This is a genomic window from Stenotrophomonas sp. 59 (assembly GCF_030291095.1).
Classification (GTDB): domain Bacteria; phylum Pseudomonadota; class Gammaproteobacteria; order Xanthomonadales; family Xanthomonadaceae; genus Stenotrophomonas; species Stenotrophomonas maltophilia_Q.
In genome coordinates, this window is the sequence record NZ_CP127408.1 from 3,488,794 (window position 1) to 3,717,984 (window position 229,191).

201 protein-coding genes, 2 tRNA genes and 1 other RNA gene (2 of these 204 cut by a window edge) are annotated in these 229,191 nt (G+C 66.6%); 82 read left to right on the top strand and 122 right to left on the bottom strand.

Annotation, left to right across the window (positions count from 1 at the left end; genetic code table 11):
- The 8 genes from QP552_RS16145 to aspS form a co-directional block, all read right to left on the bottom strand.
- On the bottom strand, positions 1-14 hold the start of the coding sequence (locus tag QP552_RS16145) for a potassium transporter Kup (protein ID WP_180848865.1). It extends 1,837 nt beyond the left edge of the window; the window shows 14 of its 1,851 coding nt (coding positions 1-14); it begins with the start codon at positions 12-14; its stop codon lies off the left edge, out of view.
- A 118-nt stretch (positions 15-132) separates the two neighbouring features.
- Positions 133-726: a Holliday junction branch migration protein RuvA gene (gene ruvA, locus QP552_RS16150; RefSeq protein ID WP_005410756.1), complete on the bottom strand. Its 594-nt coding sequence runs from the start codon at positions 724-726 to the stop codon at positions 133-135.
- A gap of 13 nt (positions 727-739) precedes the next feature.
- Positions 740-1,261: a crossover junction endodeoxyribonuclease RuvC gene (gene ruvC / locus QP552_RS16155; protein ID WP_006386268.1), complete on the bottom strand. Its 522-nt coding sequence runs from the start codon at positions 1,259-1,261 to the stop codon at positions 740-742.
- Positions 1,262-1,366: 105 nt separating this feature from the next.
- Positions 1,367-2,098 carry a YebC/PmpR family DNA-binding transcriptional regulator gene (locus tag QP552_RS16160; RefSeq protein WP_099552808.1) on the bottom strand — a complete coding sequence of 244 codons (732 nt, stop codon included), beginning with the start codon at positions 2,096-2,098 and terminating at the stop codon, positions 1,367-1,369.
- A gap of 265 nt (positions 2,099-2,363) precedes the next feature.
- Positions 2,364-2,996: an alpha/beta fold hydrolase gene (locus tag QP552_RS16165; RefSeq protein ID WP_043035110.1), complete on the bottom strand. Its 633-nt coding sequence runs from the start codon at positions 2,994-2,996 to the stop codon at positions 2,364-2,366.
- 75 nt (positions 2,997-3,071) lie between these two features.
- Positions 3,072-3,593, bottom strand: coding sequence for a GNAT family N-acetyltransferase (locus tag QP552_RS16170; RefSeq protein ID WP_005410760.1), 522 nt, complete (start codon positions 3,591-3,593; stop codon positions 3,072-3,074).
- A gap of 31 nt (positions 3,594-3,624) precedes the next feature.
- On the bottom strand, positions 3,625-3,942 hold the full coding sequence (locus QP552_RS16175) for a DNA primase (RefSeq protein WP_099552810.1): 318 nt from the start codon (positions 3,940-3,942) through the stop codon (positions 3,625-3,627).
- Between the two features lie 16 nt (positions 3,943-3,958).
- Positions 3,959-5,710, bottom strand: a complete 1,752-nt coding sequence (aspS, locus tag QP552_RS16180; protein WP_197619932.1) for an aspartate--tRNA ligase — start codon at positions 5,708-5,710, stop codon at positions 3,959-3,961.
- Positions 5,711-5,867: 157 nt separating this feature from the next.
- Between aspS and QP552_RS16185 the strand changes: the two genes are divergently transcribed.
- Positions 5,868-6,611, top strand: coding sequence for a DUF3011 domain-containing protein (locus tag QP552_RS16185; protein WP_106549596.1), 744 nt, complete (start codon positions 5,868-5,870; stop codon positions 6,609-6,611).
- A 91-nt stretch (positions 6,612-6,702) separates the two neighbouring features.
- On the opposite strand, the gene QP552_RS16190 is transcribed toward QP552_RS16185, so the two are convergent.
- The 3 genes from QP552_RS16190 to blaL2 all read right to left on the bottom strand — a co-directional run bounded on the left by QP552_RS16190 (position 6,703) and on the right by blaL2 (position 9,612).
- Positions 6,703-7,347: a hypothetical protein gene (locus QP552_RS16190; protein ID WP_286074052.1), complete on the bottom strand. Its 645-nt coding sequence runs from the start codon at positions 7,345-7,347 to the stop codon at positions 6,703-6,705.
- A 53-nt stretch (positions 7,348-7,400) separates the two neighbouring features.
- Positions 7,401-8,615, bottom strand: a complete 1,215-nt coding sequence (locus QP552_RS16195) for a cation:proton antiporter (protein ID WP_106549595.1) — start codon at positions 8,613-8,615, stop codon at positions 7,401-7,403.
- Between the two features lie 85 nt (positions 8,616-8,700).
- Positions 8,701-9,612, bottom strand: coding sequence for a L2 family extended-spectrum class A beta-lactamase (blaL2, locus tag QP552_RS16200; protein ID WP_286074053.1), 912 nt, complete (start codon positions 9,610-9,612; stop codon positions 8,701-8,703).
- 175 nt (positions 9,613-9,787) lie between these two features.
- On the opposite strand from blaL2, the gene ampR reads away from it, so the two are divergent.
- A complete protein-coding gene (ampR, locus tag QP552_RS16205; protein WP_286074054.1) occupies positions 9,788-10,651 on the top strand; it encodes a LysR family transcriptional regulator AmpR in 864 nt (287 codons plus the stop codon).
- Positions 10,652-10,742: 91 nt separating this feature from the next.
- Here ampR and QP552_RS16210 read toward each other — a convergent pair whose 3' ends face one another.
- Positions 10,743-12,608 carry an ABC-F family ATP-binding cassette domain-containing protein gene (locus QP552_RS16210; protein ID WP_043400521.1) on the bottom strand — a complete coding sequence of 622 codons (1,866 nt, stop codon included), beginning with the start codon at positions 12,606-12,608 and terminating at the stop codon, positions 10,743-10,745.
- Positions 12,609-12,943: 335 nt separating this feature from the next.
- Between QP552_RS16210 and QP552_RS16215 the strand changes: the two genes are divergently transcribed.
- Together QP552_RS16215 and ybaL are read left to right on the top strand one after the other, a co-directional pair.
- Positions 12,944-15,331 carry a TonB-dependent receptor gene (locus QP552_RS16215; RefSeq protein ID WP_286074055.1) on the top strand — a complete coding sequence of 796 codons (2,388 nt, stop codon included), beginning with the start codon at positions 12,944-12,946 and terminating at the stop codon, positions 15,329-15,331.
- Positions 15,332-15,568: 237 nt separating this feature from the next.
- Positions 15,569-17,266 carry a YbaL family putative K(+) efflux transporter gene (gene ybaL, locus QP552_RS16220; protein WP_049428477.1) on the top strand — a complete coding sequence of 566 codons (1,698 nt, stop codon included), beginning with the start codon at positions 15,569-15,571 and terminating at the stop codon, positions 17,264-17,266.
- 514 nt (positions 17,267-17,780) lie between these two features.
- Here ybaL and QP552_RS16225 read toward each other — a convergent pair.
- On the bottom strand, positions 17,781-19,067 hold the full coding sequence (locus QP552_RS16225; RefSeq protein ID WP_286074056.1) for an aminotransferase class V-fold PLP-dependent enzyme: 1,287 nt from the start codon (positions 19,065-19,067) through the stop codon (positions 17,781-17,783).
- Positions 19,068-19,249: 182 nt separating this feature from the next.
- Between QP552_RS16225 and QP552_RS16230 the strand changes: the two genes are divergently transcribed.
- The 3 genes from QP552_RS16230 (at position 19,250) to QP552_RS16240 (ending at position 22,220) form a co-directional block, all read left to right on the top strand.
- Positions 19,250-19,987, top strand: coding sequence for a response regulator transcription factor (locus QP552_RS16230; protein WP_286074057.1), 738 nt, complete (start codon positions 19,250-19,252; stop codon positions 19,985-19,987).
- The gene (locus tag QP552_RS16235; protein WP_286074058.1) at positions 19,984-21,279 is read left to right on the top strand and encodes an ATP-binding protein; all 1,296 of its coding nucleotides are present in this window, start codon (positions 19,984-19,986) and stop codon (positions 21,277-21,279) included. Before QP552_RS16230 ends, QP552_RS16235 begins: the two co-directional genes overlap by 4 nt.
- A 140-nt stretch (positions 21,280-21,419) precedes the next feature.
- The gene (locus QP552_RS16240) at positions 21,420-22,220 is read left to right on the top strand and encodes a MipA/OmpV family protein (protein ID WP_286074059.1); all 801 of its coding nucleotides are present in this window, start codon (positions 21,420-21,422) and stop codon (positions 22,218-22,220) included.
- A 71-nt stretch (positions 22,221-22,291) separates the two neighbouring features.
- Here the strand turns inward: QP552_RS16240 and clpB are convergent, their stop codons facing one another.
- Both clpB and QP552_RS16250 read right to left on the bottom strand, forming a co-directional pair.
- Positions 22,292-24,877 carry an ATP-dependent chaperone ClpB gene (gene clpB / locus QP552_RS16245; RefSeq protein ID WP_106549587.1) on the bottom strand — a complete coding sequence of 862 codons (2,586 nt, stop codon included), beginning with the start codon at positions 24,875-24,877 and terminating at the stop codon, positions 22,292-22,294.
- A gap of 179 nt (positions 24,878-25,056) precedes the next feature.
- The gene (locus tag QP552_RS16250; RefSeq protein WP_286074060.1) at positions 25,057-25,878 is read right to left on the bottom strand and encodes a DUF3014 domain-containing protein; all 822 of its coding nucleotides are present in this window, start codon (positions 25,876-25,878) and stop codon (positions 25,057-25,059) included.
- Between the two features lie 159 nt (positions 25,879-26,037).
- Between QP552_RS16250 and QP552_RS16255 the strand changes: the two genes are divergently transcribed.
- Positions 26,038-26,748 carry a glutathione S-transferase gene (locus tag QP552_RS16255; protein WP_286074061.1) on the top strand — a complete coding sequence of 237 codons (711 nt, stop codon included), beginning with the start codon at positions 26,038-26,040 and terminating at the stop codon, positions 26,746-26,748.
- 105 nt (positions 26,749-26,853) lie between these two features.
- Here QP552_RS16255 and QP552_RS16260 read toward each other — a convergent pair whose 3' ends face one another.
- The 4 genes from QP552_RS16260 to QP552_RS16275 all read right to left on the bottom strand — a co-directional run bounded on the left by QP552_RS16260 (position 26,854) and on the right by QP552_RS16275 (position 32,373).
- Positions 26,854-28,464, bottom strand: a complete 1,611-nt coding sequence (locus tag QP552_RS16260) for a hypothetical protein (RefSeq protein ID WP_111204369.1) — start codon at positions 28,462-28,464, stop codon at positions 26,854-26,856.
- Between the two features lie 704 nt (positions 28,465-29,168).
- Entirely contained in the window at positions 29,169-30,887 is a 1,719-nt protein-coding gene (locus tag QP552_RS16265) for a thiamine pyrophosphate-dependent enzyme (protein WP_286074062.1), read from the bottom strand.
- A 109-nt stretch (positions 30,888-30,996) separates the two neighbouring features.
- Complete coding sequence (locus QP552_RS16270; protein ID WP_286074063.1) at positions 30,997-31,854, bottom strand: SH3 domain-containing protein; 858 nt, start codon at positions 31,852-31,854, stop codon at positions 30,997-30,999.
- A gap of 36 nt (positions 31,855-31,890) precedes the next feature.
- Complete coding sequence (locus QP552_RS16275) at positions 31,891-32,373, bottom strand: DUF3574 domain-containing protein (protein ID WP_286074064.1); 483 nt, start codon at positions 32,371-32,373, stop codon at positions 31,891-31,893.
- Between the two features lie 214 nt (positions 32,374-32,587).
- On the opposite strand from QP552_RS16275, the gene QP552_RS16280 reads away from it, so the two are divergent.
- The 5 genes from QP552_RS16280 to QP552_RS16300 all read left to right on the top strand — a co-directional run bounded on the left by QP552_RS16280 (position 32,588) and on the right by QP552_RS16300 (position 40,772).
- The gene (locus QP552_RS16280) at positions 32,588-35,023 is read left to right on the top strand and encodes a TonB-dependent receptor (protein WP_286074065.1); all 2,436 of its coding nucleotides are present in this window, start codon (positions 32,588-32,590) and stop codon (positions 35,021-35,023) included.
- A 148-nt stretch (positions 35,024-35,171) separates the two neighbouring features.
- Positions 35,172-35,930 (top strand): trehalose-phosphatase, encoded by a 759-nt coding sequence (otsB, locus tag QP552_RS16285; RefSeq protein WP_106549579.1) that lies wholly within the window; start codon positions 35,172-35,174, stop codon positions 35,928-35,930.
- 40 nt (positions 35,931-35,970) lie between these two features.
- A complete protein-coding gene (locus QP552_RS16290) occupies positions 35,971-37,752 on the top strand; it encodes a glycoside hydrolase family 15 protein (RefSeq protein WP_286074066.1) in 1,782 nt (593 codons plus the stop codon).
- The gene (gene otsA, locus QP552_RS16295) at positions 37,749-39,113 is read left to right on the top strand and encodes an alpha,alpha-trehalose-phosphate synthase (UDP-forming) (RefSeq protein ID WP_111112869.1); all 1,365 of its coding nucleotides are present in this window, start codon (positions 37,749-37,751) and stop codon (positions 39,111-39,113) included. Before QP552_RS16290 ends, otsA begins: the two co-directional genes overlap by 4 nt.
- 357 nt (positions 39,114-39,470) lie before the next feature.
- On the top strand, positions 39,471-40,772 hold the full coding sequence (locus QP552_RS16300) for an OmpA family protein (RefSeq protein WP_286074067.1): 1,302 nt from the start codon (positions 39,471-39,473) through the stop codon (positions 40,770-40,772).
- A gap of 121 nt (positions 40,773-40,893) precedes the next feature.
- On the opposite strand, the gene QP552_RS16305 is transcribed toward QP552_RS16300, so the two are convergent.
- Genes QP552_RS16305 through rluD form a run of 4 tightly spaced genes read right to left on the bottom strand, consistent with a single transcriptional unit; the run spans position 40,894 to position 43,592 of the window.
- The gene (locus QP552_RS16305) at positions 40,894-41,331 is read right to left on the bottom strand and encodes a thiol-disulfide oxidoreductase DCC family protein (protein ID WP_111112871.1); all 438 of its coding nucleotides are present in this window, start codon (positions 41,329-41,331) and stop codon (positions 40,894-40,896) included.
- On the bottom strand, positions 41,306-41,812 hold the full coding sequence (locus tag QP552_RS16310; protein WP_106549575.1) for a DUF4166 domain-containing protein: 507 nt from the start codon (positions 41,810-41,812) through the stop codon (positions 41,306-41,308). The genes QP552_RS16305 and QP552_RS16310 overlap by 26 nt, the downstream gene beginning before the upstream one ends.
- A gap of 20 nt (positions 41,813-41,832) precedes the next feature.
- Positions 41,833-42,603: a peptidoglycan editing factor PgeF gene (pgeF, locus tag QP552_RS16315; RefSeq protein ID WP_286074068.1), complete on the bottom strand. Its 771-nt coding sequence runs from the start codon at positions 42,601-42,603 to the stop codon at positions 41,833-41,835.
- The gene (rluD, locus tag QP552_RS16320) at positions 42,603-43,592 is read right to left on the bottom strand and encodes a 23S rRNA pseudouridine(1911/1915/1917) synthase RluD (protein WP_019660164.1); all 990 of its coding nucleotides are present in this window, start codon (positions 43,590-43,592) and stop codon (positions 42,603-42,605) included. Before rluD ends, pgeF begins: the two co-directional genes overlap by 1 nt.
- Positions 43,593-43,705: 113 nt before the next feature.
- Here rluD and QP552_RS16325 point away from each other — a divergent pair, with 113 nt between their 5' ends.
- Positions 43,706-44,593 (top strand): outer membrane protein assembly factor BamD, encoded by an 888-nt coding sequence (locus QP552_RS16325; RefSeq protein WP_024956778.1) that lies wholly within the window; start codon positions 43,706-43,708, stop codon positions 44,591-44,593.
- Between the two features lie 201 nt (positions 44,594-44,794).
- Positions 44,795-45,997 (top strand): lipase family protein, encoded by a 1,203-nt coding sequence (locus QP552_RS16330; protein WP_286074069.1) that lies wholly within the window; start codon positions 44,795-44,797, stop codon positions 45,995-45,997.
- A 121-nt stretch (positions 45,998-46,118) separates the two neighbouring features.
- Here the strand turns inward: QP552_RS16330 and QP552_RS16335 are convergent, their stop codons facing one another.
- The 3 genes from QP552_RS16335 to sucC all read right to left on the bottom strand — a co-directional run bounded on the left by QP552_RS16335 (position 46,119) and on the right by sucC (position 50,010).
- Complete coding sequence (locus QP552_RS16335) at positions 46,119-47,753, bottom strand: NAD+ synthase (RefSeq protein WP_286074070.1); 1,635 nt, start codon at positions 47,751-47,753, stop codon at positions 46,119-46,121.
- Between the two features lie 190 nt (positions 47,754-47,943).
- Complete coding sequence (sucD, locus tag QP552_RS16340) at positions 47,944-48,819, bottom strand: succinate--CoA ligase subunit alpha (RefSeq protein ID WP_005410793.1); 876 nt, start codon at positions 48,817-48,819, stop codon at positions 47,944-47,946.
- A 21-nt stretch (positions 48,820-48,840) separates the two neighbouring features.
- Positions 48,841-50,010: an ADP-forming succinate--CoA ligase subunit beta gene (sucC, locus tag QP552_RS16345; RefSeq protein ID WP_004154430.1), complete on the bottom strand. Its 1,170-nt coding sequence runs from the start codon at positions 50,008-50,010 to the stop codon at positions 48,841-48,843.
- Positions 50,011-50,367: 357 nt separating this feature from the next.
- Between sucC and QP552_RS16350 the strand changes: the two genes are divergently transcribed.
- Both QP552_RS16350 and QP552_RS16355 read left to right on the top strand, forming a co-directional pair.
- Entirely contained in the window at positions 50,368-51,981 is a 1,614-nt protein-coding gene (locus QP552_RS16350; protein WP_049427898.1) for an ATP-binding protein, read from the top strand.
- Between the two features lie 60 nt (positions 51,982-52,041).
- Positions 52,042-53,415 (top strand): sigma-54 dependent transcriptional regulator, encoded by a 1,374-nt coding sequence (locus QP552_RS16355; protein WP_286074071.1) that lies wholly within the window; start codon positions 52,042-52,044, stop codon positions 53,413-53,415.
- A gap of 144 nt (positions 53,416-53,559) precedes the next feature.
- Here QP552_RS16355 and pilB read toward each other — a convergent pair whose 3' ends face one another.
- The 3 genes from pilB to QP552_RS16370 form a co-directional block, all read right to left on the bottom strand.
- Complete coding sequence (gene pilB, locus QP552_RS16360) at positions 53,560-55,293, bottom strand: type IV-A pilus assembly ATPase PilB (protein WP_286074072.1); 1,734 nt, start codon at positions 55,291-55,293, stop codon at positions 53,560-53,562.
- A gap of 222 nt (positions 55,294-55,515) precedes the next feature.
- Positions 55,516-55,923 carry a pilin gene (locus QP552_RS16365; RefSeq protein ID WP_286074073.1) on the bottom strand — a complete coding sequence of 136 codons (408 nt, stop codon included), beginning with the start codon at positions 55,921-55,923 and terminating at the stop codon, positions 55,516-55,518.
- 154 nt (positions 55,924-56,077) lie between these two features.
- Positions 56,078-56,518 carry a pilin gene (locus QP552_RS16370; protein WP_106549568.1) on the bottom strand — a complete coding sequence of 147 codons (441 nt, stop codon included), beginning with the start codon at positions 56,516-56,518 and terminating at the stop codon, positions 56,078-56,080.
- 353 nt (positions 56,519-56,871) lie between these two features.
- Between QP552_RS16370 and QP552_RS16375 the strand changes: the two genes are divergently transcribed.
- From QP552_RS16375 to coaE, 3 genes are read left to right on the top strand one after another with little or no spacing between them, the layout of a single operon-like run.
- Positions 56,872-58,131 carry a type II secretion system F family protein gene (locus tag QP552_RS16375; protein ID WP_106549567.1) on the top strand — a complete coding sequence of 420 codons (1,260 nt, stop codon included), beginning with the start codon at positions 56,872-56,874 and terminating at the stop codon, positions 58,129-58,131.
- A 7-nt stretch (positions 58,132-58,138) separates the two neighbouring features.
- On the top strand, positions 58,139-59,002 hold the full coding sequence (locus QP552_RS16380; protein ID WP_049429911.1) for an A24 family peptidase: 864 nt from the start codon (positions 58,139-58,141) through the stop codon (positions 59,000-59,002).
- 11 nt (positions 59,003-59,013) lie between these two features.
- The gene (gene coaE, locus QP552_RS16385) at positions 59,014-59,625 is read left to right on the top strand and encodes a dephospho-CoA kinase (protein ID WP_286074074.1); all 612 of its coding nucleotides are present in this window, start codon (positions 59,014-59,016) and stop codon (positions 59,623-59,625) included.
- A 170-nt stretch (positions 59,626-59,795) separates the two neighbouring features.
- Here the strand turns inward: coaE and QP552_RS16390 are convergent, their stop codons facing one another.
- From QP552_RS16390 to rimK, 5 genes are all read right to left on the bottom strand, one after another.
- Positions 59,796-61,163 carry a HAMP domain-containing sensor histidine kinase gene (locus tag QP552_RS16390; protein ID WP_099553741.1) on the bottom strand — a complete coding sequence of 456 codons (1,368 nt, stop codon included), beginning with the start codon at positions 61,161-61,163 and terminating at the stop codon, positions 59,796-59,798.
- Complete coding sequence (locus QP552_RS16395; RefSeq protein WP_005410804.1) at positions 61,126-61,803, bottom strand: response regulator transcription factor; 678 nt, start codon at positions 61,801-61,803, stop codon at positions 61,126-61,128. The genes QP552_RS16390 and QP552_RS16395 overlap by 38 nt, the downstream gene beginning before the upstream one ends.
- Positions 61,804-61,811: 8 nt before the next feature.
- Entirely contained in the window at positions 61,812-62,282 is a 471-nt protein-coding gene (locus QP552_RS16400; RefSeq protein WP_005410805.1) for a hypothetical protein, read from the bottom strand.
- An 89-nt stretch (positions 62,283-62,371) separates the two neighbouring features.
- Complete coding sequence (locus tag QP552_RS16405; protein WP_286074075.1) at positions 62,372-62,848, bottom strand: hypothetical protein; 477 nt, start codon at positions 62,846-62,848, stop codon at positions 62,372-62,374.
- A 246-nt stretch (positions 62,849-63,094) separates the two neighbouring features.
- Positions 63,095-63,973, bottom strand: a complete 879-nt coding sequence (rimK, locus tag QP552_RS16410; RefSeq protein WP_005410807.1) for a 30S ribosomal protein S6--L-glutamate ligase — start codon at positions 63,971-63,973, stop codon at positions 63,095-63,097.
- A 165-nt stretch (positions 63,974-64,138) separates the two neighbouring features.
- On the opposite strand from rimK, the gene QP552_RS16415 reads away from it, so the two are divergent.
- Both QP552_RS16415 and QP552_RS16420 read left to right on the top strand, forming a co-directional pair.
- Positions 64,139-64,504 carry a hypothetical protein gene (locus QP552_RS16415; protein WP_258179499.1) on the top strand — a complete coding sequence of 122 codons (366 nt, stop codon included), beginning with the start codon at positions 64,139-64,141 and terminating at the stop codon, positions 64,502-64,504.
- Positions 64,505-64,576: 72 nt separating this feature from the next.
- Positions 64,577-65,014: a thioesterase family protein gene (locus QP552_RS16420; protein WP_111110861.1), complete on the top strand. Its 438-nt coding sequence runs from the start codon at positions 64,577-64,579 to the stop codon at positions 65,012-65,014.
- Here the strand turns inward: QP552_RS16420 and QP552_RS16425 are convergent, their stop codons facing one another.
- The 7 genes from QP552_RS16425 to QP552_RS16455 form a co-directional block, all read right to left on the bottom strand.
- Complete coding sequence (locus QP552_RS16425) at positions 65,015-66,199, bottom strand: hypothetical protein (RefSeq protein WP_345782985.1); 1,185 nt, start codon at positions 66,197-66,199, stop codon at positions 65,015-65,017.
- Positions 66,200-66,243: 44 nt separating this feature from the next.
- Positions 66,244-66,648 (bottom strand): DUF805 domain-containing protein, encoded by a 405-nt coding sequence (locus tag QP552_RS16430; protein WP_106549560.1) that lies wholly within the window; start codon positions 66,646-66,648, stop codon positions 66,244-66,246.
- A 210-nt stretch (positions 66,649-66,858) separates the two neighbouring features.
- A complete protein-coding gene (locus QP552_RS16435; RefSeq protein WP_286074077.1) occupies positions 66,859-68,103 on the bottom strand; it encodes an HlyD family efflux transporter periplasmic adaptor subunit in 1,245 nt (414 codons plus the stop codon).
- Positions 68,100-70,220, bottom strand: coding sequence for a peptidase domain-containing ABC transporter (locus QP552_RS16440; RefSeq protein WP_286075943.1), 2,121 nt, complete (start codon positions 70,218-70,220; stop codon positions 68,100-68,102). Before QP552_RS16440 ends, QP552_RS16435 begins: the two co-directional genes overlap by 4 nt.
- A gap of 182 nt (positions 70,221-70,402) precedes the next feature.
- Positions 70,403-70,993: a CPBP family intramembrane glutamic endopeptidase gene (locus tag QP552_RS16445; RefSeq protein ID WP_258393924.1), complete on the bottom strand. Its 591-nt coding sequence runs from the start codon at positions 70,991-70,993 to the stop codon at positions 70,403-70,405.
- A gap of 1,024 nt (positions 70,994-72,017) precedes the next feature.
- Positions 72,018-72,091 (bottom strand) — tRNA-Gly (locus QP552_RS16450).
- 114 nt (positions 72,092-72,205) lie between these two features.
- Positions 72,206-74,041: an autotransporter domain-containing protein gene (locus QP552_RS16455; protein ID WP_106549559.1), complete on the bottom strand. Its 1,836-nt coding sequence runs from the start codon at positions 74,039-74,041 to the stop codon at positions 72,206-72,208.
- 207 nt (positions 74,042-74,248) lie between these two features.
- Between QP552_RS16455 and thiS the strand changes: the two genes are divergently transcribed.
- From thiS to QP552_RS16475, 4 genes are all read left to right on the top strand, one after another.
- Complete coding sequence (gene thiS / locus QP552_RS16460; protein WP_106549558.1) at positions 74,249-74,449, top strand: sulfur carrier protein ThiS; 201 nt, start codon at positions 74,249-74,251, stop codon at positions 74,447-74,449.
- Between the two features lie 129 nt (positions 74,450-74,578).
- Entirely contained in the window at positions 74,579-75,373 is a 795-nt protein-coding gene (locus QP552_RS16465) for a thiazole synthase (protein WP_005410813.1), read from the top strand.
- A complete protein-coding gene (gene trmB, locus QP552_RS16470) occupies positions 75,373-76,107 on the top strand; it encodes a tRNA (guanosine(46)-N7)-methyltransferase TrmB (RefSeq protein WP_049429900.1) in 735 nt (244 codons plus the stop codon). Before QP552_RS16465 ends, trmB begins: the two co-directional genes overlap by 1 nt.
- 27 nt (positions 76,108-76,134) lie before the next feature.
- Positions 76,135-77,982 (top strand): SLC13 family permease, encoded by a 1,848-nt coding sequence (locus QP552_RS16475; RefSeq protein WP_106549557.1) that lies wholly within the window; start codon positions 76,135-76,137, stop codon positions 77,980-77,982.
- Between the two features lie 343 nt (positions 77,983-78,325).
- Here the strand turns inward: QP552_RS16475 and QP552_RS16480 are convergent, their stop codons facing one another.
- Positions 78,326-78,661, bottom strand: coding sequence for a Rieske (2Fe-2S) protein (locus QP552_RS16480; RefSeq protein ID WP_099553760.1), 336 nt, complete (start codon positions 78,659-78,661; stop codon positions 78,326-78,328).
- A 178-nt stretch (positions 78,662-78,839) separates the two neighbouring features.
- On the opposite strand from QP552_RS16480, the gene QP552_RS16485 reads away from it, so the two are divergent.
- From QP552_RS16485 to QP552_RS16500, 4 genes are all read left to right on the top strand, one after another.
- Entirely contained in the window at positions 78,840-79,121 is a 282-nt protein-coding gene (locus QP552_RS16485; protein ID WP_049466016.1) for a hypothetical protein, read from the top strand.
- 75 nt (positions 79,122-79,196) lie between these two features.
- On the top strand, positions 79,197-79,913 hold the full coding sequence (locus QP552_RS16490; protein WP_286074078.1) for a fumarylacetoacetate hydrolase family protein: 717 nt from the start codon (positions 79,197-79,199) through the stop codon (positions 79,911-79,913).
- Positions 79,914-79,967: 54 nt separating this feature from the next.
- Complete coding sequence (gene mscL, locus QP552_RS16495; RefSeq protein WP_014038282.1) at positions 79,968-80,372, top strand: large-conductance mechanosensitive channel protein MscL; 405 nt, start codon at positions 79,968-79,970, stop codon at positions 80,370-80,372.
- 223 nt (positions 80,373-80,595) lie between these two features.
- Entirely contained in the window at positions 80,596-82,017 is a 1,422-nt protein-coding gene (locus tag QP552_RS16500; RefSeq protein WP_286074079.1) for a M28 family peptidase, read from the top strand.
- A gap of 161 nt (positions 82,018-82,178) precedes the next feature.
- On the opposite strand, the gene QP552_RS16505 is transcribed toward QP552_RS16500, so the two are convergent.
- The 8 genes from QP552_RS16505 to QP552_RS16540 all read right to left on the bottom strand — a co-directional run bounded on the left by QP552_RS16505 (position 82,179) and on the right by QP552_RS16540 (position 94,045).
- Positions 82,179-83,012 (bottom strand): TrmH family RNA methyltransferase, encoded by an 834-nt coding sequence (locus tag QP552_RS16505; RefSeq protein WP_286074080.1) that lies wholly within the window; start codon positions 83,010-83,012, stop codon positions 82,179-82,181.
- Positions 83,005-84,522 carry an alanine/glycine:cation symporter family protein gene (locus QP552_RS16510; protein ID WP_106551214.1) on the bottom strand — a complete coding sequence of 506 codons (1,518 nt, stop codon included), beginning with the start codon at positions 84,520-84,522 and terminating at the stop codon, positions 83,005-83,007. The genes QP552_RS16505 and QP552_RS16510 overlap by 8 nt, the downstream gene beginning before the upstream one ends.
- A 250-nt stretch (positions 84,523-84,772) precedes the next feature.
- On the bottom strand, positions 84,773-85,369 hold the full coding sequence (locus tag QP552_RS16515) for a GNAT family protein (protein WP_286074081.1): 597 nt from the start codon (positions 85,367-85,369) through the stop codon (positions 84,773-84,775).
- Positions 85,362-88,487, bottom strand: a complete 3,126-nt coding sequence (locus tag QP552_RS16520; protein ID WP_106551212.1) for an efflux RND transporter permease subunit — start codon at positions 88,485-88,487, stop codon at positions 85,362-85,364. The genes QP552_RS16515 and QP552_RS16520 overlap by 8 nt, the downstream gene beginning before the upstream one ends.
- A complete protein-coding gene (locus tag QP552_RS16525) occupies positions 88,484-89,590 on the bottom strand; it encodes an efflux RND transporter periplasmic adaptor subunit (RefSeq protein ID WP_286074082.1) in 1,107 nt (368 codons plus the stop codon). Before QP552_RS16525 ends, QP552_RS16520 begins: the two co-directional genes overlap by 4 nt.
- A gap of 313 nt (positions 89,591-89,903) precedes the next feature.
- Positions 89,904-91,967, bottom strand: a complete 2,064-nt coding sequence (locus tag QP552_RS16530) for a TonB-dependent copper receptor (RefSeq protein ID WP_286074083.1) — start codon at positions 91,965-91,967, stop codon at positions 89,904-89,906.
- Between the two features lie 71 nt (positions 91,968-92,038).
- A complete protein-coding gene (locus QP552_RS16535) occupies positions 92,039-92,470 on the bottom strand; it encodes a DUF2946 family protein (protein WP_286074084.1) in 432 nt (143 codons plus the stop codon).
- A 591-nt stretch (positions 92,471-93,061) separates the two neighbouring features.
- Positions 93,062-94,045 carry a LysR family transcriptional regulator gene (locus QP552_RS16540; RefSeq protein WP_049427427.1) on the bottom strand — a complete coding sequence of 328 codons (984 nt, stop codon included), beginning with the start codon at positions 94,043-94,045 and terminating at the stop codon, positions 93,062-93,064.
- A 207-nt stretch (positions 94,046-94,252) separates the two neighbouring features.
- Between QP552_RS16540 and cysK the strand changes: the two genes are divergently transcribed.
- Positions 94,253-95,212: a cysteine synthase A gene (gene cysK, locus QP552_RS16545; RefSeq protein ID WP_106551328.1), complete on the top strand. Its 960-nt coding sequence runs from the start codon at positions 94,253-94,255 to the stop codon at positions 95,210-95,212.
- Between the two features lie 194 nt (positions 95,213-95,406).
- Positions 95,407-96,006: an O-acetyl-ADP-ribose deacetylase gene (locus QP552_RS16550; protein WP_286074085.1), complete on the top strand. Its 600-nt coding sequence runs from the start codon at positions 95,407-95,409 to the stop codon at positions 96,004-96,006.
- A gap of 92 nt (positions 96,007-96,098) precedes the next feature.
- Here QP552_RS16550 and QP552_RS16555 read toward each other — a convergent pair whose 3' ends face one another.
- The 8 genes from QP552_RS16555 to gap all read right to left on the bottom strand — a co-directional run bounded on the left by QP552_RS16555 (position 96,099) and on the right by gap (position 107,972).
- The gene (locus tag QP552_RS16555; RefSeq protein ID WP_286074086.1) at positions 96,099-97,244 is read right to left on the bottom strand and encodes an ABC transporter substrate-binding protein; all 1,146 of its coding nucleotides are present in this window, start codon (positions 97,242-97,244) and stop codon (positions 96,099-96,101) included.
- Positions 97,245-97,373: 129 nt separating this feature from the next.
- On the bottom strand, positions 97,374-98,378 hold the full coding sequence (locus tag QP552_RS16560) for a class I fructose-bisphosphate aldolase (protein WP_049427418.1): 1,005 nt from the start codon (positions 98,376-98,378) through the stop codon (positions 97,374-97,376).
- Between the two features lie 195 nt (positions 98,379-98,573).
- Positions 98,574-100,040: a pyruvate kinase gene (gene pyk, locus QP552_RS16565; RefSeq protein ID WP_049427416.1), complete on the bottom strand. Its 1,467-nt coding sequence runs from the start codon at positions 100,038-100,040 to the stop codon at positions 98,574-98,576.
- 213 nt (positions 100,041-100,253) lie between these two features.
- On the bottom strand, positions 100,254-100,907 hold the full coding sequence (locus QP552_RS16570; RefSeq protein ID WP_106551324.1) for an HAD hydrolase-like protein: 654 nt from the start codon (positions 100,905-100,907) through the stop codon (positions 100,254-100,256).
- On the bottom strand, positions 100,904-102,079 hold the full coding sequence (locus QP552_RS16575) for a phosphoglycerate kinase (RefSeq protein WP_106551323.1): 1,176 nt from the start codon (positions 102,077-102,079) through the stop codon (positions 100,904-100,906). Before QP552_RS16575 ends, QP552_RS16570 begins: the two co-directional genes overlap by 4 nt.
- Before the next feature lie 717 nt (positions 102,080-102,796).
- On the bottom strand, positions 102,797-104,173 hold the full coding sequence (locus QP552_RS16580; protein ID WP_286074087.1) for a DUF3999 domain-containing protein: 1,377 nt from the start codon (positions 104,171-104,173) through the stop codon (positions 102,797-102,799).
- On the bottom strand, positions 104,170-106,842 hold the full coding sequence (locus QP552_RS16585) for a DUF2339 domain-containing protein (RefSeq protein WP_286074088.1): 2,673 nt from the start codon (positions 106,840-106,842) through the stop codon (positions 104,170-104,172). Before QP552_RS16585 ends, QP552_RS16580 begins: the two co-directional genes overlap by 4 nt.
- Positions 106,843-106,967: 125 nt before the next feature.
- The gene (gap, locus tag QP552_RS16590) at positions 106,968-107,972 is read right to left on the bottom strand and encodes a type I glyceraldehyde-3-phosphate dehydrogenase (protein WP_005414333.1); all 1,005 of its coding nucleotides are present in this window, start codon (positions 107,970-107,972) and stop codon (positions 106,968-106,970) included.
- A gap of 192 nt (positions 107,973-108,164) precedes the next feature.
- Between gap and QP552_RS16595 the strand changes: the two genes are divergently transcribed.
- Positions 108,165-108,794, top strand: a complete 630-nt coding sequence (locus QP552_RS16595) for an OmpW family outer membrane protein (RefSeq protein ID WP_099555183.1) — start codon at positions 108,165-108,167, stop codon at positions 108,792-108,794.
- A gap of 231 nt (positions 108,795-109,025) precedes the next feature.
- Here QP552_RS16595 and QP552_RS16600 read toward each other — a convergent pair whose 3' ends face one another.
- Positions 109,026-110,153 carry a GGDEF domain-containing protein gene (locus QP552_RS16600; RefSeq protein WP_111113905.1) on the bottom strand — a complete coding sequence of 376 codons (1,128 nt, stop codon included), beginning with the start codon at positions 110,151-110,153 and terminating at the stop codon, positions 109,026-109,028.
- Positions 110,154-110,267: 114 nt separating this feature from the next.
- Here QP552_RS16600 and QP552_RS16605 point away from each other — a divergent pair, with 114 nt between their 5' ends.
- Positions 110,268-111,086: a S1/P1 nuclease gene (locus tag QP552_RS16605; protein ID WP_111113904.1), complete on the top strand. Its 819-nt coding sequence runs from the start codon at positions 110,268-110,270 to the stop codon at positions 111,084-111,086.
- Positions 111,087-111,096: 10 nt separating this feature from the next.
- A complete protein-coding gene (locus QP552_RS16610; protein ID WP_286074089.1) occupies positions 111,097-111,897 on the top strand; it encodes an MBL fold metallo-hydrolase in 801 nt (266 codons plus the stop codon).
- 22 nt (positions 111,898-111,919) lie between these two features.
- Here the strand turns inward: QP552_RS16610 and QP552_RS16615 are convergent, their stop codons facing one another.
- The 5 genes from QP552_RS16615 to QP552_RS16635 form a co-directional block, all read right to left on the bottom strand.
- Positions 111,920-112,372, bottom strand: coding sequence for a hypothetical protein (locus QP552_RS16615; protein WP_286074090.1), 453 nt, complete (start codon positions 112,370-112,372; stop codon positions 111,920-111,922).
- Positions 112,369-113,247, bottom strand: a complete 879-nt coding sequence (locus tag QP552_RS16620) for a hypothetical protein (protein WP_286074091.1) — start codon at positions 113,245-113,247, stop codon at positions 112,369-112,371. Before QP552_RS16620 ends, QP552_RS16615 begins: the two co-directional genes overlap by 4 nt.
- An 80-nt stretch (positions 113,248-113,327) precedes the next feature.
- Positions 113,328-113,891, bottom strand: a complete 564-nt coding sequence (locus QP552_RS16625) for a hypothetical protein (RefSeq protein ID WP_286074092.1) — start codon at positions 113,889-113,891, stop codon at positions 113,328-113,330.
- Positions 113,888-115,129, bottom strand: a complete 1,242-nt coding sequence (locus QP552_RS16630; protein ID WP_286074093.1) for a M56 family metallopeptidase — start codon at positions 115,127-115,129, stop codon at positions 113,888-113,890. Before QP552_RS16630 ends, QP552_RS16625 begins: the two co-directional genes overlap by 4 nt.
- Positions 115,122-115,487, bottom strand: a complete 366-nt coding sequence (locus QP552_RS16635) for a BlaI/MecI/CopY family transcriptional regulator (RefSeq protein WP_010484077.1) — start codon at positions 115,485-115,487, stop codon at positions 115,122-115,124. The genes QP552_RS16630 and QP552_RS16635 overlap by 8 nt, the downstream gene beginning before the upstream one ends.
- Before the next feature lie 118 nt (positions 115,488-115,605).
- On the opposite strand from QP552_RS16635, the gene QP552_RS16640 reads away from it, so the two are divergent.
- The 3 genes from QP552_RS16640 to QP552_RS16650 all read left to right on the top strand — a co-directional run bounded on the left by QP552_RS16640 (position 115,606) and on the right by QP552_RS16650 (position 118,800).
- Positions 115,606-116,163, top strand: a complete 558-nt coding sequence (locus QP552_RS16640; protein ID WP_049432676.1) for a flavin reductase family protein — start codon at positions 115,606-115,608, stop codon at positions 116,161-116,163.
- Between the two features lie 36 nt (positions 116,164-116,199).
- Positions 116,200-118,152: an acetyl-CoA hydrolase/transferase C-terminal domain-containing protein gene (locus QP552_RS16645; RefSeq protein WP_286074094.1), complete on the top strand. Its 1,953-nt coding sequence runs from the start codon at positions 116,200-116,202 to the stop codon at positions 118,150-118,152.
- 99 nt (positions 118,153-118,251) lie between these two features.
- Complete coding sequence (locus QP552_RS16650) at positions 118,252-118,800, top strand: NADAR family protein (RefSeq protein ID WP_286074095.1); 549 nt, start codon at positions 118,252-118,254, stop codon at positions 118,798-118,800.
- Positions 118,801-118,915: 115 nt separating this feature from the next.
- On the opposite strand, the gene tkt is transcribed toward QP552_RS16650, so the two are convergent.
- The 13 genes from tkt to QP552_RS16715 all read right to left on the bottom strand — a co-directional run bounded on the left by tkt (position 118,916) and on the right by QP552_RS16715 (position 134,722).
- Positions 118,916-120,913, bottom strand: coding sequence for a transketolase (tkt, locus tag QP552_RS16655; protein WP_286074096.1), 1,998 nt, complete (start codon positions 120,911-120,913; stop codon positions 118,916-118,918).
- Positions 120,914-121,074: 161 nt separating this feature from the next.
- The gene (locus QP552_RS16660; protein ID WP_049432668.1) at positions 121,075-122,394 is read right to left on the bottom strand and encodes a dicarboxylate/amino acid:cation symporter; all 1,320 of its coding nucleotides are present in this window, start codon (positions 122,392-122,394) and stop codon (positions 121,075-121,077) included.
- A 57-nt stretch (positions 122,395-122,451) separates the two neighbouring features.
- Positions 122,452-124,167, bottom strand: coding sequence for a BatD family protein (locus QP552_RS16665; RefSeq protein WP_111113678.1), 1,716 nt, complete (start codon positions 124,165-124,167; stop codon positions 122,452-122,454).
- Positions 124,164-126,002: a VWA domain-containing protein gene (locus QP552_RS16670; protein ID WP_111113677.1), complete on the bottom strand. Its 1,839-nt coding sequence runs from the start codon at positions 126,000-126,002 to the stop codon at positions 124,164-124,166. Before QP552_RS16670 ends, QP552_RS16665 begins: the two co-directional genes overlap by 4 nt.
- Entirely contained in the window at positions 125,999-127,003 is a 1,005-nt protein-coding gene (locus QP552_RS16675) for a VWA domain-containing protein (protein WP_106550227.1), read from the bottom strand. The genes QP552_RS16670 and QP552_RS16675 overlap by 4 nt, the downstream gene beginning before the upstream one ends.
- The gene (locus tag QP552_RS16680) at positions 127,000-127,449 is read right to left on the bottom strand and encodes a DUF4381 family protein (protein WP_049432655.1); all 450 of its coding nucleotides are present in this window, start codon (positions 127,447-127,449) and stop codon (positions 127,000-127,002) included. The genes QP552_RS16675 and QP552_RS16680 overlap by 4 nt, the downstream gene beginning before the upstream one ends.
- Positions 127,446-128,375: a DUF58 domain-containing protein gene (locus tag QP552_RS16685; protein WP_111113676.1), complete on the bottom strand. Its 930-nt coding sequence runs from the start codon at positions 128,373-128,375 to the stop codon at positions 127,446-127,448. The genes QP552_RS16680 and QP552_RS16685 overlap by 4 nt, the downstream gene beginning before the upstream one ends.
- 8 nt (positions 128,376-128,383) lie before the next feature.
- Positions 128,384-129,409 (bottom strand): MoxR family ATPase, encoded by a 1,026-nt coding sequence (locus tag QP552_RS16690; RefSeq protein WP_005410854.1) that lies wholly within the window; start codon positions 129,407-129,409, stop codon positions 128,384-128,386.
- Between the two features lie 198 nt (positions 129,410-129,607).
- Entirely contained in the window at positions 129,608-131,575 is a 1,968-nt protein-coding gene (locus tag QP552_RS16695; protein ID WP_111113674.1) for a type IV pilus secretin PilQ family protein, read from the bottom strand.
- Between the two features lie 21 nt (positions 131,576-131,596).
- Positions 131,597-132,100 (bottom strand): pilus assembly protein PilP, encoded by a 504-nt coding sequence (locus QP552_RS16700; RefSeq protein ID WP_044571441.1) that lies wholly within the window; start codon positions 132,098-132,100, stop codon positions 131,597-131,599.
- Between the two features lie 26 nt (positions 132,101-132,126).
- Complete coding sequence (pilO, locus tag QP552_RS16705) at positions 132,127-132,783, bottom strand: type 4a pilus biogenesis protein PilO (RefSeq protein ID WP_005410857.1); 657 nt, start codon at positions 132,781-132,783, stop codon at positions 132,127-132,129.
- Positions 132,780-133,664, bottom strand: coding sequence for a PilN domain-containing protein (locus QP552_RS16710; RefSeq protein ID WP_286074097.1), 885 nt, complete (start codon positions 133,662-133,664; stop codon positions 132,780-132,782). The genes pilO and QP552_RS16710 overlap by 4 nt, the downstream gene beginning before the upstream one ends.
- A complete protein-coding gene (locus QP552_RS16715; protein WP_099552984.1) occupies positions 133,664-134,722 on the bottom strand; it encodes a pilus assembly protein PilM in 1,059 nt (352 codons plus the stop codon). Before QP552_RS16715 ends, QP552_RS16710 begins: the two co-directional genes overlap by 1 nt.
- 219 nt (positions 134,723-134,941) lie before the next feature.
- Between QP552_RS16715 and QP552_RS16720 the strand changes: the two genes are divergently transcribed.
- Together QP552_RS16720 and QP552_RS16725 are read left to right on the top strand one after the other, a co-directional pair.
- Positions 134,942-137,365, top strand: a complete 2,424-nt coding sequence (locus QP552_RS16720) for a penicillin-binding protein 1A (RefSeq protein WP_345782966.1) — start codon at positions 134,942-134,944, stop codon at positions 137,363-137,365.
- Positions 137,366-137,634: 269 nt separating this feature from the next.
- On the top strand, positions 137,635-138,279 hold the full coding sequence (locus QP552_RS16725; protein ID WP_012511978.1) for a hypothetical protein: 645 nt from the start codon (positions 137,635-137,637) through the stop codon (positions 138,277-138,279).
- A gap of 123 nt (positions 138,280-138,402) precedes the next feature.
- Here QP552_RS16725 and QP552_RS16730 read toward each other — a convergent pair whose 3' ends face one another.
- From QP552_RS16730 to gmk, 15 genes are all read right to left on the bottom strand, one after another.
- Positions 138,403-139,152 carry a hypothetical protein gene (locus QP552_RS16730; RefSeq protein WP_286074098.1) on the bottom strand — a complete coding sequence of 250 codons (750 nt, stop codon included), beginning with the start codon at positions 139,150-139,152 and terminating at the stop codon, positions 138,403-138,405.
- 69 nt (positions 139,153-139,221) lie between these two features.
- Positions 139,222-144,147 (bottom strand): ESPR-type extended signal peptide-containing protein, encoded by a 4,926-nt coding sequence (locus QP552_RS16735; RefSeq protein ID WP_286074099.1) that lies wholly within the window; start codon positions 144,145-144,147, stop codon positions 139,222-139,224.
- 67 nt (positions 144,148-144,214) lie between these two features.
- On the bottom strand, positions 144,215-144,913 hold the full coding sequence (locus tag QP552_RS16740) for a pilus assembly protein (RefSeq protein ID WP_286074100.1): 699 nt from the start codon (positions 144,911-144,913) through the stop codon (positions 144,215-144,217).
- Between the two features lie 17 nt (positions 144,914-144,930).
- Positions 144,931-146,064, bottom strand: a complete 1,134-nt coding sequence (locus QP552_RS16745; protein ID WP_286074101.1) for a CfaE/CblD family pilus tip adhesin — start codon at positions 146,062-146,064, stop codon at positions 144,931-144,933.
- A complete protein-coding gene (locus QP552_RS16750; protein ID WP_286074102.1) occupies positions 146,061-148,781 on the bottom strand; it encodes a TcfC E-set like domain-containing protein in 2,721 nt (906 codons plus the stop codon). Before QP552_RS16750 ends, QP552_RS16745 begins: the two co-directional genes overlap by 4 nt.
- A gap of 52 nt (positions 148,782-148,833) precedes the next feature.
- Positions 148,834-149,337: a CS1 type fimbrial major subunit gene (locus tag QP552_RS16755; RefSeq protein WP_111113666.1), complete on the bottom strand. Its 504-nt coding sequence runs from the start codon at positions 149,335-149,337 to the stop codon at positions 148,834-148,836.
- 431 nt (positions 149,338-149,768) lie between these two features.
- Entirely contained in the window at positions 149,769-150,833 is a 1,065-nt protein-coding gene (locus QP552_RS16760) for a hypothetical protein (RefSeq protein WP_286074103.1), read from the bottom strand.
- 289 nt (positions 150,834-151,122) lie between these two features.
- Positions 151,123-152,400: a citrate synthase gene (locus QP552_RS16765; protein ID WP_049404024.1), complete on the bottom strand. Its 1,278-nt coding sequence runs from the start codon at positions 152,398-152,400 to the stop codon at positions 151,123-151,125.
- Positions 152,401-152,696: 296 nt separating this feature from the next.
- On the bottom strand, positions 152,697-152,939 hold the full coding sequence (locus QP552_RS16770) for a type B 50S ribosomal protein L31 (protein ID WP_010484049.1): 243 nt from the start codon (positions 152,937-152,939) through the stop codon (positions 152,697-152,699).
- Between the two features lie 88 nt (positions 152,940-153,027).
- Positions 153,028-153,966 (bottom strand): nucleoside hydrolase, encoded by a 939-nt coding sequence (locus QP552_RS16775; RefSeq protein ID WP_049432713.1) that lies wholly within the window; start codon positions 153,964-153,966, stop codon positions 153,028-153,030.
- Between the two features lie 474 nt (positions 153,967-154,440).
- Complete coding sequence (gene recG / locus QP552_RS16780; RefSeq protein ID WP_286074104.1) at positions 154,441-156,552, bottom strand: ATP-dependent DNA helicase RecG; 2,112 nt, start codon at positions 156,550-156,552, stop codon at positions 154,441-154,443.
- A 7-nt stretch (positions 156,553-156,559) separates the two neighbouring features.
- Positions 156,560-156,946, bottom strand: coding sequence for a RidA family protein (locus tag QP552_RS16785; RefSeq protein ID WP_005410875.1), 387 nt, complete (start codon positions 156,944-156,946; stop codon positions 156,560-156,562).
- Positions 156,947-157,113: 167 nt separating this feature from the next.
- Positions 157,114-159,276: a bifunctional (p)ppGpp synthetase/guanosine-3',5'-bis(diphosphate) 3'-pyrophosphohydrolase gene (locus QP552_RS16790; RefSeq protein WP_106551287.1), complete on the bottom strand. Its 2,163-nt coding sequence runs from the start codon at positions 159,274-159,276 to the stop codon at positions 157,114-157,116.
- A 105-nt stretch (positions 159,277-159,381) separates the two neighbouring features.
- Complete coding sequence (rpoZ, locus tag QP552_RS16795) at positions 159,382-159,681, bottom strand: DNA-directed RNA polymerase subunit omega (protein ID WP_005410877.1); 300 nt, start codon at positions 159,679-159,681, stop codon at positions 159,382-159,384.
- Between the two features lie 110 nt (positions 159,682-159,791).
- On the bottom strand, positions 159,792-160,457 hold the full coding sequence (gmk, locus tag QP552_RS16800) for a guanylate kinase (protein WP_111111360.1): 666 nt from the start codon (positions 160,455-160,457) through the stop codon (positions 159,792-159,794).
- Positions 160,458-160,749: 292 nt separating this feature from the next.
- On the opposite strand from gmk, the gene fdnG reads away from it, so the two are divergent.
- From fdnG to selD, 8 genes are all read left to right on the top strand, one after another.
- Complete coding sequence (gene fdnG, locus QP552_RS16805; protein WP_286074105.1) at positions 160,750-163,818, top strand: formate dehydrogenase-N subunit alpha; 3,069 nt, start codon at positions 160,750-160,752, stop codon at positions 163,816-163,818.
- A gap of 10 nt (positions 163,819-163,828) precedes the next feature.
- On the top strand, positions 163,829-164,746 hold the full coding sequence (fdxH, locus tag QP552_RS16810) for a formate dehydrogenase subunit beta (RefSeq protein WP_049432603.1): 918 nt from the start codon (positions 163,829-163,831) through the stop codon (positions 164,744-164,746).
- Positions 164,743-165,390 (top strand): formate dehydrogenase subunit gamma, encoded by a 648-nt coding sequence (locus tag QP552_RS16815; protein ID WP_286074106.1) that lies wholly within the window; start codon positions 164,743-164,745, stop codon positions 165,388-165,390. Before fdxH ends, QP552_RS16815 begins: the two co-directional genes overlap by 4 nt.
- A 364-nt stretch (positions 165,391-165,754) precedes the next feature.
- Entirely contained in the window at positions 165,755-166,738 is a 984-nt protein-coding gene (fdhE, locus tag QP552_RS16820) for a formate dehydrogenase accessory protein FdhE (RefSeq protein ID WP_286074107.1), read from the top strand.
- Between the two features lie 3 nt (positions 166,739-166,741).
- Positions 166,742-168,166 carry an L-seryl-tRNA(Sec) selenium transferase gene (gene selA / locus QP552_RS16825; protein ID WP_286074108.1) on the top strand — a complete coding sequence of 475 codons (1,425 nt, stop codon included), beginning with the start codon at positions 166,742-166,744 and terminating at the stop codon, positions 168,164-168,166.
- The gene (selB, locus tag QP552_RS16830; protein ID WP_286074109.1) at positions 168,163-170,094 is read left to right on the top strand and encodes a selenocysteine-specific translation elongation factor; all 1,932 of its coding nucleotides are present in this window, start codon (positions 168,163-168,165) and stop codon (positions 170,092-170,094) included. The genes selA and selB overlap by 4 nt, the downstream gene beginning before the upstream one ends.
- A 24-nt stretch (positions 170,095-170,118) precedes the next feature.
- Positions 170,119-170,214: transfer RNA gene (locus tag QP552_RS16835), tRNA-Sec, on the top strand.
- A gap of 26 nt (positions 170,215-170,240) precedes the next feature.
- Complete coding sequence (gene selD / locus QP552_RS16840) at positions 170,241-171,320, top strand: selenide, water dikinase SelD (protein ID WP_286074110.1); 1,080 nt, start codon at positions 170,241-170,243, stop codon at positions 171,318-171,320.
- A gap of 243 nt (positions 171,321-171,563) precedes the next feature.
- Here the strand turns inward: selD and QP552_RS16845 are convergent, their stop codons facing one another.
- On the bottom strand, positions 171,564-172,280 hold the full coding sequence (locus tag QP552_RS16845) for a hypothetical protein (RefSeq protein WP_286074111.1): 717 nt from the start codon (positions 172,278-172,280) through the stop codon (positions 171,564-171,566).
- 303 nt (positions 172,281-172,583) lie between these two features.
- On the opposite strand from QP552_RS16845, the gene QP552_RS16850 reads away from it, so the two are divergent.
- Complete coding sequence (locus QP552_RS16850; RefSeq protein ID WP_286074112.1) at positions 172,584-173,864, top strand: DUF1173 family protein; 1,281 nt, start codon at positions 172,584-172,586, stop codon at positions 173,862-173,864.
- Between the two features lie 216 nt (positions 173,865-174,080).
- Here the strand turns inward: QP552_RS16850 and QP552_RS16855 are convergent, their stop codons facing one another.
- A complete protein-coding gene (locus tag QP552_RS16855) occupies positions 174,081-175,061 on the bottom strand; it encodes a hypothetical protein (RefSeq protein ID WP_286074113.1) in 981 nt (326 codons plus the stop codon).
- Between the two features lie 982 nt (positions 175,062-176,043).
- Here QP552_RS16855 and QP552_RS16860 point away from each other — a divergent pair.
- Positions 176,044-176,709 carry a hypothetical protein gene (locus QP552_RS16860; RefSeq protein WP_272774427.1) on the top strand — a complete coding sequence of 222 codons (666 nt, stop codon included), beginning with the start codon at positions 176,044-176,046 and terminating at the stop codon, positions 176,707-176,709.
- Positions 176,693-176,917 carry a hypothetical protein gene (locus QP552_RS16865; protein ID WP_286074114.1) on the top strand — a complete coding sequence of 75 codons (225 nt, stop codon included), beginning with the start codon at positions 176,693-176,695 and terminating at the stop codon, positions 176,915-176,917. The genes QP552_RS16860 and QP552_RS16865 overlap by 17 nt, the downstream gene beginning before the upstream one ends.
- Positions 176,918-177,134: 217 nt before the next feature.
- Here QP552_RS16865 and QP552_RS16870 read toward each other — a convergent pair whose 3' ends face one another.
- Both QP552_RS16870 and QP552_RS16875 read right to left on the bottom strand, forming a co-directional pair.
- Positions 177,135-177,761: a LysR substrate-binding domain-containing protein gene (locus QP552_RS16870; protein ID WP_286074115.1), complete on the bottom strand. Its 627-nt coding sequence runs from the start codon at positions 177,759-177,761 to the stop codon at positions 177,135-177,137.
- Between the two features lie 24 nt (positions 177,762-177,785).
- Entirely contained in the window at positions 177,786-178,058 is a 273-nt protein-coding gene (locus QP552_RS16875; RefSeq protein WP_286074116.1) for a LysR family transcriptional regulator, read from the bottom strand.
- Between the two features lie 107 nt (positions 178,059-178,165).
- On the opposite strand from QP552_RS16875, the gene QP552_RS16880 reads away from it, so the two are divergent.
- On the top strand, positions 178,166-178,789 hold the full coding sequence (locus tag QP552_RS16880; protein ID WP_286074117.1) for an NAD(P)H-dependent oxidoreductase: 624 nt from the start codon (positions 178,166-178,168) through the stop codon (positions 178,787-178,789).
- A 244-nt stretch (positions 178,790-179,033) separates the two neighbouring features.
- Positions 179,034-180,062 (top strand): restriction endonuclease, encoded by a 1,029-nt coding sequence (locus QP552_RS16885; protein ID WP_286074118.1) that lies wholly within the window; start codon positions 179,034-179,036, stop codon positions 180,060-180,062.
- A 548-nt stretch (positions 180,063-180,610) separates the two neighbouring features.
- Here the strand turns inward: QP552_RS16885 and QP552_RS16890 are convergent.
- Positions 180,611-181,285 carry a DUF5677 domain-containing protein gene (locus QP552_RS16890; protein WP_286074119.1) on the bottom strand — a complete coding sequence of 225 codons (675 nt, stop codon included), beginning with the start codon at positions 181,283-181,285 and terminating at the stop codon, positions 180,611-180,613.
- 195 nt (positions 181,286-181,480) lie between these two features.
- Between QP552_RS16890 and QP552_RS16895 the strand changes: the two genes are divergently transcribed.
- Positions 181,481-182,629, top strand: a complete 1,149-nt coding sequence (locus QP552_RS16895) for a restriction endonuclease (protein ID WP_286074120.1) — start codon at positions 181,481-181,483, stop codon at positions 182,627-182,629.
- Positions 182,630-183,112: 483 nt separating this feature from the next.
- Here the strand turns inward: QP552_RS16895 and QP552_RS16900 are convergent, their stop codons facing one another.
- Both QP552_RS16900 and QP552_RS16905 read right to left on the bottom strand, forming a co-directional pair.
- A complete protein-coding gene (locus QP552_RS16900) occupies positions 183,113-183,703 on the bottom strand; it encodes a hypothetical protein (protein ID WP_286074121.1) in 591 nt (196 codons plus the stop codon).
- A gap of 74 nt (positions 183,704-183,777) precedes the next feature.
- Positions 183,778-184,248: a hypothetical protein gene (locus QP552_RS16905; protein WP_286074122.1), complete on the bottom strand. Its 471-nt coding sequence runs from the start codon at positions 184,246-184,248 to the stop codon at positions 183,778-183,780.
- 161 nt (positions 184,249-184,409) lie between these two features.
- Between QP552_RS16905 and QP552_RS16910 the strand changes: the two genes are divergently transcribed.
- Entirely contained in the window at positions 184,410-185,354 is a 945-nt protein-coding gene (locus QP552_RS16910) for an IS481-like element ISStma12 family transposase (RefSeq protein ID WP_286074123.1), read from the top strand.
- Here the strand turns inward: QP552_RS16910 and QP552_RS16915 are convergent.
- Positions 185,351-185,596 (bottom strand): hypothetical protein, encoded by a 246-nt coding sequence (locus QP552_RS16915; RefSeq protein ID WP_286074124.1) that lies wholly within the window; start codon positions 185,594-185,596, stop codon positions 185,351-185,353. The two genes, QP552_RS16910 and QP552_RS16915, sit on opposite strands and share 4 nt — an antisense overlap.
- A gap of 158 nt (positions 185,597-185,754) precedes the next feature.
- Here QP552_RS16915 and QP552_RS16920 point away from each other — a divergent pair, with 158 nt between their 5' ends.
- On the top strand, positions 185,755-186,063 hold the full coding sequence (locus QP552_RS16920; RefSeq protein ID WP_286074125.1) for a hypothetical protein: 309 nt from the start codon (positions 185,755-185,757) through the stop codon (positions 186,061-186,063).
- A 205-nt stretch (positions 186,064-186,268) separates the two neighbouring features.
- Here the strand turns inward: QP552_RS16920 and QP552_RS16925 are convergent, their stop codons facing one another.
- Positions 186,269-187,129, bottom strand: a complete 861-nt coding sequence (locus QP552_RS16925; RefSeq protein WP_111113200.1) for a YicC/YloC family endoribonuclease — start codon at positions 187,127-187,129, stop codon at positions 186,269-186,271.
- A gap of 124 nt (positions 187,130-187,253) precedes the next feature.
- Between QP552_RS16925 and rph the strand changes: the two genes are divergently transcribed.
- The 7 genes from rph to pepQ all read left to right on the top strand — a co-directional run bounded on the left by rph (position 187,254) and on the right by pepQ (position 194,417).
- The gene (gene rph / locus QP552_RS16930; RefSeq protein WP_010484035.1) at positions 187,254-187,979 is read left to right on the top strand and encodes a ribonuclease PH; all 726 of its coding nucleotides are present in this window, start codon (positions 187,254-187,256) and stop codon (positions 187,977-187,979) included.
- Positions 187,976-188,365 (top strand): VOC family protein, encoded by a 390-nt coding sequence (locus QP552_RS16935; protein WP_286074126.1) that lies wholly within the window; start codon positions 187,976-187,978, stop codon positions 188,363-188,365. The genes rph and QP552_RS16935 overlap by 4 nt, the downstream gene beginning before the upstream one ends.
- The gene (rdgB, locus tag QP552_RS16940) at positions 188,362-188,958 is read left to right on the top strand and encodes an RdgB/HAM1 family non-canonical purine NTP pyrophosphatase (protein ID WP_111113199.1); all 597 of its coding nucleotides are present in this window, start codon (positions 188,362-188,364) and stop codon (positions 188,956-188,958) included. Before QP552_RS16935 ends, rdgB begins: the two co-directional genes overlap by 4 nt.
- A 58-nt stretch (positions 188,959-189,016) precedes the next feature.
- Positions 189,017-190,243 carry a radical SAM family heme chaperone HemW gene (hemW, locus tag QP552_RS16945; protein WP_286074127.1) on the top strand — a complete coding sequence of 409 codons (1,227 nt, stop codon included), beginning with the start codon at positions 189,017-189,019 and terminating at the stop codon, positions 190,241-190,243.
- Between the two features lie 119 nt (positions 190,244-190,362).
- Complete coding sequence (locus QP552_RS16950; protein ID WP_111113197.1) at positions 190,363-192,639, top strand: DUF1631 family protein; 2,277 nt, start codon at positions 190,363-190,365, stop codon at positions 192,637-192,639.
- Positions 192,636-193,010, top strand: a complete 375-nt coding sequence (locus tag QP552_RS16955) for a PilZ domain-containing protein (RefSeq protein ID WP_111113196.1) — start codon at positions 192,636-192,638, stop codon at positions 193,008-193,010. The genes QP552_RS16950 and QP552_RS16955 overlap by 4 nt, the downstream gene beginning before the upstream one ends.
- Before the next feature lie 75 nt (positions 193,011-193,085).
- A complete protein-coding gene (gene pepQ, locus QP552_RS16960) occupies positions 193,086-194,417 on the top strand; it encodes a Xaa-Pro dipeptidase (RefSeq protein WP_286074128.1) in 1,332 nt (443 codons plus the stop codon).
- 563 nt (positions 194,418-194,980) lie between these two features.
- On the opposite strand, the gene QP552_RS16965 is transcribed toward pepQ, so the two are convergent.
- Both QP552_RS16965 and QP552_RS16970 read right to left on the bottom strand, forming a co-directional pair.
- Positions 194,981-196,303, bottom strand: coding sequence for an aminopeptidase P N-terminal domain-containing protein (locus tag QP552_RS16965; RefSeq protein WP_111112910.1), 1,323 nt, complete (start codon positions 196,301-196,303; stop codon positions 194,981-194,983).
- 5 nt (positions 196,304-196,308) lie between these two features.
- Entirely contained in the window at positions 196,309-196,857 is a 549-nt protein-coding gene (locus QP552_RS16970; protein ID WP_106551407.1) for a UPF0149 family protein, read from the bottom strand.
- A gap of 154 nt (positions 196,858-197,011) precedes the next feature.
- On the opposite strand from QP552_RS16970, the gene QP552_RS16975 reads away from it, so the two are divergent.
- The 8 genes from QP552_RS16975 to QP552_RS17010 all read left to right on the top strand — a co-directional run bounded on the left by QP552_RS16975 (position 197,012) and on the right by QP552_RS17010 (position 201,273).
- On the top strand, positions 197,012-197,233 hold the full coding sequence (locus tag QP552_RS16975; protein WP_005410898.1) for a TIGR02449 family protein: 222 nt from the start codon (positions 197,012-197,014) through the stop codon (positions 197,231-197,233).
- Positions 197,230-197,526, top strand: a complete 297-nt coding sequence (locus QP552_RS16980; RefSeq protein ID WP_286074129.1) for a cell division protein ZapA — start codon at positions 197,230-197,232, stop codon at positions 197,524-197,526. Before QP552_RS16975 ends, QP552_RS16980 begins: the two co-directional genes overlap by 4 nt.
- A gap of 143 nt (positions 197,527-197,669) precedes the next feature.
- A non-coding RNA gene (gene ssrS, locus QP552_RS16985) (6S RNA) lies at positions 197,670-197,855 on the top strand.
- Positions 197,856-197,938: 83 nt separating this feature from the next.
- On the top strand, positions 197,939-198,532 hold the full coding sequence (locus QP552_RS16990) for a 5-formyltetrahydrofolate cyclo-ligase (RefSeq protein ID WP_286074130.1): 594 nt from the start codon (positions 197,939-197,941) through the stop codon (positions 198,530-198,532).
- Complete coding sequence (locus tag QP552_RS16995; protein ID WP_106551405.1) at positions 198,529-199,008, top strand: EVE domain-containing protein; 480 nt, start codon at positions 198,529-198,531, stop codon at positions 199,006-199,008. Before QP552_RS16990 ends, QP552_RS16995 begins: the two co-directional genes overlap by 4 nt.
- Before the next feature lie 23 nt (positions 199,009-199,031).
- Positions 199,032-199,679, top strand: coding sequence for a ribose-5-phosphate isomerase RpiA (gene rpiA, locus QP552_RS17000; protein ID WP_006389802.1), 648 nt, complete (start codon positions 199,032-199,034; stop codon positions 199,677-199,679).
- Between the two features lie 21 nt (positions 199,680-199,700).
- Positions 199,701-200,144 (top strand): DUF192 domain-containing protein, encoded by a 444-nt coding sequence (locus tag QP552_RS17005; protein WP_106551404.1) that lies wholly within the window; start codon positions 199,701-199,703, stop codon positions 200,142-200,144.
- Between the two features lie 283 nt (positions 200,145-200,427).
- Positions 200,428-201,273, top strand: coding sequence for a SirB1 family protein (locus QP552_RS17010; protein WP_005410904.1), 846 nt, complete (start codon positions 200,428-200,430; stop codon positions 201,271-201,273).
- A 70-nt stretch (positions 201,274-201,343) separates the two neighbouring features.
- Here QP552_RS17010 and QP552_RS17015 read toward each other — a convergent pair whose 3' ends face one another.
- Positions 201,344-201,568 carry a rubredoxin gene (locus QP552_RS17015; protein ID WP_111112882.1) on the bottom strand — a complete coding sequence of 75 codons (225 nt, stop codon included), beginning with the start codon at positions 201,566-201,568 and terminating at the stop codon, positions 201,344-201,346.
- Between the two features lie 34 nt (positions 201,569-201,602).
- On the opposite strand from QP552_RS17015, the gene thiE reads away from it, so the two are divergent.
- Positions 201,603-202,229, top strand: coding sequence for a thiamine phosphate synthase (thiE, locus tag QP552_RS17020; protein ID WP_286074131.1), 627 nt, complete (start codon positions 201,603-201,605; stop codon positions 202,227-202,229).
- A 16-nt stretch (positions 202,230-202,245) separates the two neighbouring features.
- Complete coding sequence (gene hemL / locus QP552_RS17025) at positions 202,246-203,535, top strand: glutamate-1-semialdehyde 2,1-aminomutase (protein WP_286074132.1); 1,290 nt, start codon at positions 202,246-202,248, stop codon at positions 203,533-203,535.
- A 153-nt stretch (positions 203,536-203,688) separates the two neighbouring features.
- Here the strand turns inward: hemL and azu are convergent, their stop codons facing one another.
- Complete coding sequence (gene azu, locus QP552_RS17030; protein WP_033834481.1) at positions 203,689-204,138, bottom strand: azurin; 450 nt, start codon at positions 204,136-204,138, stop codon at positions 203,689-203,691.
- 122 nt (positions 204,139-204,260) lie between these two features.
- Between azu and QP552_RS17035 the strand changes: the two genes are divergently transcribed.
- On the top strand, positions 204,261-204,863 hold the full coding sequence (locus QP552_RS17035) for an HAD-IA family hydrolase (protein ID WP_286074133.1): 603 nt from the start codon (positions 204,261-204,263) through the stop codon (positions 204,861-204,863).
- A gap of 88 nt (positions 204,864-204,951) precedes the next feature.
- Here the strand turns inward: QP552_RS17035 and QP552_RS17040 are convergent, their stop codons facing one another.
- Positions 204,952-206,178 carry an acetylornithine transaminase gene (locus QP552_RS17040; protein WP_286074134.1) on the bottom strand — a complete coding sequence of 409 codons (1,227 nt, stop codon included), beginning with the start codon at positions 206,176-206,178 and terminating at the stop codon, positions 204,952-204,954.
- Positions 206,179-206,241: 63 nt separating this feature from the next.
- On the opposite strand from QP552_RS17040, the gene QP552_RS17045 reads away from it, so the two are divergent.
- Positions 206,242-207,114, top strand: coding sequence for an ion transporter (locus tag QP552_RS17045; RefSeq protein ID WP_111112886.1), 873 nt, complete (start codon positions 206,242-206,244; stop codon positions 207,112-207,114).
- A 90-nt stretch (positions 207,115-207,204) separates the two neighbouring features.
- Here the strand turns inward: QP552_RS17045 and QP552_RS17050 are convergent, their stop codons facing one another.
- Positions 207,205-208,023, bottom strand: coding sequence for an NAD(P)-dependent oxidoreductase (locus QP552_RS17050; protein WP_286074135.1), 819 nt, complete (start codon positions 208,021-208,023; stop codon positions 207,205-207,207).
- Between the two features lie 108 nt (positions 208,024-208,131).
- On the opposite strand from QP552_RS17050, the gene QP552_RS17055 reads away from it, so the two are divergent.
- Positions 208,132-208,815, top strand: coding sequence for a hypothetical protein (locus QP552_RS17055; RefSeq protein ID WP_005414380.1), 684 nt, complete (start codon positions 208,132-208,134; stop codon positions 208,813-208,815).
- 100 nt (positions 208,816-208,915) lie between these two features.
- Here the strand turns inward: QP552_RS17055 and QP552_RS17060 are convergent, their stop codons facing one another.
- The gene (locus QP552_RS17060) at positions 208,916-209,422 is read right to left on the bottom strand and encodes a DUF2867 domain-containing protein (protein ID WP_111112888.1); all 507 of its coding nucleotides are present in this window, start codon (positions 209,420-209,422) and stop codon (positions 208,916-208,918) included.
- A complete protein-coding gene (locus QP552_RS17065) occupies positions 209,419-210,081 on the bottom strand; it encodes a serine/threonine-protein kinase (protein WP_286074136.1) in 663 nt (220 codons plus the stop codon). The genes QP552_RS17060 and QP552_RS17065 overlap by 4 nt, the downstream gene beginning before the upstream one ends.
- Positions 210,082-210,166: 85 nt before the next feature.
- Here QP552_RS17065 and QP552_RS17070 point away from each other — a divergent pair, with 85 nt between their 5' ends.
- On the top strand, positions 210,167-212,161 hold the full coding sequence (locus QP552_RS17070; RefSeq protein ID WP_106550703.1) for a bifunctional DedA family/phosphatase PAP2 family protein: 1,995 nt from the start codon (positions 210,167-210,169) through the stop codon (positions 212,159-212,161).
- Between the two features lie 192 nt (positions 212,162-212,353).
- Here QP552_RS17070 and QP552_RS17075 read toward each other — a convergent pair whose 3' ends face one another.
- The 3 genes from QP552_RS17075 to QP552_RS17085 all read right to left on the bottom strand — a co-directional run bounded on the left by QP552_RS17075 (position 212,354) and on the right by QP552_RS17085 (position 215,185).
- Positions 212,354-212,932, bottom strand: a complete 579-nt coding sequence (locus QP552_RS17075; RefSeq protein WP_106550702.1) for an LON peptidase substrate-binding domain-containing protein — start codon at positions 212,930-212,932, stop codon at positions 212,354-212,356.
- Positions 212,929-214,293 (bottom strand): UDP-N-acetylmuramate:L-alanyl-gamma-D-glutamyl-meso-diaminopimelate ligase, encoded by a 1,365-nt coding sequence (gene mpl / locus QP552_RS17080; RefSeq protein ID WP_111112891.1) that lies wholly within the window; start codon positions 214,291-214,293, stop codon positions 212,929-212,931. Before mpl ends, QP552_RS17075 begins: the two co-directional genes overlap by 4 nt.
- Before the next feature lie 328 nt (positions 214,294-214,621).
- Positions 214,622-215,185: an adenylate kinase gene (locus tag QP552_RS17085; RefSeq protein ID WP_014038375.1), complete on the bottom strand. Its 564-nt coding sequence runs from the start codon at positions 215,183-215,185 to the stop codon at positions 214,622-214,624.
- A gap of 135 nt (positions 215,186-215,320) precedes the next feature.
- Between QP552_RS17085 and QP552_RS17090 the strand changes: the two genes are divergently transcribed.
- Both QP552_RS17090 and QP552_RS17095 read left to right on the top strand, forming a co-directional pair.
- On the top strand, positions 215,321-216,577 hold the full coding sequence (locus QP552_RS17090) for a 6-phosphofructokinase (protein ID WP_286074137.1): 1,257 nt from the start codon (positions 215,321-215,323) through the stop codon (positions 216,575-216,577).
- Positions 216,578-216,695: 118 nt separating this feature from the next.
- Complete coding sequence (locus QP552_RS17095) at positions 216,696-217,085, top strand: DUF488 family protein (RefSeq protein WP_286074138.1); 390 nt, start codon at positions 216,696-216,698, stop codon at positions 217,083-217,085.
- An 89-nt stretch (positions 217,086-217,174) separates the two neighbouring features.
- On the opposite strand, the gene QP552_RS17100 is transcribed toward QP552_RS17095, so the two are convergent.
- Complete coding sequence (locus QP552_RS17100) at positions 217,175-217,678, bottom strand: hypothetical protein (protein WP_106550698.1); 504 nt, start codon at positions 217,676-217,678, stop codon at positions 217,175-217,177.
- A gap of 282 nt (positions 217,679-217,960) precedes the next feature.
- Here QP552_RS17100 and QP552_RS17105 point away from each other — a divergent pair, with 282 nt between their 5' ends.
- A complete protein-coding gene (locus QP552_RS17105; RefSeq protein ID WP_111202757.1) occupies positions 217,961-219,988 on the top strand; it encodes a sodium-translocating pyrophosphatase in 2,028 nt (675 codons plus the stop codon).
- A gap of 78 nt (positions 219,989-220,066) precedes the next feature.
- Here QP552_RS17105 and QP552_RS17110 read toward each other — a convergent pair whose 3' ends face one another.
- Genes QP552_RS17110 through QP552_RS17130 form a run of 5 tightly spaced genes read right to left on the bottom strand, consistent with a single transcriptional unit; the run spans position 220,067 to position 223,019 of the window.
- Positions 220,067-220,786 (bottom strand): energy transducer TonB, encoded by a 720-nt coding sequence (locus tag QP552_RS17110; protein ID WP_286074139.1) that lies wholly within the window; start codon positions 220,784-220,786, stop codon positions 220,067-220,069.
- Positions 220,783-221,208 (bottom strand): TonB system transport protein ExbD, encoded by a 426-nt coding sequence (gene exbD / locus QP552_RS17115; RefSeq protein WP_286074140.1) that lies wholly within the window; start codon positions 221,206-221,208, stop codon positions 220,783-220,785. Before exbD ends, QP552_RS17110 begins: the two co-directional genes overlap by 4 nt.
- Positions 221,209-221,217: 9 nt before the next feature.
- Complete coding sequence (exbB, locus tag QP552_RS17120; RefSeq protein ID WP_111112898.1) at positions 221,218-221,946, bottom strand: tonB-system energizer ExbB; 729 nt, start codon at positions 221,944-221,946, stop codon at positions 221,218-221,220.
- The gene (locus QP552_RS17125) at positions 221,933-222,400 is read right to left on the bottom strand and encodes a YbaN family protein (RefSeq protein WP_286074141.1); all 468 of its coding nucleotides are present in this window, start codon (positions 222,398-222,400) and stop codon (positions 221,933-221,935) included. Before QP552_RS17125 ends, exbB begins: the two co-directional genes overlap by 14 nt.
- Positions 222,401-222,431: 31 nt before the next feature.
- On the bottom strand, positions 222,432-223,019 hold the full coding sequence (locus QP552_RS17130) for a biliverdin-producing heme oxygenase (RefSeq protein WP_111202761.1): 588 nt from the start codon (positions 223,017-223,019) through the stop codon (positions 222,432-222,434).
- A gap of 109 nt (positions 223,020-223,128) precedes the next feature.
- On the opposite strand from QP552_RS17130, the gene QP552_RS17135 reads away from it, so the two are divergent.
- Positions 223,129-223,386 carry a DUF2789 domain-containing protein gene (locus QP552_RS17135; RefSeq protein WP_010483993.1) on the top strand — a complete coding sequence of 86 codons (258 nt, stop codon included), beginning with the start codon at positions 223,129-223,131 and terminating at the stop codon, positions 223,384-223,386.
- A 139-nt stretch (positions 223,387-223,525) separates the two neighbouring features.
- Here QP552_RS17135 and QP552_RS17140 read toward each other — a convergent pair whose 3' ends face one another.
- The 4 genes from QP552_RS17140 to QP552_RS17155 all read right to left on the bottom strand — a co-directional run bounded on the left by QP552_RS17140 (position 223,526) and on the right by QP552_RS17155 (position 228,738).
- Positions 223,526-226,444, bottom strand: coding sequence for a TonB-dependent receptor (locus QP552_RS17140; RefSeq protein ID WP_111112901.1), 2,919 nt, complete (start codon positions 226,442-226,444; stop codon positions 223,526-223,528).
- A gap of 210 nt (positions 226,445-226,654) precedes the next feature.
- Entirely contained in the window at positions 226,655-227,587 is a 933-nt protein-coding gene (locus QP552_RS17145) for a FecR domain-containing protein (RefSeq protein WP_286074142.1), read from the bottom strand.
- Between the two features lie 104 nt (positions 227,588-227,691).
- The gene (locus QP552_RS17150) at positions 227,692-228,192 is read right to left on the bottom strand and encodes an RNA polymerase sigma factor (protein WP_014038389.1); all 501 of its coding nucleotides are present in this window, start codon (positions 228,190-228,192) and stop codon (positions 227,692-227,694) included.
- Between the two features lie 72 nt (positions 228,193-228,264).
- A complete protein-coding gene (locus QP552_RS17155; RefSeq protein WP_111112903.1) occupies positions 228,265-228,738 on the bottom strand; it encodes a hypothetical protein in 474 nt (157 codons plus the stop codon).
- Positions 228,739-228,922: 184 nt separating this feature from the next.
- Here QP552_RS17155 and ppa point away from each other — a divergent pair, with 184 nt between their 5' ends.
- On the top strand, positions 228,923-229,191 hold the 5' portion of the coding sequence (gene ppa / locus QP552_RS17160) for an inorganic diphosphatase (RefSeq protein ID WP_005410935.1). It continues 268 nt past the right edge of the window; the window shows 269 of its 537 coding nt (coding positions 1-269); the start codon lies at positions 228,923-228,925; the stop codon falls past the right edge of the window.

Consider the following 229,191-nt stretch of genomic DNA (forward strand, 5'->3'; position numbering starts at 1 on the left):
ATGATCAGCGCCATGCCTCCGGCTGGAGGAGCGTGACCGTGGCCGCCGGGGGCAGCTGCGTGCGGGGTTTGACTGCTGGACATGGGACTCCTGGCGAAGCTCAGGCGGTTCGTTGAAGGAAAGGAAGGCGGATCAGCGCAGCGCCGACTGCAGCGCCTTGCGGATCACGGTGGCTACTTCGTCGCCTTCATTGAAGGCATCCCGGGCCATGCGGGCGGCTTCAGCCGGCTTGTAGCCCAGCTGCTGCAGCGCCACGGTGGCATCGGACAGCGGGTCGGCCGGGGCCGGGCCACTGCCGGTGGGCAGCGCGCCGCCGGCACCGAACTGGGCAGCGCGGTCACGCAGCTCCAGCACCATGCGCTCGGCGGTCTTCTTGCCGATGCCCGGAATGCGGGTCAGCGCGGTGATGTCACCGGCCTGGACCATGCGCGCGAACTCCTCGACGGTGACGCCGGACAGCACGGCCAGCGCGATCTTCGCGCCGATGCCACTGACCTTCTGCACGTCGCGGAACAGGCGCCGCTCGCCCTCGCGCAGGAAGCCGTACAGCGAGACGCTGTCTTCCTTCTGCGAGTAATGGGTGTACAGGGTGACCTCGCGGCCGAGCTCGGGCAGGTCATAGAAGGTGCTCATCGGCGCCTCCAGCTCGTAGCCCACTCCGTTCACGTCCACCACCAGCCACGGCGGCGCCTTGTAGGCGACGATGCCGCGCAGTCGACCGATCATTGCGTGCAGCTCCTCATTTGCGGCCCCACGCCTGGCGGGCACTGAGCCCCAGGCGGTTGGCCGTCGCCCTTACGTGGGCATGGGTGATCGCCACCGCCAACGCGTCGGCCGCGTCGGCCTGCAGCTTGGTTTTCAGGTTGAGCATGAGCCCGACCATGTGTTGAACCTGTTGCTTTTCGGCGCCACCACGACCAACCACGGCCAGCTTGATCTCGCTGGCAGCATATTCGTGCACCGGCAGGTCGCGCAGCACCACGGCCGAGATCGCCGCGCCACGGGCCTGGCCCAGCTTCAGCGCCGAATCGGGGTTGCGCGCCATGAACACGCGTTCGATGGCCACTTCCTGTGGCTCGTATTCGCGGCACAGGTCGGCCAGGCCCAGCACCAGCAGCTTCATGCGCTGCGGGAAGTCGTCGGCGCCCAGCAGCACCAGCGGCTGGTGATGCACGTGGCTGACGCGGCCGGTGGCGTCGACATCGATGATGCCGACCCCGGTCCGCTGCGAACCGGGGTCGATGCCGAGGATGCGGGTCATGCTGCGCTCCTGGCGGGGCGGAACGGAATGCGCTGGCAGGCGTATGGGCTCATGACTGTCCGCGGTGACCGTTCAACGGCCCGCGCCCAGGCCGTCGAAGACGGCTCAGGCGTAGGCGTCGGCGCCGAGTTCGGCGTTGGAGTACACGTCCTGCACGTCGTCCAGGTCTTCCAGCATGTCCAGCAGCTTCTTGACCTGCAGGGCGACGTCGCCTTCGACCTTGATGTCGTTGTCGGCGCGGAAGGTGATCTCGGCGTGGTCGGCGACATGGCCCGCAGCGGTCATTGCATCCTTGACCGCGTTGAACGCGTCAGGGCTGGTGACCACATCGATCGAGCCGTCGTCCGGATAGACCACGATGTCATCGGCGCCGGCCTCGATGGCCGCCTCGGTGATGGCTTCCTCGTCGGCGCCCGGGGCGAAGCTGAGCACGCCCAGGCGCTTGAACATGAAGGCCACCGAGCCTTCGGTGCCCATGTTGCCGCCGCACTTGCTGAACGCATGGCGGACATCGGCCACGGTGCGCACGCGGTTGTCGGTCAGGCAGTCGACGATCACGGCCACGCCACCCGGGGCGTAGCCCTCGTAGCGGATTTCCTCGTAATCGACGCCTTCCAGTTCACCGGTGGCTTTCTTGATGGCGCGTTCGATCACGTCCTTGGACATGTTCACGGCCAGGCCCTTGTCCATCGCCACGCGCAGGCGCGGGTTGTTGTTGGGGTCGCCTCCACCGCCGCGCGCGGCAACGCCGATCTCACGGATGATCTTGGTGAAAATCTTGCCGCGCTTCGCGTCGGACGCGTTCTTGCGGGCTTCGATGGAGGGGCCTCTACCCATGGGTGCTACCGTCTGGCTGCTTCAGGATCAAGGCGCGGATTCTACCTGATCGGGGGCGGCAACCGTGTCTAGGGCGAAGTGATGCCGGGAAGGCGCCATCCACGCATGGCGTGGATCTACCGCCGCCGGGCATTGCCGGGCGAAGAGCGTGCGAACCAAGGTTCGCACCCACCAGGGCAGGACGGTACGCCCCCACCCAGGCAGGCCGGTAGCGCCGGGCCATGCCCGGCGAAAAGCGTGCGAACCAAGGTTCGCACCCACCACCTCATGCGGCGGCGGCGTCGCGGCTGTGGTCGAACTGGCCGTGGCGCAGGAAATGCGCGGTCTGCCGGGCAGCGTCGGGCGAGACCACCAGGCCACTGTGGCTGGTACGCACCACGCAATGGTCGGCCAGGCCCGGCAGCCGGGTCTCGGCCAGGGCCACGGTGCCATCGGAGGCGTCGTCCATCGCGCCCAGCAGGCTGCCCAGACCGTGCGGTACCGAACCGGCGATCAGGCCGACCTCGGCCTTGCCCTGCCAGTCCGGCAGGCCATCCAGCAGCAGCTCGCTGCTGCGGCCCAGCGCCAGGCCCCAGCCATGATCGGACAACGAGCGCGCGGTGCCACTGCCGCGCAGCGGCGAGCCCAGGCAGACCACGCGCTGCACCGGCAGCTGCGGATTGCGCCGCAGCGCTTCCAGCGCCAGCAGCCCGCCCAGGCTGTGGCCGACCAGCGACAACGGGCCGGCATCTGCCAGCCGCTCCAGCAGCTGCGGCACGGCCACGTCGGGGCCACCGAACACCGAGGAATAACCAAACGCGTGCACCTGGAAGCCACGCGCGCGCAGGCGCCAGGCCAGCGGCCCGACCCAGGCGCGGGCATTCCAGATGCCATGCAGCAGCAATACGGGGGGAGTCATGCAAACAGCCTGGCAGTCAGCGGGGCAGGAACGTACGGTGATTGAACACGCGCGCGCAGCAAGCGGCGGTGAACATCAGGCCGCGCGCGGTGCGCGGCGCAGGATGAATTCGAGATCGTTCGTGTCGCCCACCGGGAACAGGTATTCGCCGGCCTTCTCGAAACCGTAGCGGGCGTAGAAGCGCTGTGCGCCGAAGTTTTCCGACCACACGCCCAACCACAGGGTGCGCGGGCCTTCGTGTTCCAGCCAGGCCAGTGCGGTTTCCAGCAGGCGGCTGCCCCAGCCACAGCTCTGCTGGGTCTTGATCAGGTACAGGCGCTTGAGTTCGCCGTCACCGGGCTTCACGTCCGGGTGCGGCAGGCCACAGGGGCCGGCGGCGGCATGGCCGACCGCCTCCCCGTCCAGTTCCAGCAGCCACACCGCGTAATCCGGGTGGGCCAGGATCACGCGCTGGCGCTCGACCGTATAGGCCTCCTCAAGGAAGGCCTGGAGATCCTGCGGCGGATACAGATGGCCGAAGGTTTCGGTGAACGTGCGGGCGGCCAGCGCCGACAGGGTCGGCGCGTCGTCCACAGTGGCGCGGCGGATCGAATACATGCAGGAAGTTGACGTCAGCGCGGAGGGGCGGTCAAGCCTTTTCCGACGATTCCGCTTCTTCGTCTTCCTCGTCCTCTTCCTCGTATTCCTCTTCGTCCTCTTCTTCCTCGCCTTCCTCGTCCTCGTCGTACTCTTCCTCTTCGTCGTCTTCGTAATCCTCGACGCCGAAGTCTTCACCGTCCCAGCGGCCTTCGCCGTCGGCGACGAAGGTCAGGGCCATCGCCGCCGGGTTGGTACCGACGCGGACCAGCCAACCACCGAACACGCGTGCACGCTCGGTGACCAGATTGGCCTCGGCGCCTTCATTGCCCAGCTTTTCCCACTCCAGCGAAAACGCGAACTCGGTCATTGCCTGGATCTCCTGATCAGTTGGTCTTGGGGCGAACCTGGATGTGCACTTCGGCCAGCTGCGCGTCGACGATCGGCGACGGCGCGTCGGTCATCAGATCCTGTGCACCGGTGGTCTTCGGGAACGGGATGACGTCGCGGATCGACTCGGTGCCGGCCATCAGCGCGGCGATGCGGTCGATGCCGAAGGCGATGCCACCGTGCGGCGGCGCGCCATAGTTCAGCGCGTCGAGCAGGAAGCCGAACTTGGCACGGGCCTCTTCGGCACCGATGCCGAGCAGCTCGAACACCGCGCTCTGCATGTCCGGACGGTGGATACGGATCGAACCGCCGCCGATTTCATTGCCGTTGAGCACCATGTCATAGCCGCGCGAGACGGCGGTACGGGCATTGGCGCGCAGGTCGGCGATATCGTCCACGGCCGGTGCGGTGAAGGGGTGATGCAGGGCGACGTAACGCTGTTCTTCCTCGTCCCACTCGAACATCGGGAAGTCGGTGACCCACAGCGGCGCCCAGCCCTCGGCGACCAGGCCGAAGTCCTTGCCGGCCTTCAGGCGCAGCGCGCCCATGAAGTCGGAGACCTTGTTGTAGCCACCGGCGCCGAAGAACACGATGTCACCGTTGCCGGCACCGACGTGGGCGACCAGCGCGGCGAAGGACGCTTCGCTGAAGAACTTCTGGATCGGCGAGCTGACTTCGCCGTTGTCGGCGATCTTGATGTAGGCCAGGCCCTTGGCGCCGTACTTGGCGGCATGCGCGGCGTATTCGTCGATCTGCTTGCGCGACAGCGACGCACCGCCCGGGATGCGCAGCGCAGCCACGCGGCCCTCGGCATCATTGGCCGGGCCGGTGAACACCGGGAACTCGCTGTCCTTGACCAGTTCAGCCACGTCCACAAGTTCCAGCGCGATGCGCAGGTCCGGCTTGTCCGAGCCGTAGCGGCGCATGGCTTCAGCCCAGGTCATGCGCGGGAAGCTGGCATCCAGCTGCACGTCCACCACTTCCTTGAAGATGGCGCGGATCATGTCCTCGACGAAATCCTGCACGTCGCGCTCGCGCACGAAGGCGAATTCCATGTCCAGCTGGGTGAACTCCAGCTGGCGGTCGGCACGCAGGGCCTCGTCGCGGAAGCAGCGCGCGATCTGGTAGTAGCGGTCGAAGCCGGCCACCATCAGGATCTGCTTGAACAGCTGCGGGCTCTGCGGCAGGGCGTAGAACTCGCCCGGGTGCATGCGCGCCGGCACCAGGAAGTCGCGCGCGCCTTCCGGGGTCGCCTTGGTCAGGATCGGGGTCTCGATGTCCTGGAAGCCCTTCTCGTCCAGGTGGCGGCGCAGGGCCTGCACCAGCTTGATGCGGGTGCGCTGCATGCGCTGCATTTCCGGGCGGCGCAGGTCCAGGTAGCGGTACTTCAGGCGGGTTTCCTCGCCCGGGTTCTCGTGGGCGTGGAACGGCAGCGGCGCGGCCTTGTTCAGCACGGTGATGGCGGTGGCGATCACTTCCACCTTGCCGGTGCGCATCTTGTCGTTCACCGCGTGGCGGGCGCGCACGACGCCTTCCACCTGCAGCACGTCCTCGTAGCCCAGCGACGCGGCCACGGCGAACACTTCGGCATTGTCGACCTCCACCGTCACCTGCACGATGCCTTCATGATCGCGGAGATCGATGAAGCAGACGCCGCCCTGATTACGGGCCACGTCGGTCCAGCCGGCGAGGGTGACAGTCTGGCCAATCAGGGTCTCGTCGACCAGGCCGCAGAAGTGGGTACGCATGGGGGAAGCTCCGCTGGAGAACGCCGGCACCGGATGGGGGCCGGAAAGCCTCGTATTCTGCGGCCGAGGCCCCGGCTGGGGCAAATCCGGCCAGTCACACCGGCTTGATCGTCCCCCTCCCTATAGTCGGGCACCTGCCACCGTATGGGATGCCGCCATGAAACCGCTGTCCCTGGCCAGCCTGGCCGTGACCCTCAGCCTTGGTGCCCTGGGCACCCTTACCTTGCCCGCCCCGTCCGCCTCTGCGCAGAACGGGGTGATCCGCTGCGAAAGCCAGAGCAACCGCGAACGGGTCTGCAACACCGGCTGGCGCGGCGCGCAGCTGGTCCGCCAGTTGTCTGGCAGCCCCTGCGAGGAAGGCCGCACCTGGGGCAGCCGCAATGGCAGCATCTGGGTCACCAACGGCTGCCGCGCCGAGTTCGTCGAGGCCCGTGGTGGCTGGGGCGGCGGCAATGGCGGTGGCTGGGGCGGCAACAACGGTCGACCCGGCGAGACCATCCGCTGCGAAAGCCAGAACAATCGCGAGCGCAGCTGCCCGGTCGGCTGGCGCAATGCCCGCCTGGTCCGCCAGTTGTCCGGCAGCCCTTGCGACGAGGGCCGTACCTGGGGCGTGCGCAACGGCGCGGTGTGGGTCAGCAATGGCTGCCGCGCCGAATTCGCCGAGGCCCGCGGCTGGGGTGGTGGTGGTGGCGGCTGGGGCGGTGGCAACAGCAACTATTCCGTCACCTGCAGCAGCAACAACAATCGTTCGCAGACCTGCGACTGGGATGATCGCCAGGGCCGGCCGGTGCTGCAGCAGCAGCTGTCCGGCAGCGCCTGCCAGGAAGGCCGCAGCTGGGGTTACTCGCGCGGCCAGGTGTGGGTGAGCAACGGCTGCCGCGCGCGCTTCGGTACGCGTTGAGGGGTAGCGCCGGGCCATGCCCGGCGAGCGCAGTGGCGGCGAGCGCAGTGGCGCGGTCAACCGCAGAAAACCCGCCGGGCACGGCCCGGCGCTACCGGACTGGCTGCGCGGCCTCATCACCCCAGGGCGGTGGCGGCAGATCGACCGGCTTGCTCAGGTCGAACTGCACGCGGAACCGGCGGCCCTCCGGGCGCGTCAGCTCGTAGACGAACGTCTGGTCCGGATCGATCTCCATCGCCCAGGTGTTGTGCGTGGAAGCCAGCATGTCGGCACGGCGGAACATCGCCACCGAATCGGCATCGGCCGGGAACTGCTGACGTTCGGCAGTTCCCGGCGGCGTGCTGTCGCCACCGTACAGGGTGATTGCGTCGGGGCTGCCGTCTTCGTGGCGATGGTCGTGTTTCAGGCGCAGCCCGTTCGGCGTGCGGGTCAGCACCCAGGTCCGCGAGTGGTCATCACCGACATGGAACGGGATGCGCAGCTCATGCGCCGGATCGGCGCAGCCGCGCACATGCATCACCAGGCGCTGCCCGGCGAACGGATCCTTGCCGGTCGGTGCCGGCGTGTCCTCCACCACCTTGCCTGCGTAGGCCTGGCCGCAATGTGCGGCGATGGCGGCCATGAACGCATCGGCCGGTGCGGTCGCCAGGTCATGGGCGACCGTATCGGAGCGCTGCGTGCACGCAGCGAGGCTGAGCAGGAGGGCGGCGGTAGTGGCAACGGCAATCGGTCTCATGCCCCAACCCTAACGGCCATGGCCGATGGGCGCAAACCGCGCGCCAGGTCCGCTCAGCGCTCGGCAGACGGTGCTGCCGGCAGTGCTTCGGTCGCCGCCACCGGTGCGGCCTCGCCCTCGCCGGCCGGCTCCTGCTCCACCGGATCAACGTCAAACGGTGTACGGAACACCAGCGACGGCAGCAGCGTGGTCAACGCGGCATACAGCAGCAACGCACCGAACAGCACCGCCGGAATCTGGAAGCGCTCGCGCATGATCGCCGCCAGTACCAGGGTGAAGATCAGCGTCGGTGCCAGCGCCAACGAGACCCGCAGGCTGCTGCGGAAGCTCTCGCCAAACATCACCCGGCGCTGCAGCCAGACCACGCCGATGCGCAGCGGCAGCACCACCAGGGTGATCACGATGCCCAGCCCCAGCGCCTCGAAGCTGAGTGCTTCACTGGGCACCTTGGTGCCAGCATTGAAGAAGTAGAACGGCACGAAGAACGACGCGAACAGGCGCAACGCGTGCAGGTTCTCGTGCGAGGCCAGCAGCGGCATGCGCTGGTGCAGCAGGCGCGCGACCAGCCCGGCGATGAACGCGCCAACCAGGTAATACACGCCCAGCAGGTAGGTGATGTAGGCCGCCACCATGCCGACCATCACCAGCAGCGAGAATTCCGAGCCGGGGGCATGCGGCGCCACCCAGCGTCCCAGCGCGATGAACAGCAGCGGCAGGCCGACCATCATCGCCAGCAGGGCCAGGCTGGACAGCGCCATGTGGCCCGGGTCACCGGCCTGCAGCACGATGAACAACGCCGCCAGCGCCAGCAGTTCGCCGGCAATGGCCTTGCTGGTCACCCAGAACCGCTCGTCTTCGCTCAGGCCCAGCCGCGACAGCGAATCCATGATGAAACCGGTGGAGGGCGTCAGCAGCGCCAGCGCCAGCAGGCCCGCGGCCTGCCACGGCAGCCCTGCGTAACGCCAGGCCAGCCAGCCAACGCCGAACAACGTCGCACTGCGGATCACCAGGTGCGCCAACAGCGGCCACATGCCACGACGCAGCGCCTGCAGGTCCACTTCCAGGCCGGCGAACAGGAACAGCGAGGAAATACCCAGCGTGGCCAGCAGGCCGATCACCGCATCGTGGGCCTGGTCGCCCAGCCAGAGCATGCCGATGATGCCGAACAGCAGGCAGGTCAGTGGTGCGGGCAGGCTGAAACGCTGCAGCGCGCGCGGGATCACCAGCAGCGCGAAGATCAGCAGCAGGTAGATCAACTCATGGCTCATCGGGGTCTTCCGTGGGGTTCGAACGCGCGCAGGATGCGCGCGCCGAACCGATCCGGCAAGCCACGTTTGAATGACCCCGGTTACCTCATCCAATCAGTCGATCGGCGATCCGGCCCACCTGGGCCAGCACCAGGGCGCGCTGCTCGTTGCTGATCGCGCCGGCCTGCAGATAGGCGGTCAGCACCCACGGTGCGCCGCCCGCGCGCGGCCACAACACGGCAATGTCGTTGCGCGCGTCCTCGCCATTGCTGCCGGTCTTGTCGCCCACCCGCCAGCGCTTGCCCAGTCCCGCCCGCAGGCAGGCATCGCCGGTTTCATTGTCGATCAACCAGTCGGCCAACTGCTGGCGCGATGCCGGCTGCAGCACTTTCCCCAGCACCACACGCTGCAGCGAACCCGCCATCGCCGCCGGCGTGGTGGTGTCGCGCGGGTCGCCTTCGGCGAAGCTGTTCATTTCCGGCTCCAGCCGGTCGCTGCGGCTGACCGTATCGCCGCTGGCACGCAGGAACGCGGTGACCGCTGGCGGCCCGCCGACCACGCCGAACAACAGGTTGGCGGCCGTGTTGTCGCTGGTGATGATGGTGGCCCGGCACAGATCGCGCACGGTCATGTCCTTGCCGGCATGGCGGCGGGTCACCGGTGCGTGCGAGAGCAGGTCGGCCTCGCGCACCGGCACGCGCCGGTCGAGCAGCGAAGGAGTGCGCTCGGCCTGGCTGAGCACGGTCGCGGCCAGCATGCTCTTGAAGGTGCTGCACATCGGGAAACGCTCGTCCTGGCGATGGCCGACGCGGCGACCGCTGGCGGTATCGAGCAGGGTCACGCCCAAGCGTCCTGCGCAGGCCTTCTCCAGCGCGGCGAAATCGCTGGCGGCGGTGATGGCGGTATCGGTCGGGGCGGCGGCGTGCGGCGCGCCCGCCGCACGTGCCAGCAACGGCAGGGCGAGCGAGGAAGCAACGGCGGCACCACTGAACTGCAGGAATCGGCGACGGGCGAGCATGCGGGGTTCTCCTGGGGACCGTTCGATTATTGGCGCCCCCCTCCGGGCACGACCAGCGCAAAAAATCATCGCCAGGCATTAGATTAACTCATGCTTGTCGCATTCAACACCGTAATTGACGGCACTTACAGATAACGGGTTACGATCAGCCATCACTCCAGCTCACGACTGCGCAATGCTGCACCCCACCCTGCCGCTGAACGCGCTGCGTGCCTTCGAAGCCGCCGCCCGCCACCAGAACTTCACACGGGCCGCACTGGAGCTGTGTGTCAGCCAGGCGGCGCTGAGCCATCAGATCCGCGGGCTGGAGGATCGGCTCGGCATCCGCCTGTTCCATCGGCTGCCACGTGGCGTTGCCCTCACCGATGAAGGTGCGGCGCTGTATCCCGTGCTCAACGAATCGTTCGAGCGCCTCTCGGCCAGCATCGCGCGTTACACCGGCGGACCTGCGCGTGAGGTGCTGACCCTGGGCGTGGTCGGCACCTTCGCCACTGGTTGGCTGCTGCCACGACTGGCTGCGTTCGAGAGCGCGCATCCGGACATCGAGCTGCGCCTGCAGACCCACAACAACCGCATCGACCTGGCCGGTGAAGGGCTGGACCTGGCGATCCGCTTTGGTGATGGCGACTGGCAGGGCCAGGCCTGCACGGCGATCCTCGATGCGCCGTTTGCGCCGCTGTGCGCACCGGCGCTGGCACGGCGCCTGAAGCAGCCGCGTGACCTGGGCACGCTGCCGCTGCTGCGCTCCTACCGCAGCGACGAGTGGCCGCGCTGGTTGCAGGCGGCCGGGGTCAGCGGCGTGGAAGCGCGCGGGCCGGTATTCGATTCCTCGTTGACGGTCGCGATGGCGGCCGCCGGTGGCGCCGGCGTGGCGCTGCTGCCGCTGCGCATGTTCGAGCAGGAGCTGGCCGAGGGCCGCCTGCTGCAGCCGTTCGGCACCACGCTTGACCTGGGGCGTTACTGGCTGACGCGATTGCGCTCGCGCGCCGAACGTGAGCCGGCCAAGCGCTTCCGCGAGTGGCTGCAGGCGCAGGGATGAAACACAGGCGACGTGGGTAGCGCCGGGCCATGCCCGGCGAGCGCAACGGATCGGAAAAGCCGCCGGGCATGGCCCGGCGCTACCGGTGGAATCAGGACTCCAGCAGTTCCATCCAGGCCGCTTCGGCCTTTTCAAGCTGGGCGGCAGCGGTTTCGCGGTCACGGCCAATCACGGCCATGCGCGTGGCATCGGCATAGTTGGCCGGGTCGGCCAACTGCCGGTCCAGTTCGGCCAGGGCGCCTTCCAGCTCGGCCACCTTGGCTTCGGCGGCAGCCAGCTTGTGCGGGTTCACCGGCTTTTTCTGCACCACCTGCGCCACCGGCGCGGTCTTGACCACCACCGGCTCTTCCACCTGCTCCATGCGCGCCTTGGTGCCCTGTGCCTGCGGGCGGGTACGCAGCCAGGCGGCGTAGGCGTCGAGGTCGCCGTCGAACGGCTCGACCACGCCATCGGCCACGCGCCAGTAGGTATCGCAGACCAGGCCGATCAGGTGGCGGTCATGCGAGACCATCACGATCGCGCCCTCGAAAGTGGCCAGTGCTTCGGCCAGCGCTTCGCGCATTTCCAGGTCAAGGTGGTTGGTCGGTTCGTCCAGCAGCAGCACGTTCGGCTGCTGCCAGGCGATCAGCGCCAGCGCCAGTCGTGCGCGCTCGCCACCGGAGAAGCCATCGACCGGCTCGAATGCGCGGTCGCCGGGGAAGTTCCACTTGCCGAGGAAATCGCGGAACGACTGGTTCGGCGCATCCGGGGCGATCTCGCGGAAGTGCTCCATCGGCGACTGGCCTTCGTGCAGCGACTCCACCGTGTGCTGGGCGAAGTAGCCGATCTTCAGGTCCGGGTGCGCCATGCGCTCGCCGACGATCGGTGCCAGTTCGCCCACCAGGGTCTTCACCAGCGTGGTCTTGCCGGCGCCGTTCGGGCCAAGCAGGCCGATGCGCTGGCCCGCTTCCAGGCCGAAGCCGACGTTGTGCAGGATCACCGCGTCCTTGCCGTAGCCGGCCTCGACGTGGTTCAGGCGGATCAGCGAGAACGGCAGCTTGGCCGGCGGCGCGAACTCGATGCGGAACTCACGCTCGGCACGCACCGCTTCGGTGCCGGCCAGCTTGGCCAGGCGCTTCATGCGGCTCTGCGCCTGCGCGGCCTTGCTGGCCTGCGCCTTGAAGCGGTCGATGAAGCTCTGCAGGTGGGCGCGCTCGGCCTGTTCCTTCTCGTGCGCGATCTGCTGCTGGCGCAGCTGTTCGGCGCGCTGGCGCTCGAAATCGGTGTAGCCACCCGGGTAGAGCTTGGCGCCGCCACCGTGCAGGTGCAGGGTGTGGGTGGCCACGTTGTCGAGGAACTCGCGGTCATGCGAGATCAGCAGCAGGGTGCCCGGGTACTTCAGCAGCCACTGTTCCAGCCAGTACACCGCGTCCAGATCCAGGTGGTTGGTCGGTTCGTCCAGCAGCAGCAGGTCGCTGGGCATCATCAGCGCGCGCGCCAGGTTCAGGCGCACGCGCCAGCCGCCGGAGAACGAGGACACCGCGCGGTGATGGGTCTCGGCCGGGAAACCGAGGCCGTGCAGCAGCTTGCCGGCGCGCGCTTCGGCATCGTAGGCATTGAGCTCGGCCATCTTCGTGTGCGCCTCAGCCACCGCTTCCCAGTCTTCACGGGCGGTCGCCTCGGCCTCGGCGGCCAGAACCGCGGCCACTTCGATGTCACCGCCCAGCACGAAGCTCAGCGCCGGGTCCGGCAGCGACGGGGTTTCCTGCGCCACGCTGGCGATACGGACCTTGCCGGGCAGGTCGACGTCACCCTTGTCGGCCTCCAGCTCGCCCTTCACCGCCGCGAACAGGCTGGACTTGCCAGCACCGTTGCGGCCGACCACGCCCACCCGGTAACCGGCGTGAAGGGTCAGGTCGACATTGGACAACAGCAGCCGCTCGCCGCGGCGCAAGGCGAAATTACGAAGGGAGATCATCGGGGGAGGGGTCCATATAACCGAATGGAATGTGCTGGTGAGCACTGTTCCTGCGACGCAATTCTAGCGTTAACGAATACTTGACGCGCCCCGGGATGCGCGGCGGCAGGCCAACTCTCTCCCTCGTCGGCCCCGCGCAGCCCCCGGGCCCCACCTCCCGCCGCTGCCCTCTGCCGCTAAATGGTTGCTGCTGCAACGTTTTTTCCTGTTGCAACCATTTGACAGGCACTGAATATCCCGTTAATTCCTGCCTTGCGCACCGCAACAACCGCCGTCCGCCTCACGTCCGTGATGTCGATTCCGGTGCCGCCCCCGCCAACCGGAGCCCCATCCCGATGACCCGCAAGACCAGCCTGATCGCCGCCGCCGTCGCTGTCGCACTCGGTGGCTCTCCGTTCGTTGCCGCCGCCCAGCAGGCCGGCACCGCCGCCAACACCTTGGACACGGTGATCGTCACCGGCACCCGCGTGGCCGACCGCACGGTCGCCGAGTCGCAGTCGCCGATCGACATCATCACCCCCGAAGCCCTGCAGTCCACCGGCACCAGCGAACTGGCCACGGCGCTGTCGCGCGCCCTGCCCTCGCTGAACTTCCCGCGCCCGGCCCTGACCGACGGCACCAGCGGCGTGCGCCCGGCACAGCTGCGCGGCCTGTCGCCGGACCAGGTGCTGGTGCTGGTCAACGGCAAGCGCCGTCATACCTCGGCAATGATCAACGTCAACGGCAGCATCGGCCGTGGCTCGTCGGCAGTGGACATCAACGCCATCCCGATCGCCGCCATCGAGCGCGTGGAAGTGCTGCGCGACGGTGCCTCGGCGCAGTACGGCTCGGACGCCATCGCCGGCGTCATCAACATCGTGCTCAAGGGAAGCGGCAGTGGCGGCAGCCTGGCGGTGGACTACGGCCAGTACTCGGCCGGCGACGGCAACAAGTACCAGCTGTCCGGCGATACCGGCGTCGAGTTCGGCAATGGCCGTGGCCGCGTGCACGTGGCCGGCCAGATCAGCCAGCAGGACGAGAGCAACCGCGCCGGCCCGTACCGTGGCACCACGCCGAACACCGGCAACTTCCCAAGCATCGGCCAGACCACCTTCATCGTCGGCGACCCGCGCGTGGATGCCACTGCGGCCTCGGCCAACGCCAGCTTCGACTTCAGCGACCACGTGACCGGCTACGCCAGCGCCCTGCTCAGCAACCGCGACATCACCTCGTTCGCGTTCTACCGCTCGCGCAACCACAACGGTCAGACCGCGCTGCTGGCGCAGACCTACCCGGACGGCTTCGTGCCGGAGATCAACCAGTACTCGAAGGACCGCTCGCTGGTGGCCGGGGTCAAGGGCAACACCGACAACGGCTGGACCTGGGACCTGAGCCTGAACCACGGCGAGAACACCCTCGACTTCCACACCCGCAACAGCATCAACTACAGCCTGGGTGCGACCAGTCCGCGCTCGTTCTACGACGGCACGCTGAAGTACCAGCAGGACATCTTCAACGCCGACCTGACCAAGTCGCTGGACTGGGGCCTGGCCTACCCGGTCACGCTCTCCTTTGGTGGTGAGTACCGCAAGGAGAAGTGGGACCAGAAGCCCGGCGAGCTGAACTCGTACACCGGCAGCGGCGCGCAGGGCTTCGGTGGCTTCACCCCGACCAATGAAGTGCACGCCGACCGCCACAACTACGCCGTCTACGCCGGCCTGGAAGCGGACCTGACCGAGAAATTCTCGGCCGGCATCACCGGCCGCTACGAGGACTACTCGGACTTCGGCGACCGCTTCTCCGGCAAGCTGTCGGCGCGCTATGCGTTCACCGACAAGGTCGCACTGCGGGCAACCGCGTCCAGCGGCTTCCGCGCGCCGTCGCTGGCGCAGCAGGGCTACCAGGCCGTCACCAGCCAGTTCACCAACGGCGTGTTCGTCGAACGCGGCACCTTCCCGACCACCAGCGCGGCCGCACAGGCGCTGGGCGCTTCGCCGCTGAAGGCCGAGACATCCACCTCCTACAGCCTGGGCCTGGTGCTGCAGCCGGTCGACCGCCTGTACATCACGGTCGATGCGTACCAGATCGACATCGACAACCGCATCGCACTGTCGTCCAGCATCACCACCAATGCCGCCAGCAGCGCGCTGCTCTCCAGCCTCGGCCTGCCGCAGGTGACCGCGTTCTCGTACTTCACCAACGGCCTGGATACGCGCACCCGCGGCGTTGACTTCGTGTCCAGCTACACCGTGCCGTTCACGGCCAGCAGCCTCGAGCTGACCGCGGCCTACAGCTACAACGACACCGAAGTGCGCCGCGTCGGTGGCACCCCGGCGGTGTTCGGCACGCTGGGCCTGAACCAGTCGCTGATCGGCCGCGACGAGATCGGCCGCATCGAGGACAGCTACCCGCGCGACAAGGCGATCCTGAGCGGTACCTGGCGTTCGGACCACTGGGAACTGGGCCTGGCCGCCACCCGCTACGGCAAGTTCACCGTGCGCAACTCGGCCACCGCGCTGCGTGACCAGACCTACGGCGATGCCTGGGTGGTGGATGCCTCGGCCAGCTACAAGCCGAGCAGCAACTGGACCCTGACCGTAGGCGCCGACAACCTGCTGGACAAGTACCCGGACCGTACCGAAGACCTGCAGAACTCCACCTTCGGCATGCTGCCGTACAGCAACTACTCGCCGTTCGGCTTCAACGGCGCGTATGTGTACGGGCGGATCAAATACACCTGGTAAGCGGTATCGGTAGCGCCGGGCCCTGCCCGGCGCCGCTCTGGTAGTGCCGGTCGCTGGCCGGCATCCCCTCGCCGCGTCTGGAGGAGAGCCCCTTCCTGTTGACGGGGCGCGCCGAAGGCGGGGGTAGAGGAGAAATGCGTGGGCAAACCCGCCGACCACGGCACGTGGCCGGCGGGTTTGCCGTATCTGGCCTCATCGGTGAAAATCGGGGCATCCCCCCGATTTCTGCGAGTGCCGATGCACCATGACACCGACCTGATCAACATCGTGGCCGTTGGCCTGGGGCTCGCCTTCATCTTCGGCGCGTTGGCCAACAAGCTGCGTTTGTCTCCGCTGGTCGGTTACCTGGTTGCTGGCATCTGCGTAGGACCGTTCACCCCCGGCTTCGTCGCCGACCAGGCGCTGGCCAACCAGCTGGCCGAGCTGGGCGTGATGCTGCTGATGTTCGGCGTCGGCCTGCACTTCTCGCTGAAGGACCTGATGGCGGTCAAGGCCATCGCCATTCCCGGTGCCATCGGCCAGATCGCGGTCGCTACCCTGCTCGGCTGGGGCGTGGCCTCGCTGATGGGCTGGCCGGCCATCCATGGCGTCATCTTCGGTTTCTCGCTGGCCACCGCCAGTACCGTGGTGCTGCTGCGGGCGATGGAGGAACGCCGCCTGCTGGAGACCATGCGCGGCAAGATCGCGGTCGGCTGGCTGATCGTCGAAGACCTGGCCTGTGTGCTGGCGCTGGTGATGATGCCGGTGATGGCCGGTGTGTTCGGCCCGGACGCGGCCAAGGAATCGCATTCGCTGGGCAGCGTGCTGGCCGACATCGGCTGGACCTTCGTGCAGCTGGGCCTGTTCGTAGCGGTGATGCTGGTGGTCGGGCGCCGGGTCATTCCGTGGATCCTGGAACGCATCGCCGGTACCGGTTCGCGCGAACTGTTCACTCTGTCGGTGCTGGCGATCGCGCTGGGCGTGGCGTTCGGTTCGGCCATGTTGTTCGGTGTCTCGTTCGCGCTGGGCGCGTTCTTCGCCGGCATGCTGCTCAACGAATCGGAGCTGAGCCACAAGGCCGCGCACGATTCGCTGCCGCTGCGCGACGCATTCGCGGTGCTGTTCTTCGTCTCGGTGGGCATGTTGTTCGACCCCAACATCCTCGTCCAGCATCCGTGGCAGGTGCTGGCCACGGTGCTGATCATCATGTTCGGCAAGTCGGCCGCCGCGTTCTTCATCGTGCGCGCATTCGGCCATCCCACCAGCACCGCGCTGACGATCTCGGCCAGCCTGGCGCAGATCGGTGAGTTCGCTTTCATCATCGCCGGCCTGGGCGTGGCGCTGCAGATCCTGCCGAAGGAAGGCCAGTCGCTGGTACTGGCCGGTGCGCTGGTGTCGATCATGCTCAACCCGCTGGTGTTCGGCCTGCTCGACCGTTGGCAGGCCAAGCAGGAACAGCAGCCGCAGCCGGCGGAGCCGGAAGAGGCCATCGGTCCCTCGCGCGACCTGCGTGACCACGCCATCGTGATCGGCTATGGCCGGGTCGGCAGTGAGCTGGCGCAGGTGCTGCGTGATCGCGGCGTGCCGGTGCTGGTGATCGATGACAACAAGGAACACGTCGAACAGGCGCATGCCAAGGGCCTGGCGGCGATCCGCGGCAGCGCCGCCGCCGACCGGGTGCTGGCCGAGGCCCACCCGGAGCGCGCCAAGATCGCGGTGCTGGCGATTCCGCAGCCGCTGGAAGCCGGTGAGGCGCTGGCAAAGCTGCGCGCGATCAACCCGGACCTGACCCTGCTGGCACGTGCGCACAGCGATGCCGAGGTGAAGCATCTGCTGGAGCACGGCGCCGACGGCACGGTGATGGCCGAGCGCGAGCTGGCCTATTCGCTGGCGGAGATGATCATGTCGACGCCGCCGTACCGGAATCTGGGGCAGCACAGCATTCCGGTGGTGTGAGGGGTGTGGGTGCGGCAGGGCTTGCAGCCCTGCACCTGCCAAGGCAACGGCAAAAGCAAAAGCAGAAGCTGACTATCCGTGGGATGGCGGAGTGGGTCCGGTTGCGGGAGACGCCGTAAACCCTTCCATGGGGGCTTGGCCGCGGCATCCATGCCGCGGACACTCCCGCAACCGGACCCACCCCGCCTTCGACAGTTTCCCGCGATCTGCAGTAGATCCACGCCATGCGTGGATGCTGTTTGATGAACTGTCGGGATGTTCGATTCCGATGGTGATCCATCCACGCATGACGTGGATCTACCAGGATTGATGCCGACCGTCGGCACATGGGGTCAGATCCGTTTTCCTGCGGGAAAACGGATCTGACCCCGAAAACGTAAAAATCCCCGGTCGACCCGCATCGACCGGGGATCTGGATCGCCACGTTGCCACGCCTTGGAGAGGCAGTTCCACCGTAGCGCATCGCGCGGCCGGTGGTGATCGCCTGTGGCGATATGCACCAAGCGCGCGGCTATCAGGCGCCGGCCAGGGCCTGCTCCAGGTCCGCGCGCAGGTCGCCGATGTGCTCGATGCCGATCGACAGCCGCACGGTGTCTTCGCTGACGCCGGCCTTGGCCAGTTCAGCTGCGTCCAACTGGCGATGGGTCGTGGACGCCGGATGGGTGGCCAGCGACTTGGCGTCACCCAGGTTCACCAGCCGGGTGAACAGCTTCAGCGCATCCAGGAAACGCGCGCCGGCTTCGCGCCCACCGGGCAGGCCAAAGGTCAGCACGCCCGAGCCGTGGCCACCGAGGTAGCGCTGCGCGGCAGCATGCTCGGGGTCGTCGGCCAAACCGGCGTAACGCACCCACGCCACCTTGGCGTGCGCCTTCAGGAACTGCGCGACGGCCAGTGCGTTGGCGTTGATGCGCTCCATGCGCAGTGCCAGCGTCTCGATGCCCTGCAGGATCAGGAACGCATTGAACGGCGACAGCGCCGCACCGGTATTGCGCAGTGGCACCACCCGCGCGCGGGCGATGTAGGCGGCAGGGCCCAGGGCCTCGGTGTAGACCACGCCGTGGTAGCTGGGGTCGGGCTGGTTGAGGCGGGCGAAGCGCTTTGGCTGCGCAGCCCAGTCGAAACGGCCCGAGTCGATGATCGCACCGCCCAGGCTGTTGCCGTGGCCGCCCAGGTACTTGGTCAGCGAATGCACCACGATGTCGGCACCGTGCTCGAACGGGCGCAGCAGGAAGGGCGTGGCCACGGTGTTGTCGACGATCAGCGGCACGCCGGCCGCATGAGCGACTACGGCGATGGAGGCGATGTCGGTGACATTGCCGCGCGGGTTGCCGATCGATTCGACGAACACCGCCTTGGTGCGCTCGTCGATCAACGCGGCGAACGCGGCCGGATCGGCGGGGTCGGCGAAGCGCGCCTGGATGCCGTACTGCGGCAGCGTGTGCGCCAGCAGGTTGAGGCTGCCGCCATACAGCGCACTGGAGGCGACGATGTTGTCGCCGGCCTCGGCAATGGTCTGGATGGCATAGGTGATCGCGGCCTGCCCCGAGGCCAGCGCCAGTGCGCCGATGCCACCTTCCAGGGCGGCCAGGCGCTGCTCCAGCACGTCGGTGGTGGGGTTCATGATGCGCGTGTAGATGTTGCCCGGCACCTTCAGGTCGAACAGGTCGGCGCCATGCTGGGTGTCATCGAAGGCGTACGCCACCGTCTGGTAGATCGGCACTGCCACCGCGCGGGTGGTCGGGTCGGGACGGTAGCCGCCGTGCACGGCCAGGGTTTCCAGTTGCCACTGCGGGTCGCTCATTGCACCAGGCTCCATCCGGGGAAACCGCCACCATAGGCCAGCCGCGGCGTGGCGCTGAGAGCCGCTGGCGATGACGTGCGTACCGCCGGTTATCAGGTTGGCCGCGATTCAGGCAGCCGTCATGGGCCGTTGCTAGGCTTCGCCGCCGGGCGCTCCTGCCCGGGCACGGAGGCCCCACGCGCATGCAGCCAACCCCTTGGACACCCACCGCCAACGGTACGCCGACACCGGTCCTGCTGGTGGAGGACGATCGCCGCCTGGCCGAACTGGTCAGCGACTACCTGCACGAGCATGGCTTTGCCGTGCAGCACGTCGCCCGTGGCGACCAGGCCGGCGCCGCCTGCCGCCAGCATGCGCCGGAACTGGTGGTACTGGACCTGATGCTGCCCGGCCTCGGTGGCATCGACGTGTGCCGGCAGATCCGCAGCTTCTCCGACGTACCGATCCTGATGCTGACCGCCTGCGAGGACGACATCGAACAGGTGCTGGGCCTGGAATCGGGCGCCGATGACTATGTGCACAAACCGATCGAGCCGCGCTTGCTGCTGGCCCGCCTGCGCGCGCTGCTGCGCCGCCGCCACGGCAGCAGCAACACCGGCACGCCCTGCCGGCTGATGCATGGTGAACTGCTGATCGACCGAATGCAGCGCGAAGTACACCTGCACGGCCAGCCGGTCGAGTTGGGCACCACCGAATTCGAGATCCTGTGGTTGCTGGCCAGCCAGCCCGGGCAGATCCTCTCCCGCGACCAGATCCTGCAGGCGGTGCGCGGCATCGGTTTCGATGGCCTGGACCGCAGCGTCGATGTCAGCATCGGCAAGCTGCGCCGCAAACTCGGCGACGATGCGCGCGAACCGCGGCGCATCAAGACCGTGTGGGGCCGTGGCTACCAGTTCAATCCATCGGCCTGGTCGGCGTGAAGCGGCTGTTCCTGCGCCTGTGGCTGCTGGTCGGCGCCAGCTTCCTGATCACCCTGCTGCTGATCAACCTGATCTTCGACCGCATCTATCTGCCCACCCAGCAACGGATCTTCGCCGAACAGGTGCGTGGCCAGCTGTACGCGCTGCGCCAGGGGCTGCAGGGCAAGGATGACGCCGCACAACAGCAGCAGTTGGCGCAGTGGCAACCGCATTACGGTATCGCGTTGGCGTTGATGCCCGCACCGCCACCGATCACGGCGGAAGAACGGCAACAGCTGCAACGCAACGGGATGATCGCCCGGCAGAAGTTCGAGATCGTCTGGGCGCCGTTGGATCCTGCACGCCCCGACGGTCGCTGGCTGCAGCTGCATCTGCCTGGTGAACCGCCCACTTCGCTGTACCTGACGCTGGTCGCGTACTCGGTGATGCTGGCGCTGTTCGGGCTGTGCCTGTATGCGTGGTCGCGCCTGCTCTGGCGCGACCTGGACGCGCTGCGCCTGCATGCCGACCGCATCGGCGCCGGCGACCTGCAGGCACGCGCGCAGGTCTCGCCGCGCTCGCAGATCCGGGTCATCGTCGAACACTCCAACCGCATGGCCGCGCGCGTGGCCGAACTGGTGCAGCGCCAGCGCGACCTGACCCATGCGATCTCGCACGAACTGCGCACCCCGATCGCGCGCGTGGCCTTCGGCCTGGACCTGATGCAGGACAGCGATGATCGCGAACGTCGCGAGCGACTTGCGCAGGGACTCCACGGCGACCTGGCCGAACTCAACCGGCTGGTCAGCGAACTGCTGGCCTATGAGCGGCTGGAACACCCCAGCGAAGGCGAGCCGCTCCAGCGCATCGAAGCCAACGACTGGCTGCAGGCCTGCCTGGCCGATGTGCGTCGTGACGCCGAACGCGCCAGCCTGGTGCTGCGCGTGCTGCCCAGCGCGCTGCCGCGCGTGGACGCCGAGCCGCGCCTGCTGCAGCTGGCGTTGAGCAATCTGGTCGGCAACGCGCTGCGCCATGCGCGTTCACAGGTCGAGGTCTCGCTGGTCGGCGTCGACGGCCGCGCCTGCCTGCGCGTGGATGACGACGGTCCCGGCATCGCCGAGGCCGACCGCGAGAAGGTGATCCGTCCGTTCACCCGCCTTGACGACAGCCGCAGCCGCGATACCGGCGGCTTCGGCCTGGGCCTGGCCATCGTCAGCCGCATCGCGACCCGCCACGGTGGTGAGCTGCACGTCAGCCGCGCCACGCTGGGTGGTGCACGCCTGGAAATGCACTGGCCGCTGGCTGCCAGCTGAACGCCCGAGGGCGCGATTACAGTTGATTACAACTCCCGCACAACTGCGGAGGGATCGGTCGCCGGCATATCGCCACGCTGGCGACCCTGCAGCGCACGCCGGATGCGCGTGCTGCCTTCCTCCCATTGCCGAGAGTTTCCATGTCCCAGCTTCGCCGTTCCCCCACCCTGCTCTGCCTGGCCCTGCTGCCGCTGTTCGCGGCGCCGATCGCCCATGCCAAGGATGACCACTGGACCTTCGAAGTCGCCGCTGGCGGCGGCGTGACGCCGCGCTACAGCGGCAGCGAAGAGTACCGTGCAGCGCCGTCGCTGTCCTTCGATGTCACCTCGCCGGGCGGCTGGTTTCTGGGCACCAGCGGCATCGGCTGGGGCACGTCCATCGGCCAACACACGCGCGTGCGTGCCTATGTCGGCGCCAGTGGCATCCGCAAGGACAAGGACTCGCTGCTTGGCGGTTCGGACTACCTGCGCGGCATGGGCGATATCGATACCCGTCCCTTGGTCGGCGTCTCGGCTGGTTATACGCTGGGCGAAGCCGTGCTGAGCGGTTCCTGGCAGTTCACCCGCAAGGATGAGGACAAGGCCGAGAACGGCCTGGCCACCCAGCAGGTGCACTTGAACCTGACCATGCCGCTGTTCGACCTGGCCGGCGGCGTGGTCAGCGGCAGCATCTCCACCGACTACGGCAACCGCGGCTACATGCAGACCTGGTACGGCGTCAGCCCGGAACAGGCGGCGCGTACCGGCTTTGCCGAACACAAGCCGAAGGCCGGCCTTGTCAGCGCCGGTGTCGGCCTGAAGTGGAGCCACCGCGTGGGCCGCAACGGCAACTGGTACATCTCGGCCGAAGGCACGCGCCTGCTTGGCGATGCCGCCGACAGCCCGATCGTGCAGAAGCCGAACCAGTTCGGGTTGATGAGCGGGTACACGCACCGCTTCTGAGAAGTCGCCGGGCATGGCCCGGCGCTACCGGAGAAAACGGGGCGCTGCGATCAGGCAGCGCCCCGCATGATTCACGCCTTGGCGAACACCAGGTGACCGCCGTCGTTGCCGACTTCGATGGTGTCGCCGTTGACGAAGGCCCCGGACAGGATCTTCTGCGCCAACGGGTTCTCCAGCTGCGCCTGGATCGCACGCTTCAACGGGCGCGCACCATACACCGGATCGAAACCGACGTTGCCGAGCAGGTCGAACGCTGCATCGGACACCACCAGCTTCAATCCGCGCTCGGCCAGGCGCTTTTCCAGCCCACGCATCTGGATGCGCGCGATCTGCTTGATCTGCTGCTTGTCCAGCGGATGGAACACCACGATGTCGTCCAGGCGGTTGATGAATTCCGGACGGAAGTGCGCCTGCACCACGCCCATCACCGCCGCCTTCATCTGCGTGTAGGCCTCCGGGCTGTCGTCGGCGCTCATGTCCTGGATCTGGTGCGAGCCCAGGTTCGAGGTCATCACGATGACGGTGTTGCGGAAGTCCACGGTGCGGCCCTGGCCATCGGTCAGGCGACCATCGTCCAGCACCTGCAGCAGGATGTTGAACACATCCGGATGCGCCTTCTCCACCTCGTCGAGCAGGATCAGCGAATACGGGCGGCGGCGTACCGCCTCGGTCAGGTAGCCACCTTCCTCGTAGCCGACGTAGCCCGGGGGCGCACCGATCAGGCGGGCGACGCTGTGCTTCTCCATGAACTCGCTCATGTCGATGCGGATCATCGCGTCGGCACTGTCGAACAGGAACTCGGCCAGCGACTTGCACAGCTCGGTCTTGCCGACACCGGTCGGGCCGAGGAACAGGAACGAGCCGGCCGGACGGTTCGGATCGGACAGGCCCGCACGCGAGCGGCGCACCGCATCGGAGACGACCTTGATCGCTTCCTCCTGGCCGACCACGCGGTTGTGCAGCACTTCTTCCATGCGCAGCAGCTTGTCGCGCTCGCCTTCGAGCATCTTGTTGACAGGGATGCCGGTCCAGCGCGAGACGACTTCGGCAATCTCCTCGTCGGTCACGCGGTCCTGCACCAGCTTGAAGTCCTTGTGCTCGGCTTCCTGCGCGGCGGCCAGCTGCTTTTCCAGCTGCGGCAACAGACCGTACTGGATCTCGCTCATCCTGGCGAAATCCTGGCGGCGCTGCGCGGCCTCCAGTTCCAGCCTGGCCTGCTCGACCTGTTCCTTGATCTTCGTCGCACCCTGCAGCGCAGCCTTCTCCGACTTCCAGATTTCATTGAGATCGGAGAACTCGCGCTCCAGCGCCTCGATGTCGTTCTCCAGGTCGGCCAGGCGTTGCCGCGAGGCTTCGTCCTTTTCCTTCTTCAGCATCTCGCGCTGGATCTTCAGCTGGATCACCCGGCGCTCCAGGCGGTCCAGCTCTTCCGGCTTGGAGTCGATCTCCATGCGCAGGCGCGAAGCGGCTTCGTCCATCAGGTCGATGGCCTTGTCCGGCAGCTGGCGGTCGGTGATGTAGCGGTTGGACAGCGTCGCGGCGGCGACGATGGCCGGGTCGGTGATCTCCACGCCGTGGTGCAGCGCGTACTTCTCCTTCAGCCCGCGCAGGATCGCGATGGTGTCCTCCACCGACGGCTCGCCGACGAACACCTTCTGGAAGCGGCGCTCCAGTGCGGCATCCTTCTCGATGTACTTGCGGTACTCGTCCAGCGTGGTGGCACCGATGCAGTGCAGCTCGCCGCGCGCCAGCGCCGGCTTCAGCATGTTGCCGGCATCCATCGCGCCATCGGCCTTGCCGGCGCCGACCATGGTGTGCAGTTCGTCGATGAACAGGATGATCTGGCCTTCGTTCTTGGCCAGATCGTTGAGCACGCCCTTCAAGCGCTCTTCGAACTCACCACGGAACTTGGCACCGGCGATCAGCGCGCCCATGTCCAGCGACAGCACGCGCTTGCCGCGCAGGCCTTCGGGCACTTCGTCGTTGATGATGCGCTGGGCCAGCCCTTCGACGATCGCGGTCTTGCCCACGCCGGGTTCGCCGATCAGCACCGGGTTGTTCTTGGTCCGGCGCTGCAGCACCTGGATGGTGCGGCGGATTTCCTCGTCACGTCCGATCACCGGATCGAGCTTGCCGCTCTCCGCACGCGCGGTCAGGTCGATGGTGTATTTCTCCAGCGCCTGCCGCTGTTCCTCGGCATTCTCCGACTGCACGTTCTCGCCGCCACGCAGCTTGTCGATGGCTGCCTGCAGGCGGGTCTTGTCGGCACCGGCGGCGCGCAGCGCCATGCCCAGCGTGCCGCCATCGTCCAGCGCCGCCAGCACGAACCACTCGCTGGCAATGAAGGCATCACCGTGCTGCTGGGCCAGCTTGTCTGTCTGGTTCAACAGGCGCCCCAGGTCGTTGCCCATCGAGACGTTGCCGGCCTGGCCGGACACCTTGGGCAGCGCATCCAGCGCCTCGGTCAGGCGCTCGCGCAGGACCGGCACGTTCACCCCCGCCTGGGCCAGCAGCGGGCGCGTGCTGCCGCCCTGCTGGTCCAGCAGCGCGCTGAACAGGTGAACCGGTTCGATGATGCTGTTGTCGCGGCCCACGGCCAGCGACTGTGCGTCTGCCAGCGCCTGCTGGAAACGCGAGGTGAGCTTGTCCATCCGCATTGCGAATCCTCATCGGTCATCAGGGCCGGCCCGCGCCGGCGATGCTGGAAAGATGCGGTTGCCCCACCCCGTTTCAAGGGTGGCTGCGACTGCACCCCGAGGCCAGTCAGCCTGCGGCCAGCATGCCGGAACCGGTGTGGTCGGCGCGTTGATCCCGATCAGTTCCGCGATGGACGGGCTCAGCGGGTGATCACGCTGCGGATCGCGCGCAGCTGCTGCCTGACCGCCCGCGCCTGCGCCACGTCCATGCGCAGCAGCGCCTTCTGCCCGATAGAGCGCGACTGCAGGGTGGGATCAACGAAGCGATAGCGGCCACGCTCATCGCGCTGCACCAGCGGTGCCTGGGCCAGGTCCGGGGTATCCAGCAGATGGTCGATCACCGCGACCAGGCGGTCGTTGAAGTAGCCTTCGGGCCGGCCCAGGTCGACGTAGGCCTGCTGGATCAGCGGATAGAAGCGTTTGTACGCGGTGGCCGTTGCCGCCGGGTCCAGCGCGGTGAAGGCCTGCACATAGGGCGCATAGCGCGCGGCGTTGCCGGCGGCGATGCGCTCACCGCCCTCGCCGGGCTCGACCTGCAGGTTGCCAGGCAACGGCCTCGCAGCCAGCGCGGTAGGGGGCACGCTGGGCTTGTCCAGGTTGTCGACCTGGGTGACCAGGCGCTGGATCAGGTGATCGCGCAGCAGCAGGGTCAACGGGCCCTCGCCCTGGAACAGCTGGCTCAATGCGCCCCAGGCCGCGGTATCGCTGTCGGCCAGTTTCGGCAGCGCGGGATCGGCGGCGGCTTCGATGTCCAGCGGATGCTTGATGGCGGGTGGCGCCGGTGCGGTCTCTACGGCCGCCTTCGGTTGTGGCGGCGCGCCAGCACTGGCGGGGGGTGATTGCACCGGCACCGGGACACCGTCGGCCAGGCTCTTCAGCTGATCGCGGAACAGCCAACCGCCCGCGCCACCGATCACCACCACGCCCAGCACCCAGGGCCAAACCGCTTTTCCACTCTGCATGATGCAGTCCCTCTTTTCACCTGCATGGAAAGGGTGTGACCCGCTTGGTTCCAGCGGGTTCCCCGCGCGTTCCGCTGGCGTTGGGGTTGGGCGGTGCGCTCACGTCTGCTTTGCACCTCCTGCGCGAGGCTGTGCATCCCATCGTGTGGAGACGTGGCCATGCAGTACGCGCTGTACTACTGGACCGGCATCCAGGGCCGTGGCGAGTTCGTGCGGCTGGCGCTGGAAGATGCAGGTGCCGACTACATCGACATGGCACGGGTGCACGGCGACGCGGTGATGCAGCCGTTTCTGGACGGTGGCAGCGAAGGCGCACAACCGTTCGCGCCACCGTTCCTGAAGGCGGGACGACAGGTGATCGCACAGGTCGCCGCCATCCTCGATTTCCTCGGCCCGACGCTGGACCTGGTGCCACAGGCGACGTCGCGGCGAATGCAGGCGCTGCAGCTGCAGCTGACCATCGCCGACCTGGTGGCCGAGGTGCATGACACCCACCACCCCATTGCCGCATCGAAGTACTACGAAGAGCAGAAGACCGAGGCCAAGGCGCGTGCAGTCTCGCTGCGCAGCGAACGGCTGCCGAAGTACCTCGGCTACTTCGAGCAGGTGCTGGCGGCCAATGGCGGCCGCCATGCACTGCGCGAGCATTCGTATGTGGATCTGTCGCTGTTCCAGCTGCTGAGCGGGCTGGACCACATGTTCCCGCGCCGCATGCAGGCACTCGGCCCCACCCTGCCGCTGCTGCGTGCACTGCAGGAGCGGGTGTCGAAGCGACCGAACATCGCCGCCTACCTGGCCTCGGAGCGACGGCTGCCGTTCAACACCCAAGGCATCTTCCGCCACTACCCCGAGCTGGATGGAGCGCGCTGATACCGCCGCCTGCAACTCCTGTTGTAGAGCCGAGCCATGCTCGGCTCTACAACATCCCGAGGCGGAAAGAGAGCGGTAGCGCCGGGCCATGCCCGGCGCCCCCGGTCAATGATCGATGCGATCGCCCAACGGCTTCACCGGCTGCTTCTGCAGCGACAGCAGCCCCAGCAGCATCGCCAGCGCCACATACGCGCCCGCGAACTGCCAGCTGATGACGCGCGCCAGCCCTTCCAGATCCCACGGCAGGTAGATGCCACCGCGCGGGTCCACCGAGTGGATCAGCCCGAACAGGGTCAGCAGCGCCGCTACCAGCAGGAAGCCACAGGCGCGGCGCAGGCGGCCGTCCACCATCGCTGCCACCGCCGAGATCCACAGCATCGAGGTGATGATGAAGCCATTGCCGAGGGTGAAGATCACCGCCAGCTCCGGCAGGCCATGCCCGTCGAGCTTGGTCAGCAGCTGCGGCAGCTGGTCCGGGGCGATCCAGCCCGGCGCCTTGATCGCCAGCAGGTAGGCCACCGATGGCAGGAAACCGAACACCATCGCGCCGGTGTGATGACGCGGCGTGGCCTGGAACGCCTGCGTGGTGATGTCGATCGCCACGTACACGATGATCGGTGCCAGCACCGCCAGCGGCAGCCACTGCACCAGTCCGGAAATGATGCCGAGCATGCCGCCGATGCCGACGAACAGGCCGGTCAGCAACGTGTAGCCGCTGCGTGCGCCCATGTGCTTGTAGGCCGGCTGGCCGATGTACGGCGTGGTCTGCGCCACGCCGCCGCAGACACCGGCCACCAGCGTCGCCACCGCTTCCACCAGCAGGATGTCGCGGGTGCGGTAGTCATCGCCGGCCGCACGTGCGCTCTCTGACACGTTGATGCCACCGACCACCATCAGCAGGCCGAACGGCAGCAGCAGCGGCAGGTAGGTCATCGCCGTGGGCAGGCCCTCAAGGAAGCCCAGCGTCGGCAGCGGCAGCACCACCTGCGGCGGCACCCACTCCGGCACGTGGAAGCCGGGCGCGCCCAACCCCGCCAGGCCCAGCCCGTAATACAGCACGGTGCCGAACACGAAGGCCAGCAGCACGCCCGGGCCTCGCACCGGCAGCTTGCCCTTGGCGATCAGCACGTACAGCAGCAGGCCCAGCGTGGTGAAACCGACCAGCGGCGAGCGCAGCGTTTCCAGCAGCGGCAGCAAGCCCATCAGCACCAGCGCGATGCCGGCAATGGAACCCAGCAGCGCCGCACGTGGCAGCGCGCGGGTGACCGCTTCGCCGAAGAACGACAGCACGAACTTGAGCACGCCCATGATGACCAGCGCGGCCATGCCCAGCTGCCAGGTGGCGATTCCCGCCGCGTGCGGGTCCATGCCCTGCTGCTTGAAGGCGATGAAGGCCGGGCCGAGCACCAGCAGCGCCATGCCGATGCTGGTCGGCGCATCCAGGCCGAGCGGCATGGCGGTGACATCATCGCGGCCGGTACGCGCGGCCAGCCGGCGTGCCATCAGGGTGTACAGCAGGTTGCCGACCAGCACGCCGAAGGCGGTGCCGGGGAACATGCGGCCGAACACTACATCGGCCGGGAACTGGAAGATCCCGACCAGCGCCATGGCGATGAAGCCAAGGATGGAGAGGTTGTCGACGACCAGGCCGAAGAAGCCATTGAAGTCGCCGGCGACGAACCAGCGACGCGGTGCGGCGGAAGCGGGAGCGGACATGGAAGGGGTGGTGGGGGTGGGGACCGCCGATGGTAGGCCCAGCGGGGCCCGGGCGCCAATTCCGCGGTGGAATGATGGGCTCCAGCCAACGGCGGGGCCCCTCGTGGCTGGGCGCAAATCGCAAATTCCTGGGCTGGCCCGGGCGGGTGGGCGTCGCGGGGGACGCCGTGAACCCATCCTTGGGGGCTTGGCCGCGGCATCCATGCCGCGGACACCCCCGCGACGCCCACCCGCCCGGCCCCTGACAGTTTCCTGCGTGTGCCAGCCACGGAAGAGAATCAAAAGATCAAAAGCAAAGGCAGGCTCTCGTTGTAGCGCCGAGCGCATGCTCGGCTGCTGTACGCGAGGCCTCTGAGCCGAGCATGGCTCGGCTCTACAGAAGATCTTTCCGATCATTCTTTCGTTCATCCACGCATGGCGTGGATCTACCGTGTCGACCAAGGTCGACACCCATCAGGCACCAGCCATGCCATTCCGACAGATCACAGGAATCTGTCGAAGGCGGGGTGGGTCCGGTTGCGGGGGTGTCCGCGGCATGGATGCCGCGGCCAAGCCCCCAGGGACGGGTTTACGGCGTCCCCCGCAACCTGACCCACCCCGCCATCCCACGGAATGCCCGCTGTTGCTGTTGCTTCGGCTGTTGCATTGGCTGTTGCTTTGGCCTCTGCGGGTTCAGGGCGCAGCCCTGCATCAAACCCCAACCCTCACTTCTTCAGGAAGTTGTCCACCAGCAGATGCTTCACGTCGTCGAAGCGGCCGTTCAATACCGCCTTGGCGGCATACAGCGCCGTACCGGCCACCTGCTTGGCTTCGATCTGCGGCGGCATCACCAGCTCGGCACGACTGGTATGCACGTCCAGCAACGCCGGGCCGCGCTGCGACAGGAAGTCCTGCACCGCTTCCTCCAGATCCTCGCTGCGGGTCACGGTGCGGCCGTGGAAACCGATCACCTCGGCCAGGCGACCGAAATCCGGGTTCTTCAGATCGGTGTAGTTGTCCAGCAGGCCTTCCACCTTCTGCTCCAGCTCGACGAAGTTCAACGAGCCGTTGTTGAACACCACCACCTTGATCGGCAGGTTTTCCTGCACTGCGGTCAGCAGATCGCCCAGCAGCATCGCCAGGCCACCATCGCCGGACAGCGAGATCACCTGCCGGCCCGGGAACGCTTTCTGCAGGCCCAGTGCCTGCGGCATCGCGTTGGCCATCGTGCCGTGCAGCAGGCTGGTCAGCGTGCGGCGGCGGCCGTTGACGCGGATATGCCGCAACACCCACACCATTGGCGAGCCGCCGTCGGCGGTGAACAGCGCATCGTCGGTCGCATACTTCGACAGCAATGCGGTCAGGTGCTGCGGGTGGATCAGCTCACCTTCGCCCGGCTGTTCTTCCTGTTCGCGCTTCTTCAGCGCCTTGTCGCGGCGCTCGATGCACTCGTCCAGGAAACTGCTGTCCTCGCGTGGCGGCAGCATCGGCAGCAGCGCATCCAGCGTGGGCGCGATATCGCCGACCACGCCGAGGTTCACGGGGTGGCGGCGGCCGAGGTGGCTGCCATCGCGGTCGACCTGGATGATCGTCGCCTTGTCCGGGTAGAACTGACCCCAGGCGAAGTCGGCGCCGAGCAGCAGCAGCGTGTCGCATTCCATCAGCGTGTGGAAGCCGGACTCGATGCCGAAGATACCGGTCATGCCCATGTTGTACGGGTTGTCCGGCTCGACGAAATCCTTGGCGCGCGAGGTGTGCGCGATCGGTGCCTGCAGACGCCGGGCCAGTTCCAGCAGCTGCGCGTGCGCACCCTGGCAGCCGGCGCCGGCATAGATGCCGATGCGCTTACCCTGCCCCAGCAGCTCCGCGATGCGCTGTAGTTCGGCGTCGGAAGGACGCAGCACCGGCTGGGTGTAGTGCACCGAGAACGGCACATCGTGCTTCACCTCGGCCTGGCTGATGTCGGCCGGCAGGATCACCACCGCCACGCCGCGGCGGCTGATCGCCGCCTGGCAGGCCAGGGTGACCACGCGCCGCGCCTGCTCGGCACTGTGCACCTGCTCGCAGAACACCGAACAGCTGGCGTACACCGCCTTGAAGTCCACTTCCTGCGGGAATTCCATGCCCAGCTCGCTGGTCACCACCTGGCTGGCGATCAGCACCATCGGCGCCCGATTGCGGTTGCTCTCGAACACGCCATTGATGAAGTGCAGGCTGCCCGGCCCGCAGGAACCGGCACAGGCAGTCAGTTCGCCGCTCACCAGCGAATCGGCGCCGGCAGCGAAGGCAGCCACTTCTTCGTGGCGTACGTGCACCCAGGCGATATCGCTGCCATGCATTGCATCGGTCACGTGGTTGAGCGTGTCGCCGACGATGCCGTAACAACGTCGAACGCCAGCCTGCTGCAGGGCGTCCACCACGATTTCGGCCACGCGCTTGCTCATCGGATACATCCTCGAACGGGGGAACGTCCGAGGCTAGACCCGGTGAAGTGATGCCCCCGTGGGCAAGTTGCGCATCGCCTCGATGTGCAAACTGCGGGTAGACATCTCGTCAATCATTGACGTTGATCCAACCCTCCACCACGCCCTGCTTCGGGTTGCGGTAGCGCAGCTTCATCCAACCGTCCTGTTCATCAAGCATTTCAACGCGATCGCCCTGCACCAGGTAGCGCTTGGTGCTCGATGCACCGGGGCGATCGAACAGGAACAGGCGGGCTGGCACCACGGTAGCCTGCTGGCCACGCAGCGGCCCGTCGGGCCGTGCGCCCAGGCCATCGGCGATGGCCGCCTCCAACACGCGGCCATCGGCATCGTAGGTGCGCCAGACCGCCAGCGGGCCCTGCTCGTCGGTCTGTTCCCACTGCAGCGCTGCGTTCACCGTATCGCCCAGCATCAGCACATTCTCGCTGCGGTAAAGGTAGAGCTTCGCGCCTGCGAACCGGTACTGGTCGGCGTACCACATCGGGCCGCTGCGGCAACTGCTGGTGAGGGTGCGGGTGGCAACGTCCACGCTCAGCCCCATCAGGTCACCGCAGCTGTCCTTGCCGTGGGTTTCGGCCTGCAGAACGCGATACGAAGCGCTGGCCGGATCGAACCGGTACACCGCTACCGCTTCGTTGACCATGCCCACCGATGCACGCGCAACCAGTTCCGGGTAGCCATCGAAATCGACGTCTTCGAGCGACCACCGCGAATTGCCGTCGGCATCCGCCGCGCCGGCCAGCACCTGGCGCTTGCCCGACGGCGACAGCTGCACGGCGATGCTGCCATCCTGCTGGGGATCGGCGTGCGCCTGCACGTGAGCGGCCACCTGGAACCGCAGCGTTTCGCCGTCGCCGCCACTTGCCTGCGCCGACGGTGCCAGCAATCCCGCCAGCACCAGGCCCAGCGCGCATTCCCTGTGTTTCATCATCGCTCCCTGCGGCACCGCAGCGGCACCTTCAACTCAGAACGATACCTCGACCGGCTGCCGCGACCACAGCACCGATTGATGCTTGGTCTGCTGCTTCCACGCCAGGCGGATCGCTTCGATATCGGTGCGACGCTGCGGAGTGTCCTCATGCAGCACCACCAGCACCTTGGTGCGCAGGCGGTTGGGCGCGGCATCGCCGCGGAACAGCCACTGGCCATAGGCATCGAACACGGTCAGCCCATCCGGGAAACGCGGGGTCACTTCCTTGTCCAGGAACGCGCGCCACTGCGCCTCGCTGATGGTGTCGGCCTGCGGACGGTTGCCCGCGCCCTGCTCCTCGCCCACGCCGAAGTACAGCTCGCTGCGCACCCAGCCGTGGCCGTCGGACGGGCGTGCGGCATCGCCCTTCAGTTCGGCGGTGGTGGCCGTGGCATAGGCGCTGGGCGCCTGCGAGGACAGGCTGGCACAGCCGCTGGTGGCCAGCAGCACGGCAAAGACGAGGCCAAGGTGTTTCATCGGTACAGCTCCGGGGAAGGGGGACAGGGCGAGCCGGCAGCGTACAGCGCCACCGGCCCGGCGTGCTGATGCCAGCAGGGCATCAGCTCATGCCGGACCGGCAGGGGCTTGCATCTGCACCGGCCATCACGCGAAGATAATATATCGCTTCATCCGGATGGATGTAAGTGAAACTATCTCCCCCTTCCCCGTCGTCGTTGTTGCTGGAGCCCCCATGTCCGCCCGCCTGCCCGCGTCGCCGCTCGGCCTCGCCATCGCCCTCGCGCTTTCCTCCGCCGCCGTCCCGGCCCTGGCCCAGGACGCCACCAACCTGGACACGGTGATCGTCACCGGCACCCGCGCCGCTGACCGCACCGTGCTCGAATCCACCTCGCCGGTGGACGTGCTCACCGCCGAGGACATCCGCAAGGCCGGCGTGGTCAACGGTGAGCTGGGCAGCGCACTGCAGGCGCTGCTGCCGTCGTTCAACTTCCCGCGCCAGTCCAACTCCGGCGGTGCCGACCATGTGCGCGCCGCGCAGCTGCGTGGCCTGTCCCCGGACCAGGTGCTGGTGCTGGTCAACGGCAAGCGCCGCCATCACACCGCGCTGGTCAACACCGACAGCAAGATCGGCAAGGGCACCACCCCGGTCGACTTCAATTCGATTCCGGTCAGCGCGATCAAGCGCATCGAAGTGCTGCGCGATGGTGCCGGTGCGCTGTACGGCTCCGATGCGGTGGCCGGCGTCATCAACGTGATCCTCGACAACGGCGGCGACGGTGGCGAGATCGAAGCCAGCTACGGCACCAACCACACTGACCTCAAGCCGATCGGGCGCACCCTCACCGACGGCCAGACCGGCAACATCAGCGCCAAGGTCGGCACCTCGCTGGGCGAAGACGGTGGCTTCCTGCGCGTCGGCCTGGAATACAAGCACCGCAACGGCACCAACCGCGCCGGCTTCGACCAGATTCCGCCGTGGGACCAGACTCCAGGCAACCTGGCGCTGCAGGGCAAGCGCAACTACGTGCTGGGCGATGGCAAGAGCAAGGACATCAACCTGTGGCTGAACACCGAGATCCCGGTCGGCCAGACCTCGACGTTCTACGCGTTCGGCACCTTCAACCAGCGTGACACCGAGGGCGCGAACTACTTCCGCTACCCCGACGGCGATGCCAACTGGAAGCAGGTCTATCCGAACGGTTACCGGCCGGTGTCCGAAGGCGAGAACCGCGACGTGCAGGCCGTGGCCGGCGTGCGCGGCCAGTGGGGCGAGTGGAGCTACGACGGCAGCATGGATTACGGCCAGAACGACTTCACCTACCGCCTGCGCGATTCGCTCAATGCCTCGCTGGGCCCGACCAGCCCGACCCGCTTCAAGACTGCCGATTACGAGTACGCACAGACCGTGGGCAACCTCGACCTGAGCCGCGTGTTCACCCAGAGCGAGAGCATCAGCCACACCCTGGGCCTGGGCGTGGAAGCGCGCCACGAGCGCTACCAGACCCGCCCCGGTGACCCGGCCAGCTATGCGGCCGGCCCGTTCACCGACCGCCCGACCGGTTCGCAGGCCGGTGGCGGCCTGACCCCGCAGGATGCAGCCACCCTGTCGCGCGATGTGGCCAGCGCCTATGCCAGCCTGTCCAGCCAGTTCGGCGAAAAGTTCTCCACCGATCTGGCCGCGCGCTACGAGCACAACGATGACTTCGGCGGCGAACTGACCGGCAAGCTCGGCCTGCGCTACGAGTTCACCCCGGCGTTCGCGCTGCGCGGCGCGATCTCCAACAACTTCCGCGCGCCGTCGCTGGCGCAGATCGGTTACGAATCCACCTCCACCGGCTACAACGCCGGCGGCCAGCTGGTGCAGGGCCGCCTGCTCTCGGTCAACAATCCGATCGCGCGCGGCCTCGGCGCACGTGACCTGAAGCCGGAGAAGTCGCTCAACACCTCGTTGGGCTTCACCAGCCGCATCGGCGAGCACTTCGACCTGTCGCTGGACTTCTTCCAGATCGACATCGACGATCGCATCGCACTGTCCGAGAGCATCACCGGTGATGCGCTGACCGACTACGTGGCCGCCAACTACGCCGTCACCGGCCTGCAGAGCGCCAGCTTCTTCGTCAACGCCGCCGACACCCGCACCCGCGGCGCCGAGTTGGTGAGCAACTGGCGCCAGTCGCTGGGCGATGGCCAGCTGCTGCTGACCGGCACCTACGCCTACACCAAGACCACGCTGAAGAACGTGCTGGCCACGCCGGCTCAGCTGCAGGCACTGAACCCGGACTACGTACTGTTCGGCATCGAAGAGACCAACACGCTCACCGATGCCACGCCGCGCACCCGTGGCAGTTTCTCGGCGGCCTGGAGCAACGACCATTGGTCGCTGAGCACCCGTGTGAACCGCTATGGCAGTGCCACCCGCGTGTTCAACTTCGGTGACGGCTACATTCCGCGCCAGACCTACCAGGCCGAATGGCAGCTGGATGCGGAAATTGAATACCGCATCACACCACAGTGGAGCGTCGCCATCGGCGGCCAGAACCTGACCGACAACTACCCGGATCGATCCAACAGCGACATCCACTACTTCGGCAACCTGCCATATGACGTGCTGTCGCCGATCGGCAGCAACGGCGCGTACTACTACGGCCGCGTCCGCTATACGTTCTGATTCGCAGAATCGACCCGGTAGAGCCGGCGGGGTAGATTCGACGGGGTAGAGTCGACTCTACCCCGTCGCCGGGTCCAGGGCCGGCAGGTCAGTGAACTGTCGCCCTGCCTCGACCTGCCCTACACGCCCACGCTGGCAAGGTGTGGGCATGGCTGAACCGCTCCCCCTGCGTCCGCCACCGCCCTTGCTGGACGACGCCTGCGCGTTGTTCCTCGATGTCGATGGCACCCTGATCGAATTTGCTGCGCGCCCGGATGCCGTGCAGCTGCTGCCGGATGTGCGTGAAGCCATCGGCCGCATCAGCGACCGCCTGGAAGGTGCCGTGGCACTGGTCAGTGGTCGCCCGCTTGAGCAGCTGGACAAGCTGTTCGCCCCGTTGCAACTGCCTGCCGCCGGCCTTCACGGCCACGAACTGCGTGGCCAGGATGGTCGCGTACTGCGCGACGAGCACGACGACGACACCGCCGAATGGCTGCATGCGCTGCACCAGCAGGCCATGCGCTTCGCCCACGGCCATCCAGGCGTGCTGGTGGAGGACAAGGGCGTCGGCCTGGCCCTGCATTGGCGCGGCGCGCCGCACGCCGCCAGCGATGTCCGCGCGTTCGCCGACCGCCACGTGCGCGGGCGTACCAGCTATCGCCTGCAACCCGGCGACCATGTCGTCGAGTTCGTGCCCGTCGGCACCGACAAGGGCCGCGCAGTGCGGAGGATGATGCAGTACCTGCCGTTCCGCGGTCGCCTGCCCGTGTTCATGGGCGATGACCTCACCGATGAATTCGGCTTCGATGCCGCCAACGGCCAGCATGGCTGGAGCGTGCTGGTGGGCGAGCGTGAACCCAGCGCGGCGGTGTTCGCGCTGCCCGACATACGCAGCGTGCACGCCTGGCTGCGTGAGAATGCCTATTGACCCGGCCACCCCCACGGCCGCAACCGAGATGTACCGCGTGATGACCCAACCCGATCTTGATCTGGGCGTGGTCGGCAACGGCAGCTTCGGCGCCCTGGTCGACAAACATGCCCGCGTTGTCTGGAGCTGCCTGCCCACCTTCGACGGCGACCCCACCTTCTGCGCCCTGCTCGGCCCCAACCAGCAGACCGGCGGCGACTTCGCCATCGAGCTGGAGGACTTCGCCGACAGCGAGCAGGAATACCTCACCAACACCGCGATCCTGCGCACCGTGCTGCGTGACACGCATGGCGGCGCACTGGAAATCCTCGATTTCGCCCCGCGCTGGCGCCAGAACGACCGCTTCTACCGCCCGGTCAGCCTGATCCGCCAGGTCCGCCCACTGGCCGGCAGCCCACGCATCACCGTGCGTGCGCGCCCGCTGGCCGACTGGGGCGCGCGCGTGCCCGAGTCCACCTGGGGCAGCAACCACGTGCGCTGGATCCTGCCCGAGCACGTGCTGCGGCTGACCACCGACGTGCCGGTAAGGTTCGTGCGTGATGGCCTGCCGTTCGTGCTCAACCATCCGATCCACCTGATCCTCGGCGTGGACGAATCGCTCAACCGCTCCATCAGCGGCTATGTGCAGGAAGCCTTCCAGCGCACCCGCGATTACTGGCGCGAGTGGGTGCGCTACCTGTCCATTCCGCTGGAATGGCAGGACGCGGTCATCCGCAGTGCAATCACGTTGAAGCTGTGCCAGTACGAGGACAGCGGCGCGATCATCGCGGCGATGACCACCTCCATTCCGGAAGCGCCCGGCAGCGTGCGCAACTGGGACTACCGCTACTGCTGGCTGCGCGATGCCGCCTTCGTCGTGCGTGCGCTGAACCGTCTTGGCGCCACGCGCACGATGGAACAGTTCCTCGGCTACATCTTCAACCTGGCCACCACCGATGGCACGCTGCAGCCGCTGTATGGCATCGGCTTCGAGGCCAAGCTGGACGAGAACGAAGTCCCCAGCCTGTCCGGCTATCGCGGGATGGGCCCGGTGCGTCGCGGCAACCTGGCCTGGGTGCAGCGCCAGCACGATGTCTACGGCAGCGTGGTGCTGGCCTCCACGCAGCTGTTCTTCGACCGTCGCCTGCAGGACCCGGGTGATGCGCACACCTTTGCCCGCCTGGAACCATTGGGCGAACAGGCATTCGCCCTGCACGACGTGCCCGATGCCGGTCTGTGGGAGTTCCGCGGCCGTACCGAGGTGCACACCTACACCAGCGCGATGTGCTGGGCGGCCTGCGACCGCCTGTGCAAGATCGCCGTACGCCTGAAGCGCGACGACCGGGCGCACTATTGGCGCGAGCGCGCCGACACCATCCACGCACGCATCATGGCCGAGTCCTGGAGCGAGGAGCTCGGCCACTTCACCGACACCTTCGGCGGCCACCGCCTGGATGCCTCGTTGCTGCTGCTGGCCGACATCGGCTTCATCGATGCGCTGGACGCCCGCTTCATTGCCACCGTCGAGGCCATCGGCCGCGACCTCAAGCATGGCAATTCGCTGTACCGCTACGTTGCACCGGATGACTTCGGCGAGCCGGAAACCAGCTTCACCATCTGCACCTTCTGGTACATCGATGCACTGGCGGCGATCGGGCGCATGGACGAAGCACGCGGGATGTTCGAGCTGCTCCTGAAACAGCGCAACCACCTGGGCCTGCTGTCGGAGGATCTGGCCTTCGACAGCGGCGAGGCCTGGGGCAACTTCCCGCAGACCTATTCGCACGTCGGCCTGATCACTGCCGCGATGCGCCTGTCGCGGTCCTGGCAGGAGGCCTCGTGAGTCGTCTGGTGGTGGTTTCAAACCGGGTGGCCGTGCCGGGCGAGAACCGTGCCGGCGGCCTGGCGGTCGGCCTGCTGGCCGCGCTGAAGGAACGCGGCGGGATGTGGTTCGGCTGGAGCGGCAAGAGCGTGCGCGATGGCAGCGGCACGCTGCACACGCAGAAAGACGGCGACATCGAATTCGTCACCCTGGACCTGAGCAAGCGCGAGGTGGATGGCTACTACAACGGCTTCGCCAACCGCACCCTGTGGCCGCTGCTGCACTTTCGCCTGGACCTGGTCGACTACGACCGCGGTACCCGCGAGACCTACCACAAGGTCAATGCGCTGTTCGCCGACAAGCTCGCACCGTTGCTGCGCGAAGACGACATCGTCTGGATCCACGACTACCACCTGATCCCGCTCGGCGCGCTGCTGCGCGAGCGTGGCATCGGCTGCCGCATCGGCTTCTTCCTGCACATCCCGATGCCCTCGGCCGACCTGCTGCAGGCCATGCCCGACCACCTGCGCCTGTTCTCCGCGCTGTACGCCTACGATCTGGTCGGCTTCCAGACCCAGCGCGATGCCGATCGCTTCCAGACCTACCTGCGCCTGTTCGGTGGCGGCCGCGTACTCGACAATGGCGAACTGGAAGCGCCTGGTGGACGCCGCTTCCGCGCGGCCGCCTTCCCGATCGGCATCGACACCGAGCTGATCGCGCGGCAGGCCGGTACCGCCGCGGCCAAGGCGGCTGTGAAGAACCTGCGCGCCAGCCTGCGCGACCGCCAACTGGCCATCGGCGTGGATCGCCTGGACTATTCCAAGGGCCTGCCCGAGCGCTTCCTTGGCTTCGAGCGCTACCTGGAGCGCCATCCCGACCAGCGCGGTTCGCTGACCTACCTGCAGATCGCTCCGGTCTCGCGCGGTGATGTCACCGAGTACCGGCAACTGCGCAGCCAGCTGGAACAGATCGCCGGCCACATCAACGGCGGCCACGCCGAGCCGGACTGGACGCCGCTGCGCTACGTCAACCAGAACTTCACCCACGCCACGCTTACCGGCTTCTACCGGGCGGCGGCAGTGGGACTGGTGACCCCGCTGCGTGATGGCATGAACCTGGTGGCCAAGGAGTACGTGGCCTCGCAGGACCCGGACGATCCCGGCGTACTGGTGTTGTCGCTGCTGGCCGGGGCCGCCGACGAACTGAAGCAGGCGCTGCTGGTGAACCCGCACGATCTGGACGGCGTGGCCGACGCCATCGCCACGGCCGCGACGATGTCGCTGCGCAGGCGCAAGGAACGCTGGCACGCAATGATGGAGCACCTGCGCACCTACGACATCAACCACTGGCGGCGCAGCTATCTGGACGCCTTGGAAGGCTGAGCGACCACCGTCGCTGCGGGCCGGTTCGACACGTCATCGGCGTGTCGGCACGGCCCGCAAATTGTCGCTTTCAGCACGAAAGTAGATGCGAATGAAACCATATCGTCGCACTCGCAATGCGACCTTCCGGCAGCCGCGTGCAACACCGAACCTTGTGTGAAGCCCACTTCGCACAGGGGTTTTCCCGGTTTCTTCGCGCCTGCCGCTCATGCGTCCGCAAGAACGAAAGCTGCAGCGCGCACCGGTTTTCATTCCGCATTGACACCCGCTCCCCAAAGTGACGCCCCCGGAACGACCGCACGCCATCGCCACCGCGTTTGCGAGGCGTCGCGCACATCACACCTGGGGAGTCACCGCATGTCCGCTTACGACCGTTTCATCGAAGATGCAGCAACGCGCCTTGAACTGGGCCATCGCACCCGTTGGGTGATCGAGGTGATCACCGCCTGGGTGGCCTCGCATCCCCACGGTCTGGACGGCGTACAGCAGCGCTTCGAACAGGCCAGCCTGGCGGCCCGCTTCCACTCCTGGCGGCACCCGGCCACCCTGCGCCTGCCCATCGTTGCCAGCGAAATGGAGCGCGCCCTGGGGGCGCACACGCTGGCCATGATCGCCCACCGCAGCGGCATGTCGCCCGGGCCGTTCCGTGTGGTGATCTGCCACCTGCTGCCCGGCGTCGTCACCCTGATGTCCGCACCACACGCCGCCGACGAAGTGGCCACTGCCGCCGTTCCAGCACGCAGGAACGCCGCGCCCAGGCGCATGCGCAGTCTGGTGCCCTCGCGTGCGATGTACGGCATGGCCCTGCGCAGCCTGCTTTGGACAGTGGCGATCGCCGTGGTGCTGGGCCTCACCACATGGTTGTTGCTGAAAGCGCGCACACCGCTGTGGACGGTGCAGGACACGCCCGCGCAGCATGAAGCACACCTGTCCCTCCTTCAGCACGGCACGCAGGTACAGGTGCACGGGCGCCTGCCCAGCGAGAGCGACCGCCGCCGCGTCTGGAACGCGCTTTCCGCAGTGCATGGCGCGCGCAACCTCGGCGGTGGCATTGCACTGGACCCGCACACGCAGGCACCGCGCTGGCTGGACCGCCTGATCGTGGATCTTCCCCATCTGCGGGGCGACGGCCTGCACCTTGTGTTTGACGGCACCCGGTTGCGGATCGATACCCGTTCCATGCAGGAGCCCGAGCGGCTGGCCATCTCGCGGCGGTTGCGCCAGGACTTCCCGGCGCTGGAGATGAGCGGGCTGTGGGGCCCGGGCCTGGCCGCGCTGGCGCAGCTGCCGCCGGACGCTGCCCCCGCACAGCGGATGGCCGCGTTGAACCAGACCACGCTGAAATTCCACGCAGGCTCCTCCGAACTGACCGGCGACTCGCGGCAGACGCTGGAAGCCGTCGCCAACGCACTACGTGATACGCCAGCAGGCACGCGCGTGGAAATCGGTGCGCACACCGATAGCCGCGGCCAGGCCGAAGCCAATCTGCATCTCAGCCAGCAACGTGCCGAAGCGGTGTCGCAGGGGCTGCAGGAGCTGGGAGTGGAGCCTGACACGCTGGTCGCCGTGGGCTACGGCCAGGAACATCCCGTGGCCGACAACCGCAGCGACAGCGGCCGCGCGCAGAACCGCCGTATCGATTACCGGCTGCTCGACTGAGCCTGCCGACGCTGCAGGGTTGAAGCACCTGCTTCTGTAGAGCCGAGCCATGCTCGGCTGCCTTTTTCGTAGCCTCGACGGGAACAGCCGAGCATGGCTCGGCTCTACAGACGTCCGGTGATCAATCCAGGAACCGCGCGAGGTGTTCCGGCGCCGGCAGATGGCACGCATCGTGGCGTCCGAACCAGCGGTAGCGGTTACGCGCCAGCAGGCGATACGCCGCGTCCCGCCAGCTGCGCGGCAGCAGGCGCAGCACGCCGCTCAGGCGCCAGGCACCGCCCAGTCCCGCCAGTACGCGCAGGATCGCATCGGTATCGGTCCACGCGCCCTGTGCGTCCAGCAGCAGGAACGACGCCGGGTCCTGCGGATCCAGCCCGTGCGCATGCAGCAGCGCGCTGCCCTGCATGCCCTGCATCGCGGCGAAGCGGTAGCGCCCCGCGCGATCGAAGCGCAGCAGGAAGCGCACCCATTGGTTGCACAGCGCGCAGACACCATCGAACACGATCACCGCGCGGCCAGTCTCGGTGGCAACCTCACTGCGGTTCGAGCCAGCCTTCATAGCGGATCAGGGCTCCGGCCCAGGGCAAGGTCACATCGACCAGGAAAGTGTAGCGCTGGCCGTGCCACGCTTCACGGCAGCGCACACCACCGAACCAGCGTGTTGGCAGCGGCAGCAGGCCCAACGCCCAGACCCGCCGCACCGTCCAGTCGATGCCGCCATCGCGGGCCTGCAGGTCGAACGCGAAACGCACTGCACCCAGCTGCTCGTGCAGATGCCCTTCGTGCTCCCACAACCGCGACACCATCGGCCAGCGTCCGAAGCGTCGCGCCCATTGCTCGCCCTGCCCGTGGGCGCTGAACGCTACCTCGGTCGGCAGCGCATCGCCGTTGTCCGGCAACCGTGCCACTGCGGCCAGCAACGGCACCAGCCAGTGCCGTCCCCGCACGATCCGCGCCTGCCCTGCATAGCGGCAGGGCAACGGCGCGGCATGCAGCGCCTGCACCGGGGCGGCCAGGGTGGCGAAGGCCGGCCCCAGCACCCGTGCGAACAGGGGCGTACTCAGGGTGCGATCCAGGCCAGCGTCGCCATGCGTCCGGTACGACGATCGCGCCGGTGCGAGTACAGGTCCGGATCGGCCATGGTCGACACCGTGCCGCCGTATACCTGCGCCGGGTCCATGCCCGCGGCCTGCAGGCGCTGCCGCGCCAGCGCGAACAGGTCCACCTTCCAGTGCCCGGCACGGGTCGCCACGAAGGCCACCTCGGCGGCCGGATCATGGCCGACGAAAGCGTGGTAGACCTCTTCACCGATCTCGTAATCGGCCGGCCCGGCAGCCGGTCCCAGCCATGCGCGCAACTGCCCGGGCGGCGTCTGCATGGCGGCCACGGTGGCCTCCAGCATGCCGTCGGCCAGGCCACGCCAGCCGGCATGCGCCGCGCCCACTTCGCTGCCGTCGGCGGCGGCGAACACCACCGGCAGGCAGTCGGCGGTCAGGATCGCCAGCACCACGCCCGGCACCGAGGTTACTGCGGCATCGGCCACCGGCTCGCTGGCGCCGGGCACCGGTGGCGTGCTGAAGCGCAGCACGGTGCTGCTGTGCACCTGGCGCAGCCAGTGCGGCGCGGAGGGCAACGCCAGCCCCTGCTGCAGCAGCTGGCGGTTGTGCTCGACGTTGGCCGGGGTATCACCATCGGCCGCGTGCCGGTTGCCCAGGTTGAACTGTGCGAACGGCGCCGGCGAGATGCCCGCGCCATGCCGGCGCGTAGTCAGCGCATGGACGCCCGCAGGCGCCGGCCAATCGGCCCACAGCAACGGCAGCGCGGCGTCCATTACCAGCGGTCCCGCTCGCGCGCGGCGAAGGCTTCGCTGTCTTCGCGCAGCACCTTCATCAGGTGCAGCATGTCCTCCGGCACCGGCGCGGTGTTGCGCACCGGCTCACCGGTGATCGGGTGCGTGAACTCCAGGGTCTCGGCATGCAGGGCCTGGCGCTTGAAGCCACGCAGCGCGGCCACCAGTTCATCGCTGGCACCCTTCGGCAGCTTCAGCGCACCGCCGTACAGCGGATCACCGATGATCGGATGGCGAACGTGCGCCATGTGCACGCGGATCTGGTGGGTACGCCCGGTTTCCAGGCGGCACTCCAGCGCGGTGTGCGCACGGAAGCGCTCACGCAGCCGGTAATGGGTGATCGCCTCCTTGCCGTCCTCGCGCACCGCCATCTTCAGGCGATCGCGCGGGTGGCGGTCGATCGGGGCATCGGCGGTACCGCCGGCCACCAGCGCGCCCATCACGATGGCCAGGTACTGGCGGTGCACGTCGCGTGCGGCCAGCTGCTCGACCAGCGCGGTCTGCGCTTCCAGGGTCTTGGCCACCACCATCACGCCACTGGTGTCCTTGTCCAGGCGGTGCACGATGCCCGCGCGCGGCAGCACCGCCACCGACGGGTCGCGGAACAGCAGGGCATTGACCAGGGTGCCGCTGTGGTTGCCTGCGCCCGGGTGAACTACCAGGCCGACCGGCTTGTTGATCACCAGCAGGTGCTCGTCCTCGAACAGCACGTCCAGCGGGATGTCCTCCGGCTGGGCATCGGTCTGGGTTTCCAGCACCACGTTGAGGGTCACCACCTCGCCGCCGCGCAGCGGATCGCGCGGGCGCACCTGGGCGCCGTCCAGCAGGACCTCACCGGCCTTGATCCACTCGGTCAGGCGCGACCGCGAGTATTCGGGGAACAGTTCGGCCACCACGGCGTCGAAACGGCGGCCGGCAGCGGTGTCGGGGACGATGGCCTGGCGGGCCGATTCAGAGGGTTGTTCAGACATGGCAGGGGGCATTCTTTGAAATTTTGGGGTCCCGGCGGCCGGTTTCAGTCGCTGGACAGGACACTAGGCTATCATCGACCCTTCGTATTCCAGCCGCGTCCCGCCTCGACCTCATGATCCGACGCTCCTCCATGCTCTCCGCGCCCGTCCGCCTCACCGCCCTGCTGCTGGTGCTGGTCATCGCCGCCACCGGCTGCCACCGTGGCGCCAAGAAGGGCGATCGCCCCGATGAAGGGACGCCGGTCGAACAGTTGTACGAGAAGAGCCACAAGCTGATGCAGGGTGGCAACTGGAGCGGGGCTGAAACCAGCTTCCGCCGCCTCGTGGCCCAGTATCCGTACGGCCCGTATACCGAACAGGCGATGATCGAAACCGCCTACGCGCAGTACAAGGCCGGCAAGCACGACGATGCGGTGTCCAGCATCGACCGCTTCATCCGTACCTACCCGACCCACCGCAACATCGCGTACCTGTACTACCTGCGCGGCCTGGCCAACTCCAACCGCAGTACGGTTTTCCTGCGCCGCGTATGGTCGCTGGACGCCAGCCGCCGCGACCTGTCAACGCCGCACCAGGCGTATTCGGACTTCAACATCGTGGTCGACCGCTATCCGAACAGCCGCTACGCCGCCGATGCGCGCCAGCGCATGCTGGAGCTGCGTGACGTGTTCGCCCAGCACGAGCTGGACAACGCCCTGTACTACATGCGCCGCGGCGCCTGGGTCTCGGCCGCCGGCCGCGCCAACTACCTGCTGGAAACCTATCCGCAGAGCGCGTTCCAGTACGACGCCGTCGCCGTCCTGGCCGATTCCTACACCCACCTGGGCAACAAGACCCTGGCCGACGACGCCCGCCGCGTCCTGCAGCTGAACCAGCCGGACCACCCGTGGCTGGAAGGCAAGTGGCCGAAGTACCCGTGGATGATCCGCAAGCTGAACCCGTTCGCCGGCGAGAAGTCCGCCAGCACCGGCCAGCGCAACGCGCGACTGGAAAAGAAATAAGAAGACGAAGGGCCCCGCAAGGGGCCCTTTTTCCATCCGGTGGATCCATGCCATGCGAGGATGGATGGCAGGCGCGCCTCTGGCCCCGCGCACTAGGAATTCTACGAATCCCCGGCCAGTGCGACTTCGGTCCCAACCGGCGCGGACATCGCCCGCCAGACTGCCCTGCAGTGGCCATTCCGGCCTGCAAGGAGCGCTTCGATGTCCCGACCCCACCGCCGTTTCCGGCCCCTGCCCGTGTTGATCATGGCGGCCCTTCTGATGCCGACTGCCGGCCCGCTGGGTGCCGCCCCGCAGGCACCGGGTGATCTGCTCTCTGCCGCCCCCTACCGCGCCTCGTGGGTGCCCTCCAGGGCCACCCAGGCCTACAAGCTGCACTACCGCACCCCCGACCATCGCGGGCAGCTGGCCGAAGGCACCGGCCTGCTGTATCTGCCCGCCGGTGCGCCCCCCGCCGGGGGCTGGCCGCTGGTGTCATGGGCACACGGCACCCAGGGCATCGCCGACCGGTGCGCTCCCTCAGTTTCCGGGCCTTACCAGCCCGAACGCGACGGCCGCTTCCTCGATCAGTTCCTGGCACAGGGGTATGCGGTGGTCGCTGCGGACTACCAGGGCCTCGGCAGCCCCGGCAACCATGCCTACCTGCATGTCCGCACGGCGGCACGCAACACCATTGATCTGATCAGGGCCAGCCGCCAGTACCTGGGCAACGCAACGCTGTCGCCGCGCTGGGTCTCGGTCGGCCACTCGCAGGGCGGCGCTGCAGCGCTCACGGCAGGCCACATTGCCGCCTCCTACGGTGGGCCGTCGTTGCAGTACCGTGGCAGCTTCACCACCGGCACGCCCACCGCGGTCGAGCTGACTGCCCTGGTGATGAAGCCGGACAACCGAACGCCCAATCCCGGCGCACTCAATGCCTACCACGCGTACCTGCTCGACGGCCTGCTGCAGGTCGCGCCGCAGATCGACCGCGTGCTGAGCGACACCGGCCGCGCCCGCGTAGCGCTGGCCCGCGGGCAGTGCCTGGGCGAACTGGCCGCAAACCTGGAAGGCGCCGATACCGGCTCGATGTTCACCGCACCACTCACCGCCGTACCGGGCATCTGGTCCGTGCTGCATGACTATCTGGGCGTGCCGCGCAAGGGCTTCAGCCAGCCGCTGATGCTGGGCCATGGCAGCCAGGATCAGGACGTGCCCTATCTGACCACCCTGCTGTATGCCGCAGGCCTCGCGCTGCGCGGCGAGCCGGTGGCGTTCCGGCGCTACCCGGTCGACCACCGCGGCACGCTGGATGCAGCGGCGGCGGATGGCCTGGCGTTTGTGCGTGCACGGCTTGAGGGCGGCCACTTCAGCGACGCTGCGGAAACCGCCGGCCTCGAACAGTTGCTCGACGAAGCCCGGTAGATCCACGCCATGCGTGGATGATCTTCGACCATCGTGCGGACCAAGGTCCGCACCCACCGGAGAGGGGCCAACGGGTTGCCGGCCATCGGCCGGCACTCCCTGTCGTCTGCTGGACCTGACCTCAGCCCTTGTAACCGTTGCTGATCGGGTAACGACGCTCGCGGCCGAACGCGCGACGCGAGACCTTGGGCCCTGGCGCGGCCTGGTGCCGCTTCCACTCGCTGATGCGCACCAGACGCAGCACGCGGTCGACCACGGCCGCGTCGTAACCGGCGGCAACGATCTCCGTGCGCGACTGCTCCTGGTCGATGTAGCGGTACAGGATGCCGTCCAGCACGTCATAGGCCGGCAGCGAGTCCTGGTCCAGCTGGTTCTCGCGCAGTTCGGCCGACGGCGGGCGACTGATCACCGCCGGCGGGATCACCGGTGCACCGCCCACGGTATTGCGCCACTTCGACAGGCCGAACACTTCGGTCTTGTACAGGTCCTTCAACGGCGCATAGCCACCGCACATGTCGCCGTAGATGGTGGCGTAGCCCACCGCGTACTCGCTCTTGTTGCCGGTGGTCAGCAGCAGCCCGCCGAATTTGTTGGCCAGCGCCATCAGGATCACGCCACGGCTACGCGACTGCAGGTTTTCCTCGGTCACGTCCGGCGTGGTGCCCTCGAACATCGGCGCCAGCGATTCCATCAGGCCCTTGAACGCCGGCTCGATCGAGACCGCTTCCAGCTTCACACCCAATGCCAGGCACTGCTCGGCGGCCAGGTCGTTGGACAGGCCGGCGGTGTAGCGCGACGGCAGGCGCACGGCGGTTACGTTCTCCGCGCCCATCGCGTCCACCGCCATGGCCAGCACCAGCGCCGAGTCGATGCCACCGGACAGGCCCAGCCACACCTTCCTGAAGCCGTTCTTGCGGCAGTAGTCCTGGATGCCACGGGTCACCGCGCGCCAGGCCAGCGCGTCCATGCTCTCGTCACCATCGTCCATCCACACGTGCGGCATGAAGCGACGGGTTTCGCCGTCGTACTCCACGACCAGCCACTGGTCGACGAAGGCCGCCGCCGCCGGGTGCACGGTACCGTCACCATCGGCCACCACCGAGGCGCCATCGAACACCAGCGCATCCTGGCCACCGACCACATTGAGATAGGCGATTGCCGCGCCACTCTCGCGGGTACGTGCGGCCAGCACCGCATCGCGCTGGGCGTGCTTGCCGCGCTCGTACGGCGAGGCATTGGGTACCACCACCAGCTGCGCGCCGGCGCGCACGGTATCGGCCAGCGGCTCGGCGAACCACAGGTCCTCGCAGATCAGCAAACCCACCGGAATGCCGTTGACCTCGAACACGCAGCTGCCGCCGTCCGGATCGACATCGAAGTAGCGGCGTTCGTCGAACACGGCGTAATTGGGCAGCTCACGCTTGCGGTAGGTCTGCTCGACCAGCCCATCACGCAGCACGCTGGCGGCGTTGTAGACCACCGCGCCAACCGCCTGCGGCCAGCCGACCACTGCGGTGATGCCGCGGCAGGCCGCGGCGATGCGCGTCATTGCCTGCTCGCACTCGTACAGGAAGCCCGGGCGCAGCAGCAGGTCTTCCGGCGGATAGCCGCTCACCGCCAGCTCGGGGAACATCACCAGCTCGGCGCCGTACTCGTCGCGCGCCTGGCCGATCATCTCGATGATGCGCTCGGTGTTGCCGGCGACATCGCCGACCGGGAAGTCGAACTGCGCCATCGCGATGCGGATCGAAGCCATGGGAATCCAGCCTGTGGTTGCAATGCCGCCATTGTAACGCCGGGGTCAGATCCCTTTTGCGCCGCAAAAGGGATCTGACCCCACCCCAGACGCACAAAGGCCGCCCGGAGGCGGCCTTTGTGTTTTGCAGCAGTCGGCGGGAAGAGCAGTCGACTAACAGTCGACTCTACAGTTCCCCCGCCCAGCGGCCTTACTTGACCAGCTTGGCGATGGCAGCGCCCAGGTCGCCCGGCGAGCGGACGGTGACAACACCGGCAGCTTCCATGGCAGCGAACTTGCCTTCTGCAGTGCCCTTGCCGCCCGAGGCGATCGCACCGGCGTGGCCCATGCGCTTGCCGGCCGGAGCCGACGCACCGGCGATGAAACCGACGACCGGCTTCTTCACGTGGTTCTTGATGTACTCGGCGCCGGCTTCCTCGGCGTCGCCGCCGATTTCGCCAACCATGATGATGCCTTCGGTCTGCGGGTCTTCGTTGAACAGCTTCAGGCAATCGACGAAGTTCAGGCCGTTGATCGGGTCACCACCGATGCCGATGCAGGTGGACTGGCCCAGGCCGACTTCAGTGGTCTGCTTGACCGCTTCATAGGTCAGGGTGCCCGAACGCGACACGATGCCGATCTTGCCCGGCTGGTGGATGTGGCCCGGCATGATGCCGATCTTGCACTCACCCGGGGTGATGACGCCCGGGCAGTTCGGCCCGATCAGCACGGTGTCCGGATGCGAACGGGTCAGCACGTTCTTGACGCGCAGCATGTCCAGCACCGGGATGCCTTCGGTGATGCAGACGATGACCTTGATGCCGGCAGCAGCGGCTTCCAGGATCGCGTCAGCCGCGTACGGCGGCGGCACGTAGATGACCGAGGCATTGGCGCCGGTGCTCTGCACGGCGTCGGCAACGGTGTTGAAGACCGGCAGGTCGATATGGGTGGTGCCACCCTTGCCCGGGGTCACGCCGCCGACAACCTGGGTGCCGTACTCGATCATCTGAGTGGCGTGGAAGGTGCCCTGCTGGCCGGTGAAGCCCTGCACGATCACCTTGGTGTTCTTGTTGATCAAAACAGACATTGGAATTCCTTGGTGTCGGTATCAGGCGGCGTTCTTGACAGCTTCAACGATCTTCTTGGCGCCATCGTTGATGTTGTCAGCCGGGATGATGGCCATGCCGCTGTCACGCAGCAGCTGCTTGCCTTCTTCCACGTTGGTGCCTTCCAGGCGCACCACGACCGGAACCTTGACGCCCACTTCCTTCACGGCGGCGATGATGCCTTCGGCAATCATGTCGCAGCGGACGATGCCGCCGAAGATGTTGACGAAGATGCCTTCGACCTTGTCCGAGGACAGGATCAGCTTGAAGGCTTCGATGACGCGCTGCTTGTTCGCACCGCCACCCACGTCCAGGAAGTTCGCCGGCTCGCCGCCGTTGAGCTTGATGACGTCCATGGTGGCCATGGCCAGGCCGGCGCCGTTCACCATGCAGCCGATGTTGCCGTCCATGGTGACGTAGTTGATGTCCAGCTCCGAAGCGATCACTTCGGTCGGATCTTCCTGGGTCTTGTCGCGCATGGCGACCAGGGCCTTCTGGCGGAACGCGGCGTTGTCGTCGCTGTCGAACTTGCCGTCCAGCGCGTACAGGTTGCCGTCGTCCAGGATGGCCAGCGGGTTGATTTCAACCAGGGCCAGGTCCTTTTCGTTGAACAGGCGGTACAGGTTCACCATGATGCTGGCGAACTGGCCGGCCTGCTTGGCGGTCAGGCCCAGCTTGAAGCCGAAATCACGGCCGTGGTAACCCTGCACGCCTTCGACGAAGTCGACGTTCAGCGAGTGGATCAGCTCCGGGGTTTCAGCAGCGACCTGCTCGATCTCCACGCCGCCTTCCGAAGAGGCGATGTAGGTGATGGTCTTGGTGCCACGGTCGACCAGCACCGACAGGTACAGTTCCTTGACGATCTCGCCGGCGGTGGTCACCAGCACCAGGTTGACCGGCAGTTCAACGCCTGCGGTCTGGTAGGTGGCCATCTTGGTGCCGAGCATCTTGGCCGCAGCGGCCTTCACGTCGTCGGTGGTCTTGCAGAACTTGACGCCGCCAGCCTTGCCGCGGCCGCCAGCGTGGATCTGCGCCTTGACCATCCAGGGGCCCTGGCCCAGGGAGTTGGCAGCGGCAACCGCTTCGTCCGGGGTCGCAGCGACCTTGCCGGCCGGGACCGGGATGCCGTACTCGGCAAGCAGTTGTTTTGACTGGTATTCGTGGAAATTCATGCGTCACCGTGGGAATAGGAACGACCGCACGCAATTCCTCAGGGCCCCGGCGGGGCGCCGGCATGGACCGCGGCGGGCCCACTATTGTGGCCGAGCCAGCGCCGGGGCGCAAAGAAGTCTGTACAAAACGCCGGACGCGGGCAGATTTCCACCGTCATTCAGGCAGTTGCGCCCGGGCCGGGGCTGGCCACCGGTGTCCGCACCGGGCCAAATGCGCGATCCGGGTCACTTCGGCGGCGCCCGGCCGGGGGCCCTATACTGCCCTTCGCAAACGCGACGTGCCGGCCCGGCTTCAGGGGGCGCTGGCCAGGCCCGCCGCAGAATCCAGACCCAGGCAGCCAGAAGGGGAGTTCCGGCGTGTCACCCAGTGCTTCATTGATCGACCGCATCGAATCGATTCCGCGGCGTGAACTGTATTTCTTCGCGCTGTACCGGGTGCTGATCGCTACGGTCATCGCCGCCCTGCTCTACAGCCCGTTGTCGGCCATGGTCGGCGAAGCCCATCACCCGCGGCTGGCCGACGTCGTTGCGGTCATCTATCTGGCCCTGTCGCTGCTGGCCCTGGCACTCGGCCGCAACGAACGCTGGCTGCGCCCGATCGTGGTCAGCGGCGTGCTGGTGGATATCGTGGCCGCCACCCTGCTGTCGCACGCCCTGCCCGGCGCCAGTGCCGGCATCTCGATGTCGCTGCTGTTCAACATCGCCGCCGCCGCCACCCTGCTGCCGCTCAGCCTTGGACTGGGCCTGGCGCTGGCCGCCAGCCTGGCCACCGGCGTCGAGTACACCTGGAAGCTGCTGGAAGGCGGCGACCCCACCCGCACCCTGGCCGAACTGGCGATGTTCGCCACCAGCTACCTGGCACTGGCCTTCATCAGCTACCAGGTGGGCAACCGCGCTCGCCGCAACCAGCAACTGGCCAACCAGCGCGGCGACGAAGTGGCCAACCTGTTCCAGATCAACGAACTGATCATCCGCCGCATGCGCACCGGCGTGCTGGTGGTGGACGCTGACAACCGCATCACCCTGGCCAACGAAGCCGCCTCGATGCTGCTGGGCGACAACGACGGCAACGGCGAAAGCGGGCGCCTGGACCTGGCCAGCGCCGCACCGGAACTGGCGCGCAGGCTGCAGCGCTGGCGCAATGGCTGGGCACAGGACGAACTGCCGCTGCAGCTCAACCCCGACCAGCCGGAAGTGCAGCCGCGCTTCGCCCGCCTGCTGGCCGGCAGCGACCTTGCGCTGGTGTTCCTGGATGATTCCAGCGTGGTCTCGCGCCGCGCCGAATCGCTCACCCTTTCCGCCATGGGCCGCTTCTCGGCCAGCCTCGCCCACGAGATCCGCAACCCGCTGGCGGCGATCAACTATGCCGTGCAGCTGCTCGAGGAAGGTACCGGCTTCAACGAGAGCGACCGCCGCCTGCTGCAGATCATCCGCCAGCAATGCCAGCGCACCAACGGCATCGTCGAAAGCGTGCTGGGCCTGGCACGGCGCGAGCGTGCCACGCCCGAGAACGTGGACCTGGTCGCCTTCGTGCGCCGCTTCGTGCTGGAGTACAAGCAGGGCCAGACCCTGGAGACCGACAGCATCGAACCGATCATCAGCGATACCTCGGTGATGGCCCAGGTCGACACCAAGCATCTCTACCAGGTGCTGACCGTGCTGGTGCACAACGCACTGAAGTACGGCCGCATCGGCCAGCAACCGGCACGGGTGCGGCTGCGCGTGGCCCAGCACGAACGCAGCGCGGTGATCGACGTGATGGACCGTGGCCCGGGCATCCCCGAGAGCGTGGCCGCGCAGCTGTTCCGTCCCTTCTTCACCACGTCCGAGCATGGCACCGGACTGGGCCTGTATATCGCGCGCGAGCTGTGCAGGGCCAACCAGGCCCGCCTGGACTACATCGCGGTGCCGGCCGGTGGCTCCTGCTTCCGCCTGGTGCTGCCCGGTCCACATACGCTGCTGCCGAGCTGATTCCCATTCTGTGCGTCAAACATTTGTCGCTTCCTGCCCCCTCGTTTATCTTTCACGCCCATGAATGAAACCCGCAGCGCCCTCGTCGTCGACGACGAACGCGACATCCGCGAACTGCTGGTGCTGACCCTTGGCCGCATGGGGCTGCGCATCAGTACCGCCGCCAACCTGGCCGAGGCACGTGAGCTGCTGGCCAGCAATCCGTACGACCTGTGCATCACCGACATGCGCCTGCCGGATGGCAACGGCATCGAGCTGGTCAGCGAGATCGCCCAGCACTACCCGCGCACGCCGGTCGCGATGATCACCGCGTTCGGCAGCATGGATCTGGCCGTGGAGGCGCTGAAGGCCGGCGCGTTCGATTTCGTCAGCAAGCCGGTGGATATCTCGGTGCTGCGCGGACTGGTCAAGCACGCGCTGGAACTCAACAACGCCGAGCGCCCGGCACCAGGCCCCAACGCCGAACAGGGCGGGCGCCTGCTTGGCCACTCACAGGCCATGGATGTGCTGCGCACCACCATCAGCAAGGTCGCGCGCAGCCAGGCACCGGTCTACATCCTCGGCGAGTCGGGCGTCGGCAAGGAGCTGGTCGCACGCACCATCCATGCGCAGGGCGCGCGCGCGGCCGGCCCGTTCGTGCCGGTCAACTGCGGCGCCATTCCCGGCGAGCTGATGGAGAGCGAATTCTTCGGCCACCGCAAGGGCAGCTTCAGCGGCGCGCACGCCGACAAGCCCGGCCTGTTCCAGGCGGCGCACGGCGGCACCCTGTTCCTGGACGAAGTGGCTGAACTGCCACTGCAGATGCAGGTGAAGCTGCTGCGCGCGATCCAGGAAAAGTCGGTGCGCGCGGTGGGGGCGGCCAACGAGGAGCCGGTGGATGTCCGCATCCTCTCGGCCACCCACAAGGATCTGGCCGAGCTGGTCGAGGACGGGCGCTTCCGCCACGACCTGTACTACCGCATCAACGTGATCGAACTGAAGGTGCCGCCGCTGCGCGAGCGCCGCCAGGACCTGCCCGAACTGGCCGCGGCCGTGCTGGCCCGATTGGCCCGCAGCCACGGCCGTGCCACCCCGCTGCTGGCGCCGTCGGCGCTGGAAGCGCTGGCGCAGTACGCGTTCCCGGGCAATGTGCGCGAGCTGGAGAACATCCTGGAACGTGCGCTGGCCCTGGCCGAGGAAGACTGCATCGGCGCCGATGACCTGCGCCTGCCGCAGCACGCGCCGCGTACGCCGGGCAGTGCCGCGCCCGCCGAAGCGGTGGCCGACCTGCAGCCGGGCAGCGCCGCCCTGCCCTCCTACATCGAGCAGCTCGAGCGCAGCGCCATCCAGCGTGCGCTGGAAGAGAACCGCTGGAACAAGACCCGTACCGCCGCGCAGCTGGGCATCACCTTCCGTGCGCTGCGCTACAAGCTGAAGAAGCTGGGGATGGAGTAGAGCCGAGCCCACGCTCGGCTGCGCGGTGGTCGGGGCCGCGTAATCCACGCATGGCGTGGATCTACTGCAGGACCATGCCCGGGTGGGTGCGGATCTTGGTCCGCACCGCTGCCAGCCATCCACGCACGGCGTGGATCTACCGCATCAATCCTTGGTGACGCGGTTGATCTCGGCCAGGCTGGTGATGCCCGCCGCGGCCTTCTTCAACGCCGACTGGCGCAGGTCATTCACGCCGATCTGCTGCGCCGCCTCGGCAATCTGCAGCGCATTGCCACCGGCCAGCACGATGGTGGCGATCTCATCGGTCATCGGCATGACCTGGTAGACGCCGGTCCGGCCCTTGTAGCCTTCGGTGCATTCATCGCAGCCCACGGCCTCGTACAGCTCGATGCCCGCATCCAGCTGCGCCTGGGTGAAGCCTTCGGCCAGCAGTGCATGTTCGGGCAGGCTGGACCGGCGCTTGCAGTTGCCGCACAGGCGGCGCGCCAGGCGCTGGGCGATCACCAGCGTCACCGAGCTGGTGATGTTGTACGGCGCGATGCCCATGTTCATCAGGCGCGCGATGGTCTGCGGCGCATCGTTGGTGTGCAGCGTGGACAGCACCATGTGGCCGGTCTGCGCGGCCTTGATCGCGATCTCCGCCGTTTCCAGGTCGCGGATTTCGCCGACCATGATGATGTCCGGGTCCTGTCGCAGGAACGAGCGCAGCGCTGCGGCGAAGGTCATGCCGCGCTTGTTGTTCTGCTGCACCTGGTTGACGCCGGGCAGGCGGATTTCCACCGGGTCTTCGGCGGTGGAGATGTTGCGCGTCTCGTCGTTGAGGATGCCCAGCGCGGTATACAGCGACACGGTCTTGCCCGAACCGGTCGGGCCGGTCACCAGCACCATGCCGTAGGGCTTGTGGATGGCATCCAGGAACAGCTTCTGCTGGTCCGGCTCGTAACCCAGCTTGTCGATGCCCAGCTTGGCCGCGCTGCCATCAAGGATACGCAGCACCACCTTCTCGCCGAACAGGGTCGGCAGCGTGCTGACGCGGAAGTCGATCTGCTTGGTCTTGGACAGGTTGAGCTTGATGCGGCCGTCCTGCGGGACGCGCTTCTCGGCGATGTCCAGCTGTGCCATCACCTTCAGGCGGGCGGCGATGCGCTGGTTCAACTTCACCGGTGCGCGCGCGACCATCTTCAGCAGGCCATCGATGCGCAGGCGCACGCGGTAATCATCTTCGTAGGGCTCGAAGTGGATGTCCGAGGCGCCCTTGCGGATCGCATCGACCAGCACCTTGTTGACGAACTTCACCACCGGGGTGTCGTCGCCCTTGGCGTCGATGCCGGAATCGCCGCCGGTAGCGCCGAGATCCTCGTCGCCGGCCGCCACGTCCAGGTTGCCCATGCCATCGTCATCGCCACCCAGGGCGTCGCCGAGGGTGTCATGGCTGGCGTGCCACTGTTCCAGCGTGCGGCGGATCTGGTCCTCGTCGACCAGGATCGGCTCGACCACCAGGTTGGTGTGGAACTTGATCTCGTCCAGCGAGTGGGTCGGGTTGCTGGTGCCGACGAACAGCCTGCCACCGCGCTTGAACAGCGGCAGCACGTTGTGCTTGCGCAGCAGCTCCTCGCTGACCAGGCTCATCGCGTTCTGGCTGGCGTCGAAGGTGGACACGTCGAACAGCGGCATGCCGAACTCGACCGCGTTGGCGGCGGCCAGCTGCGAGGCATTGACCAGCTTGTTCTGCGCGAACCACGTTGGCAGTGGCTGGCGGGCGGCCGCGGCCTTGGCCATGGCGTCGCGGGCGGTGGCCTCGTCCAGGGCCCCGTCCTGCACCAGGCGACGGGCCAGGCCGGTGATGCCGACAAGATTGGCGGTGGTGACAGCGTTCATATGAATCCTTGGCTCATGGGGTCATGCCATGCCGTGCGCCTTGCACGGACACCGCACGGGGCAGCAGAACCCGCCGCGACCCAACGGCCACCGGCATCGCCAATCCATGAGCAACACTGCCTTGCCCGGCACTCCCGGCCTGGCAGGCACGATCCTGACTCCCCCGGGGATGATAGCCCCGTCAAGGGGCGGCCAGCATCCCATTGAAGCGCTGAAGTGTGATCAGCAGCCGGTCGGCCTATAGCGCGCTTCGAACGCGCTGCCATCGCAGCTCCAGATGCCCTCGGCCGAGCGGCGCAGGATCAGGTCCTTACCGTCCAGCGCGCTGTGGCCCTTCAAGGTGCAGCTGATGTGACCGACGCCGGATTCACTGAGTTCGGCCTCGACGTTGGAGCAGTGGGCGTTCTGGGCGACACCGATATAGTTCGGTGTGACCAGGCTGGCCGAACGGCCCTCATTGACGAGGATTTCCACCTTGGTCTTGCCTGGTGTGATATCGGCCAGCGCAGCGGTCAACTGAGTGCGGACGATGTATGGCTGGAACGCCACCGTCGCGATCGCCGCCAGGATGGCGATGATGGCCACCACGATCATCAGCTCGATGAGCGTAAAGCCCTTTTGCATCTGCATGACTCCCCCTGTGTTTTTGCAGCAATCCCCATTGCTGTGTGCTGATCGGATTTTGCAAGCCCGGTCAGCACAAGGCCCGCCGAAGCGGGCCTTGTGTCTTCTTACCAGCGCGCGGTTCGAGCTAAAGCTCTCAACGCGCAGAAGGCTTACTCAATTACTTGCCCTTGGTGCAACCCTTCGGGATGAACTTGTCGTCCATGCCCTTAACAACGCAAGCGAAGCCACCCGGGGTGGTGATGGCACCGGTGCCGTCGGTCACGGTATCGGTGTACTGCAGTGCCAGCTGGGCACTGGCACCGATACGGCTGCCCGGCTCACGAATGGTGCAGGTCATGCCGGTATCGGCGACAGCGATGACCGAGCAGGAACCGGTTTCTTCAGCCTGGAAGCCCGCGGTCGCCGGCGTCGGCACACGACCAGCGCTCTTTTCCATTTCGAACTGGGTCTTGTGCGAGGCCAGGTCGGCCAGCGCAGCGGTGACCTTCGACTTGGCGGTGTAGTCCTGGTAAGCCGGCAGCGCGATGGCGGCCAGGATGGCGATGATCGCGACAACGATCATCAGTTCGATAAGGGTGAAGCCCTTCTGGTTCTTCATTTGGTACATCCCCAAGATAGTGGTGGTTGAGTTCAGTGCACGGGATCGGACCGGGCTGTGCCGGTTGAGCGGGCCCCGTGCCCTGCGGGTGGATCAACGCAGGTTGCGTGCCAACCCCGGCACGCCTCCCCCTGGATTTCCCCGCGCCCATGATGGCAGCAATTTCGCGGATGGGAACCCCCCGCTTCCGAATCTGCGATGGACGCGGCAATGTGACGCAGTACGTCACCTTTGGTCGGCACCCGGCACGAAATCGCACGCTGGGGCCCCTGCCAACTGCCCATCCGGCCTTGAACCCGCTACCATCGATGGCTAGTTACCCGCCTGGGGATGGCGGGTCTTGGGGAGCCAACATGTCTGTCAGTCGCAGTGCGATCAAGAAAGAGCCGGTGGCGCGCGCCACCATTGAGCTGCAGCCGTTTGTCTGGGTGGGGACCGACAAGCGGGGCGTGAAGATGAAGGGCGAGCAGCTGGCCAAGAACGCCAACCTGCTGCGCGCCGAGCTGCGCCGCCAGGGCATCAACCCGGGCCAGGTCAAGCCCAAGCCGAAGCCGCTGTTCGGCGCCTCCGGCAGCCCGGTCAAGCCGAAGGACATCGCCTTCTTCAGTCGGCAGATGGCCACGATGATGAAATCCGGCGTGCCGATCGTGTCGGCGCTGGACATCATCGCCAGCGGGCACAAGAACCCGCGGATGAAGAAGCTGGTGGACACCATCCGCACCGACATCGAGGGCGGCTCCTCGATGTACGAGGCGGTCAGCAAGCACCCGGTGCAGTTCGACGAGCTGTACCGCAACCTGGTGCGGGCCGGCGAAGGCGCCGGCGTGCTGGAAACCGTGCTGGACACGGTGGCCACCTACAAGGAAAACATCGAAGCGCTGAAGGGCAAGATCAAGAAGGCGCTGTTCTACCCGATCATGGTGGTGGTGGTGGCGATGCTGGTCAGCGGCATCATGCTGGTGTTCGTGGTGCCGCAGTTCGAGGACGTGTTCAAGAGCTTCGGCGCCGAGCTGCCCGCCTTCACCCAGATGGTGGTGAACCTGTCGCGGTTCATGGTGTCGTGGTGGTGGCTGATATTCCTGATAGTGGTGGGCTCCGCTGTCGGTGCCATCATGGCCTACAAGCGCTCGCCGAAGATGCAGCATGCGATGGACCGGTTCGTGCTGAAGGTGCCGGTGATCGGGCAGATCATGCACAACAGCGCCATCGCCCGCTTCTCGCGCACCACCGCGGTGACCTTCAAGGCCGGCGTGCCGCTGGTGGAGGCGCTGGGCATCGTGGCCGGCGCCACCGGCAATACCGTGTACGAAGAGGCGGTGCTGCGCATGCGCGACGACGTCTCGGTGGGTTACCCGGTGAACATGTCGATGAAGCAGACCAACCTGTTCCCGCACATGGTCATCCAGATGACCGGCATCGGCGAAGAGGCCGGCGCGCTGGACGCCATGCTGTTCAAGGTGGCCGAGTACTATGAGCAGGAGGTCAACAATTCGGTGGATGCCCTGAGCAGCCTGCTGGAACCGATGATCATGGTGTTCATTGGTACCATTGTGGGCGGCATGGTGATTGCCATGTACCTTCCCATCTTCAAACTCGGCGCCGTCGTCGGATAACACATACATGGCTTTTCTCGACCAGCATCCTGGCCTCGGCTACCCCGCCGCGGCCGCCTTCGGACTGCTGCTGGGCAGTTTCCTGAACGTCGTCATCCTGCGCCTGCCCAAGCGGCTGGAATGGCAGTGGAAGCGCGATGCGCGCGAAGTCCTGGAGGAACCGGACTTCTATGAACCGCCCCCCCCGGGGATCGTGGTCGAGCCGTCGCACTGCCCGCACTGCAAGCACAAGCTGAGCTGGTACGAGAACATCCCGCTGTTCAGCTGGATCATCCAGGGCGGCAAGTGCCGCCACTGCAAGGCGCCGATCTCGCTGCAGTACCCGCTTGTGGAGGCGATGACTTCGCTGCTGGTGGTGGCCTGCGTCTGGCAGTTCGGCTTCGGCTGGCAGGGTTTCGGCGCCATCGTGCTGACCTGCTTCCTGATCGCGCTGTCCGGCATCGACCTGCGGACCCAGCTGCTGCCCGACCAGCTCACCCTGCCGCTGATGTGGCTGGGGCTGATAGGCAGCATCGACAACCTCTACATGCCGGCCAAGCCCGCCCTGGTGGGCGCGGCGGTGGGCTACCTGTCGCTGTGGACGGTCTGGTGGCTGTTCAAGCAGCTGACCGGCAAGGAAGGCATGGGCCACGGCGATTTCAAGCTGCTGGCCGCCCTCGGCGCCTGGTGTGGCCTGAAGGGCATCCTGCCGATCATCCTGCTGTCCTCGGTGCTGGGCGCCATCATCGGCTCGATCTGGCTGTACAGCCGGGGCCGTGACCGCGCCACGCCGATTCCGTTCGGGCCCTACCTGGCCATCGCCGGCTGGCTGTACTTCATGTGGGGTGCGCCGCTGGTGGAGCAGTACATGGTGATGAGCGGGCTGCGCTGAGGGGAGTCCCCATGAGCCGCTACGTGGTTGGCCTGACCGGCGGCATCGCCGCCGGCAAGAGTGAGGTGACCCGGCGCTTCGAGGCGCTGGGCATCGTGGTGGCCGACGCCGACCTGGCCGCCCGGGCCGTGGTCGCCGCCGGCAGCCCGGCCCTGGCCCGCATCGCCGAGCGCTTCGGCGCCGGCATGCTGCTGGCCGATGGCGCCCTGGACCGGGGCCGCCTGCGCGCCCACGTCTTCGCCGATCCGGCCGAGCGGACCGCGCTGGAAGCCATCACCCACCCGGCCATCCGCCTGCTGATGCAACAGCAGTGCGAGCAGGCTGAAAGCCCTTATGCGATTGCCGCCATTCCGCTGCTGACCGAGGTCGGTGGGCGGAAGGCATACCCCTGGCTGGACCGGGTACTGCTGGTGGATGCACCGGAAGCCGTGCAGCACGCCCGCCTGATGCAGCGCGATGGCATCGACGCCGCGCTGGCTGACCGGATGATCGCCGCCCAGGCCAGCCGCGCGCAGCGATTGGCACTGGCCGATGACGTGGTGGTCAATGATGGACGGTCGGAGGACCTGCAGGCGCAGGTGGAACAGCTGCATGCGCGGTATCTGGGGTTGGCCGGGGGGTGAGCCCTGGTTGCCGGCCAGCGGCCGGCACTACCGGAACGCATCCACGCATGGCGTGGATCTACCGGAGCGCATCCACGCGTGGCGTGGATCTACTGTAGAGCCGAGCCCATGCTCGGCTCCGGAAAGCCAGGGCAGCCGAGCGCAGGCTCGGCTCTACACGAGGCAGGCGCTTACAAGGGTTTCGGCGAGAACGTCAGGGTGGCGATCACGCCGCGCTCGCCACCGGGGCGCACGCTCACCTGCCAGCCGTACAGGTCGCACAGACGGCTGACGATCGACAGGCCGATGCCGCCGCCCTGCGAATGGCCGGCGTGCGTGCCGCGGTAGCCGCGCTGGAACAGCTTGGCCGCATCTTCCTCGCTCAGGCCCGGGCCGCTGTCGGTCACCGATACCGAATTGGTACCCACGAAGACGCGCACTTCGCCATCCTGCGAGTACTTCACCGCGTTGCCGATCAGGTTGCCCAGCGCCACCGACAGCGCCGCCTCGGGTGCATCGATCACCAGGTTGCGCTCGCCTTCCAGCAGCAGCTCCAGCGGCTTGCCGCCCAGCTGCGCGCGGTGCGCATCCAGCAGCTGCTCGGCCACGCGCGCCACGTTGCTGGTGCCCTGCCCGCGCTCGTTGCGCGACAGCAGCAGCAGCGCACCGATCAGGTCGCTGCACTGCTGTTCGGCACGCTGGATGCGCTGCAGGCGCTGCAGCACCTTCTCGTCCAGGCCGGGCCGGGTCAGCAGCAGCTCGGTGGCCCCGCGGATCACCGCCAGCGGCGTGCGCAGTTCATGGCTGACGTCTGCATTGAACTCGCGGTCGCGCTGCACCACTTCGGTCAGCCGCGAGGAATAATCGTCCAGCGCCTGTGCCAGCTGCCCCACCTCGTCATCGGGAAAGCGCGGCGCCAACGGCTCGGGATCACTGGTACCGCCACGGTACGCACGCAGCCGCGCGGCCAGGTCCGACACCGGCTTCATCACCTTCGATGCCGACCACCAGCCCAGCACCAGCGACAGCACGCTGAACACCAGCACCGACAAAACCAGCGCGCGGTTGAGCTGCTTGCCACCGCGCACGCTGTCGGTCATGTCATAGGCGAGGAAGAACCAGGCGTCGGGCGTCTTCCGCACGGCCAGCTTGTAGGAATAGGGTTCGCCGTGTTCGTCGCCGCTGACGCTGTGGATGCCATCGGAGAAGCCCGCCCACTGCGCGCGCTCTTCGCGCACCCGGTCGAACTTGTCCTTGGAATAGGCATATGCACGGATCTGCAGCACCGGCGCGTCCGGGTTGTGGCCCGGGTGTTCGTAGTAGCGCCGCGCGTACTCGTCGATGTTGCGGTTCATCAGCTCTTCCACCAGCTGGTTTTCCACGCGCAGGCGGGCCCAGTTGGTGGCGAACGCGAACAGTGTTGTCAGGCAGAAGCCCAACAACACGAACGAGACGATGATGCGGCTGCGCAGGCGCCGCCTGTATGGCGTGCGCCGGCGCTCCCCCTTGGCTGCCACGGAATCAGGCTTCCGGGGTGGCGATGCGGTATCCGATGCCATGGCGGGTCTGGATCAGCGGCACTTCAAACGGCTTGTCGACCACCGCACGCAGGCCATGGATATGCACGCGCAGCGAATCCGAGTCGGGCAGTTCCTCGCCCCACACGCGGGTTTCCAGCTCCTGGCGGGTCACCACCGCCGGCGCCGCTTCCATCAGCGCCTGCAGGATCTTCAGCGCGGTCGGGTTGAGCTGCAGCAGCTTGCCCTGGCGGCGCACTTCCAGCGTGTCCAGGTTGTACTCCAGATCGCCGGTTTCCAGCACGCGGGTCTGCACGCCCTTGCCGCGGCGCGACAGGGCGTTCAGACGCACTTCCACTTCCTGCAGCGCGAACGGCTTGATCAGGTAGTCATCGGCACCGGAATCGAAGCCGGCCAGCTTGTTGTCCAGCGAATCGCGGGCCGTCAGCATCAGCACCGGGGTCTGCTTGCGCGCTTCGTTGCGCAGCTTGCGGCAGACTTCGATGCCGTCCATGCCTGGCAGGTTGAGATCCAGCACGATCGCGTCGAACTCGTGCACCACGGCCAGATGCAGGCCGGTGACCCCGTCAGCCGCGAAGTCCACCGTATGCCCCCGGTCCTCCAGATAGTCGCCCAGGTTGGCCGCAATGTCGCTGTTGTCTTCGATTACCAGGATTCTCACTGTCACCTCTAATTGACTGTACTGCCGGCGCGCATGACCTGCCTCATGTCCTGCTGAGCCCGTTCCTTCTGCCGAGCACGCTCGGCAACGGTCATGCACTGCGTCGTGGTCCGATTGGAACCGATGGGCTTTTCACGTTGGCATATTAGACGACTATCTTCACGCGCCTGTGTCAAAACCGTGTTCACGACCTGCTGATCGTTGAAGACCTGGGTTTGCACCGGTTCAGGCATGGAATCGCGTGCCGGGTACTGCTCCACCGCCGCCCGCATGCGTGCCAGGGCGTCGTTGACGCGGGTGCGCTCGTCCTGCTTGAGTTCCGAATAGGTTTCGCCGTCCTTGAGCTCCACCTCGATACGCGCGATCTGCTGCTGCAGCGGCTGACCGGGCACGAACACATCCTTGCCCCTGGATGCCGATGCGGTACTGACCAGGGCCAGTCCTGACAACAGGACGGCCGACATCAAAGCCTGTTTCATGGCAAACAAATCCTTGTCTGTGGCGAATCCCGACTCTATTCGCACCGCCTTCACGCCAGCAAGTGCCAATGGTCGAGCCGCAGGGGGCCCTAGCGCGAGGTTTCCGGATTCAAGTTGTTGAAGGTGCGCTGGTCATTCAACAGCGCCTTGCCCTTCTCCGCGATCCGGCGCCGTTCGGCCACCGTCAGGCAGCGGCTTTTGGGCATGTTGCTGCCGGTGGTGCGCGTGTACTGGCAGACCTGCCGGCTGTCATCGTGGGCGCGGGTCAGCAGCGTATTGATGCGCTCCTGGTCGTTGAAGACCTCGCCCTGCACCTGCGGCGGCAGGTCCTGCAGGCTCTGGTGGTCACCCATCCGCGTGGTGATCCGGGCCAGTGCCTGGCGCACCTCGCTGCGGTCATCAGCGGAAATCTCGCTGTAATCGCCATCATCCAGGGCCTTTTCGACCTGTCGCACCTGCTCGGCCACCGGCGACTGCCGGTCCATCTGCACAACGGATTTCTCCGGCTTGGCCGCAGCAGATCCGGCCAGGCCCAGCAACAACGCGATCATCGTGATGCGGTACATCGCCAGCCTCCGATCCATCCAGGAACGATGGGGGCCACTCTACGGCCGTCACGCTGCCTCCACAAGGGACACCGGGCAGGCATAAAAAAGACCCAGGCGGTGCCCCCGCCTGGGTCTGAAGTTGTATCCCGATACCGATCCTGCTGAGAGGCAGAGCTGCGGTTCGCTGAAGCCTACGCGCGGGCCGATTAAAGGCTTGTTAAAGCCGGCCTCATCCACCCATGAGAATTTCAAGCAACTGAAATTTCAAGGTTTTTTCAGCTTCTCGACGTGCTCGATGATGCGCGTGGCCACGTCCACCCCGCAGGCAGCCTCGATCCCTTCCAGCCCCGGCGTGGAGTTGACCTCCAGCACCAGCGGGCCCCGTGCGGAGCGGATCAGGTCCACCCCGCACACCGACAGGCCCAGTGCCTTGGCCGACCGCACCGCCACCTGCTGCTCGGCACGGCTGGCCTTGGCCGCCACTGCGGTACCCCCGGCATGCAGGTTGGAGCGGAAATCACCTTCCGGCGCCTGACGCTGCATCGAGGCCACCACCTGGTCGCCGACCACGAAGCAGCGCAGGTCGGCCCCCTTGGCTTCGCCGATGAACTCCTGCATCAGGAAATTGGCATACAACCCGCGCAGGGCCTCGACAATGCCGCGCGAGGCGCTGGCCTTCTCGGTCAGGATCACGCCCCGCCCCTGGGTACCCTCGTTGAGCTTCACCACATGCGGCGGCGGGCCCAGCATGGACAACAGGTCGACGGTGTCGTCGGGGTTGTCGCCGAACACGGTGACCGGCATGTCGATGCCCTTGGCCGCCAGCAGCTGGTGCGCACGCAGCTTGTCGCGCGAACGCAGGATCGCGTCGGACGGATTCGGGGTGCGTGCGCCCATCAGTTCGAACTGGCGCAGTACTGCGGTGCCGTAGCGGGTGATCGAGGCACCGATGCGCGGGATGACCATGTCCACGCCGGTCATCGGCCGGCCCTTGTAGTGCATCGAGAAGCCATCGGCGGCGATGCGCATGTAGCAGCGCAGCGGGTCCAGAATGCGAACGGTGTGGCCGCGCGCGCGCGCCGCCTCGACCAGCCGGCGGGTGGAGTACAGGGAGCTGTTGCGGGACAGGATGGCGAGCTTCATCGCGGCAGGATCGGGCGGCAGGCGCGCAGCATAGCGCGGGTGTGTGGCGGGTGGATGATGCCGCGCGGACGGGCGCTTCTGCATGGCTGGCAGGGCTGTGCGAAGATGCCCTGCCGGCTACAGGACAGGACACGGCCGGCCCATGCAAACCAAGGAGAACCACAGATGCGAATGGGAATTCCGCTGTTGTTGCTGTTTGGCCTGGTGGGAGGCGCCGCAGATGTGCAGGCTGCGCCGACCCATGCAGTCTCCCGGCTCTACTTCGATGCCAACAACACCCTGATCGGCCAGGGCCTGCGCTACTGCACCGGCAGGACCCAGCACCAGGGCGTTGCGTCTCATGCCAATACCCGCTGGATCGATGTTTCCTACGCCTGCCAGGGCGACTCGACCGACGTTTCCTACGGCAGCTGGGTGCCTGCTCAACTGCGGCAGGATTTCTGCACGCTGTATGACGCCTGCACATCGCTGATGCCATGGCCGGAACCCAGCCTGCCCGGCACCCTCGGCAACGGTTTCTACTCTGACTGACAGCCGCCGTACCGTCTCCGGCGATGGCAGCGCCGTCGCCGGAGACTCCACCCGCCATGCCCCGGAGACGCCATGCCGCTGACGATCCTTCCGCGCTTCTCCGAAGTGGATGTACTCGGCCATGTCACCAACACCGCCCTGCCCGTCTGGTTCGAGGAAGGCCGCCAGGAGATCTTCCGGCATTTCAGCCGCGAGGCCAGCATGCGCGACCTGGCGCTGATCCTGCGCCGCTACGAGATCGACTTCCTGCGGCAGATACAGGCGGGACACGAAGTGCGCATCGAGACCCGGATCGAGAGCATCGGCCGCTCCTCGCTGTCGATCGTGCAGCAGGCGTTCCAGTTCGAGGCTCTGGTGGCCAGCGGGCGCTGCGTGATGGTGCACTTCGACTACACGACCAACGCCTCGCGCGAGATCGATGCGGAACAGCGCCAGGCGTTGTCGGGGCTGTTCACCGAGGAATATGCGCAGTCGCTGCGGGAAACGAGCGCGCGCGCCGCCGAGGCCTGATCAGCGCGAGGGAAGGCGCAGCCTGAAGCGCCCATCACGGGCGCGCAGCGCCAACCCGGTTTCGCGCCATTCCACAGGCAGCTCCAGGGCTGTGTGGGGCGTGGGGTACCGATGGACGGCATCGGACTCCCAACGTTCCTCATAGGCTTCGCACTGGAGTGTGCCGTCGTCGTCAACGTCGATCACATTGATCCAGGCCACGCTCCGGTCCTTGCCGAAGCCCCCCATCGCATGACGGGCAAAGGCCTGCCAACGCCCCTGCCAGCAGGCAAGCCATACGCCCTCGATGGGCCGCAGGTTCTCATCAAGCACACTGCCGGCCACCACCAGGCAGCGTCCCGATGGGCTCGCGATCACCGTCTCCAGATCACAGACGTGGCGACCACTGGATGCCCCGTCAAGGTAGAGGGAATACGGGCAGATGCACGCGAACAGGGCCGGATGCGCGGTCACGCGCAGATCATCGGGAAGCAGCGGGACCGCGCGCAGCACCCGGGCATCAGGCAGGACGTGCCTCAGCTCCCGCGGCACCCCGGCGGCCAGCGCTGGATGTCCCTGCTCCAGCCATAGGCCCCGGCAGGGATGCAGCTGGGTCACGCCGCCGGACTGGCTGCGCAGCCACGCCTCCGCCCCGGCATCCCCATCGGACTGCTGGCGCTCGCTCAGCTGCTGCCGGAACAGGCCGGGAGCAGCCGCATGCACGTGCATCGCCTTGCGGCGCTCGTCGTAGACGAACACCGCTTCGCATCGATCAACATACCCGCTGGCCAGGCGCAGCGCGCTTCCCGGCAGGTCCAGCCATTCACTGCTGGCATCACGACTGCCTCCAGTGGATACGCCTTCGACGATGGCGCCATCGCGCAGCATCTGCGTGCTGTACGCCGGGCCGCCCATGCCCAGCTCGCCCCAATCCAACAGCACATCATGTGCGGGCGGCCGCTCGGCAAAGGGCTTCATCGATCGCGAGCGCAGGCGTGAACCGCCCACGGCATCGCCGACCAGATCGATTCGCTGCAGCGCGCCCCCCAGCGCAAGGCACACGACAAGGCCGACAAACACGCCCCAAGGTGACCACCAGGCTACGCAGACGGCGACCCAGGCCAGGAACGGCAACCACTGGGTGTAGCGCCTGACGGCGCTTCGATCAACCGACATGCGGTTGAGAGGGGCACAGTTGAGAACCATCCACGTCTTCAATGCCGATCTGATCGATTGCGCCCGATGCGGGTTCAAGCATCCTGCACTCCAGGAACTGCACCGAATCGATTCTCTTCCTCGCTTCCGGGAAGCAGCATGACCGGAAAGAGCACGAACACCCCCAACGGAATGAACGCGATCACGGTGTACCAGCCTGACTCGTCGATATCGTGCAATCTCCGCACGGTCAGGGCCAGCATCGGAGGCAGGAAGACGATGACAGCGCAGACGGTCATGACCCATCCCAGCTTCCACAGGATCTCTGATGTTTCCCAATCGAAGGACAGGTAGCCGACCAGCCAGTAACCGCGATCCATCACGCTGTAGCTCACCGCTATCACGAACCCGGCAAGCAGCGAATACGACCAGAACTCCCTCCGGTCGGATCGCCCGGAAAAATCAAAGCATCGCCTGATGGGCACAAGTGCAGCGATCATTCACGCTCCGGGCAACGGATGATGGGCGTCAACAGCTAACGATCTTTTAGCATTCCGAAGCCAAGCATCAACTGAATCCTGCAGCTCGACCAAGCCCGGAAGGCCACAGCAGCTGCGGCTGCAGCAGGGGAATTCCTGTCCTGCAGGCTCCGTGCCAGGGCGGTCGACAAATGAGTCTGATCTTCGGAACGGCATCGCCAGCAACTGCTACTAGCCTCCCAGCTTTCCGGTCACCGAATAGAGAGGCTCCAACAGCCATTCGTAGAGCTTGCGGCGCTCCCCCATGATATCGGCCTCGAGCTGCATGCCTGGACGAAGCGGCTCCATCGTTCCATATGCCAGCACTCCTTGCCGATCCAGGGAAACAAGGACTCGATACAGGGACTGCTTTGCATCACCGTCCTTCTGGGATTCCGTCAGCGCGCTGCGGGAGATGCGGATGACCGTTCCCTCGTGGGCACCAAACTTCTGGTAAGGATAGGCCTGGTAGCGCAGGAGAACCCGGTCCCCCGGCTTGACGAAACCAACGGCCGAACTGGGCACCAGCAGCTGTGCTCGAAGCTCGGAGCCTTCGGGAAGCAGGCTGAGAATGGGCTGTCCCGCCTGCACTGCCTGGCCAGCCTCAACGAGTCGATTTGCCACCAATCCGGTTACCGGCGCGCGAAGGAGCAACTCTCCATCGGCCTCCATCCGGACGGTCTCCTGACTCAGCTCAGCCAGATCACGCTCGGACGCCGCCTTGGCGGAGTGCCGTTGATGGGGAATTTCTGCCAGCCTCTGCTCCAGTTCGGCCAGGTTCCGCCGGATCGAGGTCGCTTGGCGTTGCAGGGCTTGTTGTGCGTTGACCGCCTCGAGCATCGACTGCTCCTGCTGATTGATCTGAACCACGCTGACGTAGTGCTCATCCTCAACGCTCCGGTATCGGTCAAGCGTCTCTCGACCAATTCTCACCTGCTCGCCGCGGGTTCTGATCTCCGCCTCGATCTGCGAAAGCTCGCGCAGCATCGCAGCGCGCTGGGCTTTCGCACCCTCCTGCTGTGCTGCGAGCTGCCTGTCCTGGAATTCGCTCATCGCCTCCACGCTGGTCATGCGGGAGCGTTGCTCCTCAAGCAACGTTGATACGGCATCCTGTCCGGAGGAGGTGACCCGCGGCACGTTGATCGTTAGCAGCCCATCCTGGCGCTGGACGTGATCCCCTTCCTCAACATCCAGTCTCGCAACCACGCCTGCCGACGGAGCGACCACGGTGGAAAGCCCGAGATCGGGCACAAGCTCACCCGAAACCCTTGATCTGCGTGAGTACTCGCCCAGGCAAAGAAAGCCGACGATGGCCGAGGCCGCGATCACGGCGAATACCGCAAGAAACCAGAAACGGAGCGGTTGTGCCAGGGACACGCCACCGAGCCAGCTCCGGCGCTGGGCGTCGATGGCTTCCTTGCGGAAGAGGCCACTCATGCAGGGACCTCCTCGACGCCATCCCGATCCGCTTTGACGGAGCCTGGCGCATCCTGCGTCAACACCTGTGCCACTGCTCCCGCATGCATGACCAGCACCCGGTCAGCGCTGGCGATGGTTTCTGGACGATGGGCGATGATCACCCGGGTCAGCTCAAGCTGTCGGACGGCTTCATTCACCAGCCTCTCCCGCTCAACATCCAGATGGCTGGTTGCCTCGTCCAGGAAGAGCAACTGTGGCTTGCGATACAGTGCGCGAGCGAGGATCACCCGCTGTTTCTGTCCTCCGGAAAGCGTCGTACCCATGTCGCCGATCAAGCTGTTGTAGCCCATCGGCATCGCTGCGATGTCGTCATGCACAGCCGCCATCTGTGCGGCCTCGCGCACTCTGGCTTCATCATGATGATCGTCCTCGAAGGCAATGTTGTCGCTGACACTTCCGGCGAAGAGCTGGTCATCCTGCATCACCGCTCCGATCATGCGACGGTAGTCACTCACGCTTATCCTTGGCAACGGTACGCCACCAATGCGGATCTGGCCCTCGGTCGGCTGCAGCAGCCCCAGGAGTATCTTGATCAGCGTGGACTTCCCACAGCCCGAAGGGCCAATGATGGCGACCGACTCCCCGGCATCCACCACGAAACTGCAGTTCTTCAGCACCCAGGGCTCACCGGGGGCGTAGCGGAAACCAAGCCCCTCAACCTCAATGCGGAGTCCATCCGGAAGCATGTTGCCCGCGCTGGAAGAGTGGTCCTCCGGCTCGGTGAGAACAATGTCGGAGAGCCGCTCGCCGTGCAGGCGCAGCATGCGGAACTCCACCCACTTGTCGATCAACGCCCCCACCCGCTGTGAGAACTGATCCTTGTAGGCGAGGTAGGCAATCAGCATGCCCACGGAGAACACGTTGCTCATGGCCAGCAGCGCACCGAGCCAGACCACCGCGATACGTTCCATGCCAAACAGCAACTGATTGGCACCACCGAAATTCAGCCCGAACTTTGCCAGCCAGATGTCATGGTTGACCGTCTCGTTCATGAGATTGAAGTAGCCGGCTTGTCGAGCCGATTCCCGTCCCGCCACCTTCACCGACTGGACTCCGCGAATGGACTCGAGGAGATGGCTCTCCTGCCGAGCCGCGGCGATCAACTGCTTCTCCGTGCCTCGCCGGAGGGACGCAAAGGCACAGGCACGCGTGATTGCATACAGAACAACCGCAAGCAGCGTGACCAGCGCAAGCTTCCAGCTGTAGAGCAGCATCATTCCCAGCGTCACCGCCGCCATGAGCCCATCAATGAGCGCCTCTACGAAGCTGGTCGTCAACGTTTTCTGGATGGCTTGAACGCTTCCCATCCGTGAGGTGACATCGCCCAGATGGCGCTTTTCGAAGAAGTCCAAGGGCAAACGCAGCAGGTGTTGAAAGACGTTTCCGGTCCATTGCAGGTTGAGCCTGTTTGACAGATAGATGACCGCTCGGCCTCGGATCTGCCCGATACAGACCTGCAGCAGCAGTGCCAGCGCGAATCCAATGCCCAGCACGGTCAGCAGGTCTCTGTCGTAGGCGACGAGCACTTGATCCACGGTCCATTGCATGAAGAACGGCGCTATCAGGACGAACAACTGAAGAGCAATGGACAGAAGCAGCAGCAGCCCCAAAGCCTGCCACAAGCCCTGGATCTTCCCGGTCAGCTGTGCAAGCGAGATGGCTGGCGGGCGAGGGCTGACCCGGAAATTGGTGGTTGGATGCAACTCCAGTGCAATTCCGGTGAAATGGCGCGAGACCTCCTCCAGAGAGAGCTTGCGCTTGCCAAAGGTTGGATCCAGAACAGTGACGCCACTGCGCCCCACTTTGCTGATTACGACGAAATGGTTGAGATCCCAATGCGCGATGCACGGCAACTGAAGTTGGTTCAGATGCTCCAGGTCCAAGCGCAGGGGGCGGCAACGAAAACCGAGTGCCCCACCAATTTCGATGATCTGAGCAAGCGTTGCCCCTTTGAGTGAAAGGGCGTATCGGCGACGGAGTTCCCGGAGTCCGACGCCGTTCCCATGATATGACGCAACCATGGCCACGCAGGCAAGCCCGCATTCGGCTGCCTCCGACTGGATTATCGTATCAATAGCCTGACCCCTCCATGCGGCAGTACCTTTGCGTTTGAAGCGAAAATCCCGGAAGAACGGAAGAACGGGTGGGTTCCGCCATCTTCAGCCACCACCGCTGCCCGATCAACAGTCGAAATCGCTCACGGGAGAAACCGCCCTGCATGCCAGGCGCCTCGGGAGCAGGCCCACCAGGCCTCCGCTCACGACTGGATTCCGTAGTCCCTGAGCGTTGGATAGAATATGACCCACTGCGTTATCGTAAGATTGATGGTGCCGTGCACAGTTGCCAGCTGGGTCGTGCTCAGCCTGAATTGACAAGCCAATACGCAGAGAAGTATCGAAAACAGGAAAGTTGAAACAAATGCGCCCACGTGGACTGCAGCAAAAGCGATGCTGACCAGGATGGCGCCCAACACGCGCCCGAAATAGTGGGATACGCCATCAAAGAGCAGGTGCCTCACAACTTTCTCCTCGAAGAGAGGCCCTATGATGCAGCTCGACACCAATCCCAGAATATAGAACCTGATTGGGATTTCGCCAAATGGGATGAACTTTGTATAGGGTATTGCGGGAACCCCGATGACGAGAACCCAGATCATCCCTCCGGCGATTCCAACAGCCACCAAGGCAGCTCCGAGCCGGAACGTCCAATCTCTCCGGGGTTCACTGGGAAGTAGCCAGACGCAGACAATGAAGGCGATCAGTTCAACCATCGCCCTTGATCCGAAAACGTCAAAATGGCTCAGAACCCCCTGCGCTGCACCGACGCCCACAATTGCAATTGCAGCCACGAATATTTTGTTTTCTGCTATGGGACGAGGCTTCCAGCGCGCGACCTTTGTAATCAAAATATTCTCCAAAGGACCCAGGCCCGAACCCGGGCCTGGGTCGATGCTTCCGCCTCTACATCATCATGAACCGTGCATCGAAGGCTTGGCCTTGAGCTGACGCCGCGAAGACGGGCGATCAGACTGCCCGGATCATCGAGCCATGAGGTAATGGTAGATCAAGCCAGCAGCGCCGATCCCACTGAATGGCGCAACCCTTCCATACATATAGGCAGCCTCTCCAAGGTCGTGGAGGGTCCCGCTGATATGGGTGCCTTCGCTGGAACCAACCTGGAAGTTGATACCACGCGTACCACCTGAAACTTCTGCAAGTTCAAAATGCCTGAGATCACGCATAGAGCCTCCATTTCATGGTTGTCGGGACTTCCATCTTTCCGAGCCCACGCTGGGCGTCGGGCTGGAGCCATGCCACAGCGACAGTCACTCGTCTCGTTGCGACGGTCGGACTGAAGCAGGGCTCCCATGGCAAAACGAGGGAAGGCAGTATCTCCCCCAGCCGTTCCACTGGTGACGTTCACAGTACATTCACATCGCGCCATAAGTGGCAGGGCTGGCCTGTCTGCGCTCTGGGGGCACGCTCCTTCGGCCGGGTCGACAGCATTCTTTCTTTCGGGCTCGCCCCGGGATGCGATGAGATGCGGTTGCCTCAATGCCCAACGTGCGTTCCGTTGCGCAGCTTCATGCCTCTGATGATCAGATCCCTGCGCCTACCAGTACATGCCCGCCCGCCGGCAGACTCATGGAGAAGACGAACGAGGAAGCGCGAGCCGATGACGGCATCGCAAATCGATGGGCACAAGAACGCGACCCTATAGTCCGCTGGGACGAGAAAGACGCGGTGGTATGGGAAAAAACGACACCTCGAACGACACCTGACCAGCTCGTTTGAGTGCTCGTTTGAGTGCTCGTTTCTCTGCCGGTTCACCCGTGCGCCATCAACAACTCAGGCGCAGATCCGGTGACGACATGGAGCGGGCGATGGGAATCGAACCCACGTCAGTAGCTTGGGAAGCTACAGCTCTACCATTGAGCTACGCCCGCGTTGCGGTGGAAAGTCTATGCGCTGGGCCCCGTGTTGCGCAATGGTGTCCATCGCATCAGCCCGGGGTCAAAGCCCTCTCGTTGCCGAGAGGGCCGACCCCGCCTGGTTTCTGCTTAGAAGCTGCCGCTGAAGTTGGCGAACAGCGTTGCGTCCTGGGCACGCTTCTGCCCGGCCGAAGCGCTCAGGCCGAAGTTGCTCTGCAGCCCGAACAGTTCGGTGCGGGCACCCAGCACGACGGTCGCGTAGTCCTTGTCGAACTTCAGGCCCGGCACACGGTAGCTGCCCAGTTCCGGCAGGGTCTGCAGCCACGCGCTGCCCTGCTTGGTGTCTTCGAACTCATGGTCGTAGGTCAGCTGCGCGTACGGCTTGAGGGTGCCGCCATCGAAGCGGGCCTGCCAGCCGATGCGGCCAACGGTCGAATCAACGTTCTGGCGGTCGTAACCCAGCGCGGTAGCCAGGGTGCCGGCCGCAGCGCTTTCGGTGTAACCATCGATCTTCACCTTCTGCCAGATCACCGAAGCGATCGGACCGTGGCGGAAGCCGCCTTCGGTGCCGAACTCGTAACCGGCGTTCAGGGCGGCGGTCAGGTTGCTGCCGTCCGGCGAACCACCGTGCTCGCGGGTGGCCGGGCCCAGCTGGACCTTGCGGTTCACGTCGTACGACAGCCAAGTGTAGCTGACCTGGCCGTTCACCCAGATGCGATCGCCGTACCAGCCGGCGAACAGACCGGCGGTGGTGTCCTTCTGGGTGAAGTCGCCACGGCTGTTGCCGAAGTCGGCGTTGAGGCGGCCGAAGCCGGCGAAGCCGCCGACCACCATGCCGTCGCGCGCCCAGTCGATGCCGAACAGGCCGGCCGGCGCCAGGCCGTCGTACAGATCCGCATGGTCGTAGCGCTGCAGGTCACCGCGCACGCCACCCCACCAGGACAGGCCGTCGGCCGGACGACCGCCCAGGTGCATGCTGACCTGATCGGCACGCGAACGACCGATGGTCTGCGCCGAGTGGCTCAGCACCTGCTGCAGGCGCGGGGCTTCCAGCACCGAGACCGCGTACTGGCCCAGCAGCTGGTGGCCCGCCGTGGTCGGATGCACGCCATCGGCGAACAGATAGGTGTTGGCCGCATCCGGGCTGACGTAGCTGGTCGGATTGCAGCCGATGATGCTTGCAGTGGAGTTGTTCGGATCGATCTTGCAGGCGGTGCTGGTGACGTTGGTGAAGCCGTACATCGCCGGGTTGGCTGCCACTTCGCCCAGCACGGTGAAGGTATCAAGCGGGATGAACTCGATGCCGGCCTGCTTCAGGCCACCATACAGGGCCTTGTTGTAACCGGCCGACAGCGCGGTGGCGGTGGCGGCATTCGGGCCACGGAAGGCCGGCGTCAGGCCGACGTTCGGCAGGTTCGGCACCAGCACGTACTGCGCACCGGCCTGCTTCAGCGCGCCGACCAGAGCGATCTGGTCGGTGACGGCCGCGCCGATGATGGCCTGCGCCTGCGCCGGATTACCCGCGGCGGCGAACAGGTCGTTGGCACCGCCCCAGACGGTATACAGGGCGTTTGCGTCAGCCTTGCCGCCATTTGCGGCAAGGTAACGGGCGGCCTGCGACTTCAGCGACGGAATGGCACCCAGGCCACCCGCCTCGTCGACCGAAACGCGGGCGCCACCGACAGCATAGTTGTCACCCTTCTGGCCGTTGCCGTTGGCACCGCCGTTGAGGCCGTAGTAATTGGCGACCTGCTGCGACCACACCCAACCCGGGTTGGTGGTGAACTGGCCGGTAACCGGCTGCACGCCCGGATCGAGCAACGGGCGGAAATAGCCGGCATCGGTGAGGCTGTCACCGAAGAACACGGCCTTGGAATACGGGGATTCGCCTGCCATGGCCGGAAGCGCGGCCAGCGCGATCGCGGCCGCCATCAGGGAGCGGATCGGGTGTTTGCTGAGCTGCATGTAGGAAACTCCTGTGGGGAAATCGTTGGGGACCCGGCGGACGTACGCCGGCGCACGGTGAATGGTTTCACTGCGCCGCATTTTGCTCACGCTGCGCCGCCGCATGGATTGTCGCCCGATCGCCGGGAAACCTGCTGTGCCGGAGCTGGCGCCCCGTTCAATTTGCAAGCGTTCCGATCCCGGCGGGCTATCGGCGACAATGCGCGGATGAACATCCAGCTCAATGGCGAACCCCGCACCCTGCCCGCTTCGGCGACCCTCCACGACCTGCTCGAGGCCGAGCAGTTGCTGCAGCGCCGGGTGGCCGTGGAGGTCAACGGCGAGATCGTCAGCCGCAGCCGCCATGGCGAGCACGTGCTGGCCGACGGTGATGTGGTGGAGATCGTGCACGCGCTGGGCGGGGGCTGAGGTAAAGCCTCCGCGCTCGCCGGGCATGGCCCGGCGCTACCCTGCACCGGCCTCCCGGTAGCGCCGGGCCATGCCCGGCGGCGTCGAAGCAACGACCCCATCTTCAGGCGGATAAGCGATAATCGCGCCATGAACGTTCATGTCTCCCCCGATTCGCTGGTGATCGCCGGCAAGACCTATGGCTCGCGGCTGCTGACCGGCACCGGCAAGTTCAAGGATCTGGAAGAAACCCGCCTGGCCACCGAGGCTGCAGGCGCCCAGATCGTTACCGTGGCGATCCGCCGCACCAACATCGGGCAGAACCCGGGCGAGCCCAACCTGCTCGACGTGCTGCCGCCGGAGCGTTACACCATCCTGCCCAACACCGCCGGCTGCTACACCGCCGAAGACGCGGTGCGCACCTGCCGCCTGGCCCGTGAGCTGCTGGACGGCCACAACCTGACCAAGCTGGAAGTGCTGGGCGACCAGAAGTCGCTGTACCCGGACGTGGTGCAGACCCTCAAGGCCGCCGAACAGCTGGTCAAGGACGGTTTCGAGGTGATGGTCTACACCTCCGATGACCCGATCCTGGCCAAGCGCCTGGAAGAGATCGGCTGCGCCGCGGTGATGCCGCTGGCCGCGCCGATCGGTTCGGGCCTGGGCATCCAGAACAAGTACAACCTGCTGCAGATCATCGAAGACGCCAAGGTGCCGATCATCGTCGACGCCGGCGTGGGCACCGCCTCCGACGCGGCGATTGCGATGGAGCTGGGCTGCGATGGCGTGCTGATGAACACCGCCATTGCTGGTGCACGCCACCCGGTGCTGATGGCCAGTGCCATGCGCAAGGCCGTCGAGGCCGGCCGCGAGGCCTTCCTGGCCGGGCGCATTCCGCGCAAGCGCTATGCCAGCGCGTCCTCGCCGGTGGATGGGTTGATCGGCTGATGACCAATCCTTTCGACAGCGCCGGTTCCAAGGCCCCGCCCAAGCCCTTCACCGTCAGCGAGGGCCGCCGCGAGGTGCGCAGCTTCGTGTTGCGCCAGGGCCGTTTCACTCCCGCCCAGCAGCGCGCGTTCGACGAACGCTGGCCGCGCTTCGGCATCGACTACAACGGCCAGCCGCGTGACCTGGACGCCACCTTCGGCCGCCCGGCGCACAAGGTGCTGGAAATCGGCTTCGGCAACGGTGCCGCGCTGCGCTTCGCCGCCCAGCACGACCCGTCGCGCGATTACATCGGCATCGAGGTGCACGCCCCGGGCGTGGGCCGCCTGCTGAACGCACTGGCCGAGGACAACGCCGACCACGTGCGCCTGTACCATCACGATGCCGTGGAGGTGCTGCAGAACGAGATCGCAGACGGTGCGCTGGATGAAGTGCGCATCTACTTCCCGGACCCGTGGCACAAGAAGCGCCACAACAAGCGCCGCCTGCTGCAGCCGGCGTTCGCCGACCTGCTGGTGCGCAAGCTGCGCCCGGGTGGCCGCCTGCACTGCGCGACCGACTGGGAAGACTACGCCGAGCAGATGTGGGACGTGCTCGATGCCACCGCCGGCCTGGTCAACCGCGCCGGCCCGCGTGGCAGCGTGCCGCGCCCGGACTGGCGCCCGCAGACCCACTTCGAGACCCGCGGCCAGAAGCTCGGCCACGGCGTCTGGGACCTGCTGTACGACCGCACCTGACGATCACCTGAGGACACCGCGCCCCACATGGATACCGCGCTGACGCTGACCAACGACATGAAGCTCGTGCTCGGGCTGGTCGGCTTCACGATGGCGATGTTCCTGTTCGAGCGCATCCGCGCCGACGTGGTAGCGCTGGTGGTGCTGGTGGTGCTCGGCGTCACCGGCCTGATCGCGCCGGAGGAGATCTTCGGCGGTTTCTCCGGTAACGCGGTGATGAGCATCATCGCCACCACCATCCTCGGTGCGGGCCTGGACCGCACCGGGGCACTGAACCGGCTGGCCGCGTGGCTGCTGCGGCGCGGCCATGGCGTGGAGCAGCGGCTGCTGATGATGACCACGGCCATTGCCGGCCTGAACTCCTCTTTCATGCAGAACCCGTCGGTGATGGCGCTGTACCTGCCGGTCGCCTCGCGACTGGCGGCGCGCACGGGCCTGACCCTGCAGCGCCTGCTGCTGCCGATCTCGGCGGCGATCGTGATGGGCGGCGCGCTGACCATGGTCGGCAACTCGCCGCTGATCCTGCTGAACGACCTGCTGGCCTCGGCCAACAACAACCTGCCCTCGGGCCTGGCCACCATCGAGCCGCTGCGCATGTTCGCGCCGCTGCCGATCGGCGTGGCCCTGCTGATCGCCTCGCTGCTGTACTTCCGCTACTACGGCGACCGCAAGCTGGTTGAAGAAGAAAGCCTGGTCAACGACGGCGTCACGCCGGCACGCACCGAGAGCTACTTCGCCAAGACCTACGGCATTGAAGGTGATGTGTTCGAGCTGGTGGTCAGTGCCGAAAGCCCGCTGGTCGGCATGACCCTGGGCGAGGCCGAGAACCTGCACGATGCGCCGCTGCTGCTCGCCCTGAAGACCGGCAACGACACTCGCCTGGCGCCGCCGGCGGAGATGCGCATCTGGGTTGGCAGCGTGCTCGGTGCGATGGGGCCGCGTGACCAGATCAACGACTTCGCGCAGAACCAGTTCCTGCGCATGTCCTCGCGCCTGAAGCACCTGGGCGACCTGTTCAACCCCAGCCGCGCCGGTATTTCCGAGGCGGTGGTGCCGCCGACCTCGAACGTGATCGGCAAGAGCGCGGCCGATCTGCGCCTGCGCAAGGAGCGCGGCATCAGCCTGCTGGCGATCAACCGCGACAAGCAGGTGATCCGCGAGGACGTGCGCGATGTGCAGCTGCGCGCCGGCGACATGCTGGTCTTCCACAGCATCTGGACCGACCTGGCGCAGGCCGCGCGCAGCCGCGACTTCGTGGTGGTGACCGACTATCCCACCGGTGAGCAGCGCCCGCACAAGTTCAAGATCGCGATGGCGATCTTCGCGCTGACCATCCTGATCGCGCTGACCAGCAAGCTGCCGGTGGCGCTGACGCTGATGACCGGCGTGGCCGGCATGCTGCTGACCGGCGTGCTGCGCATGGACGAGGCGTATGCCTCGATCAACTGGAAGACGGTGTTCATGATGGCCGGGCTGATTCCGCTCGGCTGGGCGATGGATTCCAGCGGCGCGGCGGCGTGGGTAGCCGGGCACACGATCGACAAGCTGCCTACCGGCATTCCAGTGTGGGTGCTGGAGGTGGCGCTGGCGCTGTTGACCACGGCGTTTTCGCTGGTGATCAGCCATGTGGGCGCGACCATCGTGATGGTGCCCATTGCGGTGAACCTGGCGCTGGCGGCGGGTGGCAACCCGACCGCGTTCGCGCTGATCGTGGCGCTGTCGGCGTCCAACAACCTGATGACGGCCTCCAATCCGGTGATCTCGATGATCACCGGCCCGGCCAACTACACCCCGCGCGAGATGTGGCGGGTCGGCGGACCGCTGTCGCTGATCTACACCTGCGTGGTGGTGTTGATGATCAACCTGATGTTCTGAGGGTTGGGGTTTGTTGGCAGGGCTGCGCCCTGCACCCGCAGAAGCCGAAGCAACAGCAACAGCAACAGCAACAGCGTGCATTCCGTGGGATGGCGGGGTGGGTCCGGTTGCGGGGGACGCTGCAAGTACGTCCCTGTAAGCTCGGTCGCCGCATCCATGCGGCTCACGCCCCCGCAACCGGACCCACCCCGCCTTCGACAGTTTTCCGCGAGCTGTCGGAACGACGTTCTGCTCTGGTGGGTGTCGACCTTGGTCGACACGGTGGATCCACGCGATGCGTGGATGCATCTCGGGATACCCATTGATCCTGTGGGTGCGAACCTTGGTTCGCACACCGGTTACATCAGGCCAGGTAAACCTGCCCGTCACGCACGTCCACCGGCACCGCGCGCAGGCGGTCGCCCTTGCACGGGCCGGCAATGCAGTCGCCGCTGTCCAGTGCGAACGAGGCGCCATGCGCGGCGCATACCAGGTGGCCCTCGCGGCTCTTCAGGAACTGGCCAGGGGCCCAGTCCAGGCGGCGGCCGGCGTGCGGACAGATGTTCAGGAAGGCACGGACCTGCCCGCCGTCGCGGTACAGCACCAGCGACTCGGCATCGCCATCGACCACCGCTTCGACCTCGGCAAACGCGCCATCGGCAATGGCTTCAAGGGCGATCAGGGCAGCGGCGGTAGTCATGGCGAAGGCTCGGACGGTAAACCGGAATTGTCGCATGCCTGCTCAGGTGACTGGCTGCGACATGAACACAAGTCATTGATCCGTAATAAGCACAGGCTATATTTAACGAGTTTTTCACTCAATGACAGTGGCGCGTCCCGATACTCTGGTTTCGCTGATCCCAGCCTATCGAGCCGCCATGTTCAATCGCGCATCCGCCTTCAACCAGTTCCGCACCCTGTTCGCGCCGCGCAAGCCGCGCCATCCGTTGGTGCGCGTTGCCGTGGGCCTGCTTGGCCTGGCGATCCTGGCCGCGATGGTGTTCATCGGCGTGTTCGTCGGTGCAGCGATGATCCTGGTCGGCCTGGCGTGGAAGCTGCTGGCCTCGCGCAAGCCGGGCACTGCGCGTCCGGTCGACCCGACCGTGGTCGAAGGCGAGTACCGCGTAGTGCGCAAGCCGGTGCTGCCGGCCTCGCGCTGATCTGCATCTTCCGCGCCCGCTGACGGCGGGCGCCATGCGTTCTAGACTGCGGGCACGCCCTTCCTGGATGCCCGCATGTCCGATGTCTCCGATGTGATCCCTGCCGTAGCCCTGCCACGTGTACCGGTGGCGGGCGGCGGCAGTTTCCCCGTGCACCGCATCTACTGCGTCGGCCGCAACTTCGCCGACCATGCCCGCGAAATGGGCGCAGCGGTGCCAGCGGCCGATGACCGTGGCCGCCCGATGTTCTTCAGCAAGCCGGCCGATGCGATCGTGATCGGCCACGACGATGCCATCCCCTATCCGCCGGCAACCGCCAACCTGCACCACGAAGTGGAGCTGGTGGTGGCGATCGGCCGCGATGCACCTGCCGGTGAGCTGGCCGTGGCCGATGCCGAAGCACTGGTCTACGGCTACGCCGTCGGCCTGGACCTGACCCGCCGCGACCTGCAGGCTGCGGCCAAGGACAAGGGCCACCCGTGGGATGCCGCCAAGGGCTTCGATGCCTCCGCGCCGATCAGCGAAATCGTCCACGCCGAGGAAGTCGGCGACCTGGCCGCGCTGAACCTGTCGCTGGAGGTCAACGGTGAAGTGCGCCAGCAGGCGCTGCTCGACCAGATGATCTGGAACGTGCCGGAGATCCTGCATGAGCTGTCCAAGCTGTGGCAGCTGCGCGCCGGCGACCTGGTGTTCATGGGTACCCCGTCCGGCGTGGCAGCACTGAAGCCGGGCGACCGCTTCAGCGCGCGCCTGGAAAACGTGGCCGAGCGCCACGGCGTGATCGCCGGCTGACATCACCTGCGCTACCCTGCGCGCTGTCCACTTCCCCACCGGAGAAAAACAACAATGGGAATGCTCACCGAGTTCAAGGAATTCGCGATGCGCGGCAACGTCATCGACCTCGCCGTCGGCGTGGTGATCGGCGCGGCCTTCGGCAAGATCGTGACGGCGCTGGTGGAGAAGATCATCATGCCGCCGCTGGGCTACCTGATCGGCCGCGTGGACTTCTCCAGCCTGGCCTGGACGTTGTCGCCGGCTCACCTGGGCCCGGATGGCAAGGAGATTCCGGCCGTGGTCGTTGGCTATGGCGACTTCATCAACACCATCATCCAGTTCGTGATCGTGGCCTTCGCCATCTTCATCGTGGTCAAGGCGATCAACCGCCTGTCGCGCAAGCAGGAAGCCGCACCGGCCGCCCCGGCCGAGGAAGTGGTGCTGCTGCGCGAGATCCGCGACAGCCTGAAGAAATAAGGTGGTAGCGCCGGGCCATGCCCGGCGGGACGCCATCTTGCCGCTGCGCTCGCCGGGCATGGCTCGGCGCTACCGCAGAAGCAGGCGAAAGCCCCGCTCCGGCGGGGCTTTCGCTTTGCCGGACATGGCGGAAAACAGCGTTCGCGCCAGCCATGACCTCCCGCCCATGCGCGGGCCTGAACGACTGTTAAGCTCCAAGGCTTGGTCCCTTCCGGAGTTGCCCATGCGTCGCCGCGTCCTTGCCATCGCATCCTCCCTCGCCCTGCTGGCCGCTCCGGCCTTTGCGGCGCCGCACACCACTACCCTGCCGCCGGCATCGCTGGCCACCGCAGCGCAGCTGCGCGACCAGGCACTGGCCGACGACACCGGCTGGAAGGTGGTCGAATCGCTGACCACCGAGATCGGTCCGCGCATTGCCGGCGGCGAAGCCGACGCCCGTGCTGTGGCCTGGGCCGAAGCCAAGTTCAAGGCCCTGGGCTTCGACAACGTGTGGAAGGAACCGGTGACCTTCCCGAAGTGGGAGCGCCGCAGTGAGCACGCCGCCGTGACCGGCAGGAACCCGCAGCCGCTGCAGATCACCGCACTGGGCGGCAGCCCGGGCGGCACCGTGGAAGCAGAGGTGGTGCGCTTCGCCGACCTGGCCGCCCTGCAGGCGGCACCGGCCGGTTCGCTGAAGGGCAAGATCGCCTTCGTCGATTACCAGATGCTGCCGTTCCGCGATGGCCGCGACTACGGCCGTGGCGGCGCGATCCGCAGCAAGGGCCCGTCCGAGGCGATCCGCAAGGGCGCGGTCGGCTTCCTGATGCGCTCGGCCGGTACCGATTCGCACCGCGTGCCACACACCGGCATCACCCGTTTTGACGATGGCCTGACCCCGGTGCCGTCGGCCGCACTGTCGGTGCCCGATGCCGACCAGCTGGCCCGCCTGCTGGCCCGTGGCAGCACCACGGTGAAGGTGGCGCTGGACTGCGGCTGGGATGGCACGGCCACCTCGTACAACGTGATCGGCGAGATCACCGGCCGCAGCCTGCCGAAGGAAGTGGTGGTGATCGGCGGTCACCTGGATTCGTGGGACCTGGGCACCGGCGCTGTCGATGACGGCGCGGGCGTGGGCATCACCATGGCCGCTGGTCACCTGATCGGCCTGCTGAAGCAGGCACCGAAGCGCACCATCCGCGTGATCGCCTTCGCCAACGAAGAACAGGGCCTGTACGGCGGCAAGGCCTACGCCGAAGCACACGCCAAGGACGTGGCCCTGCACCAGCTGGCCGCCGAGAGCGACTTCGGTGCGGGCCGCATCTATGCCTTCAATACCGGTTCGCCGAACCCGGAAGGCTCGCGCGAGGCGACCCGGCAGATTGCCGAGGTGATGAAGCCGCTGGGCATCGAGTACCAGGCCGACAAGGGTGGCCCGGGCCCGGACGTCGGCCCGCTGGCCGCCAAGGGCGGTGCGTGGGCGTGGCTGGCGCAGGATGGCTCGGACTACTTCCACCTGCACCACACCGCCGACGACACGCTGGACAAGATCGACCCGAAGGCGCTGGCGCAGAACGTGGCCGCCTATGCGGTGTTTGCGTATCTGGCCGCGGAAGCCGATGGCAGTTTCGGCAGCGAAGCCAAGGCGACCACGCCGCCGAACGAGTGATGCGGTAGCGCCGGGCCATGCCCGGCGAGCGCAGCGGCAGGAGCGGTGCGAACCAAGGTTCGCACCTACCACGGCGGGTCCTGAATCAGGAACCCGGCAGGGTCAGAGCCCTCGCCTGCGGCGAGGGATCCGACCCCGATCATGCGACCCCGGATATGGGATCAGCCGCGGCGACTGGCCCACTGCGCCAGCAACACGGCCGTGGCCGAGGCCACGTTCAGGCTCTCCACCGCGCCACTGCCGGGGATCGAGACCTGCAGATCGCACTGCCCTGCCAGGTTGCGGTCCATGCCTTCGCCTTCGGCGCCCATCACGTACACCAGCCGCTCCGGCAGGGACGCGCGGAACACGTCATCACCGCCCTCGACCAGGGTTGCGGCCAGGCCGAAACCGGCACTGCGCAGCTGCGCCATCGCCTCTGCGGTCTCCGGCAGCTGCACCAGCGGCACCGACTCTGCGCCGCCTTCGGCCACGCGTGCAGCAGCACCGGACAGCGCCAGCGTGCTGCCGGCCGGCAACAGTAGCGCCTCGACGCCGAAGTGCGCGGCCGAGCGCAGGATCGCGCCGAAGTTGTGCGGATTGCCGACACCATCCAGCCACAACGCCAGCGCCGGGCCCTCGCCCAGCTCCGCCAGCCACTGCGCCAGCGGCACCACCGGCGCGCGCAGCACGTCGGCCACCAGGCCTTCGTGATGGGTGGTGGCGGCCAGCTTGTTGAGGTCGCCCTCTTCCACCACGCGATAGCCCACGCGGTTGGCCACGCACCACTTCAGCACCGGCTGCATGCGCGGAATCAGCGCGTCCACCAGGTACAGCTTGCGCAGCGCCTGCGGGCGCTTGGCGAACAGTGCCTGCACGGCGTTCCAGCCATACAGGCGCAGCTCGTCGTTGCCGCGCCCCGGCGGCGGCGGGGTGCCGCCCTCGCGCGGAGGCAGCGGGGTGGCCCGCGGCGGTCGCGACGACGGGCGGCGGGCATTCTTCCAGGGATCATTCACTACGGGACAACTCCAGCTTGCGTTGACGCCAGAAATCGGCGTTCTTGATGCCCAGGGCATCGGGGTCGAAGGTCGGATCGAGGCCGAGCTTCTTCTGTCGTTCGTAATCACGCAGGGCCAGCATCGCCGGCTTCTGGATGATGAGGATGGCAATGATGTTCAGCCAGGCCATCAGGCCCACGCCGATGTCACCCAGCGCCCAGGCCAGGGTCGCGTTGTGGAACGCACCGAACACCACCATGCCGATGATGCCCAGGCGCAGCAGCAGCACGGTCAGCGGGCGCTTCTTGTTGTGGTTCACATAGCTGAGGTTGGTCTCGGCCATGTAGTAGTACGCCATGATGGTGGTGAAGGCGAAGAAGAAGATGGCGATCGAGACGAACGCCGAGCCCCAGCCCGGCAACACCGCTTCCACGCCGGCCTGCGCGTAGCCCGCACCTTCCGGAATGCCGGCCAGGCCCTGGAAGATCGGCGCGGCGCCGGGCACTGGCGAGTACACGTTGTAGGTGCCGCTGGCCAGGATCAGGAACGCGGTGGCGGTGCACACCATCATGGTGTCGAAGTAGATGGCGAAGGCCTGCACGTAGCCCTGCTTGGCCGGGTGCGAGACCTCCGAGGCGGCCGCCGCGTGCGGGCCCGAACCCTGGCCGGCTTCGTTGGCGTAGATGCCGCGCTTGATGCCCCACTCCACCGCCAGGCCCATCATCGCGCCGAATGCGGCGTGGGTGCCGAAGGCGCTCTTGAAGATGATGCCGAACATTTCCGGCACGCGGTCGTAGTTGATGATCATGATGACGATGGCCATCAGGATGAAACCGGCGGCCATGAACGGCACCACCACTTCAGCGAAGTTGGCGATGCGCTTGACGCCGCCGAAGATCACCACGCCCAGCAGCAGGGCCACGACGATGCCGATGCCCAGCTTCAGCGCCTGCACCGATTCCATGCCGAAGGCCTGGCCATCGAGCGGACCGCACAGGGCAGTGCCGCGGCAGGCGTTGATGATGCTGTCGGCGATGGCATTGGCCTGCACGCCCGGCATCAGGAAGCCGGCAGCGATGATCGTGGCGATGGCGAAGGCCAGTGCGTACCACTTCAGGCCCATCGCCTTTTCGATGTAATAGGCCGGGCCACCACGGTAGCGGCCTTCGGCGTCCTTGGTCTTGTAGATCTGCGCCAGGGTGCATTCCACGTACGAGGTGGACGCGCCGAGGAAGCCCATCACCCACATCCAGAAGATCGCACCGGGGCCGCCGAAGGCGATGGCGGTGGCCACGCCGGCGATGTTGCCGATGCCCATGCGGCCGGCCATCGACATGGCCAGGGCCTGGAACGAGGACACGCCGGCGTCGGACTTCTCACCCTTGACGGTGAGGCGGCACATCTCGACGAAACCCCGGATCTGCATGAAGCGGGTGCGCAGGCTGAAGAACAGGCCGGCGGCCAGGCACATGAAGATCAGTGCCTTGCTCCAGATGATGCTGTTGATGAAATGTACGGTAGCTTCCACGCGCGCTCTCTCCAGTCGGCGGGTTGTAAGGACGTCCCGTCGGCTGGAGGGGACCGGTCGATTCTCCCTGATCGAAGGCCGCTGCGGTAGCGGCAGAAGGAACGGGGGAGGCAGGCGGCCTCGGGAGGGCCGGAACAGCGGCGGTAGAGTCGACTGTCAGTCGACTGCTCTCCGTCAAGCTGCGGAAGAGCCCGCGCTGCGCGCGATAGTCGACTGACAGTCGACTCTACCCCTCCCCCTCCCCGGCTGCTCAGGGCGGCTGGGTGCGCACCCGGGCGAAGCGGCGCAGGTCGTGCAGCACCCCGCGCTTGTAGATCGCGCAGCGGTCCACGCCCTCTTCCTGGAAACCGTTCTTTTCCAGCACCCGTGCCGAGCCGAGGTTGAAGTCGACCACCCCGGCCTGCAGCCTGAACAGGCGCAGCTCGTCCATCACCCAAGGGGCGAACAGGCCGACCACGCGGGTCATCAGGCCCTGGCCCCAGTGGGCCTGGCCCAGCCAGTACCCGAGTTCAGCCATATGACCGCGCTCGGCACTGCCCTGCTGGGCGCCGACGCTGCCGCAGGCGTGGCCATCAATCTCGATGGCCAGATTCAGGGTACCCGGCGTGAGCACGCGGCCGGCGAGGAAGGCTTCGCCATCGGCCCGCGTGTACGGGTACGGGAAGCGGTCGCGCAGGCCGCGCGACACGTCGGGGTCGTTGGCGTGGCGCAGCAGGGATACCAGATCGTCGGGGTGCCAGGGGCGCAGTCGGAAGCCATGGCCGTCGAGGACTGGGGTCAGAGCCCTTTCCCGTTGGGAAAGGGATCCGCCCCCCGGTCCGACCCCGTCGGCGCGGTGGTCAGGCATGCCCGCCCACCGAGGGCGACTCGGCTTCCTGCTTCTCCAGTTCGCGCTTCACTGCTTCCGGCGAACGGGTGTACGGGGCCAGCCGCGCGTAGAACGCCGGCACCACGAACAGCGACAGGAACGTCGAGAGGGTCACGCCGAAGATGATCACGATGCCGATGGTGCCACGGCTGGCCGAGCCGGGGCCACCGGCCACCACCAGCGGGATCGCACCGACCACGGTGGCGATCGAGGTCATCAGGATCGGGCGCAGGCGCACCATCGCCGATTCGATGATCGCCTCGCGCACCGTGCGACCATCGTCGCGCAGCTGGTTGGCGAATTCGACGATGAGGATGCCGTTCTTTGCCGCCAGGCCGACCAGCATGACGATGCCGATCTGGCTGAAAAGATTCACCGTGCCCCCGCTCACCCACAGGCCGACCAGCGCGCCGAGCACGCCCAGCGGCACGGTCAGCATGATGGTGAGCGGGTGGATGAAGCTTTCGAACTGCGCGGCCAGTACCAGGTACACCACCAGCAGGGCCATGGCGAAGGTCAGCAGCACTGCGCCACCGGCACTCTGGTACTCGCGCGATTCGCCCTTCCAGTTCACCTGCGCGTACTGCGGCAGCTCCTCACGGGCCACGTTCTGCGCCCAGGCGATGGCTTCACCCAGCGGATAGCCCGGCGCCAGGCCGGCGGTGATGGTGATCGAGCGCAGGCGGTTGAAGCGGTTCAGGGTGCCTGCCTCGGCCACTTCACTGAGCGTGACCAGGTTGGACAGCGGCACCAGTTCGCCGGAGGTGGCGCGCACGCGGATCGCGGCCAGGTCGGCCGGGCTGGCACGACCATCGCGACCGGCCTGGACCAGCACGTCGTACTCCTCGCCGTTGTCGACGAAGGTGGTGACGCGACGCGAACCCATCATGGTTTCCAGCGCCGAGCCGATCGCGGTGACCGGCACGCCGAGATCCGCCGCACGCTGGCGGTCGATGTTCACCCGCATCTGCGGCCGGGTTTCCTTGTAGTCCGAATCCGGGCCGACCAGGCCGGGATTGTCGGCCATGCGCAGCAGGATGCGGTCGCGCCACTGGGCGATTTCCGCGTACTCCGGCCCGCCCAGCACGATCTGGAAGGGCTGGCCGCCACTGCGCACCAGGCCGCCACCGACCTGGGTACGCACGCGCACGCCGCGCATGGTATCGAGTTCCTTCTGCAGTGCGTTGGCCACATCCGGGGTGGCCTCGCTGCGCTGGCGCCACGGCTGCAGGAAGATGCTGACGCGGCCGGTGTGCATTTCCTCGCTGGCGCCCCAACCGCCGGGCACGCGCGGGTTGGCACGCACGATCGGCTTGTCCGGGCCGACGTGCGGGGCCAGCAGCGCTTCCACCTGCTGTACCTGCTGCACGGTGTAGTCGTAGCCGGCGCCTTCCGGGCCGTCGATCATGATCTGGAACGAACCGCGGTCTTCGGCCGGCGCCAGCTCCGACGGCAGCAGTTTCAGCAGGCCCCAGCTGGCGGCCAGCGCGGCCACCATCACCAGCAGGTAGATCCAGGTGCGGTCGACATGGTGGTCGAGCACACGGCCATAGCCCGAGGCCAGGCGTTCCAGGTTGCGGTTGATGAAGCCATGCAGGCCGCGCGGCGCCTGTCCGGTATGCGGCTTGAGCAGCTTGGAGGCCATCATCGGCGTCAGCGTCAGCGCCACGAACGCGGACAACGCCACCGCTGCCGCCAGCGCCACCGCCAGTTCGCGGAACAGGCGGCCGGTATTGCCTTCCAGGAAACCGACCGGCAGGAACACCGCCACCAGCACGGCGGTGGTGGCGATCACCGCGAAGGCAACCTGCGTGGTACCGCGCTTGGAGGCCACCAGTGGGGGCTCGCCCAGATCGATGCGGCGCTGCACGTTCTCCACCACCACGATCGCATCGTCCACCACCAGGCCGATGCACAGCACCAGCGCAAGCAGGGTCAGCAGGTTGATCGAGAAGTCGAACGCATACAGTGCGATGAACGCAGCCACCAGGCAGACCGGCACGGTCACCGCTGGAATCAGTGCGGCACGGAAGCTGCCCAGGAACAGCCAGATCACCGCCAGCACCAGGATCATCGCCTCCACCAACGTGGCATAGACGCGGTCCACAGCGGCTTCGATGAAGGTGGTGTTGTCGAACGCCACGAAGATCTGCGTGCCCTTGGGCAGCGACAGCGCAACGCGTTCGGCTTCGGCACGCGCGGTGCGCGCCACGTCCAGCGAGTTGGCGGTGGAGGTCTTGACGATGCCCAGGCCGATGCCGGGCTCGCCGTTGCTGCGGTAGTACGCGCGACGCTCGGCCGAGGCCAGTTCGATCTTCGCCACATCGCCCATGCGCACCACATAGCCATCGCGGCCCTTGCCCAGCGGGATGGTCGCGAAGTCTTCCGGCTTGATGTAGTTGCGCTCCACGCGCAGGGTGAAATCGCGGTCGGTCGACTCGATGCGGCCGGCCGGCAGTTCCACGTTCTCGTTGCGCAGTGCGGTTTCCACATCGCCGGTGGTCAGCCCACGCGCGGCCAGCTGGTCACGGTCCAGCCAGATGCGCATCGCATAGCGCTGGCGACCGCCGATGCGGACCTGGGCCACGCCATCGAGGCTGGAGAAACGGTCGACCACATAACGGTCGGCGTAATCGCTCAGCTCCAGCGTGTCCATGGTCGAGGAGACCATGTTGAACCAGATGATCGGGTCGGCATCGCTTTCGACCTTGGCGATTTCCGGCGGCCGCGCTTCTTCCGGCATACGGTCGGCGACGCGGCTGACCGCATCGCGCACGTCGTTGGCCGCCGCTTCGATATCGCGGTTGGAGGTGAACTCGATGCTGACCTGCGAGCGGCCGTTGGTGCTGCGCGCGTTGATCGTATCGATGCCTTCGATGCCGGCCAATGCATCTTCCAGCACCTGGGTGATGCGGCTTTCGATGACCGCCGCCGATGCGCCGGTGTAGTCCACCGACACCGAGACGATCGGCGGATCGATGGCCGGCAGCTCGCGCAGGGTCAGGCGGGTGAAGGACATCACGCCCAGCACCAGCAGCAGCAGGCTCATCACCACGGCGAACACCGGCCGCTGGATGGAGATGTCGGACAGCTTCATCCGCCGTGGCCCTCGGCCGCGACCGGTGCCGGCGCATCAGCCGGCTTCGCACCGCTGGCCGGTGCCGCATCCTTGGCCGCGACTTTCAGGCCCGGGCGCAGCTTGCCGGTGCCATCGACCACGATGCGCTGGCCGGCGTCCAGGCCCTGCTTGATCTCGACCACGCCGGCACGGCGCGCACCGGTCACCACGTCCACGCGCTCGACGCTGTCGTCGTTCCTGATGCGGTACACGAAGGTATCGCGGCCCACCTGCACCACGGCGATTTCCGGCACCACCAGCGCCGGGCGCTCGGGACGGAACAGGCGCACGTCCAGCAGCATGCCCGGGCGCAGCGCGTGGTCGCCGTTGGCGAAGTCGGCACGCACGGTCACCGCGCGGGTGGCCGGATCGATGCGCGCATCGATGGTGCTGACCACGCCTTCGAAGCTGCGGCCCGGCCACGCCACGCTGGTGGCGCTTACCTTGTCACCGACGCCCAGTGCGGCCAGTTCCACTTCCGGCACCTGGAAATCGATGTGCATGTGCTCGATGTCGTCGAGCGTGGCGATCACCGTGGTCGGCGTCAGCAGCGTGCCCGGGCTGACCTGGCGGATGCCAAGCACGCCGGCGAACGGCGCGCGCACGCGACGGTCACCGATGTCCGACTGCATCTGCGTCACGCGCGCTTCGGCGGCATCGCGGATCGACTTCTGCGTATCCAGCGTGGCGCTGGAGACCAGGCGCTGCGTGGCCAGCTCGCGCTGGCGCTTGTACAGCTGGTCGGCCTCGTGGAAAGTGGCCTGTGCCTGCACCAGCGCCGCTTCCTGGGCCTGCCCGCGCAGGGTCACGATCGGAGCACCGGCGGCGATGTGCTGGCCGCTTTCGAAATGCACCTTCTCGACGATCTCGCTGACCTTGGCAGTCACGCTGATCGACTCGCGCGCCTTGGCGGTGCCCAGCGCCTGCAGGGTGTCATTCCACTGCGTGGGCTGTACGACCTGTGCGGTGACCGGCACTGCTTCGCCCTGCCGACGTGCGGCGGCCTCCTGTTTGCCTGCGCACCCGGCCAGCACGGCCAGGCTGAGGCCAAGGGCCAGGGTCGAAGCGATACGAGCCAACATGAACGGTCCTGATTGATCCACGGCCGCCGAGTGTAGGCAAGGGCCCGCAAAAGCGGTATGTGCCAAGCGTTTACCGGCGTGGAACCGAAGCCGTGATAGCGCCTTGAACCCGTTCCGTGCAAGGCTGCCCATGGCGGTGTCGGCGTGTGTCGGGGTGTATCCAGCGACCCATTGCCGGTGCCGTCATCGTAGAGTCGAAGCTGCCCGACGGAGGGCGTTGGGCAGGGGGCGGATCCTGGCGGGGATCCGGCCCCGTTTTTTTTGTCCGGCAGCAACGCCGGGCATGGCCCGGCGCTACCGTTCCGCACGTTGGTCAATACCGGTAGTTCACCTTCATCCACAGGCTGCGGCCGGGCTCGTTGATGCGCACCGGATCGGCCGGGAAGCCGAAGTCGGCGCTGCCGGCCAGGTTCAGGTGCTCGCTGTAGGCGCGGTCGAACAGGTTGTCGACGCCCGCGCTGAGCTGCAGCTGCGAACTGAAACGGTACGCCGCATTGAGCGCGAACGTGGCGAAACCGGCACTCGGCCCGAGGTCCTGGGCGACCACGTTGCCCTGCCCGTCGGCCACGCGGTGCTGGTGGGTCACCGCACGCAGCAGTGCCCCGGCACTCCAGCGCTGGCCTTCCCAGTTCGCACTCAGGCGCGCTTCCAGCGGCGGCATCTGCGGCAGCGGACGCTGCTGGTCGCGGTTCTCGCCCCAGGCGTAGGCCAGCGTGCCCCCCAGTTTCCATTGCTCGGCCACATTCACTTCCAGCCCCGCCTCGGCACCGGCGATGCGCGCATCGATGTTGCTGGCCTGGCTCATGCCCATCATGCCGCTGCCGTGGTAGGTGAACAGGATGTAGTCCTGGATCTGCCCGGCGTAGGCCGAGACCCAGGCCTGCACGCGTGGGCCCTTGTACTGCAGGCCAACGTCGAGCTGGGTGGTGCGCTCCGGCTGGATGCCGGCAAACGCGTTCGGTGCACCGGCCGGGCCGTGATCGGGTGAGAACAGCTCCCAGTAATCGGGCATGCGCTGGCTGTGGCCGAGACCGGCATACCAGGTCAGGCCGTTGGCCAGGTCCTGTTCGTAGCGCAGGAAACCACTGCCCAGCCATTCCTTGCGACGCTGGCCTGCGGTCGGATTGGGCATGTTCCCCATCATGCCGCGGATCGACTGCCGCTCATCGCGCACGCTGGCGCGATCGATGCGCAGGCCACTGATCCAGCGCTGGCCGGTGCCGGCGCCCAGGGTCAGTTCGCTGAACACGCCATAGCGACGGAAGTTGGCATCAGTCTCCCACGCCGCCTGCCGGTAGGTATCGCGGCCCATGCCCATGCGGCCGCGGTGGCGGCTGTCTTCGCCATCCACACCCGCCACCAGCTGCACGTCCTGCCAACGCCACTCGGAACTGACCCGGCCGCCCTGGGTACGGCGGTCCACGTTCGAGGCCATCGGCCTCGGCATCATGCTGTTGGGATTCGGCGTGCGCAGCGTGTAGTTGTCCATCACGTGGTCGGCTTCGTTGTAGTACACGTTGGCCTGCACCGTGTCCCACGCGCCCGGCAGGTTGCGCTTCTCGAAGCGTGCCGCGTAACTGGTGCGCTCGAACGCGGCGCCGTCCATGCCGCGCCCGGCATAACGCGCGATCGCATCGCCGGCACCGGCGGAAATTTCCAGCAGCGTATCGGCGTCCGGCGTCCAGCCGATCGCCACATCACCGTTCCACTTGCGCCACTTCGACGGCACCACGTCACCGTGTCCGCCCTTGTAGTCATCGGCTTCGGAGCGGTTGCCGCTGGCACGCACGTAGCCGGTCGGGTTGCCCAGGGTCAGGTCCAGTACCTGGTCGTTGCGGTTGCGCGAACCGACCAGCGCACTGGCATCGGCACGCACGCCCGGCTCCTCGAAGCGCGGCGTGTCGCGCTCGAAGCGCACGGTACCGGCCGACGCACCTGCGCCCCAGCGCACGCTCTGCGGGCCCTTGATGATGGTCAGGCGGTCGAAACTCTCCGGGGCGATGTAGGACAGCGGATTGTCCATGCGCGACGGGCAGGCACCGATCAGGTTGCCGTCGTTGCTGAGGATGTTCAGGCGCGACCCGAACATGCCGCGCAGCACCGGGTCGCCGTTGGTGCCGCCGTTGCGGATGGCGGAGAAACCGGGAACGGTTTTCAGGTAATCGGCTCCATCACTGGCCGGCACCGGCTGCCGCGGCAGGCGCGGATCGGTCACCCAGTGCAGCGGCGAGGACGGTGCGGCGGCGGTGACCACCATCGTGTCGAGGGTGCGCGCTTCTTCGGCAGGCGCAGCGTGGGCCAGTGACGCGGCCACGGCCAGGCCAAGGGCAACCGGCAGGCGCGCGCAGGCGCCCGCGGGGCGGGAAGTCATTTTCATCGGAACAGCTCCAGGGTACGCACACGCGCACGGCGCCCGGTCAGGCGTCGTGCGGCAGATTCATGGGGATATCAGCGGACGATGGAGACGCGTGGTGGCCCACGTGCGGCATGTGCTGGCCAGTGCAGCGCGGGCAGCGCCTGCTGCGACCACGGGAAGACCAGGCGCGGCCGCCACAGCAACGGCAACAGCAGCACCAGCACCGCCAGCCACGGCAGCAGGCGCATGGCCAGCACGCAGTACTCGCAGGCTTCGCCGTGCATGGCGTGGGGATCGGCGGGGCGGTTGGGCGCTTCCGGCGCAGCGCCATGCTGATCGTGCCCGGCCATGGCCATGTCGTGCATGTCATGGCCCATGGCGGCGTGGTCCATGCCCGCCATTGCGGCGTGCTCCATCGGCTGCGCCTGCAGCGCGCGGCTGACCAGTGGCGCAAGCAGCATCAGCAGCGTCGCCAGGATGGCGAGCTGGAGCAGAAGGTGTTGCGGGCGGGACAAGCGGGTCACCCCGCTAGTGTAGAGCCGGGTCCAGGGTTACCCGTGCGACGAACGGTCGCAGGAGGGGGTTTGTCGGCAGGGCTGCGCCCTGCACCTGCCGAATCAACGTCAACGTCAAAAGCGGGCTATCCGTGGGATGGCGGGGTGGGTCCGGTTGCGGGAGACGCCGTAAACCCGTCCTTGGGGGCTTGGCCGCGGCATCCATGCCGCGGACACTCCCGCAACCGGACCCACCCCGCCTTCGACAGATCTCTGCGGTCTGTCGGAACGACTCTCGGGGTCAGATCCGTTTTCCTTCGGAAAACGGATCTGACCCCAGATGTATTTCGATATCTGAAAGATTTCATCCACTCATGGCGTGGATCTACCGTGTCGACCAAGGTCGACACCTACCAACAGTCGCCGGAATCTGTCAGAGGTGGGGCGGTGTCGGAGTGCGGGGTGTCAGCCGCATGGATGCGGCTGCCAAGCCCCCAGGGACGGGTTTACGGCGTCCCCGCACTCCGACACCGCCCCGCCAACCCACGGAATGCCGCTTCTGCTGTTGCTGTTGCCTTTGTCCGCAGCAGGTGCAGGGCTGCAAGCCCTGCTCGACCAACCTCACACCGTGATGGTCTGGGTCAGGGATTCCCAGGTCGGTGGCACCGGCCAGGCAGCGGCCTGGTTGCCATCCAGAACTCTTCGCAGGTCGCGCGGATCAATCTGTGGGGCCAGCACGTGTACCAGCTCCAGCGCGTAATCACGCAGCACCCGGTCGCGCGGCAGCACCGCCCAGGCAATGCACTCGCTGATCGGATCCGGCGCCGGCCACGATCTCAGGTCTTCGTCGTTGGAACTGACCGCCATCTCGGCCAGCAGGCCTACGCCCAGCCCCGTACGCACGTAGGTCTTGATCAGGTCGGCATCGAGCGCGGTCAGCGCCAGGTCCGGCACCAGCCCGTTCGCGGCGAAGGCGCGCTGCAACGACGAGTTCGGCCGGGTCGAGGATTCATAGCTGATCAGCGGCTGGCGGGCCAGCGCGGCCAGGTCCGGTGCACGACCGGCGCGATCCAGTGGATGGCCCTTGGGCACCACCACCAGCCGTCGCCAGCGGAACAGCGGCACCGCGATGCCATCGGTCGGTTCGCCACCGGCGGTACTGATGATCGCGATATCGGCATCGCCCTGGTTCAGGCGGTCCAGCGCGTCGGCCTCACCGGCCTGCTGCAGGTGCACGCTCACCTGCGGGTAGGCCTGCTTGATGGCTGCCACCGCCGGCGGCAGCACGAAGCGCGCCTGGGTGTGGGTGGTGGTCAGGATCAGCTGGCCCTGGCTCTCGCGGCGCTGGTTGGCAGCGTAGGTGCGGATGTTGTTGGCCTCGGACAGCACCGCGCGGGCGCGGGCGATCACCTCGGTGCCGGCCGGGGTGACCGATTCCAGGCTGCGGCCCTTGCGCACGAACAACAGGAAGCCGAGCTCGTCCTCCAGCTGCTTGAGCTGCTTGGACAGGCCGGGCTGGGTGGCGTGCACGCGCGAGGCGGCCAGCGTGATGTTCAGCTCGGCGTCGGCGATGGCAACCAGGTAGCGCAGCTGGGTCAGCGTCATGGGAGGCGGGCGGCGTGGGGCGGAGGTCCACTCTAGGGTCAATTGCCGTCACCAGCTTATAACCAAAGGTTGTTTAAGAAAGGTATCTGGTCATTTCCGGGCGTCATATGCCGGCGCTACGGTCAGCCGGCAGCCGCTGGCCTGAACAGCCAGCCCTCCCCCTCCGCCCGCCGAAGCCCGGCGCGGCCCCGTTTCCGGAGCGCTTCCATGGCCCTGTACGACTCCATCCTCGATACCGTCGGCAACACCCCCATCGTCAAGCTGCAGCGCCTGGCGCCGCCGCAGGTCAGCCTCTACGCCAAGGTCGAGTCGTTCAACCCGGGCGGCTCGGTGAAAGACCGCCTGGCGCTGGCGATCATCCTCGATGCCGAAGCGCGCGGCGTGCTGAAGCCGGGCGACACGATCGTCGAGGCCACCTCGGGCAACACCGGCGTGGCGCTGGCGATGGTGGCCGCCGCGCGCGGCTACAAGTTCGTGGCGACGATGGTCGAGACCTTCTCGGTGGAACGCCGCAAGCTGATGCGCGCGTATGGCGCGAAGGTGATCCTGACCCCGGCCGCCGAACGCGGCAGCGGCATGGTGCGCAAGGCGCGCGAACTGGCCGAGCAGCACGGCTGGTTCCTGGCCAGCCAGTTCGCCAACCCGGCCAACCCGGCGTATCACCGCAACACCACCGCCGCCGAAATCCTGCGCGATTTCGCCGGCAAGCGGCTGGACTACTTCGTCAGCGGCTGGGGCACCGGCGGCACGCTCACCGGCGTGGGTGAAGTACTGAAAGTCGCGCGCCCGCAGACCCGCATCATCGCCACCGAGCCGGCCGGCGCCGCACTGCTGAAGGGCGATGACTGGAAGCCGCACAAGATCCAGGGCTGGACCCCGGACTTCGTGCCGGACGTGCTCAACCGCGATGTGGTGGATGAACTGGTCTCGGTGGACGACGACCGCGCCATCGCCACCGCGCGCCGGCTGGCGGCGGAGGAAGGCATCTTCGTCGGCATCTCCGCCGGCGCCACCGTGGCCAGCGCACTGGACGTGGCCGCACGTGCCGAACCGGGTTCAGTGATCCTGGCCATGCTGCCGGACACCGGTGAACGCTACTTCTCCACGCCGCTGTTTGCCGATGTGAACGAAGGCTCCGACGACGAGTGGCTGGCCGGCCTGCCGTGATGCGATCCGCCGGGCCATGCCCGGCGTGCGCCCTGCTTCAGCCTGCGTGAAGGCGTCGCCCGCCATCGTGCGTGAAGGCCGTCGGATCGCAGCGCGTGAGACGGTCATGACGCAGTATCGATGCCCTGTCCCCTACCGTGGGAACAGCCGGCGCAGATGCTGCGCGGATCACCTCACAGGCAGGAGACGGACGCATGAAGATCGAAGTTTGGCAGGGCGACATCACGACCCTGGCGGTGGATGCGATCGTCAACGCGGCCAACGAAACGCTGCTCGGTGGCGGCGGTGTCGACGGCGCGATCCATCGCGCAGCCGGCCCCGCATTGCTGGCCGAATGCGAGCGGCTGCCGGAGCTGCGCCCGGGCGTGCGTTGCCCGACCGGCGAAGTGCGCGCCACCGGTGCCCATGCGCTGCCGGCACGCCACGTACTGCACACGGTCGGCCCGGTCTGGCACGACGGCCAGCGCGATGAACCGGCACTGCTTGCCAACTGCTACTGGAAATCGCTGCAGCTTGCCGAGTCGCTGGGCGTACAGTCGATCGCGTTCCCGGCCATCAGTTGCGGCGTGTATGGCTATCCGCTGTACCAGGCTGCACAGATCGCGGTGACGGAAACGCTGGCATGGCAGCGCAGCCATGCGCAACCGATGCGCATCGTGCTGGTCGCGTTCAACACGGCCACCGCCAAGGCCTACCAGCAGGCGCTGGCCGCCGCCGGCCAGACCACGGAAAGCGAGCCACGCGGCGCGATGCTGCCGCCGCTCGGCGATGCAGGCCTTGCCGCCGTGCATTGAAACGCGACGCAGCATGGAAAAGAAAAGGCCGGGCATCGCCCGGCCTTTTCCGTTGCACCGTTGATGTCATCCACGCATGGCGTGGATCACGCTCAACGGCTGGCAGCTTCCACCGCAGCAGCGTCATCGGCCACGGCGGCTGCAGCGTCGGCAGCAGCGCGGGCCGCGGAGGCGGCGGCACCGTCAGCGCTGGCACCATCCACCTGCACGCGCACTTCCACCATGCCTGCGCCATTGTTCAGGCTGGACACGTCGACGGTGTAATGGCCGGCCGGCAGGGTCTCCTCCAGGCGCGAGTTGGTACCGTTGCCACCGTCGTCGTCGGTCAGCTCGACATCGCCACCGACCACGCGCAGCACGGTATCGACCTGGCTGGAGATCGCATCCAGGCGCACGTCGGCGGGACGATCCAGCGTCAGCAGGAAGCGGCGACGGCCTTCGTTGTCCAGCATGGTGTACACGCTGCCCGACTTCGGCAGGGCGGTACCATCGCGCTCGACCAGATTCCCCGGCAGTTCGATGCGGGTGGCAGACAGGGTGAACATGCCATTGACACCGCTGCCGAGGCCGCGCGCGGTCAGGGTGTACTTGCCCGGCTTCAGCGACAGGGTCAGCCGCGAGTTGGTGCTGTCGTTGCCATCGTCGTTTTCGGCTTCAACGCCCTGGCCCGACAGCTTCAGCACCGGATCGAAGACGTCCGACACCAGGCGGATTTCGTACAGGCCGGCCTTGTCCACCTGCAGGGTGTAGTCCTGCGAGTCACTGGCCAGCATGTCCACGATTTCGCCACTGCCCGCCAACGGCTTGCCGTCGTAGGGTTTCAGCTTCTCGGCGCGCAGGCGATACGGACCAAAGGCGGTCGGGCCATCGGCATTGACCGCCACCTGGTACGTTCCGCCGCCATTGGCACGGAACGCCAGCGAGACGTCGCCTTCGCGTTCGTAACCGGTGTTGCTGGTGGAAACAAGGCTGCCGTTGTTGAACACGGCGATCGAGCCGCTGAGGGCACCGGTGAGCTTCAGGCCGACCAGGTCCTTGTCTTCCAGCTTGATCTGGTAGAGCTGGTGATGGCTGCCGTCGTTGAAGTTGATGCCGCTGCGCGAGGTGATCTCGCCGGACACCGGCTTGTCGAAATCGAGCGACGCGGCCTTGCCTGCGTCACCACTGCTGCCGATGCGGTTGCAACCGCCGGCGACCAGGACCGCGGCAACGGTCAGTGTGAGTACTGCCAAACGCATGTTGTTTCTCCTTGGCCTTCCATGTAGTTCCCGCGTGCCGGCCGGGCGCGCGGGGCCGGAAACGATACCCGCAAAAGCAAACGCCGGCGTGATGCCGGCGTTGCCCTGTTCATCCAGCGATGGGACGGATCAACCGTTCCACTTGCCCAGCGCGGCCAGGCCGTTGTCCTTGGCGCGCTCGTACACGGTCTTCTGGGCAGCGGCGTAGTTGCCCTTCATGTCCTTGGCCCACAGCTTCAGCGCGGCCTGCTGCATGGCGCGGCCGTAGGAGAAGCTCAGCGGCCACGGCAGGTTGCCCAGCTGGTTCATCGCGTTCAGGTGCTCGGTCGACTGTTCGTCGCTCTGGCCACCGGACAGGAACACCACGCCCGGCAGGATCGCCGGCACGGTGCTCTTCAGGCACATCACGGTCGACTCGGCCACTTCCTCGACGTCGGCCTGCTCATCGCAGTTCTTGCCGGAGATGACCATCGACGCCTTCAGGATGGTGCCTTCCAGCAGCACGTTCTGCTGGTACAGCGCGTCGAACAGCGAACGCAGGGTGGCTTCGGTGACTTCGTAGCAGGTCTCGATGTCGTGGTCGCCGTCCATGATCACTTCCGGCTCGACCATCGGCACCAGGCCGCATTCCTGGCACAGGGCGGCGTAACGGGCCAGCGCGTGAGCGTTGGACTCGATGCAGGTGCCCGACGGAATGCTCTCGCCGATGTTGATGACCGCACGCCACTTGGCGAAGCGCGCGCCCAGCTTGTAGTACTCCTGCAGGCGCTCGCGCAGGCCGTCCAGGCCTTCGGTGACCAGCTCGCCCGGGCAGCCGGCCAGCGGGTGCGCACCCTTGTCCACCTTGATGCCCGGAATCATGCCGTGGTCGGCCATGTACTTGGCGAACGGCACGCCGTCCTTGGTCGACTGGCGGATGGTTTCGTCGTACAGGATGGCGCCGGAAATGTGCTCGTTGAGCTTCGGCGTGGTCAGCAGCAGCTCGCGGTAGGCACGACGGTTCTCCTCGGTGTTCTCGATACCGACGCCGGCGAAACGCTTGGCGATGGTAGCGGTGGATTCGTCGATCGCGATGATGCCCTTGCCCGGGGCGACCATGGCCTGGGCGGTTTCGGCCAGCTGTTCGATGCTCATGTATTTCCTGTGGCGGGTGCGGGAAAAACGTAAGTATAGCCCCGCTGCCCGTTGCCCCGGTGTCGAGGTCAGGATGGAAACGATTCCAAGTCTGCACAGGACAAAGAATGTCCTGCCGTTGGGGGTCAGAGCCCCTGCGGGGATCTGACCCAGGGCCGGATCCGCATGGCGGCTCCGGCCCGATACGGCCCTTTCTTACAGGTCGCCCAGGCCGATGGCGCGGCCGTCGTCGCCCACTTCCAGCAGGCGCAGGGTGTTGGTCGCGCCCAGGGTTTCCATATGCTCACCGCTGGTGAACACGACGCGGTCGCCGGCCTGCAGCAGTTCGGCTTCGACCAGCAGGCGGATGCTGCCCCGCGCCGCTTCGCGCGGGGTCAGGCCACGGCTGTCGAAGTTGATCGGGTAGACATCGCGCATCAGCGCCATCTGCCGGCGTGCGCCGTCATGGCGGGTGACCGCGAACACCGGCGCCTTGGCACGGAAACGCGACAGGTAGCGCGCAGTGCCACCGGACTCGGTCATCGCTACGATCGCGCGCACGCCCACGTGCTGGGACAGGAACATGGTGGCCATGGCAATGGCCTGGTCGGCGCGTTCCAGGTTGCGCGGCGAAGCGTTGAAGTCGGTCTCGGTCTGGAACTGGCGCTCGGCCCCCAGGCAGATGCGCGCCATCGCTTCGACGGCCTTGACCGGCCAGGCACCGGCAGCGGTCTCGGCCGACAGCATCACCGCATCGGTGCCGTCGATGACCGAGTTGGCCACGTCCAGCACTTCGGCACGGGTCGGGATCGGGCTTTCCACCATCGACTGCAGCATCTGCGTGGCGGTGATCACCACCTTGTTCTGCGCCAGCGAGGCCTTGATGATCTTCTTCTGCAGGCCCGGCAGTTCGGCATCGCCGATTTCCACGCCAAGGTCGCCACGGGCCACCATCACCACGTCGCTCGCCTCGACGATTTCTTCCAGGTTCTCGATGGCCTCGGTGCGCTCGATCTTCGACACCAGCGCGGCGTCGCAACCGTGCGAGCGGGCGATGTCGCGCGCGTCGTTCATGTCCTGCGCGTTGCGGCAGAACGACACGGCGATGAAGTCGACGCCGATCTTGGCGACGATGCCGATCAGCTCCTTGTCACGCTCGGTCAGCGCGCCCAGCGACAGGCCGCCACCCTGCTTGTTCAGGCCCTTGCGGTCGGACAGCACGCCGTCGTTGAGCACGGTGTTGATGATGCGTTCGCCCTGCACCTCGACCACCTGCAGCTGCATCAGGCCGTCGTCGAGCAGCAGCACATCACCCGGGCCGACGTCCTGCGGCAGGCCGAGGTAGCTGACACCCACCTGGGTGGCATCACCCGGGCCGGCGTTGGTGCTGGCGATCAGGTCGAAGCGGTTGCCCGCCTTCAGTTGCACCTTGCCTTCGGCGAAGCGCTCGATGCGGATCTTCGGGCCCGGCAGGTCGGCCAGGATGCCCACTTCCACGCCCACGCGGGCGGCGGCGGCACGCACTTCGGCGGCACGCTTGGCCTGGCCGGAAGGATCACCATGGCTGAAGTTGAGGCGCACCACGTTGACGCCGGCGCGGAACAGATCCTCCAGCACGCCCGGCGGATCGGTGGCCGGACCGAGGGTGGCAAGGATCTTGGTGCGACGCTGACGCTCGAACATGGTGAATGGGCCTCTCCCGATAAAGAACGGAAATTAGCACATCCTTCACGCCGCATGTATACGGTTACAGCCTTGTGCTGCCTGACTCCGCGGGTCATGCAACGGACATGGTCCGGACATACGCTGGCGCAGGGGCCGGTAGCGCCGGGCCATGCCCGGCGGGCGCTGGGCAAAGCCGCCGGGCATGGCCCGGCGCTACCGATCAAAGGTGCATCAGGCCAGCAGCGTCGTCAGCTGTGCCGGCTCGTGGGCCAGCTGGCCCGCACCGGCTTCAGTGAGTTCCGCTTCACCACCAAAGCCCCACAGCACGCCCACGCTTCGCAGACCGTGGTGGCGCGCGCCCTCGATGTCCATGCGGCGGTCGCCGATCATCCAGCACTGCACGGGCTGCACCTGCAGGCGGCGCAGCGCCTCGCCAACCAGTTCCGGCTTGTGGCTGCGCGAACCATCCAGGGTCGAACCGACGATCTCCTCGAACAATCCACCAAATGGCAGATGGGCGAGGATGCGCCGCGCGTGCGGCTCGTTCTTGGCAGTGACCACCGCCAGGCGGTGGCCACGACCATGCAGCGTGCGCAGCGTGTCTTCAATCTGCGGGTACACCGTGTGCTCGCGCCAACCTTCGGCGTCGAAGCGCTCGCGGTAATAGCCCACCGCCTGCTCCACCCGCGCGGGTTCACCGAACAGCGGCGCGAAGGTGGTGCGCAGCGACGGACCGATCCAGCCCAGCAGCGTTTCCTGCGCCGGCACCGGATGGTCCATCTTCTGCAGCGCGTAGGCGATGCAGGCGGTGATGCCCACCTGCGAATCGATCAGCGTGCCGTCCAGGTCGAAGAACAGGACATCCTTGCCGTGGCCGGCACTCATGCGCCGCGCGCGTCGAGTGCCGCTACTGCGGGCAGGGTCTTGCCTTCCAGGAACTCCAGGAACGCGCCGCCACCGGTGGAGATGTAGCTGACGTCCTTGGCGATATCGAACTTGTCGACCGCCGCCAGGGTGTCGCCGCCGCCCGCGATGGAGAAGGCCGGCGAGCTGGCGATGGCACGGGCCAGTGCTTCGGTACCCTTGCTGAAGGCCTCGAACTCGAACACACCGACCGGGCCGTTCCAGACCACGGTACCGGCCTTTTCGATCAGCTGCGCGTACTGCGCAGCGGTCTGCGGGCCGATGTCCAGGATCAGGTCGTCCTCGGCAACAGCGTCGACCGCCTTCACTTCCGCGACGGCGTCGGGCAGGAACTGCTTGGCGGTGACCACGTCGACCGGCAGCGGAATGTCGGCGCCACGCGCCTTGGCGTCGGCGACGATCTTCTTCGCGGTATCCAGCAGGTCCGGTTCGTACAGCGACTTGCCGACGTTGTAGCCGGCGGCGGCGATGAAGGTGTTGGCGATACCGCCACCGACGATCAGCTGATCGACCTTGCCGACCAGGTTGGCCAGCAGTTCCAGCTTGGTGCTGACCTTGCTGCCGGCGACGATGGCCAGCAGCGGCTTGGCCGGTGCATCCAGCGCCTGTGCCAGTGCATCCAGCTCGGCCATCAGCAGCGGGCCACCGGCAGCCACCGGCGCGAAGCGGATGACGCCGTGGGTGGAGGCCTGGGCGCGATGCGCGGTACCAAACGCATCCATCACGAACACATCGCACAGCGCGGCGTACTTCTTCGACAGGGCTTCATCGTCCTTGCCCTCGCCAACGTTCATGCGGCAGTTCTCCAGCAGCACCAGCTGGCCTGGCTGCACGTCGACGCCGTCGATCCAATCGCGCACCAGCGGAACCTCACGGCCGAGCAGCTCGGACAGGCGCGCCGCCACCGGTGCCAGCGAGTCGGCTTCGGTCCACACGCCTTCCTTCGGGCGACCCAGGTGCGAGGTGACCATCACCGCCGCGCCCTGCTCCAGCGCGCGCTTGAGCGTCGGCAGCGAAGCGGTGATGCGCTGTTCGGAAGTGATGCGGCCATTCTCGATCGGCACGTTCAGATCCTGGCGGATCAGCACGCGCTTGCCGGAGAGGTCGAGGTCGGTCATGCGGACGATGGACATGGGCAACTCTTTGGCTCAGGGACGGGATGCCGGGATGCGGCAGACGGCCATTGTATCGGGTGCGGGTGGTGGGAGGGCCGATGCCTGCGGCAGGCAGAGGCGCAGGGCAACAGCAACAGCAACGGCAACAGCCAAAGCCAAAGCGCTGGCGCTTCATGATGCCGGGGGTGGGCCGGGGCGGTGTGGGCTGGCAGGGGGCGCCGTGAATCCGTCCATGGAGGCTTGGCAGCGGCTTGCTCGTGTGCGCTGTCCTGCGCACACGGCAAGACCGGGGTTGGGCGTCCTGCCCAACCCGCCCGAGGCATGCCTCGGGCCCATGCGGCTGACACCCCTGCCAACCCACACCGCCCCGGCCTCGACAGGTTCATGAGGTGATGCGGATGGCAAAGGCAAGAGCGGTTTCTGATGTCGGATGGAGAAAGAAGGGGTCAGATCCGTTTTCCTGCGGAAAACGGATCTGACCCCGATGGCCGTCGAGCGAAGCGACCCGCTTCCGCTCTTGCTCTTCTTCTTTCTCTTCCGTGGGTGGAAGCAACCGGAAACTGTCAGAGGCCGGGCGGGGTGGGTTCGCGGGAGTGTCCGCGGCATGGATGCCGCGGCCAAGCCCCCAAGGATGGGTTCACGGCGTCTCCCGCGAACCCACCCCGCCCGGCCAAGCACGGCTTTTGCTTTACACGAACAACCCCACCCACGAGGGGCTTCGCCGTTCGCCGGAAACTACGCCGAAGGCGCAGGCTTCTGCCGAAGCAGGCTGACCGCGAGGCCACCCACCACCAGCACACCCAGTCCCAGCAGCGCCCACAGCAACCACGACTTCCAGTCGCGCTGCGGCTTCAGCGCCGCGTCTCCCGCCAGCGGCTCCGGACTGCCTTCCAGGCGCGCCAGCGTCGGTTGCCATGACGGGTCATTGCGCTGGCGCAGCTCCTCGATCAGCACACCGATCGGCGCCTCCATCCTGCGCGCGGTGGTGCTGCCCACCGCCAGTGCATAGGGCGCCGCGCCCTGGCTGAGGAACACCAGTACTTCCGGCTGGTAGCCCAGGCGCAGGGACGGCGCAGTCGCGGTTTCTGCAGGGTTCGCGACCAGCTTCCAGTAGCGGTCGCGATGCACGCCCCCCAGCGGCTGTGCCGCCGACTGCTGGCGCGGGCCCTCGGCACTCTGCTGCAGCTGGTAGGCAATCCACGGTGCACTGCGGCGCTGCCACTCTGCACTTTCGTCGTCGCGGCTGAACAACGTCCACTGCACCAGGCTGTTGTCGGTGCTGGCCACGTCCGCACGGGCGACCGGGAAACGGCCATCCATCTCGAAGGTGTATTCACCCTTGCCCGTCGAAGTCGGCTCCAGCGACAGCCACTCCCATGGCAGTGTGGCCGGCGCCGGCGGCAGCTCGGCCAGTACGCTGCGCAGCGCCGGCAGGCGTGCATCGCCCTGCGCCAGCACGCGCAGGTAGCGCGCCTCGCCGTCCACCTGCAGGCGGCGCTGCAGCAGGCGCTTGCCAGCACGCTGCAGGTCGACCAGCGGGATATCACGCCCGATCGGACGCCAGTGCTGCAGGTCGTCGCTGGCGTCCAGCTGCACCTGTGCCTGCAGCGGCTGTCCGCTGTCGGCCCAATCCAGTACCAGCGCCGCCACCGGCTGCTGGCCGAGCACGCTGGCGTCGATCAGCCAGCCACCCTGCCCGCTCGCCGCCGCACCGCCACTCACGCGTGCCTCGACGCGACGCACGCGGCCATCGGTATCGCGCTCGGTCAGCAACTGCAGATCGTTGCGCTGCGCTTCGGCCAGCGGCGGCAGTGCGAACCAGGGCAGTTCACGCTGCACCGGTGGCTGCGCCAGCGGCTGATCGGGCGCCAGCAAGGCGGACGGCAACGATTGGCCTGCGGCATTGAACACCTGCAGATCGCTCAGGTCCGCGGTACCGGCGCGACGGTAGATCGCCGGCTCCAGCACGACGCGATAGGCACCGGACTGCGCGCTGGACAACGTCAGCGGCCACTGTTCGGCGTACTGCGTACGGTAATCGGCGGCCTGTGCCACGACGGCGGCCAGCAGGCCGAACATCGCCGGCAGCAGCACCCTGCTCCACGTCTTCATTGCTTTTCCTCCACGGTCGGCGCCGCGCTGGGCGGTGCCGGTGCCAGATAACCCACGACCGTGCACAGCAGGCCGTAGGCGATGAACGATGCGATGCCCAGCAGGTTGCCAAGGTGCTGGCGATCGACAATGACCAGCTTGGCCAGCACCACGCCCATCAGCACGGCACCGACCATCCACAGCACGCGCTGGCCGCGGCGCGAACCCCATACCCAGGCGATCACGCCGAGCACGCTCCACAGCACGGTCAGGCTGGTCTGCGCCAGGCTGAAGCGCATCATCGACGCGTTCCACGACAGGCCGCCCCACTGGTGCACGCCATGCAGCACCACGCTGGTCAGCGCAACGAACGTTGCCAGTGACAGCAGCGGCATGCGGATACCCAGCAGGGCCTTCGGCGCCTGATCGCTGTACAGCCAGCGCGCGAGCAGCAACAGGCTCAGCCACTGTCCGATCTCGGCCGGGTTCAGCACCGGCAGCCACAGCAGCGGGGAAGCATCGCCCGGCAACAGCTGGCCCAGCAGCCAGCCGATCGACAGCAGGCCGAACAGCACGCACTGCAGCGGCGTGCGCACGCGGTCGAACGCTTCACCCAGCGGCCAGCGCAGCGTATTCCAGCGCCACAGCGACAGCGCCGCCATCAGCAGCCACGGCAGCGTGACCAGCAGCGTCGTCCAACCCTGCGCCAGACCTGCCTCGCCACCGCCCCACAGGGCCAGCAGCGAAAGCAGCGAGGGCCACAGCAGCCACCACAGGAACTGCGCGATGCGCGCCACGCTGTCACCGCCCTGGCGCAGGCACAGCAGTGTGCGCACACCGAGCACGGCGAATACCGCCCAGGCCAGCGCGCCGTAGCCGGCGAACGGCTGGTGGTGCGCGTCGCTCTGCATCAGCGCCAGCGGGAAGCCCAGCGCCAGCATCGCCAGCGAGGTCACGCCCAGTGCGCGTGCTGGCTGGTGGCGCTGCGTTTCGGCCGCCAGCCATGCGGTGACCGCAGCCAGCACCAGCAGCGCATCCACTTCGATGCGGTACGGGAAGAAGCGGGTGATCTCGTGCACCAGGCCGCCCAGCCACCACAGCAGGCCCCACAGGTAGTAGACCAGTGCGACCTCATGGCGCGGCCGGCGCTGGTAGCTCCAGGCGGAGGCGAAACCTGCCAGCGCCAGCAGCAGCGCGCCGATGGCGGTCGGGTTGAGCAGGAAGCGGGCATCTTCAAGCCAATGATCGGCGCCGGCCACGAAGGCGAACGCGGCGCCCATCTGCAGCAACGCGCCAGACACCTGCGGCAGCCAGCGCTTCTGGCGCAGGCCCAACCAGGCCAGGCCAGCGCCTTCCAGCGCGAACACGGCACCCGTGGCGCGTGCCGACAGCGCCAGTGGCACTGCCAGCGTGGCAAAGCCCACCGCCAGCACCGCGTGCGACTGCGCCAGCACGGTGTACGACGCACGCCGGATCAACGCCCACGCCAGCACCGCGTAGATCGCGGCCAGGCCCAGCGCACACAGGGCCAGGGTCATCGGCTGCTCGTGCAGCATGCCGGCCTGCAGCGAGAACGCGACCAGCGGCGTACCGAACACCAGGCTGCCATCGACCAGGTCGCGGCGGCCGGCCGGCTGCCGGCGTGCGTACAGCAGCGGGATCAGCAGGTAGAAGGCAAAGAACAGCAGCAGGAACGGCTCGGTGCTGCTGAACTTGTCCGGGGCGTACTGCAGCACGCCCCAGAACGTGCCGATGCCGAACGTGAAGGCGAAACCCAGCAGATTCAGCGCGCGCCACGGGCGGAACCAGGCGATGGCGAAGATGCCGGCGTTGAGGACCGCGTAGTAGCTGAACAACCCCACGTGGTTGCCGCTGCCGGTGGACAGCCACAACGGCGCCATGAAGCCGGCCAGGATGCCCAGCACCGCCAGCGTTCGCGAGTTCTGTACCACCGCCAGCACGCACAGGCCTGCCACCAGCGCGATCGAGCTGACGAAGGCGAAGCCTGGCGGAATCAGGTCGAAGCGCTTGAACGCCGCGAAGATGGTCAGCAGCAGCACGCCGATGGCACCGCCCTGCAGCGCAAGCGCGAACATGCGCCTGCGTTCGCGCTGGTGCCAGCCGAAGGCCAGCAGGCCCAGCGCGCCCACGGTGACGCCGGCCAGGCGCAGTTCGATCGGCAGCACCAGCCAGCCCTGGTCACTGACGTACTTCAGCAGCGCGGCGACACCGGCCAGCAGCACCAGCATGCCGATCTTGACCGGCACGTTGCCCTCGGTGAACCAGCGCTTGATCGCACCGATGCCGCGTTCGATGAAATTCGGCAACACCGGTTCTGGCGGCAACGGCGGCAGCACCGGCACCGGCGGTGGTGCAGCAGGACGAGGGGCAGGCGCCTCATCAGTGGACGCAGCCTCTCGCACTGGCGGCTGCGGAGGCTCAGGTGAGGGCGGCACAGCCGCAGCGACCGGCCGCAGGAACGGCGGATCGGCGCCGGCCAAGGGCGTGACCACAGGCCGTTCAGGCGCAGGCGCGGTGGCGGCAGGCCTGCCGGTGGCAGGCGCGGCAGCCATTGCGCTTTCCAGCGCGGTCACGCGGCGGCGCAGGCCGGCGATCATCACCAGTGCCACCACCAGCAGCAGCGGGATGGCCAGCAGGACCAGTACGACCAGGGCGATCAGAGCTTCCATTGCGTGCTTCCATTGCGTTCCCGCGCCCCAGCGGCAGCGGTCGACCGGCCCATGCTACGACAGGGCTGGCCCCATAAACGACGAACCCCGGCCAGGCCGGGGTCCGTATGCGATCTTCGCCGGCCTTACTTGGCGGCGATGACCTTGGCCATTTCCAGGCACTTGTTCGAGTAGCCCCACTCGTTGTCGTACCAGGTGACCAGCTTGACGAAGGTGCCGTCCAGGGCGATGCCGGCGTCGGCGTCGAACACCGAGGTGCAGGTCTCGCCGCGGAAATCGGTGGCCACCACTTTGTCTTCGGTGTAGCCCAGGATGCCCTTCAGCGGGCCTTCGCTCTGTGCCTTCACTTCGGCGCAGATCTCGGCGTAGGTGGCTTCCTTTTCCAGCTCGACGGTCAGGTCGACCACCGACACGTCCGAGGTCGGGACGCGGAAGCTCATGCCGGTCAGCTTCTTGTTCAGTTCCGGAATGACCACGCCGACGGCCTTGGCCGCACCGGTGGACGACGGAATGATGTTTTCCAGGATGCCACGGCCACCGCGCCAGTCCTTGTTGGACGGGCCATCGACGGTCTTCTGGGTGGCGGTGGCCGCATGCACGGTGGTCATCAGGCCGCGCTTGATGCCCCACTTGTCATTGATGACCTTGGCCAGCGGGGCCAGGCAGTTGGTGGTGCACGAGGCGTTGGAGATGATCGCCTGGCCGGCGTAGGTCTTGTCGTTCACGCCGTAGACGAACATCGGCGTGTCGTCCTTCGACGGGGCCGACATGATGACCTTCTTGGCGCCCGCATCGATGTGCTTCTGCGCGGTTTCCTTGGTCAGGAACAGGCCGGTGGCTTCCAGCACCACGTCGGCGCCGACTTCATCCCACTTCAGGTTGGCCGGGTCGCGTTCCTGGGTCAGGCGGATCTTCTTGCCGTTGACCAGCAGGTCGTTGCCCTGCACCGCCACGTCGGCCTTGAAGCGGCCGTGCACGGAGTCGTACTTGAGCATGTACGCCAGGTAGTCCGGCTCCAGCAGATCGTTGATGGCCACGATTTCGATGTCGTCGCCGAAGTTCAGCACCGCCGAGCGCAGGACGTTACGCCCGATGCGACCGAAACCGTTGATACCAACCTTGATTGCCATGTTCTCAAGCTCCTGCGGCCGCGACGGGTGCGGCGGGATGGATAGGGCCCACAAGTCTAGCAAACCGGGGCTGGCCACCGTGGGCCAGCCCCCGGGCCAGAGGGCCGGCGGACAGGATTTGATCCGGATCAAAGCGTTAGCGCGGCGTGAGGCCGAGACTGTCGCCATCCACCCAGCAACGAGATCACCCCCATGCGCAAGACCTCCCCCCTGATCGTGGCCGGCCTGGCCGCCGCCCTGTCCCTCGCCGCCGCCCCGGCCATGGCCCAGTCCAAGGGTGACTGGACTGTCTCGGCCGGCATCCACCAGGTGGCGCCGAAGTCGAACAACGGCTGGCTGGCCGGCCACACCCTGAAGGTCGACGTCGACAACGACGTCAAGCCGACCATCACCGGCGAGTACTTCATCGCCGACAACCTGGGCATCGAAGTGCTGGCCGCGCTGCCGTTCAAGCACGACATCAACATCAACGGCCTGGGCCGCGTGGGCAGCACCAAGCAGCTGCCGCCGGTGGTGACCCTGCAGTACCACTTCAACAGCAAGGGCAAGGTCTCGCCGTTCGTCGGCGCGGGCGTGAACTACACGACCTTCTTCAGCGAAGACACCACCGGTGCGCTGGCCGGCAGCAAGCTGAAGCTGCAGGATTCGTGGGGCCTGGCCGCGCATGCGGGCATCGACTTCGCGATCGGCGAGAAGGGTGCCCTGCGCGTGGACATGCGCTGGATCGACATCGACAGCAAGGTGAAGTTGAACGGCGAGAAGATCGGCACGGTCAACATCGATCCGCTGGTCTACGGCGCGTCGTACGTCTTCAAGTTCTAAGCATGTGCTGGGCGCGGGGGCTTCGCCCCCGCTCCCCCGCTACACGCAACACCCTCGCAGCATGTTGCCCCGGTCTTTGCCGGGGCTTTTTTTCGGGAAGCATGCATAGGCGCGCTCTTCTGTAGAGCCGAGCCACGCTCGGCTATCGCGCGGAGCGCGCAGATACCCGAAGAAGAGCAGCCGAGCATGGCTCGGCTCTACAGAAGCATGAACGGGCCGCCTTTCAGTCGATCATTGATCCGGCGCCACTTCCACCCGGTTGCGGCCGCTTTCCTTGGCGCGATACAGCGCTGCATCGGCGCGTGCCAATGCCTGATCCAGCGTATCGCCACCATCGTCATGCCAGCGCGCGACGCCGATGCTCACACTTATCACCGGGGCGGCATCCGAATCGGCATGCGCGATCGCCAGCGCCTGCACCTGTTGCCGAAGCTGCTCGAACGGCGCTGATTCCGGTTGCCCCGGCGCCCAGTGCCCCAGCGCCACGAACTCTTCGCCGCCGTAGCGCGCCACCACCGAGTCGCTACCGCGCAGCTGCGCGGCCAGGGTGGTTGCCACCGCATGCAGGACGGTGTCGCCTGCGGGATGGCCGTGGTGGTCGTTGTAGCGCTTGAAGTAGTCGATATCGATCATGGCGATGCGCAGTGCGCCGCGCGCATGCGACGTGCGCAGGTAGCGCTGGAAGATCTGGTTGGCCTGGCGATCGAAGGCACGCCGGTTCAGCAGGCCGGTCAGCCCATCGTGGTTGGCCAACGCATCCAGGCGTTGCTCGGCCCGCCAGGTTGCACGCGCCTGCCGTTCGGAAATGTAGCTGCCGACAATGCCGGCCAGGTTGCTGGCCAGCACGAACATCACGCTCTGCAGCATCTGCGCCCAGTGCCGGCCCACCTGCAGCTCGGCCAGCACGAACGCCAGCGCGATCAGGGTTCCGGTCAGCGTCGCCACCCCGAAACGCAGCCCGCACAGGAAGTAGTTCAGCAACAGGAACAGGCTGATGCCTTCGTAGGGGTAGTTCACGCCGGCACGATGCGCGGTCCAGATCATGGTCACCAGCGCCAGCCCGCTGACCAGCACGACGCTGCCGCCCAGCCACTGCAGGTGGCGCCGCAGCACCGGCACGAAGGTCAGCGCGACGCCCAGCAGCAGTGCCGGCAGCAGAACGCCCAGCCGCCAGCGCAGCACCGGCGCGTGTACGTCCGGCGGCAACCAGTAGGTATCGAGCACGGCAAAGCCCAGCGAGAACGCGCCTGCCACGGCGCAGGCCCAGCGCATGCGCCAGACCACCTGGGCATCGAACGCGGCGGCGAACCCGTCGTCATCGGGATGCCCGACCATGATGCGCCTGTCCGTGATCGCCATCGGCCCCTCCCCCGCATGTGCACGGGCCACCCTAGCGGCCGCCGCATCAAGGCCGCGTGGCGAACGCCAGGCGTGATCAAGCCCGGGCCTGCCGAGGCCCGCTAGAATGTGCGCATGAAAGCCCTGCACTCCCTGTTCCTCGCCGCCGCCCTGGCGCCGGCCCTGCTGTCCGCTTCCGCCCCGGCCCATGCCTGGGGCGCACAAGGCCACCGCCTGGTTGCCGAAGTCGCCGACGCCCGCCTCAACCCCACCGCCCGCGCCGAAGTGGACCGCCTGCTGGCCACCGAGCCAGACGCCACCCTGGCCAGTATCGCGCCCTGGGCCGATCAGCTGCGCGCCAAGGACCCCGGCCTGGGCCGTCGTTCGGCCGGTTGGCACTACGTCAACATCGCCGAAGACAACTGCCATTACGAAGCACCGAAGCACTGCAAGAGCGGCAACTGCATTGTCGAGGCGCTGAAAGCACAGAGCGCCATCCTCGGCGACCGCAGCCTGACCGACGGCGAGCGCCTGCAGGCGCTGAAGTTCGTCGTGCACCTGGTGGGTGACATCCACCAGCCGATGCACGCCGGCTACGCCCACGACAAGGGCGGCAACGATTTCCAGCTGCAGTTCGGCAACCGCGGTACCAACCTGCACTCGCTGTGGGACAGCGGCATGCTCAACACCCGCAAGCTGGACGATGCCGGCTACCTGCCGCTGCTGCAGAGCCAGCGCGCGCCGAAGCTGGCGCGCCAGTCCAACCCGCAACGCGACCCGCAGACCTGGGCCGAGGCCAGCTGCCGCATTTCCATGCAAGCTGGCGTTTATCCGGCCACGCGTAAGATCGGTGATGAATACACCGAGCGCTACCGGCCGCTGGCCGAAGCGCAGCTGCGACTGGCCGGCGAGAACCTGGCGCAGTTGCTGAACCGCGTGCTCGCCACACGCTGAGGAGTGTCCGATGTCGGTCCAGGTGCAATCGTTCTTCCACCGTGACAGCAATACCTTCAGCTACCTGGTCAGCGACCCGGCCAGCAGGGAGGCGGCGCTGATCGACCCGGTACTGGATTACGACCCGGATACCGACGCCAGCAGCGAATCGCCGGTACGCGCGATGCTCGATGCCATCGCGCAGCAGCAGCTGCACGTGCGCTGGCTGCTGGAAACCCACGCCCATGCCGACCACGTGTCGGCCGGGCGGCGGCTCAAGCAGCGGTTCCCGCAGGCTACGCTCGCCATCGGCGAAGGCATCCGTGCGGTGCAGGCGACGTTTGCACCACGCTATGGCCTGCAGCTTCCTGCTGCGGATGACATCTTCGACCACCTGTTCAGCGATGGCGAAACCTTCGCCCTAGGCGGACTGGATGGACGCGTGATCGCCGTGCCCGGGCATACCAGCGACAGCGTCGCCTACCTGATCGGCGATGCACTGTTCACCGGCGACTCGCTGTTCATGCCAGACGGCGGCACCGCACGCTGCGACTTCCCGGGCGGCGATGCCGCACAGCTGTACCGTTCAATCCAGCGCCTGCTGGCCCTGCCCGATGCGACCCGCGTATTCGTCTGCCACGACTACGGTCCGGGCGGTCGTGATTTCGCCAACGAAACCACCATCGGCGAACAGCGCGCGCACAACATCCACGTGCATGACGGTGTGGCCGAAGCGGAGTTCGTCAGCGTGCGCCAGGCCCGCGATGCCACGCTGGCCGAGCCGGCGCTGATGCAGCCGGCGGTGAAGGCCAACATCCAGGGCGGGGCGTAAGCCTTCGCCCCGGAGCCGGACATCACCCGCACACTGCAGGGCTGTTCCGTGCTGCAGTGGGCGCAATGCCACTGCGAATGCGCGCAATGACGACGCTGCGGCGGGTTGCAGGCGTGTTCTTCAGCAAGGTGCACACTGCAGGCCCCTGCCTGCGGTAAAGCGTCGCAGCCATCTCGCTGATTTCTTCACTGGCCATGCCATCGGCCACAATCATGAAATCGATCAGTGCCTGCAGCTGCGCCCGCGTCAGTCGACCAGCATCGCGTTCCACCATCGCGTGTACAGCAGGGATCACACGGTCTTCGATGAAGGGTTCGTCTGCATTGCGCGCTGTGTCGGCACGCGCGTCGTGGACGGCGATGAACCGGGTTGCGATGACCACCATATCGGCGCCCTGGTCCCGCTCCGTGGCCAGGCAAGGCGTCATATGCAGCCCCAGGTACACCAGGACGATGGTACGGAGCGCTCTGATCATTCGTAGATCACCTCGTGATAGACGGTTTCCTGCAGCAGGTCATCCTGCGCCGTGCCCACATACATCTGCCGTGACAGCACGCGCTGCGCATCGAAGCGGATGCGCACGTTGTAACTCTCCGATGCGTCGCCGCCCTGCAGGTCCAGCACACCGCCGCCAGCATCTGCCTTCAGGGTTCCGCGATGCAGATCGAAGAGATCTCGGTACACCGAGTACGCCACGGGAACCGGCTGGCCGTCCACGCGCAGTTCCAGATGCGTGACCTCGCGGCATGGCGAGGTGGTCCCGCCGCACGCAACACCGCTTGCGGCCGGTGCATCGGCCGTGCGCATGGCAAGCGTGGCTTCCACCCGCCTGGTGGCAGACGCATCTGACAGGCGTACCTTCGACTTCTGCGTCAATACACGCGAGGAAGGGTCGTCCAGTTCCTGCAAGGCCTGCCGCAGGCGCTGCAGCTGTTCCGCGCATTGCGCCGGTGCCCCTGGGGAATCGGTACAGGCCGCCTGCAGCTGCAGCGCATCCACCTGTGCAGCGGTGATTTCGCCGCGATCAACCTTCATTGCCACCGCGCCGGCCAGAAGCGAAAGATCACTGCGCTCTCCCCCATCGAGGATCGCCTGCCGCGCAACCGGCAGGAAGGCCGGCGGCTGGCCGGCGAGCAGTTCGGCGATGCAGGGCGATCGCGGGCGGACCTGCAGCGCTCCCCGCAGATACGCCACGCGCGCGGGCTCGTCCAGCGCTGCCAGGTAGCCGCCGGCCGAGCAGGCCGGCGGACCATTTCGATACGCATCCAGGTCGTGCTTGTCCTGCCCATGCGGCGTGCAACCGGCCAGTACACAGGAAAGCCCGGCCAGCATGATTGTCCAGATGCTCATCCCCAGCTTCCGTTGCCGTGTTGCCCGCACTGTACGCCTGTGCGGGCGACGGCGCCTGCCTGGTCGCGCATGGCCCGGCACTACCGGCCCTGTGTACGCACCACATGCTGGCCCTTCACGACCTCGAAGGTGAAGGCGTACTGCAGGGTAACGGCCACCGGCTCGACCCGCTCGGCACCGCGGCAGTCGCCGCGATCCGCAGGTACCTTGCCCGCTGCGAAGTGGCAGACCGCGGCGGACGAATACTTCCACATCGCAACCGCCTCCTGCGCGGCCTGCAGCAAGGGCGCATTCTCCGGCGCGCCACCCGCACTGCATTCGCTGCGGTCGGTCAGCGGCATGCTGCGCTCAACGCTGCCCTGCGCGTCCACCACCACCTGCAGGCAGACCGTGGTCGGCGGCAGCGAGGTACGTGGATCGCGCCCGCCCACTACCGGGTCCGGTGCCGTATGCAGCTGCGGCATGCGGTAGCCTTCGCTGGCGGCCAGCGTGTAAGGCTGGATCTGGCCTGCGCCTCCTCCTGCATCGGGCCGCAGGCGCTGGTGACCGACATTCTCGCTGCGGGTATCGACGGTGGTCAGGCGATCCTGGGTTGCACACCCCACCAGCAGCGCCGCCATCATCAGCAGCGGCGCACGCTTCACTTCGCATCCTCGGTCTCATCCATGGCGTAGGTGATCGGGACGCGTACGGCACCGGCCACCGGCTTGCCGTTCTTCACCGCCGGGCGATAGCTCCAGCTGCGCGCGGCAGCGATGGAGACGGCGTCGAACACCCCCGGATTGGTCGCACTGAGCACCTGCACATCGGTCGGATGGCCCTGTGCATCCACTTCGATGCGCAGATTGACCACGCCTACCTGCCGCTGCTCGACAGCCGACTTCGGATAGGACGGCGGCGGCATCTTGTCCACCTGGATGGGACGGTCCAACCCCGCCCTGGCCGCATCTTCCTGCGCATGTTCGAACGGCTCGACACCGATGCGGGTGCCACCGGCCGCACCGCCCTGGCTGGCCCACGCCACCGCGCCCATTCCCACGCACAACCCGACCACCAGCACCTGGCCCGACACCCACGGCAATGCCTTCCGCTTGGACTGCTTCAACATGGCGATACGCTCCTTCAACACGGGTTGGCTGCGCCAATGGCAGACCGCTGGCGCAACCGGGTGGACCAGCTGCGCCTTCAGCAGCGTGCTGGCATAGAGGCCGCGCAGCGCAGGCTGCGGGCCGATGGTGCGGGCATCGCAGGCCAGTTCCTGGTCGCGCAGGAAGCGGCGCGCGGCCCACGGCAGCAGCGGGTGGAACCAGAACACCGCGCGCACCAGCAGCAACGCGCCGTTGGCCCAGTGGTCGCCATGGCGGCGATGGCTGCACTCGTGCTGCAGGATCAGGTTCTGCTCCTGTGCGGTGAACTGCTGGTCGAATGCCGGGCCGACCACGATGCGCGGCCGCCACAGGCCGACCAGCGCCGGCAGCCCGGGATCGCCGCTGGCCTGCCAGCTGCCATCGGCACGCGCACGCAGTGGGCCCATGCTGCGTTCGAAACGACGCTGCGCACGCAGGTCGCGCAGCAGGCAGATGCCCGTGCCCAGCGCCCATGCCAGCAGCAACAGCAGGGCCCACGGCAGCGACTGCCCGGTCAGTCCATCCACGGCCCCCGGCACCACTTTCAGCGGCACCGTCGGCACGTGCTGCAACACCGCAGCCTGTGGCAATGGCAGCAGCAAGGTCACCAGCAGCAACGGCAGCAGCCACCAGCTGCGATAGGCCAGCCCGGCGCCGCCCAGGCTCACCAGCAGCGGTCGCAGCGCCGCCAGCAGCAGCACGCCCATCGCCAGCCACAGGCTGGCCCGCCACAGTCCGTCGAGCAGCTCAGTCATGGTCCAGCTCCTGGATCAGCTTCTTCAGTTCGGCAATGTCCTGCGCGCTCAGCTGCCCACGTTCGCTGAAGTGCGCCACCAGTGGCGCCACGCGGCCCTCGAAGACGCGTCCGATGAAGTCCTGGCTCTGCGCCTCCACCCAGGCCTGGCGCTGCAGCAGCGGGCGGTACAGGTAGCGCCGCCCATCGCGCTCGGCGGCAATCGCACCCTTGGTCAGCAGGCGGTTGAGCAGGGTCTTGATGGTCGGCTCGGCCCAGTCGCGATGGGCCAGCGCGGCCACCACGTCATCGGCACTACGTGGCGCCTGCTGCCACAGCACCTCCATCACAACGGCTTCGGCTTCGCTGATCGGGGTCATGGTTTACATCCGTAATCGACGATCTGATTACGCGCGTAATCGATCTGGCTGTCAAGCCCCTCGACTCCGGGTTCATCCCGGCTGCGCCAGCATCGGTTCCTCCCACCCCTGGCATCGGATGAAAGCGCTGCCCAAGAAGGACTTCCCGGTCGAGCAGGCACGCCGCTTCCTCGAACCCGGCCCGATCGTGCTGGTCAGTACCGCGTGGCAGGGCCAGCGCAACCTGATGACGATGGGCTGGCACATGGTGATGGGCTTCTCGCCGTCACTGGTCGCCACCTACCTGTGGAATGAAAACCACAGCCACGGCCTGGCCGTCGGCAGTGGCGAGTGCGTGATCAACGTACCCGGCGTGGAGCTGCTCGATACCGTGGTGGACATTGGCAACTGCAGCGGCCGCGAGGTCGACAAGTTCGCTCGGTTCGGGCTCGACGCGCTGCCCGCACGCGAGGTCGGCGCGCCGCTGGTCGGGCAATGCCACTCGAACTTCGAATGCCGCTTGTACGACGACAGCCAGGTGGCATCGAACAACCTGTTCATCTGGGAAATCGTGCGCGCACACGTGGCACCACGGCCGAAGCTGCCGCGCACGGTGCACTACCGCGGCGATGGGCAGTTCATGGTGGCCGGCGCCGAAGTCTCGCGTCGACGGCGGTTCAAGCCCGACATGCTGTAATGCCAGCACTCCCCCCCACACGCAGGACCGCCCCGCATGACCGAACACCTCACCGACCTGGACGCCGCTGTCGACTGGTTGTTTGCGCGCGTGGATGGGCCGTTGCGGATCGGGGCACCGCTGGCGCTGGGCAAGCCGCACCGGCTGCTCAATGCCCTGTATGCGCGCGTCGAGCACGACCCGTCGCGGCCGCTGCAGTTGTATACCGCGCTGTCGTTGAACCCGCCGAAAGCGCGCGGCACCGGCCTGGAGGCGCGCTTCATGGCACCGTTCGCGCAGCGTCACTTCGGCGACGATTTCCCGCGCCTGGCCTATGCCGATGCGATTGCGCGCGACGCGCTGCCGGCACATGTGCAGGTGGAGGAGTTCTACATGCAGTCCGGTGCGCTGCTCGGTTCGCGCCAGGCGCAGTCCAGCTATACCAGCCTGAACTACACCCACGCCGCCGACGCGGTCGCCCAGCGCGCGCCGCAGGTGATCGTGCAGAAGGTGGCGATGCGGCCGGATGATCGCCGGCTGTCGCTGTCGTGCAACAACGACATCACCCAGGACACACTCGATGCCATCGCAGCGCGTGGCCTGCCGCGGCCCCTGCTGATCGCCGAGATCGACCCGCAGCTGCCCTACCTGGGCGGCTCGGCCACGGTCGATGTGTCGTTCTTCGATCTGGTGATCACCCCGCCGCCGCCGTACCCGGCGCTGTTCGGCCTGCCGCGGCAGCCGGTCGGCGATGCCGACTACGCCATCGGCCTGTATGCCAGCACGCTGGTACGCGACGGCGGCACCCTGCAGATCGGCATCGGCACGCTGGCCGATGCGCTCAGCCATGCGCTGGTGCTGCGCCATACCGACAACGCACGCTACCGCCGCGTGCTGCATGCGCTGGATCCGCAGCTGGCCAGCCACCCGCTGGTGCAGGAGATCGGCGGACTGGATCCGTTCGAGGTGGGCCTGTATGGCTGCAGCGAAATGCTCAACGAGGGCTTCCGCCGGCTGGTGCAGACCGGGGTGATCAAGCGCAAGGTGCATGACGACCTGGCGCTGATGCAGCGCATCGAGAACGGCAGCACATTGTCGATCGACCACGCCACCCTGGCCGCCGAGGGCGAGTACCTGCACGGCGCGTTCTACCTGGGCTCGCCGGAGTTCTACGAGTGGCTGCGCACGCTGCCGGAAGACGAATGCCGTGCAATCGGCATGCGCCGCATCAGCGAGATCAACCAGCTGTACGGCGGCAACGAGACGCTGGAGCGCCTGCAGCGCCGCCATGCACGCTTCTTCAACTCCTGCATGATGGCCACCGCGCTGGGCGCGGCGGTGTCGGATGCGCTGGACGATGGCCGCGTGGTGTCCGGCGTGGGCGGCCAGTACAACTTCGTGGCGATGGCCCATGCCCTGCCGGAAGCGCGCAGCATGCTGATGTTCCGCGCGGCGCGCGACGACAAGGGCCGGCGCGAATCCAACGTGCGCTGGAACTACGGGCACACTACCATCCCACGCCACCTGCGCGACATCTACCTCAACGAATACGGCATCGCCGATCTGCGCGGCTTGACCGACGAGGATTGCGTGCAGGCGATGACCGCAATCACCGAGGCGCCGTTCCAGGGCGACCTGCTGCAACAGGCGCAGGCTGCACGCAAGCTGTTGAAGAGCACCCAGCCGGATCCCGAACGCCTGCAGCGAAACACGCCGCAGGCATTGGCCGCCGCACTGGCGCCGTTCCGTGCCGATGGCAGCCTGCCGGACTATCCGCTCGGCAGCGATTTCAACGAGATTGAACAGGTGCTGGTGAAGGCGCTGGGTTGGCTGAAGGCCAACACGCAGACCCGTAGCGACAAGCTGCGTACGGTCTGGGCGGCGCTGCGGCAACCGGCCGGCGACGGCGACGCGGTGTACCTGCAGCGCATGGGCCTGCAGGCGCCGAAGGATTTCGCCGAGCGCCTGGACGCGCGCCTGCTGCGCCTGGCGCTGGCGCGTACTGCGTAATCACGCGTACGGTAGCGCCGGGCCATCCCCGGCGAAAAAGCATCAGTGCCAACCAAGGTTGGCACCTACCAGGGCACGGCGGCACGCTATGCTGTGGCGATGAACGATGATTCCCGTTTCCTGCATGATCTGCAGCAGCGCGAGGCTTCAGGCGAAGACCTGCGTTACCTCTGCTTCTGGGGCCACCAGCCGCCGCGCAGCGGAGTTTCTGCGTCCTGTTTCAGCCAGTGGTATGACGCCGGCTTCGAGATCGATGGCGTGCACTACCGCACCGCCGAGCACTACATGATGGCCGGAAAGGCGCGTCTGTTCGGCGCCACCAAGCTGCTTGAGAAGATCGTCGCCAGCACCACGCCGGACAAGGCCAAGGCTTTCGGCCGCCAGATCGAAGGCTTCGATGAAGCGCGCTGGACGCAGGCCCGCTACGACCTGGTGGTGGAAGGCAACAGGGCCAAGTTCGCGCAGAACCCGGAACTTGGGGCGTTCCTGCGTGCGACCGCAGGCTGGGTGCTGGTCGAAGCCAGCCCGGTGGATTTCATCTGGGGCATCGGCCTGGCCAAGGACCACGCCGACGCGCACAACCCGGCGCGGTGGCGCGGATTGAACCTGCTGGGGTTTGCGCTGATGGACGTGCGCGACGCGATGTAACGCTCATCCACGCATGGCGTGGATCTACTGGCACGGCGGTCGATTCGTTTCGCCCCACAGAAAAAGAGAAAGGCCGGCTTGCGCCGGCCTTTCCTTCATCACGCTGCGATGCTGCTTACAGCGCCTTGGCAGCTTCCACCACATGGGCGGTGGTGATGCCGAAGTGCTTGTACAGCTGGTCGGCCGGGGCCGAGGCACCGAAGGTGTCGATACCGATCACGGCACCGTCCAGGCCGACGAACTGGCGCCAGAAACCGGTGACGCCGGCTTCCACGGCCACGCGCTTGCGCACGGCGTTCGGCAGCACCGATTCACGGTAGGGCGCATCCTGGCGCAGGAACACGTCGGTGGACGGCATCGAGACCACGCGGGTCTTGAGGCCGGCCGCGTCCAGCTGGGCCTTGGCTTCGGTGGCCAGCGAGACTTCCGAACCGGTGGCGATCAGGATCACGTCCGGGGTACCGGCAGCGTCGGCCAGCACGTAACCACCGCGCTCGATCTGGGCGATCTGCTCGGCGTTGCGCGGCTGGTGCGGCAGGTTCTGGCGGCTGAACACCAGGCAGCTCGGGCCGTCCTGGCGGGTGATCGCGGCCTTCCAGCTCACTGCCGACTCGACCGCATCGCACGGGCGCCACACGTCGTTGTTCGGGATGTAGCGCAGCGAGGCCAGGTGCTCCACCGGCTGGTGGGTCGGGCCGTCTTCGCCAAGGCCGATCGAGTCGTGGGTGTAGACGTGGATGGCGTGGGCCGGGATCAGCGCGCTCATGCGCACGCCGTTGCGGGCGTAATCGCTGAACACCAGGAAGGTGGCATCGAACGGAATGAAGCCACCGTGCAGGGCCAGGCCATTGGCGATAGCCGTCATGCCGAACTCGCGCACGCCGTAGTACACGTAGTTGGCGTTGGCGTCGTCGCTGGCGACCGACTTGCTGCCCTTCCACAGGGTCAGGTTCGAGTGCGCCAGGTCAGCCGAGCCACCGACGATTTCCGGCAGCAGCGGTGCGTAGGCTTCGATGGCCAGCTGCGAGGCCTTGCGCGAGGCGATCGTCGGGCCTTCAGCGGCGACCTGGGCGATGTAGGCATCGGCCTTGGCAACGAAGTCGGCCGGCAGTTCGCCGTGCGAGCGACGGGTCAGTTCGGCGGCTTCGCCCGGGTACTGGCTGGCGTACTTGTCGAACAGCTGTTCCCACTCGGCCTGGCGCAGGGTGCCGGCGCCATTGGCGCGCCAGCCGTCGTAGATCGCCTGCGGGATCTCGAACGGACCGTATTCCCAGCCCAGCTGCTTGCGGGTGGCTTCCAGTTCGTCCTTGCCCAGCGGGGCACCGTGGCTGGATTCCTTGCCCGCCTTGTTCGGCGAACCAAAACCAATGGTGGTGCGGCAGCAGATCAGGGTCGGCTTGTCGTTCTGCGACAGCGCGGCCTCGATGCCGGCCTTGATGCTTTCCGGGTCATGGCCATCGACGTCGCGGACCACGTTCCAGCCATAGGCCTCGAAACGCTCCGGGGTGTTGTCGGTGAACCAGCCCTCGACGTTGCCGTCGATGGAGATGTGGTTGTTGTCCCAGAAGCAGACCAGCTTGTGCAGGCCCCAGGTACCGGCCAGCGACGCCGCTTCATGCGACACGCCTTCCATCAGGCAGCCATCGCCCATGAACACCCAGGTGCGGTGGTCGACCACTTCCAGCTCCGGGCGGTTGAAGCGCTGTGCCAGCAGCTTCTCGGCCAGGGCGAAGCCCACGGCATTGGCGAAACCCTGGCCCAGCGGGCCGGTGGTGGTTTCCACGCCCGGGGTCTCGTGGCGTTCCGGGTGACCGGCGGTGTGGCTGCCCAGCTGGCGGAACAGCTTCAGCTGTTCGATCGGCAGGTCGTAACCGCTCAGGTGCAGCAGCGCGTACTGCAGCATCGAACCGTGGCCGTTGGACAGCACGAAACGGTCGCGGTTGAACCAGTGCGGATTGCTCGGGTTATGGCGGAGGTAGTCGTTCCAGAGGACTTCGGCGATGTCGGCCATGCCCATGGGCATGCCGGGGTGGCCGGACTTTGCGGTTTCAACCGCATCGGCGGCAAGGAAGCGGATGGCGTTGGCCAACTGGCGACGGGTAGGCTGCGTCATGGTTCTGTCGGAATCGGGAGGCGGCCGCGGACGTGCGGGCGGCCTATTGTCCCATAGTCGCCGGGCCGGGTCAGGTCGGACCGGAAAACGAAAGGGGTCGGATCCCATTCCATGCGGAATGGGATCCGACCCCGATCAGGTCGCCAGCAGGGGGCCCCGACTCAGTCCTGCTGCGGGCCCAGTGCCGGGCCGTCGTGGGACTCGCCCTTGGCCACCAGGGTGGTCAGGGCCAGGTCGCCGGTCACGTTCAGCGCGGTACGGCACATGTCCAGGAAGTGGTTCACGCCCAGGATCAGGCCGATGCCCAGCGGATTGACGCCGACCATCGCACAGATCATCGCCACCACCGGCAGCGAGCCCGACGGCACGCCGGCGGTACCGATGCCGCCGAGGATGCAGACCGCCATCACCATGATCTGCTGGCCGATGCTCAGGTCCACGCCGAAGAACTGGGCCAGGAAGATCACCGTCACGCCCTCGAACAGCGCGGTGCCGTTCTGGTTGGCGGTGGCGCCCACGGTCAGCACGAAGCGCGACACGCGCTGCGGCAGGCCCATCTGGTCGGCCACGCGCAGCGCGGTCGGCAGGGTGGCGTTGCTGGAGGCGGTGGAGAACGCCATCACCGTCGCTTCCTGGGTATCGCGGAAGAACGACAGCGGCGAACGGCCGGACAGCCACACAGCGGTGCCGTAGGTCACGACCATGTGCAGGCCCAGTGCCAGCACCACCACGCCCACGTAGGCACCGAGGCGGATGATCAGCTCGAAGCCGAACAGCGCGGCCAGGTTGAACATGAAGCAGGCCACCGCGTACGGCGCCAAGCGGATGACCAGGTTGATCAGGGTCATCGAGATTTCGAACACGCCTTCGATGGCGCGGCGCAGCGGGGCGACCTTCTCGTTGTCGGTCAGCACCATGCCGATGCCGAACATCAGCGCGAAGAACATCAGCGACAGGATCGCACCGTTGTCCGATGCCGCCTGCAGCACGTTGCTCGGCACGATCGACAGCAGCATGTCCATGCCCTTCGGCGTGCCATGGATGCCGGCAACGATTTCCTTGCTGCGCTCGGCGTTCTCCGAGAGCATCATGGCGGCGACCTGCGGATCGACGCCGGCGCCCGGCTTGAGCAGGTTGACCAGCACCAGGCCGATGCCCACGGCGATGCCGGACAGCAGCACGGTGTAGGCCAGGGTCTTCCAGCCGATGCGGCCGAGGGCGCGGATGTCGCCCATCTCCGACACGCCCATGATCAGCGCCGAGAAGATCAGCGGCACGATCAGCATGAAGATCAGGTTGAGGAACAGGCCCGACGCCGGGGTGGTGACGTAGTCCATTACCCACTTGGCACCGGCCTGCAGACCATCGACGCTGCCACCCAGGGCGTGCACGATCAGTCCCAGGACCAGGCCGATCGCAAAGCCGATGCCCATCTTCCAATGCAGGGGCAACTTCTTCTTGTCGGCAGCAGCTGCTGTCATACGCGGGTTTCCTCGAAAAATGAATGCACTCTAACAAAGCCCGCAAGCGGCGCCGGTTCAGGTTCGCCGCGGTGGATACAGCGGCGCCAGGCCAGTGTCAGCGGCCCCCGCAGCCGTCGACCAGTGCGGTCCGTCACGGAAGACCTCGCGCAGACGCGCGCGCAGCGATGCCAGATCGCCCTGCCCGCCCCAGCGTGCCTGCTGCAGGTCCTGCAGCACCTGGCGCTGGGCCGGGTCATCCAACCGTGCGATGACCTGCTCGATGCGTTCGACGCCGGCCATCGCGCACAGCTGCGCCTCGACCTGCTCGAACCCTTCGCCATCCAGTGTGCGGCGCAGTTCGGCCAAGCCGGCACGTCCGCTCGCCACAGTCGGCACAGAGGGCGTGCCGGCTGCCGGCGCCGCTGCACGCGGGCGGCGGCCACGCTGCCAGCCCCACAACAGGGTCAACAGCCACAGCAGCGCCAGGCCGATGGCCGCCGCCATCCACGGCCACGGACGCTCGGCCAGGCCACCGGCGCGCGGATCGGTCGCGGCGATGCGGCTGTCTTGGCCATCGCTGCCGGGCAGCGCGGCATCGGTGTCGATTGGCGGCAGCGGTGCCGGCGAGGTGTTGCCAGCGCCATTGCCCGCCGCAACCGTCAGCGTCAGATCCGGCAGCTTCGCTTCCTGCGCCTTGCCTGCGCGCACATCCCACCACGGCAGGCGCGGCCCCGGCACCACCAGCGAGCCGGGCTGGCGCGGCACGATCGAATAGCGGCGGGTGATCTTCAGCCGCGGCGTGCTGCCATTGAACGATTCTTCGTACTGCGCAGGTTCGGCGAACACCTGCGCATGGGTGCCCAGATCCGGCACCGGCAGGTCGGTGAACTGTGCGCGGGTTGCCCCTTCGGCCGTCGCCTCGACCACTACATTGGCGGCCTCGCCCGTGCGGGCGCTGGTCGGCGCACTGGTGTAGCGCAATTGAAGGCTCTGCAGCGGCAACCATGGCTGCGGCGCCTGTGCCGGTTGCGCCTGCACCTGCAGGGTGCGGTCGGCGCCGGTGGCATTCATGCGGCCATCCCCACCACCGAAGAAATCATCGAAGAAACCACCGGCGCTGCGGCCGTTGAAGCGCGCACCTGCAAGGCGCAGCGTGCCGCTGCGCTCCGGGATCAGCAGGAAGCGGCGCTCGACCATGTTGTAACGGCGGCCGTTGACCTGGCGCACATCGGTACGGTCATCGCCCACACGCTGCAGTGACGCACCGGCCGGTGTATCCAGCACCAGCTCGCCCGACGCCAGCTGAGATGCGAAGTACAGGCGCACCACCACGCCCACGCTCTGCTGCACATAGGGCGTCTCATCATCGACAACCGTCTCGATGAAGGCCATTGCATTGCTGTCGGGACCGGCCACGGCAGCCGCGTCCACCTGCAGGGTCAGCGGCGCGGTACGTGCACTGCCCACCTGCAGGCCCGGAATCACAAGCGCGCCGCTGCGCCGTGGCGTCAGTGCCACGCCGTACAGATTGCGCTGCTGCATGCTGCCGTTGCTCCACTCCACCTGGCGGCTGCTGGTCTGCCCGCTCAGGTCGAAGTCGTTGCGCAGCAGGGTGAAGTCCGGCGCGCCCTGGTCGCTCTCGACGTTGAGGGTGACCGTATCGCCCATCGCGATGCGGTCACGGTCAAGCCACGCCCGCGGTTGCGCCCAGGCCAGCAGCGGCAGCCACAACAGCAGCGCCGCCAGTACCTGCCGTGGCCAGCGCCCATGCATGTTGATCGCCCGCGTCATCGCCCTTCCCTCTTCCTGCGTTCGTTTTCCAGCTGGAACTTGGCCCGCAGCAGTGCGCCCGGATCGTCCGGAACACGCCGCATCCACGCTTCCACTGCCTGCTGCTCTTCGCGCTGGCGCGGGGTGCGGCCGTCACTGCCCTGCACCGGCTTGCCGTCCTTGTCCGCCTCGCGCGCCTGCTGCATCGCCTGCTGCATGCGCTGGCGCTGCTGCTCGTCGGCCTGCGCCTGGGCCTTGGCATCCTCAACCTGCGGCGGCGCCTGCTGGCCATCGCGGCTGCGCTCGCCGGACTGCGGCTTCGATTGCGCGCTGTCGTCGCCCGGCCTGGGCTGGCCCTGCTGGCCCTGCTGCGACTGTGGCTGCCCCTGTCCCGGATCCTTCTGGCCCTGCTGCGGCTGCTGGCCTTGCGGGCTCTGCTGGCCCTGCGATGGGTTCTGCTGCTTCTGCTGCCCGTTCTGCTGCGGCTTCTGCTGGTCCTGGCCCTGCCCTCCCGACTGCTTGCGCTTGCGCGCGGCATCGACCACCGCGCGGTTGGCCACTGCATCGGGCATGCCGGGATGCAACGCCAGTGCGCGGTCGTAGGCGGCGATGGCTTCATCGTAGCTGCCCTGGCGCGCCAGCGTGTTGGCCAGGTTGTACCAACCGGCATCGTTGTCGATGCCTTCGAACTGCTTGCGCGCGCTGGCGAAGTCGCCGTTGCGATAGGCCTGCACTCCTTCCGCCAGGCGCTGGTGCTGCAGCTGGTCAGCCCGCTTCCACAGGGTGCCTTGCGGCGGCTGCGAAGCGGGCGCGGCAGGCGCCTGCGCCTGCGCATCACTCATCCACGGCAACAGGCCCACCGCCAGCACCGCCGCCAGCACCGCGCGGCGGCGGAACGCCAGCAGCGCCAGCAGCATCAGCGGCGGCAACAGCCAGAAGCCCTCGTCACGCCATTGCTTGCCTTCGCTTGGCCGTTGCGCGGCGCTGCCTTCGCGTGCATCGAGCACGCCCAGCGCACGCAGGTCACTGTCATCGGCGGCAATGCGCGCATAGCGACCGCCACCTGCCGTGGCAACGGCACGCAGGCTGCCCTCATCCAGTGCGGCCTGGCGGATCTGCCCGCTACCGTCACGGTACGCCGCACCCGCCGGTGTACCCAGCCCCAGCACCGACACCTGCAGGCCGAGACCACGTGCCTGCGCGGCCGCCAACGCAGCTTCGCCATCGGCTTGGTCGGTGACCAGCAGGATCTGTCCCTGTGCTGCAGCGATCTGCCGCATCAGCCGCGTGGCCCAGTCGATGCCACGGTCGGCACGCTGGCCATCACGCGGCATCACATCCGGCGACAAGGCATCCAGATACAGCGCAACATTGCTGCCGTCATCGGTCAGCGGCGCCACGGTGTAGGCATCTTCGGCGTACACCACCAGACCGACCTGCCCGCCCTTGCGCGCGCGCAGGAGCTCGCTGACCTTGGCCCGTGCCTGCAGCAGGCGCGACGGTGGCAGGTCGGTGGCAGTGATGCGGCTGGACAGATCCAGCACGACCAGCAGCGGTGCGCTGGGCTGGAACATCGGTTGCGCCTGCTGCCGCCAGCTCGGTCCCGCCATCGCCAGTGATGCCAACGTCCAGCCCAGCAGCACCGCCAATGGCAGCCGCATGCGACGGCGCGTACCAGCCGCCAGCAGATGCGGCAACAGGTGTGCATCCACCGCCTGCCGCCACGCATCACTGCGCCGCTGCCGGTACAGCGCCACGGCGAGAATCACCGGCAGCACCAGCAATGCCCACAGCCATTCCGGGCGCAGGAAGTGCAGCGCGTTCCAGTCCGGAAGATGGGAAGCGAAAGCGATCATCGACGACGCTCCGGCCATGCCCAGGCCAACGCGCCCAGCAGCAACGCCAGGCCCAGCGGCCATGCGTAGCGCTCCTCACGCGGGCGCAGGCTCGGTCCCTTCGCCGCGATCGGCTCCAGACGGTCCAGTTCGGCATAGATGCCGGCCAGCTGCGCGGTATCGCGTGCGCGGAAGAACTGGCCGCCGGTCAGGCTGGCAATCTTCTTCAACGTCGCCTCGTCGACCGGATCCTGGTCAGCGGAAATCGGAATGCCGAGGAAGCGCATGCTGCCATCGCCACCAAACGCAACGGTGTGGATGCGTACGCCTTCGGCCTGCGCGACTTCGGCCGCACGCAGCGGTTCGAGCACGCCGGCATTGCTGACGCCGTCGGTCAACAGGATCAGTACACGCTGCCCTTCGGGCTGGCTGCGCAGGCGCTTCACCGCCAGGCCGATGGCATCACCGATGGCCGTCTCGCGGCCAGCCAGGCCGACCACGCTGTCGCGCAGCTGGTCGCGCACGCTGGCCAGGTCGGCAGTGAGCGGCGTGAGCGTATAAGCGCGGTCGCCGAAGATCAGCAGGCCGATGCGATCACCGGCGCGACGATCCAGGAAGTCGGCCAGCACGGCCTTGGCCGCGGTGAGGCGATCCACCGCCTGCCCACCCAGTACCATGTCGCCCTCGCCCATGCTGCCGGATACGTCCATCGCCAGCATCATCTGCCGCCCCTGCTGCGGTGGCGTGATGGCCTCACCCAGCTGCTGCGGGCGCGCGAGCGCGATGCACAGCGCGCACCAGCCCAGCCACAGCAGCAGCGTGCGCAGCCACGACACATCGACGCGGCCACCACCGGACAGCGCTTCCAGTTCACTCGCCGCGTACGGCACGCGCAGTGCCGCACCCGGGTCGGCGCGGCGCTTCCACCACTGCATAAGCAGTGGCAGCGGCAACGCCAGCAGGGCCAGCGGCCACGCCAGCTGCAGGTCCGGCCACGGCCAGTAACTCGCCAGCAGGTTCATCGGCGGCGCTCCAGCAGCATCGCCAGGTAGCGCTCGCGGGCCCAACTGCGCACGGCCGCCACTTCGCTGGCGTCCACGCGGGGGCGATAGGCACCTTCGGCCAACAGGCTGCGACGCGCGTCGGGCAACGTGCCCTTCGGATCCACGCGCTGCCACCAGGCATCGTCGCGCAGGGATTCACTGCCCGGCTGTGCCTGCCGCGCAGCACGGCGCAGCAGGCCGGCGATCACCGCCAGTTCCGCGGTGGCATCAGTGGTGGTGGCCAGCTCCTGGTCGAACGCCTGCAACCAGCGTTGGCGACGGCGGCGGCGTTTCCACCACAGCAGGGCCAGCGCCAGGATCACCAGCAACACCGCGCCGCCGATCATCAGATAGCCGGGGGCCGGCGGCCACCACGACGGTGCCGGCGGCAGCTGCACATCGCGCAGCGGAAGGTTGGCGCTCATGCCGGTACCTCGGTCACCGACGGCGCCAACCAGGCATCGCTGGGCGCATCGGTGGACAACACCTGCACGTCAACGCGGCGTGCGCCGAGCTGGCGGCGCAGCGCCTGCAGCGGTTCGACGAAGTGCGCCTGCCAGTGCGACTGCACTTCGCTGCGCCGCAGATCAAGGCCAATGCGCTGCTGCGCGGTCTGGAACTGCAGGGCCGCCGAGGGTGGTTGCAGTTCGAGGGGATCGACCAGCAGCACCAGGCTGAGGTCATGGTGCTGGGCCAGCGCGCTCCAGCGCACGACGGGAATCTTCGCGGCCTGCTGCGGATCGGCCAGCACCAGCATGCGCGCCCCGGGGCGCAGCACGCGGGCGGCATGGTCCAGCGCGCGCTCCAGGCCGAGATCGTCGGCGGGCGGCTGCGCGTACCAGCGGGTGAGTGCGTCGAGCACGCGCAGTACGCCACGCGGCCCACCCGCAGGTGCAATCGGCGCTTCGCGATCGCTGCCGCGCAGGGCACCCACGCGATCACCGCGACGCTGTGCCGACCACGCGGCGACGGCGCCCGCGCGGGCCGCCTGCACCGACTTGAATCGCACGCGGGTGCCAAAATACAACGCCGGTGAAGTATCGGCCACGATCAGGCTGACCCGCTCGCGTTCGGCCTGGAAAAGCTTGGTATGGGCACGCCCGGTCCGCGCGGTCACGCGCCAGTCGATATGCCGGGCATCATCACCGGCCACGTATTCGCGTGACTCGGCGTATTCCATGCCACGCCCACGCAGCGGCGACGGCGCCTGCCCGGCATTGCCGGCGCGACCACGGCGCGACGGCGGCGGCCGCTGTGCCAGCCGGCGCAGGGCCACCAGTTCGGACAGGTGCGGGCGCAATCCGTCGCCATCACTGACGGTGGATGCGGCTTGCAGGGATGGATCGGTCATGCGCAGGCTCAGGGTGCCGGCACCCGGGCCAGCAGCTCCTGCACCAGGCGCTCGCCATCCCAGCCTTCGGCGGTGGCTTCGTAGCTGGGCAGCACGCGATGGCGCAGCACGTCGGCGGCGACCGCACGCACATCGTCGGGGGTGACGAAGTCGCGGCCGGCCAACCAGGCACGTGCACGTGCGCAGCGTTCCAACGCGATCGAGCCACGGGGGCTTGCGCCCCAGGCGATGCGGCGCCCGAGGCCGGCGTCATAACGCGACGGATCACGCGAGGCCAGCACAAGTTCGACCAGATAGCGTTCCAATGCCGGTGCCATATGCAGGTCCAGCACTTCGCGGCGGGCGTCGAACACATCCTGCATCGGCAGCTTCTCCGGTGCGGGTGCCGCTTCGCCCAGTGCGCCACGGGCACGCTCGCGGGCGAGCCGCAGGATCTCCGATTCGGCCGCCTGGTCCGGGTAGCCGATGCGTACGTGCATCAGGAAACGGTCCAGCTGTGCTTCCGGCAGCGGGAAGGTACCTTCCTGCTCGATCGGGTTCTGCGTGGCCATCACCAGGAACAGCGGCGGCAGTGCATAGGTGTGGCGGCCAACGGTGACCTGGCGCTCGCCCATCGCTTCCAGCAAGGCCGACTGCACCTTGGCCGGCGCACGGTTGATTTCATCGGCCAGCAGGATCGGATGGAAGATCGGGCCGGGTACGAATTCGAAGCGCCCTTCCTGCGGGCGCCAGATCTCGGTGCCGGTCAGGTCGGCCGGCAGCAGGTCGGGGGTGAACTGCACGCGGGCGAAATCCGCCTCCAGGCGCGAAGCCAGCGCGCGGATGGCCGTGGTCTTGGCCAGGCCCGGCGCGCCCTCCACCAGCAGGTGCCCGTCGGCCAGCAATGCGATCAACAGGCGTTCGACCAGGGCCGCCTGGCCGACGATTTCGGCCGACAGCGCGTCGCGCAGCTGGTTGAAGGCGCCATGCAGGCGGGAGGCGGCCGGCGCGGGCGGCGGCGAGACGGTTTCGGGCATCGGCGGTGGCAGGTTCATGGGGGCCTTTGACCGGCGCGGGACGGCACGGGTTCCCGACATCATCGCAGGGTGCCTTGCGATTGGCATCAAGAACGGCTGAACGGGCGTCTCATCCACGCATGGCGTGGATCTACCGGGTCGTCCGCGGATTACGTCCGGCATGAACGAAGAAGGGCCGCACATGGCGGCCCTTCTTCGTGTCGCGGGTGCGCTGGCTCAGTTCTGCTTGGCCACGCGCAGCACCTTCGGGGTGACGAACACCAGCAGCTCGGCCTTGTCCTTGCTGCGGCCACGCTTCTTGAACAGGTTGCCCAGGAACGGCACATCGCCCAGGAACGGAACCTTGCTGATGCTGTTGCGGTCGGTGAACTCGTACACACCACCGATGACCACGGTCTGCCCGTCCTCGACCAGCACCGCGGTGTTCACTTCGCGGCGGTTGATCGACGGCACGGTGCCATAGCCTTCCAGCTGGATCAGCCGATCCACTTCGTCCTTCTTCACCTGCATGTTGAGGAACACGCGGTTGTCGTTGGTGATGGTCGGGGTGACCTTCAGTTCCAGCACCACTTCCTTGAACTGCACGTTCGGCGTAGCGACACCGCCGGCACCGGCACTGATGGTCACATAGCCGATTTCCTTACCCTGCTTGATCAGGGCCTCGCGCTGGTTGGTGGTGACCACGCGCGGGTTGGAGATCACTTCACCACGCGACTCCTCCTGCATGGCCGACAGCTCCACGTCCAGCAGGTAGCCGGCATTGAGGATCGACAGCGCCAGCGAGCCCGCCGGGTTGGTGGACGCCGCCGGCATGGCCCAGTTCAGGCCACGGGTGATCGTCGAACCGACCGGAATCGGCGCCGGGCCGGTGCTGCCGCCCGCCACCCAGTCACGGTACGCCTTGGCGTTGGTCGCATTGGCTTCGACCTGCGAGTCGCGGTTCTTGCCGTTGGCTTCCAGATTGCCGCTGAAGTAGGCATTGTCGCGGCTGCCGCTGATGCCGAACCGCGCACCCAGCTCACGTGCGAACGTATCGGTAGCGATGACGATGCGGCTCTCGATCAGCACCTGGTCGACCGGGCGGTCGATCACGCTGATCAGTTCACGCATGCGCGCGATCTTCTTCGGAATGTCGCTGATCATCAGCGTGTTGGTGCGCTCGTCGGCGACGATGCGGCCACGGCCGGACAGGAAGCCGCTTTCCTCCTGCGACGACCCACCGCCACCGCCACCTGAGCCACCACCGCCACCACCGCCGATGCCCTTGGCTTCGGTCAGGGCTTTGAAGATCTGGGTGGCGCTGTGGTAGTTGATCTGGACGTAATCGGTCACCAGGTCTTCGCGGTTCTCGATGGCGATGCGCGCGTCTTCCTTCTCCTGCTCGAACTTGGCCAGTTCGGCTTGCGGGCCGACCCAGATCACGCTGCCGTCGCGTCGCTTGTCCAGGCCCTTGGCACGCAGCACGATGTCCAGTGCCTGGTCCCACGGCACATTGACCAGACGCAATGTCACATTGCCCTGCACCGAGTCGGAGGCCACCACGTTGAGGTTGGACTCTTCGGCGATCAACTGCAGCACGGTGCGCACCGGCACGTCCTGGAAGTTGAAGGTCACCGGCTTGCCGGTGAAGCCACGCTGGCCGACGGCCTTTGCGGCCTGGGTGACGCTGCCGGCGGTCACTGCACCGACGGCGGCCGGAGCCTGCCGCGCGCTGATCTCGACCACGTATTCGTTGCCGCTCTGGTAGGCCAGCGACTCCACTGCACCGCCGGTGCTCAGCACCAGCTGGGTGCCGGCACCGGACGGCTTGGCGTCGATGCGCTGCACCGGGGTGGCGAAGTCGACGACGTTCAACGGCTTCTGCAGGTTGGCCGGCAGACGGGCATTGCCGACGTCGACCACCACGCTGTTGCCCTGCGTGCGCAGGTCCGGGATCGCGCCCTGGCCGTCAAACTGCACGATCAGGCGGCCCGCGCCATCATCGCCGCGCTTGAAATCGATCTTGGCCACCGACAGGCCGGCGGGTGCTGCGGCCGGTGCGACGGTGGTGCCCACCGGCTTCTCCGCCGGTGCGGCGGCCAGCGCCGGAGCGCAGGCCAGCATCAGCGCGACTCCCAACGCGCTGACACGGTTCAAGGTAGAGCGCCGGATGGGACGCAGCCCCTTGGCTTGGTGAAAGGTCATCGTGCTATCCCCAGTAAACGATCATTGATCTTCAAGCGAGAGCGTTGCCGGCCGTTCCAGCCAGCCACCCGCGCCATCCGGCACCAGTTCGATCAGCTCCACGCGATCTTCGAAGACCGCAGTGACCCGCCCGTCGCTCTGCCCCAGGTAGCCGCCCGGGCGCACCCGGTAGGTCACCTTGTCCGGCCCCATCACCAGCGCGACGGTGCCGCCGCCGGTGCCGATGGTACCGACCATGTCCAGTGCGTCCAGCGGGAAGCCCTCCAGGGGCTCCTTGCGCCGGTTCGGATCCGGCCTCAATCCGCCATTCCCCTGCGGATTGGTCCAGGCGTCGGTGAACGGATCACGCAGGCCCTGCGCGGAGTACTCGAAGGTCTCGAACTGCTGCATCACAGGCAACGGCTCCAGCGGCTGCGCCGGCCGGGCACGTTCGCCTTCCACCCACTTCTCGAGATTCGGCGCATCGCCCGGCGTGCTGGTCACGCCACGGCCGCAGGCAGCCAGCAGCAACACGGCGGCGGCCATCCCGCAACGTGCAAAGAAGGAACGGATCACTTGCTGCCCTCCTTGCCGGCTTCAGCCTTCTGCTGTTCCTGCACCTCGGTCTCGTCGAGATACCGGTAGGTCTTGACCGTGCCGGACAACTCCAGCGCACCGGCACGCGAACCACCGCCAGCCTTGTCCGCCGGCTTCAGGTTGATGTCGTGCATGGTCAGGATCACCACGCGCGGCAGCGAGGCCACGCCACTGACGAACGCGCCGAACTGGTGATAACTGCCCACCATCTTCAGCTTGATCGGCTTCTCGGCGTAGAACTCCTTGACCTGCTCCTGTTCCGGTTCGAACAGCTGGCTGGTCAGGCCGCTGGACAGCGCGGTCTGCGAAATGTCGATGATCAGGTCCGGCATTTCGGTCTTGCTGGGCAGCTGCCGCAGCATCTGCTGCAGGACCTGCTCCATCTGCGCCAGCTGCTGCTTCAGCGGCCCCAGGTTCACCGCGCGTTCCTGCTGCTTGGAGAACTCGGTACGCAGATCGCTTTCCTTCGACTCCAGGCTGGCCAGTTCATCGCGCTTGCCGCTGATCAGCAGCATCCACGCAACGAACATGATGACCAGGGCCAGCAACGAACAGAAGACGATCTTGGCCTTCTGCGGCCAGTTGCCGATGTCGTTGAAATCCAGGTTCTTCAGATCGATTTTCTGGCTCATGCGCGATCCCCCTGCAGCGGGGCGTAAGAGGCCTGCGGCGGCTGCGCCAGGCGGCTGCCCTCAGGCCTGGCGGCCGGTGCCGGTGCGGCGGGCTGGTTCGGCTTGGCCGGTGCAGGCGCCGGCGCAGTGGCCGGTGCGGTGGCCGGCGCCGCTGCCGGGGCCGCCGCCGGTTGGGCCGGGGCCGGCGCTGCTGCAGCGGCCGGGGCCGCCGCATCGGGGCCGGCGGCAAGCGGCGCCACGGCGGGCGTCGCAGCCGGCGCGGCCGCCACGCTGCCATCAGCGTTCAAACCGGGGGTGCCGGTCTCTTCACTCTGCGCAGGCAGCTTCACCGTGACCTTGAACATGTACGGCAGTGCCTTGATGTCCGATACCGGGCCGGCAGCACTCTTGTCTGCGGCACTGGCCTGGATGATCGACAGCTCCGGGTTGGTCATCCAGCCGGAAGTTTCCAGGTTGCGCATGTAAGCCGACACGCGTGCATTGGACTGGGTGCGCCCCTCGAGGGTGAGCATGTCCCCCTCCTGCTGCAGCGCGGTCAGCACCACGCCGTCAGGAATCGTGCGCACCAATGCGTCGAACAGGTGGACCATCTGCGAGCGCTTGGCCTGCAGTTCCTCGATCACCTTCTTGCGGGCCAGCAGGCGGTCCTTCTGCGCGTCGAGGCGGTCGATCTCCTTGTTCTGTTCCTTGACCTTCTCGATCTCGGCTTCCAGATAGGCGTTGCGGTCCATCTGGCCGCTCACCTGCCGGTCGTAGTAGAACCAGATCAGCAGCGACAGCAGCAGGCCACCGATGGCGGCCATGCCCAGCATTGCGTAGAACTCGCGCTGGCGTTGCTTGCGCCGCTCGGCGCGCCAGGGCAATAGATTGATGCGTGCCATCAGTCGAAGCTCCTCAGCGCCAGACCGGTGGCGATCATCAGCGCGGGGGCATCCTGGGCCAGCGCATGCGCGTTCACCTTCGGGCCCAGGGTCATCTGTGCCAGCGGATTGGCGACCACGGTCGGCACGCCCAGCTGTTCTTCGACCATCTCCGGCAGGCCACCCAGCACGGCGCAGCCGCCGGCCAGCACGATGTGGTCGACACGGTTGAACTCGCTGCCGGCATAGAAGAACTGCAGCAGGCGGCTGATCTGCTGGACCGTGGCTTCCTTGAACGGCTCCAGCACTTCCATCTCGTAGCTTTCCGGCAACCCGCCCTGGCGCTTGGCCAGGCCGGCTTCCTCGTAGCTCAGGCCGTAGCGGCGCATGATCTCGTCGGTCAGCTGCTTGCCACCGAACACCTGTTCGCGGCTGTACAGGCTACGGCCACCGCGCAGGACATTGAGGGTGGTCATGGTGGCGCCGATGTCGACCAGCGCGACCACGCCGTCGCTGGACACCGGCAGCTCACTGGCGACCAGGGCGTAGGCGTTCTCGACCGCGAAGGCCTCCACGTCCATCACCTTGGCCTGCAGGCCACCCAGTTCCAGCGCGGACTGGCGCAGTTCCACGTTCTCCGAACGCGACGCGGCCAGCAGCACCTGGACCATCTCCGGGTTGTTCGGGATCGCCCCGATCACCTCGAAGTCCAGGTTCACTTCCTCGATCGGGTACGGAATGTAGTTGACCGCTTCCAGCTCGATCTGGGCTTCCATGTCGTTCTCGTCGAGCTCGGCCGGCATCGGGATCACCTTGGTGATCACCGCCGAACCGGCGACGGCGGCAGCGGCCAGCTTGGCCTTGCTCCCCGAGCGGTTCATCGCACGGCGGATGGCCTCACCCACGGCCTCCACTTCCACGATGTTCTTCTCTACCACCGCATTCGGCGGAAGAGGTTCCACAGCGTAATGTTCCACACGGAAACGATTGCCGCTGCGGGACAGCTGCAAAAGCTTTACCGCAGTCGAACTGATGTCGACGCCTACAAGCGGCGACTGACTTTTTGGGATGAGCCCCACGGTTTCTCCCCTGCCGACGGGCACTTGGACGCAAGACCTGCGCCCGAGCATTAATAACGTATTCTTAGCAAATGGCAACGGCCCTGCTGTGAAGTTCCTCACGGATTCACGATGCAGCCCCTGACTGTTCCCCTTGCGCTCCCCGGTGCCGACCCCAGCCGCCACCTTGCGTAATCTATACTCTGCGACCACGAAATTCGCAATCGGAATCTGAACCCGATGACTCGACTCCGCCGCTGGCTGCGCTGGATCTTCCTGATTGTCCTGGTCCTGGCGCTGATCGGCGCGGCCGCCGTGGGCGGTCTGTACTACGCTGTGTCCTCCAAGCTTCCCGACGTGCAGACCCTGCGCGACGTGGAAATGCAGGAGCCGATGTACGTCTATGCTGCCGACGGCAAGCTGATGGCGGTGTTCGGCGAGACCCGGCGCACCCCGATCACCATGAAGGACGTGCCGGAAAAGCTGAAGCAGGCGTTCCTGGCCACCGAGGATGCCCGCTTCTACGAGCATGGCGGCGTGGACTACATGGGCATCGGCCGTGCGGTGTGGCTGCTGGCCACCACCAACGACAAGCGCGTGCCGGGTGGCTCCACCATCACCCAGCAGGTGGCCCGCCAGTTCTTCCTCAGCTCCGAGTACAGCTACACCCGCAAGCTGGCCGAGATCCTGCTGGCGCGGAAGATCGAGTCCGAGCTGAGCAAGGACGAGATCTTCGAGCTGTACCTGAACAAGAGCTTCTTCGGCAACCGTGCCTACGGCGTGGCCGCCGCGGCCGAGTTCTACTACGGCAAGAAGCTGAACGAGCTGGACCTGGACGAGATGGCTTCGCTGGCCGGCATCCCCAAGTTCCCCTCCTCGGGCAATCCGATCTCCAACCCGGAACGTGCCCGCCAGCGCCGCGACAACTATGTGCTGCAGCGCATGGCCGACCTGAAGTTCGTCAGCCAGGCCGAGGCCGACGCGGCCAAGGCCGTGCCGATGCACGCCACCGCGCATGAGCCGCCGGTGCAGGTCGACGCCCCGTACGTGGCCGAGCTGGTGCGCCAGGAAATGATCGCCCGCTTCGGCGGTGATGTGGTCAACAAGGGTTACCACGTCACCACCACCATCGACTCCACCCTGCAGACCGCCGCCAACCAGTCGGTGCGCGACGGCCTGCTGCTGTACGACCACCGTCATGGCTGGCACGGCGTGGAGAAGCAGGTCCAGGTCGGTGCCGGTGAAGACGCCGCCGCCCTGGCCGAGCACCTGCGCGGCATGTTCGGCCAGGCCGGCCTGCTGCCGGCGATCGTCGCCAGCACCGGCGCCGATGGCAGCGCCACCGTGGTGCTGGCCAACCGCAGCGAGATCGTGCTGCCGGCCGGTGCCGCCAAGTGGACCAACAAGACCCCGGGCAAGCTGGTGCAGCGCGGTGACATCGTGCGCGTGCGTGCCGGTGCAAAGGAGGGCGAGTGGCTGCTGGACCAGATTCCGCGCGGCCAGTCCGCGCTGGTCTCGCTGGATGCCCATAACGGCGCGCTGAAGGCGCTGGTCGGTGGCTTCAGCTTCTCCGGCAACAAGTTCAACCGCGCCACCCAGGCCCGTCGCCAGCCGGGTTCGAGCTTCAAGCCGTTTGTCTACGCGGCCGCCTTCGACAAGGGCTACAACCCGGCCTCGATCGTGCTCGACGCCCCGGTCGTGTTCCGCGACCGCCGCGGCAAGACCTGGGCCCCGCAGAACGATGGCGGCGGCTTCCGCGGCCCGATGCGCCTGCGTGAAGCGCTGGTGCAGTCGCGCAACCTGGTCTCGGTTCGCCTGCTCGACGGCATGGGCGTGGACTACGCACGCAAGTACATCAGCGAGTTTGGTTTTGCCGAATCCGAGCTGCCGCCGAACCTGTCGATGTCGCTGGGTACCGCCTCGCTCACCCCGCTGTCGGTGGCCCGTGGCTACGCCGTGTTCGCCAACGGCGGCTCGCGCGTGGACACCTGGCTGATCGACCAGGTGAACGACCGCGACGGCAACCTGGTATTCAAGGAAAACCCGGCGCTGGCCTGCCGCGACTGTGCCGGCAGCAGCGACCAGCCGGTCAACCAGGTGGTGGACGGCTTCAACTTCGGCGCCCCGGCCCCGAAGGTGGACCCTGCCGCCGCGGCCAAGGCCGAAGCCAAGACCGAGACCCCGGCGGCCCCGGTCAACCCGGATGCCCGCACCGCCCCGCGCGCGATCGACGCCCGCACCGCCTACCAGCTGGTGTCGATGATGCGCGACGTGGTCCAGCGCGGTACCGGCGTGCAGGCCAAGGTACTTGGCCGCGAGGACGTGGGTGGCAAGACCGGTTCCACCAACGACCACCGCGACGCCTGGTTCTCCGGCTTCGGCGGCCCGTACGTGACCACCGTGTGGGTGGGCCGCGACGACTTCCGCTCGCTGGGTTACCGCGAATACGGTGGCAAGGCCGCCCTGCCGATCTGGATCGACTACATGCGCACCGCGCTGAAGGACACCCCGATCGCGCAGAACGACCCGCCGAGCGGCATGGTCCAGGCCACCCTCAACGGCGCGACCGAGTGGGTGAAGGTGGAAGACATGGACCGCCTGACCGACTACGACCTGAACCTCAATACGCCGCAGGCCGACGCCGCCGCGTTCGATATCTTCTGAGGAAGGGTCAGGTAGGTGCCGACCTTGGTTGGCACCGCCTCTGTAGAGCCGAGCCCATGCTCGGCTCCGGGGGCCCGCGATAGAGCAGCCGAGCATGGGCTCGGCTCTACAGGATCAACGGCACCCTTTTGCCGTGGTAGCGGCCAACCTTGGTTGGCGCCCCGTGCCGACCAAGGTCGGCACCCACCAGAGCAGCAACATCGCCATACCCACGCAGATGTCACATCCGTGCGCTAGTCTGTAGCCAGGTCGCAACAGGGAGTCATCGCATGCATCGCGCCCGTCAGCATGCTGCCAGCCAGACCCGCGAGCGGCGCCACCGCCTCGCCCACGAAGCCGCCCGCCTGATGGCCGAAGGCGGCATCCGCGACTACCACCAGGCCAAGTTGAAGGCCGCCAGCAGGCTCGGCATCCACGACGATGCCTCCCTGCCCCGCAATACCGAGATCGAAGACGCCCTGCGCGAGTACCAGCGGCTGTTCTCCGGGCCCCAGCACGGCAACGAACTGCAGCGTCGTCGCGAAGCCGCAATGCGTGCGCTGGAGTTCCTGCATGGCTTCGCGCCACGGCTGGCCGGCCCGGTGCTGGATGGCACCGCCGATGCCAACAGCCCCGTGCAGCTGCACCTGCACAGCGACGACCCGGAGGCTGTGCATCGCTTCCTGGACGAGCACGGCATCCCCGCCGAATCACGGACGCGCCGCCTGCGCATGGACCGCGAACGCTGCCTGGACGTGCCGGTGTGGGTGTTCAGTGCCGAGGAACTGACCTTCGACCTGGCCGTGCTGCCGTACGACGCCCTGCGTCAGGCACCGTTGTCGCCGGTGGATGAGAAGCCGATGCGGCGCGCGTCTGTTGCGCAGTTGCGGCAGGTGCTGGCGGAAGCGGAGATCACCGCGTACATCGGCGGATGACGACGGTAGCGCCGGCCCATGGCCGGCGAGCGCAGCGGCACCTGCCCTGGGTGGGTGCGGACCGTGGGTCCGCACTCTGCTTCAGGTTTTGCAGATGCCTGGCCGAAGATCAGCCGAGCATGGCTACAGTGGCAATCCGGTGCCACGCGACGGCTCGGGGTCACTCATCCACTCGGCCAGCCATGGTGCGGCGGCACGCTTCGGATACTCCTCCATCATCCGCGCATGCATGGTCTGCAGGTCATTCAACAACCAGGCCTGATGGTAGATGTCGCTGAACGAATCAGACCAGCCGCTCTTCACCCGCTGGCGATCGCTGCTTTCCAGGCTCGGCACCAGATCGTGGGGCCCATCCAGAATGGTCTGCAGCGCGCGGTTGATGCCGGCGTTTTCCTCGGCCGCCTCACGCAGCGAGGCAATGCGGTCCACCACACGCGTGCAGCGATAGGGCGCACAGCCGCCCGTGGCCTCGATGTAATCGGCAATATCCGCCAGCAGGTTGGCCTTCAACCGCCACGCCACTTCGCTTTCCATCGCCTGCCGTACCCGCATGGTTCGCCGCGTGCTGGCACGGATGTCCTCCGCGGTGACGTACGGTTGCCCGGGCGTGTTGTTGCCATGACGCACCAGCACGATGCGGTGAATCGCCTCCTTGCCGATGCCCTCCACCCGCAGCGCGGCCGCCTGCGGGTGTATGCGCGGCGGAGGCACATTGGTGAACCGCCAGTAGTACCAGAGCAGCATGACCACACCGGACAGGCACAGCAGGCTGGCCAGCATCCAGCCATCCAGGTGCCGGGTGTAGTAGTAGTACCGCGCACGCCACAAATAGAAGCTGCGGTAGCTCATGAATCGACGGACCCAACCGTACATTGCCATCTCCTCGGCCAGTGCCCCGGCGCGGCGGGGCTCGTTACGCGCACCACGCCGGGGCGTCATGCGTTACCAGCCGATGCCCACGCCCACGCCCACGGTACGTTCGCCACTGTTGGTGAACGCGCCGTTGAGGCTGAAGGTGGCTGAGCCCTTTTCGTTGAGCACGCGCTGGTAGCCCACCGCCATGGCCGACTCGCCATCGCTGTAGCCCACGCCCGCACCCAGGCGGTTGTAGGTGTTCAGGCCGGCGGTGTTCATGGCCATCGCACTCTGCGCGCTGCTCATCGCCGCCATGCGGTTGAAGCGCTTGTCCATCTTGTCCAGGCGACGATCCACCTCGCGCGAGATGCCATCGCTGTACTCGTTGGCGCGGGCCAGCATCTTTTCCAGATCGGCGGTATCAACCTGCGGGGTCGGCTCCTTCGGGGTTTCCGGCGTGGCGTTGGGGGCCTTGCCGGTATCAGCCACGGTCGGCGTTTCGGCCGGCGGCGTGGGGGCCTCGGGGGCTCCGGTGGCGTTGGCGGCAACACGCGCCTGCGACTGGCCGTCGATGCGCTGTTCCAGCCCGTCCATGCGGCCGTTGAGCTGCTGCTGCACGTCGTGCAGCTGGCCGCCGTTGACCGCATCGCGGCTGCCGGCAGCGACCAGGCCGTTGGCCACGTTGGAGATGACCATGCCCTGCGCACCGGCCAAGGTGAGCTGGTTCAGGCCGTCGCTGCGGGTGGTGGTGTCCTGGAAGACGGAGCGGAGCTGGGTTTCCACCTTGTCCACGCGCGAGCCCTGGGTGGTGACAGCACCATCGAGCGACTGCAGGGCATCGTTGAGGGTGGACTGCTGCTGGCCCTGGACAGTGAAGTGCGGGCCGATGATGTTGCCATTGCTGTCGATGTGAGCACCGCCGCCGAGGGTGGCGAGGGTGGCGTTGAGCTGGGCGACATTTACAGCATCGTTGCTGCCCCTGCCGCGCGCAAGATTGACGATGCGCCGCTCGTAGCCCGAACGGCCGATGGAGATCGTATCCGCGGCATCTGCATATGAGTTGTAGCCGAGCGCAACGCTGTTGGTTGCGTTTGCGTGCACGACGGATCGGGCGCCGAGTCCGATGCCCCCGGCGGCCTGAACATGCGAGCTTGAACCCAACGCAAAACCCTCCGTGGCGCCCTCCACCACCCACGAAGCACGTCCAAGCGCCACAGAGTTCGTTCCCAGAGCTTTCGAGAAGCTCCCCACGGCAGTGCCACCTTCGCCAGTCGGAGAAGATTCGGCGGAATCGCCGATCGCCACACCCAGCCAGCCCGCCGATGCATCAATGCTCAGGTCGTCGTAGCCGACCTTCATGAAGCGGCTTCCCTGCTCAAGGCCATCCATGCGCTGGTTTGTGGCGTACAGCTGCCGGCCATTCACAACATCCTTGCTCCCTGCGGACAGCTCGCCATCCGCCACACCAGTCAGTGTCGCGCCGCCGAAGTCAATTACGCTCCCCGTCTCAGCCACAGACAAGCGCGCAAGATCGCTACCCGTCACCTGAGAGTCGCGCAGCGCATCCAGATCGCTGCGATTGCGGGCGATCTCCTGCTTGGCATCGTGCAACTGGCTACCCGTCACCGCATCGCGACTGCCGGCCGAGATTCGACCATCAGCCAGATTGGTCAGCACCGCCCCCTGTGCGCCGGACAGCGTGAGTTGGTTCAAACCATCAGCGCGGATCCCGGTGTCCTGGAATACCGAGCGCAGCTTGCCTTCCAGCGAGCCGACCCGTGCATCGGTCACGACCACCGCGCCATCCAGCGCGGTCAGCGCATCGCCGACGGTGTTGTGGTTGCCTCCCTGAATCGCATAGGTGGGCGCGATGATGTTGCCGCTGGCGTCGAGGCTGGCACCGCCGCCGAGGGTGGCGAGCGATTCCCTCAACTGACTAACTGTCAAAACATCGTTGTCGGCATAGCCACGACCAACATTCACGATTCGGCGAACATAATCTTCGCTACCAACAGAAACTGTATCCGCCTCGTCTGCTACTGAAGCATAGCCCAGTGCAACGCTGTTCCGTGCTCCGTCTGTGACAACAGAACGGGCACCCAGCGCCACCCCTCCACTTTCGGTCACCCTTGAGCTTGCGCCCAGCGCGAATCCTTCAATCGCAAATTCTCCAACGAGAGCCCCACGACCCAACGCAACAGAGTTTCTTCCAAGCGCCTTCGAGAAACTGCCCACAGCTGTGCCACCTTCACCTGTCGGTGACGACTCTGCGGAATCACCAATGGCGACACCCAACCACCCGGCAGACGCATCCTCGCTGAACTCGTCGTAGCCAACCTGCAGGAAGCGACTGCCCTGCTCCATCTGCTCAATCCGGGCATTGGTGGCAAACAACTGCCCACCATTCACCGCATCCGTACTGGCAGCCGAGCTGATATCCCCCGAACCAACACCCTTCACCACGGCACCTTCGAGGTCAACCAGGGTCCGGTCAGCATTGAACTTCACCACGCCTTCCAGATCCGGTTCGAAGCCATCGAAGTCGGCGCGCAGGCGGTCCAGATCCACGCGATGGTCAGCCAGACGATCAGCATGATCCACCAACTGCAGATCCTGGGCCTCGTTCCGCGCCTCGGCTGCGCCCACGCGCTCGTTGGTGGCAAACAGCTGCTGACCGGTTACTGCATCGGTGCTCGATGCGCCCAGGATCCCGTTGGCGATGTTCTGGATGCGGCGGCGCGCGCCGTTCTTGTTGGACACGTCCAGTACGGTGCCGGTGTTCTCGGCCCCCAGGCGAACCTGGCCGCTGGCCGACACCTGCCCGATCAGACCGGCCACGGTACCCACCTGGCTGATGGCGCTGTCGGCCGCCGTCTTCGCGGCAGTTGCCGTGGACTGTGCGGTGGTCACCGCCGTGTTGGTGGCATGCAGCTGCTGGCCAGTCACGGCATCGGTGCTGGATGCACTGAGCGTGGCATTGGCCACGTTGCTGATGCGGCGGGCAGCACCATTCTTGTTGGCTACATCCAGCACGGTGCCGGTGTTCTGCGCACCCAGGCGCACATTGCCGCTGGCCGATACCTGCCCGACCAGACCGGCCACGGTGGTCACCTGACCAAGGGCATTGTCGGCGGCCGCCTTGGCCGCGGTAGCGGTGCTACTCACGCTGGTCAGTGTGGTGTTTGTCGCGTGCAGCTGCTTGCCGGTAACGGCATCGCTGCTGGTTGCGCTGAGCGTGCCATCGTTGACATTGACGATCTTCCGCTTGAGCGTTTCATTTCCCACGGAAATCTGATTCATGCCAGTGGTCTGCGAGCGGAAGCCCAACGCAACGCTGCCACTATGTGTAGATGACGCCTCGTTGCCCAATGCTACGCCGTAGGAATCAGATGCCATTGCATCCAACCCAATCGCCACGGAACGACCGCCTACCGCCTTGGCACGATAGCCGATTGCGGTTGCTGCGTTGGCGCTCCAGGCTCCTGATCCAACGGATGTGGCACCTACCCCTCCACTATTCTCCCCGTCGGCACCCACACCGGCACGCGCTTTCGGGCCCAATGCCACGCTGTCGCGATCATGCGCAATCGATGTGTTGCCCAACGCGACGCTCGCGGAGGTGCCGCTGCCACCGGCCACAGCCGAACGGCCGAGCGCCAGCGCCTGCGCATCCACGCGCGCCGCAACAGTGTCCGCCGCGCTCTTCGCTGCCGTTGCCGTGGTCTGCGCCGTGGTCACTGCAGTGTTGGTGGCATGCAGCTGCTTGCCGGTTACCGCTTCGGTGCTGGCGGTGCTGAGGGTGGCGTCGGCTACCCCGGTCAGCTTGCGGTTGGCGCTGGACTTGTTGCGGATGTCCAGTTGGGTGCCGGTGTTGTCACCGCCCACGCGTACGGCACTGCTGGCCGAGGTCTGGGTGACCAGTCGCGTATTGACCAGTGCCTGGTCGGCAGCGGTCTTCGCGGCATTGGCCGTATTGGTCGCGGTGGTGACGTTCTGGTTGGTCGCGTAGAGCTGCTGGCCAGTTACCGCATCGGTACTGGTGGTGGACAGACGAGCGTCTGCCACATTAATGATCCGGCGCTTCAGACTTGAATTGCCAACTGAAACCGAATTGTTCTCGTTGGCATCTGAATGCGCCCCGAGCGCAACACTCCCGGTACGACGCGCTTTGGCTTCGTAGCCAAGTGCGATGCCGTCGTACTCTGCACGAGCAGCGCCACCCAACGCTACTGCCCCAGTGTACCCCGCGGTTCCGGCAAACGCATTGCCACCAATGGCGATACGCGAGTTTCCGCCGGAGCTGTTCACTGTTCTGGAACCACTACCTACTGCAATGGAGTTCTCCGAGTAGGCGCGCGCGTCGTTACCAAGAACGGTGGTGCCCACGCCATCGCCGATCGCGGTTGCTCCTATGACAGTGCTGTAGCCCTGCCATGATTGGGCACCATAACCAAAGACCGTACTGAAATCTCCATAAATGTTGATCGAATGCCCGAACGCAGTGGAGAACTTTCCACTTGCATTCATGCCGACACCCGTAAACAGCACATTTCTCGAACTGGGAGCGACAACGGAGTGCACATAATCGTCAACGCTCCCGAATGACGGTGTGCACCGGTAATAGGTCCCGCCCAGTTCCCCGCTACAGGATTCGTTGAACATGGCATAGCCGCTGCCGAGCGTGGATCCATTGGCCCTCGGCATCTGGCCCATTACACCTTCCCTGGATTCATACCCCGCATGTGCCGCCGAGCGCATCGCTTCCTGCATGGCAAGCTGGGTGGCGGGTGCCCCCAGGTCATTGCCTACGATTTCCAGTGGCGCCTCGCCATCTTCATTCTCGCTGCCACGCTCCGATGCAACAGACAGCAGGGGTGTACCAAGCAGCATCAGCAGCACGCTGGCCAGTGCGCGCGAACCCGCAGCGCGCTTGCCACGCGCCGCGGCCAACTCACTGGCCACGACCCAGCACTGCCGCGCAGTGCACCAGATACGACGATAGATCCTGTTCATGGTGTCTCCTTAACAACCAAGGGAAAAGAAGCCCGTCGCAGCGCGCTGCCACGACGGAACGTGCGCTTCAGAGCGCGAGGGCCTGCACGTGTTCGCGATAGCCATCGCGGGTCAACCGATAGCGCAGCTGCAGGCGATGGCCGGGCTTCGGGGTAAAGGGCAATTGCAGGGACGCACCGGGGTAGAGGCTGCGTGAGACGTCATGGGCGGTGCAGGCGCCGGCCGCATCGCAGTCGGCCACGCTGGTCAGGCCCACGCGCAGGGTTCCGGTATTGACCAGGCTGTTGCCCTGCACGCGCACGTCCACATGCCCGTTGGCCGGCACCACGTTCACCAGCGCCCCCCAGATCAGGCTCATGCCCACGGCAGCGCGGGTGGCCGGATCGTCCGGCTCGGCATCATCAGGACCGCGCACACCTTCGAAGTACACGCGGTAGGCGGTCTCCTTCTCCACCGGCTGCAGCGGGATGACCCGGATCAGGCGATTGCCGCCACCGGCCAGGGCGAACTTGCCCGGGGTGATGGCAATGGCAGCGTCGGCTGGCTCGATCTCGATTTCCTGCTCGTCGGTGCTGGCCGGACCGTCGATGCGGCGAACAGTGGCCTGCACGTACTGCGCCGTGGTGGATTGCGAGTACACGCGGATCTGCGCGCCCTTCCGGGCCTCGACCGACGTACGCATCGGATGCACGGTGAGGTTGGCGTGGGCGGGTGCGGCTGCAAGCAGCAGCGCGCAGGTGAACAGGCAGGACAAGGCGGGATGCATAGTGGGCTCCATCGACTTCACGGGCGGGAGGTAGGCAGGCGCAGTTCGACCTTCAGATCGCCCTGGTAGGCACCAGAACGTTTCTCGTCGATGGGTACGCGTGGGGTATCGAGGGTGAGTGGCGTGGGTACGCAGAACACCGGCTGCGACATCCCTGGCAACATCACCAGGCGCAGCCGCGCCGTATCGATGTTGCGCAGTTGTTCTTCCACCCCGTTGCGCAATGGAATGCGCGCGCCGTTGTGGTCGAGGGTGACGGTGTAGTCCATGCGTTGGCTGTCACCGCCGGCACCGTCGGTATGCCAGACCGAATAGCCGGTGGGGCCGGGAGGGCGCGTGCCGCTGTCGCGCACGGTGACCCCCAGGTATTCACTCTGCGAACCGAGGCCGTCGTACAGACACATATCCAGGTGCGCACGGCCACCCACGGTTCGGGCAATGGGGTCGTAGCTGAGATTGAGGCCTACGGTGGGGGCGGCTTCCTGGAATTCAGGCAGATAGATGGAGACCGCGTTGTAGTCGGTGATGGTGAGCGTGAAACGGTAGGTGTACGTGGCGAGGTTGCGGGCGTCGGGGGTGTTCGCGCGGAGTTCGAGCGTTGCGGTCCAGATGCCTGCAACGAGCTTTTTCAGTTCATGAGAGCGAAGATGGAGTTGACCTGCCGAACCTGTTGGAGTGTCGAATACACACGAGATTGCGTAGGCCGACCATGGCCGAACGATTCCGTCCTGCCAGAAGTCTCCATTGCAGGATCTGCCATTGAGTGCTCGCTGCAGGCCTCCATAGACACTCAACTCCGTTTGCATATTGGATCTCTGCTCTACGAAAGTGACGGCGACTTCTCCCTCGCCAGGCGTCATTTCAAGATTGCCCTCCACCGGGCACCGCCCCCTCTCCGCGCTGCTATCCGAAACACACGTCAGATGCAGCTCGCCGTAGCGCTTGCCCAGATCCACATGGTCGTACGCCAACAGCGTGCGCGGTGGCATCAACACGATGTCCCCCGGCATCGCAGACCGATCCCACGTCATCACAATGTCGCGATGCTCATCGGTCGGATGCGTTTCCGGCGGCCGCTGTGCCATCGCCTGCGGCACCACCAGCACCAGCGCACTGAACAGCACCAGCCACCACCACAGCCACCGGCTCATCGCGCACCTCCCGCGGCAGCCTGCTGGCTGCTGGCAATCAGCGCCTTTTCCTGCAGCAACCGCGTCACCCGCGCCTGCTGGCGGATGTCCGCTGGCAGCTGCGCCACGTTCAGCGATTCGCACTGCACGGCGCCGACCAGCAGCACCACCTGGCGGCGCTCGCGCACCTGCAGCGGGCATTGCAGCAGGCGGTCGTCCTGCAGCAGGTACAGCACCGCTTCGCGGCGCGGGAAGTCGGCCACGAAGCCGCCGTTGCTGCCGGTGCCCGGCACCGGTGCGTTGAGGATGCGGGCACCGCGCAGCGGCGTGCCGGCCAGGTCGTGCGCATTGCCGATGAAGGTGTAGGTCACTTCAATCGGTACCGGCATGCGCAGCAGCTTGCCGGGCGGCAGGAACAGCGGGCGCGCGCCGCCCACGCCGGTCACGCGGATGGAGGCGATGCTGTCCAGTGCGCTGGCATCCTGCACTTCGGCACGATGCGACTGATACGCCGACACCGGCAGCAGCCGGCGGTCGCCCAGCTTCAGGCGCTGGCGGCGCAGGCCGCCCACCTGCAGTTCGGCGGCCACGCCGGTCAGTTCCAGGTCGTCGGTGCCATCCACCTGCACGGCCAGGCCTGCATCGGCGCCCAGGCCACCGCCCCAGTACAGGCCGCGCGAACCAAGCGCCACGCCGGAACTGTGGGTGGCGCTGTAGGCCAGCTCATCGCGCCCGCGCTGCTGGTAGTGCGACACGGTGGCGCCGGTGTGGCCGATGCGGTTCTGCAGCTGCCCGCTGAGCGTGGCGCTGTAGCGGTCGCTGTTGTTGCCGCGCAGTTCGGCGGACAATTCGCGGAACTGGTCGTCGTGGTCCTGGCGCAGGCTCTGCGCCACGCTGTAGGTCACATCCGGGCGCTGGTGCTGCGGCTGGCGCAGGTCCAGCCCGTAGCGGCGCTGCGCGGTGCCGCGCTCGCCCTGCTGCAGGCGGGTGAGGGTAAGGGTGAGAAACACGCCACGGTCGCGGCTGCTGCGTAGGCTGCCGTCGTTGTGCTGCTGCCACACGCCCACGCGCGTGGAGGCGCTGAAGTCGCCCCAGCGTTCACTGCGGTTGTAGCTGGCCTGCCAGGTACGGCTGAGCTGCGGTTCGCGGCTGGGACGCGGCGCCCACGGCGGCAGCAACGGGTCCAGGCCGTACAGCGGATCGTCGATATCGCCGGGGATGCCCACGCCCTGCCGCCAGGTCTGGCGCCGGGTATAGGCCAGGTAGGCATGGCCACCGGCCACCGGCAGCGCCACCGAGGCGCTGAGCGAATCGGCGCAGCCGAGCTGGTCGCGGGCATCGTCGCGGAACTCGCAGGCCTTGCCGCGCATGCGCTGCTGGTACAGGTTCCAGGACGCGTGACGGCGGTAGGACAGCTGGTGCTGCTGCCCGCGGCTGCCATCACTGCCCTGCATGCCGCTGAAGCTGGCGCGGATCTCCTGCGTGGCGAACACCCGGCGCAGGTCCACGCGCAGTTCGCCATAGCTGAAGCCCGCCAGGTCGGCCACGCCAGCGGTGACGGTGGCGCTGCGGCCCAGCGGCACGCGTACACCGGCCATGGCAGCCATCTCGCCATCGAACTGGTCGCTGCGGCGCTCGCTGCGGCGGCCGCCCTGCATGAACCACTGCACGCTGCTGTCGGCCCAGTCGCCGCCCTTGTCGAAGGGCGCTTCTTCGCTGCGTACCAGCACACCGTCTTCGTAGATGCGCAGGGTGACGGTGTAGTTGCCGAACGGGAAGCGCCGCGTATCGATCTGGTTGATGCCGGCCTGCAGGTAATAGGTCTGCAGCAGGCGCTGGCCATCGAAGGCATCGACGCGGGCATCGCGCGCCAGCAGCACGGTCAGCGGCGTCGCCTGCACGGCCGCTTCGCTGTCCACGTAGGCCTGGGTGGTGCCGATGCGCAGGCCCTGGAAGCGGTCCAGCGGCAGCATGCTGAAACTGAAGGTGCCGCCCTGCGGGCTGGACAGGTTGCGGCGGTCCATGCGCCCGGCCTGCAGGTAGTGCTCCGGGCCGATGTCGTGCCGGTAATAGGCGTTGTCCAGCTGGAAGTCGTGCCGCGTGCGCTGGTTGCGGTAGCGCTGGTGGCTGAAGGTCCAGTTGGCCGAGACATGGCCACGCTCGAACACCCCAAGTACGCCCGCACCCTGCGCGGCCAACGCCTGGTAATCGCGGCCGCCACTGAGGTTGACCGTCTGCTGGTGCAGGAAGGCGTTCTCGGCGTTGGTGCTGACCTGGTGGTGGCGCTGCGCGGCCGGCTCGCCGGGAATCCATTGGCGGGCGACGAACAGGCGCACCGCGCCCTCGCCCTCGTCATACAGTGCGCGCACGGCGGTGGGGTCCTCCGGGGGATCGAGATAGCCGCAGCCGGCGGCGGCACCGCCGTAGCGGCAGGCCAGGTGGCTGTTGCGCGGCAGCGGTTGCGACAACGCCGGCAGCAGCGCCGCCTGTGCCTCGGCCGGCAGCTGCAGCGCCTGCAGCGCCTCCGCAGGCGCTTCCAGCTGCACGTGGTCGAGGGTGACGCGCACGGGCATCAGCCCGGTCGAGCGCCCGAACAGACGCACGTCCAGCTGCTCGGTCTGGCCTTCGACCAGATCCTCGAAACCGGCGGGAACGCCGCGCGCCGCGACCAGAGGTGCGGACAACGACAGGGCGAGCGCGAGCGCCAGCCGGGTGACGGCGGGGGCAGAAGCTTTCATGGGGGCGACCAGAAGCGGCCGGCCCGACACACGGGCCGGCGCGGGGGGGGACTTACGGGCTGGTGGTCTTCTGCTTCATGGCGATGCTGACCATGCCCTGGAAGCTGTCAGCCACGGTGATGGCACCCGGGGTCTTCTGCGCGATCTCCAGCGGCATGGCCACCGACGCACCCGGCAGCGCACCGTCGAACAGATCGGCAGCCAGGTAATCGGTGGCGGCTAGGCCCAGCTCGCGGGTGTTCAGGCTGACCTTCAGCGGTACCGACGGCGTACCCGGCGCATTGCCGATCAGCACCGGTTCGTTGATCAGGCGGACTTCGATGTCCTTGTCGATGTCGTTGGAATAGATGCGCACCTGCTGCGACCAGGAATCAAGACCCGCTCCCGGCTTGTGGACCAACTTGATCGCATCCGGCAGCGGGCTGCCATCGGCCTGCAGCAGGGCCAGCGTCGGGTCGACGTCGGCCAGGACGGTGATGTGGGTTTCGGCGGCATTCGCGGACAGCGAAGCAGTGACCAGCGCTGCAGCCAGCGCGGCCTTCTTGAGCATGTGCATGGTTGTCTCTCTCGGACAGGGGGAATAATCGAAAGCCTCCCTTCCGGCATGACCGGAAGGGAGGCGCCGCCTGCAGAGGTGGTTGCCGGCGACGGAGAGAATGTTAGAAACCCCGTGCGATACAGACCATGCAAGCATTCCTAAAACGTTGAACGTTAAGAAGGATCCTAGAGGCCGTTCAATGTTTGAGGGTTATGCAATTTTCCTCATCCGCTGATTGCAAGAAACTTCATTGCAGGATGAAAGGACTTCTGGTCATGTGCTTCGGATCTGCTCAAAAAGCGTCAGGCCGCGTCGCCGCGGCCTGACGGGTTCCACTCAACGATGCACTCTCAGAAGAAGATTGCGTACAGGATCAGCAGCGGAATCGGCACGCCCAACAGCCAGAGCAGAATCATTTTCATGGCAGGTCTCCTTGCATGGAATGCGGGTTACAGGTCGCGGCGGCGGCCGCCCCAGGTGGCGCTGAGGCTGGCGAAGAACGCGCCGATCAGCAGGGTGATGAACAGCCAGAGCGCGGCATACGCTGCGGCCTTGCGGGCATCGTCGGCCGCCTGCTTGGCGGTGGTCTTTGCCTTCTCCAGCGCGGCACGCATGCGCGTCTGTACATCGGTCACACGGGCCTGCGCTTCGGCCTGGCTCATGCCGGTTTCGCGCGCGATGAGCTGCGACAGGTACTGGGTGTCGGCCGGGTCGAGGCCATCGCCCTGCAGGCTGTTGACGATGATGCGGTTCACTTCGGCGCGCAGTTCACGACGGTCGCCGGCCGGTGCACGGCCCGGCATCGGGCGTGGCGGCGCGATGCCGGCCTCGCGCGGGCCCGCATTCGGTGCCGGCGGCGGGGCCGCGTTCGGATCCATCGGCGCGCCCGGCGGTGGCGGCGCCGCGGGATCGGCAGCACCGGCGTTGGTGGCGCTGCGGAACAGGGAATCCACCCAATAGTTGAGGTCGCCTTCCGGTGCGGCCGCGGCGGCGCTACCGGCACCTGCGGCGGCGACGCCGGCCGTGGATGCAGCGGCGCCTGCAGTGGCGCCGGCCACCTTCGCGCCCGTGCCGAGCACGCCGCCGATGGCCGAGGTCAGCAGGCCCGCAGTCAGCAGCGTGGCCACCGCCCACGACACGAAGCCGTGCGCGGTATCGCGGAAGTAGGTTTCATCGCCGTGGATCTGCGTCCACTTGGTGCGCAGGCGGCCAGCCAGGTAGCCGCCCAGGCCGGAAGCGGCCAGTGCAGTGAAGGTGAGCCAGGCGATGCTGGACCAGCCGAAGGTTTCCTTGCTGACGCCTTCAAACGACCACGGCGACACCGAGGAGAGGCCAAGGCCGACACCGAGGATGAGCAGGATGAGGGAAAGTGCGGCGGCAGCAACGGCGCCGGCCAGGATTGCGCCCCAGGACACGGCGCTTTCGCTGGCGGGTGGCACGATGGGGGCGGTGACGACAGTGGCGACGTCGGGGCCGAGCGCGCCGCGCTCGGGTGGATCGAATCGGGTACTCATTGCGTGGATGCTCCGTCTCGGACGCTGCGGGTGCAGCTGGCGTCCTGAGGCTGCGCGAGCGGTCGTGAAGCTGGCGAGACCCTTGAATCACGCGGTCTTTGCGCGGTGAAGCGTGTGCCAACCAAGGTTGGCACCTACCGAAGGCGGATGCGGTGGTAGATCCACGCCATGCGTGGATGCTTTTCTGCGAACACCACAGAACGTGCCAACCAAGGTTGGCACCCACCACAAGCGCAAAAAAAAACGCCCCGCGGATGCGGGGCGTTTCATCACGCACTACGGCAGGCGATCAGCCCTGGTAGTCGCGCACGTCGCTGCCGGTGTAGACCTGGCGCGGACGGCCGATCTTCATTTCCGGGTCGACCTGCTGTTCCAGCCAATGCGAGACCCAGCCGGAGGTACGGCCCAGGGCGAACATGACGGTGAACATCTCGGTCGGGATCTGCAGCGCCTTGTAGATGATGCCGCTGTAGAAATCGACGTTCGGGTACAGCTTGCGGGCGACGAAGTACTCGTCCTGCAGCGCGGCCTGTTCCAGCTTCACGGCCACGTCCAGCAGCGGATCCTGCACGCCCAGCTGCTTGAGCACCTTGCTGGTCATCTCGCCGATGACCTTGGCGCGCGGGTCGAAGTTCTTGTAGACGCGGTGACCGAAGCCCATCAGGCGGAAGCCGGAGGTCTTGTCCTTGGCCTTGACCACGGCGGACTCGACGTTGTCGGCAGTGCCGATCTCTTCCAGCATCTTCAGCACGGCTTCGTTGGCACCGCCGTGGGCCGGACCCCACAGCGCGGTGACGCCCGCGGCGACCGACGCGTACGGGTTGGCACCGGTCGAGCCGACCAGGCGCACGGTCGAGGTCGAGGCGTTCTGCTCGTGGTCGGCGTGCAGGATGAACAGCAGGTCCAGCGCCTTCACCACGTCCGGGTTCAGATCGTACTGGCCGTCAGCCGACTCGAAGGTCTGCTTCAGGAAGCGGCTGACGTAGTCCAGCGAGGTGTCCGGCTTGTTGGCCGGCAGGCCCTTGCCGTGGCGGTAGATCAGCGCCGACAGGGTCGGCACCTTGGCGATCAGGCGCACGGCGGCCTGGCGGCGCTGTTCGGCGTCGGACAGGTCCAGCGAGTCGTGGTAGATGGCCGACAGCTGCGCGATCGCAGCGGCCAGGATCGCCATCGGATGGGCATCCTTGGCGAAGCTGCCGATCAGGGTGTTGATCGAATCGTCGACGTTGGCTTCGGCAGCCAGCTCATCGGTGAAGGCCTTCAGCTGCTCGGCGCTCGGGCGCTCGCCGTTGATCAGCAGGTAGGCCACTTCGACGTAGCTCGACTTTTCCGACAGCTGTTCGATCGGGTAGCCGCGGTACAGCAGCACGCCCTTGTCGCCGTCGATGTAGGTGATGGCGGACTTGCAGCTGGCCGTCGCGGTGAAACCGGAATCGTAGGTGAAATACCCCGTTTCCTTGGTCAGCTTCGCGATGTCGACGCAGTCGTTGCCAAGGGTGGGTTTGATGACCGGCAGAACGACCGACTTATCGCCGGCGTTGAGCGTGACCTGATCAAGATCGGACACTGTGTGCGCTCCTTCATGGGAAGGCGCCTGCCCAAGCGCATTGGTCAGGCACGTGAATGACGTCCTCGGCCTGTGCCGGGGATCAGGTCATTATCGCACAGCAGCATTTGCCCGGCGCTAGACAGAAGTCGTATACGACAGGCGGCCAGACGCCGGCCGTTGAGCGGCCCGGATCGGCAAACGCGTTGTCACACGAACGCAGTGTTCCGTCCATCCAAACGCCCGTTGGGTTGGCGTTGGGGAAAAACAAACGGCCGCGCAGAGCGCGGCCGTCGGTTCGAAGCTGGATCGACAGATCAGCGCGCGTAGCGCTTCTGGAACTTGTCGATACGGCCCGAGGTGTCGATGACCTTGTGCTTGCCCGTGTAGAACGGGTGCGAAGCCGAGGAAATTTCAACCTTCACCAGCGGGTAGTCGTTGCCGTCTTCCCACTTGATGGTTTCCTTCGTCGCCATGGTCGAGCGGGTCAGGATCTTGAAATCGGAGGTGACGTCATGGAAGACGACGTCGCGGTAGTTCGGATGGATATCGGCCTTCATGGGCTCACACCGTAAATGGGCTGGTGGTCAAGAGCGGCATTATAAGCACCGGTTGCCGCCCGGGGCAACCGGTGCCGGGCAATTGACTTCAGTCCGCGCCCAGGGCCTGGCGCACCAGGGCCTCGAAACGCTGCTGGTCGTAGGCCATCAGCAGATCGCAGTTGTCCGGCTGGCCGGTCTGGCGGTTCCAGTCGACGATGGTGGCACCGCGGCTGAACGTGCCGTTCAGTTCCACATTCAGCGGCCGCGATTCGACCTGCAGCTGCCCTTCCGGGTTCAGCGCCCAGGCCATGGCCACCGCATCGGCGGTGTACCAGCGGCCGCCCTTGGCGTCTTCCGACAGCGCGCGGGTCTTGCGCGAGATCAGCTCGTAGAAGCGGGCGCGATCGGAATCGGCCTGCAGCCACTGCTCGGCATCTTCCAGCGGCAGGCCGTGGGCGACGGTGGCTTCCCAGTCCGACACCAGCAGGTGCTTGAACGAGGTGAACACCACGTGCGCCGCTTCCGGGTCGAAGGCGATGTTGAATTCGGCCGCCGGAGTGATGTTGCCGTGGCAGGTGACCGCGCCGCCCATCACCACGATGCGCTTGATGCGCTGTGGCAGGGTCGGGTCCAGCTTCAGCGCCAGTGCCAGGTTGGTCAGCGGGCCGAGCATCACCAGCATCAGTTCGCCGGCGTGCTCGTGCGACAGGCGCAGGATGGCCAGCGCGGCGTGCTCGGCTTCGGCCTGGCGGCTGGGCGGCGGCAGGTCCACGTCGCCGTAGCCATCACGGCCATGCACGTGGGCAGCGTCGACGGAGGGATGCAGCAGCGGATCCGGGCTGCCGGCAAACACCGGCACGTCGGTGCGGCCGACGATGTCGCAGAGCTTGAGGGCGTTGCGGACGGTGTATTCGAGGCCGACATTGCCGGCGGCGATGGTCAGGGCGACCACGTCGTGCCGTTCATCGGCGAAGGCCATCAGCAGGGCCAGGGCGTCGTCCACACCGGGGTCGGTGTCGATCAACAGCGGGATCTTGTGGGTCATCGTTGCCGTCTTCAGATCGGCAACGAAGTGTGGACCGGGTTGATGACCGTTGCAAGTACGGGGTGTTGGGGGTTCGGCAGGGCTGCGCCCTGCACCCGCCGAATCAACGGCAAACGCCAGAGCAACGGCAAAAGCTGGTTTCCTGGGGTATGGCGGGGTGGGTCCGGTGGCGGGGGACGCCGTGAACCCGTCCATGGGGGCTTGGCCGCGGCATCCATGCCGCAGACACCCCCGCAACCGGACCCACCCCGCCTTCGACAGATCGCTACTGTTGTCCGTAGGTGTCGACCTTGGTCGACATATCCACGAGATGATCGAAAAGGCTGTCTGTAGAGTCGAGCCATGCTCGACTCCCGCGCGCAGCGCGAACGGCAGCCGAGCACGGCTGTACAGTAGATCCACGCCATGCGTGGATGAGCGTGCCGGAAATGGGGTCAGAGCCCTTTGCTGTGCAAAGGGCTCTGACCCCACCACTCACGCCGAGGCGTAACGCACGGCGGTGCCGATCCAGCGCTGTACCACGCGGTCGGCCAGCGCGGGTTGCTGGGCCAGCAGGCGCTCGGCCAGGTCGTGCACGCCGGGCAGCAGGCCGGCGTCGCGGGCCAGGTCGGCAATGCGGAAACCGGCCAGGCCGGTCTGCCGCGTACCCAGCAGTTCGCCGGGGCCGCGCAGCTCCAGATCCTTTTCGGCAATGACGAAACCATCGTTGGTTTCGCGCATGGTCTGCAGGCGCTCACGCGCCATCTGCGAAAGCGGTGCCTGGTACAGCAGCACGCAGCGCGATACCGCTGAACCTCGACCGACGCGGCCGCGCAGCTGGTGCAGCTGCGCCAGGCCGAGGCGCTCGGCATTCTCGATCACCATCAGCGAGGCATTCGGTACGTCCACGCCCACTTCGATGACGGTGGTCGCCACCAGCAGATCGATCTCGCCGGCCTTGAACGCCACCATCGTGGCCAGCTTTTCCGCAGCCTTCAAGCGGCCATGCACCAGGCCCACACGCACTCCCGGCAGCAGCGCCTGCAGCGATTCGTAGGTGGCCTGCGCGGGGGTGGCATCCAGCTCTTCGCTTTCCTCGATGAGCGTGCACACCCAGTACACCTGCCGCCCTTCCTGGCAGGCCAGCGCAATGCGCTCGATCAGCTCCGGGCGACGGTCATTGTTCAGTGCGACGGTCTGCACCGGCGTGCGGCCCGGTGGCAGTTCGTCGATGGCCGATACATCCAGGTCTGCGTATTCGGACATCGCCAGCGTGCGCGGAATCGGCGTGGCAGTCATCACCAGCTGGTGCGGCACGCTGTTGCCGCCCGCCCCCTTGTCGCGCAGCGCCAACCGCTGGTGCACGCCGAAGCGGTGCTGCTCGTCAACGATGGCCAGGGCCAGGTCCTGGAACACCACCGCTTCCTGCATCAGCGCGTGGGTGCCGACCACCACCTGCGCTTCGCCAGTGGCGACCTGTTCCATCACCTTGGCGCGCGCCTTGCCGGTGACCTTGCCGGCCAGCCACGCGATGCGCACACCGAGCGGTTCCAGCCAGCCACGCAGGTTGTTGAGGTGCTGCTCGGCCAGCAGTTCGGTGGGTGCGGCCAATGCGACCTGCTTGCCCTGCTCCACCGCCAGCATCGCCGCCAGCGCGGCGACCACGGTCTTGCCTGAGCCGACATCGCCCTGCACCAGCCGCAGCATCGGGCTGGGCCGTGCAAGGTCCTCGCGGATCTGCTTGAACACGCGCGCCTGTGCGCCGGTCAGTGCGAACGGCAACTGCTTGAGCAGCGCCTTGGCCAGCTTGCCCGGACCTGCCAACGGCGGCGCATGGTGCGCCTGCAACGCGATGCGCTGGCGACGCAGGCTGAGGTGGTGGGCCAGCAGTTCTTCCATCGCCAGGCGGCGCTGGGCCGGATGAGTGCCGGCCGCCAGCGCGGCCAGATCGGCATCCGGCGGCGGCCGGTGCACGGTCAGCAGCGCGCTGCGCAGCGACGGCAGGCCGAGGCCATCGAGCCAACCATTGGGCAGCAGTTCCAGCGTGCTTTCCTCGGGCAGGCGGTCCAGCGCCTGCCCGATCAGCTTGCGCATGGTCATCGGGCCGACGCCTTCGACGGTGGGATACACCGGGTCGAGGCGGTCGCCGAGTTCGGGATCGTCGTTGCGGCCCAGCACCTGATAGCTGGGGTGGACGATTTCCAGGCCGAGGTGGCCGGGCTTGGGCGTGCCGAAGCAGCGCAGCCGGTTGCCGACCGCGAACTGGCCGACCTGCTGCTGGCGGAAGTGGAAGAAGCGCAGCACCAGGGTGCCCTGCCCTTCGTCTTCCACCGCCACCTTCAGCATCGGCCGGTAGCGCATGCCGCGCTCGACCGCGACCACCCGCCCTTCCACCTGCGCCGGCACGCCGTTGCGCAGGTCTTCGATGCGGGTCAGCCGGGTGCGGTCTTCATAGCGCAGCGGCAGGTGAAGCCAGAGATCCTGCAGGGTGGCCAGGCCACGCGCCTGCAGTTTGGCGGCCACGGCCGGACCGACGCCAGCGAGCATCGCCAGGGATGCTTCGCCGGACGGTGACAGGACCGGGGTGACCGCCGCCTTGCGTGCCACGTGGCGGTCAGTCGATGACCATCACCGCGTCGACCTCGAAGTTGGCGCCCTTCGGCAGGCCGGAGACTTCGATGGTGGAACGGGCCGGGTACGGGGCCTGGAAGTAGTCCTGCATGACCGCGTTGACCTTGGCGAACTCGCCCAGGTCGGTCAGGTACAGGCCCAGGCGCACGACCTTGTCCAGCGAGCCGCCGGCGGCTTCGGCCACGGCCTTGAGGTTGTCGAAGGCGCGGCGGGCCTGTGCCTCGACGTCACCGGCGCCGACGATGTCGCCGGTAGCCGGGTCGAGCGGGATCTGGCCGGAGAAATACACGGTGTTGCCGGCGCGCACGGCCTGCGAGTACGGGCCGATGGCGGCGGGAGCCTTTTCGGTGTTGATGATCTGGCGGGACATGGGTCGCTCCGGTGCTTGGGGGAAAACAGAGCGGTGATTGTACCGGGTGGGCGCGATGTCGGCTGGGGTCGGATCCGTTTCCCGGCGGGAAACGGATCCGACCCCGTGCGTTCCGCCAAGGGGTCAGAGCCCTCTCCGTTGGAGAGGGATCCGACCCCAGGTTCGCGTTACTGGCGGCGCACCGACTGCACGACCGACAGGCGCCGCAGGCGGCGCATCACTTCGGCCAGGTGGTTGCGGTCGCGAACCTGGATGTTGAACGCCAGCACGGCGGCGTTGAAGTCGCGGTCCAGGTAGTCCACGCGCTCGATGTTGGAGTGGCTCTGGGCGATGGCGGCGGCCAGCTGCGCCAGCACGCCGGTGCCGTTCTCCACTTCCACCACCAGCGAGGTGTCGTAGTCGCCGGACACGGTGGTGTCCCAGCCGATCGGCACCCAGCGCTCGGGCGACTTGCGCAGCTCGGCCAGGTTCGGGCAGTCCATGCGGTGCACCACGATGCCCTTGCCGGCGGTGTGGTAGCCCATGATCTCGTCGCCGGGAATCGGCTGGCAGCAGCCGGCGAAGGTGACCACGCCACGCTCGCTGCCGTTGATCAGGATCTTTTCCTGCGAATGGTGGCGCGAATGCGGACCGCCACGCAGTTCGGCGTAGGCCATCAGTGCCTGCGCGGCCTGGGTCGGCATCCAGTTGCCCAGCGCGACCTCGGCCAGCAGGGCTTCCAGGCGCGGGAAGCGGTGTTCGGTGAGGAATGCATCCAGGCGCCCCTTCGGCAGCCGTTCCAGCGACGAGTCCATCGCTTCCAGCGCGCGGTCGAGCATGCGGTGGCCCAGCTGCACGGCGTCCTCGTGCTCCAGCTGCTTGAGCTGGTGGCGGATGGCGGTGCGCGCCTTGCTGGTGACCACGAATTCCAGCCACTGCGGTTTCGGCGTGGCCGAGCGTGCGGTGATGATCTCCACCGACTGGCCCGACACCAGCTTGGTGCGCAGCGGCACCAGTTTCTTGTCCACGCGCGAGGCCACGGCCATGTTGCCGACGTCGGTATGCACGGCGTAGGCGAAATCGAGCGCGGTGGAGTTGCGCGGCAGGGCCAGGATCTTGCCCTTCGGGGTGAACAGGTAGACCTCGTCCGGGAACAGGTCGACCTTGACGTTGTCGAGGAACTCCAGCGAAGAACCGGCGGCGCGCTGCGAGTCGATCAGTTCGACGATCCAGGCATGCGCGCGGCTCTGCGCACTGTTGGGCGAATCGCCGCCGAACTTGTAGGTCCAGTGCGCGGCCACGCCGCGTTCGGCGATCAGGTCCATTTCCTCGGTACGGATCTGCACTTCGATCGGCGAGCCATACGGCCCGAACAGCACGGTGTGCAGCGACTGGTAACCGTTGGCCTTGGGGATGGCGATGAAGTCGCGGAAACGGCCATCCAGCGGCTTGAAGGTGGCGTGCACCGAACCCAGCGCGTGGTAGCAGCTGGGCACGCTGCGCACGACCAGGCGGAAGCCGAACACGTCCATCACCTGGTCGAAGGATTTGTTCTCGTCGCGCATCTTGTTGTAGATGCTCCACGGGGTCTTGATGCGGCTGATCAGCCGATGCTCGATCCCCTCCTTGGCCAGGCGCTGCGACAGCTGCACTTCCACCTGCGCCATCGCCTCGCGGCGCACCACCGGCTGGCTGCGGATGTGCTTTTCAATGATGGCGTGGCGCCACGGGTACAGCGCCTTGAAACCGAGGTTCTGCAGCTCGCTCTTGACCAGGCTCATGCCCAGGCGCTGGGCGATGGGCGCGTAGATCTCCAGCGTCTCGCGGGCGATGCGGCCACGCGCTTCGCGGCTCTGTGCACCCAGCGTGCGCATGTTGTGCAGGCGGTCGGCCAGCTTGATCATGATCACGCGCAGGTCGCGCGACATCGCCAGCAGCATCTTGCGGAAGCTCTCGGCGGCCGCTTCCTGGCGGTCGCGGAACTTCAGCTTGTCCAGCTTGGTCACGCCGTCGACCAGTTCGGCCACGGCTTCGCCGAACTCGGCAGCCAGCGCCTCACGGGTCAGCGGGGTGTCTTCGATGGTGTCGTGCAGGATCGCGGCGATCAGCGCTTCCACGTCCAGGCCGAGCTCGGCCAGCACCTGCGCCACGGCCACCGGATGGGTGATATAGGGCTCGCCCGACTTGCGCGTCTGCCCGGCGTGCGCGGCAGCTCCGACTTCCCAAGCGCGGCGCAACAGTGGCAGCTGTTCCGGCGGCAGGTAATGGGCGGCGCGTTCAAGCTGGAGGACGTAGTCGGGTACGGCGGCAGCGGGGGCTGCGGCGACCTTGGCAGTGGGGCCTGGGTTCATGCCCGAAGCCTATTCCAGCGCGACGTTTACGGCAAATCCTGAATGCGAAACAGCCCGCACGGGGCGGGCTGTTCGGCGATCCAGCAATGACGTTGATCGATGCGATCAATCGTCGTTCTTGGACATGTCTTCGTCGGCGACCACTTCGGCGGCGGCCCACTCCAGCGCTTCGCGCTCGGCGCGCTCACGCTCGGCCTTCTCGACTTCGTCGATCAGCGCGTTGTCGATCTTGCGGGCGGCGATTTCGCGCAGCGCCAGCACGGTCGGCTTGTCCTCGGTCTCGCTGTTGTCCAGCGTGGCCTGCACGCCGTTGGCGAGCTGGCGGGCACGCTTGGAAGCCATCATGACCAGTTCGAAACGGTTGTTAACGACTTCCAGGCAATCTTCTACGGTGATGCGGGCCATACGGGCTCCCGGCGACCGGTCGGCCGCTCAGTCGAATGAGGGAAAGGGGACGGAGTGTACTGGCAGGGGCTGGACAAAATCAAGCCAACCCCCACCCGATTCTTTTGGAATCAGTCAGTTGCACCCGGATCGGGGGTCAACAGGGCCTGGATCAGGCCGGCATGGCGGACCTTCTGGGCCTCCCGGCGCAGACGGCTGGCGGTGAAGATGGCGCACAGCTCGTCCACCGCGGTGTCGAACACCTCGTTGACGATGACGTAGTCGAACTCGTTGAAGTGCAGCATTTCATCGCGGGCCGCGCCCAGGCGCTGGGCGATGACCGCCTCGCTGTCCTGGCCGCGCTTGCGCATGCGGTCCTGCAGGGCCTGCTTGGACGGCGGCAGGATGAACACGGTGACCGTGCCCGGCACCAGCTGGCGCACCTGCTGGGCACCCTGCCAGTCGATTTCCAGCAGCACGTCCTGGCCGGCGGCCAGCTGCGGCTCCACCGACTGGCGGGCGGTGCCCTTCCAGTCGCCGTGCACCCAGGCATGCTCGAAGAAGTCGCCGTCGGCGATCATTTCCTCGAACTTCTCCGCAGAGACGAAATGGTAGTGCTGGCCGTTCACTTCGCCCGGGCGCATCGCGCGCGAGGTGAAGGAGATCGACAAGGCGATCTGCGGGTCGCGCGCCAGGGTGGCATTGACGATGCTGCTCTTGCCGGCACCGGACGGGGCGGCAACGATGTACAGCGTGCCGCGCGCAACGGCGTCCGACGGCTTCGACGGGGCGCTCATGCGCGGAACCCAACTGGTTGATTTCGCAAAATTTTTCCTCGGTGTTCCAGATCCGGCGCGGAGGATCGCGCCAGGACGGCGGGGGCTGCGCGGAACATCCTGGAACCAGGCCCGGCAGACGCTTCCCCGGGGTGCGGGCACGCAACTTTACCAGAGCGGCCCCTTTCCGCGCCCGTCCTGCGGGCGCCGGCCCTTGTGCCACATGGGCATCCGGGGGCCTGTGCTATAACCGGGCCGTACCTACCGACAGCCGGGTGGTCTGCCTGCCGCCCCGCCATCCAAGGAGAACGGCATGCCCTCGATGAGTCGCCGCCAGTTCCTGAAGGTCACCGGGACAACCCTGGTGGGCTCCAGCCTGGCCCTGATGGGCTTCGCGCCCGGCATCGCGCTCGCGGAGGTCCGGCAATACAAGCTGACCCGCGCGACCGAGACCCGCAACACCTGCACATACTGCTCGGTGGCCTGCGGCATCCTGATGTACAGCCTCGGCGATGGCGCCAAGAACGCCGAGCCGAGCATCTTCCATATCGAGGGCGACCCGGACCATCCGGTGAACCGCGGCACGCTGTGCCCGAAGGGTGCCGGCCTGGCCGACATCATCCACAGCAAATCGCGCCTGCTCTACCCCGAGTACCGCGCACCGGGCTCGAACGAGTGGAAGCGGCTGAGCTGGGACGATGCACTGGACCGCATCGCACGGCTGATGAAGGAAGACCGCGACGCCAACTTCGTGCAGAAGAACGAAGCCGGGCAGACGGTCAACCGCTGGCTGACCACCGGCATGCTGGCGGCCTCGGCCACCAGCAATGAAACCGCGGTACTGACCCACAAGGTCGTGCGCTCCCTGGGCATGCTGGCATTCGACAACCAGGCACGTGTCTGACACGGCCCGACGGTGGCAGGTCTTGCCCCGACGCTAGGCCGTGGTGCGATGACGAATCACTGGGTCGACATCAAGAATGCCGACCTGATCCTGATCATGGGTGGCAATGCCGCCGAGGCGCACCCGTGCGGGTTCAAATGGGTGACCGAGGCCAAGGCACACAACAAGGCACGCCTGATCGTGGTCGATCCGCGCTTCAACCGCTCGGCTGCGGTGGCCGACGTGTACGCGCCGATCCGCACGGGCACCGACATCGTGTTCCTGGGCGGCCTGATCAACTACCTGCTGACCGAGGACCGCATCCAGCACGAGTACGTGCTGAACTACACCGACATGTCGTTCCTGGTGAAGGACGAATTCGCCTTCAAGGACGGCCTGTATTCGGGATACGACGCGCAGAAGCGCAGCTATGACCGCTCCAGCTGGGACTACGTGTACGGCGATGATGGCTTCGTGCGCAGTGACCCGACGCTGAAGGACCCGCGCTGCGTCTACACCCTGCTCAAGCAGCACTATGCGCGCTACACCGTGGAGATGGTCGAGCGCATCTGCGGCACGCCGGCCGACAGCATCCGCCAGATCTGGGACATGATCGCGTCCACCGCCGGCAAGGACAAGGCGATGGCCATCCTGTACGCGCTGGGCTGGACGCAGCACTCCATCGGTGCGCAGAACGTGCGTGCCGGCACCATGGTGCAGCTGCTGCTGGGCAACATCGGCGTGGCCGGTGGCGGCATGAACGCACTGCGCGGGCATTCCAACATCCAGGGCCTGACCGACATCGGCCTGATGTCCGACCTGCTGCCCGGCTACCTGACGTTGCCGAGACAGGACGAGCAGGACTACGACGCTTACATCGCAAAGCGCACGCAGAAGCCGCTGCGCGCCAACCAGATGTCGTTCTGGCAGAACTACCCCAAGTTCCACGTCAGCCTGATGAAGTCGTGGTGGGGTGATGCCGCCACCGCCGACAACAACTGGTGCTTCGACCATCTGCCCAAGCTCGACAAGCCGTACGACATGCTGCAGGCGTACGAGCTGATGAACGAAGGCAAGATCCACGGCTACATCTGCCAGGGCTTCAACCCGCTGGCCTCGGCGCCGAACAAGGGCAAGCTGATCAGCGCGTTCTCCAAGCTGAAGTTCATGGTCAGCATGGACCCGCTGGAAACCGAGACCATCGCGTTCTGGCAGAACCACGGCGCGTTGAACGACGTCGATCCCAGCGCGATCCAGACCGAGGTGTTCCGACTGCCGACCACATCGTTCGCCGAGGAGAACGGCGCGGTAGTGAATTCCTCGCGCTGGCTGCAGTGGCACTGGAAGGGCGCCAATCCGCCGGGTGAAGCGCGCAGCGACATCGAGATCATGTCCGAGCTGTTCCATCGCATCAAGGCGATGTACGAGAAGGACGGCGGCGCCTGGTGGGATCCCGTGCGCGACCTGGCCTGGAAGTATTCCAACCCCGAGGCACCGACGCCGGAAGAGCTGGCGATGGAATACAACGGCAAGGCGCTGGTGGACGTGTTCGATCCGAAGGACCCGACCAAGCTGGTGCGCAAGGCCGGCGAGCAGCTGGCCGCGTTCGGCGACCTGCGCGACGACGGCAGCACCTCCTCCGGCTGCTGGATCTACATCGGCGCATGGGGCCCGACTGGCAACATGATGGCGCGGCGTGACAACAGCGACCCGACCGGCATCGGCAATACCCTGGGCTGGGCTTGGGCGTGGCCGGCCAACCGCCGCGTGATGTACAACCGCGCCTCCTGTGACGTGGCCGGGCAACCGTTCGACCCGCGGCGCACGCTGCTGGCCTGGAACGGCAAGAACTGGGGCAGCGTGGACGTGCCGGACTTCAAGGCCGACGAAGATCCGGCCGGTGGCATGGGCCCGTTCATCATGAACCCGGAAGGCATTGCCCGTTTCTTCGCCAAGGCCGGCATGGCCGAAGGCCCGTTCCCGGAGCACTACGAACCGTTCGACACCCCGCTGCGCAGCAACCCGCTCAGCCCCGGCCAGGCGCAGACGCTGAACAACCCGGCCGCCCGCGTGTTCGCCAGCGACCGGGCGCAGATCGGCTCGCCGGACGAATACCCGCACGTGGCCACCACCTACCGCCTGACCGAGCATTTCCACTTCTGGACCAAGCACGGCAAGCTCAATGCCATCATCCAGCCCGAGCAGTTCGTCGAGATCGGCGCCGCACTGGCCGACGAGCTGGGCATCAACAACGGCAGCCGCGTGCGCGTGAGTTCCAAGCGCGGCCATATCGAAGCCGTGGCGATGGTGACCAAGCGCATCAAGGCCCTGCAGATCGATGGCAAGACCGTGCACCAGGTGGGCATACCGATCCACTGGGGTTTCCTCGGTGCAGCCAAGCCCGGCTACATCGCCAATACGCTGACCAACGCCATCGGTGACGGCAACTCGCAGACGCCCGAATCGAAGTGCATCCTGGTCAAGGTCGAGAAGGTGTAGGAGACACGCCATGTCACTGCAATCGCTGGACATCATTCGCCGCTCGGCCACCACCACGCCCTCGCCACAGGCGCGCAGCGCACACACCGGCCAGGTCGCCAAGCTCATCGACGTGAGCAAGTGCATCGGCTGCAAGGCCTGCCAGGTCGCGTGCATGGAGTGGAACGACCTGCGCGACGAAGTCGGCAGCTGCGTCGGCAGCTACGACAATCCGCCGGACCTCAGCGACCAGTCGTGGACGGTGATGAAGTTCCGCGAATACGAGGATGAGAAGGGCAAGCTGGAGTGGCTGATCCGCAAGGAAGGCTGCATGCACTGCAGCGACCCGGGCTGCCTGAAGGCCTGCCCCTCGCCCGGCGCGATCATCCAGTACGCCAACGGCATCGTCGACTTCCAGGAAGAGAACTGCATCGGCTGCGGCTACTGCGTGACCGGCTGCCCGTTCGATGTGCCGCGCATCTCCAAGAAGGACCACAAGGCCTACAAGTGCACGCTGTGCTCGGACCGGGTGGCGGTGGGCCAGGAGCCGGCCTGCGTGAAGACCTGCCCGACCGGCGCGATCACCTTCGGCAGCAAGCAAGCGATGACCGAACATGCCGCCGGCCGCGTCGAAGACCTGAAATCGCGCGGCTACGAGAACGCCGGCCTGTACGACCCGCAGGGCGTGGGCGGCACCCACGTGATGTACGTGCTGCAGCACGTGGACAAGCCGGAGCTGTATGCCGACCTGCCCAAGGACCCGCGGATCAGCCCGATGGTGGAGATCTGGAAGGGCGTGGCCAAGCCCTTGGGCGTGCTGGCGATCGCCGCCACCGCCTTCGCCGGGTTCCTGCATTACATCGGCATCGGCCGCAATACGGTCAATGACGAGGAGGAAGAAGAAGCCGAGCACGAGGCGAAGAAGATCGAAGAGGAGCAGCGGCCATGAAGTACGCACCGCACCCGCGACAGATCATCCGCTACCGCGCGCCGACCCGCATCAACCACTGGATCGTGGCGATCTGCTTCGTACTGACAGCCTTGTCCGGGCTGGCATTGTTCCAACCTGCCCTGTTTCCGCTGACGCAGCTGTTCGGCGGCGGACCGTGGACGCGCATCCTGCACCCGTTCATCGGCCTGGCGATGGTGGTGGGCTTCGCGTTGCTGGCGTTGCGGATGTGGCGTGACAACTTCCTCAGTGCCGATGACCGCGCGTGGATGCGCGGCATGCGCGATGTGCTGCGCAACGAGGACGAGAAGCTGCCGCCGGTGGGCCGTTTCAATGCCGGGCAGAAACTGCTGTTCTGGGCCATCATCGGTTGCCTGTCGGCGCTGCTGCTGACCGGCTTCGTGATCTGGCGGCAGTATTTCAGTCATTTCTTCCCGATCGGGGTGATCCGCTTCTCGGTGCTTGCCCATGCGCTGTTCGGCTGGGTGCTGATCTGCGCGATCGTGGTGCACATCTATGCGGCGATCTGGATCAAGGGATCGGTGCGGGCGATGACCCAGGGCAAGGTGACGTATGGGTGGGCGTACAAGCACCACCGGCAGTGGTTCCGCGACATCCTACGCGGGCGGCGGGAAGAGGGTTAGCGGCAGGGCCTGCGGCCCTGCAGCCGCTTCAAGCCAAGGCAACAGCAACAGCAGCTATCGGTGGGATGGCGGGGCACCGTGGATTTGCGGGGACGCCGTGAACCCGTCCTTGGGGGCTTGGCCGCGGCATCCATGCCGCGGACACCCCGCAAATCCACGGCGCCCCGCCTTCGACAGTTTCCCGCTGCTGTTGGTGGGTGTCGACCTTGGTCGACACGATGAACACGGCAACAACCGATGGGGTCAGATCCGTTTTCCTGTGGAAAACGGATCTGACCCCAACCACTTCAAATGGCCGGCAGCACGCTGGACGCCAGCGCCGACAACGGCGAGGATGGAGCCTGGTTCTTCCGGCTGGCCCTGCATGGCGCAACGCATCCTTGAACCCGGTGAGATCGAGACGCTCGCCTCGCGCGATGTTCCGCGCATCATCCTGCCCGATGTCACTTCCCTGTTCGCCGAGCGCGCGGCGCGACTACGCAGCCTGGCCGCGCACAGCGCCATCGATGGCTACCTGCAACTGCTCGCGGCGTTGGCCGATGCACAGCAGGCAGTGCTGGACGAGCTGACACCGCAGCAGTGCGAGGCGCTGCAAGCGCAGGCGCGCGCGCAGCAATCGAGTGCGGCGGCCAGTGCAGGCATGCCCTTGCGACCGGCCAATACCCTGCAACTCGATGGCTGCTGGCGCAACTGGCTGCGCACGCTGTGCCAGCACTGTGCCGACGAAGCCGGGCTTCCGGTGGAAACCCGGCAGGAGCTGCAGCGCGTCGCCGCTGCCGACGATGCCTGGTTGGATGCGCAGGCCCATGCCGTGCTGGAGCGTGATGACGCGCCATCGGTAGACGCGGTTGCGGCGCTGCTGGTGATGAACGCACTGCAGGTCTACTGGGCAGTGCTCGCGGCCAGCTTCCGCCCCACCGACCTCAAGCCACTGGCGGATGCGCCGGGGCTGTGCCCGCTGTGTGGCACGCTGCCGGTGGCCAGCGTGGTACAGGCGCGTCCGCCCTACGCCTCCTATCGCTACCTGTCGTGCTCGCTGTGCGCCTGCCAGTGGCACTACGTGCGCGTGCAGTGCAGCCAGTGTGGTGCCGCCGGCAAGGACATTGCCTATCGCGCCCTGGCCGAGGTGGACGGCGACAGCGGCGAGGCGGTGCGCGAGAGTGCGGTACGCGCCGAGACCTGCGACCACTGCCACAGCTATCGCAAGATCCTGTATCTGGAGAAAGACCCCTCACTGGAGCCGGTGGCTGATGACCTCGGCACACTGGCGCTGGATCTGCTGCTGGCCGAGGAAGGCTATGCGCGTGCCAGCCAGAATCCGCTGCTGTGGCAATCCGACAGCGACTGACCGATGGCTGCCATGTTCCCCACCCCGGCATCGGTCACCGCCCTGCCCTCGCTGGACCGGTTGCTGCGCCTGCCTGCGCTGGCGGCACTGATCGAACGCCACGGCCGCAGCCGCATAACCCAGCTGCTGCGTTCGCACCTGCAGGGGCTGCGCGACCGTGTCGGCGCCGGCCAGCTGTCGACCGCGCAGCTGCAGGAAACCATCGAAGGCCCTGCGCTGGCCGCGGCACTCGATGCCGAACTGGCCAGCGATGCACGGCTGGACCTGCAGCCGATGTTCAACCTGACCGGCACCGTGCTGCACACCAATCTCGGGCGAGCCCTGTTGCCCGAGGCCGCGGTGAAGGCGGTGACCCGTGCGATGACCGCGCCGGTCGATCTGGAATTCGACATCTCCCGTGGCCGTCGCGGCGACCGCGATACGCGGGTGCAGGCACTGGTCTGCGAGCTGACCGGCGCCGAAGCCGCCACCGTGGTCAACAACAATGCAGCTGCGGTCCTGCTGCTGCTCAACAGCCTGGCCAATCGCCGTGAGGTGGTGGTTTCGCGCGGCGAGCTGGTGGAGATCGGTGGCGCCTTCCGCATTCCCGATGTGATGCGCAGCGCCGGTGCGCGGCTGCTGGAAGTGGGCACCACCAACCGTACCCATCCCACCGACTTCACCAATGCCATCGGTGCGCGTACGGCGCTGCTGATGGAGGTGCATGCCAGCAACTACGCGATCACCGGCTTCACTGCCAAGGTCGACACTGCGGCGATGGCGGGCATCGCGCACGAACATGGCCTGCCGTTGGTCGTGGACCTGGGCAGTGGCAGCCTGTGCGATCTGGCGGCCTTCGGGCTGCCGCACGAGCCCACCGTGCAGGAAGCGCTGGCGGCTGGTGCCGATCTGGTTTCGTTCAGTGGCGACAAGCTGCTGGGTGGTCCCCAGGCCGGCATCATCGCCGGCCGCGCCGACCTGATTGCGCGGATCAACCGCAACCCGCTCAAGCGGGCACTGCGCATGGACAAGATGGGACTGGCCGCGCTGGAAGCGGTGCTGGCCCTGTACCGCGAACCGGAGCTGCTGGCACAACGGCTGCCGACGCTGCGTATCCTGTCGCGTACGCACGACGATGTTTCTGCGCAGGCGCAGCGTCTGCTGCAGCCGGTGCGCGCCGGGCTGGCAGCAGACTACAGCGTCGAATGTGCAGCGATGCACAGCCAGATCGGCAGCGGTGCGCAGCCACAGGCCCAGCTGGCCAGTGCCGGGCTGCGTATCACCTGCACGCGCCGCGGCGGGCTGGATCGCTTGGCCAAGCATCTGCGCCAGCTGCCCCAGCCAGTGCTGGGCCGCATCGCCGATGATGCGTTGTGGCTGGACCTGCGCGGCCTGGAACCCGCCGACGAAGCGCGCTTCGCCGACCAGTGGAGCATGCTGCAGGCATGATCGTCGGCACCGCCGGGCATATCGACCATGGCAAGACCAGCCTGGTGCGGGCACTGACCGGCATCGAAACCGATCGCCTGCAGGAAGAGCGTACGCGCGGCATTTCCATCGAACTGGGCTACGCCTATGTTCCGGTGGAAGCCGCGGACGGCGAAGCCCCCGCAACCACGCTGGGCTTCGTTGATGTGCCCGGCCATGAGCGCTTCGTGCACACGATGGTGGCCGGTGCGACGGGCATCGATGTTGCCCTGCTGGTGATCGCCGCCGACGACGGCGTGATGCCGCAGACCCGTGAGCACCTGGCGATCCTGCAGCTGCTGGGCGTGGACCGCAGTGCGGTGGCCCTGACCAAGATCGACCGCGTGGATGCCGCGCGCCAGGCCCGGGTCGAGATCGAGATCGCTGCCCTGCTGGCCGGCACGCCGCTGCAGGATTCCCCTGTATTCACCTGCAACAGCACCGCACCCAACGATGCTGGCATCAACGCACTGCGTGCCCAGCTGCATGCCTGGGCCGCAGCCGATGCCAGCGCGCGGCAAGCCAGGCTGCGCGGCGAACTGTTCCGCATGCCGGTGGACCGCGTGTTCTCGCTGGCCGGCCACGGCACGCTGGTGACCGGCGCTGTGCACGGCGGCATCGCCACTGTTGGCGAGCACCTGCAGCTGATGCCAGCCGCGACCGACGTACGCGTGCGAAGCATCCACGCGCAGAACCAGGCCAGCGACCACGCGATGGCCGGGCAACGCTGCGCGTTGAACCTGGCCGCAATCGCCCGCGACGACATCCACCGCGGCGACTGGATCGCCGACCCGCGCGCACTGCTGGCCACCACCCGCGTTGATGTGCGCCTGCGGCTTTCCGCGCTGGCACCACCGCTGCGCGACTGGGCGCCGCTGCATATCCACTGGGGCACGATGCACCGGCAGGCCCATGCAGTGCTGCTGGAAGATCGTGACCACGGCAATGGACAGCTCGTGCAGCTGGTGTTCGACGCGCCGGTCTGCGCGATGTGCGGCGATCGCTTCATTGCCCGCGATTCAGCGGCAACCCGTACGCTGGGCGGCGGTGTGGTACTCGATCCGGAGCCGCCACAACGGCGGCGGCGCAGCCCTGCACGCCTGGCGTGGCTGGTGGCGCTGGAACAGCTGGCCACCAGCGCAGATGTTGGCCCGCTGCTTCAGCAGGCGCCCTCCGGAATTCCATTGGCCGCGCTGCAGCGCTACTGCCGGCGCGCCGCCGAACAGATCGATCTTCCTGCAGGCGCGCAGCGCATCGCCACCCGCGACGCCACTGTGGTCATCCTCGCTGCGCACTGGCAGGTGCTGCGCGAACAGATAATCGCCTCACTGCGCGGCTGGCATGAACGACGCCCTGACGAACCCGGTGTCGACAGCGGGCGCCTGCAGCGCAGCACCCTGCCTGCGCTGGCAACGAGCCTGTGGAACGCGCTGCTCCAGGACCTGCTGGACGACGGCAGCGTGCAGCGCGTGGGCGCCTGGTGGCGCCTGCCCGGCCATGACCACGCGCCACCGGAACGCGAGCGCCTGCTGCTCGAACGCGTACTGCCGCAGCTGCATGACGGCGGTTTCGATCCGCCATGGGTGCGCACCCTGGCCGCCGGCTTCGGCCTGGTCGAAGACGAGGTCCGCGCCGCCCTGCGCCGCGCCGCAGCGCGCGGTGAACTGTTCCAGGTAGTACCGGACCTGTTCTATGCGCCGGCCCGCATTGCCGAGCTGGCCGCGATCGTCGCGCAGCTGTCGCAGGCCACCGGCACGGTGGATGCGGCCGCTTTCCGCGATGCCATCGGCCTGGGCCGCAAGCGCAGCATCCAGATCTTGGAGTTCTTCAATCGCGTTGGCTACACTCGACGCGTCGGTGACCAGCATCGGCCACGCGGCGATCTGCAATGGAACGCAGCCCGCGACTGAGTCGACCGGTACCGCGGTACTTTCGGAAGGCATGCGCATCCGGGCATGCGGCTGGGCTTCAAACCCAGTAGGGGGCGTCGATCGTTCCCTGGTAGGTTCGACTCCTGCTGCCTTCCGCCATTCGTGTTTCCGCAGGAGATGTCGGCATGGCCACGCACGCGCAGTCCCCCGCTCCTTCAACGGCCGATGCCCCGCAACGCCTGACCTCGCTGGCGCACGGCGGCGGCTGCGGCTGCAAGATCGCGCCGGGCGTACTGACGGAACTGCTGCGCGGCGCTCCAGCGCTTCCGGCACCAGCTGAACTGCTGGTCGGCCGCGAGACCAGCGACGATGCGGCGGTATACCGCCTTGATGACCACCAGGCGATCGTCGCCACCACCGATTTCTTCATGCCGATTGTCGACGACCCGTTCGACTTCGGCCGCATCGCCGCCACCAATGCGTTGTCGGACCTGTACGCGATGGGCGCACGGCCATTGTTCGCACTGGCCATCGTCGGCATGCCGATCAACACCCTGCCGCAGGACACCATCCGCGGCATCCTGCAGGGCGGCGAACGCGCCTGCGCCGATGCCGGCATCGTGGTGGCGGGTGGCCACAGCATCGATTCGGTGGAACCCATCTATGGCCTGGCCGCGATCGGCGTGCTCGATCCACAGCGGCTCAAGCGCAATGCCGATGCCCGCGCCGGCGACGTGCTGGTGCTGGGCAAGCCGTTGGGCGTGGGCGTGTATTCGTCAGCACTGAAAAAAGAAGTGCTGGATGCCGACGGCTACCAGCAGATGCTCGAGTCGACCACGCAGCTGAATACCGTGGGCGTGCCGCTGGCCGCGCTGGACGGCGTGCACGCGATGACCGATGTCACCGGCTTCGGCCTGCTCGGCCACCTGCTGGAGGTGTGCCGCGCCAGTGGGGTTTCCGCCGAAGTGGAGAGTGCACAGGTGCCGCTGCTGCCACAGGCGCTGGAACTGCTGCATCGCGGCTGCGTGACCGGTGCCTCCCACCGCAACTGGGCCTCGTATGGCGCCGAGGTGCGCTTCGCCGAGGGCTTGCCGGCGCACTGGCAGCCACTGTTGACCGACCCGCAGACCAGCGGCGGTCTGCTGGTGTCCTGTGCCCCGGAAGCGGTGGATGCGGTGCTGGCCTGTTTTCACGACGCGGGGTTTGCCCAGGCAGCCGTGATCGGCCGCTTGAGTGCGGGAACGCCGGGCGTCAGCGTGCACTGATGCGCGGGAACGACAAGGGCGATGGCCACCGCACCCGATGCGGAGCGCTCGGATCGACTCTTGAGCCGGCACCGGATGCCGTCTCCTAGCCCCGCCATACCCTGAGCACGCGCAACTGCGCCGTGCGCGATGTTGCCCTTACGGCACGCGTGCATGACCGCTCAAACGCTCGACACCGCCCTAATTGATCAGGGATGCCCCTCTTGCGAGCGATGGCGCTACACATCCCGACCGAGCCACCTCTCACGTCAGGCACAACCTGCCATGGATTCCGATGCCGCCCGCGAGGCCCATCGGCATCACGACACCTGCCCCGTGAGGAAACTCGCCCGCAGGTCGAATCACCCGTTCCATTTTTAAGACGACCGAGCCAGCAACCGGCGCACGTAGCGCGCTCGAGCGAGGGCACCTCTGGGGATCTGGTCTGCTGGGGTGGTCGTGCAGGCCATCCAATGGATTGACGACCACCGCTGTGCGGACCTCGCTCAACCGCACAGCCCCTGACGAACGAATCCCTAGCGCCCCTGCGTGGCCCGTCGGACGGCCCGCAGCATACGCGGACCTGTGTCCTGACCCGCCAGCAAGCTCCCACGCGTCACTCGCGCCCGACGACGGTATCGCTTCGATGACCACCGTAGCCATCACCTGCGAGATCGAATAGGGCGTGAAGAACTGACCGCGCCGTCTGTCCCCTAGCCCAAGCCCCATGCAGAGCCCACCCAAGATATCTTCAAAGCCCGGCGCTTCCATCGCTAATGTCAGCAAACCGAGCATCGTCGAAAACTGCTCGAACCCGTTTGCAGGATGGTCTTTTCGAATCTGGCAATACCGGGCTTCAGGCGATGCGAACCGCGTTCGGTCAACGGCGTTGCCGAGGGCGATACTGGACAGTTCGACGAAGTCGGCAAAGATCTGAGGGGCGCCGATCCGGCGCGACAGTCGTTCGATGAGACGATGCACCTCCGCATACGCGGCGTTAGACGCGCACGGGGGGAAGGCGCGCCACGCATGAGCGTGTCCCAGACGCCCCCGAACGGGGGCGGGAGAGACACCTTCAGTCGAAGGTTGTTCGGATCAACAGCTAGGCACAAGCTCCCCCCACGTCGACCTCCCTTTGCCCTGGATGCGGTAACGAGCCCGGGGGCGCGCAAGCCCAAGTCCGTTCGCGCGTTGCCGCAGATCCATTCCAAGAGAGTGCGTGAACCGCGCTCGAGGACGGTATGCTCGTGGGTCCTCCCATGGACGGTTCACGCCGACGACGTCATGACCCAAAGGAAGCTGTTTTCGGTACGCGGGCCGAACAACGTAACCTATTCATCACAATTCCAGACCGAGAAGAATTTCGCACAGCGCTGGGCAGATAAGCTCGAAAGCTGGCGCAATGCGGACCTCATCGTCCATTGCCTGTGTCGGCCTCTGCAACCGGTGCAGCTGGTGCTGCGCAAGTATGAGAGCGGCAAGATCGTACTGGCCCGTCATCCGGATACCGGCCCGAAGCACGACGGTGCCTGCCAGTATTTTGGTCCTTCCGTCAAAGGCGCCATCGCGCGTGCCTATGAGAGCGGCGTCGTCATCGAAAACGACGGCGTGTATAAGGTCCGACTGGCCGCCGGCCGAAGGATGGCCGATCCGCTACCAGCGGATGAGACCGTCGAGCCACGACCTAAGCACGGCCCCGGCGTACCCCGACAACGGGCGATGACGACCTTGGGCCTGCTGAAACTGCTCTGGGAGATTGCCGCTCTGCACGAGTACCGGCCGGTCTGGAAAGAGGCGCGGGCCAAGCCCGGCGCCGTGTCCTGGCGGCTGCACGTCGCGGCGAGCCAAGTCCAATGGGGATCGGCCAAGCTGAGCAACAGCCTTCAGGTCGGTCCGGTTCCCGCCGACGATCGTCTTGCCAAACGCAATCTTGCCGTCGCCAAGGCCGCCACCGATCGGCGCACCCGCGTGGTGGTCATCAGTCGTCTGCAGTCCTACGACTGCGCGCAAACGCCGGCCATCGACCTGGCCCCAGACCTCCTAGTTCCGCTGGCGGGATCGGCCTGCATCCGCCCGTACTTGAGTAAAGAGCACGCCCAAGGGCTGCAGCGCTCATTCGCGCGTGAACTAGCCGCATGGCGGGCAGGTGAACCCACGTATGCTGTTCTGATCGTCCAGCCAAAGAGCGAGGGTAAGTACTTCGAGCTGGTCCGCATCGCACTCATGCGCGTCAGCCCCCAGGCGATCCCGCTGGATTCGGGCTACGAGGCCACCGTCGAAGACGCCCTCGTCAAGCAACGCCGGGCGTTCGACAAGCCGATGCGCCATATCGACGGCGACGACACCCTGCCCGACTTCCGCCTTCTGGATATGGGCCACTGGCCGATGCCGATGGAGGTCTTCGGGCTCACCGATCCGGCGTACCAGGCGCGCATAAGGGAGAAGGAAACCATCTACGCACAAGGACCCAACCCACCGGGCTGGTGGCGCTGGGATGCGTTCGCAAATGTTCCGATGCCGGATCTTCCCGAGCGCCCCATCCCAAACGGGCTAACCGAGTCCTAAACCTACCGAGCGTGGTCTGGGTTGGTTGGCCCCACCTCGCCCTCTCCCGGGTGCGCGCCAACGCGCCACCCGGTGACAAGGCGTCGACGAATCAGGGCCGGTCAATGACCCCTGCAGGAATGTACCGGTGAGAAGAGCGATGCGCGTCGTAGGTTGTCCTGGTCCTGAGCAACCTGCTTGATGGGGGAAATGTCAGCGCCGTCGCGGCGTCGAGTGTCAGTGCGACGGCCAGGCTGCGAACTCCGATCGGCGGAGGAACCGATGCCGCTGGCCCCCGCCTGCAGGATCCCGGTCGAACATGCCGTTGGCATCCGTATTGGCCTGCGAGGTGTCGCCGATGGTGGTCAGGCTGTCCCCCAGCTGGGTGACGTTCTGGTTGGTCTGGTACAGCTGCGAGCCGTTGATGGCCTCGGTGCTGCCGGCAGAGACATCGCCCGCAGCCACGTTGCCCAGGCGGGTCGCATTGCCGCCGGGGTTCAGCGTCACGCGCTCGTAGTTCGTGCTGCCGTCCGAGTTCTTGTCGTACTTCACCGCCGCGCTGTCCACCTCGGACACTGTCTGCGCTACCGACTTGAGCTGGCTCACGTTGACCGCGTCGGCATCCTCGGCACCGGCGGCCAAATGGGTGATACGGCGTTCGTTGCCGGCAGATCCGATTCCGACCTCGCCCACCGGCATCAGGCCAGCGAGCGCACCAGTACCCGGATTGTAGGCGGCCGTTCCCAGGGTGCTGCCATCGGCCACGACGTTGGCGCCCAAGGCCACGCTCCCAGCATGCGTTGCGCGGGCCTCGCGGCCGAGCGCCAACGCGCTCTCTGCGGTGGCCGTCGCGTTGTAGCCCACCGCCGCGCTCCCCTGGCCCGGCGCAGAGGCATCGGCCTGGGTCAGGCCGGCCTCGTTGGTGCGCACGTAGCGGATGCCCATGCCGTTGGCATCGGTGTTCGCCTGCGAGGTGTCGCCCGGAATGGTGGTCAGGCTGTCACCGAGTCGGGTGACGTTCTGGTTGGTCTGGTACAGCTGCGAGCCGTTGACCGCCTCGGTGCTGCCGGCAGCCACATTGCCGGCGGCGACGTTGCCTAGGCGCGTCGCATTGCCGCCCGGGTTCAGCGCCACGCTCTCGTAGTTCGTGCTGCCGTCCGGGTTCTTGTCGTACTTCACCGCGCGGTTATCGACCTCAGACAGGGCTGCCGCGTCCACTCCAGTGCTCGTCCTATTCCTATCCAGGAGTCGTGCGTCATGAGGAAGACTGGCAACCTGCTCCTCGCCTCCGTCCTGATAGCGTGCGGTCAGCCCGGGGGCACTTCGGTCAACAGGGCTGAAGCGCAGAGCATTTCCACCGTGGACGAACTGGTTGCGGACCCTGTCCGATTGAAGAAGGTGGACGACACCTGCAGATCGAAGAGTCCTCGCGTGGCCGACGTTCTCTGCCTTCGAGTCGGCGCCGCGAGCACCCAGATCCTCCTGCGAGAAGGCAAGATGCCGCCACCGAAAGGTCCGCCGACGCTCTGAAGGGGGACGGTCCGGCCCTCGCCTTCGAGCGGCGAAAGCCGGGACGAGCCGCGCCCTGTCTCGTGCTAACGGTGTCCGCCCCCCCCCCCCGTCCCGGACCCAAGCCTGCAGTCGATCTGGCAGCGCCAGGCCCCGCTCTACCGGCTCCGCTCAGTGCCGCGGCGGCCAGCTCGGCGCCCCGCCCCGCTGGCCGAGCGCTTGTCCTGCGCAGACTGTCAGCTCTCACTCACAGGCCCCTGCGGCGCTGTCCTGCCTGTAGAGGGTCGCCTTGCCCGTCCCCGCCCTCTGGTCAGGGGCACGAAAAGCCAGGGCCGACCTCTTGGCCAGGGTGTCATAGGCCCTTCTTCGCTCAGCGACCGCCCGCTGCGCCCCCCCCTCCTGACAACCATCCCCCAGACGGGAGCACGGAGCACGGGGAGGAACTCGAGAACGCGAGGACATGGAGAACCGCAAACCACAAAGCAACCCTTTGAAAAACAAATATTTTCCGCAAATAGATCTGCGGAAATGTGCAAACTGATAGGTATTTTCCGCGCAATTTTGCGAGGTCTGATTACTTTCAGTTCGCAAGAATTTTGCTCTACTACCCGCTCAGTTGCGTCAACTCACGCCTGGCAATCCGGCCGTCGATGGCTTGTAATGGTCTCCACGCCTCTACCCCAACGCAGCCATGTCGACGAAGACCAAAAACCCGTTCGCACGCCCCAACATGGCCGAGCGCGCGGCAGAGCAAATGGCCAAGCACTTCCCGAATTACATCCGTGAGCCACTGTGGGACCGCAATAAGAACCGCGGCTTCTCGACCATTCCGCGCACGCTGCCCATCGCCATGCAGGCGATCGACGCGCAGTCGAAGGGCAATTCCGCCGGGCACACCCTGTTCTGCCTCTGGGCGCGCGCACCGGATCACCCTCTCATCGTCATTGAGTCGCCGGCCATGTTTGCCGCGGAAGCCGGCTTCACCGGTGAGCGCGCCAGCGACACCTGGCGCCGGCGCATGAAGCTCTTGCGCGACCTGGGTTTCATCCGGAACAAGAGGGGAACCAGCGGTGAGTTCCACTATGTGCTGCTGCTCAACCCCAACGTGGTCCTTGCCCAGCTGGACGAGCAGAACAAGCTTCAGGGGAATCTGGCAGATCGCTTCGAAGACCGGCTGACCGAGATTGGCGCTAAGCGCGACATTCATGAGTACAAGCAGCTTCTGGCGGAACTGGACGAGCAAGAGGGCAAGTCGCCTGACACGCCGGTCGCTCAGGACAAGCAGGGAAAGCGCGCCAAGGGCAAGACCCCAACCAAGGGCAAGTCAGCGGAGAAGGACGATGTCCAACCCGAATGAACCTCCGCCGCCACGCAAAAGCCAGGGACGCTCGTCGCGTTCCAGCGACGCGCCCTACTGTGCCTTCAAGGACGACCGGGCACGCCTGCACGCCTTGATCTCGCGCGACATTCGCTTCGTCCTGATCGCGGCGGTATTCGCCATATCCAGCTATCTCGGCGCAACCCGCCTACCCGTAGGCGCCTGGTTGGCGGAGCTATTGGCCTGACGAAGCCGCTCGCCGTCGGCCGCCGATCCCGGGGCGGCTGGAGGAGCCAAGCCGTCCGCACGAAACCGGATGGCTGCCGACGTGCCCGCGGCCCCAGCTCGACTCATGCAGCCGGCTGGGAGACACGTCGCAATGGCCGTGCCCCACCTTGCCCTGCTTGGGAAGGTGCCGATGTAGCGATGACAAACCCGCCCTACGATGCGTGAAAGGAATGGAGCTAAGTCCTCCGCCCTTCCACTTCCTGCAAACGTCCAGGCTGCTCTTGCAGCAAGGCATCCACGGCCACGCGTGTCTTCAACGGCATGTGCGGCATTTTCGGCCAGACTGCATGAATCGGATAAACCGGGCTCGACGCGGCCGGAAACACTTCCTGCAGCCGTCCTTCCATCAGCGCATCGCGCACCAGCCAGTAGGGCAACCACGCCACGCCCATCCCCGCGGCAGCGGCGACCAGCACGCCCTGCATGTCGTCCAGTAGTACGCGCGCCCTGGGCTTGAGCAAATGCTCCTGGCCGTCGACCACAAGCCTCCACTCCATCGCCTTCCCATGCCGGCTGTAGGCGACAGCATCCAACGCCATTAATGCCTCGAGGCTTTCCGGCAGACGTTGTCGCCCCAGATACGCCGGTGAGGCGCACAAGGCCATGCGATGCTCGCCCAGAGGACGCGCGATCAGATCGCGACTGTCGGGCAGTGTCCCGACGCGGATGGCGAGATCCACGTTCTCCTCACGCAGATCCACGGGGTGATCGCTGAACTGCAGGTCCAGCGACAATGAGGCGTGCTGCCGCACCAGCTCGACTAGGATCGGCGTGACGCACAGGTGCCCGAACAGCACGGGCATCGACACCCGCAGGAGCCCGGCAACCTAGGTCCGGCCACCTTTGAGCGTGGCTTCGCCCGACCGGATCTCCTCCATCGCGCGCAGGCAATGCTCGAAGTAAATCGCCTCCGCCTCGGTCAACCGCTGGCTACGGGTGGTTCGTTGGAACAACGGAGTGCCCAGGCGCGCCTCCAAGCGGGCGATGCTCTTGGCCACCGCCGACCGGGTGACTTGGCGCGTTTCGGCCGCCTGCGAGAAGTTGCCAGCCTGCACCGTAGCGACGAACACGTCGATGCCGTTCAGATCCGATAGCGCCATGTTTGTATCCCAATCGGAATCAATACACGGAAATAATAGAGCCACTGGCGCAATTTTGGGCGATTACAGTGGGGCGCCTGATTTCCACTTCCCCATCGAGCCCCCCCATGAGCAAGGTTCTTGTCCTGAAGTCCAGCCTCAACGGCGCCGTCTCGCGCAGCGCGAGCCTGATCAAGCGGTTCCTCGCCGAACGCGGCGAACACGGCTTCACCGACCAGGTCATCGAGCGTGATCTGGCCCTGCTCGACCTGCCAGTCCTGGACAGCGAGATCTTCCACGCCCTGCGCGGCGCAGAGAACCCGCCGGCACACGCCGAGACCGCTATCCACCAATCCGATGCCCTGATCGCCGAGCTGATGGAGAGCGATCTGGTGCTGATCGCCGCACCGATGTACAACCTCAACGTGCCCACTCCGCTGAAGAACTGGTTCGACCTAGTTGCACGCGCCAAGGTGACCTTCCGCTACACCGAGGCCTACCCGCAAGGCTTGGTCGAAGGCGTCAAGGCGGTGGTGTTCAGCCCGCGGGGCGGCGTGCACCTCGGCCAAGACACCGACGCCGTGACGCCCTACCTGAAATCGGTCCTGGGCTTGATCGGCATCACCGAGGTGGACTTCGTGTACGCCGAAGGCCTGGACATTCTCCCGCATGGCGCCAAGGAAGGGATGGCCCACGCTCGCGATCAAGTGTCCGCCCTTGTGCAACGGGACGCGAAGTCGACGGCCGCCTGAGCGAGCCCAATGGAGGTCCCGGTGTTTCGGGGGCCTCCACGCGCGCTGTTCTTGCCAGGCATTTCCACCGCCGTGCTGCGGAACCATCCAGGGAAGACGGCCGATCCCCACTGATGGGGTTTTGCACTTAGTATGGGAATCCACATCGCCCCACTATTCGTCCAGGCGAACTGCTGCGGAGTGGGGACGCTAACATGCTGCGATTGCGACAACGGCCGCTTAACTCAAGCGATAGGGATCATCCATGAATACATCGGCGTCAACCTGGCAGCAATTTGAAGATCTTGTTCAGCGCATTTTGGAGGCGAACAATTTTGAGGTTCACGTTCATAGCCCACGAGGTGACAAGGGCTTTGATTTTGTGGCCCAGCTTGCCGGCGAAAGATGGGCCGTTGAAGTGAAGTACTACCGAACGATGCGCGCGCAGCCCGCCCTCATCGAATCAGCTGCCAAGCGGGTGGTCAGCAATGGCACAAGCTCGGGCGCTACGAGAGGCATGCTAGTAGTCTCGTGCTTTCTTACTAACGAACTACGGTATGTACTCGAACAGAAGTTCAGCATTGCATTTGTAGATCAAGTTGATCTAAGGAACTGGTGCGCGGCACATCCAGCCTTGTCCGAGGAGCTTGATGCCCTACTTGAGGCAAACCCCAGTGAGCCGCAGGCCACAGACCCGACCCGGCAGGACCCTGCTCTACGGAGCCAGTCGATCAACAATCTGCCTCCACCTAGCCTCGACACGCGAGGCACTGATCTCTGTCGCGAGTTAAAAAGCATCAAGAAAGGCAAGAAATCGTGGGCGCAATACGAAAGGACGTGTGAGAAGATTCTCAGATATCTGTTCCCAAATGACCTACTCGGTTGGCACTCACAAATGCGCACCGATGATGGGCTAAATCGCTATGACCTTGTCTGTCGAGTTAGATCCACCACAGAGTTCTGGAAATTTGTGATCGACCACCTGGACAGTCGCTACATTCTTTTCGAGTTCAAGAACTACTCAGCAAAGATCAAGCAGGGACAGATCCTGACGACGGAGAAGTACCTACTCAAGCGAGGACTTCGTCGCACGGCGATCATCATGACCCGTTCAGGCGCTGATCCACACGCAGTTGCCATGACCCAGGGAGCCATGCGAGAGCAGGGCAAGCTAATGCTTGTCGTAGATGACGAGAAAGTGTGCCAAATGCTTCATATGAAGGAGCGAGGAGAGGATCCCACGGACTACCTCTTCGAGATCGCGGACAATTTCTTGCTGAAACTTCCGAGATGAGTTCCAACCATTCACTCAAGCCGATTCCGCTTCACGCTGCGAATGATGGCTATCGGGCGGCCAGTTGCTTGACTGCGAAGTCTTTCCTGGCCGGAGGCAGCCACTCCTCGCCAACAACGAGCATCGGCTAGCGGGTCACAGCAGATCGGTCTTGGTGGTCAATCCTATCGGTGTGCGCAGGATCTAGGTTTTCGATTTCTATCATCTTCGAATCCGATCGCTTGAGCATTGTGCCAATAAGGAGAGACCCTCTATCTTTCTCTCAGCGCTTGACTCTCCTGTCGTGCCGAGCGCTTCCGCCAGGCGGTACCGATGAGGGGGGCCGCCTGGCGGACCTTCGACGATGCTCGAGCCTAACGAGCGGGTGCGCCTAACCGCGCTTTCTGCCGACGACGTTCGTCGGCGGCCGTCCTTTACGATGAAGCAGGCTCTTCTTTCGGCAAGTACTCCGCCGCGGGCCAGGCACAGTAGCGGTCGATCTGACTGGACAGCGACCCGGCGGCGCTGATCAATCAAGGCGTCAAGCTTGACGCCTTGAACTCCCCTCTCTAGGCGAGCGCAGTTTCGCTGGTTCCACTGGCTCCTCGAAGTCGCTCTATCGTATCGCCAGCATACCTCTGGGCGCTGATCAGAAAAATATTGATCCATTCCAACCCAGGCCCTTTCCTAGCCCAATTGTTTATCAACAGCGAACTGGGGTGGACGTACTTCGAGAACAGCTTATACATCGCGACGTACTCCGCCTCCTCGCCGACCGCCTTCGCAATCTCCTTGACTTGAAATGGTCGAGAGAACTCAAGGCCATAGCGCTTGGCCATGCCACCCAAATGCTCGTGCCGTGAAAGGAGAATGGACTTCTGCTCGGCATGATTGGCCTCAGCCAACGTCAGGACTCCATCAATGAAGTCACGCTCGTCGCGAAGGGCCTGACCAAGCCACTCGGTGAAGTTCTTCTCCGACAAGAGCACGTAGCGCACCGTCAAGTTTACCTCGAACAGATTCCGGCATGACCAGGCAAGACCGGGCGTATTTCCCGGGAAGTGGCCAGCGACCTGCTTGAGCTCCCCGGAGACATAGCTGCAGAAATTCGAGAAAGCGACCGATCGTTCAGACCTTGGTATAACGCCAGCGATGCTGGCGCCTACCCTTTCGGCATCAGCCGAAAGGCTGTAAAGATGCTCGCAAACTGCGCCGGGATCGAGATGCGACACACTGGGACTCATGCTCAAATCACTATGAAATGAAGGTCTCATAAGAGATTACGGTATGACAGAAGGAAGTGCATTGCCCCACCCGCTTCAGTGCCGCGTCGTCGAGCAACCTCAAGTATTGACTCCACTGTTATCCTCTAAGCCACTTTACTGGGATCACGCTGCACGGTCACCACCCGGACCCTTGGCCCCCTGCATTTCGAAGACTTGGACCCGAAGAGATTCGAAGACCTCGTGCGACAGCTGGCATATGAATTCAAGCCCTGGCGACAACTCGAAGCGACCGGGCGCTCGGGAAGCGATGATGGATTCGATGCGCGAGGTTATGAAATCACCGTCAAAGAGGGTCCGTCGACGGCTTCAACGGACGATGAAGGAGACCCAATCGAGGAGCGATCGGCTCTCGAAGATGCGCTTGGTGATCGACTGTGGCTCATCCAGTGCAAGCGTGAGCGCGCCATCGGGCCAAAGGCATTGGTCAAGTATCTTGACGATACCGTGCTCGGCCCGGATGAGAAGCTGCATGGATTGGTCTTCACGGCAGCCTGCGATTTTTCGAAGAAAGCCCGCGATGACTTCGCCAAGAAGTGCCGCGAGTTGGGGCTAGAAGAGTGGCACCTGTGGGGAAAGGCTGAGCTTGAAGACAGGCTTATCCGCCCCGAGAACGACCATCTCCTGTTTGCATACTTTGGGGTCTCCCTGACCATCCGCCGGCGCTCACAGCGAGCCGATCTACGGTCGAGGCTGGTGATGAAGAGAAAGGCAAGCAGGATGCTGAAAGACCATATCAACACACCATTGCTGCTGCGATCGCCTGACGCTACGGAGTATCCGTATCTGGAGGATCCTGATGCGTTCAAGAAGAAGCCACTGTGGGTCGTGTGGCCCTATCAGGGCCTATCTCATGGAGGGCTCAAGTTCTGCATTGAACGCTACTTCGCCTACCTTTCCGACGACGGCAAGTCATGGGACGCGGCGATGGTCCGGAACCAAGCCAGGAGCAGCGCCCACCACGACCCGTGGCTGGGTGAGGACAGTGGTGACCCACAGCGACACGACATCTGGGAGTTCTGGAACAAAATCCCGGATGAGAACCGGGCATGGCTGGAAGTCGTGGGACTGGTGCCCTTCGACGACATAGTGGAGATTGACGATCTCGGCGATGAGTTTGTACAAGCCCCTCATGTCTATGTTCCTTTCACATCCGGAAGGCATGCCCCCTTCAGAGGATTCGTCGTCGAGATTGAGACAATCGGCCAGTGGAGCCAACGAACCTTCTATCCCGAAAATAGAACAGAAGGGCGGATCAAGTACTTCCCTACAGAGATGCGCGAACGCGATGACGGCGGAGATTGAACAAGTCTCCGAAACGGGTGCCTGTTCGTGATTGCGTGCGCTGCTTAGCCGGTGGACAGCCCGCCAGGTGCCGAGGGGCACATCATCGCTGCAGTACCAGCCGTGGGTGGCGTCGCTGCGGGTTGCGTAGCGGACTTCGCGCTCCAAGTTGATCAGGACGAGCGTGCTGCGCCCCGAATAGCCTGGATGGAAGATGTACGCCTTACCCTGGATGGCGTAGCAACGGATGCACCGCTGCGATTCTGGCTTCGCCTGACCTTGGGAGGTGGGACTTTCCAACGCGGGGAGCGACGGCTGACCATCTACCCAGCTTAGTCCTGCCCGTCTCATGGGATGCGAATGGCGGGGCCTGCGCCCGCCGGCAGACCGGTCACGCCGTTGTTCGAGGCGCGAACCGCACGAGGCGTCGGTCACCCCTAATCTGAGACCTGCGGCTCGGTCGAGTCCCCGCCCCCGAGCGAAATCACCCTCCCTTCGCAGCCCTCAATCCCCACCTTGTCCGCCCAAAAGGCACGCAATGGATGCAATGACGACCGCGACTGCAGCGCTGGCTGCAACCCAGGCAACACTCACCGCGCCGGACTGCCAAATCCTGAACATGGTTGAGCCGAGGCCGACAACCGTCAAGACAATCTTAAAGCGTGTGGCCATCTTGACGACGCGCTGGTAAGCCAAGGGAACCGCGATCCACGTCCATTGAATGAACTTGGGCTGCAGTCGAAACTTCTTTCCACGCTTCGTCGCCACATAGCGACTGACGACGCCACGTGCTCCCTCTATCTCCGTCACGTACTGCTCGGACTTGATGAATCCCATCCTGACGGCCAGATTGACTGACTCATTTCGGCGATACCTCCAGGCCTTGACGATCTGTTGATCCCGAAGCGAGCCCGTCATGTTCATGATTGAATCGGCGTCCAGCTTGACGTCGCATCCCATCGTGAAAGAGGCCTCGGTATCCAGTACGAAGTGCTTGTGCTGGGTCATCCCTCCGCCGAACTCAATCCGCGCAATGCTCTTGCTTATGAGATCCCGCCTCATCTCGACCGTGAATTTTTTCCTGAACTCCGCCATGAAAAATTCCGCTCCCTTCTTTTCAAGTGACCTCGAGCCAGAATCGGCCTAGGTTTCATAGTCAGGCAAAAACACTAATCTAGGAAGACGCACTGTGCATGGCGCTCCTCCGCGTTCGGAAGCTGAAGCGCTTTCTTGCGCTGGGACCATAGCGCTTGCCACGCCGCGGCAAGCCGTTGACTGAAGCTCAACGCCTTCGGCTCAGGGAGAAACCCCGCCCGTACGACGTGCCAGGTTTCCCACTTCATTCGTATGCCAACCAGCATGGACGGCGATCCAACGAACAGCGGATGAAGATAGGGGTGCACAAACCCAACTATCGAGGGGTAGTCACGTGCGCCTGCGTGCAGATAAAAGTTGCTCCAGCGGTAGATCTTCTGGACATCATGAACATCCACCGCAAATTCGATCTCACTCTGCTGGGTCTTGATCGCCTCGAACAGTCGGCTCATGTCGATGGGGATGAGCCGGTCCGGCTTGTCCAGATCCTCGTAGCTCGAAACGCAGAAGACACTTCGCATGCACAGCTCGATCGCTGTATGCATGACGGCCACCGGCGTATACGGGACGCGATCGGCAAACGCCAGCCCCGAGACCGATCATTTCATGCAGGGGCAGCTAGCTGTGATCTCTCGGTAGGTTGTTCATCCGGGGCATCTTTGGAAAATGGTGGTTACCACACCGTTCCAGCCCCCAAAGAGCCCGGATGAACCACCATAAAAATGCCCGTTTGACGCCGTTTAGTCGAGAACTTCTTGTCCGCCGCATCACTGAGCAAGGCCTTCGGCCAGAAGAGGCCGCCCAGGCTTGCGGGGTGAGTGTGCGCACGGCTTACAAGTGGCTGGCCCGGTATCGAGCCGAGGGCTTGAGTGGGCTGCAGAACCGCAGCTCCCGGCCCAGCCGCAGCCCCCATGGCACCCCCGAGGCGCTCGTTGAGCAGATCGTCCAGCGTCGACGTCAACGGCAAACCTACCTGACCATTTCCAAGGCACTGGGCGTGGCTCACAGCACCATTTCACGACTGATGCGTCGAAGAGGACTCAATCGCCTGTGCCTTCTGGACCCACCGAAGAAGGCGGTCCGGTATGAGTACGACAGCCCGGGCGGCTTGCTGCACTTGGATATCAAGAAACTCGGCAACTTCCGCCGGCCCGGACACCGGGTCGATCCGAATCGGCGTGGCAATGCTGGCGGCGGTGGCTGGGGCTATGTCCATGTGGCCATTGATGACCACTCCCGAGTCGCCTTCAGTAGCGTTCACACCGATGAGAAGGGCTCAACGGCCTGCCAAGCGCTGCTGGCCGCCGTGGCGTACTACAGGACGCTGGGAGTCACCTTCCAGCGTGTCCTGACTGACAACGGCGCCTGCTATCGCTCCGGCGTCTTCGCTCGACTCGTCGCCTCGTTGGGCATGAAGCACTATCGGACCAAGCCCTACACCCCGCGAACCAACGGTAAAGCCGAGCGCTTCATCCAGACCAGCTTGCGCGAATGGGCCTACGCCTGCGAGTACGCTTCGTCAGAGCAGCGCGACGCCGTGCTGCCTGAATGGCTGCATCACTACAACTGGCACCGACCCCACATGGGGATCGGCAGCCAACCGCCTATTTCCAGAATCCCGCTGAACAACGTGGTGGGTTTACACAGCTAGCGGGTGCGGGCTCGCTCCCGGCCGCCGGCATCGCGCAAGCCAAAGTTGGCGGCCGAATTGCTGGTGGCCCAGCCCAGGACCAACGCGTACTTGAACAGGCGTACCAGATAGCGCAGCAGGTCGTTAGCCACTGTGGGCGCCCCGCGCGCCACAGTGGCCACCAGCAGGCGATCCACGTCCAAGGGCACGACGTCCCGGGCACGGCTGGTGCCCAGCATCGGGTAAAGGTGCAGTTCCAGCACCGCGCGGATGCGATCGGGATGCTTGTAACGCGGGTGATGTAGCGATCCAACCAGGCCTGCCCCAGCTGGCAGACGGTGGCCCGCTGCAGATCGAGGGCCCGCACGTTCAGCGGCGTGTTCGGTGCGGCCGGCTTCGGTCGGGGCGCGGTCTTGGCACTGTGCGCACGCCGCGCGTCCAGTGGGGCCAGCCGCTTGGCGGCGGCCACATCGATGCCTTGCTGTATCAGGGCCAGATCGCTGCGCGCCTTTTCCCGGGTCTGGGCCAAGGACATATCCGGATAGCGACCCAAGACCTTTTCCTTGGCGGCGCCGCCAAAGCGGAAGCGCAGTACCCAGGAGGTCTTGCCGGCGGCGGCGCCGCGGGCGCTGGCCACGAAGGTCAGGCCATCGCCGATGGCACGATCAACAGGGCCGGCACGCAGCCAAGCGCGCAGGGTTTTATCGGTAATCAGTTCCGGGCGTTTTGAGGATTCCATTGCGATCTCCACGGGGTGTGCGGGGATCTGTGGGAGATGAAATCGGGGAACTCCCCGAATGGGAAAAACCCCCACACATTCCCCCACAGACAGCCTGCGCCACCGTGGGATCACCTGAGACGCGGTGACCGCAATTCCCTGCCCAACTGCCGGATCTTCCCACACTGAAAGTGACGGTACGGCGCGGCGTGCAGCATCACTCGATGTTCTGCACCTGCTCGCGGATCTGGTCGATCAGCACCTTCAGCTCGACCGCGGCATTGGACGTTCGGCTGTCCACCGACTTCGAACCCAGCGTATTGGCTTCGCGGTTGAACTCCTGCAGCAGGAAGTCCAGGCGGCGGCCGACCGGCTCGCGCTGCTTGAGCACGCGGCGGATCTCGACGATGTGGCTGCCGAGGCGGTCCAGTTCTTCATCCACGTCCAGCTTCTGCAGCCACAGCACCAGCTCCTGCTCGGCACGGCCCGGGTCGACCGGGTGCGGCAGGTCGGCCAGGCGTGCGGCCAGCTTGGCGCGCTGGCCGTCGCGAATGGCCGGAATCAGGGTGCGCACTTCGGTGGCGATGCGTTCGATGCCGTCCACCCGCTCGCTGATGGCGGCCGACAGCTTTCCGCCTTCACGCTCGCGGGCCTCGACGAAGCCGTCCAGCACCTGGTCCAGCAGGGCCAGTGCCTCGGCCTGCAGGGCAGCAGCATCGGTGGCCTCGCCACGGGTCACGCCCGGCAGCTGCAGCAGTTCGGTGAAGCTGACCTGCAGGTTGGGGAAATCCGAGGTCAGCCGGTGCGCCAGGCGCCCCAGCTGGCCCAGCAGGGCCTCGTCGACCTGCAGGTTGGCGGCTGATTCCGGCGCACGCAGGCGCATCACCAGATCCAGCTTGCCGCGGCTCAGGCGCGCGGCGATGCGCTCGCGAAGCTGCGGTTCGAGCGCCCGCAGTTCCTCGGGCAGGCGGGTGCCGACCTCCAGGAAGCGGTGGTTGACCGAGCGCAGCTCGCAGCCCAGCGTGCCCCACGGGGTGACCCGCTCGCCGCCGGCATAGGCGGTCATGCTTCGAATCATGGAATGTGTCCGGTGCGTGCAAAGGGGGAATGGTACCCTAGCGCCCTCACCAGAGCCCCCTTGCCCGCCCCGTGAAGGCCGCGGGCGTGGCGGCGTACTCCCTCGCCATTACGGAACCCGCACCATGTCCGATTCCCGCCCCAGCGGCCGCCAGCCCGACCAGCTCCGCCCGGTCGTCATCCAACGCGGCTTCACCCGCCACGCCGAAGGTTCGGTGCTGGTGTGCTTCGGTGAAACCCGTGTGCTGTGCACCGCCAGCGTCGAGAACCGCGTGCCGGGCTTCCTGCGCGGCAAGGGTGAGGGTTGGGTCACCGCCGAGTACGGCATGCTGCCGCGCGCCACCCACACCCGCAGCGACCGTGAAGCGGCCCGTGGCAAGCAGGGTGGCCGTACGCTGGAGATCCAGCGCCTGATCGGCCGCAGCCTGCGCGCCTGCGTGGACCGCAACGCGCTGGGCGAACGCACCATCACCCTCGACTGCGATGTGCTGCAGGCCGACGGAGGCACCCGCACCGCCGCCATCACCGGCGCCTACGTGGCCCTGGTCGATGCGGTGAACGTGCTGATGAAGCGCGGCGACATCAAGCGCAACCCGATCCTGGGCGCGGTGGCCGCCGTGTCGGTGGGCGTGTACCGCGGCACCCCGGTGCTGGACCTGGACTACGCCGAAGACAGCGACTGCGACACCGACATGAACGTGGTGATGAACGACGGTGGCGGCTTCATCGAGCTGCAGGGCACCGCTGAAGGCCACGCCTTCCGTCGCGACGAGCTGGACGCGCTGCTGGGCCTGGCCGAAAAGGGCGTGACCGAACTGCTGGCCGCACAGCAGGCGGCGCTGTCGGCATGAACCGGCGCCTTGCACTGACCACACTGGTGGTGGCCGATTACGACGAAGCCATCGCCTGGTACACCGGCAAGCTCGGCTTCACGCTGCTGGAAGACATCGACCAGGGCCACAAGCGCTGGGTGGTGGTCGGCCCGACCGACGGCAGCGCCGCCGCCCTGTTGCTGGCGCGCGCCAGCGACGAGGAACAGCGCAGCCGCATCGGCAACCAGACCGGTGGCCGGGTGGCCTTCTTCCTCAACACCGACGACTTCCACCGCGACCACGCGGCGATGCTGGCCGCCGGCGTCGAGTTCCTGGAAGCGCCGCGCGAAGAACACTATGCAACGGTTGCGGTGTTCCGCGATCTGTATGGCAACACCTGGGACCTGCTGGAGCCCCGTCAATGAAGAAACTGGTACTGGCCAGCCACAACGCCGGCAAGCTGGTGGAGATGCAGGAGATCCTTGCCGACCTGCCGCTGCAGATCACCTCGGCCGCCGAACTCGGCCTGGGTGACGTGGAAGAAACCGGCCTGACCTTCGTCGAGAACGCGCTGCTGAAGGCGCGCGCGGCCTGCGAAGCAACCGGCCTGCCGGCGCTGGCCGATGATTCGGGCCTGATCGTCGATGCCCTCGGCGGTGCGCCGGGCCTGTACAGCGCGCGCTATGCCGGCCACCCGACCAACGCGGCGGCCAACAATGCCAAGCTGCTGGACGCGATGGCCGATATTCCCGATGGCCAGCGCAGCGCCCGCTTCTATGCGGTGATCGTGCTGCTGCGCCACGCCACCGACCCGCAGCCGCTGATCTGCGAAGGCCGCTGGGAGGGCCAGATCATCCGCGAGCTGCGCGGCACGAATGGTTTCGGCTACAACCCGGTGTTCCTGGACACCACCCACGGCCTGACCGCCGCGGAAATGGAGCCGGCGCTGAAGAACGCCATCAGCCACCGCGCCCTCGCCCTGCAGCAGCTCAAACAGCAGCTGGCGACGCTGTACTGACGCCCCACCTGATCGAACCAGGGAAGCCGGCCAGCGGCCGGCACTACCGAAGAAGCCCATGCCGCACGCCCACGACCACTGCAACCACCTGCCCGGCGAAGCCTGCTCCGCTGACCACGACAGCCCACTGCGGCTGGTGCCGCCGCCGCTCTCGCTGTACGTGCACCTGCCGTGGTGCGTGCGCAAATGCCCGTACTGCGATTTCAATTCGCACCAGGCCAAGGGCGAGCTGCCGTTCGATGCCTACATCGACGCGCTGCTGCGTGACCTGGACCAGGACCTGCCGCTGGTCTGGGGCCGGGTGGTGCACAGCGTGTTCTTTGGCGGCGGTACACCCAGCCTGTTCCCACCGGAAGCGATCGACCGCTTCCTGCAGCAGGCCAGCGCGCGCCTGCGTTTCGCGCCCAATGCCGAGATCACCCTGGAGACCAACCCGGGCACCGCCGAGCACGGCCGTTTCGACCGCTATCGCGCGGCCGGCGTGAACCGCCTCAGCTTCGGCATCCAGAGTTTCGACGACGCGATGCTCAAGCGCCTGGGCCGCATCCACGACAGTGGCGAAGCCGAGCGCGCGGTGAAGATGGCGCAGGACGCGGGCTACGACAACTTCAACATCGACCTGATGTACGCGCTGCCGGAACAGACCCTGGCCGGTGCAGAAGCCGATCTGGAGCGCGCCTTCGCGCTGCAGCCGGCGCACATCTCGCATTACCAGCTGACCCTGGAACCGAACACGGTGTTCTTCGCACGGCCGCCGCAGGGCATTCCCGATGAAGACAACGCCTGGGACATGCAGGAGCACTGCCAGGCACTGCTCGCGCAGGCCGGTTTCGGCCAGTACGAAGTCAGCGCCTATGCGCGACCCGGCCGGCAGAGCGCGCACAACCTGAACTACTGGCGCTTCGGCGATTACCTGGGCATCGGTGCCGGTGCGCACGGCAAGATCAGTTCAGGCGCCGAAGAACACGTGCTGCGCCGCTGGAAGCTGAAGCACCCGCAGGCCTACCTGGACAGCGCGGGTACCCCGGCCTCGTTCGGTGGCGACGACGTGATCGCGCCGGAGCGCCTACCGTTCGAGTACATGCTGAACCTGCTGCGCCTGCACGAAGGTTTCAGCCTGCGCGATTTCGAGTCGCGCACCGGTCTGCCGTGCAGCGTGCTGGACGCACCACTGGCCGAGGCCGTCCAGCGCGGCTGGCTGCAGCTGGCGGATGGCCATGTGCAGCCGACCGAACTGGGTCGCCGCTTCACCAACGATGTGGTGAGCCTGTTCCTGGAGGATTGATCCTGCCGCCGGGCATGGTCCGGCGGATGCGGTTCACGTTCAGCCTAAAGTAGCGCCGACATCGGCCGACACGGTAGATTCACCAGATCGATCCGCGGGAATCCGGGTACCGCTCGCAGATGTCAGCTGTCTTTTCCCCAACCCCTGCCGACAAAGCCCGCCTGGCTGCAGCCGACCTGCCGCCGCGGGTGCGTGAACTGCTGGGCGCGTTGATCGGCCTCTGCCGGCAGACCCTGGCCGCGCCTCTGATCCTGACCGTTGAAGCGCTGGAACAAGCGCTGCTGCACGACGCGGATCGCGCGCGCAATCCCATGCAGCAGGCGGACCTGATGGCCCAGCGCGGCCAGTTGCACGCCTTCGCCGGCCATTTCCCTGATCGCATGCTCGACGCGGTCGCCGAATCCCTGGCACGCCTGCGTGACCCTGCGGCGGCGGCGCCGGCGCTTTCCACGCCACCACCGCTGCCCGGCATGCTGGGCCTGTCCCTGGTTGCCGAACACGATGTCGACCGCGATCTGCTGCTGACCGAGATGGTGCGGCGCGAAACCCTGCGTTCAACCAACTCGCTGAACCTGCTGGGCCAGCGGTTGGGCGTACTCGCCGCTGCGCCGGCATTCGAGACCGACGCCCTGCCCCTTGCACCGCAGGCCTTGTGTGCGATGGTGCGCAGGCTGGCCGAACAGGACGGTCTCAGCACCGAAGTGCAGCTGGCGCTGTACCGCAGCTTCGAACGCCAGGTACTGGAGCGCCTGGGCGATGTACTCGACCGCGCCAATGCCCTGCTGTCCCAGCAGGGCGTCCTGCCCGGGCTGGTCTACACCCCTTACCTGGCACGTTCGGCGAGCACGCGGCGCATCATCACCCAGTCGGTGGGAGGGGGCCGCGCGACGCAGCCCGCCAAACGTACCGCAGCGCCGCTGACCGGCTGGAACGGGCCGGCTCCCTCCGGCTCGTGGTCGAACCTGCTGCAGGATGCGGTCAGCGACAGTGGTAGCGTCGGCTCGGCCATCCCCGGGCTGACCACCTCCGCCGGCAGCGCCTTGCACGAACTGCTGCAGCAGGCCCGGCAGGCCAGCGCAGCGCCCGCGCAGAGCGTCGCCGTGCCCAGCGCCGCCGTGGATGCCGTACTCGCGCGACTGCAGGCCCAGTCCAGCGCCGCCACCGGCGTTGCCGATCTGCAGGCGGCCGTTGTCGCCCAGCTCCGCAGCGAACATGGCGCACAGGCGCAGCTCGGCAGCCATGACCGTGACAACCTCGACCTGCTGCGCCTGCTGATGCAGCAGGTGCAGCAGCAGCAACGCCCAGACCCGGTGCCGGCGGCCCTGCTGGCACGCCTGCAGGTGCCACTGGCGCGCGCCGCCATGGCTGATCCCGGCTTCTTCGTGCGTGACGAGCACCCCGCCCGCGAACTGCTCAACCAGGTCGCCGAAGCCGGCGCCAGCTGGCTGGGCGATGATGATGTCGATCCGCAGCTGCTGCAGCGCATGGCGCAGAGCGTGCAGGGCCTGCTGGGCCAGGACGTCCGTACCCCGGAAGCCTTCGCCACCGCCAACGAGGACGTGCAGCAGCACCAGCGTGCGGCGGTTCACCGCGCCGAGCTGGCCGAGCGCCGCCACGTGGAAGCCGCGCGCGGCAAGGAACGCCTGGAACTGGCCCGGCGCCAGGCCAATGCACAGATCGACCAGTGCTGTGATGCGCAGGCACCGCCGCGCTTCGTGCAGACGCTGCTGCGCCAGGCCTGGGCCGATGCCCTCACCCTGACCCGCCTGCGCCACGGCGATGATTCACCGCAATGGCAGGAGCGCCTGCAACAGACCCAGCGCATTGCAGCGGTGACCGCGCAGGCCGTGGATGCCCCCGGTGGCACCGATGCCGCGCTGGCCGCCGATGTGGAAGCCGCGCTGGTGCAGGTGGGCTACCACGCCGAGGAAGCCGCTGCGGTCGCGCGCAGGCTGGCCACGCCCGGCGGCGAGGATGACAGCACCTCGCGTACCGAGCTCAGTGCGCGCCTGAAGGCGCGCGCGCGGCTGGGAGAACAGGCCGGGCCCACCACCACGGCACCATCCAGCCCGCGCAACGCCGCCGAGGAAGCCGCTTACCAGCAGCTGTCCGCGCTGCCGTTCGGCAGCTGGTTCGACATCGACAATGGCGATGGCACGCTGCGCCGCCAGCGCCTGTCCTGGTACAGCCTGCTGACCGGCCATGCCCTGTTCGTCAATCCGCGCGGACAGAAGATCGCCGATACCGACCTGGATACGTTGGCCCGGCAGATCAGCGCGGGCCGCGCGCAGCTGGTTACCGAAGACAAGGGGCGGCTGGTTGATCGCGCGTGGCAGGCCAGCCTCGACGCACTGCGTGCACTGGCCGACGGCCACGCCGGGGAGACATCCGCATGAACACCCAACCGCCCCAGGACACCCGTCGCGCGCCACGCCGCCAGGTCTCGGACCTGGTACCGGTCACCGACCAGATGCGCGACTGCGTGGTCGGTCGCCTTGGCAACGTGTCCGAAACCGGCATGCTGATGCTGGCCAGTACGCCATTGCGCGAGGACGCGCTGTACCAGCTGCGTTTCCCGTTGCCGATGGGCGACGGCCGCCAGGAGGCCATCGACGTGGGCGTGCACCTGCTGTGGAGCGAGCCTGCGCACGCCCCTGGGCAGAGCTGGACCGGCTTCCGCTTCCTTACCCTGTCGCGCGAACATCGGCAGCTGCTGCGGCAGTGGGTAGGCGAGGACAGCGACGAGGGACCGGTTTCGACGGTCTGAGTGCCGGTTCCGGCACAGCGGTTTTTTGCGGTATGCGGCAGAATCTAGGGCCGTTTTCCGTGTCGAGCCACCGCAATGATCCAGCAAGACCCCGGCGCCCTGTATTCCGACCACCTGGCCGTGCTGTGCCGACGCGCCGAACAGGCGCTGGCCCGCGGCGGCTTCGACCACTTGGTGGTGCCCAGCGGCACCCTGCATTACCAGGTGTTCGACGATCGCGACTACCCCTACGCGGTAAATCCTCAGTTCAAGGCGTGGCTGCCGCTCACCCGCGTGCCCAACAGCTGGATCGTGTTCACCCCGGGCAAGTGCCCGGCGGTGATCTTCCACCAGCCCTTCGACTACTGGCACGTGGTGCCGGACGCGCCCAGCGGCTGGTGGGTGGAGCACTTCGATATCCACATCATCCGCACGCCCGAAGAGGCGCTGGCCCTGCTGCCGGCCGATCCGGCGCGCTGCGCGATCCTGGGCGAGCCGCAGAGCGCGCTGGGTGCCTTCGTGCCGAACAACCCGGCGCCGGTGGTGAACTACCTGGAATGGCACCGCGGCAGCAAGACGCCGTATGAGATCGCGCTGATGCGCCAGGCGCAGGTGCTGGGCGTGCGCGGCCACCGTGCCGCCGAAGCCGCTTTCCGCAATGGCGCCGACGAATTCAGCATCCACATGGCCTATTGCCAGGCCGTCGGCCAGGATGCCAATGAACTGCCCTACGGCAACATCGTGGCCCTGAACGAGCACGCTGCGGTGCTGCACTACACCGAGCTGGGCCGCAAGGCACCGCAGCCGCTGCGCAGCTTCCTGATCGACGCCGGCGCCAGCGCGCACGGCTATGCCAGTGACATCACCCGCACGTACGCTGCGCACGGCCACGACGAATTCGCCGCGATGATCGCCGCCGTCGACGCCGCCCAGCAGCAGATGTGCGCAGCAGTGCGCCCGGGCTTCGACTACAAGCAGCTGCATGTGGATGCACATCTTTCGCTGATGGGCGTGCTGAAGGACTTCGGCGTGATCAAGGTCTCGCCGCAGACTGCGCTGGAAACCGGCGTCAGTGCCGCGTTCTTCCCGCACGGCATCGGTCACCTGATCGGCCTGCAGGTGCATGACGTGGCCGGCTTCGCCGCCAGCGACGAAGGTGGCCGCATCGAGCGCCCGGCCGGTCATCCCTACCTGCGCCTGACCCGCGTGCTGGAGCCGGGCATGGTGGTGACCATCGAACCGGGCCTGTACTTCATCGACATGCTGTTGAACGAGGTGAAGGACGCCGGCCATGGCGACGCGATCAACTGGGAGCGCGTGGACTTCTTCCGCCCGTACGGCGGCATCCGCATCGAAGACGAAGTGCTGTGCACTGAGGGCGAGGCTGACAACCTGACGCGGCCGGAGTTTGCGGCGGCGAACGGCTGAGCCCCTCGTGGTTGGGCGCTTGGAGCAAAAGCCGCGCTTGGCGGGGCGGGTAGGCCATGCAGGGGACGCTACAAGTACGTCCCTGTAAGCTCGATGGCGCCATCCATGGCGCCAACGCCCCTGCATGGCCTACCCGCCCCACCTTTGACAGTTTCCGTGCGCGTCCAACCACGGCAAAGAAAAATAAGAGCAAAAGCGGGTCGCTCGCTGCGCTCGCTCTGTGTCGACCAAGGTCGACACCCACCAACAGCCGCGCGTGCCAACAGCCGCAATTGCCAGTAGATCCACGCCATGCGTGGATGATTCATTCTATGTCTGACAGATGTGCCGACCAACGGTCGGCACCCACCAACAGCCGCAGGAATCTGTCAGAGGTGGGGCGGTGTGGGTGGGCAGGACCGTTGGCGCCATGGATGGCGCCATCGAGCCCCCATGGATGGGTTTACGGCGTGTCCTGACCACCCACACCGCCCCGCCATCCCATGGAATGCCGCTCCGGCTTTGGCTTTTGCCGTTGCCGTTGCATTGAGCAGGTGCAGGGCTGCAAGCCCTGCCGCCCCCCCCTACCCCGCCATCACCGCTTCAATCTCGTCGGCACTGCGCGCCAGGCCTTCGGTCAGCACGCGATGGCCGTCATCGGTGATCAGCACATCATCCTCGGTCCGGATACCGATGCCGCGCCAGCGCGGTTCCACCGTCGTGTCATCCACGCCGACATACAGCCCCGGCTCGATGGTGAACGCCATGCCCGGCTCCAGCAGGCGCGAGTCGCCCGCCAGGCGGTAATCGCCCACGTCGTGCACGTCCATGCCGATCCAGTGCCCGGTCTTGTGCCGGTAGAAGCGCTGGTACAGGCCTTCGGACAGGTTCTTTTCCAACGTGCCCTTCAGCAGGCCCAGCCGCAGCAGGCCCTCGGTCAGGGTCTGCACTGCGGCGAGGTGGCCGGCCTCGTACGGCACGCCCGGCTTGGCCTGCGCCAGCGCCGCGGCCTGCGCCTCGCCCACCAGATCGTGCAGCGCGCGCTGCTCGGCACTGAAGCGGCCATTCACCGGGAAGGTGCGGGTGATGTCGCTGGCATAGCCGCGGTACTCGGCACCGGCATCGATCAGCACCAGCTCACCATCGCGCGAACGCGCGTTGTTGTCGCGGTAATGCAGGATGCAGCCGTTGCGGCCGGCGCCGACGATGCTGCAGTACGCCGGCACGGCATCGTTGGCGCGGAACACGCGCTCCAGCTCGGCCTGCAGTTCGTATTCGTGGATACCCGCCTTGGCCGCCTGCATCGCAGCCAGATGCGCACGCACGCTGATCTGCGCGGCGTGGTGCATCAACGCGACTTCCGCGCCCGACTTGAACAGGCGCTGCTCATGCAGCAGGTGGCCCAGTTCGAGGAACTCATGCGGTGGCTGGGCACCATGGCGCACCTGCGAACGCACGCGGTTGACCCAGCCGATCAGCTTCAGGTCGAAGTCGGCATCGCGGCCGAAGTGGTAGTAGACGCGCGAGCGCCCCTCCAGCAGGCCGGGCAGGATGTCGTCCAGGTCGTCGATCGGGTAGGCGTCATCCATGCCGTACTGCGATACCGCGCCTTCCTGGCCGGCTCGACTGCCGTCCCAGGCCTCGCGCTCGGCATCACGCTCGCGGCAGAACAGGATGGCCTCGCCGTGGCGGCGGCCCGGGATCAATACCAGCACCGCTTCCGGCTCCGGGAAGCCGCTCAGGTACTGGAAGTCCGAATCCTGGCGGAACGGATAATGGGTATCGAGGCTGCGCACCTTCTCGGCCGCGGCCGGCAGCACCAGGATCGCGTCCTCGCCGGCCATGTCCATCAGCTGGCGGCGGCGACGCTTGTATTCGCCGGCCGCGATGCCGGTGCGCTGCTTGATATCCATCAGTTCAGGCGCTGCCGATGGCGTGAGGCCAGCACCACGTCGCCGTGCAGCAGCAGCACCGCCACGCGGATGAATTCCTCGATCTCCGACAGGGCTTCGTCATCATCATCGCCACCGGCCTCGAAATCCTCACTGGAGGCGCGGGCCAGGCTGGCCATGTCGGTCAGCGCTTCTTCGCCTTCCTCGGACAGGGTCGGGCGGCGGCCGCCGCTGCCCAGGCCGAAGCCGCCCAGGAACGAGCGGGTCCAGCTGAACATGGCATCGGCCTGCGCGGACACGTCGTCGGTGTCGGTCAGCAGCAGTTCGAAGGCGAAGTCGCGGTCTTCCAGCTGCTTGATGGTGACCTGCAGCAGCTGCTCCAGCACGCTGCCAGCGGCCACAGGCGGCAGGTTGTCGTCGGCCAGCACGCGCGCCGGCCAGTCGTTGCCGGCGGCGCCGCCAGCGGCCAGCCAGCCGCACAGTGCGCCATGCAGCTCGGCAGCGGTGGCGCCCAGGCCCAGTTCGTGGCTGGCGCGGGTAACGTCGTCGACGGAGGGAAGTTCGGTCATCGTGCGGCTCGTTCGGATAAGGAAACCCGGGACGCGCACGCGCGCGCCCGTGAGACCCGGTAGTGTAGCAACCCGACGGCATCCTCTCCGCAGCTGTCCAGCCTTGCTGCGACAACGCTTGACCGCCCTTACCCGGCTTGCCTATCGTGCCCGCATGGAACCCGCCGATCCCCTTGCCCAGCTGCAGGACTTCGCCGCCCGCGTGGAAGCGTTGCTTGAACGCAACCAGCGCCTGGCCGAGGAGAACCGCAGCCTGCGCCACCAGCAGGAACAGCTGGTGGCCGAGCGCTCGACGCTGCTGGCCAAGAACGAACAGGCGCGTTCGCGGGTGGAAGCGATGATCAGCCGCCTCAAATCCCTGGAGCAGCACACATGAGCGCCGAACCGGTCAGTGTCCGCATCCTCGATCGTGAATACACCGTGGGCGTCGGTGGTGACGAACGCGACAGCCTGATGGCCGCCGCGCGCCTGCTGGATGCGCGCATGCGCGAGATCCGCGGCAGCAACCGCATGGCCGCGGTTGATCGCGTTGCCGTACTGGCCGCGCTGAACCTGGCCCACGAACTGCAGCTGCTGCGCGACGAAAACGCCCGCCAGGCCGTGGCCCTGCAGCAGACGCTGGCCGACCTGAACCGGCGCCTGGACCGCGTGATCGACGGCACCCCGTAAAAGGGGACGGAGGGGATCAAGGCGCATTCGCCCCTTCCGTGCTGGAAACGTCCTAATCCCCTCCGTCCCCTTTTCTGAATTGGCACGGACTGTTGCCGACGAACGGCCTATCCAGAATCTGCGCGCTGGCTATAATGGCCACGCGTTCTCTGCGGTACTCGACGGCATGTGCAAACATTCGCCTTGTCCCTTAAGAACGACACCGGGAGCGCGACAGCGCCGGGAGTGCAGGTCCGCCTTGTAGCGGGAAGCCCGATGGTTCTCCAGCGTTCCCACTTGAGCCCCCGGGTTCAAGGTCGTTTCGCATGCATCGACATTGCGGAGAATGCAATATTCCAGCAAGGGCGGCGTCTTCGGGCGTCGCCCTTGTTCTTTGCGGCACAATGACGGCTGTTCCTTGCCGCACGCTGCCATGACCGACCCGCGCCAGGCCCTGCGCCACGACCTGCGGCAACGCCGCCGCGACCTTTCCGCCGCTACGCGCATCGCCGCCGCCGAATCCCTTGCCGATGCCCTGCTGGCGCTGCCGTTCGCCCCGCGCGAAGGCGCCGTGGCCGGCTACTGGGCGCTGGATGGCGAAATCGCCCTGCACCGCTGGCAGCTGCAGTTGCCCGAAAGTGTTACCTACTGCCTGCCGGTGCTGGCCGGTGAGGTGCTGCGCTTCGCGCCGTGGCGGCCGGGGCAGCCGCTGACCAGCAACCGCTATGGCATTCCCGAACCGGACGTGGCACTGGAAGACACCCTGGAACCGGCACAGATGGCGCTGGTGGTGACCCCGCTGGTGGGCTTCGACCCGCAGTGCCGGCGGCTGGGCATGGGGGGCGGCTGGTATGATCGCAGCTTCGCCTTCCGCCATGATCGGCCGGCGCCGCCCTGGTTGGTCGGTGCGGCGTTCGCGGTGCAGCAGGTCGAGTCCTTGCCGGTGGCGTCGTGGGACGTGCCGGTGGATGCGATCTGCACCGAAGACGGCACCCTGTTCCCCTCCGCTGCCCCCGTGAACGCATGACCGCCCGCAAGCGCTACTGGCTGATGAAGTCCGAACCGGACGCCTTCTCCATCGATGACCTGGCCAAGGTCAAGGTCGAACCCTGGAACGGGGTGCGCAACTACCAGGCGCGCAACTTCATGCGCGATGGCATGCAGGTGGGTGACGGCATCCTGTTCTACCACTCCAATACCAAGGTGCCGGGCATCGTTGGCCTGGCCACCGTGGCCAGCCCGGCCTACCCCGACGACACCCAGTTCGACCCGGCGTCCGACTACCACGATCCCAAGAGCACGCGCGAGAACCCGCGCTGGATGCTGGTGGACGTGGGCTTCGACCGCAAGCTCAAGCAGGTGATCGCGCTGGACGAGATCAAGCTGCACGCTGATGAGCTCGGCGAAGGCTTCCCGCTGGTTGCCAAGGGCAACCGCCTGTCGGTGTTCCCGGTGACCGCTGCGCAGTGGAAGCTGCTGCTGTCGCTGGAAAAGAAATCCTGATTCCCTGCCTGAGAGTTCTTCCCATGTCCGAAGCCAAGCGCCTGGCCGCCGAGAAAGCCATCGAGTACGTTGAAGACGGCATGATCGTCGGTGTCGGCACCGGTTCCACCGTGGCCTATTTCATCGATGCGCTGGCCCGCATCCAGCACCGCATCAAGGGGGCCGTGTCCAGCTCCGAGCAGAGCACCGCGCGACTGAAGCAGCACGGCATCGAGGTGATCGAGCTGAACCACAGCGGCAACCTGTCGCTGTACGTGGATGGCGCCGATGAGTGCGACGCCAACAAGTGCCTGATCAAGGGCGGCGGCGCCGCGCTGACCCGCGAGAAGATCATCGCCGAGGCCAGCGAGCGCTTCATCTGCATCGTCGACCCGAGCAAGCAGGTGCCGGTGCTGGGCAAGTTCCCGCTGCCGGTGGAAGTGATCCCGATGGCGCGCAGCCTGGTCGCCCGCCAGATCCGCGACATGACCGGCGGCCAGCCGACCTGGCGCGAAGGCGTGGTCACCGACAACGGCAACCAGATCCTGGACATCCACAACCTGCAGATCACCGATCCGGAAAAGCTGGAGCGCGAACTCAACCAGCTGCCGGGCGTGGTCTGCGTCGGCCTGTTCGCACGCCGCCGCGCCGATGTGGTGATCGTCGGTGGCGAGCCGCCGGTCGTTCTCTGACCCTTTCGAAGGATCCTGACGATGTCGCTGTTGCGTTCGCTGCTGATGCTTCCGCTGCTGGCCCTGGCCGGCTGTGCCACCGACGCGGCCCGCCATTGGGTCGAGCTGGATGGCGCCCGCTACCAGGTCGAGCTGGCCACCAACGATGAAACCCGCGCGCGCGGGCTGATGTTCCGCGACCAGATGGCGGCCGACCACGGCATGCTGTTCATCCACGACCGCGAGGAAATGCAGGCGTATTGGATGAAGAACACCAGGATCGCGCTGGACATCCTGTACTTCGACAGCGAGCGCAGGCTGGTCAGCCAGCAGCGCGACGTTCCGCCGTGCTCGGCCGGCGACATGTGCCCGCCGTATCCCAGCGGTGGTCCGGCCCGGTACGTGCTGGAGCTCAATGCGGGCCAGGCCGAGAAGCTCAAGCTGAAGGACGGCACCGCGCTGACCTTTGGCCCGGGCATCGAGTAACGGGGTTCTGCCGGGCTGCGCCCGGCACCCGCCGAATCAACATCAAAGGCAAAAGCTGGGCGACCGAGGATGGCGGGGCGGTGTGGGCTTGCAGGACACGCCGTAAACCCATCCCTGGGGGCTCGTAGGCGCCATCCATGGCGCCTGCGGTCCTGCAAGCCCACACCACCCCCCTGTCAGTTTCCGCGGTAGATCCACGCCATGCGTGGATGGGGCAACGATGACATGAGGAATTCACGCGACACCGCTTGAAACCGCCTGCAATTGCCGCCAGTCTGTGGTCATGCAGGACCGGATCACACTCCCCGACTGGGATGCACTGGCCGACCTCGAAGACGAGGCGCTGCCCTTGTTGCCGACCGCGCTGCTGATCGCGCGCGATGAATACCCCGATCTGCAGCCGTCCACCTACGACGCGCTGATCCAGAGCCATGTCGACCACCTGCGCTCGGAAGTGGAGAGCATCGACAACAGCCCCTTGAAGATGGCGGCGATCAACCGCCACCTGTTCGACGAGCTGGGCTACAGCGGGGACCACGACGAGTATTACGACCCGCGCAACAGCTACCTCAACCAGGTGTTCGAGCGGCGCCTGGGCAACCCGATCTCGTTGGCGCTTGTGCAGATGGAAGTCGCGCGCCGGCTGGGCATCCCGCTGGATGGCGTGTCCTTCCCCGGCCACTTCCTGGTGCGCCTGCCGGTGGACGACGGCGTGCTGGTGATGGACCCGTTCAACGGCGGCCGGCCACTGGACGTGGACGAGCTGCGCGAGCGGGCCAAATCACACCTGGGCGGGCAGATGCCCGACGACCAGGTGCTGGCGCAGATCCTCGACCCGGCGCCGGCGCGCGCCATCCTCATGCGCATGCTGCGCAACCTGCATGGTGTCTACGCCGAAGCCGGCGAATGGGACCGTGCCGCGCGCAGTGCCGACCGCCTGCTGAAGCTGGCCCCGGAGCAGGACGACGCGCTGCGCGACCGCGGCCTGGCCTACCTGCAGCTGGAGTACCTGGCCGGTGCCCGCCATGACCTGGGGCAGTACCTGAAGCGCAATCCCGAGGCCAGCGATGCGCAGTGGCTGCGCGAAAAGCTGATCGACCTGGGTGGACCGGTGCCGCGGCTGCATTGAAGGAGCCGGTGTGTGGACCAACGGTCCGCACCCACCGGTAGCGCCGGGCCATGCCCGGCGACCCTTGCGATCAATCGACCTCGACCATCTCGAAATCGGCCTTGGTCACCCCGCAGTCCGGGCAGGTCCAGGTCTCGGGAATGTCCTCCCAACGCGTCCCGGGCGCGATGCCCTCTTCCGGCAAGCCTTCCGTTTCGCTGTAAAGAAAGCCGCAGACCACGCACATCCAGGTTCGCAGGGTGGTGGGGGTGGCGTCGCTCATCGGATAATCGGGGCTGGATTCACGGGCCGCCATTGTCCCATCGCGGCCCACGCACCGGTAGCCATCGATGACTTCTGCTTCCCCGGCGCCCCGCGGCGTCTACCTGATCACCCCGGACGAGCCCGATACCGCACGCCTGCTGGCCCGTACCGCACCGCTGCTGGCTGCCGGCGCCACCTGGCTGCAGCACCGCAACAAGACCGCCAGCGACGCGCTGCGGCAGGAGCAGGCGATCGCGCTGCAGGCGCTGTGCGCACACTACGGTGTACCGCTGATCATCAACGACGACCCGGTGCTGGCCCAGGCCGTGGGCGCGGCCGGCGTGCACCTGGGCGGCACCGACGGCGACATTCCCAGCGCGCGCGCTCTGCTCGGCCCTGACGCCATCATCGGCGCCTCCTGCTACGACCAGCTGGCCAATGCCGAGAAGGCCGTGGCGGCCGGCGCCAGCTACGTGGCCTTCGGCGCCTTCTTCCCGACCACCACCAAGGTCACCAGCAGCCGCGCCCACACCGACCTGCTGCGGCAAAGCGCCGCACTGGGCGTGCCGCGGGTGGCGATCGGCGGCCTGACGCCGGACAATGTCGGTCCCATCATCGACGCCGGCGCCGATCTGGTGGCCGTGGTCAGCGGTATCTATGCCGCACCGGACCCGGTCGCGACCCAGCGCGCCTACCTCGCCCAGTTCGCGTAATGCCCAGGAAAGCCCCATGAACCACGACCAGTCCCACGCCCTGTTCTCCCGTGCCCAGCAGCTGCTGCCGGGCGGCGTCAATTCGCCGGTACGTGCGTTCAAGTCGGTCGGCGGCGAGCCGTTCTTCGTCGAGCGCGCCGACGGCGCCTACCTGTACGACGTCGACGGCAACCGCTACATCGATTACGTCGGTTCCTGGGGCCCGATGATCGTCGGCCACAACCACCCGGCCGTGCGCCAGGCGGTGAAGAAGGCGATCGACAACGGCCTGTCGTTCGGCGCGCCGTGCTCGGCCGAAGTGACCATGGCCGAAACCATCACCCGCCTGGTGCCGTCGTGCGAGATGGTACGCATGGTCAACTCCGGCACCGAAGCCACGCTGTCCGCGATCCGCCTGGCGCGCGGTGCCACCGGGCGCAACCGCATCGTCAAGTTCGAAGGCTGCTACCACGGCCATGGCGATTCGTTCCTGGTCAAGGCCGGCAGCGGCATGCTGACCCTGGGCGTACCGACCTCGCCAGGCGTGCCGGCCGGGCTGAGCGAGCTGACCCTGACCCTGCCCTACAACGACTTCGAGGCTGCCACCGCGCTGTTCGAACAGCAGGGTGACGACATCGCCGGCCTGATCATCGAACCGGTGGTCGGCAACGCCAACTGCATCCCGCCGCGCGACGGCTACCTGCAGCACCTGCGCGAACTGTGCACGAAGCATGGCGCGCTGCTGATCTTCGACGAAGTGATGACCGGATTCCGCGTCGCCCTCGGCGGTGCGCAGGCGCACTACGGCATCACCCCCGACCTGACCACCTTCGGCAAGATCATCGGCGGCGGCATGCCGGTGGGCGCCTATGGCGGTCGCCGCGAGCTGATGCAGCAGATCGCCCCGGCCGGCCCGATCTACCAGGCCGGCACGCTGAGCGGCAATCCGGTGGCGATGGCCGCCGGCCTGGCGATGCTGGAGCTGATCCAGCAGCCGGGCTTCCACGTCGACCTGGCCGAACGCACCGCGCGCCTGTGCGCCGGCCTGGAAGCGGCCGCCACCGAGGCAGGCGTGGCGGTGACCACCACCCGCGTGGGCGCGATGTTCGGCCTGTTCTTCACCCGTGAGAAGGTGGAAACCTATGCGCAGGCTACCGCCTGCGACATCCCGGCATTCAACCGCTTCTTCCACGCCATGCTGGACCAGGGCGTGTTCCTGGCACCGTCGGCGTACGAGGCGGGCTTCCTGTCCAGCGCGCACGACGATGCGGTGATCGAGGCGACCCTCGCCGCTGCACGCGTGGCGTTCAAGGCCGCCAAGGGCTGAGACACCCCTGGTAGGTGCCAACCTTGGTTGGCACAAAAAGGGGACGGAGGGGATCAAGTCGTTTGTGCACAAACGACTTGATCCCCTCCGTCCCCTTTTCTCATCCACGCATGGCGTGGATCTACCGGTAGAGCCACGCCATGCGTGGCTGCATCAACCGAAGACGAACTTGCCCTTCATCATCGCGAAGTGGCCGGGGAACGAGCAGAAGAAGGTGTAGTCACCGCCCTTCTGCAGGCCCTGGGTGGAGAAACGCACGCGCGTGGTCTCACCGCCACCGATCACCTTGGTGTGCGCCAGCACGCGCTTGTCGGCCTTCGGCAGGTAGCTGTCGGCCAGGGTCATGCGCATGCCGGCCATCGCCACCGGCTGGTAATCGGCGGTGCGGGTCAGTACCCAGTTGTGGCCCATGGCAGTGGCGGCCAGCTTGCCGGTGTGGCGCAGGGTCAGGTCCACGGCGGTGCAGTCGGCGGCGACCTTGATCTCGCGGCTGCTGAAGCTCATCTGGTCGGTGCTGTCGATGCTCACCGCACACACCCGCGCCATCGCCGACGGCGCCAGCATCAGCGCCCCCAGTCCTACTGCCACCATCCAAGCCTTCATCGTTGCGTCTCCTGCAGGTTCAAGCGCCATTCTAGGCAGGCGCCTGCAGCCGTGTCTGCGACCGTCTGTCGCACGCGCACTCCAGGGTTTCCGCACATCGGCCACGATGGCATGCTCGGCCAATGCGGATCGATCTGTTGCTGCTGGATGTGGATGGCGTGCTGGTGCAGTACCAGCGCACGCAGCGTGTACTGCACCTGGCGCAGGCGCTGGGGGTTCCGACGCAGGCCGTGCAGGCTGCGCTGTACGACAGCGGCCTGGAAGCCGCGCATGACAATGGCGCGCTGGATGCCCCGGCCTATCTGGCGCGATTGGGAGAGCTTCTGCACAGGACCGTCGACGTGGACACCTGGACAGCAGCGCGGCAAGCCGCCAGCCATCCGCAGCCAGCAGTATTGCAACGGCTGCAGGCCCTGCAGCTGCCGATGGCGGTGCTGACCAACAATGGCGCGTTGATGAAGCAGGCGTTGCCTTCCCTGCTGCCGGAGCTGTTCCCTGCCCTGCTGGGGCGCGTGTTCTGCAGCGCCGATTTCGGCCTGCGCAAACCGGCGCCGGAGGTGTTCCTGCGCACGCTGCAGATGCTCGATGCAGCGCCTGCGCACACGCTGTTCGTTGATGACCTGTTCGCCAACGTACGCGGTGCACGCGCCGCCGGCCTGCATGCGGAAACCGTGCGCGATGGCCGTGGATTGGGCAAGGTGCTGAAGCGCTATCGGATTGCGTGAAGCACCGTAGAGCCGAGCCCATGCTCGGCTCGGCAACGGGGTCAGAGCCCTCTCCGCAGGAGAGGGATCCGACCCCAGCGCCAGGGTTTCAGCGCGCCGCGACGAACGCAGCAATCGCCGCGCGCAGGCGCTTGAGGCCTTCGGCCACTTCTTCGTCGGTGATGTTCAGCGACGGCACGAAGCGCAGCACGTCCGGGCCGGCCTGCAGGGTCAGCAGGCCCTGCTCGGCGGCGTGGTCGAGGATCGCGCCAGCCTGGCCGGCAAAGTCCTTGCTCAGCACTGCGCCCAGCATCAGGCCACGGCCACGCACGTCGCTGAACACGCCGAATTCTTCATTGATGCGCGCAAAGCCGTCGCGCAGCGCCTTCGACTGGCGGCTGACATTGGCGGCGATCTCCGCCGAGGCCAGCTTGCGCAGTGCCACGCGGGCGACCGCAGCAGCCAGCGGGTTGCCACCGAAGGTGGTGCCGTGCGCGCCGAACTGCATGGTCTCGGCTACCTTCGGGCCGGCCAGCATCGCGCCGATCGGGAAGCCACCGCCGAGTGCCTTGGCCAGGGTGACCATGTCCGGCACCACGTCGTCCTGCCAGTGCGCAAACAGAGTGCCGGTGCGGCCCATGCCGGCCTGGATCTCATCCAGCACCAGCAGCGCGTTGTGCTGGTCGCACAGCTCGCGCACGCGCTTGAGGAAACCGGACTTGGCCGGCATCACGCCGCCCTCGCCCTGGATCGGCTCCAGCATCACTGCAGCCACATCGCCGGCGGCCATCGCGGTTTCCAGCTGCACTTCATCGTTGAAATCGATGTAGCGGAAGCCACCGGGCAGCGGCTCGTAGCCTTCCTGGTACTTCGGCTGGGCGGTGGCGGTCACCGCGCCCATGGTGCGGCCGTGGAAGCTGCCGCGGAAGGTGATGATCACCCGCTTGTCGGCCGGGCGGCCCTGGCTGGAGGCCCACTTGCGGACCATCTTGATCGCCACTTCGTTGGCTTCGGCGCCGGAGTTGCACAGGAACACGCGCTCGGCGAAGCGGCTGGCCTTCACCAGCTCCTCGGCCAGGTGCAGCGGCGGCGCGCTGTAGAACACGTTGCTGGTGTGCCACAGCTTGCCGGCCTGCTCGACCAGCGCGGCCACCAGGTCCGGATCGTTGTGGCCCAGGCCGCACACGGCGATGCCAGCGGCCAGGTCGATGAACTCACGGCCCTGGCTGTCCCACACGCGGGCGCCCTGGCCTCGCTCCAGTACCACCTGGCGGGGCTTGTAGACCGGCAGGTAATAGTGCGAAAGGGAGATCAGCGGATCGGTAGCGGCGGTCATGGCAGTCGGCAGGGTTCAGGAATCCCCATTCTCGCGCCGGAACCCCTGCGGCACAATGCGCCCATGCGACCGTTTTCCGCCCCCCAGCTGAACCCCGCCACCGAAACCGGCTGGCGCCGTCGGTGGTTCGACATCATCTACCGCCATGACTCGCGGCCCTCGCGCAATTTCGACCTGATCCTGGTGGTGGCGATCGTCGCCAGCATCCTGGTGGTGATGATCGACAGCGTGCAGCACCTGCATGCCGAATGGTCCACCGGCCTGTACATCCTGGAATGGGCCTTCACCATCATCTTCACCGCCGAATACCTGCTGCGGCTGGCGGTGGTAAAGCGCCCGCTGCGTTACGCGGTGAGCATCTGGGGCATCATCGACCTGCTGTCGATCCTGCCCGCCTACCTGTCGATGTTCATCCCCGGCGCGCAGAGCCTGCTGGTGGTGCGCGCGCTGCGCATCCTGCGCGTGTTCCGCATCCTCAAGCTGACCCGCTACATCGAGGAAAGCGGCGTATTGATGACGTCGCTGTGGCGCAGCCGGCGCAAGGTGCTGGTGTTCCTGTTCACGGTGATCACCATCACCATCATCGCCGGCGCACTGATGTACGTGATCGAAGGCCCTGAACATGGTTTCAGCAACATCCCGGCCAGCATGTACTGGGCGGTGGTGACCATGGCCACGGTCGGCTTCGGCGACATCGTGCCGCAGACCGTGCTTGGCCGCTTCGTCACCTCGGTGCTGATCCTGATCGGCTACAGCATCATCGCCGTGCCCACCGGCATCTACACCGCCGAACTGGCCAGCACCATGCGCGAAGCCGAGCTGGCCGCGCGCCGTGATGCGCGTGGCTGCCCGCACTGCGGGCTGGAAGGCCACGAGCCGGATGCACGGCACTGCCGCAAGTGCGGCGGTGAACTGCCGGATGCGTTCAACCATTGAGGGGTTCGCCGGGCATGGCCCGGCGCTACCCGTGGGCGGTCACGCGTGGATGCATGCGGCAGATCCACACCATGCGTGGATGCCCGCGCCTCAATCCAGGAACAGATCCGGCAGCAACGGCCGCGACGGGTCCACCGCGTAGCCCGAAAGATCGGTGACGCCGGCCTGCGCCAGCACTTCATCATCGATCAGGAACTGGCCATGGAAACCGGCCGCTTCGCGCACCAGCACCGCATGCGCGGCGTCGGCCATGATCTGTGGCGTACGGCAACCGGCCGCATCCACGCCCGGAATCATGTTGATCGCATCGGTGGCGATCACCGTGCGCGGCCACAGCGCGTTCACCGCCACGCCCTGCAGACCGAACTCCGCAGCCAGGCCCAGGGTGACGAAGCTCATGCCCATCTTTGCCAGCGTGTAGCCGGTGTGCGGTGCCCACCATTTCGGCTCCAGGCTCGGCGGTGGCGCCAACGTGAGGATGTGCGGATTCGGCGCCTGCAGCAGGTACGGCAGGCAGGCCTGCGCGCACAGGAAACTGCCGCGCGCATTGACCTGCTGCATCAGGTCGAAGCGCTTCATCGGCGTATCCAGCGTGCCGCGCAGCCAGATCGCGCTGGCGTTGTTGATCAGGATGTCGATGCCACCGAAGGTATCGACCGTGGCCGCGACGGCCGCCTGCACCTGCTCTTCCTCGCGGATGTCGCACTTCAGCGCCAGGCCCTGCCCGCCTGCCGCCGTCACCGCTTCGGCGGCGGTGTGGATGGTGCCCGGCAGCTTCGGATTCGGCACCGACGACTTGGCCGCGATGGCCACATTGGCACCGTCGCGCGCAGCGCGCAGTGCGATGGCCAGGCCGATGCCACGCGAGGCACCGGTGATGAAAAGCGTTTTGCCCTGCAGACTGCCCACGTTCCACACTCCAGCGTATGCAATGAGCCGCTAGTATGCCGCGCCGACGCGGAGTTCACCCGGTCTTGACGATACTCGGGCCTCCAGCCAACGCACGAGGTTCACGCCATGCGCCGTTCCCGCCTGTTGCTGCCTGCCTTGGGGCTTGCCCTGCTGACTGCCTGCCAGGGCCGTTCGCCGGAACCCGGCAAGGAGCCGCCCGCCGGTGACGCGCCCAGCGCGGAGAAGGCCGCCGCCGACGGAAAGATGCGCTGGAGCGAGGCCGTGGTCTGGGACGGCGATCTGAACGCATGCCGCCAGGGCGAGAATGCGGCCACCCGGGATTGCCTGCGCGATGCGATGCGAGCGGGGGGAGCGAGCGCCGAGGCGATCACCGCCGCCGAGCAACTGTCCAGCGCCGGGGAACTGGCGTATGTCACCGCGTGGCATGAGAACGAGGGGCTGGGCATTGCCACGGTCGAGTATCCCTTCCGGGCCAACACCAACGAAGGTACCCGCCTGGTCGACGCCAGCGGCAAGCGCATCGATGTGGATGCCGTGCAGCTGGACGACACGCTGCGTGCCGACCCGGCCGTGCAGGAACTGCTGAAGGCCAACCCGCAGGCCACGCCGTTCGCGCCTGCGCAGTCGGCCGGAGCGACACCGCTGGAGGGCGGCGGCATCCGCCTGCTGTACCGCACACCGCTGCGCGACTGCCACGCCTGCCCGGACGTGGGCCAGCTGCAGATCGCCTATGACTTCGATGCCAAGCGCAACTTCATCGGCCAGCAGGTGGTGCCGGCGACGCCGTAACCCGGAAACGCCGCGTGTCGCCGGGCATGGCCCGGCGCTACCGATGCGAAACGTGCCGTCCAGGTAGCGCCGGGCCATGCCCGGCGGACGCAGTGGCGCGTCACCGGTAGGCCTGCACCTGTTTCTGCAGCAGATGCGGCACGATCAACCTGTGCACGGGCGCGACCGGCAGCATGTAGAGGCGCCCAAACGCGTTGTGCGTATGCACCACCGTCGCCACTTCCAGCACGTCACCCTGCCATTGCAGGGCCAGCTGTACGCGCAGGTGGCGATCATCGTCTTCCAGCACGATGGCATCGTCATCCAGCGACTGCAGGGTGAAGATGCCCAGCCGCTGGCCGGGCGCCGGATCGACAGTGCCCTGCACCGCCCGCAACGACCCCAGATGCTTCATGCCCAGCAGGCGCATGCCGTGGTTGCGCAGTGCCATCAAGCCATCGAACCAGCCGGGTATCGTCGCCGCCATGTCGCGGTAGGCCTGCAGTGCAGTACGCCCGTCGCGCCGGGTGGTGGCCTGGCAGGCGTGCACGAAATCCGCACCGGGCAGCTGAGTGCGCAGCACGCTGCCCGCGCTCGGCGGGGCGCTCATCACCTGCGATGCACTCACGGCTTCGGTCCCTGCCCCTCGTTGTCTTCCCAGTGCAGGATGCGGCGGGTGATGAAGCGGTAGACCGGCTTGCCGGTGGCGAACCACAGCTCGCGCACCCACGAGGTACGCTTGAGCACGCGCTTTTCCACCGGAGTGAGCGATTCACGGCAGTACATGCGCTTGTGCTTGAGCAGGTGGCGCAGGTCCTCACGGGCCAGCAGACGCATCCAGCGCGAGCGCGGGTTGCCGATCACTGCCAGCTGGAAGTCGATCAGCGCCGGGCGGCCATCCTCGGTGACCAGCCAGTTGGCCTCCTTGGCCAGATCGTTGTGGGCCACGCCACGGCGGTGCAGCTGCTGCAGCAGGCGCCGTGCGGAACGGAACCAGGCCAGGTCGCCGCGCGGCGGACGCTGGTACATGGCATCGCCGGCCATGAAGCTGCGGTCGAGGTGGCGGCCATCCCAGGCCAGCAGCTGCGGCACATCGGCCATGCCATGGATATGGCGCAGCGCGCGTGCCTCGCGACGTGCAAGCCACCACGCAGGCAACCGCAGCCACAGCGGCGTGGCGCCCAGATCGCGGCGTACGAACCGGCCTTCGGGCCCTTTCACGAGAAGGATCCGGCCGAAGCTGTCGGCCTTCAAAGCATGGTGGGGAGCGTCTGGCGTATGCGGCATGACCCCATTCTAGGCGATGGCGCCGGTTGCAAACGGTCACGAAGCGGCTGGGAACCAGTCACCTTCACGCCCCTATAATCGGGCAATGGACTCTTCATGGATCGACGCCACGCTCGCGTGGATTGCCGCTCACCCCGTGCTGGCGGGCGCCGTTATCTTCCTCATCGCCTTCTGCGATGCGGTGATCATTCTCGGCGCCATTGTGCCGGCCCTGCCATTGCTGTTCGCGGTGGGCGTGTTCATTGGCCTGGGCCAGATCTCCGGGCCGTACGCGGTGGCGGCTGCGGCATTGGGCGCGTTTGCCGGCGACGGCATCAGCTACTGGATCGGCCGCCGCTGGGGCGACCGGCTGCGTGGCGTGTGGCCGTTCAGCCGCTATCCGCAGCTGCTCGACCGTGGCGAGAACCTGTTCCGCCGCAATGCATTCAAGAGCATCCTGGTGGCGCGCTACGTTGGCGCGATCCGCCCGTTCGTGCCGGCCATCGCCGGCATGATGAAGATGCCCGCCAGCCGCTACGTGCAGGCCAGCGGCATCGCCAGCATTTCCTGGGCAGTGCTGTTCCTGGCCCCGGGCTGGATTCTCGGCGAAGCGTATGACGCGGTGGCTGCCGTGGCCGGGCGGCTGGTGGTGGTGGTCGGCCTGCTGGCGGTGATCCTCGGCCTGGTCTGGGCCATCGTGCTGTACGGCTACCGCTGGTCGGCCGCACGCATGGACAACTGGCTGGCACGCTTGCTGGACTGGTCCAACCGCCACCCGACGCTGGGCCGCTACACCGTGGGCGTGCTGGACCCGAAGCGCCGCGAATCGGTGCCGCTGGCGATGCTGGCGTTGATGCTGCTCCTGCTGGGCTGGGGCTGGTTCGCGCTGCTGACCGTGGTGGTCGCACACGGCGAGCCGCTGGCCATCGACCTGCTGGTGCACCAGGCCATGCTGGCGCTGCGTAATCCACTGGCCGACTACCCGATGGCTGCGCTGGCGTCGCTGGGGGCGTGGCAGGTACTGCTGCCCGCCACCGCTGCGGCGATGGGCTATTTGATCTGGCGCCGGCGCTGGATGGCGGCCGCGCACTGGCTGGCCGCCCTCGCCTTCGGCCTGGCACTGACCATGCTGCTGGGCGCCACCGTGGATGTGGTGCGCCCGGTCGATGCCAGCAGTGGCTTCGGCTTCCCGTCGGTGTCGGTGACCATGGCCACCATCACCTTCGGCTTCTTCGCGGTGCTGATCGCACGCGAGATGCCCGGCCGCACCCGCGTCTGGCCGTACCTGGTCTCGGGCATCGTGGTCAGCCTGATCGGCTTCTCGCGCCTGTACCTGGGCGCGCATTGGCTGAGCGACGTGATCGGCGGCATGCTGTTCGGCACGTTCTGGCTGCTGGTGCTGGGCATCGCCTATCGCCGCCGCTTCAACCGCTCGTTCTGGGTAAAGCCGGTCGCCTGGCTGTTCTACGGCGTCTTCGCCGTGGCAGCGATGTGGTACGCGCCGCGCCACATTCCGGTGAAGCTGGAACGCTTCGAACCGACCCTGCCGGCACCGCAGGCGATGGACATGCAGGCCTGGTGGCAGCACGACTGGGCGCAGTTGCCCGCACGCCGCAACGAATTCGACGACGATCAGCGCTGGCCGCTGGACGTGCAGGTGGCCGGCCCATTGGCACCCCTGCAGGCGCAGCTGGAAGCACGTGGCTGGAAGCGGCAGGAACAGGCCGGCTGGCAGCAGGCGCTGCTGATGCTGGACAAGAACACCGGCGCCGATGAACTGCCGGTGCTGCCGGCGACGCTGGAAACCCGCGTGGAAGCCCTGCTGATGGTGCGCCAGGGCGCGAAGCCGGATGAGCGCTATGTACTGCGGCTGTGGCCAGCACCGGCCCAGCTGCAGCCGGGCAACACGCCGCTGTGGCTGGGCAGCGCGCAGACCCTGCGTTACGAACGCCACTTCGAGTGGATCGGCATGTGGCACCCGCTGCGTGGCGTCGACCCGGCATTGAATGCTGTGAAGGACGCCGTGCAGGACCTGCCGCAGCGCGAGGACGTGCACAGCGAAACCGGCTTGCCGGTGCTGCGGTTGAAGACCACGCCGTGATGGAGCCGCCGGGCATGGCCCGGCGCTACCGGAACACGGACGGGTAGCCCCGGGCCATGCCCGGCGGAAATGAAATCCCGGGTGGTAGCCCCGGGCCATGCCCGGCGGAGGTAGATCCACGCCATGCGTGGATGGCATTCACCGCATGCCCCAGCGTGTGCACCAAGGTGCACACCCACCCGAGGCAGGCTTCTACGGCATCCACCCCAGCAACTGCTGCAACCGCTGGTGCGGGTCATCCAGCTGCAGCAGCTGCAACCGCTGCTGCTCGCTCAGCGGCAGCAGCTCGGCCAGCCGCCAGCCGACCCAGCTGGCCTGGTCCAGCAACGCGGGATTGGCCGGCGCATAGGCCTCACCGGCCTGCTCGATGATGTGCCCCAGCACCGTGGCCAGCAGTGCATGCTGCGGCCGCAGTTCGTCATCGGGGTCTTCCTCGCACCAGCGCACATCGGCCACCACCAGCCCGTTGTCGCGCACGCGGGTGCGCTCGACATGGAAACGGCGGGTGCCGCGCAGGCGCAACTGCAGCACGCCGTCGGCGCCGACATCGAAGTCTTCGATGCGCACCTGCACGCCATAGGCCGCCGGTGTTGCCGGGGCTCCCACTTCCTGGCCGTCGAGGATCAGGCAGACACCGAAGCCTTCGCCACTACGGCCGCTGTCGCGCACCAGATCAAGGTAGCGCCGCTCGAACACGCGCAGGCCCACCGCTGCACCCGGTACCAGCGTGGTGTGCAGCGGAAACAGCGGCAGTGACGTGTCGCTGCTCATCGGGCCTGCAGCGCGGCAAGGAAGCGGCGCGGTGCGCCGTCGAAGCCACCATTGGACATGAACACCACGTGGTCGCCGCTGCGCGCGCTGTCCTGCAGCTGCGCCAGCAGCGCGTCGGTATCCGGCACCGCGTGCGCTTCACCACGCACCGCGGCGATCACAGCGGCGGCATCCCAGGCCAGTTCCGGGCGGTGCAGGAACACCACTTCATCGGCCAGTGCCAGCGAGGGCGCCAGCGCCTGCGCATGTGCGCCCAGCCGCATCGAATTGCTGCGCGGCTCCATCGCAACCACGATGCGCGCATCGCCGACCTTGGCACGCAGGCCTTCCAGCGTGGTGGCGATCGCGGTCGGGTGATGGGCGAAATCGTCGTACACGGTGATGCCGTCATGGCTGCCGATCACTTCCATGCGGCGCTTGACGCTGCGGAAGCGCGCCAGCGCCGGAATCACCTCGGCTGGTGCCACGCCCACGGCATGCGCGGCGGCCAGCGCGGCCAGGCCGTTGAGCACGTTGTGCCGGCCCAGCAGCGACCACTGCACATCACCCAGCGCCTGCCCGCGATGGTGCACGCGGAACGCGCTGCCATCGGCAGCCAGCAGCTCGGCATGCCATTCCAGCGACGGGTCGAAGCCGAAGCGCTCGACCGGGGTCCAGCAGCCCATCGCCAGCACCTCGGCCAGGTGCTGGTCCTCACCGTTGACGATCAGGCGGCCACGCGCCGGCACGGTGCGCACCAGATGGTGGAACTGGCGCTGGATCGCCGCCACATCGGGAAAGATGTCGGCGTGGTCGTATTCAAGGTTGTTGAGGATCGCCACCAGCGGCCGGTAGTGCACGAACTTGCTGCGCTTGTCGAAGAAGGCGGTGTCGTACTCATCGGCTTCGACCACGAATTCGCGGCCCTGGCCCACGCGCGCGGAAACGCCGAAATCCTCGGCCACGCCGCCGATCAGGAAGCCCGGCGAACGTCCGGCGCTTTCCAGCAGCCAGGTGAGGATGGTGGTGGTGGTGGTCTTGCCATGGGTACCGGCCACGGCCAGGGTGTCGCGGCCCGGCAGTACCTGTTCGGACAGCCACTGCGCACCCGAAATGTAGCGCTGGCCGGCGTCGAGCACAGCCTCCACCGCCGCATTGCCGCGCGAGAGTGCGTTGCCGATCACCACGTCATCGGTTCCGGCCGGCACGCTGTCGGCGCGATAGCCCTGGTCCAGGGTGATGCCCAGCTGTTCCAGCTGGGTCGACATCGGCGGATAGATGGCCTGGTCGCTGCCACTGACCGTATGGCCGAGTTCCCGCGCCAGGGCGGCCACGCCGCCCATGAAGGTGCCGGCGATTGCAAGGATATGTACGCTGCTCATGACCGGGGATTGTGACCGATGACGGCTGTATAGGGCCAATGTCCGCCCCCGGGTAAGACAAGTCCTACACGGGATGTGAGAAAACTCCAATCTTCTGTCAGGGAATTCCCGATAGCGATGTTCTGTGAACCCGGACACAATTCGAACTGCCAGCCGCAGTACCCGAACCGGTCCTACTCCCCAAGAGGCCATCCCCAAGGGAGCTCATGCTGCGGGGCCCTGAGCAAGCCCTCTGCTGGCGCCTATGAAACGACACAGGCCTGATCCTCGCGGACCAGGCCTGTGTTTTTTTCGCCCGAAGGGCCGGCAGCAGCCCAGCCCCGCCGGATCAGGCCTTGATCGCCGCCAGGATGCGGGCTTCGATCTCGTCCAGTTCGCCGACGCCGTCGACGCGGGCCAGGGTGCCACGGCCGGCATAGAAGTCGACCACCGGGGCGGTCTGGTCGTTGTAGACCTGCAGGCGCTGGCGCACCGCTTCCGGATTGTCGTCGGCACGACCCTGTTCCTTGGCGCGACCGGCAATACGGTCGACCAGCAGCTCGGTGGCCACGTCCAGCTGCACCACGGCATCCAGCGGCTGGCCGATCTTGGCCAGCAGGCCGTCCATCGCATTGGCCTGGGCCACATTGCGCGGATAGCCATCGAGGATGAAGCCCTTGGCGACATCGGCCTGGGTCAGGCGCGACTCCAGCATGCCCAGCAGGATGTCATCCGACACCAGGTTGCCGGCATCCATCACTGTCTTGGCCTGCTTGCCCAGCTCCGTGCCCGCGGCGATTTCCGCGCGCAGCATGTCACCGGTCGAAATGTGGGCGATCCCCAGCTTTTCCTTCAGGCGCGTCGCCTGTGTCCCCTTGCCCGAACCGGGCGGTCCCAACAGAACCAATCGCATTGACCTGACTCCAACGTGTTGAAAACAAAGAAGGTTCGCGTCCCGGACGGACCGGTATCGCTGCACCGCAATAGCGCCACTTTACCGCATCCGGGTAATGTCCCTGCAATGTCCTTTCCCCGAGCAGGTAGACGCATGCGCAACGGTACTCTCCTCTACGCCCAATCCGGTGGTGTCACCGCCGTCATCAACGCCACGGCGGCGGCGGTGATCGAGCAGGCCCGGGCCAAGGGCATCAAGGTCCTGGCAGCGCGCAACGGCATCCTCGGCGCGCTGCGCGAGGAGCTGATCGACACCAGCAAGGAGAGCGCCGCCGCCATCCGCGCCCTCGCCCATACCCCGGGCGGCGCGTTCGGCTCGTGCCGGGTCAAGCTGAAATCGCTGGACGCCGACCGCGCCCGCTACGACCGCCTGCTGGAGGTGCTGCGCGCCCATGACGTGCGCTGGTTCCTCTACAACGGCGGCAACGACTCGGCCGATACCGCGCTGAAGGTCTCGCAGCTGGCCAAGGCCTCCGGCTACGACCTGACCTGCATCGGCGTGCCCAAGACCATCGACAACGACCTGGCGGTGACCGACACCTGCCCCGGCTTCGGCTCGGCGGCCAAATACACCGCCGTGTCGGTACGCGAGGCGGCGCTGGACGTGGCGGCGATGGCCGAGACCTCCACCCGCGTCTTCATCTACGAGGCGATGGGCCGCCACGCCGGCTGGCTGGCCGCGGCTGCCGGCCTGGCCGGCAACGGCGATGACGAGGCCCCGCACATCATCCTGCTGCCCGAGCGTGCCTACGACGAGGCGGCGTTCCTGGCCAAGGTAAAGGCGGTGGTCGAGCGCGTCGGCTACTGCGTGGTGGTGGCATCGGAAGGCATCGCCACCGCCGACGGCCGCTTCGTCGCCGACGCTGGCGGCGGCAAGGACTCGTTCGGCCACTCGCAGCTGGGTGGCGTGGCCGCGCACCTGGCCGGCCGGGTCAAGGACCAGCTGGGCCTGAAGGTCCATTGGGCGCTGCCCGATTACCTGCAGCGCTCGGCCCGGCACCTGGCCAGCAAGACCGACTGGGAGCAGGCGCAGGCGGTCGGCAAGGCCGCGGTGCAGCTGGCGCTGAAGGGCCAGAACGGCGTGATGCCGGTGATCGTGCGCAGCAGCGACGCTCCCTACCGCTGGAAGATCGAAGCAGCACCGCTGTCGAAGATCGCCAACCATGAAAAGAAGATGCCCGCCGGCTTCATACGCCGCGATGGCTTCGGCATCACCGCCAAGGCGCGCGCCTACCTGTCGCCGCTGATCAAGGGCGAAGCGCCGCTGCCCTACGGGGCCGATGGACTGCCGAAGTACGTCACCCTGAAGAACGCGGCGGTGAAGCAGAAGCTGCCGGCCTTCGAGGGCTGAGCCGATAAAGGGGACGGAGGAGATTAAGTCGCATACTCCCCTCTGTCATCTCCAACAGGGTCAGTAGTGGGTCGGATACGACTTAATCCCCTCCGTCCCCTTTTAATGGAGGAACACCATGGCACTGCGTGTTGTTCGACTGGGTACGCCGCGCGCCGCTGGCGAGGGGCTGCGTATCGGTACCGTGCGCCGCCCGCCGCGCGGCGTGCCACGCAGCGAGTTCGCCCGGCAGGACTGGTATGACGTCTGGTTCCCGACACTGTCACCCAGCGCGGCACTGGTGAAGCAGGCGCATGAGGCGAAGACGGCCGCCGACTGGAATGCGTTCTTCCGCCACTACAAGGCCGAGATGAGGGCGCCGGATGCGTCCCATGCGCTGGACCTGCTGGCTGCGATGTCGCAGCACAGCGACCTCAGCGTAGGGTGCTACTGCGAGGATGAGGCGCACTGCCACCGCAAGGCGCTGCGCGAGCTGCTGGTGGCGCACGGGGCGAAGCTGGCGGATTGATTGCAGGGTCGCCGGCCAGCGGCCGGCACTACCCGGTGCCGTGTGCCCGATAGCCTCGGTAGATCCACGCCATGCGTGGATGCACCCGCTCAATTGCAGGCCTTGCCTTCCATCTGCAACTGCGCCGCAAACATCGTCACCTGCGGAATCTGGCCGGCAGCCGCCTGCTTCTTCGCCTCTTCCAGGTAGATGCGCGACTGGCCCTGCCCGTCCAGCTCGACCTTGTTGCTCGACGGCAGCCGCCATACGCGCACCACCGCCTGCTGCGCCGGGCACGCAGCGCTGGGCACGCGGATCACATCATTGAGCTTCCAGCCCTTGTCGGCACTCGGCTGGGCCTTGGTGTAGTCGACGAAGCGCGCGCGTGGCTGGCATTGTTCGCTGGTGCGCACCGCGGAGAAGCGATACGGCTCGGCAGCCTGGCCGGTGAATGCACCTTCCAGGCGCGCACAGGCCTCGGGGATCTGCCGCAGCGTATGCACCGCGCCTACCGCCTGTGGTGCACCCACGGCGCGCTGCAGTTCCGGGGTTTCCGCCGCGAAGGCCGGCAGCGCCGGGACCAGGGCGGCGAGCATCAACAGGGACAGGCGCATGGGGAATCTCCTTCAGGACTGTGCGCAGGCTTGCAGAGATTGGCTTAACGGGGTGCAAAGGCGCGTGGGTCGAGCAGCCGCTGCGCTCGCCGGGCACGGCCCGGCGCTACCATCCAGGCGCGGGTGCACGCATACTGCGGGCACCAGGGAATGCTGAACACCGCCATACGTCGGACGACCGCCAAGGTCGGTACGGGTTGGTTCCAGGCTGCAGCCCGTCGTCCCCCTCGTGGTGCCGTTCATCGCCACTGGATGCCTACATCCATTCTGCGGAGGGGTCTAATGCTGGAACGTCACGGGCTGTCATTGGCGCTGGGCTGCGCCATCCTCGCAATCCTGTTCGGAATCGTCTCGGCGCGCTGGATCCTGCGCCAACCCACCGGCAATGAACGCATGGTCGCGATCGCCACCGCGATCCAGGAAGGTGCGCGTGCCTATCTCAACCGCCAGTACCTGACCATCGGCGTGGCCGGCGTGGTGCTGTTCGTGCTGGTCGGGGTGTTCCTCAGCTGGTACACCGCGATTGGTTTCGCGGTCGGCGCGGTGCTGTCCGGTGCGGCCGGCTACATCGGCATGAACGTGTCGGTACGCGCCAACGTGCGCACTGCCGAGGCTGCACGCCATGGCATCAGTGCGGCGATGGACGTGGCGTTCCGTGGCGGTGCGATCACCGGCATGCTGGTGGTCGGGCTGGGCCTGCTGGGCGTAGCCGGCTACTACGCGCTGCTGCTGCGCATGGGCCTGCCGATGGAACAGGCACTGCATGCGCTGGTCGGCCTGGCCTTCGGTTCGTCGCTGATCTCGATCTTCGCGCGGTTGGGCGGTGGCATCTTCACCAAGGGCGCCGACGTCGGCGCCGATCTGGTCGGCAAGGTCGAAGCCGGCATTCCCGAGGATGACCCACGCAACCCGGCAGTGATCGCCGACAACGTCGGTGACAATGTGGGCGACTGCGCCGGCATGGCCGCCGACCTGTTCGAGACCTATGCGGTCACCGTCATCGCCACCATGCTGTTGGGCAGCCTGATGCTGGCCGAGGCAGGCGCCAACGCCGTGCTGTATCCGCTGGTGCTGGGCGGCGTTTCGATCATCGCCTCCATCATCGGTGCGCTGTTCGTCAAGGTGAAGCCAGGCGGCTCGATCATGGGCGCGCTGTACAAGGGTGTGATCGTCTCCGGCGTGCTGGCCGCCATCGCCTTCTACCCGATCACCACCGGGTTGATGTCCGACAACGTGCACGGGCCGATGGCGCTGTATGGCTGCGCGTTGATCGGTCTGGTCCTGACCGGCCTGATCGTGTGGATCACCGAGTACTACACCGGCACCCAGTACAAGCCGGTGCAACATGTGGCGCAGGCCTCGACCACCGGCCACGGCACCAACATCATCGCCGGCCTCGGCATCTCGATGAAGTCCACCGCGCTGCCGGTGGTGGCGGTGTGTGCGGCGATCTGGGGGGCGTTCGCGCTGGGTGGGCTGTACGGCATCGCCATCGCCGCCACCGCGATGCTGTCGATGGCCGGCATGATCGTCGCCCTGGATGCCTATGGGCCGATCACCGACAACGCCGGCGGCATCGCCGAAATGGCCGAACTACCCTCGGAGATCCGCGACATCACCGATCCACTGGATGCGGTGGGCAACACCACCAAGGCGGTGACCAAGGGCTATGCGATCGGCTCAGCGGCGCTGGCGGCACTGGTGCTGTTCGCCGACTACACCCACAACCTGCAGGCCGCACATCCCGGACAGGAATTCCGCTTCGATCTCAGCGACCACACGGTGATCATCGGCCTGCTGATCGGCGGCCTGATTCCGTATCTGTTCGGTGCGATGGCGATGGAAGCAGTCGGCCGCGCCGCCGGTGCGGTGGTGGAAGAAGTGCGTCGCCAGTTCCGCGAGATCCCCGGCATCATGCAGGGCACCGGCAAGCCGCAGTACGACAAGGCGGTGGACATGCTGACCCGCTCGGCGATCCGCGAAATGATCGTGCCCTCGCTGCTGCCGGTGGCGGTGCCGGTGGTGGTCGGCCTGCTGCTGGGGCCGCGCGCGCTGGGCGGCCTGCTGATCGGCACCATCGTGACCGGCCTGTTCGTGGCCATTTCGATGACCACCGGCGGCGGCGCCTGGGACAACGCCAAGAAGTACATCGAGGATGGCCATTTCGGCGGCAAGGGCAGCGAAGCGCACAAGGCCGCGGTGACCGGCGATACCGTCGGTGACCCGTACAAGGACACCGCCGGTCCGGCGATCAACCCGCTGATCAAGATCATCAACATCGTCGCGCTGCTGCTGGTACCGCTGCTGTAATCCACGCCACGCGTGGATGGCGGCGCCGAATGGGGTCGGATCCCTTTCCTGCGGAAAGGGATCCGACCCCATCGTCAATCACCGCCCGCGCAGGAAGAACGACACCGGCACCATCACTTCCACCGGGTCGCCGGCCACTTCGGCCGGCGGCGCCGGTACCGGGCTGGCACGCCGCACGGTATCCAGCGTCTCCTGGTCGAGCAACGCGAAGCCACTGCTGCGGCCCAGTGCCAGGCCCGAGACAGCGCCATCGCGAGCCACAGCGAAGCGCACGTACACCACACCCTGCTGGCGCAGCCGCTCGGCCTGGCGTGGATAGCGGCGATGCTTCTGCAGGTGCCCCAGCAGGCGACCTTCCCAGGTGGCTTCAGCGCGACTGCGCTCGCCGGCGGTGGTCTGCGGTGCGGCATAGCGCGCAGCCGCGTCGGCAGCGACCTGCGGCGGCGCGCTGGTCTGCGCGACATTGGCGTCGGCAGTATCCGGCGAGGGCGTCGGCTCAGGTGTGCGCGGCGGCGGCAGGTCACCCTGCGGCTGCACCGGCGCCTTCGGCTGCTCGCGTAGCGCCGGCTTCGGCGCCTGCCGCTGCTGTTGCTGCTGCAGGGGTCCGGTTGCCACCTCGCGCGGCGGCACGGGCGGCGCCTGTGCCATCGGCGCCAACTCCAGCATCAACGCTGCGGGCGGCGCTACGGCAGCCACCGCCGGAGCGCGCGCTGCCCACCAGCAGGCCACGCCAATCAGCAGCGCATGCACCAGCAGCACGATCGCCAGGCTGGTCGCCCAGCGCCGCAGTCCGCTCATCGCGCGCCCTGCTCCAGTCCAACCAGTGCCACCTTCAGGTAGCCCGCAGCACGCAGCGCATCCAGCGTCGCCATCAGTTCACCGTAAGGCACGCGGGTATCGGCACGCAGGAACAGGCGCTGCGAGGTGTCCCCCTGGGTGGCTACCTGCAGCGCAGCGGCCAGCCCGTCGCGTGCCACCGCCTGCTCACCGACGCGCAGTGACAGATCGGCCTGCACGGTCACATACACCGGCGCCTGGTCCGGCGGCGTGGCGCTGGCACTGCTGGCCGGCAGCTGCACCGGCACCGATACGGTGGCCAGCGGGGCCGCCACCATGAAGATGATCAGCAGCACCAGCATCACGTCGATGAACGGCGTGACGTTGATCTCGTGGGCTTCTTCCGGCGTGTCGTCGCGGTCGGACGCGGTCCTGATCGCCATCGTCGCGCCTCAGTGCACCGCGCGCAGCGGCGTCGCTGCGCTGCGCGGAACGGCACGATCAAGATCGCGCGAAACCAGCTGCTGCACCGCCGCCGACAGATCGCCGAGCAGGCCACGCAGGCCGGCCAGCACGCGGCTGAAGTGGTTATAGACCAGGACCGCGGGAATCGCAGCGACCAGGCCGAGCGCGGTGGCCAGCAAGGCCTCGGCAATGCCCGGCGCGACCACCGCCAGATTGGTGGTGTTGCTGTGGGCAATACCAATGAAGCTGTTCATGATGCCCCACACCGTGCCGAACAGGCCCACGAACGGCGCCACCGCACCGATGCTGGCGAGCACGCCGATACCACGCCGCTGCACGCGCGCCGTTTCCAGCTCGATGCGATCCAACCGCGACGCCACGCGTTCCTTGATGCCGTCGCGGCTGTCCAGCTCCTGCGACAGGCGCAGTTCGGTGCGTGCGGCGTCCAGCATCGCCAGCGCGGTGCCCTGCTGCAGGCTTGCCGCTTCGCTCTGCGCCGGCAACTGTGCGGACTGCAGCAACAGCGCGCGCGCCGCGCGCAGCTGCCGCGCCTGCCGGGCCAGCTCCCAGCCCTTGGCCAACAGCACGGTCCAGGTCGCGAGCGACGCCAGTGCCAGCGCGATCATCACCGTCTTCACCACCACGTCGGCGGCCAGGTACATGCCCCACGGGGTCAGTGCAGGGGCGGCCACGGGGGCCAGGTCAGCAGGCAGCATCGTCACGGGTTCCATCGCTATCGGGGGCTGCGCCACGGCGGCGGGCCGCGCGCGGATCGTTGGCATCGTCCAGTTCAACCATCGGAGTGGGTTCAATGCGTGGTGCTGGTCGACTGAGCACATAGCCGGCGCTGACCGCAAAGAACAGGCCCACGCCCAGCAGCAGGCGCCACGACGGATGCGCGCCCCAGCAGAACAGGGCAAAGCCCACCGCCATGCCGGCGCTGGCGAACGCCTTGCCCTTGCGCGACACCGCGCCCTGCTCGCGCCACAGCCGCAGCGACGGGCCGTAGCGTGGATGCGCCAGCAGGCGCTGCTCGAACTTCGGCGAGCTGCGCGCGAAGCAGCCCACTGCAAGGATCAGGAAAATGGTGGTCGGCATTACCGGCAGCAACGCACCGATCACGCCGAGGCCGACCATTACCCAGCCCAGCGCGAACCAGAGCCAGCGCATCAGCGCTGCACTCGCGGATGGCGGGCGTTCATCAGGCGAATTCCACTTCAACGTGGCCGTGCACGCTGCGGAAGGCCGCATCGGCGGCGTCGATCACCTGCTGCTCCTGCTCGGCGCTCAACGGCACCGCGTCCAGCGCAGCGGTGAACTCGCGCCAGTGGCGGGCGGCGCCATCCGGATGGGCGGCCAGGTGGCGGGCGCCGAAGTCACGGTCCAGGCCGAGCTTGGCCGCCATCTTGTACAGCACGGTACCGCCCAGGTTGGAGCCTTCGGCCACGTACAGCCAGCCCAGCGCGGCGGGCAACGCCAGGTCCGACGGCAGCGCGGCGATGTCCGTACCCGGCAGCGTCTGCTCCAGGTCCTGCAGGTCACGTGCCACCTGGGTCAGGCGGCGGCGCTCGCCAAGATCGGGCAGCAATGCGTCCAGTGCAGGGTTGGCGTACAGCGCGTCGATGCTGCGGTGGAAGCGGTACTGCACGCGCAGGAAACGAGCGAAATTGCTGCGGTCGGCGAAGATGTCGCCGGCCATGATGCGCTTGTCCAGGGCGCCGTGGCTGTCGCGGGTGGCGGCCTTGAGCCGCAGGCTGCGGCTGTCTTCAGGAGCAATGTGTGCGTTCATGGGGGGAATGCCAGGAGGGTCGTCGTGCTGTAGACGTTCGCCGCGGGGCTTTCCCCAAGCCCGTGTGCGCCGATAATGGGGCATTCCCTACTTCCACCAGGAACCGATGATGATCACCACCGAACCACGCATGACCAACCTGTTCCTGCAGCTGGGCCTGGATGCCAGTGCCGAGGGCATCGCCCGCTTCATCCGCGAGCACCAGCTGGCCACCGATGTGGAAGTGGTCGAGGCCCCCTACTGGAACGATGCCCAGCGCCAGTTCCTGTCTGAATCGCTGCAGGCCGATGCGGCGTGGAGCACCGTTGTGGATGAGCTGAACGAGTCGCTGCACGAAGATGCAGTGAAGGCCGCGACCGGGCTGTAAGCGTTCGCCGGGCATGGCCCGGCGCTACCGATTACGCGGCACGGTAGATCCACGCCATGCGTGGATGGCCGGACCCGATGGGGTCAGAGCCCTTTCCGCAGGAAAGGGATCCGACCCCCGCAGGCAGGTCGCCCGCCGATCAGTACTTCCAGGTCAGCGCCAGGCGCGCGGTGCGGCCCGGGGCCGGCATCACGCCCAGGGCGAGCGGATCCAGGTAGTAGCGGTCGGTCAGGTTGTCCACGCCCGCTTCCACCGACCACTGGTCGTTGAAGTTCCAGCTGGCAAACAGATCCACCAGCGTGTTCGGCCGGTACAGCTGCTGGATCGCCGACAGGCCAACGTTCCATTCCTTGTCCAGCTTGCTGATCGGGCCGGCGTTGTGGATCACACGGGTACCGAAGGTCAGGCGTTCGTCGAACAGGCGCGAGCCCAGGGTCAGGTTGACCATGTAGCGCGGCGGGTTCTGCGTGTTGGTGTACGAACCCTCGAAGCCGCCATCCACGCAGTCCGGCGTGCCGGCCAGCTCCGCGTTCCTGCGCTGCACGCCATAGGCGCGGCGCTCGGCGGCGATGTCCGGCGCGCAGGTCTTGGCCTTGAAGTAGTAGTGCGCGGACAGATCGGCGAACACCTTGCCGCTGTCATAGCTCGACTGGAACTCCATGCCCGACACCTTGAACTGGTCGACATTGCGGATCAGGCCCGCCGACAGCGTGCGGTAGTCGCGGGTGATCAGATCGTCGATGCGGGTATCGAAGTAGGCCAGCTTCAGCGCCAGGCGATCACCGGCAGTGAACAGGTCGTAGCGGATGGTGCTGGCGCCGATTTCCCAGCTGCGCGCGCGCTCCGGCTTCAGCTCGCCCACCGGCTTGGCGGCAGTGAACAGGCCCAGCGTGGTCTCGAACAGGCTCGGCAGCTTGGTGCCCTCGGCGTACTTCACGTAGACCATGGTGTCTTCGCTGAAGCGGTAGGCGACGCTGGCGGTCGGCGAGAACGCGTTGTCGCGACGGCGGATCGGCTGCGACCAGGTCCAGCTGACCGGCACTTCCAGATCCTGCGGCTTGCCGGCGTCATAGAAGTTCCAGCCCGCGATGTCGGCCACGGTGCCCTTCTTGTACGGCGACGCCAGCAGCGAGGCCTGGGTGAAATTGCCGTTGGCGTCCGGATACCAGTTCAGCAGCGCGATGCGCTTGGCACGCCACGACGGCAGCGCCGGGTTGCCATTGAGCAGTTCGGTATAGCGGTACTGGCCCTGCACCTCGTAGGCATCCGGCGTTGCCAGGCGGTTGCGGTCGTGCACATCCACCCGGTTCCAGCGGCCGCCGGCCAGCAGCTCCCAGTGTTCGTCGGGCTGCCACTTCAGCGACGCCACGGCACTGTATTCCTTGCGCTCGGCATTGCGCAGGAAGCGGTTGTTGACCAGGTCATCGTGCATGGCCGGGCCGGAGCTGCCCGGTGCAATGTCCTCATCGCTGTAGGACAGGCCGTAGTCCAGCGTGAACGCGCCGGCACGGGTGTCGAACTTCGACGTGTTGCTGGCATCCAGGTTCAGGCGCTTCTGCCGCAGCGGGTTGCGATACGCATCCTTGTAGCCAGGGTCACCGCTGAAGCTCGGGGCGTCATACCACTCGGTACGGCGGTCGAAGTACCACGGGGTGATGCCGGTCAGGCTGTTGTACATCACGCTGTCGGTATCGGTGTACGCAGCATTGACACGCAGGTCGACCAGATCGCTGTCCGGGTTGAAGCGGTAGCGCAGGTTGTAGCTGTCCATGTCGACATGGCCCGGGTCCCACTGCGGAATGCGATCGCGGTCGACGCGGATGATCTGCGAGGCCATGATCTCGCCGGCGGTGCCTTCGTAGCGACGGTAACCGGCTTCCAGCGTCTGCGCGTCGTCGATGCGCCAGGTGCCTTTGAGCAGCGCCGACTTAGAGCGCGACGAGGTGTTGAACACTTCGGTACGCGGCGGATTCAGCGGCGCCAGCGTGCGACGGGTCTGCGGGAAATCATCGTAGCCGTGCTTGCCGGAGAAGTAGTTGCCGTTGTCACGGTAGGCATAGGCGGCGACCAGGTCGAAGCGGTCCCAGTGGCCGGCGCCGGCCACGTTGAAGAACTGGCTGCCGGTAGCGCTGCGATCGGTGCGCGGCGCGGCGCTGTAGGCCGGCAGGTTGTTGGCGCTGCCATTGGCCAGGCCGCCACGCACGCGCACGCCGAAGTCGCGCCCCTCGCGCAGCACGTCACCGGTCTTCAGCGTCTCCATCTCGACCACGCCACCGATGCCACCGGAGGCGTTGGCCTGCAGGCTCGGGCCCTTGGTGATGGTCAGGCTGGAGATCAGGTCCGGGTCGAGATAGGTGCGCTGCGACTGGCCGGCATAGCCACGGTAGGTGTCCATGCTGGACTGGCCACCGTCGATGATCACCGGCACGCGGCCCTGGCCCTGGATACCACGGATGTTGACGTCGAACCCGTTGCCCACGCGCGGGTCACCGGCGGTGACACCGGCCACGCCCTTGACGATGTCGCCGTTGGAGGTCCCGCGGAAACGCTCCAGCTGCGTGCGGTTGAGCGTCGTGGTGGAACCCACGCTGCGATAGCTGTCGAGCAGCCGCGCTTCGTCACTGCCTGCGCCGCCGTCGACACGGTCGCCGGCCACGCTGAGCGTATCGGTGACGATCACACCGCTGCCGGCCTGGACCGGCGTTGCCGCTTCCAGGGTCACCGCATCGGCACTGACCCGGCGCATCGCCAGCCCGCTGCCCTGCAGCAGCTGCTGCAGCGCCTCGTTGGCCGACAGGCTGCCGTTGACTGCGCGCGAGGTCACTCCCTGGGCGAGGGTGGCCGGATACACGACCTGCACGCCGGACTGGCGCATGAAGCTGCGCAGTGCTTCGTCCAGCGGCTGCGCGGGGATGTCGAAGCGCTGCACGGCAGCGTGATTTCCGGTGGCGCTCTGTGCCAGCACGGACGGTGCGGCGCTGGCCAGGCCGGCGGCCAGCAGGGCGATGCACAGGCGGGACGGGCGCAGCACGCGGCCCGGGCGGTGGGAGTCGAACATGGGGAACCTGTCAGGTAATCGGTGCCGCAGGCGCGGCGTCATCCGCAACACAGGCGGACACGGCGACGTACGTGGCGGCGGCGGGTACGTTCGCGGGGTAAGACGGGTGGCGCGGTAGGAACCCCAAGAGGGATTTGCGATCGCGGTGGGTGCCGACCGTTGGTCGGCACAATGGGATCATCGCGACGATCACCCACGCATGGCGTGGATCTACTGGACGATGGCGACGCCGAATGGAAGGCGGGTAACCTGCAATCCCGCCGTTGCCGCCAACGCGTCCAGCGCCTGTTCCGGGCGATCGATGCGCAGCGCCGCACTGACCGCCGGCAGCCGCGACAGATCGCCGCGCACGAAGGTCGGGCCGGCGCGGTAACGCCCCACCCATTGCACGGCGTCGGCGACGCTGGCCTGCTCCAGCAGCAGTTCGCCCTGCCGCCACGCGCCGACACTGTCGGCAGCCACGTCCTGCAGGCGCGTCACGCCACTGTGTTCGCCATAGATGGCACGCTGGCCCACCTGCAGATACGTCCAGCCACCGTCAACCGGGCTCGCCACGCGCACCCTGCCCTGTCCGACCTGGGTTTCCACCTGGTCGCTGTCGCGTGCGACGGAAAACGCGGTCGAGATGTCCTCGACCACGCCATTGCCCGCACGCACGCTGAAACGCCGCTGCGCATCCGGGCTGACCTCGAACCAGGCGCGCCCGCGCAGCAGCTCGATCTGGCGTGCATCCGCATCGAACCGCACGGCGATCGCGCTGTCCGCATCCAGCACCGCGCGGCTGCCATCGGGCAGCCGTACGTCCTGCACGGCATGCGTACTACGGTGATCGGCCTGCAGGCGCAGCCAGGCTTCCGGCCATGCCACCAGCATCGCCAGTGCCGCCGCAGTGGCCATTGCCCATCGCAACCGCTTCGGGCGCCGGCGCTCGGTGCGGGCAGACTGCGGACGCGGCCCCACACTGCGCCACAACGCACGCTCGTGCTCGAAGGCGCGACGGTGCCCCGGCTGTTGCAGCCAGTGTTCGAACTCATCCATGCGCACATCGCTGATATCGCCTGCGGCCAGCCACGCGATCCAGCCCCGGGCCTGTTCGGCCAGGGCATCGTCATTGGCGGCGGGCAGCATGTTCGGCGGGCTCATCGGCTGGCAGACAGGCGCATTCAAGCGCGGGCGGGGGAACTAGACCGCATCCTCGGTCCAGTTATCAAGACGTTTCAGCGCGGGCCAGCCCCAAGCCGGGGCAATCATCGGCCGCTGCGCGCCCAGGCCAGGCGTTGCAACGCGGTGCGCACATGGTTCTCGACCGTGGTCACCGACACGCCCAGGCGGCGTGCGATCTCGGCCTGGGTCAGGCCCTGCAGGCGGTTGAGCCGGAAGATGGTGCGGGTCGGCTCCGGCAGGTGTCCCGCCGCATCGAGCACCCGCTGCAGCTCGTCCTGGGCCATCGCCTGTTCCTCGGTCGAGATCACCTCGTCCGGTCCCCACAGGTAATGGTCGGCCAGCAGGCGGTTGCGCCGGGTCGATTCGCGGCCATGGTCGGTCGCCAGGTTGGCGGCCAGCCGGTACAGATAGGCGCGCGGATTGTCGATGGCCTGGCTGTCGTCAACACCGCGGGCCTTGAACCACACGGCCTGGATCACGTCCTCGGCGCCATTGTCGCCCCCAAGGATGCGCTGCACCCGGCGCAGCAGCGCAGGGCGCTCGCGGATCAGCAGTTCAGTGAGGGAGGCGGCATTGGAGGACATGCGCGGAACCGGGACGACAGACGGATAGCGCCGCGCATGCTACTCCGTTAATGAGAATCAGTCACGTTCGCATCAGTGAATGCAGCCGGTCAGCCCGTCATAGACGCTCTCCGACGTGCCGGGCAAGGGATCGTGCAGCGGATTGCGGGCCGCCAGCGCCGCATGGAAGTCCTCCACCGGAGTGCCAGGCACCAGCGGCAGCCGGCACAGCCAGGTCGGCTGCCGGGCCACGATCGCCCCGTCATGCCGCGACACGGCCAGGTCACTGGCGGCAAATGCCCAGAGGCACTCATGCACCGTGCCGCGCACCGCGTCCACCGAACACCGCAGGCGCAGCGCACGGATGTCGCTGTACTCACCCTCGCAGAAGGTGTCTCCGCAGATCCTGTCGAAGCCGTGCTGCAGGCGGCCCTCCAGGGCAAAGAAGCGATCCCAGTTGGCTTCCTGCCGCGGGTAATCGATCAGGTCGACGTAGGGGAAAGCTTGTACTGCGGGGGCGATCAGCAGCGCGCAGAACAGGCCAGAAGACAGGGCAGAAAGTCTCATGCGGCAACGCCTCGGGAAGGTGCATCCAGCCTGCGCCCGCATGCCCGCCGGTCCCATCGGTCTACCCCGGCCTGCAGCGTCGGCCCTTGCCTCGACCTGCCGTCAGCCGCCTCCCCTGCACAGCGCCCGGCAAAGGCATAAAATGGGGGGCTATCCGTCTATATCCCCCACCTGGAGCACGACCATGGGTCTGGAACTCGTCTCGCCCGGCAAGAACCCGCCGGAAGAAATCAACGTCATCATCGAGATCCCGAAGGACTCGGAGCCGGTGAAGTACGAAGTGGACAAGGAAACCGGCGCGATCTTCGTCGACCGCATCCTGTCCACCCCGATGCGCTACCCCTGCAACTACGGCTACGTGCCGAGCACCCTGTGCGGCGACGGCGATCCGGCCGACGTGCTGGTGGTGCTGCCGCTGCCGCTGGTGCCGGGCTCGGTCGTGCGTTGCCGTCC

Excerpts from the sequence above, each read along its gene's own strand:
- QP552_RS16695 (WP_111113674.1), bottom strand. The coding sequence starts at position 131,575 with ATGACCTTTCACCAAGCCAAGGGGCTGCGTCCCATCCGGCGCTCTACC.
- QP552_RS16665 (WP_111113678.1), bottom strand. The coding sequence starts at position 124,167 with ATGACGCGGGCGATCAACATGCATGGGCGCTGGCCACGGCAGGTACTG.
- coaE (WP_286074074.1), top strand. The coding sequence starts at position 59,014 with ATGAGCCGCTACGTGGTTGGCCTGACCGGCGGCATCGCCGCCGGCAAG.
- hemL (WP_286074132.1), top strand. The coding sequence starts at position 202,246 with ATGAACCACGACCAGTCCCACGCCCTGTTCTCCCGTGCCCAGCAGCTG.
- QP552_RS16620 (WP_286074091.1), bottom strand. The coding sequence starts at position 113,247 with ATGAGCATCTGGACAATCATGCTGGCCGGGCTTTCCTGTGTACTGGCC.
- QP552_RS17035 (WP_286074133.1), top strand. The coding sequence starts at position 204,261 with ATGCGGATCGATCTGTTGCTGCTGGATGTGGATGGCGTGCTGGTGCAG.
- QP552_RS16195 (WP_106549595.1), bottom strand. The coding sequence starts at position 8,615 with ATGAGCCATGAGTTGATCTACCTGCTGCTGATCTTCGCGCTGCTGGTG.
- QP552_RS16260 (WP_111204369.1), bottom strand. The coding sequence starts at position 28,464 with ATGTCCGCTCCCGCTTCCGCCGCACCGCGTCGCTGGTTCGTCGCCGGC.
- QP552_RS16785 (WP_005410875.1), bottom strand. The coding sequence starts at position 156,946 with ATGTCCCGCCAGATCATCAACACCGAAAAGGCTCCCGCCGCCATCGGC.
- QP552_RS17010 (WP_005410904.1), top strand. The coding sequence starts at position 200,428 with ATGCAGGACCGGATCACACTCCCCGACTGGGATGCACTGGCCGACCTC.
- rluD (WP_019660164.1), bottom strand. The coding sequence starts at position 43,592 with ATGTCTGAACAACCCTCTGAATCGGCCCGCCAGGCCATCGTCCCCGAC.
- QP552_RS16850 (WP_286074112.1), top strand. The coding sequence starts at position 172,584 with ATGACCCAAAGGAAGCTGTTTTCGGTACGCGGGCCGAACAACGTAACC.
- mscL (WP_014038282.1), top strand. The coding sequence starts at position 79,968 with ATGGGAATGCTCACCGAGTTCAAGGAATTCGCGATGCGCGGCAACGTC.
- QP552_RS16170 (WP_005410760.1), bottom strand. The coding sequence starts at position 3,593 with ATGTATTCGATCCGCCGCGCCACTGTGGACGACGCGCCGACCCTGTCG.
- QP552_RS16420 (WP_111110861.1), top strand. The coding sequence starts at position 64,577 with ATGCCGCTGACGATCCTTCCGCGCTTCTCCGAAGTGGATGTACTCGGC.
- gmk (WP_111111360.1), bottom strand. The coding sequence starts at position 160,457 with ATGAGCGCCCCGTCGAAGCCGTCGGACGCCGTTGCGCGCGGCACGCTG.
- QP552_RS16635 (WP_010484077.1), bottom strand. The coding sequence starts at position 115,487 with ATGACCCCGATCAGCGAAGCCGAAGCCGTTGTGATGGAGGTGCTGTGG.
- QP552_RS16425 (WP_345782985.1), bottom strand. The coding sequence starts at position 66,199 with ATGGTTCTCAACTGTGCCCCTCTCAACCGCATGTCGGTTGATCGAAGC.
- otsB (WP_106549579.1), top strand. The coding sequence starts at position 35,172 with ATGGCTGAACCGCTCCCCCTGCGTCCGCCACCGCCCTTGCTGGACGAC.
- QP552_RS17155 (WP_111112903.1), bottom strand. The coding sequence starts at position 228,738 with ATGAGACTTTCTGCCCTGTCTTCTGGCCTGTTCTGCGCGCTGCTGATC.
- QP552_RS16300 (WP_286074067.1), top strand. The coding sequence starts at position 39,471 with ATGTCCGCTTACGACCGTTTCATCGAAGATGCAGCAACGCGCCTTGAA.
- QP552_RS16595 (WP_099555183.1), top strand. The coding sequence starts at position 108,165 with ATGCGCAAGACCTCCCCCCTGATCGTGGCCGGCCTGGCCGCCGCCCTG.
- QP552_RS16550 (WP_286074085.1), top strand. The coding sequence starts at position 95,407 with ATGAAGATCGAAGTTTGGCAGGGCGACATCACGACCCTGGCGGTGGAT.
- QP552_RS16925 (WP_111113200.1), bottom strand. The coding sequence starts at position 187,129 with ATGATTCGAAGCATGACCGCCTATGCCGGCGGCGAGCGGGTCACCCCG.
- QP552_RS16815 (WP_286074106.1), top strand. The coding sequence starts at position 164,743 with ATGAAGTACGCACCGCACCCGCGACAGATCATCCGCTACCGCGCGCCG.
- QP552_RS16520 (WP_106551212.1), bottom strand. The coding sequence starts at position 88,487 with ATGAAGCTGTCCGACATCTCCATCCAGCGGCCGGTGTTCGCCGTGGTG.
- QP552_RS16605 (WP_111113904.1), top strand. The coding sequence starts at position 110,268 with ATGAAAGCCCTGCACTCCCTGTTCCTCGCCGCCGCCCTGGCGCCGGCC.
- QP552_RS16370 (WP_106549568.1), bottom strand. The coding sequence starts at position 56,518 with ATGAAGAACCAGAAGGGCTTCACCCTTATCGAACTGATGATCGTTGTC.
- QP552_RS16465 (WP_005410813.1), top strand. The coding sequence starts at position 74,579 with ATGAACGTTCATGTCTCCCCCGATTCGCTGGTGATCGCCGGCAAGACC.
- sucD (WP_005410793.1), bottom strand. The coding sequence starts at position 48,819 with ATGTCTGTTTTGATCAACAAGAACACCAAGGTGATCGTGCAGGGCTTC.
- QP552_RS16735 (WP_286074099.1), bottom strand. The coding sequence starts at position 144,147 with ATGAACAGGATCTATCGTCGTATCTGGTGCACTGCGCGGCAGTGCTGG.
- QP552_RS17125 (WP_286074141.1), bottom strand. The coding sequence starts at position 222,400 with ATGCGCTGGCTCTGGTTCGCGCTGGGCTGGGTAATGGTCGGCCTCGGC.
- QP552_RS17055 (WP_005414380.1), top strand. The coding sequence starts at position 208,132 with ATGCGCCGTTCCCGCCTGTTGCTGCCTGCCTTGGGGCTTGCCCTGCTG.
- QP552_RS17095 (WP_286074138.1), top strand. The coding sequence starts at position 216,696 with ATGGCACTGCGTGTTGTTCGACTGGGTACGCCGCGCGCCGCTGGCGAG.
- QP552_RS16645 (WP_286074094.1), top strand. The coding sequence starts at position 116,200 with ATGACCGAACACCTCACCGACCTGGACGCCGCTGTCGACTGGTTGTTT.
- pyk (WP_049427416.1), bottom strand. The coding sequence starts at position 100,040 with ATGTTCGAGCGTCAGCGTCGCACCAAGATCCTTGCCACCCTCGGTCCG.
- QP552_RS16790 (WP_106551287.1), bottom strand. The coding sequence starts at position 159,276 with ATGAACCCAGGCCCCACTGCCAAGGTCGCCGCAGCCCCCGCTGCCGCC.
- QP552_RS16175 (WP_099552810.1), bottom strand. The coding sequence starts at position 3,942 with ATGACCGAGTTCGCGTTTTCGCTGGAGTGGGAAAAGCTGGGCAATGAA.
- rpiA (WP_006389802.1), top strand. The coding sequence starts at position 199,032 with ATGTCCGAAGCCAAGCGCCTGGCCGCCGAGAAAGCCATCGAGTACGTT.
- QP552_RS16710 (WP_286074097.1), bottom strand. The coding sequence starts at position 133,664 with ATGGCACGCATCAATCTATTGCCCTGGCGCGCCGAGCGGCGCAAGCAA.
- QP552_RS16970 (WP_106551407.1), bottom strand. The coding sequence starts at position 196,857 with ATGACCGAACTTCCCTCCGTCGACGACGTTACCCGCGCCAGCCACGAA.
- QP552_RS16275 (WP_286074064.1), bottom strand. The coding sequence starts at position 32,373 with ATGAAACACCTTGGCCTCGTCTTTGCCGTGCTGCTGGCCACCAGCGGC.
- selD (WP_286074110.1), top strand. The coding sequence starts at position 170,241 with ATGGCCACGCACGCGCAGTCCCCCGCTCCTTCAACGGCCGATGCCCCG.
- pgeF (WP_286074068.1), bottom strand. The coding sequence starts at position 42,603 with ATGGACGCCGCGCTGCCGTTGCTGTGGGCCGATTGGCCGGCGCCTGCG.
- cysK (WP_106551328.1), top strand. The coding sequence starts at position 94,253 with ATGGCCCTGTACGACTCCATCCTCGATACCGTCGGCAACACCCCCATC.
- QP552_RS16910 (WP_286074123.1), top strand. The coding sequence starts at position 184,410 with ATGAACCACCATAAAAATGCCCGTTTGACGCCGTTTAGTCGAGAACTT.
- QP552_RS16580 (WP_286074087.1), bottom strand. The coding sequence starts at position 104,173 with ATGAAGACGTGGAGCAGGGTGCTGCTGCCGGCGATGTTCGGCCTGCTG.
- QP552_RS16875 (WP_286074116.1), bottom strand. The coding sequence starts at position 178,058 with ATGGCGCTATCGGATCTGAACGGCATCGACGTGTTCGTCGCTACGGTG.
- QP552_RS16865 (WP_286074114.1), top strand. The coding sequence starts at position 176,693 with ATGTCCAACCCGAATGAACCTCCGCCGCCACGCAAAAGCCAGGGACGC.
- QP552_RS16885 (WP_286074118.1), top strand. The coding sequence starts at position 179,034 with ATGAATACATCGGCGTCAACCTGGCAGCAATTTGAAGATCTTGTTCAG.
- QP552_RS16435 (WP_286074077.1), bottom strand. The coding sequence starts at position 68,103 with ATGAGTGGCCTCTTCCGCAAGGAAGCCATCGACGCCCAGCGCCGGAGC.
- QP552_RS16475 (WP_106549557.1), top strand. The coding sequence starts at position 76,135 with ATGGATACCGCGCTGACGCTGACCAACGACATGAAGCTCGTGCTCGGG.
- QP552_RS17105 (WP_111202757.1), top strand. The coding sequence starts at position 217,961 with ATGCTGGAACGTCACGGGCTGTCATTGGCGCTGGGCTGCGCCATCCTC.
- QP552_RS16480 (WP_099553760.1), bottom strand. The coding sequence starts at position 78,661 with ATGACTACCGCCGCTGCCCTGATCGCCCTTGAAGCCATTGCCGATGGC.
- QP552_RS16415 (WP_258179499.1), top strand. The coding sequence starts at position 64,139 with ATGCGAATGGGAATTCCGCTGTTGTTGCTGTTTGGCCTGGTGGGAGGC.
- rimK (WP_005410807.1), bottom strand. The coding sequence starts at position 63,973 with ATGAAGCTCGCCATCCTGTCCCGCAACAGCTCCCTGTACTCCACCCGC.
- QP552_RS16430 (WP_106549560.1), bottom strand. The coding sequence starts at position 66,648 with ATGATCGCTGCACTTGTGCCCATCAGGCGATGCTTTGATTTTTCCGGG.
- QP552_RS17150 (WP_014038389.1), bottom strand. The coding sequence starts at position 228,192 with ATGTCCTCCAATGCCGCCTCCCTCACTGAACTGCTGATCCGCGAGCGC.
- QP552_RS16240 (WP_286074059.1), top strand. The coding sequence starts at position 21,420 with ATGTCCCAGCTTCGCCGTTCCCCCACCCTGCTCTGCCTGGCCCTGCTG.
- QP552_RS16515 (WP_286074081.1), bottom strand. The coding sequence starts at position 85,369 with ATGCCTGACCACCGCGCCGACGGGGTCGGACCGGGGGGCGGATCCCTT.
- QP552_RS16390 (WP_099553741.1), bottom strand. The coding sequence starts at position 61,163 with ATGGCATCGGATACCGCATCGCCACCCCGGAAGCCTGATTCCGTGGCA.
- QP552_RS16685 (WP_111113676.1), bottom strand. The coding sequence starts at position 128,375 with ATGACCGATCCATCCCTGCAAGCCGCATCCACCGTCAGTGATGGCGAC.
- QP552_RS16210 (WP_043400521.1), bottom strand. The coding sequence starts at position 12,608 with ATGATCTCCCTTCGTAATTTCGCCTTGCGCCGCGGCGAGCGGCTGCTG.
- QP552_RS17045 (WP_111112886.1), top strand. The coding sequence starts at position 206,242 with ATGCGACCGTTTTCCGCCCCCCAGCTGAACCCCGCCACCGAAACCGGC.
- QP552_RS17005 (WP_106551404.1), top strand. The coding sequence starts at position 199,701 with ATGTCGCTGTTGCGTTCGCTGCTGATGCTTCCGCTGCTGGCCCTGGCC.
- QP552_RS17075 (WP_106550702.1), bottom strand. The coding sequence starts at position 212,932 with ATGAGCAGCGACACGTCACTGCCGCTGTTTCCGCTGCACACCACGCTG.
- QP552_RS16630 (WP_286074093.1), bottom strand. The coding sequence starts at position 115,129 with ATGACTGAGCTGCTCGACGGACTGTGGCGGGCCAGCCTGTGGCTGGCG.
- QP552_RS16165 (WP_043035110.1), bottom strand. The coding sequence starts at position 2,996 with ATGACTCCCCCCGTATTGCTGCTGCATGGCATCTGGAATGCCCGCGCC.
- fdxH (WP_049432603.1), top strand. The coding sequence starts at position 163,829 with ATGTCACTGCAATCGCTGGACATCATTCGCCGCTCGGCCACCACCACG.
- rdgB (WP_111113199.1), top strand. The coding sequence starts at position 188,362 with ATGAAGAAACTGGTACTGGCCAGCCACAACGCCGGCAAGCTGGTGGAG.
- QP552_RS16760 (WP_286074103.1), bottom strand. The coding sequence starts at position 150,833 with ATGAGTACCCGATTCGATCCACCCGAGCGCGGCGCGCTCGGCCCCGAC.
- fdhE (WP_286074107.1), top strand. The coding sequence starts at position 165,755 with ATGGCGCAACGCATCCTTGAACCCGGTGAGATCGAGACGCTCGCCTCG.
- QP552_RS16870 (WP_286074115.1), bottom strand. The coding sequence starts at position 177,761 with ATGCCCGTGCTGTTCGGGCACCTGTGCGTCACGCCGATCCTAGTCGAG.
- QP552_RS16250 (WP_286074060.1), bottom strand. The coding sequence starts at position 25,878 with ATGCAGAGTGGAAAAGCGGTTTGGCCCTGGGTGCTGGGCGTGGTGGTG.
- QP552_RS16400 (WP_005410805.1), bottom strand. The coding sequence starts at position 62,282 with ATGAAACAGGCTTTGATGTCGGCCGTCCTGTTGTCAGGACTGGCCCTG.
- QP552_RS16990 (WP_286074130.1), top strand. The coding sequence starts at position 197,939 with ATGACCGACCCGCGCCAGGCCCTGCGCCACGACCTGCGGCAACGCCGC.
- QP552_RS17110 (WP_286074139.1), bottom strand. The coding sequence starts at position 220,786 with ATGAGCGGACTGCGGCGCTGGGCGACCAGCCTGGCGATCGTGCTGCTG.
- QP552_RS16540 (WP_049427427.1), bottom strand. The coding sequence starts at position 94,045 with ATGACGCTGACCCAGCTGCGCTACCTGGTTGCCATCGCCGACGCCGAG.
- QP552_RS16955 (WP_111113196.1), top strand. The coding sequence starts at position 192,636 with ATGAACACCCAACCGCCCCAGGACACCCGTCGCGCGCCACGCCGCCAG.
- QP552_RS16555 (WP_286074086.1), bottom strand. The coding sequence starts at position 97,244 with ATGCGTTTGGCAGTACTCACACTGACCGTTGCCGCGGTCCTGGTCGCC.
- QP552_RS16365 (WP_286074073.1), bottom strand. The coding sequence starts at position 55,923 with ATGCAGATGCAAAAGGGCTTTACGCTCATCGAGCTGATGATCGTGGTG.
- QP552_RS17070 (WP_106550703.1), top strand. The coding sequence starts at position 210,167 with ATGGACTCTTCATGGATCGACGCCACGCTCGCGTGGATTGCCGCTCAC.
- QP552_RS16690 (WP_005410854.1), bottom strand. The coding sequence starts at position 129,409 with ATGAACCTGCCACCGCCGATGCCCGAAACCGTCTCGCCGCCGCCCGCG.
- QP552_RS16755 (WP_111113666.1), bottom strand. The coding sequence starts at position 149,337 with ATGCACATGCTCAAGAAGGCCGCGCTGGCTGCAGCGCTGGTCACTGCT.
- QP552_RS16935 (WP_286074126.1), top strand. The coding sequence starts at position 187,976 with ATGAACCGGCGCCTTGCACTGACCACACTGGTGGTGGCCGATTACGAC.
- QP552_RS16570 (WP_106551324.1), bottom strand. The coding sequence starts at position 100,907 with ATGAGTGCCGGCCACGGCAAGGATGTCCTGTTCTTCGACCTGGACGGC.
- QP552_RS17015 (WP_111112882.1), bottom strand. The coding sequence starts at position 201,568 with ATGGCGGCCCGTGAATCCAGCCCCGATTATCCGATGAGCGACGCCACC.
- QP552_RS16860 (WP_272774427.1), top strand. The coding sequence starts at position 176,044 with ATGTCGACGAAGACCAAAAACCCGTTCGCACGCCCCAACATGGCCGAG.
- pilO (WP_005410857.1), bottom strand. The coding sequence starts at position 132,783 with ATGAGCCAGAAAATCGATCTGAAGAACCTGGATTTCAACGACATCGGC.
- QP552_RS16335 (WP_286074070.1), bottom strand. The coding sequence starts at position 47,753 with ATGGCTTCGATCCGCATCGCGATGGCGCAGTTCGACTTCCCGGTCGGC.
- QP552_RS16680 (WP_049432655.1), bottom strand. The coding sequence starts at position 127,449 with ATGAGCGCCAACCTTCCGCTGCGCGATGTGCAGCTGCCGCCGGCACCG.
- QP552_RS17130 (WP_111202761.1), bottom strand. The coding sequence starts at position 223,019 with ATGAACGCACACATTGCTCCTGAAGACAGCCGCAGCCTGCGGCTCAAG.
- exbB (WP_111112898.1), bottom strand. The coding sequence starts at position 221,946 with ATGCTGCCTGCTGACCTGGCCCCCGTGGCCGCCCCTGCACTGACCCCG.
- QP552_RS16770 (WP_010484049.1), bottom strand. The coding sequence starts at position 152,939 with ATGAAGGCCGATATCCATCCGAACTACCGCGACGTCGTCTTCCATGAC.
- QP552_RS16255 (WP_286074061.1), top strand. The coding sequence starts at position 26,038 with ATGCAGTACGCGCTGTACTACTGGACCGGCATCCAGGGCCGTGGCGAG.
- QP552_RS17140 (WP_111112901.1), bottom strand. The coding sequence starts at position 226,444 with ATGTTCGACTCCCACCGCCCGGGCCGCGTGCTGCGCCCGTCCCGCCTG.
- QP552_RS16995 (WP_106551405.1), top strand. The coding sequence starts at position 198,529 with ATGACCGCCCGCAAGCGCTACTGGCTGATGAAGTCCGAACCGGACGCC.
- QP552_RS16700 (WP_044571441.1), bottom strand. The coding sequence starts at position 132,100 with ATGGCCGCCGCCGTGTTGCTGCTGGCTGCCTGCGGCCGTGGCGTGACC.
- QP552_RS16890 (WP_286074119.1), bottom strand. The coding sequence starts at position 181,285 with ATGAGTCCCAGTGTGTCGCATCTCGATCCCGGCGCAGTTTGCGAGCAT.
- QP552_RS16380 (WP_049429911.1), top strand. The coding sequence starts at position 58,139 with ATGGCTTTTCTCGACCAGCATCCTGGCCTCGGCTACCCCGCCGCGGCC.
- gap (WP_005414333.1), bottom strand. The coding sequence starts at position 107,972 with ATGGCAATCAAGGTTGGTATCAACGGTTTCGGTCGCATCGGGCGTAAC.
- QP552_RS16585 (WP_286074088.1), bottom strand. The coding sequence starts at position 106,842 with ATGGAAGCTCTGATCGCCCTGGTCGTACTGGTCCTGCTGGCCATCCCG.
- QP552_RS16720 (WP_345782966.1), top strand. The coding sequence starts at position 134,942 with ATGACTCGACTCCGCCGCTGGCTGCGCTGGATCTTCCTGATTGTCCTG.
- QP552_RS17065 (WP_286074136.1), bottom strand. The coding sequence starts at position 210,081 with ATGCCGCATACGCCAGACGCTCCCCACCATGCTTTGAAGGCCGACAGC.
- QP552_RS16325 (WP_024956778.1), top strand. The coding sequence starts at position 43,706 with ATGATCCGACGCTCCTCCATGCTCTCCGCGCCCGTCCGCCTCACCGCC.
- QP552_RS16600 (WP_111113905.1), bottom strand. The coding sequence starts at position 110,153 with ATGGCGATCACGGACAGGCGCATCATGGTCGGGCATCCCGATGACGAC.
- QP552_RS16740 (WP_286074100.1), bottom strand. The coding sequence starts at position 144,913 with ATGCATCCCGCCTTGTCCTGCCTGTTCACCTGCGCGCTGCTGCTTGCA.
- QP552_RS16525 (WP_286074082.1), bottom strand. The coding sequence starts at position 89,590 with ATGTTGGCTCGTATCGCTTCGACCCTGGCCCTTGGCCTCAGCCTGGCC.
- QP552_RS16280 (WP_286074065.1), top strand. The coding sequence starts at position 32,588 with ATGTCCGCCCGCCTGCCCGCGTCGCCGCTCGGCCTCGCCATCGCCCTC.
- QP552_RS16610 (WP_286074089.1), top strand. The coding sequence starts at position 111,097 with ATGTCGGTCCAGGTGCAATCGTTCTTCCACCGTGACAGCAATACCTTC.
- exbD (WP_286074140.1), bottom strand. The coding sequence starts at position 221,208 with ATGGCGATCAGGACCGCGTCCGACCGCGACGACACGCCGGAAGAAGCC.
- QP552_RS16905 (WP_286074122.1), bottom strand. The coding sequence starts at position 184,248 with ATGCATACAGCGATCGAGCTGTGCATGCGAAGTGTCTTCTGCGTTTCG.
- QP552_RS16560 (WP_049427418.1), bottom strand. The coding sequence starts at position 98,378 with ATGAGCATCGAACAGCTGGCCGAAACCGCCCAGGCCATGGTCGCCCCG.
- QP552_RS16975 (WP_005410898.1), top strand. The coding sequence starts at position 197,012 with ATGGAACCCGCCGATCCCCTTGCCCAGCTGCAGGACTTCGCCGCCCGC.
- QP552_RS16455 (WP_106549559.1), bottom strand. The coding sequence starts at position 74,041 with ATGCAGCTCAGCAAACACCCGATCCGCTCCCTGATGGCGGCCGCGATC.
- QP552_RS16900 (WP_286074121.1), bottom strand. The coding sequence starts at position 183,703 with ATGGCGGAGTTCAGGAAAAAATTCACGGTCGAGATGAGGCGGGATCTC.
- ruvA (WP_005410756.1), bottom strand. The coding sequence starts at position 726 with ATGATCGGTCGACTGCGCGGCATCGTCGCCTACAAGGCGCCGCCGTGG.
- QP552_RS16750 (WP_286074102.1), bottom strand. The coding sequence starts at position 148,781 with ATGAAAGCTTCTGCCCCCGCCGTCACCCGGCTGGCGCTCGCGCTCGCC.
- azu (WP_033834481.1), bottom strand. The coding sequence starts at position 204,138 with ATGAAGGCTTGGATGGTGGCAGTAGGACTGGGGGCGCTGATGCTGGCG.
- QP552_RS16355 (WP_286074071.1), top strand. The coding sequence starts at position 52,042 with ATGAATGAAACCCGCAGCGCCCTCGTCGTCGACGACGAACGCGACATC.
- QP552_RS17090 (WP_286074137.1), top strand. The coding sequence starts at position 215,321 with ATGCGCAACGGTACTCTCCTCTACGCCCAATCCGGTGGTGTCACCGCC.
- selA (WP_286074108.1), top strand. The coding sequence starts at position 166,742 with ATGGCTGCCATGTTCCCCACCCCGGCATCGGTCACCGCCCTGCCCTCG.
- QP552_RS16405 (WP_286074075.1), bottom strand. The coding sequence starts at position 62,848 with ATGTACCGCATCACGATGATCGCGTTGTTGCTGGGCCTGGCCGGATCT.
- QP552_RS16305 (WP_111112871.1), bottom strand. The coding sequence starts at position 41,331 with ATGAAGGCTGGCTCGAACCGCAGTGAGGTTGCCACCGAGACTGGCCGC.
- QP552_RS16950 (WP_111113197.1), top strand. The coding sequence starts at position 190,363 with ATGTCAGCTGTCTTTTCCCCAACCCCTGCCGACAAAGCCCGCCTGGCT.
- rph (WP_010484035.1), top strand. The coding sequence starts at position 187,254 with ATGTCCGATTCCCGCCCCAGCGGCCGCCAGCCCGACCAGCTCCGCCCG.
- QP552_RS16675 (WP_106550227.1), bottom strand. The coding sequence starts at position 127,003 with ATGAACCTGCTGGCGAGTTACTGGCCGTGGCCGGACCTGCAGCTGGCG.
- QP552_RS16650 (WP_286074095.1), top strand. The coding sequence starts at position 118,252 with ATGAACGATGATTCCCGTTTCCTGCATGATCTGCAGCAGCGCGAGGCT.
- QP552_RS16185 (WP_106549596.1), top strand. The coding sequence starts at position 5,868 with ATGAAACCGCTGTCCCTGGCCAGCCTGGCCGTGACCCTCAGCCTTGGT.
- QP552_RS16575 (WP_106551323.1), bottom strand. The coding sequence starts at position 102,079 with ATGTCCATCGTCCGCATGACCGACCTCGACCTCTCCGGCAAGCGCGTG.
- QP552_RS16530 (WP_286074083.1), bottom strand. The coding sequence starts at position 91,967 with ATGAAAATGACTTCCCGCCCCGCGGGCGCCTGCGCGCGCCTGCCGGTT.
- QP552_RS16880 (WP_286074117.1), top strand. The coding sequence starts at position 178,166 with ATGAGCAAGGTTCTTGTCCTGAAGTCCAGCCTCAACGGCGCCGTCTCG.
- QP552_RS17145 (WP_286074142.1), bottom strand. The coding sequence starts at position 227,587 with ATGAGCCCGCCGAACATGCTGCCCGCCGCCAATGACGATGCCCTGGCC.
- thiS (WP_106549558.1), top strand. The coding sequence starts at position 74,249 with ATGAACATCCAGCTCAATGGCGAACCCCGCACCCTGCCCGCTTCGGCG.
- QP552_RS16725 (WP_012511978.1), top strand. The coding sequence starts at position 137,635 with ATGCATCGCGCCCGTCAGCATGCTGCCAGCCAGACCCGCGAGCGGCGC.
- QP552_RS16290 (WP_286074066.1), top strand. The coding sequence starts at position 35,971 with ATGACCCAACCCGATCTTGATCTGGGCGTGGTCGGCAACGGCAGCTTC.
- selB (WP_286074109.1), top strand. The coding sequence starts at position 168,163 with ATGATCGTCGGCACCGCCGGGCATATCGACCATGGCAAGACCAGCCTG.
- QP552_RS17040 (WP_286074134.1), bottom strand. The coding sequence starts at position 206,178 with ATGACCGCCGCTACCGATCCGCTGATCTCCCTTTCGCACTATTACCTG.
- QP552_RS16375 (WP_106549567.1), top strand. The coding sequence starts at position 56,872 with ATGTCTGTCAGTCGCAGTGCGATCAAGAAAGAGCCGGTGGCGCGCGCC.
- QP552_RS16500 (WP_286074079.1), top strand. The coding sequence starts at position 80,596 with ATGCGTCGCCGCGTCCTTGCCATCGCATCCTCCCTCGCCCTGCTGGCC.
- pilB (WP_286074072.1), bottom strand. The coding sequence starts at position 55,293 with ATGAACGCTGTCACCACCGCCAATCTTGTCGGCATCACCGGCCTGGCC.
- QP552_RS16660 (WP_049432668.1), bottom strand. The coding sequence starts at position 122,394 with ATGACAGCAGCTGCTGCCGACAAGAAGAAGTTGCCCCTGCATTGGAAG.
- ybaL (WP_049428477.1), top strand. The coding sequence starts at position 15,569 with ATGCACCATGACACCGACCTGATCAACATCGTGGCCGTTGGCCTGGGG.
- ampR (WP_286074054.1), top strand. The coding sequence starts at position 9,788 with ATGCTGCACCCCACCCTGCCGCTGAACGCGCTGCGTGCCTTCGAAGCC.
- aspS (WP_197619932.1), bottom strand. The coding sequence starts at position 5,710 with ATGCGTACCCACTTCTGCGGCCTGGTCGACGAGACCCTGATTGGCCAG.
- tkt (WP_286074096.1), bottom strand. The coding sequence starts at position 120,913 with ATGACGCAGCCTACCCGTCGCCAGTTGGCCAACGCCATCCGCTTCCTT.
- ruvC (WP_006386268.1), bottom strand. The coding sequence starts at position 1,261 with ATGACCCGCATCCTCGGCATCGACCCCGGTTCGCAGCGGACCGGGGTC.
- QP552_RS16215 (WP_286074055.1), top strand. The coding sequence starts at position 12,944 with ATGACCCGCAAGACCAGCCTGATCGCCGCCGCCGTCGCTGTCGCACTC.
- QP552_RS16330 (WP_286074069.1), top strand. The coding sequence starts at position 44,795 with ATGTCCCGACCCCACCGCCGTTTCCGGCCCCTGCCCGTGTTGATCATG.
- QP552_RS16490 (WP_286074078.1), top strand. The coding sequence starts at position 79,197 with ATGTCCGATGTCTCCGATGTGATCCCTGCCGTAGCCCTGCCACGTGTA.
- QP552_RS16270 (WP_286074063.1), bottom strand. The coding sequence starts at position 31,854 with ATGAAACACAGGGAATGCGCGCTGGGCCTGGTGCTGGCGGGATTGCTG.
- QP552_RS16615 (WP_286074090.1), bottom strand. The coding sequence starts at position 112,372 with ATGATCAGAGCGCTCCGTACCATCGTCCTGGTGTACCTGGGGCTGCAT.
- QP552_RS16230 (WP_286074057.1), top strand. The coding sequence starts at position 19,250 with ATGCAGCCAACCCCTTGGACACCCACCGCCAACGGTACGCCGACACCG.
- clpB (WP_106549587.1), bottom strand. The coding sequence starts at position 24,877 with ATGCGGATGGACAAGCTCACCTCGCGTTTCCAGCAGGCGCTGGCAGAC.
- hemW (WP_286074127.1), top strand. The coding sequence starts at position 189,017 with ATGCCGCACGCCCACGACCACTGCAACCACCTGCCCGGCGAAGCCTGC.
- QP552_RS16745 (WP_286074101.1), bottom strand. The coding sequence starts at position 146,064 with ATGAGCCGGTGGCTGTGGTGGTGGCTGGTGCTGTTCAGTGCGCTGGTG.
- QP552_RS16980 (WP_286074129.1), top strand. The coding sequence starts at position 197,230 with ATGAGCGCCGAACCGGTCAGTGTCCGCATCCTCGATCGTGAATACACC.
- QP552_RS16730 (WP_286074098.1), bottom strand. The coding sequence starts at position 139,152 with ATGTACGGTTGGGTCCGTCGATTCATGAGCTACCGCAGCTTCTATTTG.
- trmB (WP_049429900.1), top strand. The coding sequence starts at position 75,373 with ATGACCAATCCTTTCGACAGCGCCGGTTCCAAGGCCCCGCCCAAGCCC.
- QP552_RS17100 (WP_106550698.1), bottom strand. The coding sequence starts at position 217,678 with ATGCGCCTGTCCCTGTTGATGCTCGCCGCCCTGGTCCCGGCGCTGCCG.
- QP552_RS16265 (WP_286074062.1), bottom strand. The coding sequence starts at position 30,887 with ATGAGCAAGCGCGTGGCCGAAATCGTGGTGGACGCCCTGCAGCAGGCT.
- QP552_RS16225 (WP_286074056.1), bottom strand. The coding sequence starts at position 19,067 with ATGAGCGACCCGCAGTGGCAACTGGAAACCCTGGCCGTGCACGGCGGC.
- QP552_RS17085 (WP_014038375.1), bottom strand. The coding sequence starts at position 215,185 with ATGCGATTGGTTCTGTTGGGACCGCCCGGTTCGGGCAAGGGGACACAG.
- QP552_RS16640 (WP_049432676.1), top strand. The coding sequence starts at position 115,606 with ATGAAAGCGCTGCCCAAGAAGGACTTCCCGGTCGAGCAGGCACGCCGC.
- QP552_RS17135 (WP_010483993.1), top strand. The coding sequence starts at position 223,129 with ATGATCACCACCGAACCACGCATGACCAACCTGTTCCTGCAGCTGGGC.
- thiE (WP_286074131.1), top strand. The coding sequence starts at position 201,603 with ATGACTTCTGCTTCCCCGGCGCCCCGCGGCGTCTACCTGATCACCCCG.
- blaL2 (WP_286074053.1), bottom strand. The coding sequence starts at position 9,612 with ATGCTCGCCCGTCGCCGATTCCTGCAGTTCAGTGGTGCCGCCGTTGCT.
- QP552_RS16190 (WP_286074052.1), bottom strand. The coding sequence starts at position 7,347 with ATGAGACCGATTGCCGTTGCCACTACCGCCGCCCTCCTGCTCAGCCTC.
- mpl (WP_111112891.1), bottom strand. The coding sequence starts at position 214,293 with ATGAGCAGCGTACATATCCTTGCAATCGCCGGCACCTTCATGGGCGGC.
- QP552_RS16160 (WP_099552808.1), bottom strand. The coding sequence starts at position 2,098 with ATGGGTAGAGGCCCCTCCATCGAAGCCCGCAAGAACGCGTCCGACGCG.
- QP552_RS16670 (WP_111113677.1), bottom strand. The coding sequence starts at position 126,002 with ATGATCGCTTTCGCTTCCCATCTTCCGGACTGGAACGCGCTGCACTTC.
- pepQ (WP_286074128.1), top strand. The coding sequence starts at position 193,086 with ATGATCCAGCAAGACCCCGGCGCCCTGTATTCCGACCACCTGGCCGTG.
- rpoZ (WP_005410877.1), bottom strand. The coding sequence starts at position 159,681 with ATGGCCCGCATCACCGTAGAAGATTGCCTGGAAGTCGTTAACAACCGT.
- sucC (WP_004154430.1), bottom strand. The coding sequence starts at position 50,010 with ATGAATTTCCACGAATACCAGTCAAAACAACTGCTTGCCGAGTACGGC.
- QP552_RS16775 (WP_049432713.1), bottom strand. The coding sequence starts at position 153,966 with ATGACCCACAAGATCCCGCTGTTGATCGACACCGACCCCGGTGTGGAC.
- QP552_RS16485 (WP_049466016.1), top strand. The coding sequence starts at position 78,840 with ATGTTCAATCGCGCATCCGCCTTCAACCAGTTCCGCACCCTGTTCGCG.